We start from the raw sequence: 230,686 nt of genomic DNA, 5'->3' as shown, positions 1-230,686 counted from the left end.
TTTCGACAACAGGCCAGTATTCTTCGATGAACTTCTTATCAGCCATCTTATCAAAAAATGAGCCACCTGTGGCCTCAAAATACTTCCCCAGTGCATAAAGGATAAGACCGTTTCCGTCTATCTGCAAATCCTTGTAACTTGCATCATTGCCGTCTATATCATACCGCTGGGAAAACTCACCCAGAGGCTTTTGCGCATTCAACATAAATTCGAGCCCTTTGCGAGCCTGGTCCATAAGGTCAGCATCTATTGCACCAAGGATATCCATCGAATGATCCCTGGGATAAATGAAAGGATATCTTGTACCGGGAGGACTTGCATAAAATCCACCCTTTTCATGCTGATTTTCACTGAGAATCTTGACACTGTTTTCATAAAGCCTGTGAGCTTCCAGATAATTCAATAGGATCACTCCTCTTCAGGATATTCGATTTTAAATACGGAAAACGATTTATCAAGATAGCCGGAAACTTCATCCTTTGAGATACCGGACCTTGCAATAGCCTGCTCATTATATTCTTTTGTTTCACTTACAGGTGATTTGCTACCCAGATTAAGGAGTTTGGCACCTGCCAGTTCAGCACGTTTTTTACTGTAGCTGTGATGCAATATCCCCAAAGCACTGGAAAGCGCAGGATAATTCCATCCTTCATCAGATTGCTCTTTCTGATCCTTGACAAAATCGATTAGTTTCTGGTATTCTTCTGGCCTTTCCCCGTATATTTCTATAAACTCTACAAAGTCATTGCCAAATGGGCATACAGGCAAATAGTTTATATTGTCATCCCGTGCACCCTCAAATCCTGGACCTTCAATCTCAGCAAGCCTATAACCAATGGATTCGATCCAGTGGTAAGTCTTCTCCGGCCCTACCAAATCCACCATTTCTATAATGCCCACAAGAAAAGCCTTGGGAAGCATATTTTCAAGTCGTATCACAATAATTCCCCCTTATTTTAAGATCAAACTGTATCTCTGTTCTCATTAGATCCGATTAATTTAAGAATTGCACGGTTCCATCCAACAGGGCCTATCCCTTCAACCCTGATTATATCATCATCCTTAATCGCCGGATCATGTTTACCATCTGGTTTCTGGACAAGGAAAGCCACATCCACCGTCTGTAACATGAGCAGATCGTTCTGGCTATCTCCCAATCCCACACTTACCACAGAGGGATGAATTTTCCTGTATAATTCAGTTAATATCGAAACTGCCATTCCTTTGTCATTATCGCCCATCAAATGCCAGTATCTTCCGCCTCTGGTGAAATTTAACCCCTGTGCAAGAATATGCTCTTTGAGCAGTTCTGTTCCTGAATCATCTCCCATTTTAAAGGCTTCATCATATTCCCTTTTTTTGGCAAGGGTTGCAGATTCAATGCCAAGACCCGTATCCTCACTTACCTCTTCAGCGTTCAGGTCACCAAAACCAGTAATTGGAAGAGAGGTACAATCTCGAATAATCGAAAGTACCCTGCGAAGCTCTTCATACCGGGTTCCAAGTTCAATTATTTCATAATCCTCATTTTCACTCGTATACTCAAAGTCTATATTGAAATAGCCACGGGGGATAAAGATCGCCCCCCCGTTTTCAGAAATAAAAGGATGATGAATATTTAGTTCCTTAACATAATCCTCTATTTCAGCGCGGGTTTTACTGGTACAGAAAATAAGGGGAATATCCTTTTGATCAATCAATTTTATTGCATCAAGGGCAGCTTCGTATGAATATGTATCATGATCAATCAACGTACCATCAAGATCTGTAAAAATAATATATTCCATTTTTGAACACTCCCACACAGGTATCACATTTATAGTACCAAAACTCTGCAAACATATCTGATTGCTATTATTATCTCTGTAGATTTCATTTGTTAGAAGAAGTATATAAATAATTGGAGAAGAAACTGTTTGGATATGTAACAAAATACAAAACTGAAAACACGATAAACAATGAAAATAGTTACAATTTACAGGGACAAGGAATAATAAACGGACAGGTATTAATTTACATGATGCAAAAGCTAATTTCAATATTCAACCCCCATATGAGTATTGCAACAAAAAATAACATCATTAATAAAATCGGGAAAGGACAAACTGAAATTATAATGCCCACTGCAAATCATTTATTAATTAAAATACAGGGAAAATGCAATACAAATGGAAATAAAAAATCAGCTATCACGATTGTAGATAGTGGTTTATGTGAAAGTAAATCACATGTTCTTGCAGAGAAACTGGACACTCTCCTGAAAGATGAAAATGGGGAAATGCAAGATCCAGGACTGTATATCGAAGATTTTAAGAGAGACTTAATTGGTGGCCTTGCCTTCATAGCAAGAGGCAATCATTGGATTACCTGTGCAACTGATGTGTTAGGAGTGAAATCTCTCTGGTATTCTACAGAAGATGGTTTTGCGGTTGCATCCGAAAAGAAATATCTTGAAATGACTGGTTACTATAATATTGAAAAAGTTGACCCTCGAAGTACCCTTAGTTATGATACAGAAGAGGGGACATTACATACATACAGTAACTATGAACTAAAACCATCTGTTGAACCTGCAACAAAACAACCTGAGGAAATCATAGAACAATTATATCGGCTGCTTGGGGAATCTGTAAGCAGGTGTCTTCCCCCTTCTAGGATAGGAATTTTGTTTTCCGGAGGTGTGGATTCCACACTTGTAAGCATGCTTTGTAAAAAATATAGCAAGCAAGATATCTGTTGCTATGTAGCAGGACTTGAAAATGAAATCCAGGCACCCGATGTACAGCATGCACGAAAAATAGCAAACAAGCTGGAGTTGCCTCTGAAAGTTATAGAAGTATCTCTTGAGGAGACAGAAGAAATCCTGAAAAAAATCGTTCCCTTGATAGAAACTACAAGTGTACCCATGGTGGGGGTTGCCCTGCCAACCTATATAGCAGCCCGGGCAGCAAAAGAGGATAGGATCAACGTTCTTTTCACGGGTAGCGGGGCAGATGAAATGTTCGGTGGCTATAACAGGCACAAAAAAGCAACTGACCTGAACAATGAATGCCTGAAAGATACATTAAATATCCATGTGGAAGATACCTACAGGGATGGATTGATTGCATCCGAACTGGAGCTGGACTTACGCTCCCCTTTCCTGAACAGGCATGTTGCAGAATACGCTCTGGGAATCCCTGCTACCCTTAAGCTTAATGAAAAAGGCAATAAAATGATACTGCGCCAGGTGGCTGAAAGGGCCGGAATTCCTGCAGAGTTTGCACTCAGGAATAAAAAGGCTGCCCAGTATGGGAGCAAGTTTGACAGGGCTATCGAAAAACTTGCAAAACGAGCTGGTTATAAAAATAAAACGGATTATCTGAAGAACATGGAAAAAAACTACAAACCAAAACTTGGAGTACTGTTCAGTTCGGGAAAAGATTGTCACTTCGCGATGTACAAAATGGAAGAGGCAGGATATCCGATCAAATGCCTGATCACAGTAAAAAGCAAAAATCCGGATTCCTATATGTTCCATACACCCAACATCAATATGGCATCCCTGCAATCCGAAGCCATGGGAATCCCCCTTATTGAACAGGAGACAGCAGGGGAAAAGGAAGTTGAGCTTGATGATTTGAAAAAAGCAATCGAGAAGGCAAAGAAAGAATATGGTATCGAAGGAGTTATAACCGGTGCCCTGTATTCAACTTACCAGAAAGAGCGAATAGAAGGCATCTGTTCAGAACTCGGAATGCATGTGTATTCACCCCTCTGGCATATGGACCAGGAAGAAGAAATGCACAAATTGCTGGAAGGAAAATTTCATTTTCTATTCAGTAGCATCGCAGCTTATGGTTTAAGCAGCAAGTGGCTGGGTAAGGAAATTACCAAAAAAGAGATCGATGAACTGGTAAAACTAAACGATAAAATCGGGCTGAATGTCGCCGGAGAAGGAGGAGAATTTGAAAGTTTCGTTCTTGACTGTCCCCTATACTCCAAAAGAATAGAAATAAAAAAGAGCACGATCATAGATATTGATGAGTATACTGCACGCCTTAATATCGAGGATGCTATACTTGTACAAAAGGACAGGACACAAAGGGAGTGATTATATGCCTACACCATCAAATGAACCAAAATCGATTAAGAAAAAGGAAGAAGAGCCGGAGGAAACTGCTGAAGAGGAAATAGACGACTGGTGTGAACTTGTAAGCGGTGATGAAGAGGAAACAACAGAAGCTGACCGCGAGATGAAAGAATGGTGCAAGAGCACCACATCCAAAAAGGAAGAAGAGTAATTATTGGCTTCCTTACAAACACACGAGTATAAATATGAAATTACCAGATCACCGTACCAAAATTGTATGCACGATTGGCCCGGCTTCCAGTCCTAAACCCGTACTCAGGCAATTGATACTTAAGGGGATGAATGTAGCCAGGATTAATTTTTCTCATGGTGATCTGGAAAAACACAGGGAAGTTATTCACAGGATCCGTAGTTTATCAACTGAACTGGGAGTAACTGTGGCCATTCTTGCCGACCTGCCGGGCCCCAGAATAAGGGTTGGAGACCTGGAAAATGAACCTTTAACTCTTGAAAAGGGAGATACTGTTTATCTTACCCCTCTGGATATAGAAGGTGGGAAAAACATCATACCGGTAAATTACAAAAGGCTTTATGAGAGTGTAAGCCCGGGAAGCAATGTATTTCTCAATGATGGTTTTATCCAGCTTAGATGTCTGGGTAATACCGATAAAGGGGTGGAATGCAAGGTTGAAATCGGGGGTTATCTCACATCCCACAAAGGAGTGAATTTGCCAGGCTCCCGGATCTTTCTGGATGCTGTTACTGATGATGACCTGAGATTCATGAAGTTTGCCCTGGATGAAGGAATAAACATATTCAGTCTCTCGTTTGTAGAAAGTGCATCTGATATTGAAAAGTTGCGAAATTTGCCCAGCAGCATGGTGAGTCTATTTATGTTGTGGCAAAAATAGAAAGGGAAGAAGCTGTACAAAACATAGATGATATTCTTGAGCATACCGATGCCATAATGCTTGCAAGAGGGGATCTGGGAGTGGAAACCCCGATCCAGCAAGTACCGGTTTTGCAAAAAGAGATTATACATAAGGCAAATCTGCGGGGTAAACCTGTCATTACCGCAACACATATGCTTGAGTCAATGACAGAAAATATTCGTCCGACACGTGCAGAGGCCACTGATGTGTCCAATGCAATACTTGACGGAACAGATGCCCTGATGTTATCCGGGGAAACGGCAGTCGGAAAATACCCGATTGAAACTGTGTTAATGATGACTGGAATCGCTTCAAGTACCGAAAAATGGAGGAATGAAACTGGCTGGGGAACTGAATTGCTCACAAAGGGCATCGATGAACTTACCATGTCAGTTAGTGATGTTATTGCCCTGCAGGTTTACCAGGCCATCAAACGTTTGAAAGTAGAGCACACTGTAACACCCACCATTTCCGGCCAGACTCCACGCAGGATTTCCCGATTTAAACCCGATTGCTGGATATTCGCTATGAGTAGAAGACAGGAAATATGTGAAACCCTTGCCCTTTCATATGGGGTTTATCCTATATATTCCCCGAATAAAGGTGGCAGCTGGGAACAAACTGCCTCTACGTTGCTGAAAGGAAATCAGATAGCATCGGTTGGTGATCTTATAGTTTTCACAGAAGGCCAGTCTCCCGGTAAACCGGGAGGGACCAATATGCTGAAAATCTTACAGATTGAATGATTTTAAAGTGTTTGTTCTGCAAGTAACGTAGAGATGTCTTTTATCGCTGGTTTTAGCTCTCCTGAAACACTTTCCAGATGATACTGGCAAAAGGGACAGTAACTTACCAGTGTATTGCCTTCCTGAAGATTTTCAAGGGTTAGATTTGCTATTTTACCGGATATTTCCGGGAAATTAGGTTTGACACCGGCAGGGGCACCACAACAAACCGTACCTTCAAACAGTTCTTCTATGGAATAACCCATCGCTGAAATCAATTGTCTGGGAACATTCTTTTCTTTCCTCATGGGACATGCATCCCTCAGAGAAACCGTACCCGTGGTCTTACGTGGCTGCAGTCTGCCTTTACTGACAAGCTCACTGAAGAGGTCAAGAGAAAATACCACTTCGAATTCCGGTTTTCTGCCTAGTTTTGCATACTCTTTCCCGATAACCTCGTAACATCCCGGACATGAGACTACCAGTTTTTTTATTCCCTGTGATTCGATGTAATCCACATATTTACGTGCATGTTCTGCAGCTTCATCCAGATGGCCGTTGTCAATCAGGAAAAGGCCACAGCATTTTTCCTCTTCAAGTAACATGGGTCTGATATCTGCAGCATTCAGTAATTGTATCGTTGAACGTGCAATCTCCGGCTGAGCAAAGGATACCCAGCAGCCACCCATGTAAGCAATTTCTGACTTTTCAGCGATTTCCAGGTCATTGGTTACCCAGTCAAAACGATGGGAATCATTCATGTGTCCCGGCACATTATTTACAAGAATGTTCTGACAGATCTTTCCGGTTTTCTCCGGTTCCCTGCCCTGCTCTGCGAGCAGTTGTCTTTCCCTCTGAATTATATCGGTGATGGGAATATCGACGGGACATACATCATCACAGGCCCCACAACGTGTCGAAAGATACACATTGTTCATTTCGTCTTCTGTAAGTTCTTTCCCTGCTTCAATACGGTCAAGCAGGGATATTTTAGCCCGGGGTGTGAAAGAATCATTACCCATAACTTTTGTAACGGGACATACATCAAGACATTTGTTACATTCGATACATGAATCTGCAAGTTCCTGTAAATTTATCATAAGCTACCTCTGAATATCTTCTGTTGTGAACTACACCACGCTTACGCATGGTGCTTCCTGTTTCATTCTTTGAACTTATGTTCACAAGTCCACAGGCTCTCCCCGTAGTTCCTACGGTGCTTCAAATACCTATCAAATTCTGTTTATTTAAGGCAAACTTCTTAATGTTGATTGCAGCATTGACATCTCTGTCATGGGATGTACCACAATCAGGACATTGCCATTTACGGTCTGCAAGTGTAATGTTTTTGTTATGATACCCGCATACATTACAGATTTTCGTACTTGGCTCAAACTGTCCGATACGAAGAATTGTTTTTCCGTACCATTCTGCTTTGTATTCGAGTTTAGATACGAAAGAAGACCACGATGCATCGGCTATATGTTGGGCAAGATTGTGGTTTTTGAGCATACCGGACACATTAAGAGTTTCTAATGCTACTGCTTGGTTCTCACTAATGAGCTTTGTCGAAACCTTATGCTGGAAATCGTGTCTTTGGTTGCTTATTTTTTCATGGATTTTGGCTATTTTTTGACGTGCTTTTTTTCTATTTTTTGACCCATTCTGTTTTCGAGAGAGGCGTTTTGATAGAACTTTAAGACGCTTCATTGAGTTTTTAAGGTGTCTTGGATTATCGATTTTCTTACCATTTGACGTGATGGCAAAGTCCTTGATACCTACATCTATACCCACAGTATCGTTTTGTGAAAAATCCGATTTTTTCGGGGTTTCCAGACCATTATCTACAAGAATACTAATGTAGTATTTTCCGGTAGATGTGCGTGATACTGTAGCGGTTTTCAGGTCTCCATCTCCATAGTGGCGGTGTAAAATAGTCTTAACATTTCCTATTTTCGGAAGGTATATCTTATTATTCTCAAAATCAACATTGTAATTCTGAGGAACATTGTATGCCTGTACTGGGTTTTTCTTTGATATAAACTTAGGAAAACTCTTTTTCTCTCTGAAAAATCGTGTAAAGGCATTATCGAGATTGAGAGTAGCACCCTGCAATGACTGAGAATTAACGTCTTTGAGCCATTCGTGCTCTCCGTCTCTCTTTAATATTGTAATCCCTTTGTTCAGGTCAAACCTTGAGATTGATTTTCCATCCTGTTCATAGGATTTGGTTTTCTGTTCTAAAGCCCAATTATAGATGAATCTACATGCACCGAAGTGTTGAAAGAACTTCTCTTCCTGCTCTTTTGTAGGATACATTCTATATTTGTAGGCACTTAACATTCAAATATATATTAAAGTTAACTGTATTTATAGTTTAAGTTAATAAGGTGTGGCATGGAATGATGGATATTTTTGTAGTACCATTGAAAATATTAGCATGGAAACGGCATTAGAATATATACGAAAATCAGGGATAATGGACGCTTACATCCCCTATGTTTCATTTTAAAGAAAGGAAACTCCCATTAAACCTCCGATTTAATGCGATGCTAAAGACATAGGGGTCTTACACTCTGTTTATAAAATCCCTTAATGTCCATTACAAAATAATGTGTCCTGTGGAATGATAAATATGCCGCTTAAATTTTCACATTTAATGGGTTAATATTTATTCCTCAAAGATATCCACAGGTTTTTGATCACAACCTTTCTGGACATGAACCGTAGTATACCCGGTATAAATCTGTACAGCCTGATATGAAAACTTCCAGAGGCATCTATTTCTAAAATTTCATTATTAAAACAGGGAACAATCTGATAATTGCATTGAGGGCAACTGCACTTAACTATTCCAAGAGCCGCATGTAAAAACCCACACAGAATGCCTGTATATGCGGGATCATCAAAACCATATCTCATATCAAGAGAAAGAGAACGAAAATGGATAGCTTTTAAGATGTCTGATACAAACCTGAAGAGGGGATTTTTGATCTCAAAGAAAATAGAAGAGTACGATGAAAGATCATTTACAATAGTTGGATTGTGTTTTACCGAACGTTCTGTTTTAATTTCATCCTCTTGTTGTTCATTTTTTTTATTGCTGGAAGGTTTGATATTTCTGGAGATTCCCAACTAGGTTATTTTCAGGTTTGTTTTGTAACTGTTTTTTTCTAATGTAAACCTGAATGTTACATCAAATGCGACAAAAAAGAATAAAATTGCCACTACCAAAAGCAGCAAAAGTACAGAAAAAATAATCATAGGCCACATAGACCCGGATACTTAAATTGCCCGTCTCCTAATGGAAACAGGTTAATCTTTTTCCTCTTTATCTGACTCTTCTTTTACTTCTTCAGGTCTGTCAGAGGCATGCTTTTTCCCTTTCATTCCTTTGAATTTCCCGATTAGTTCCGGAACTGCTTCAATGACCTTATCAATATCGCCTTTGCCGGATACACGTAACAATTTTACGTCTTCTTCAGATATAACAAGAAATGCAACAGGATCTATTTTGCACCTGCACCGCCGCCGCCACCAAAGCTCGATTCGGTTGCACTTTTACTATCTTCACCGCCACCACTACCAAAGCCAAAGGATACTTTGCTGATGGGTATGATAGTTTTTCCACCTGCTTCCATCGCTTCCCCTACAACGGTTTTCGTACTGACAAGTCTCTCAAGTTCCTCAGAGACCTCTTTCATTACATCTTCTACTCCCATATTGACACTCCCTGATATTTGATATTTTATTGATATAATAAGATGGGTATTGTTATTTAAAAAGATAATCCAGCATTTTCTGGAGATGAAAAACTTATAGTTACATATTAAACAGAAGTATGTGCATGAATAAACACTTAAGTATATAAACACATACTTACACATCACATAATGTTTCTAAAAGAAACTGAAAATAATTATTAAAGCCAGATGGATGTGGAACAATGAAAGTTGTAGGTTTTGTAGGAAGCCCACGTAAAGATGGGAATACAGATGTACTTGTACAGCAAGTCCTTGACGGTGCCTCCAAAAACGGTGCTGATGTAAGGAAATTCAATATCAATGCGATGGATTTTACGGGATGTCAGGCATGTGGCTACTGTAAAGTCCATGAAAGATGCAAACTCGATGATGATATGGAAAAAGCCCTGGATGCGATCATTGATGCTGATGGTATTGTTTTTGGCTCACCCATTTATTTCGGCCAATTTACCGGACAGGCACGCTCATTCATAGACAGGTTCTATTCCCTGATTAACCCGGATTTCTCTCCGCGTATCAATGCCGGTAAAAAACTTGTATTGGTGGGTTCTCAGGGGTTCCCCGAAAAGAATCAGTACAAACCGGTTTTTGAAGAATTTGGAGGGCTGATGAACCAGTTTTTCGGAATGGAAATCAAGAATACATTGCTTGGTGCCGGATACTACGAGCCAGGAGCAGTGAAAGAGAACACTGAATTAATGGGCGAGGCAAAAACTGCCGGAAAAGAAATGCTCGACTGATTCCCGAACATTCCTGCCTGTGTATTTTCATATCACAGGCGTAAATTTACTTTTTACTTACGGAAAACACCGGTATAATGTGGCCACCTGAAATACTCCCCATGCCTGCCGGAAAGTTCTGAAAGACCTGCTTTTTTCATGTGTTCTACTATTTCTACAGGGGACATACCATGATCATGCTTGGTTGGTTCCCTGATGTAAATAAGACCGTTTTTCTTAAGTTTGCCTGCAAGGGAATTTATTATTTCCTGCCTGTTTTTTTCCTCAATATCATGGAGGACAAAATGAATGAAAACGGAATCAAAATAATTATCAGGCAGGTTTGCATCCTCAATTCTTTCACAGACAAACTCAACGTTGGAAAAGTCCTTCATCCGTTTTTTGCTTTCTCCAGCCAGAAAGCAGAGGTGTCAATGCAAACCAGTTTGCCGCTGTCTGAAAGGGCGTTTGCTATATGCTTTGAAGCCGCTCCTCCTCCGCATCCAAAATCCAGAATATTTTCATCGCCTTTCAACTGTAGACCCTGAATATATTGCTTATAGCGGAAACTTCCCAGACGGTTCCAGAGCACTTCCATTCGCAACTTTTCAAAAAAACCAGGGTTATCAAAGCTCATGTGATATAATCAATAATCTGTTTCATTAGTTTTTCGCCAAATTTCAAACATTCAAACATAATTTTCTTTGATATTAGCAACGGTAAAACACATAAGTCTTTGAACCATGTGTATACCCATGCCAGCAAGAATACATGAAATCATAGAATCCAAAAGGCTTGTTATAAGGCCGCTGCAGGAGAAAGATTTTGCTGGTTTTTACAGTTTTATTTCAAATGATGAAGCTACAAAATATTTTTTCTTCAGTCAAAAACCTGCATCCTATAAAGATACTCGCAGGTTTTCCATAAAACGATGGAAAACTACGATGAACCCGATCAGGTCTACGCCTATACTGTTGCAAAAAAGAACAGCGATGAATTTGTTGGTTCTGTTGGAATGCTTCCTGACCCGGATAAAGGAGCTTAGCAGGTTTACTGGTCCATTTTACCAAAACACTGGAACCGGGGATTTGCAACCGAGGCTATCCAGATCTTCTTGCATCACGCTTGCCGCAAACTGGATTGTAAGCAATTCATCGCTTTTTCACATGAGGACAACATTGCTTCCAGGAAAGTTGCAATAAAAATCGGTATGAAAAATGAAGGGCCTACAAATGTAAAGGGGGTTGACCATAAACCCCTGCGCTATACACTGGACAATTGTGAAAATTGAAATTGGACATTCAATCGACCAATTGCCATCAAAAGAACTGATTAACGACCGATTCAAAAAAATTAAGCAGGATTTTGTTTTGTAGACAGGCGATTTAGATCGGCGATTAATTTTTTAGTGTCCACATTCTGCTTGTCTGCGATCTGGCATATTTCATCATATAACAAAGTGAGTTCCAATTCGTATTCCGACTCTCCCTCGACTCTGGACCAATAATCCAAAAATATATCCCTCTCAAATTCGACAAAATTACCATCCATTTTTAAGAAAATTGCCAGTGGATTTGTTTCTACAATCTTCCCAACTTTGCCAGTCTCATTATTCTTATAAAACTCCCCATGTTTCATCTTTGTTCATCTCCAATTCCAACATTTGATTTTCTAATTTATTAAGCATAGCGACAGGTTTTGGATTTAGGGAGTTGTATTTTCAATTTTTATATCCTTGATCTTAACATTAATTGCTCACTGACTCTTAAATAAAAAAAAAGTAGAAATGCATGGTGTAAAGTGTTTTGGCCAGAAGACGAACCTGCAAAAAGGAAATACTTTCAGTTAATCAATTCCATTTTGATATGTCTGGATATGCTAATTGTATCCGAGAATCACTGTGATGGGCAAGACATCGTAAAAAAAGCAGTTTGGTAGTATGGTGGTGGTACGATATGAAAGCTGCTTTTCATCTTGCCCACCATAGTAAATTATGTGAATTATGATATATAACATTTTTTATATGCACGAAGTTATATAGTAAACCTCTTTTGGTAATTTTATAAAACGGGATTACTAGATGAATAATTGTTAGTAAATTTCATAGGAATTAAACCAATAATCTAAAGAAAAGTGAAAGTATTTGGCGAATATTACTGTATTCCTATGAATTATACGATGATTGGAATTACAGAAGAAATAATGTAAAGGCCTCATGGGGTATTTTCCCATGGAATAAATTATAAAGTCTGATCAGTTTAAATAATTAACAATCATATTTTACAATTACATCTTTTTTGTATGCAAAAGTGTATATACACAATACTTGATAATTTTCTTAATTTGAATAAATAAAGAAGACCTATAGAGCCTATATATGTTACATATATAGATACACATCATAATATGTGTACATTTATATAAAATATAAATATAAATATTCTTTATAACATATTCTCAGCTATCGAATTGACTGCAAAAGTGATTGAATGAAAGCCAATTTTATGATTTTTGTGATTATTGTGGCTACAGTAATTATCGTAAGTTCTCATTTATTCATAAATTTTGGCAATAATAAAGATTTTGAAGATGAAAATCCACAAAAAGAACTTAAATATAACTGTAATGAAATCTCAAACTCATTTGATAAAAGCATAATTGCCAATATTATCATGGATAGTATGGGAGAGAAAGAATACATAATTCAAAATAACAAATCAAATTCAACAAATAGCAACTCAAAACAGGAAATGAATTACCAAATAGTGGGTTTGATCTGTCTTTTGTTTATGTCATCTATTGTATTATTTTTGGCATCATGGTATTCGGCAAAACGCTAAAATAGCAATCGTTACCAGAGAAACACTTTTCCATTAAACAAGAGGGACAGTGAACGTAAAGGTACTTCCTTTTCCTATTTCACTTTCGACCCAGACCTCTCCATCATGCATCTCCACGTATTTCTTCACCAGGGAAAGTCCCAGGCCCGTACCACCAAATTTTCTGTTAGCAGATGAATCGACTTGTTCGAAAGGGTCAAAGATGCTCTTGAACTTTCCTTCAGGGATTCCAATGCCTGTATCTGAAACAGAGACATGAAGTTTTTCATCGATAATTTTTGTAGTAACCTGGACTTCACCCTTTTCAGGTGTGAATTTTATTGCGTTGCTAAGCAGGTTATACATGATTTCTTTGAATTTCATCCTGTCAGCCTGCATATCTGGATATTCATGCTTAAAACTGACATGTAAATCAATTGCTTTCTTTTTTGCCATAGGGCTCACAAGCGTAATTGTACCATCGATTATTTCTTCAATATTTACAGATTCAGGCACATAATCCATATTACCAGATTCGACTTTTGAAATGTCAAGAATATCGTTAATCAACTCTAACAAATAGTCTCCACTTTTTAGAACATTAGATACATATTTGATTTCTTTATCGTCCAGATGATTGGAGGCATTCTCTTCCAGCACCTGAGAAAACCCGATAACTGAGTTTAGAGGTGTACGCAATTCATGACTCATATTGGCAAGAAATTCCGATTTGGTACGATTGGCTTCTTCAGCCACAAGTTTGCCTTCAAGTAAAGATTCTTTTGCAGTTTGTCGGAGTGCTTCCAGTTCCAGATTATAAAGTGAAAAGGAAATGTCATCAACAACTTCCCTGGATAGATCAATAATCTCTTCATCACTTACATAATCTTCAGGTATTGTTAGTGCAATTGTACCGTATACCTTATTGCCATACTCAATTTTTGATACAAAGACATCTTCCCTTCCATATTCATTATGCAATGGGCATCCACTACATTCTTTTTCGGGATTTTCTATGATTATATAATCACTGGCCTCTAAAGCACATTGAGCACAATGTGGCATATTCGTTTTGGTATATTCAAGGAAATCATCAAATTTATTGCTGTAACCACTTTCAGTAATCATATTAATTTTATTGTTTTCATCAAAAATGCCTATCCAGGCGGCAGCATAAGTATTATATTTGGTTAAGTTGTCACAAATTTTCTGTAATAAGTCATAAGAATTGCTTTCTTTGACAATTATCTGATTCACATCACGTATGCAACGCAATGTATCGGTGAGATAGTCTAGTCTTTGCAAATTTTTCTGATGTTGAGTTATGTCTTCAACAAACCCAATTATCCTGTTTTCGGATAAAGCAGCAGCTGTAACCCTCCACCATCTTTTATCCCCATCTTTAGTCAAATATGGGATTTCAATATCTGCTTTTCCTTTATTTTTTACATCTTCAAATTTATTAATTACATATTTATGAACATCAGGTGGCAGTAGATCCAGTAGGTGCATTCCAATTAATTCGTTCTTTGAATAACCTGTAATATCACAGGCAGCATTGTTGACATCTATATAGTAACCATTCTCATCAGCAACAAAAATGCCATCTGGAGCGTTGTTTATATAGCTTCTGAATTTGGCTTCACTTTCACGCAATTTGTATTCTTTATCTTTCATTTCAGTGATATCAATAGCTGTAGCAGCAATAAACTGAGGATTCTGTAGTTCATCTTCTATAATTATACCAGTCATCAACATTGGAAAAGTTGTGCCATTTCTGTGAGTATGCCAGACTTCAACATTGGTATAGTAGCCATCTTCCAATAATGATTTATTAATACTGCTTACATCTGTCATCTGTTCTTCATTATGAAAAATAGACAAATTTTGCCCGATTAGTTCGTCAGGTTCAAACCCATGGTTTTTTGCAAAACAATCGTTTACATACTTGATATTTCCATCAAGATCAGTAATTGCATTTCCAGAATTTGCATTATCAAAAATGGTTTTGAACAACTTTATTTTCTCTTCATGTTTTTTCTGTTTGGTAATATCTTGAACGTGGACCAAATAACCAGTCATACACAATGCAGATATTTTCACATTTACATAGATAGTACCTGAACGACTTGTATTATACAAGTCTAGTTTTTTGACCAGTTCAAAATCAAAAGTGTTTTCATACTCAACCGTTTCACCTGCAAGCAACTGTTCTCTTGCATCAGCAGGTAAATTGGGGTCATCAAAAAGATTGAAACTTTGTACCTCTGCAACATCAGATATACCAAAAAGTTTTAAGTAGGAAGTATTGGCATCGGTTAAGTGTCCTTCAGAATTGTAAATTTCAATGGGTATAGGAGATTCTGAAAAGATGTCCCTGAATTTATCTTTACTTCTTATTGTTTCTTCTTCAGCAAGTTTGCGCCCAGTTATATCTATGTGCTGCAGCAGGACATTTGTGGGTGATTCTTTTGAAAGAGGTGTCACTTTCAGTAAAAACCAGCGTCTTTCACCTGGACTGTGACAGGGATACTCGATTTTGAATATTGACTTTTTTCCAGATATTACCTCCCTGATTCCTTCTGATGCAATAGAAGCTTCATTAGAATTTTGGCCTCTTGCTTCATCACATACTTTAAGGTAATTAGTTCCTTCATCGCATTCATCTGGATTCAAGCCATTATCTTGGGCAAACTGTTTCCAGTTTTTATTAGTATAAGAAATGACTCCGTCTGGAGAAAGTATTGCAATAGTATCTTCCCATAAATCAAATAATTCAGCACCAATCATCAAATCATGCTCAACAAAATATTAAAATGATACACTAGTAATTATATTTAGAAACTATCCTATTTAAGATATTGCACTAGTCCTTATATTAATATTTCTCATAGAAAAATTGATGAAATTAATGCTGACAATTTAATCCTATAAATGGTTAATAAGTGTGATCAAATAAAGGCAAATGTAAATGCATTTTCCTCAGATATGGAGAAACATCCTATAATGATCCTGAATCTTTAGAAACAGCCATAATGACATATTTGATCTAATTCTTTTAGATATACAAATACTTTGGATAAGATTGAATTATTAGAGAAACTGATAAAATTTAGAAAATATACGTAATTAAAGTTGGCAATGCATCATAAACTCTAATGTGCTGACCTGTATCGGTATCATATACATCAGAAATTATTCAAATCGAAATGTTTATAATATATACAGTCTTAAAGAAATAAAGGTTATAGAAGTATAATTATTTTGCACAGTAATACTGATAAGCGTTTGTTGTTGCTATAAGCCACATAATCAGTGTTATGTTGTCATAACAGAAAGTGGTATATATGGATGATTTGATACAAATTGTAGAGGAAGGAATCTGTTTTCACGAAATGATATATGATGAAGAAGGTCTTCCTGAAGATTATATTATCACTGGTTTGAATCCCGCTTATGAAAAGATACTGGGTTTAAGTAAGGAAAATGTAATTGGTAAACGTGCTTCAGACATATATGGATGCGAAAAACCTCCTTATATTGATGTATATTCTCAAGTTGCAAAAACTGGTAGAGCAACTAAATTTGAAACTTATTTCCCACCAATGAATAAACATTTTACTATATCTGTAGCCTCTTCCCAAAAAGGTAAATTTACAACTATTTTCAGTGATATTACTGATATGAAAAAGACACAAAAACAACTTGAGGAAATAAAAGAACGGCTTGAATTAGCCATGGATTCAGCAGACCATGGTTTTTGGGATTGGAACCTGGATACAGATGAAATATATTTCAGTCCAAGATATTACACTATGCTGGGATATGAACCTGGAGAACTTCCCATGAATCGAGATACGTGGGCCGGTTTGATGCATCCCGAGGATAAAAAAAGCGTTCTTCCGCGTATTCAGAAATGTGTTGAGAATGCCCAACCCTATGAGGAAGAGTTTCGCCTGAAATGTAAGGACGGGACATGGAAATGGATCTCTGGAAAAGGCAAGACGTTTGAAGTTGACAAAAAAGGTATTCCTCATCGAGCTCTTGGTGTACATGAAGATATAGATCAACGCAAAAAAATATATGACAGAACAAAGAGGCAAAGAAGAGAACTCATTCAATTTTATAACAATTTAAACGATTTTGTGTTTATTTTGGATATGAATGGGAATATCATTGCTACAAATAAAAAGGTTGAATTGAAATTAGGATATACATCTGATGAATTGAAATCAATGTATATTCTTGATGTACATCCTCCTGAAAGAAGAGATGAAGCCCATACCATTGTTGAGGCTATGATAAAAGGTCAAAAGGATTCATGTCATGTACCTCTTATTGATTGCAAGGGAAATATAATACCTGTCGAAACTAAAATAACACATGGTACATGGGAAGGAAAGAATGTTATATTTGGTGTCTCGCGAGATATTAGTGAACAGAAGAAATTTGAAGACGCAATTATCAAAGCAAAACTTTCAGCGCAGGAAGCAAATCGTACCAAATCTGAATTCCTTGCAAATATGAGTCATGAATTGCGTACACCTCTTAATTCCATAATTGGTTTTTCTCAGGTTTTGAGTGGAGAACAATTTGGAGAACTAAATGAAAAGCAGCACAAGTATATTTCAAATGTAGAAAATAGTGGAGAACACTTACTGGAATTAATTAATGGTGTTCTTGATCTATCAAGAGTTGAATCAGGTAAAATCGAACTGGAACCTGAAATGACTAATGTGTCTGCATTGATAAAAGAGACGAGTATTTTTGTCAAGCAGCTGGCAAAGGAAAAGAATATCCATCTTGAAATTGATATTTCACCTGATAGTTTTGAAATGTGTATCGATAAAATAAAACTAAAAGCAATTATCTACAATTTACTTAGCAATGCGATAAAGTATACTCCAGCAAATGGAAATGTATGGCTAAAGGGATCCTTTGATGATAAAGAATTGTATGTATCTGTTATTGATGATGGAATTGGTATAAACCCAGAATTACAAGAAGAAATTTTTGACCCTTTCATACAGGCAGGTTCGTTTTCTAATAAAGAGTATGAAGGAACAGGATTGGGTCTTGCTCTGGTGAAGAAGTACGTGGAGATGCATGATGGAGAGATCTGGATTGAGAGTGAAGTTGGAAAGGGAAGTACCTTTACGTTCACTGTCCCGTTGAAATAACACAAACTTATAGGATGTGAAGTAAATGACAAAAGTACTGGTTGTTGAAGATAATCCAATGAATATGGAACTTACTGTAGACCTTCTTGAATCATATGGTTATGAAGTCGAACAGGCTGAAGATGGATCAGAAGCTCTTGATATCGTTAATGAAAACAGTAATTTTGATTTGATCTTGCTGGATATACAGTTGCCCAAAATGGACGGAATTGAAGTTTTAAACCATCTCAAAAAATCGGAGAATTCAAAAAACATACCTGTAGTAGCACTTACAGCACATGCAATGAGAGGAGATGAGAACAAATTCATCAATGCCGGTTGTGTTGGGTATATTTCTAAACCAATTGACATACATGAGTTTAAGAAGACAGTAACATATTACGTAGATTCCTGAAAGCAATGAAAAAAGATAAAAACCTGACATAGAGGAGATTACCATCTTTTCCAAATTAGGATATCTTCTCCTGATGTAAGGGAAGCAACATATATATTACTTTACCTGGAAAAACAAAGCAAAATTGTATCATTATGATTCAAAAAGCACACATATGTTTGCTTTCAAGTTCACATTAACTTCACCAGCCCTTCACTCCCACTTCTCCCTCAATCCCACCGCCAGCACGAACGCCGCCGTCACAAGCACTGCCAGCACCAGCAGCGAGGCACGTGCACCGTACTGGTCCAGCATCAAACCTGCAATCACCGGACCCAGCGCTGCACCGAGCCAGCGAATCATATTGAACGTACTCATCGTGGTTCCCAGTATGCTTGAATCGGTACGTACAACCTCGTCTACGAGGATGGTTGAGGTAAGTGTTACAACCGGACTGAAACACAAGCCCACCAGGGCAAAATTCAGGGCGATTGACAGCGGGCCCACTGGCATCCTGCAGAACAGGATTAAAGCGACCGCTGCCACAAATGTGACTGCGACCAGAGGTTTTTTCCGGCCGATTGTATCGGAGCATTTGCCACAACCTGAAGCACTTATCGAACTGACCGCTGCAAACGGTACGAACAATAAACCGGTAGTTGATGTAGATATACCCTGGTCCTGGGCGAAGAAGGGCAGTACGTAGGTGGCACCGATGGAAGCCATGTTGCAGAACATAGCTATAAAGGTCACATATACGATGGTGCGGGTCTTGAAAAGATTGAGGGACAGGCTCATAAGTTTCAGGAAATGGGTGCTTTCCCGATATTTAGGAGCAGTCTCTTCCAGCAGGAAAAAGACAGCACATACAAGAAAAACAATCAATGAAAGTGCCCTGAAGACAAGTCGCCATCCGTATTCTCCTCCCAGTGTACCCCCGGCTATATATCCGGAAATCGTACCCAATCCCACAGCAATGGCTATTATACCCATTGCCCTTCCCCTCTCCTTTAATTCATAAAGGTCACCAATCATCGTGAACGAGGTCGAAAAAAAAGATTGCAGCCCCAATTCCTGAAATAGCACGTGCCCCCAGGAGGCTGAGAAGGGAATCAGCAAAGGAAGTCACAAATAATCCGCTGGAAAAAATGAATATACCGCCGATTATCATGGGCTTTCTTCCCAACCTGTCTGACATCATGCCAAAGGGAATCTGGAAAAATGCCATACATATCATGAAAATTCCCGCCACCCAACCTAGGTTTGAGCGGGAGATGTTTAGTTCTGCAGCTATGGGTGGCAGCAGGGGAATAAAAGATAAAAGGGCCAGGAAAACACAGAAGGTCCCCAGGAATAAAAGGGTAAGTTGTCTGGATGGGTGCTTTCCTGATAGAATTCTCATTTTTTTCTCTCTTTATTTACCCGTAACTGGAAGCTAAATACAGGCACTTCATGAATGGACCACTGCAGAGCTCTTTGTATCAAAAGGATTGGTTCGCATTGCCAGAGAAAAGATTAGGTGTTTGTGCTTTAAATACTTCATGTAAGCCAGCCATTCTATAACAAGCCTGCTATAAGCCCTTTTTATATCCAGGGCCAGATGATCAAAATCCGACTCCGGAAGATCTCCCAGATCCGCACGACTAACCAGTTCCTCCATCAGGTGAAGACCGCACGCAATAGACCCGTAAAGGATTCATGTTCAACTCGTAAAACAGGAGTCCCCTTCCGNTTTTCAACTCGTAAAACAGGAGTCCCCTTCCGTGAGGTAGGGGAGGAATGCGTCCAACAATTCACAGTAAAGCATTTATAGTTTGCGTGTGAATATAGTAGTATATGTTTCTTACTAAAACAATTATCTTGAAATTGGTTAATCCTGATAATGATTTAGTGGAAACTGTGAAGAAATATTCTGATGGAATGAACTATGCTTCCGAAGTTCTTTTTGATAAAGGTAAACCAATTCCAGCAATGAAATTACAGCAGGAAGTTTACCCATATCTTCGTGAAACATTAAAATTGAAATCCCAGATGAGTTGTAATATCCCTCGACAAGTTGCAGGATGTTATAAAACATTGAAGAAACAGAAAAAGGCAAAATGGCAAAAAGTAGAATTTTCGCCATCATCAATGACTTTTTCTTACAAAAGGGATTTTGTGATTGATGAAGATACAGTCAAAATAACTACTATCAACGGAAGAAAAGCATATTCCATTTTGAATTATGACTACGCAAAACAGTATTTTGATGGTTCATGGAAATACCAGGCCTCCAAAGTTGTAAAACATAAAGACGGAGATTATTATTTCCATTTATCTGTTGAAAAAGAAGTTCCTGACAAAGAAATAACAGATGCTTCTACTTTCATGGGTATAGATGTAGGTATGAACTATCTGGCTGTTGCTTCTACTACAGACAAAAAATGTAGTTTTTTTGCTGGTGGTGAAATTAAGAATCTTCGCAACCAATACAAATCAATGCGAAAGCGTTTACAATCGAAGGGAACTTTATCTGCAAAACGAATGTTGAAATACATTTCAGGTAAAGAGAAACGTCTTATGCGAGATGTAAACCACACAATCTCAAAAGAAATTGTGAAATTTGCAGTTAAAAACAAAGTATCAGTAATAGGTCTGGAAGATTTAACAGGAATACGTGATTCCACTCTTTCCAAAGTTTCCAAAAAGAGAAGACATAACCACAGTAGTTGGGCTTTCCGGCAATTACAAACATTCATTGAATACAAAGCAAAAGAAGTAGGCATAATCACTCATTATGTTGATCCATCCTATACTTCTCAAACTTGTATTCGATGCAATCATATCTCTAAGAATAACCGTAACAGATTGTCTTTTAGGTGTGAAAAATGTGGTTATGCGAATAATGCAGACCTGATCGGTGCAATGAATATTGAACACAAAACACGGGATTTCAGGTATATCCTGGAATCTCAGGGGTGCTTGTCAGCCACCCAGACGAATGCTTAATTGACATTCAAGCCCCTTGTCGTAAGGGTGGGGTAGTTGACGATGAATGAACCATAGAAACATTAAAATCATTTTAGGTTTAATTGGATGCTCAGGTGAAACTAAAATGAGTTCAGAACTACCCCCACAGGTCCAGAACCAGCTGGCACAGTTGCAGCAGGTTCAACAACAGGCCCAGACACTTGCCACACAAAAGAATCAGATTGAAAGTACATTGAAGGAAACGGAAAATGCTCTTGAAGAACTTGAACAGTTATCAGGAGATGCAGTTGTCTACAGGACTGTTGGGGATATGCAGATACGTACTACCAAGGATGATGCTATTGTAAAACTCAAAGAGAGAAATGAAACTCTTTCCTTAAGATTGCAGTCTATTTCCCGTCAGGAAGAACGCGTCTCCAAACGTTTCAACCAGCTTCAGGAACAGGTCAAACAGGCTATGGGTACCCAGGGCGGTTATCAGGCACAATGAGCCTGACCTGCCTGCCAATTATCATTTGCCGGCATAATTGCAGGTAATGATAGGTAGAGGTTGAAATGAAAGTAGATGAAGAGGGATTCTACAACAAACTTCTTGACTACCATAATATCCTGTATCTATGTCATCGCAATGCGGATCCCGATGCTGTAAGCAGTGCCTTTGCTCTATCTGAAGCTATTGGAGGCAAAGTAGGGCTGGTTGCTGGTTGCAATCGTGTTGCTTCTTTGCTGGTTGACAAACTTGAGATTGATGTTGTGGAAGACCCAAACCCCGAAGACTACGATCTTACGGTTGTAGTAGATACTTCAACAATTGCACAGTTAAATGATATTGAATTATGTCACTATGGCGTGATTGATCACCACGCAACAACTGCTCTTACAGAGAATGCAGCATTTTATCTGCACCGCAATAAGACATCTGTTGCAGAAATAGTTTATGATGTACTGAAATGCATGGGTGCACCTATTATGAACCGTACTGCTGTGGGGCTCATGACAGGGATTGTAACTGATACCGGGCATTTCAAACATGCAACAAGTGATACTTTCCGTACATTTTCTAATATAATTGAAAGCAGTGGTGTTGAATATGCGGAAGTACTGGAGCTGATGGCTTCTACTCCACAGGATGTGTCTATGCGTATTGCCATGCTAAAGACGGCCAATCGTGCGGAGATTGAAAGAGTGGAAAGCTGGCTTGTGGCTACCTCTCATGTAAGCTCTTTTGGAGGCTCTGCTTCTTCAATGCTGATCAATATAGGTGCTGATGTTGCATTTGTAGGTACGATGAAAGAAACCTCTATCCGTGTTAGCGGAAGGGCAAAGCGAGATGCTTTAAATGCCGGAGTAAACCTGGGTCAGATCATGGAAGATGTGAGTGCTGATTACAATGGCACAGGTGGAGGGCATGCAGGTGCTGCGGGTATCGATGTAGTTGCCGATATGGAAGATATACTTTGGGCCTGCAAACAAAAAGTTATTGAAGTTCTTCGGAATAAGAATAATCCGTCTAGTTTATAAAGCTTAATTTCAAATACCATAGATAATGATGTACTTTGTACATGACAAAATGGCTGTTATGTGATAACATGATCGAATACTGGAACCCACAGATTGAAAGAATGCCCCTTGATGAGCTGGAACAGATTCAGGAGGAGCGGTTGCGCCATCTTGTAGACTATGTCTATACTCACTCTCCTTTTTACAAAAAACGTTTTGATGAAGCCGGGGTGAAACCGGAAGATATCAAGACCCTGGAGGACCTGCAAAAGCTTCCGTTTACCTATAAACAGGACCTCAGGGACAATTATCCTAAAGGAATGTTTTGTGTACCTGATACACAGCTTGTACGCTACCATGTTTCTTCAGGTACCACTGGCAAACCGACGGTTGTGGGTTATACCAAAAGTGATATCCATGAGTGGGCCAAATCCCTGGGAAGAGCATTAACCTCAATTGGCGTAGGTCGGGGAGATGTCCTTCAGGTAAGTTACGGATACGGTCTTTTTACAGGTGGGCTCGGGCTGCATTATGGTGCTGAAGAAGTGGGTTCCACCGTCCTGCCTATTAGTGTTGGTAACACTGATAAACAGCTTGAACTGATGCAGGATCTCGGTACCACTACGCTTGCATGTACTCCTTCTTATTTCCTTTACATGGCAGAAGAAGCAAAGGATAAGGGTATTGATTTCCAGAAGGATACCGGCCTGAAAACCGGTATCTTCGGAGCCGAACCCTGGACTGAGGAAATGCGCAAGCGTATGGAAGACGCTACAGGCATTAAGGCGTATGATGTGTTTGGCACATCCGAACTCAGTGGGCCACTTTTTACTGAGTGTACTTGTCAGGACGGAATTCATATCTGGGGCGACCAGTTTATTGTGGAAATAATAGATCCTGAAACTGGAGATACTCTGCCAGAAGGAGAAAGGGGAGAACTTGTAATAACCACTCTTACAAAAGAAGCCCTGCCTCTTATCCGATACAGGATAGGAGATTATACAATCCTGAACAAGCAACCCTGTGAATGCGGGCGCACACATCCCAGAATAATGAGGGTTACCGGACGTGTGGATGATATGCTGATTATACGTGGAATCAACGTATTCCCGGGACAGGTAGAATCCGTGCTTATGAAGATGCCCGAAGTTGGAGAACATTTCATGATACATGTGGATCGTATCAATGAAATGGATACAATGAAGATACAGATTGAAATGAATGATGAAGCCTTTAGTGACAAGGTCAATGACATAATCTCCCTGGAGAAAAAGGTTGCTTCTGCCCTAAAGAGTGTGCTCAATCTTTCTGTTGGTGTTGAACTGGTAGAGCAGGGGACAATTCCGCGGTCTATTGGCAAATCCAAAAAGGTAATCGATAATAGAAAGCTATAAAGAATTTCAGGGTAATTTATAGATTATAACACCACAGGTTGATGATTCCATGGATGAAAAATTTATCAAACAGATATCACTCTTTGCAGAGAATAAGCCAGGCCGCCTTGCAAATATTGCATCCAGTTTCAAAGAGGCATCCGTTAATATAAGAGCATTTACTATCGCTGAAGCAGGGGATTTCGGAATTATAAGGATGGTAGTAGACAAGCCGGAAAAAGCACATCGTGTCCTGCATGATGCAGGCTTTACAGTCTCCGAAACAGATGTTCTGGGTATACAGATGGAAGATGTACCTGGCCAGCTTGCAACAATAGCGGAGGTACTTGGCAAAAAAGGTGCCAATATCGATTATGCTTACGCTTTTGTAACAAAAACAGAAAAAGCGTTCCTCATAATACGGGTTAATGATTTGAAAACCGCTGTTGAAACACTTTATGAAGAAGGCATTCCACTGCTGGATATGAGTGATGTGCAAAGCATCTAATCTTTCTTTTTTTTTGAAAAGTAAAACCACGGCTCCTATATATGACTCCTAATTCCACCTTACAGAGCAAGCTAGGGGGTTCGCATTCCACCATCATAGGTGGTAGACATGGCAAGAAACTGCTCAAAATAATCAGTAATCATCCCGATGTCAAAAGAATAATCCCTTCAGTAATTACTGTTAAAGGTAAAAGTGCCCCCGGTGGGAAGATAGATGTGAAAATTCTTCGTCCGGATAGTAGGGGCAATTTGAGGGCTCTCCTGACACATGGTACTTCTTCCCAGGAAGTAAGAATCGTTACAAGCGTTGGGAAAGAAGAAGAAGGGGAAAGAATAATGCAGGAATTAAATGCAATGTTTATGGAGTGATCCCGTGTATGTATCTAGGTATTGATCACGGCACAAATGCAATGCGTTTTGCAGCTCTTGATAAACATGGAAATTTCTTCTACTTTGAAGTTCCCCGAACAGACATGAAGGGAATGGAAGGCAGTGCAATTCTTGAATTGATGGAAAAGGAATTCAATATCAGGACCGAACAGATTGAAATGGTTGCCCTGACTTATTCTATGGGAGATGGAATTGTCAATATTATGGATATACAGGATGTCCAGAATCGTGGGGTAAGAAGTATTGAGGGAGTCGGCAAAAAGACTGGTGCGGGAACTCTGGTATTTGATACTATCAAGAAGGTGAAAATCCCAGCTGTTGTAATACCGGGGATACATTCACACAGCCATACGGATTCCCGAATGAACCTATTTTCTCATTCTACAAGCCCCGAAAAACTTGGAATTGCCTATGATGCATTATCCAGGGGCATTAATAATTTCATTGTATCAGATATCAGTTCAAATACTGTAACTCTGGCTGTTGCAAACGGGGAGGTTGTAGGTGCCCTTGATGCCTGTATTTTCGCACCCGGGACCGTACACGGCCCTCTTGATCTTGAAGCAATAAGGCAGGTTGATGCCGGGAAGTGTGGTGCAAATGAAGCTTTCATGAACAGTGGTGTGCTGAAAAATACATCTTATAAAAACACTGCAGATTTGCTGGATGGATTAAAAGATAATGAAGATCAGGCAAAATTTGCAATTGATACTCTTGCTCTTTTTGCATCCATGGAAATAGAAGCCATGAATGTCCTGCTAAAGGACTATTCAACATGTGATCGTCTTTTTCTTGCAGGCTCTATGGCAGAAGTGGATTCTCTTGTGAAAAAAATACATCACTATCTGGATATGAAACCCTGGATTCTGGGAAAATGGAGTGCAGCTACTGGATGTGCCCGTATGGCCAGGGATATTGCAAAAGGTAAAAAGCAAATCCTGGGTATCGAAGTTAGGATCTGAATCTCAATTGGAATACAGATTTTCCCTACGGTCATCCAGTACAGGTATTTTACTGGATAGTTCTTTGGCAAGTGAGAGGTCGATGTCTGCCATGATTATGCATTCATCGCGGCCGGAATCTGCAAGAGTATTTCCCAGGGCATCAATAATCATGGAACTTCCAGGGAACGATTTGGTCGGATCCTCACCTGTGCGGTTACACATCACATGAGGAATCTGGTTTTCTACTGCCCTGGCAGGACCCAGGATTCTCCAGTGATTGCCCCGGGGGTCCGGAAATTGGGCAATAGTCACCAGTAAGTTGGCTCCTTCAAGCACAAGTTTGCGTGCCACTTCAGGAAACCTTATCTCGTAGCATATTTCCAATCCGATACATATATTTTCAAGTTTTATGGGTTGAATGGAATCACCCGGGGAGAAGTGGCCTTTTTCTTCCCCAAAGGGGTGAATTTTGCGATAAGTTCCCTTAATTATACCATTTTCAATACAGAACCCAAGATTGGCATAGGGTTTGGTTTCAGTATCCAGTTCTTCCACGATTGACCCGATAAGGATGCATTTGTTTTTTTTTGAAAAATCCGCAAGTTGTCCTATTGTGGGGTAGGGTGGCTTTTCAGCCAGTTTATCCATCTGTTCATAACAGAAACCTGTGGAAAACACTTCCGGGAATACAATTATTTCAGCGCCCATAGCAAGGGCCCGATCACCCAAAGCAATGGCTTTTTCGATGTTTGTTTTCTTATTACAATGCTCAACGTCCATCTGGATACAGGCAACTTTTACCATAATGTATCTCCTCAGTATTTAGGACAGGTACCCTTTGCAAGTATTATGGATATTCCCATTTTTTCCATTTTTTCCATCAGAAGGGCCTGCAATTCGCTTTCTTTGATTTTTTCTGCAAAATCTACCACTTCAATGTCATTATGAAGTGCTTCAAGAACATGAGTAAGGTCCGCGACATCCTGTCCTCCCGTCATAGCTGCAACATCATTTTGCAGTATAATAACCAGCAGGTCAAAACCGTTGGATTTTGCATTGATTAATCCCTGTAGACCTGTATGTGCCAGGCCGAAATCTCCTATGACTGCAATACCTTTTCCTTTGAACCCACAGGCGACCGATATTGCAGAGCCAAGTGCAAAACCTGCATCCACGGCCTGAAGAGGTGCAGATGTGCTTAATATGGAACAACCCATGTCCCCTGCAATTGGTTTATCTATTGTACCAAGCACCCTGTAGAGAGGCAGATAGGGACATGTATCACAGATGGAGCGTGGTCCTCTCTCTTTAATAGTCTCGAGTTTGACCTCTTTATTAATATGTGATTTTTCGATATTTTCAAGAGCATGCAGTATATTTTCGGTTTCTATTTTACCATGGGGCATATGTCCTGTGGATTTGCCCTTTATGGTGTCTTCGACTGAAATATGGGATTCAAGGTAATCTTCTGTTTCCTCAGCCACAAGCACATATTCATGGTCATCAATGAATTTTTTCAATTTTTTGATAGGCAGTGGGTAAACCATATCCAGTGCCAGGTGTGAAATATCGGAGTTACTTTCTTCAATGATTTTTTCCACAAGGGAGGTAGGATAACCTGAGGAAATAATACCTGTTTTTGTTGTATTGATATGACACAGGCAATCCTGTGATTGAGAATAATTTTCCATTAAAGGGTATGTCATTGAATGGAAAAGCTGATGCTTGCCTTTCATGGTGTAGTCCCATACAGACCTGTCAAATTCAGGTGGTACCAACCCTCTTGGTTGCAATAAGGCACTTTCACAAAACGATTCCAGAAGACGGGAAGTTACTCTGACTATAACAGGAATACTTGCCTTTTCCGAAAGTTCGATCGCTTCTGTCAGTGAACCAAACAACTTTTCAGGAGTTGCAGGATCAAAGACAGGTACTTCGCCAAGAGGTCCGAAATAGCGTGAGTCCTGTTCATTCTGGGAGGCTTTGGCGCCGGGGTCATCCCCTGCGATTATCACTAAACCTGCACCTATTGTATGGGTGGCGGATGTAACCAGAGGGTCACAGAGTACATTCATGCCTACATGTTTTGTCAGGACAAAAGACCTGCGACCGTCAATCGAGGCCCCCAGGGCAGTTTCAAGAGCCACTTTTTCATTGATCATCCAGAAAGTATTGTCCGCCCAAAAATCATCATTTCTGAAAAGGTCCACAATGGAAGTAACAGGATAGCCTGCAACCGCACTGACCAGCTTAATTTCCAGCAGTCTGGCAGCCTTTAATATGACCTCTTTCCCGCTTATTTGACGTTCATTCATGGAAGTTCAGCATCCATTATTACCGAATCATCAGGTCTGGCAAACCAGGGTAGGGCAGCAAGGGCTCCTATTACACCTTTACCATCCATCCAGATATCCACACCATTACTTTCAGCATACTCCATTGCAAACTCATAGGTCAGCTCAGCAGACCTGCACAATTTACTGTATTCCTTAATACTGGAAGCATTAAAGGAGTCAAGGACAACCATTCCTGTATCCTTTGATACACTGTACTTTTCCAGTGCACTGCGAATATTTTCAAGTAGTGCATTCTGTGCCCTCTCATCCACACATCCAAATTCCAGGACTGTTGAAACACAGTTCTGGGTTTTGCCGATACAGGGAAAAGTTGCACCAGGGAGTGGGAGAGGTATACACTTTCCACACAATCCAGTTCTTTTGCGATGTTGTGGGTCAGACACCAGGTAGCACCTGTTTCTTTGGTGTCAGTATCATCAATTCCTATCAGTACACGCTTGCGTTTTGGGACAACGATGGTACCTTTTGCCGCTTTTCCTCCTCCAGAAGGCGTGGTTTCAGAACGCACAACTCCGGCTGCCTGTGCACGACAACGCGTGGCACCGACACCACCTCCGCCCAGTCCTGCATAGGTGATTGCAACCTCATTATCTTTGACCTCTACTGCTTCAATACCTGCAGCGGCAGACGATGGCTTTAGTTCAAGGGGTACCTTACCGGTTTTTACAAGATAGCGGGTCATATTTCCCAGTGTCCTTACCTGCCGGACAATAGGGGAGTGGGAATAATGGTGCCTGGCCCATGCAGCACCACCATAACAGTTACTATGTTCAATTATCTCCGCACATTCATCCGTTTCATCACATATGGCATAGATTGCCCTGTAGGGAATCGAGTACGGTTCATCAAGTTTTAACTCTTTCATTAGGCTGGATAATTATCGGAAAATGCTTTAAATCTTTTGTCAGGAAATATATCCTTCATCCTTCAAACTCACAAATTTTCCTTCCCCGATTATCACATGATCCAGTACATCAATTCCAAGTATTTTCCCACCATCAACGAGTTTACGGGTGATATTTATATCTTCCCTGCTTGGTGTGGGATCTCCCGATGGATGATTATGTGTAAGAATAACAGAAGCTGCTGATTCCAGAAGGGCTGATTTGAATACCTCCCTCGGATGAACGATATTGGCATTCAGGCTGCCTATAGATACCACTTCTTCCCGAAGGACCTGGTTTTTGGTATCAAGATGAAGGGTTGTAAGATGTTCCTTTTTCTGGCACCTCAACTGTGGATACAGGAGTTTGTACACATCATCCGGGGAACGGATGCGTGGCAGCGGCTCATCTGAATGTTTCTCAAGCCTGCGGGCCAGTTCGAATATAGCAGAGATCTGGGAAGCCTTTGCAATCCCTACTCCATGGATTTCGGTCAGTTTTGTGATATTGGCCTGACTCAAATTTTTGATAGGATAATTCGAAAAAATACGAATACATAGATTGATCACATTTTCTTTAGCCGTGCCGGTTCGCAGGATTATTGCAAGCAATTCCGTATTGGAAAGGCCCGATGGCCCATATTTTGCAATTCTCTCCCTTGGCCTTTCTTCCGGGGGCATATCCTGTACCCTTAATTTCTGCTCATCCATACATTATATAAATAATCATCTTATATATAAATAATTCGTAATATATCATAATTATCAAATTATGTAAGCCAATCCAATGCCTACTTATACTTATAATTCCATGCCATAATTATGAAAGCCGTAGCTGTTATTGGTTACAAAAATACCGGCAAGACAACGTTTGTTTGCAGGCTGGTGGAAAAACTTGCTTTGAAGGGTAAAGTTGGTACTGTAAAGCTCATGCAGGATCATCGTTTTGATTCCCCCGAAAAAGATACGGGTAAACATTTCGATTCTGGGGCTGAAAACGTGACTGCAGTCTCCGAGGAAGGTATGGTTTCTATTCAACGTGGGGCAGGCCTGGAGCAAGCTCTTGAAGTCCTTGCAGGCAGGGGGATAGATTACGCTATCGTGGAAGGCGCTACAAATAGTGATTTGCCCAAAATAATGCTGGGAGAGGTGGAAGAGGAAGCAGGGAATGTTGTACTCAGGCTTGCTCCCTGTTCGGACTGGGATATGGATGAAGTTGCAGGAATTGTACAACAAACATCCGAATTCGTAACCCTGAACAGTATGATTGACAAAATACGTCATATACCTGAATTTCCTCTGGCTGGAAGTATCGGTACTTTTACAGGTGTGGTAAGAGGGGAGACAGATGATATCAGCACAAAAATGCTCGAATTTGAGAAATATGATACCGTTGCTGATAAGCGTATAGAAAAGATCTGTAATGACCTCAAACAAAGAGAAGGAATCATCGAAGTATTAATCCATCACAAAAGTGGCCGGCTCATGCGGGGAGAGGATATCGTGTACATTGCTGTAGCATCAGCCCACAGACAGGAGTTGTTTAAAGCCCTGAGTGATGCGATTGAAAGAGTAAAGTCAGAGGTGCCCATATGGAAAAAAGAAGTCACCATGGAAGGTGATTTCTGGGTACATGATCACGCATAAGTAAGCAGCTTTTCAAATTCTCGACTTTTGAATCGGCAGGGTACTCTGGCCGTGAGGCATGAAATGGATTCTCACGGCCGGATTCTCTGCAATGATTGAATCAATTGTCTGCTGGATATCTGGTACAGGCTTGAAAAATACATCCTGTACATCTTTTTCAGGCATTTCTGAATACATGAGCAAATTATGTTTCATTGCAAGCTGTGCGATAAATGCCGCTTTGTGAGCCCCGAATTCAAAATCTGAGTCAAACTTTTCAACGGTTTCCAGAGGACAACTGCATTGTCGGCTCCAACGTTCAAATATTTCATGACCAAACCCTTCTCTGCAGGGGGCTGCAAGCAGGATGGTGCCTCCGTCAATAACTGCATTTTTTGCATTGTCCAGCGGTTTGTAGGCCTGATAGAGGTTCATTCCCTTTGAGACATCGGTTGCTGTAATGACAACGTCTGCAGGTTCCACTTCCACCTTGTACATTTTATCCACACAGTCAACTCCTTTTCGGTGGGCATCTATAATATCACCGGCTACAGCCCGGACGATTTCCTTTTTGCTGTTGAGGACCACATTGAGTGAAAAATCCGGGCCGAATATGTGAGCCGCTTCTTCCATATCCTGTCTTACAGGACTGTCGATATTACCGGTAGTTGCCTCTTCAATAGTCATCATCTTATGGTTTGTAATAACAGAATTATTGGAACTCACTCCGGGAAGGATCGCTTTTGCCCCTCCACTGTAACCTGCATAATAGTGGAATTCAATATTACCGGTACACACCACTACATCGGAATCATAAACTTGCCTGAATATTTCTACCGGAGTCCCTCTGGAAGTTGTTCCCACCTTTACACAATTCTCTTTATTATGTTCAATAAATCTGACTTTTCCATAAAGAGGTCCAAGTATATTTTTAATCTCTTCTTCAGTTTGCTGGCGATGAAGTCCCAGGGCACAGACCACCGTTACATTTTCTTCGGTACATCCTCTGGATTTCAATTCTTCAAGAAGCAAGGGAAGCATTGTTGAAGAAGGGGATGGACGGGTAATATCACTGACTATGATGGCTACACTGGATTCTGCAGTCACGATTTCGGAAAGTCGCTTGCTGTTTACCGGATTTGCAAGAGCATTTTTTACAAGTTCCTCAGGGGTAGATTCTACTTCCATTTCACAGGGCATAAGGATATCACCCATATTTGAATCCGGAATGTTGACATCAATACTTTCGTTACCATAAGGTACAGTGATTACGGTCATTTTTTCGGTCCTCATTTATTTGCAATGAAGACAAAAGTCGCATATGACGGTAAAATGGAGGGGATGAATATTACTCAGAATAGACCGACTTTTGTCAGGTTGAGGGTTTGAATCGATAAGATATAAATTTATCTTCACCTATGAGACATTAAGTACAAGGATGACAGGATGAAATATGGAATTATAATACACGGCCCGGAAATAATAGACAGTGGCTGGGCGGGGAAAATAATACAACTTCTTTCAGCAAGAGCAGATGTGTATGCCGTAGCCGCCGGGACTATGTGTAAACTGGCCGTGCTGGATTCCTTTCTTGAAGATTTAATCGACATCTGGAGTTTGAGCAAACCCAGTGAGGCGATTACTGAACTTGCAAAAGAGTGTGACTGTGTATTCCTGCTAAATCATGGAAAAACCATTGAAAGCGGGACTGTTTTTGGAAATATGGTAGCGGATAGAGTGGATATTGAAGTCCCACTTGTACAGGTTGAAAGACCCGGAAATTCGGATGGGAGAATTATTTACAGGGGAGAAGATGTAAATCCCGATGTATACTGGCTATGTAGGAAATTGGGTATGCCACTGGTGTACCCTGAAACTGCAAGGCAGCCATCTATCAGAAAAAACGGTCATAAAACGATACGCACGATTTCAGGGGTCCTGCCCGGAGAATCCATTATGGTCAACGGCCTTGTAATCGGTTACGCCAATAATGAGGATGTGGAATTAATATTTGAGGATGGGATTGTTACTGCCATTAAAGGCGGGCAATTGAAAAAACATGGTGTGGAAAAACTTACTTCATACATCGGTAGGATTGACCCTGAAAACGCATGGATTAAAAGTGGAAATTTACGCCGCACTCCTGTTCTGGAATCAATGAACCGGGAAAGAATTGATGTCCATAAGCGCCAGTCCTGTCGGGCTGTACTGATTAATCATGAAGCAGAAAGGACATTCGAACTGGCAAGAAAAGCGGATCTGGTAATTTCAGTTGGGGATGACACCACGGCGATTGCAGGAAGCATCCTGAAACGTCTGGAAATACCATTGATAGGAATTACTGATGGTGACAGGGATAACGTGCTTGCTGATAATGAATATTGCGAAGGTTCTACGATAATACAGGTTGAAAGTGGTTGTGATGATATAGTAGGAGAAAAAATAAAGGAATCGTTTTTTTCTACATCCCACCCCGAATTTCCTTCAAAATCTTATCTGGAAGAACAGATTCTTGATCTGGCAAAATCTTGCATGAGGCATGTGATCTTCCACACCCTGGAATATAATTATTAATCTGTATCCCTCTGGGCATTTTCAGATAGTTACATACACTTATTACTGAAGATATTTTATTTTTATAAGGGAATTTTGGAATTGCCGGTTTGAAATGACGTAAAGCCGGTGTATAAAATGCCCGTTACAGGTGATACAATGGTGAGGGTTGAAAAAGACACACTGGGGGAGGTGGAGGTACCAGATGATGTTTATTATGGTCCCCAAACCGCCCGTGCTGTGATAAATTTCAGGGTAAGTGGACAGAGGCTGCCTCCTGCTTTTATCAGGGCACAGGCTGCGATCAAAATGGCATCTGCAAAAGCCAACATGAAAGCCGGAAAACTTGACCGTAAGCCGGGTGAGGCAATCTACAAAGCCGCTCAGGAAGTGCAAAGTGGAAGATTTGATGACCATTTTGTGGTGGATGCTTTCCAATCAGGTGCCGGTACGTCCCAGAATATGAATGCCAACGAGGTTATCGCCAACAGGGCTCTTGAGACCCTGGGTTATCATAAGGGTCGCTATGATGTGGTCCATCCCAATGATCATGTTAATATGTCCCAGTCCTCCAATGATACAACTCATACGGCAATCCATATCGCTGCCACTGAAACAATAATAAATGAACTTCTGCCTGTGCTGGAAACCCTGCAGGATGAACTTGATGCAAAAGCCAAGGAGTATATTGGGGTGGTAAAACCCGGCAGAACCCATCTGCAGGATGTCGTGCCAGTGACCCTGGGGCAGGAATTCAGTGGCTATTCGAGGATGCTGGAACTGGATAAACGACGACTGGAAAATGTATTGAAGGATTTGAAGGAACTCAATATGGGGGGTACGGCTACAGGCACAGGCCTCAATACGCCTGAAGGATTTGGTGATACAGCGATTCAGGAAATGAATCATATCACAGGTATTGATTTCAGGTTAGCGGAAAATCCCTTTGAAGCCACACAGGGTGCAGGGGCTATTCTGGGCACCTCTGCCGTCTTAAAGGGTATTGCAGTGGATCTCACCAAACTTGCAAATGACCTGAGATTATTATCCAGCGGTCCACGCACCGGTTTCGGGGAAATTATGCTGCCGGCAGTGCAGCCAGGCTCCTCGATCATGCCGGGTAAGGTCAACCCTGTGATGGCAGAGATGCTGAACATGGTGTGTTTCCAGGTGGTTGGAAACGATACTGCCGTAATGATGGCAGCACAGGGAGGACAATGTGAATTGAACGTATTTACACCGGTTCTTGCTCATAACATTCTTAATTCGATAACAATTCTGGCAGGGGGAATCGATTCTTTCAATGAACGCTGTCTCAGGGGTTTAACTGTCAATGCAGATCACTGTTCAAAAATGGCAGAATCCAGTCTTGCACTGGGAACTTCCCTTGCACCTATAATCGGTTATGAAAGGGCTGCGGAAATCACATATGAAGCACACAGGACAAACAGTACCATACGTGAAGTGGTAGAAAAAAAAGATTTGGGTCTTTCAAAAGAGGAAATTGATTACTTGTTAAATCCAATTAATATGACGGGGGCAGGAAATGAGAGAACATGATATTATAGTGATAGGGGGAGGTTTATCCGGTCTCAGGGCTGCGCTTGAAGCCAAAAGACATGGGGCTGATGTGGCAGTAATCTCGAAAGTTCCACCCATCCGCAGCCATTCCGTAGCTGCACAGGGAGGGATAAATGCATCCATAGGTTCCGATGACAGCTGGGACAGTCACGCCTATGATACAGTAAAAGGGAGTGATTACCTTGCAGACCAGGATACAGTTGAAATCCTTTGCAAGGAAGCGCCCGAAAGAGTTTATGAAATGGAGAATTGGGGAACACTGTTTTCCCGTACTGAAGATGGGAAAATAGCCCAGCGCCCTTTCGGGGGTGCCGGCTTTCCCAGGACATGTTATGCCGGGGACAGGACGGGGCACAATTTGCTGCACACCCTGTACGAACAGGTATTAAGGTACGGGGTCAGGATCTACAATGAGTGGATGGTAACCCGCCTGGCCACGGGTAACAATAGGTGTACTGGTTTTGTGGCACTCAATATGCTTGATTCTGAGCTGGAAACATTCAGGGCCAAAGCGGTTATACTTGCAACAGGCGGTTACGGACGTATATACCAGCGTTCCACAAACTCTATAATCAATACAGGTTTTGGAATCAGCCTGGCCTATCGCGCCGGAGTTCCCATTCAGGACATGGAGTTTGTCCAATTCCATCCAACTACGCTGTGGGGTACCAATATACTGATAACCGAGGGTGTAAGGGGGGAAGGAGGCTACCTCTACAACAAAGACCATGAAAGATTCATGGATCAATATGCACCTGAATCCATGGAACTGGCTCCCAGAGATATCGTTGCACGTTCCATCCAGACCGAGATCGATGAAGGACGGGGTTTTCCCGGAGGTTATGTGCAGCTTGATATAACCCATCTGGGTAAGGAACTGATCAATGAGCGACTGAGCGGCATCCGTCAGATATGTATTGATTTTGCCGGTGTTGATCCGATCAAGGAGCCTATACCCGTACAGCCCGGCCATCATTATTCCATGGGAGGCATCTCTTCCGGCAAAGACGGATTGACACCGCTGGACGGATTGTACGCAATTGGGGAATATGCCTGTATCAGTGTGCACGGGGCAAACCGGCTGGGAGGCAATTCATTACTTGATACAATTGTATTTGGAAAAAGAGCAGGGGAACATGCGGCCAATGCTGTGAAAAACATTGATATGCCTTCTGAAGACAGCCTCAATGAAAGCCTTGCGGAAGAAAGATCCAATATTGATTCAATGATGGGTGACAGCGGGGAAAGTTTTGCCGCTGTAAAAGATGAATTAAGACAGGCCATGCAGAAATATGTGGGTGTTTATCGCAACCGTGAAGATCTTGAAACCGGGCTTGCAAGTGTGAAGGGCCTGGAAAAACGGGGTGAAAACATCCATGTGAAAAGCAGGGTCAGGGCATTCAATATGGAATTGATGAATGTACTTGAAGTTAAAGGAATGCTGGATATTGCCCGGGTTATCACTGAAGGTGCACTGGTGCGGGAGGAAAGCCGGGGTGCGCATTACAGGACCGATTTCCTGGAAAGGGATGATAAGAACTGGCTAAAACATACTCTTGCCTATCTGGAGGATGGCGAACCTAAGCTGGAATACAAGGATGTGACGATTACGCAGTTCCAACCAAAGAGGAGGGAATACTGATGGTTTACCTGAAAATCAAGCGCCAGGATGAAAGCAGGGAGTGGTATGATACTTTCGAGATCGAAGAAACCCCCGGGATGACGGTACTGGAGGCCCTCTTCTATGTGCAGGAACATATGGATGGCAGTCTTTGTTTCAGGTATGCCTGTCGGGGTTGCAGTATGTGGAAGTTGTGGAATGCTTATCAACAGGGTTCCCCGGCTTGCCTGCAGGACGCAGGTAGGCATTGCTAAAAAAAGAAAATACCAGAGAAGGTTCAGATGATATATTTGTAGCAGGCCAGAAGTCAGAAGAAGAAAATGAAATAATCTTAATTGAACCCCTGGCCAACCTGAAGGTAATTCGTGACCTTGTAGTGGATATGGATACATTCTATACTCTGGTGGATTCTATCAAGCCCTGGATAAATTCTCCTGAAAAACATCCCGAAGGTGGTAACCTGATGAGTCCGGATCTTCGGGAAAAGATTGAGAAGTATACCAACTGTATACTGTGCGCCTGTTGTCACGGTGCATGTCCGGTGGCTGCAAGAGATGATACTTCCCTCAGCCCGGCAACTCTTGCCAAAGCCTGGCGTATGCATCTCGATCCCCGGGAGGATAATGCCAGTCGTAAGGAAAGACTGGATTTTGTTGATTCAGACTCTGGTGTATGGGGTTGTGACCTTGTCTATAAATGTGTGGCAGTCTGCCCGAAAAAAGTTCCACCTACAATGGGTATTAAGGCACTCAGAGAGCAAATTGAAAAGAACAAAGAAAAGTAAAAGTTAAGGGATAATCAATCCCTTTTCCTTGCTATCCAGAACATAAACATCAGGCCAAAGACTGCAACAATTGCTTCAAATCCGGGTTGCTCAACAGGCTCTTCAGTTTCAGTTACAGAATTGAATAATTTATCTGATTTGTCCAGGTATTCATTGGTCTTTTCCATGTTGTGAATACCAAGACTTCCGTCCTCTTCAACAAAATGCATGTAAAAGACTGCATTGTTGTAGTCCTCAAGTTTTGTCTCATAGGAAGCCGTACCATTGAGATTTTCCAGAGCAACACTGGCATTGCTTTGCACAGTTTTAAGTTCTTCAATCCTTTCTGCAATCAAATCCTGTTTTGTTTCAATAACCTTTGCAAACTCTTCATCATGGCAATCATAGCATTCCCCGGATGATTCTAAACTGAATAACAGTTCGGGTTCATAATCGAACGTATGGCCTGTCACGGCTGTTTCATGTGTGGTGTCATTGTACTCCCTTGAAGCCATATGGCAATCCGAACACCTGATCTCAGGGTGGTTGTCTGTGTTATAGATGGAATCGTTATACATCTCCCAGTTGGGATGATGGATTTCCGTAGTCATACCATCTGCCGTGGCACCCATACCGTTATGACAGTTCCCACAGAGTAAAGCTCCTTCTATACGGTATTCAGCGGAATGTGGTTCATGGCAGGCTACACAGGTGACACGCCATTCTTCTACATCTTCAGGCTGTGGAACATCATTCAGGTTTAGGCCATAGATGCTTTCATTTTCCAGAGAGGGAATAGCCCCATCAGTGCTCTTGCATGAGACACATGAGTTATCCCTGTCCAGAATGAAGGGTTCCGCCATATCAGTGGGTTCTGAATGACTTGCCATGGACTCCATGTCAAAGCTTTCAGTGTCATATTCATCCCATTCCTCGATGATTGGATGATGGGAATCCCTGTGACAGTTCCCACACATTTCAGCAGAAAGGGTAACTTCCGGGATATGGGCTGATGGAGTGTCCAGATGGGCATCATAGCCTTCATCCGGGGGGAGATGGCATACTTCACAGGTGATTGGTTCAATTGTGTTTTCCACATCTTCCCTCCCCCAGGTTTCTTTAATGGAAGATTCAACATGACACTCAGTACACCTTTCAATATCAACAACCGACCCACCTGCAGCATTTAAGGATTCTGCATGGGCAGAAGAATTCCATATCTCATATTTTTCAAGATGACAATCCTTGCAAGTTTCCGGTTGCCAGGCCCCTGCCATGCCTGCTGATAAGAATAATAACAAAGTTAGTGTTACAACTATTTTGATCAACTAATACCCCCACGTTAATCTTTAGTAAAATATGGTTATGATTGTATTTATTGTAATCGGGTATAAAATATTCTCTTTGATGTGATTGTATTATTAATGCAGAGTTTTGAGATTACATTCCTTATTGTAGGTTATTATCATCGGGGCTTAAGGGAAGGTTGAATCCGAATATACTGTATTTGCCGTATTGACTTTTTACCCACACATTTCCGCCATGTAACTCAACCAGTTTTTTTACAAGGGACAAACCCAATCCTGTGCCTGCATATTCTTTTTTAGTGGTTTCATCGAGCTGGCTGAAATGTTTGAACAATTTATCCAGATTTTCTTCTTTTATACCAATCCCATCACCTTCAATTTCAAATGTGATGGAATTTTCCCTTCGTTGGCATTGTTAATTAAATATTGCTAATTCTCTATTTCTGTACTTCATTAACAACAAGACGGAATACCGTAACATTTCAAGACTCTTTGTATAACATTTAGACTTTCTTCTCAACCTTGCCAGAAAATGCCTAAATATACTGTTGTATCCTTCTATGGTATATGTTTCAGCTTTGGATTGAGTATGAATCGCCTCTGGAAGAAACTCTGCATATGCTTTCCAGTGATCTGTCATGACTTCTTTTATATCAATGTCCCTCAATTTGTCCCAGAGTTTTACTCCAGTTTCTGTGCCTCTGCTACCACAAGAACAGTTGATGAATCTTTTTCTAATTCTACCAATAGCAATCCAGATCCAACAATATTTTTTTTGTTACCAATATAAGTATGCATCTCATCTAATTCAACAATCTCTATATCATTTTCGCTTTTCAGGTCCTCTAACTCCTGGCCAAATTTTCTAATCCAATTATACACAGAAACATGGCTTACTCCCAAAAATCTCCCAATGGAACGAAAACCTAATCCTTCGAGATAGAGTTGTAAAGCCTGTCTTTTTACAGAAGTGGAACTAGCAGTTGATTTTATCTCAACGGTATAGTTATATCCGCAATCGTGACATTTATAGCGCTGACGCCCATCGACTTTACCATTCTTTTTGTGATTGGAACTCTTACATTTAGGACAATTCATATAGATATATGGACGCTCAACCTATATAACTATGTTTAATTAACAAAGCCCTGGAAAATAAGCTTAACAATCTTGAAAAAACAATATCAGAAGACGATAAAAAGTCTGGTGGGCCCGCTGAGATTCGAACTCAGGATCCTCGCCGTGTAAAGAAGGACGTTGATAGCGATTCGCGAGTACATCTCCTCGAATGTCAAGGCGGAAATCAACCTACTGCTGGGGAAAAACTGCAACCGGTTTTACTAAACGATGTATGGGCTCACCATAAAGAATCATTTAAGAAATGGTTATATGCAAGGTCCATATCCGAAAGAACCAAAAATGATTATTACAACTCTCTGACTAGATTCTTTGACACCACAGTTGTGCATAAGCCACAGGAATTCCGATCACAACAACTTAATGATAAAGCAACGCGTGGACTTCGTAATCTGTTGAACTACTTAGAGGAAGAGGATATCGATGATGTAGCTGAATACAGCATCGAAAAGTGGAGGCGGTTTATCAAGATCAAGCAGTCTGGTGTCGTTGAGATATATGTTACAGATGAGGAGATACAGGAAGCATATAATGATTGTACAGAGGAAATTAAGCCAATATTCAAATTACTGATATACTCAGGTAATCGACTCAGTCACATACATGCCATGTTAGAAAACTTTGATGAGAATAACATAGTGGTGGATGGGGGTGTCGCTCACTATCCAACATCATCATTTTCAAGTGGCACAAAAAGAACCTTCCAGATATTTTTTCCTACATCTTTTATCCCTGAACTCAAGAGCATCAATATTCTAAAGTCATACGGTTCATTGATTAAACTGACAAAGTATAATCGTGTATCTTCAAAGACTATTCGAAAATGGCATCTGAACTTTATGATAAAAGAAAGGATCACAGAAAGCATAGCTGATTTCATTCAGGGCCGTGCACCTACTACTGTTGGAAGTGCACATTACTTGAATAAGGTTCAGCAGTCTAAAGAGGAGTATAGGAAAATAGTGAGTAAGTTTTCGACATTATTCTGATCAACGTTTCATGCTCAGAGTACTTTTACATGTTGATATGTATCTGTTCATAAAAGCATTTAGAAGGGTCTGAGCTGCATGGAGTGTAGAATACCTAAAGGAATGGCTGAAAATCCATCCTGAGCAGCAGAATCCAATTGCACCGCTCTGGTTCAAACTTGGCAATAAAAACGCTTCTCTTGAGATATTACGATATGATGCAATACGCATGAGATTAAAGAAAATATCTAAAAAGGCCGGAATAAACAAAAAAATACATCCACATCTTTTCCGACATTCCAGATGTACATACATGGCAAATTATCTGACAGAGGCTCAAATGAACTTATATTTTGGGCGGGTACAGGGTTCAGACATGCCAAGTGTCTATGTACATCTTTCTGGCCGAGATGTAGATGATGCCATCCTAAAGGCAAACGGAATAATAACTGAAGATCAGAATTATAGGAATCAAAATGAAGCGGCCAGTTCAAACGTTGAAGTTTCGGCAATTATGGAGTCGAAAATCAGCGAACTCATTGATGAAAGGGTTAAACAGATATTAGGGCCTTATATCGATGACATATAGATATATTTTAGAAAAAAGGTACAGGTTTTGAAATGATATTTAGTCATATATTGCTACACCATTCATTTATATATTCAAATATTAATAATAATAGGCATAGTATTATTTTTTGCACTGAGATTGTCTACAACTGATATTTAAATTTAAAAAAAATGCATCATCATAGAGAAATATAGAAGATAATTTGTCTGTTGTGAAAATAAAATATGTAAAAGAGATTAAGGCAAAAAAATGCATTAAATAAGTACAGTACTTAGCTAATTTTTAGCATCTGAACTTAACAACACCCCCGATAGCTTTATATGCGGCGAGAACGCCGCCATATGTCATTTCTACCATCCAATTCAAGGATCTGTGAGAAGGTAGAATTAAGACCAAAACAGTGTATTGATGCTGCTCTTAAACCACTTCTAGAGAATATCGACATCAAGATAAACGGTTCACTTACCTCCAAAGATCTATTTTACACTGCCATGTGTATGGCAGTGGATAAGAGTTCAGTTCATTCTGCATCAAAACACTATCAAGCGATTCCCTGTGAAACATCTTTGAGATATCATCTCAGGAAACTAAGTCTAGAAGAACTTATCCAGACAAATCAAAGCATTCTTCTTCACAGTTCTGTCGGTACTCTAAAACCAGAGAAAAGTATGAGTTTGCTATCGATTTTACAAATGATCCATATTATGGAAAAGTTGATTCATTCAATCAAAACTATGTGATACGTAGTCAGGCCAAGAAGTCAACAAACTCTTTTTATTCATATGTATCACTGTCCATCATAAACAAGAATGAGAGATATACTCTTGCAGTTCTTCCTGTTGAAAGGAATAAAACGAAGGTTGATTACCTCACTTATTTCATAGACCTGATCGAAGAACTGGATTTCAATATCAAGGTACTTTGTCTGGATCGAGAGTTCTATTCAGTTGATGTGTTTGAGTTCTTACAGGACAAGGAGATATCTCACATTACACCAGTAGTAAAAAAGGGAAAAGCAATTAAGCAACTGCTTAACGGGAGAAAAGCAAGGTCTGCTGAATATGTAATGAAGAGTGCCCAAAAACAAGAAGTTCAACTGGATATTGTAATTGATGTGAAGTATATGAAAGGTAAAAGAGGCAAATATGGATGTGAAAACCTTGGGTTTGTTGTTATGGAGTTAAGTGGTCTCCAAGGAAGGTTAGTAATGTTTACAGAAGGCGGTTTTCCATCGAATCATCTTACAGGATGAGAAATATTGTTAAACCAAGAACATCAACAAAAGATGTAACTTTCAGATATTTCTTTACAATAATATCATTCCTGCTCAGAAATGTATGGATATACCTCCAGAAAAAGCATATTACAATTGTGAAACCAGGTCCAATAACTATTGATAAAGACAAGTTCAGGTTCGCCAGGTTTATTCTGTTTGTTGAAGAATGGCTTAGGAGAAAGTTAAGGATTCAGCTAGTAGTGCAGTGTTTAAGGTAATTCAATAATGGTAGGAACAAGATGGAGGGAAAATTAGAGAACTACTGAAGTAACAATAACTAAAGTTGAAAAACATGGTTTCAAGAGGTACAACGAAAATATTCCAATTATTTTGCCCTGTACCTTTTATCCCTAAACTCATAAACATCAATGATCTAAGGCTAACCATCAGTGTATTAGGCATTTTTGAATAATTTACAGATTACACGTTTGAGGTAATTGAATGAAAGAAGATATTGAAGAACTTATTGAAGCTGATTTTCCAAATACATTTGACTTGGTACAGCAGGTTAGTGATTGTGTCTATCAAATTGCAAGTACTAAATATCCATATGTAGCATGGGCAGTCAAAATTTTTGAACAATTAATTTGGATTATGCATCCTCCATCTGACACTCTTAATAAAAATGAAAAAAAAGAACTTCAGATGCTAAGTTGTTTGTATACAGATTATTTATATGTAAACCAGAGCAAATTTAAAGATTTTTTAGAGAAACATAATTTTGATTTTAATTTAAAATATAGATTGGTATTTAACCCATTTTCGAATTCTAATGGTGGTCCATCTTTTTTAGTTCCATACTACTCTAGTTTAAGCAAAGAAAAACCTCTTTTAGTTATCACTCATAAAATAAATAGTACAAAAGTTCGCTCTTGTATTGTTTACAGTTCTACTTATCTAATTGATTTATTTTCGTCGAGTTCAAATATTGGCGAGAAATTTTGTATAAAGCAACTTCTCAAAAGTTGGATTTGTTTTTCTGAAAATATTGATTTGAGCAAAGCTGAAAAAATAGTTAATGATTTTGTAGAGAAAAATATTCCTGATGACAAAAAAGGATATACAATAGAAACAATAAGTGTGCATAATCCAAAGCTAAATCAATATCCAAATTATCAAGAACCTTCACGGGATGAATTATTAAGAGTGAATGCAGAAATTGCTGAGTTTCTTGCTGAGAATGAAATAAAACCCAATGAGTATGAAGGAAAAGATGCCGAGAAATTAAATGAATTCATTTTTGATTTTATTTATCAAAAGTTAGAGGATGAAATAAAAAAATATGATGAAAGCCTTTTGCTTTATGCATATAAACAAGTTGAGTCAATAGAAGGAAAAAGAGAATTAAATAGATGGCAAGCTGGAGTTGATGCTTCAAAATATACAGAGTACGATTATGTGGAAAAAACTCTTGAAAAAACTATAAAAATTGCCACTGATGTAAGTTCAGCTAAACTTATTATTGAAATATTCTTAAAGGTAAATCCTGAAGGTAAAAATAAGATTAGTAGTACTTCATGGAGTTATTTTCAAGCACTTTCGATTGCTTTACATGAATTAATTGTTATATATGAATATATAAAGTATGATATTATTCCTCATAAGTTAATAGTAGATAAAAATTATACAATTAAAGATGAAAGAGGAGATGAGCTTTTTGACCATGAAGGTTTTTACAGATGCAAAAGTGAAATAACAACACAAGTTTCATCAAAAAAACTCTGCAATCAGACAAAAGGGGAAACAAATGAATCAAATACTGATCCTATTTTTTTGAATCGTTTAGAAGAGGTGAATAAAGCATTTTTAAATCAATACGATTTTTCACTTCATAATTTTATAAAAGTCATAGCAACTTTAGGTAAACTTAATTTATTTGATAAATCTCATTTTCCTCTAACCATAATTACAGAAGAGAATATTGTTTCTAATTTGCTACAATATATTGGAGATAATGTTGAAGAAAATGAAATCAATAAAATACTACAATTCACTACATTGGACTATAATTCTTATGATTACAGCACGAAATTAATTCCTACCAATTTACTTCGTAGAAAAGAAAGACTAAATCTATGTCCATTAGTTCGTACCAAATCTGGAAAATATATTTATGGAAATCAAATGTGTTTGGAATCTTCAAATTTATGGTTACGTTCAATTACTTTTGGAGATTTTCCTTGTTTTATCGATAAAGAAAGTGAAATCAACCAAGCATTGAGAGACATTCATTTTTATTTGGACAAAGAATTAGAAAAAGAAGCTTCTGCAATTGCAGAGTCAACTCTTGGTAAAGATAAGGTCGAAACTAATATACTTAACTTTAAGAGAATATCTGCTTCATTCTCAAAAAGACCCCCATGTGGTGAAATTGACTTACTTGCTATTAATGAAGAAAAAAAGATTATTTTTGTAATTGATGCAAAAAACATGAATAATAGAAACCGACCATATGACATTAGACAGGAATTTGACACGTTTTTTACAAAGACAAAATGCTATTTAAGGAAATTATCTAACAAAAAGAATTTTGTTGAAATAAATATTAATGAGTTTCTTGAACATTTTGGAGTTCTTAATGTTGAAGGATGGAATGTAAAGAAGGCTTTTGTAGTTGACAAAGTGTATCATTCTGCCTTTTCAAGCAAAGAAGTTGATTTTGTTTTGCTTCAGGATTTGTCTTCCTATTTAAAACCAAATATGGATTAAAAACTTTCATATCAATTGATTGGAAAATCACCACCTCATTCAAACGATTTTTATATTTATCGAAGTTCGAAGAATGCATTTACTTCATCAAGGCAACCAAGACACATCATATTTTCTAAATATAACCTGTAAAAATATTATATAGATTGAATGCATACAAGTAGATTTGATAACTATGCCCAAGACAATGACATACGATAATATTAAGAATCCTTGGAAAATGAGAGACGGTGTTGTTATATTTGATATTGAGACCGAATTTGTCCTAGATTGGAGCATAGAAGCGAAGAAGGAATTGAAGTTTAGATGTGGAGTTGCTTTTAGCTACGAGGATGGAGGGTATCACAAATTCACAGATCCTAAAGAACTTGTCGAGTTACTCAAGAAAGCTAAAGCTCTTGTGACCTATAATGGAGAAGGATTCGATTTTTTTGTTCTTGAAAAATATGGTCTGGATGTTGAAGAAACAGCTGGGAAAAAATGCTCACCTAAAGGTATTCGTTCTTTCGACATAATGCATAAGATTCAGGAACTCAGGCCCGCAGATAGTTTTGAAAAGAAGTTTCCAAGTATGGATGAAATAATCTATAGTCATTATGGAATACACAAAACGAAGTATGATGCCGATGTTCCGGAAGAGGTAAGGGAGCATTGTTTAGAAGATGTTGAGTTTACCAAGAGACTTTATGAAGAAGAAATGTGGATTGTTCCTGTCAAGAAGAGAGCAAAGAGGCGTATTTTGGAAACTGATTACGATAATGACCTTTATGGTGAAGTTGATTATGGAGAGGGAACTACTCAAATTGTTGACTTTGGAATACCTATTGCTGTTACAGAAACGGATTATTTCTTTGATGGGCCTGATACAATTCCATGTCCTTTGTGTGGGCAAGAAACTTTGTTTTTGTATACAGTCCTAAAGGCCAGAGAAGACACATTAACATGTTCTGAATGTGGAGGAATTACTAAGTTCCATGCTGGCACGAGAAGTATTCAATTTTCCATGACAAAAGAAGAGAATGAAAGTAAAGTTTGTCCAAATTGTAACAAGTCATTAATTTCAAATAGATACGACCACCATGGTTATGGAGCTGGGCCTGGGTACATTAGTTCTGGAAGTAGCATCTGCAAAAACTGTGGAAAAGGTTGCTACGAATGGGAAGATGATGACACTCCTGGTTTTAGGGATTATTGGAAAGGAAAATGTTGTTTTTGTGGAAAATGACCATTTTAAGAGGTTAACAATAGTTATCACATAATAAGATGTGCTAATCATGCAGAAAAATAAAGATGAATTTTCTGAAATTGAAGTAATTTTGGATTTTCATTTCACAAACAAGAGCTTCTTGGAACAAGCACTTACTACTAAAGCCTACTCCAATGAGCATCCCTGCAAGGATCAGAGTGAATTTCAAACACTTGGTGATGCTGTTTTGAAGCTTGTTTTAACAGAATTGATGATGGAAAAAGGCCACATCACAGGAGCAGAAATAACTCCTGAAAGAGTAGAACTTGAGAAAAAGAAAGGACTTGCTGAGACAGCCAGAAAACTTGGTATCAGTCATTTTATAGTGCTTGGGGAAGGACAAAAAAATCAAAATCATGGAGATAGTGATCACGTGCTTGCCGAAACGTTAGAAGCAATTGCGGGCGCTATATATCATGATGGAGGATTTGACAATACCAAAGTGGTAATGAAAAAATGGTTTACTGATTAATAATTTATGCACTGCACATAATTTTAGAATAACGTTTTCTATTGGTGAACCTCGCTTCATCTGTCCAATTCTATCATGAAAATTGGCAGATGGAAAAGTCAAAAAGTGTTTGGAGAATAAATTGGATTAAATCTACGGAATAAATTTGATAAGTATGAGCAGATTTTCAAGAGATGCAGGGAGGGAAAAATCGTTAAATATTTAATGCAACCGTTACATTTTCGTTTTTCGGATAAATTGGTCTAAGCCATCTGTACCAGCCAAATATTTCTCCACATATTCTTTGTGTGAAATTACTAGGGTGATCCACTTTATTAAAAGTTAATTTTAGTTTTTGAGGGGGAGCATTACATGATTGATAGAACTTACAGACCAATAACAGATAAAGAAATATTTCAAGATGAGTTCATCTCAAATGACAATGGTGTGAATACAGTATTTCAGGAGAGTTTGGGTGCAGTGTGATTTACTGCACTCATTTTTTACGGCATAATTATTGGACTGTTCTTGGTGGATGGAGATTTTCTGTAGACGCTCTTTCTTTGTAAGGTCCAATTTATAATTGAACATCATAAGAGAATGATTTCTAATATTTATAAATCATTCACTCTTGTTTATAAACATATAAGATATACCTAATAAGATCATTACAATTAAACTGCCTAATTCAGGTATATTCTTTGCCTGCTTATTAGAATTATTATCGTTAACCTGTTCACTTTGGTTTAGTGTTGCAGTTTGATTTACAGATTCTATTTCTTTGTATTCATTATCATTAATAACTTCATTTTCATTATATGCAACGATTGCAAATGGTGAAATCCGGGTGTTTCGGATTCATAAATGAAGTAATTCTCATTTTCCTCTACAACTCCAGTTGGAAGCTGAGTCCATTCTCCATCATTATACCGGCAAAGTACAACTGAAGACGGTTCTACATCATTATCAGAAATCCATTCTTTACTTACCCCGAATCCAACTACAGGATCTTCCATATCATCTTCATCAAAGGCGACATTACCTACCCAGATATTCATATTCTGATAGACTTTACCTAGAGCAGGCGAATCTACCAATGCCGACGTATCTTTCAGTACTTCAATGGATGTTTTTGTCTGCCCTTCATTTGTCAGAGACTTGAATTGTATGGTCATAATTGCATTATCATCCTCACTGAATTCATATCTTACATCTTCACCTGCAGCCACCTTACTCACCTGTGCATGTTTAGAGGCGATATTTTCAAACTCTTCACCTGTGGCTCCACCACCTCCTCCACCACTTCCACCGTTCCCTGAAGAATCGTCTTCTGAAGGAACAGTCGTTTTTTCGTTATTGATATCAACAGTTTTGTTTGTAGATAATACACTTCCATGCAAATTTGCAGTATTTGCCATATCAATATCTTCTGGATAAATTGCAGTAGTATCACCTGCATTTCCGGTCACATTAAAGTGTAAATTAAATATATTTCCTGAAGATCCGTTTTTTATGGAAATGCTACTATCCGTTGTAGTCAAAGTTACAGAATGAACGTTATCTCCTGTAAGAATAGTCCATCCGTTTGTGAGGTTACCGACTTCTACAGATTCAAGGAACAAAACTGACTCATTGTATTGTATATCACATTTAATGGTCTGGATTGGACCATTGGAAACATTTTGAATAACGATTGGAATTGAGAGTGTATCGTTCTCATTTGCTTCATAATCTTCTTTTAATCCGATTGAATCCGCCATAACAAGACTTTCAGTTGAATTGGCTCCTATCGGCAATAGCAAAGTGATAAAAAGTATAAAAAATAGAATTCCAAACAAGCCTTTCACTTTTTTTAGAGTCATGTCTTCTCCTGCATTTATAAGAATTATTTAGAGTCTTGAGTGTCACTCCAATACTATATCTCCAACACTGGCTTGTATCATCATATTGACGTCTACTGCATCTGCAAATTCTTCATTTTTATCAAGATCAAAATAACGATTTGATGCTAAGTTTCCTACACTGACCTGCATCATCATGTTAACGTCTACTGCATCTGCAGAAATTCCATTCCCATCAAGATCGCCAGTAATTATCATATTGGCATCTCTATAAATCTCGGAGCCGGCGGATATTTGTACAGATATTTCTTCAGAGTAGAAACCTGTTTTGTCGAATATGATATTATATGCCCCAGGCTCAATATTTGTAAATATATAATATCCTGAAGTGTTAGTAGTGTTTTTGGCAATCAGATTTCCAGATTGCATAAGCGATACATCAACATTTTCAATATTTGTGCCATTAAAGTTGTAGCTAACATTACCAGACAATTTTCCTGGAGCTTCCACTGTGAAAATACCATTTTTGGAAGAAGCATAACCATGTAAATTTGCAGTATTTGCTAAATCAACATTCCATGGAGTTAGTTCAGTACTTTCACCAGCCTTTCCAATTACGGAAAATGTTATATTACAGATTTTTCCAGATGATTCGTTTTGGATGGTAAGTTCACTATCAGAAGTAGTCAGAGTGATTGAATGTCCATTGATGCCTTTAGATACTGTCCATCCTGATGTGAGATTGTCTGAGCATATAGATTCAAGAGACAGAATTGATTCATTATATTGTATATCACATTTAATGGTCTGGATTGGACCATTTGAAACATTGAGGAGTTCTAATGGAATAGTTAAAGTACTGTCTTCTACTGCACTTGAATCATTAAAACCGATTGATTTAGCCATGCATATAATGCTCTCATCGATAGCAATATAGTCAATTTTTGTTTCAGTATCATCAGCGACATCGTTAATTGCAGTAAGACTAACGTTATAACTTCCATAATTTGCGTATGTATGCGTTGGATTTTGTTCTGTTGAAGTATTACCGTCACCAAAATCCCATAGCCATTGTGTAGGTTCTTTTGATGACAAATCTGTAAATTTCACAGACAGTGGTGGAACAACTCCTGAAGTAACATTGGATGTAAAGTCAGAAACCGGAGGATATACAGATATGAAATTATGCAATTGAGGGTACCCATCATTTATGGATGCATGAATAAACCATGCATTATCAAAATCCCAATTTGTGTATGTTGATTGCTGTTTCATTTCGATAGTAGTTTTTGGTATACCTTTTCCTGTATCACTTTGTCCTGATGTTTCTTTGTTGTAGTAACTTTCAGTAACTAGACCAATATTGGAACCAAGAAGGCCACCCAGATAATCATTTCCATCCACATTCCCGATGGCATAACAATTACTAATATCACCATTATTAGACCCAACAAGGCCACCTATGTACCAGTGACCGATCAAGTTTCCGGTAGCATAGCTGTTTGTGATTCTTGCGTAACTACCAGAATTATCTTTATTAGACCCAACTAAACCACCGGCATAGTCTCCATTACTAGTTACATTTCCGGTAGCATAGCTTTTTGTGATTGTTACGTAACTATCATAATCACCGTGATTATACCCAACTAAACCACCGGCATAGTCTCCATTACTAGTTACATTTCCGGTAGCATAGATGTTTATGATTGTTACATGCCCATACTTTACGTAATTATATCCTATTAATCCACCAACATTTGAGTCCCCACTCACGTTTCCTGTAGCATAGCTATTAGTAACACTATCATAATTATATCCTATTAATCCACCAACATTTGAGTCCCCACTCACGTTTCCTGTAGCATAGCTATTAGTAACACTATCACCGTTCTGACCGACTAATCCCCCAACATCCGAAGTACCAATCACGTTTACTGTAGCATAGCTATTAGTAATACTATCACCATTCTGACCGACTAATCCCCCAACATCCGAAATACCAGTCACGTTTCCTGTAGCATAGCTATTGTTTATTTCTCCCTGTGCATTAAAACCAACAAGACCACCCACGTCTTTGTAACCACTCACATTGATGCTGTCAAGTCCTAAATCAGCTATCAACATTCCATTATCTTTGCGGATAAAACCAAAAAGACCCACATATTCTTCAGATTGCCGATTGATATATAGATTTGATATTGTGTAATTATTACCATCAAGAAAACCAGTGAATCTGTAATCATAATCACCTATTGGTTCAAAACCTGCACCATCATTCCATTCGGATGTTACAGATGCATCAATATTATTAATCAATACATAATTTGCACCTAATTCATTCTGTATATTTTGAAGTTCATTTACATTAGATATCTGATATGGATTCTCAACAGAACCATCTCCATCTGCAAATGCAGCAGCAGGGCCAGTAATTAATATTATACAAAATAAGAATGAAATAATGGGATATTTTACAATTGATATATCGGTTATTTTTTTTCTGATAATACTGTATCTATCTTTTGTCATAGTTTTAAGATGTGACTCGACAATACTTGAATATTACGATATGAATCGAATATTAATTTGAAGCTCTTTTATGTTCCAAACTATTTGATAGCTGTTAAAGGTAAAAACTATAAATTTGTTCAATCTTTATTATTAAAGTTAATTTATTTTATTCTACTAATCGGGATAATTATACATCACAACCAATTCAAAAATCACAAGACAAACACCAATTTTCGGGCCATATTTTCTAATTTTCCCACCTCCAAGATGTCCTACATTATCTCTTTTATAATCCGGTTTCATTTCTGATTTAAACCATTTGGAATCAATTTTATAAAGTCAGTACTTAGCTAATTTTGAGCACCTGAACTTAACAACACCTCCCTATATCTTTATAGGCGGCGAGAACGCCGCCATATGTCATTTCCATCATCCAATTCAAGGACCTGTGAGAAGGTCAAGGATTCAGCTAGTAGTGCAGTGTTTAAGGTAATTCAATAATGGTAGGAACAAGATGGAGGAATAATTAGAGAACTACTGATATAGGAAAAGGGGGACAATAGAACGATTCTTTGCATGGTTGAAAATGGGATTCAGGAAAATAGCAAGCAGATATGAAAGACTAAATGTTGTTTTCAAAGGATTACTGGATATAGCATGTTTTCTAATGTGCTGGAAAAAGTTTCAACCGGAGTTTTGAAATAGGTTCGTTTACTAATAAGTTAATTCATTGATTTAGCTTCTCATGTATATGTTCATTCGGGGTCAAGTTTATGAATATTTCATGAGAATTTTCCAGTGTTGAAGAGTGTTTAATTTATAATTTTAATACTAAATTCTCCATCTTTAGATTCAATATTGACCTTTTCAGATGGGGCAATGCATTTAATCAATATTAGTTTAAGCTCCAGATCATATGTAATATCAAGTTTGTTTTGTATTATACCATCTTCACTCTTTGAATTGGGTATTGTTTCATTCATTTCCTCTGTATACTTGTCAACTTTAACAGGATCATTATTGTAATCTATTATTGCCTGATTAATCGCAGTCCTGCATATTTCGGATATATTCAGACCGATTTCCTTTGTTTTATCACTCATCCATGCCGGCCATTTGAATGTACCTGTTTTCATTGCTTCTTCTGTCATTGTAATCCCCATAGATTAAATTTAAAATACTTAATAAATAATTGGCTTGGACAGAAATGAAAATAAGATTTTTTAATATTCAGCATATATCTCTTTTTCAGTAGATTCATCAGATATTTCCTGTTTCATATCTTCTCTAAATTGGTCTAGGCTCCAGCTTTCAGTTATACCAGCATTTTCCATAAAAAATTCCTTATTTTCACCAATCATATATCTTCTAGAAATGGCTTTTATTATTTGTCTTAGAGCTATTCCTTTCTTTCCATTGTTTGGCAATACAAAACTATTACCATCTTCACTGATTTCAAACAAAAGTATTTCAGGAGCAGCTTCTTTTAGTTTTTTTAATTCTGTCCATGTCAAATACTGTACTTGATTTTCTAAAAACACCCTGTTGTTTAGCATTCTTTGAATTGTTCGATCTTGTCTAACAAAAGATAAGATATTGTCAAATTCAGGATTGTTATTAAATAACGTTATTTTATGCAGCATACTTATTGCATTTTGTTCTAATTCTCTTGATATATCAAAGATTTGTTCATACTCTTTTTTAGAGAAAATAATTGCTCTTGCAACTCCTTCTAAATCAATATGGAACAATACATGTGAATATGAAGATAATCGGAAACCTTTCTCACTTTGTAATGTAGAGATATATTTATTTTCATCGGAATCTAATATTGCCAAATGACCTTCTGTATTATTTAAAACAAATTTTGGTTTTAACCTTGTTATTTGCCCATAAGTGCATCCATTTTTATTACAAAAAATCATGATCCCAGCTAAATCATCACTCATTTTATCCAAATCTCTTTGAGTAAGTTCGCGATCAAAATCATGCTTTAGAGGCCTTAAAAAAGAACCCCATGAATCTACATCGTTTAAGTAAGTCCATTCATGAGTTTCTTGGGGAACTCCACAATTATACCGGTACATATTATTGGAATCGATTTTTTTATAATTTTCAGTTAACCATTCCAAGAATTGATTTGAAACATTTTCAGCATTTATTTCAGGAGACTTAAATATATATTTAGTATTCTTATTATGGTCCCGATATTTTCTTATAAAACATATATGAGCATAATCTTCATCCTCTACATCGGTTGCTTTAGGAATAAAAGTAGGGAAATTAAATTTTTCTAAAAATTCTTCTTTTTCTTGTGACATCTTATCCCTTTATAGTCCTTATTTCTCTTTCCATAAATCTTCAGTGACCATATATAATTTTATTTTCTTGTTAGTATTTCTATGTTTTTTGGTTGTAAGCATAAATCTGTTCTTGTCATGCATTTCAATTTCATAGATATTATAGCCAAAACAATAATTTAATAGAGGATTGATGCAGAAAAGTGAAGTACCAATATAAACGTATAATAGGAGTGCAAATAGCACACCAAAAGCAAATAAATCGTACAATCCATTTTCAAATGTTATGCAAAATGGGACTATATATGTTAAAAGAAAACCTAGCATTTCTGTATTTTTTTCAGACTTAATTTGAACTTCTATTTCTCTAGGTGCAACTGTTTCTATTTTATTAAGAGTTGATTTAACTTCATGCAAAAATATAAAAAATAATATAGCAAATGAAATTGTAATTATTACAAACAAATAAAAAGTATTGCCATAAGTATTCGTGTAACGCATGAGTAAGTCTTGAAAAAATCTCAAGTTACGAATTGATATTACATAAAAAAAGAGGTAAGTATGCAAATAATGTTAAAACTAGTTTTGTATTGTTACTTATCATACTTATCACTTAGAACCTAATCGAATTATAGAGCATCTTATCAAATTAATTTTCTGAACATTTTACAAATCAGTATATATCAATTATCACTAAATCTTTGGACATCATTTTAAGCTGGAGCATAAACCGATGGATTAGAACTATCATACACTCTGAAAATATGATTGTAGACCGCTTCTGCTTTCATATCAACTTCTGCATCTGAATAACTGCTTGGAAGACCTCTCGTATCTTCCCACAACCAATTTTTAATTTCAGTTTTGATAGAATCCCTGGTTGCTTCTTTTTCTCGCCAGTTATCAATATTCAGCTTTTCAGATTTTAAATAAAGAAGAAGTTCAGTAGCTGTTGCTTTAATCTTTTTGATATCCTCTTTTGAAATATCTGGCTTGATTAAAAGATCAAAAATTGCAAGGCTTTCTTCATCAAGACCTTCACGGATGTAGCGCTTTGATTCATCATCCAAATTTTCAGCGAGTTTCAATAGTTCTTCGAAAGTTTGCTCTATGGTAACTCGATCCTTTTCATTATTGTAGTCACTCACAATCTTTTCATATCTATTTTGGAAATTCATACGCAAAGGATTTTGCTTCATCATTCTTTGAAGTCTTTGTTCTATAACTTCCTTCATGTCATGTACAGCTGTGTTCTTCTTTTTACAAGTTTCAAATTCTTTGCGCAAAAGATCAAAATCGATTTTACTAATATCATAGGCAGTTCGGGATTCACCAACTTCATTCTCAGTGGGTTCAACCGATTCATCAATGATTTGGTGCAATTCTTTGATTATATCAGTTATATCAGCTTCTTCTCTCGATCTTTGAAGCATTTTATATATAACATTGATAGCTTCATATGACTGCCTGTAATCGTTTATTCTTTTTTCACTCAAACAGAACTTGAACTTTCGAAACACATCACGGGCCATTATCTCAAACCGTTTACGTGTTTCATCGTTTCGATTGATTATTTCCTTTGCTTCATCAATGGCATGCAGTTGCTTAAAATCTGTTTCTTCAATTACCTTTTCGAGACGGAAATCATACGATAAAAGATATTCACGTACTATCTCGATTGAATTTGCCAGATCATCCAGAAGTTTGTCAGTTGGATTTGCAGGATCTACCTGTGGCTCTGGTTCTCCATCAATCATAGTGCCACCTTTATGGCCAGCAAAGGCTGCTAGAGCACTCCTGAGATTTTTGAGGATGCCACAATAATCAATAATCAATCCATTATTTTTCCCCTCATTTACACGATTGGCTCTGGCTATGGCCTGCATTAAAGTATGAGCCTTCAGAGGTTTGTCAAGGTAAAGCATAGAAAGACTTGGTACATCAAATCCTGTTAACCACATGGCACAGACAATAGATATTCTGAAGGGATGCTCTTCTTTTTTAAAAGCAGAATCAACATCAATTCTTTTTCCATCTGCAGTTTCAAAACCTTCTTTTATCAATTTGCGATGAGGAGTTATATCAAGATCCCATTTCCTGAACTTGTCAACTTCTCCCTGTTCCTCACTCACAATCACAGCCATAAGAGTTTCTTTCATCCAATTGATCTTGTTTTGTAGTTGGATCTCTTCCTGTTCATCCTGGATCGTAGATAGCTCTTTTTCAAGTTCAACAATTTTTTCTTTCCAGTAATGGGCAATCAAATTGTGCATTCGGACGCAAGTAATCTTATCGATGCAGATTAGCATGGCCTTGCCACATTCCCATTGTGTTGAGTAATGATTTGTGAAATCTCTTGCAATCTGATCCAGTCGTTTTTCAGCAGTGATGATATGATATTCACGTTTTAGCTCTTTTTCGAGTTTCTGAGTTACATCCACATCATCAATCTCAAGTTCTTCTAGCTTTTCCGCAATACGTTCGTTCATATCATTTGTAGTGATCCCAAGCCTATCACCTCTTGCATCATAATAGAGAGGTACAGTGGCATCATCTTCAACAGCTCTCTGGAAGTCATAGGTTGACACATAGCCTCCAAAGATACGCTTTGTTAGTTCATCATCCTTGAACAGTGGTGTTCCAGTAAAACCGAGGAAACTGGCATTTGGTAGTGCATCTCGCATGTTGCGTGCCAACAGTCCAGATTGTGTTCTATGTGCTTCATCGGAGAGAACAATTATATCTTCTCTGGTGGAATAGGGGTCATCATCAATCTTCTTGTTGAATTTTTGAATCAGAGTGAATACGATGGCTTTGTGTTCACTAAGCATTTTTTGTAGTTCGTCTCCATTATTTGGACGACAGTGTTCTCTGTCATTATCAGCAAGTCCACAACCTGCAAATGTATTGTATATCTGATTATCAAGATCTGCTCTATCAGTACATACAAGGAATGTAAAATTCCCTCCGAGCTTACGATGTATCTTCTGTGTGAAAAAGGCCATCGAGTATGATTTTCCTGCTCCCTGTGTGTGCCAGAAGACACCAAGCTTTCCTTCAAGTTGTTTGCGATTTCTAACTGAGTTTATTGCACGGTTGACTCCAAGATACTGGTGGTTTTTAGCTATAATTTTAGATAGTTTTCCTGAGCTTTCATCGAATAAAATAAAGTTCTCAAATATGTCCATGAAATTGTCTTTACTGCAGATGCCTTTCAGCATCGTTTCCATATCCACACTTCCTTCATCTTCTTCTTCCAGCCTTTTCCATTCATGGAAATATTCGTATTTGCTGGAGTATGAACCAATCTTTGATTGAATTCCATTTCCAATCATAACTATTGCATTATGATGGAAAAGATGAGGAACAGTATCCTTGTAGTCTGAAAAATTCTCTTCATATGCTTTACGTATGTCTTTATGTACGTTTTTCAGTTCAACAAAAAGCAGAGGTATGCCATTGACAAATCCTATTATATCAGGTCTTCTCCTGTAAATTGACCCTTTTATCCAGAGTTCACGGACTGCTAGGAAATGGTTTTCTTTTGGATTATCAAAATCGAAAATTTTCAGGCGTTTCTTTATGAGCTCCCCTTTGTCATTTCGGAACTGAACCTGAACACCCTCTTTGAGCATCCTGTATTTGTCCTGGTTGGTCTGTAAAACTGATTGTATAACAGAATAATCAATTATCTGACTAATGGCGTCCTGGTACGCAGAAGAGGGGAGCTCAGGGTTGAATTTCTCAAGTGCCTCTTTGAGATAACGAGTGAGTACTACTTGTTTTTCACTTGTACGACCGAGGGTACCATTTTGACCCAGAACTTCGGTATTGTAGGCATATACTGAATCCCAACCTAGTTCATCGTGCAGGTAATTTGCTGTTGTTTGCTGCACTAATGTATCCTCATTGTACTTTTGGTCCATCAGTAATTCCTCTGTTTTATATACTCCTGTGTTTGACTGGGTTGAAGTTCGGTTGTAGAAGGGCCAGTTCTAATGTAGAAACGCTCTGTGCCATTATCGTTTACGAAAATAGGTGCAGTTGCTGCGTCACATTTTAACACCATTATTCTTGAACCGTTGTAATCTTCAAAATGTGGATGTATGCTTGTCATTGCATGTGGTCCCATCCTGCTTTTAACAATATTTACCAGATGTAGACTCATTTTATCTTCATTCTGGAAACTATCGACGTCTATTCCCACAGATTCACCGTCATCTGCGACGCCAATTATAAGGGTCCCTCCATTGGTGTTCAGAAAACCTGCCAATGTCTTTAACACAGCAAGTTCCATGCGAGGGTCTTTATCGCCGGTGTGAAGATTTGTCCTCAGTGTGGACTTAAATTCTACTGCAGATGATTCACCACTCAAGATTAAACTATCAAGATCAAAATCTTCAATTTTTGTGTCTGTGTATGCATCTGATTTCAGCGTTTTATATCCCTCAGCAATTACCTTTGCCATTAGTTCCCTTCTTTGTTCAAGAAAATCCCGGTAATGTAGATGTTCCCAACTTCCTGGTAATGCATGCCAATAATACATGCGGGTTAGTTCATTGTATGTAAAGCGTGATTTCAATCCAGGAAGGTATTCAGAGGGTGGTTGATCTGATATCCTGACATTGTCTCCCCATTCTACAAGTGCATAATTGGCAATTTGGTTTATATCACGAGTGCCTTTTATACCAATGTTTTTAAGGTATCCTTTGGGGAATAGGTGATGTCGTTCCAGTGAGCGTTTTCCCTGAATAGAGGGGTCCAATAGTTCGGATACTCTTGTTTTCGAAAAGAGTACTTTTGCATCTATTAGTACCAAAGATGCATAATATGCGAATAAAGAGGGACTTCTCGAGGACGATGTTGCCATATCATTTGGCAGTGTGACACTCCAGTAGTCATTGGTCAGAGTTATGTCACAAACGTGGTCTAAAATTTTGATGAACTGGTTTCCATCTTTCACATCACGGAAACGAGCCAGGTCAAACTCCATGTCTGATTCAGGAGATCTTGCGAAGCGACTCGTTACACATGACATGAAAAACCAGCGAGATATAGCCTTGCGAAGTTTGTATTCTTCAATTTTGTATTCCGTTTTTCCTATTAAATAAAGTATGTAGGAAAACAACAGGTTATTCTTTGAAGTGATCATCTTACCACTTCTAAAGCCTGCTTGTCGCACACAGTTCATGAAGTCATGCCAGTGCTGTAGATCCAATACCTTGGCTTGCGCCTCTTTGAGCAGTTCAAACTGTTCTATGCGTTTTTCTTCACTGAAAGTCTCTGTTTCAAGATCCTTTCCTCTAAGAATAGAATATACATAACGTAGCCTTGCACGTTTGAAGGCCACTCCCACACTTACCCTTAGTAACTGATCAGGTGATGGTTCAATGAAATGATTAAATGAAGATGGACCACTTTTAGATGGTTTTCTTGCTTCTTTACAGAATCGTTCTAAGTCAGCACGTCCTTCATCCCAGAATACCGACATCAGTGTGAGTATAAAATCTGCCTGGTTGAGTGATGTTCCGGCACTGTTTATCCTTACAAAGACCTCAGATACATCCTCTTCTGAAATGTTGGATGCTAATTCAAGAGCAGTAAACGGAAACCTCAATAGTCCCTGTAACTTGGTTATGGCCTTACGTACCTTTTTTATATCTTCATCTGTGACTTCTCGAGAGGCTTTCAAACCTTTCAGGTAGTCATCAACAACTTCGAATAGATCTGTCTCATTATTCCAGAGTGCAGAAATATCTGATATGTAAGCTGGATCACGCATGATTGCTGCATCTGCAATCTCAAATTTTTCTTCGAGTGGGTTGAACGCAACACGAATTAATTCACTCTCATAATTCTCACGGATGACAGGTACACCTTTGACAACTGCATATAAAGAGGTTAACCGCTGTTGGCCGTCCACGACAACAAGTCTGGGTGCTTTCTGTTTAGAATCAGTTCCTATTGAGCGGGAATCAGCAGCCAATCCATTTTGCCAGAAAAGTAGGTAGCCAACTGGATAACCCTTGTACATTGAATCAAATAGATTACGCACCTTGAAATTCTTCCATACAAAGGGTCGCTGGATATCTGGAAGGCCGATCTCTCCAAGCGATATAAACTTAACAAGCGATCCCAGATCGTAGTCAACTTTCGTAAATACTGTTTCACTCATACACTAATTTCCCCACTCATTAATTTAGGAAGCAAGAGGTCACGAGCCTCTATAAGTTTCAATTGTTGCTTCCTCAAAATCCTCATCTGTTGAATTATTTTATATATAAAGATATTAAACTCTTTTGCAATCATTTTTTCTGGAACTACTATTGACATTTGACGAAAACGACCTTTACTTATCTCTTTATAGGTCGAACCTCCAGCAAGTGCACGGATTCTTCTACTCTCCACATTAAATTGTAAAGTAAATACATACGAAGAAAATCTTTGTAAGGTGTAATATTGATAAATCCTTGATTTGTGCATGCTTCTTTGTCTATTAAACCAAAAAATCCAACTGAAGCTCTACTTGTCATTAAAATTGTTTCAGGTGGGACCATGTGTGCAGAAGAGGATTTAAGACCACTTTCAGTTATTTTTCTCTCTGAGTCAATAAGTACAAGACAATTATTTTTAGTAATATCTGAAGGGGTCACCCATGTAATATCTCCTCCCCAATATTCGGATTTCTTAGTAGAGGGAGTTCCGCCTCCAATAATATCACAAATATTGTCAATAGTTTTTTTACTCCATCCTTCAGGGACACCATCTACAATCTTGGTATGCTCATGACCTGGAAAGCGAAGGTTTACAAACCATTCCTTGTAAAGTAAGTGGGCTGCCTGCTCGAGCAGATGAATCCGCCGAAGGTTATTTTCAATCAGATCATCATATTTGGAGAGGATGGATGCAATGGCAAACTGCGTATTTATTGGAGGACAAGAAATCTTGAAGGTTTTTACTTGAGATGCATTCAAATTGTTTTGGGCAGAGCCCCTTGATAGTCCTCTGAGGACCTCATAATTGTGTTTAAGCCTATAAAATACATATCTATAGTTGGCTACTTTTGGATTTATAATCAAGTTGCAGCAAGCCTGATTTGTTGTTAGTGGGATATCATTAATAGCAACCCTACCTGCGGAATTTCCGTACATAGCTACTACGATGGAATTGGGAGGTACCCATTTTGCAGAAGAGTTATGCAACCCATCTTCAGTAATTTTTACACCCGTATCTTTTATTCGATTGAAAATCACTTCTTGTGTGCGTAACCAAGGAATGTCACCTCCATAGTAAGACTCATTTTTAGATGACGGTGTTCCCCCAGAGTAGACTTGAGAACAAAGTGAACCTATTTCAACATATTTCCAGCTCATATGCCCAATTCCTCGAAATTTTTCTTAATAGTCACTGCTAGTTGAGCTGACTCGATGTTGAGACTTTCCAGTTCTGTATGGATATCTCTGAGAGTTTCCTCGAAGTCGAAATCTTCATCCACTTCCTCTGGAGCAATACCCACATAGCGTCCTGGTGTCAGACTCCAATCATTCTCTTTTATTGTATCCATATCAACTAGCTTTACCAGGCCTTCGACATCACACAGTTTTGCATCAGGAAAATGTGAGGTGAGCCAGTGTGCATGTCTATAGATATAGTGGACCTTCCTGAGTTGTTCAACAGCAAACCCACGTGCTTCATTTGTTTCTTTGAGTTTACTATTCACGTCTCTGCTTGACCAATTTTTGTTTTCTATAGTATCGCAATTTTTCTCACAAACATCAATGAGCTGAGAAATGAGTTTGTAAATCAGATCTGCATCTTTGATGAGATCATGACTGGTTTCTGAAAGTGGTGCCAATTCTTGAACAAATTGATACACATCTTCCTTAGATTTGCTTTCACTCTCATAGGTGGATTGCTCATTGGCCAGATTATTCTTGAAAGTCTCAACGTCAGCAATGAATAATTGAAGTTTTTCGTTAAGTTCTTTCGCAACTTCTTGCTGATCAGCATCTTCACCAAGTGTCTCGATGAGGGGTTTCAATGATTGATGAAGCTCTTTGATTTTAGCAATAAAGGCTGGTAATGGCTGGACTTTTTCATCTTCATCAATAGTCTCAAAACATGAATGTCCTTCCTCAAGCAGTCGTCTGCAGTAACTGTCAATTAAATCGAGGAAACGTTCTGTTTGACCACGGTAGAGCCAAACAATAGAAATGATATTCTGCTCCTGTTCAGGGCTGAAATCATATATCCTGCGTGTTACCTGTCTGTAAATGTTTCGAGCATCAATCATAAGCACTTTATCCCGATGCTCTTCAGGTTTGTTTTTGTTCAGGAACCAGAGTTCACAGGGTACTGTTCTTGTATAAAAGAAATTGTTGCGAATGCTAATCATGACATCCACATCACCGCTTTCGACAAGTTTCTGTCTGACTTTTTGTTCATTCCCTCCTGCACTGGAAGCCTGAGATGACATCACAAATCCTGCTCGGCCCCTTTCATTAAGATAACTGTAGAAATAATTGATCCATACGTAGTTACCATTGGGAACTTTGTTCTTATTATTCTCTCCAGGCAGGCCAAAAGGTAAACGTGGGTCTTTTCTTATTTTTCCAGCATCAATCTCATCTACATTGAATGGAGGATTTGCCATCACGAAATCGGCCTTTCCCACCATTCCATGCGGATCTTCATAGTATGTGATGGCTTTTTGAATATTACCTTCAAGACCATGTACTGCCAAGTTCATCTTTGCCAGTTTTATTGTGGTAGGGTTCTTTTCCAATCCATAGAATGTGACCATTTCTGTTGGGTTCTTATTCATGTGCTCAATGAAGTGGGCACTCTGGACAAACATTCCACCTGAACCACATGCAGGGTCCAGCACCTTCCCATGATCGGGTTCAATGACATTAACAATTGTCTGAACCAGTGAAACAGGAGTGAAAAATTCTCCACCATCATGTGCTTTTTGATCAGCAAACCCCGTGAGGAAATATTCATAGATTCGACCAAAAATATCTCCCGTTGCTTTTTTTAATGCGGAATCATCAAATGTCCTTAGTAACTGTCCAAGAACATCGTTATCCAAATCCTTGTACTCGTTTTTTGGGAGAACTCCTTTCAGAGTTTCATAATCGTTCTCTATCGATTCCATGGCATCGAAAACTGCCTGGGACCTATCTTCACTGTCTGGCAATTCAACTAGGTAATCAAACTGGGATTCAGGTTTTAGGTAAATTGCACCTTTTCCTGAGAAATCTTCTTTCGTGAGTGGTCTTGTTTTACCACCACGTTTTGGTAAGGATTGCTCTAATTCTTCCTTAACACTTAAAAAACGGCTATGGGCATGCCGAAGAAAGATCAGTCCCATAACAGGCATGAAATATTCATTACTGGCGTAGTTTGAATTAGCACGCAGGTTATCTGCACTTTTCCAGAGACGTTTTTCAATAGCCTCAATACTTTCTAATTGTGACATATAATTGTGAACTCCATTTCGGCAGTTGATGGTGATGAATATACATTTTTCAGGCTCTTATAGGTGATTGCAGCATATATTGCACTGATTAAGAATATTTTATATTGTTGGAGCCGTTTATAAAAAGATTCCTATTTTAGGAAGACCCCCTAAAAAAGAAAAATCACTTTTATTCTAACCCCCAGCCCTAGTATTTGTACTGATGATATACAAATAGGGTACAGGGTTATTATTTGTACATGGAAAGTTCAATACTTACGTTGAAATATTATCTTATGGCAAATTGATAAATAATGCTAACAAAGACATCGTGCCTTTTTTGAAAAGATTGGATGGTACAGTGATGTAATTTGATACTAAATGTTTCAGCGTTTAGCACGACAGTATTTTCGGAATTATTGTTTCATTTTTTATCTCTGAGATATTACAGAAGGGAAAAACAAATGACAAAAAAAGGATTTTACTGTCGTAAAGGAAAAGACCTCTGAAACTTGCCACATACTTCTTGTATTTCCCAAAACTTTTTTTCATATCTATTGTTGGTTAAAGCTTTTATTAAATCAGACATTGCAATTCCATTCTTATATAATATCTGACATTCGTTGTCAAGATAGCCTAAAATTCCCACTATGATATCTTCTTCACTAATATTTTTAAACATTGTATTCCTTTTCAGATAGGCCATATCAAGCATTTCAGAAATCCATTTTTGTTGTTGATCACTAAAATTTAAACTTTCTATGATATAATCTATTATTTCCTTATTTTCATAGTTGTTTATAAAGATGTCTTTTGTGATATCATAGTTAATACATATTGATATAAGATTTTTATTATATTTTTCTTTATCCATCTGTCTTATAAAATCAGACATGCTTTCTGGGCCTTCATAGGAATTTGTTAAAGTAAAACGTGGCCTATTGTTCTCAAGTACTTCTAAAGCCATCCCTAAAAGTATATTCTCATAAGTAGTGTTTGTTCCAAAAATATATTGTCTGTTTAACCATACTAATTTAGCTTTTTTTGATATCTCTTCTTTTTCATGCTCCCCCATATTAAAAAACTGATAGATTTCTGTTAAGAAAAATTCAGCTTCTTTGCCCAAACCATAATCTTTCAATTGAGAATAATATCGTGCTAATATCCATTCGATTCTCTTCAATAATTTCACCTTTGTGTCATTTAGATGAATTTGCATTCATATTCTATATATGTACAAAAATAGTTAATAATGTGCACAAATATATTATTCAATACATTTATATCTTATGTTTAAAACCGACTAATGTTTTCTTAGTAAGGAGTAAAAAATCCTCTCCCCATTAAATGGAAAGCTGAATCGTCAATTAACCTTTGGCATTTTTATTTTCCATAAGATATTGTGGCTGAATATATTGATTACAAAATCGTAGAGGTAGATGAAGTGAGTAGTAATGAAAAAATAGAGAGACCATATGTTGCCTTAAAAGATAAAATATATCTGAGTGTGAGAAATAAATCTGACAAGTTTCTGTTTGTACATTTAAATGATGGTGAAATCGAAATTCTGGATAAAATCCATCTAAAGGGTAAGGATATTTACCCCAAAAAATTACCCTGTAAAAATGGTGTATATAGAAATATTGTAGGAATTCCAGAACTACAAACTGTATTTGCTACGGAAACTAAAGAAGCAGGTGATCTTTTAGAATATATAAAACAACATATTGAACAATATATTGTTGCTCCTGAATCAGATTTGGAGATTTTTTCTTATTATATCTTATTTACATGGTTCTACCAGAAAGTAAACACACTCCCTTATATTCGATTCTTGGGTGACACAGGAAAAGGTAAATCGCGGTTTTTACAAGTGATTTCAGATTTGTGTTTTTATCCAATTAATATATCTGGTGCAAGTTCTGGTAGTGCTATGATGAGAATCAATGAAAATTGGGGTGGGACGGTAATCATCGATGAATCTGATATCGAAGGTGGTACAGAAAATGCGTTGATTAAATATCTCAACCTAGGATTTGAGAGGGGGAAATTTATAGTTAAATGCAAAGCCAGTGATTATAATTCTTTTGATTATTTTGATCCATATTGTCCAAAAATTATCTCGATGAGAAAGCCTTTCCGTGATAATGCAACCGAGGGTCGTTTGATATCTTTCACTCCTAAAGAAGCATTTATAGAAGGTGATAAAGTGAATTTAAATTCAAAATACGAAATTGAGTTAAAAGTTTTACGTGGAATGATAGCTCGCTTTGTCCTCTTTAACTGGAACAAAGTTGATGTCAATATGGTTCAAAATTGTGAGTGGCCAGATGTTGAAAACCGAATTAAACAAATTGTATCACCACTATCTTTACTATGTAACTTATTACCTGAGAAAGTGAGTTTACTGGAAAATTTTGTGCACAGGCGGCAGAATGAAGTAAAAAAAGTCCGATCACAATCATGGGAAGGAACTGTATTTAATCATGTTTTTGTGCTAGCCAGAAATGAAGATAAAATTCCAGAGGGTTTCAATGAGTTTGTAGGGCCAGATGGAATTATTAGGATACCTCCGATGATGGTAGCCAAAAGCATGGGATCAAGTTCCAGGTCTATAACTGAAAATTTGAAAAGTATAGGAATGATTTCTGAATCATCGAGGATAGAACTATCTGATGGCCAAAAAGCGACAAAACGGTACTATGCAGTTCCAGATGAAGATACATGGAATGAAATATTGAGACGTTATTGGATAGGAGATGTAAACATAGAATGTCCAGAAGCACTAAAGTCAAAATCTTATCAATAATGTAACAGTTATAACAGTTGTAACGCTTTGGTGGTACAGGGTGTTGTTTATAATTAAATAAAATATATCTATACTCCATCCCTGTACCACCTAATACGTCTTTGTTATAAGTGTATTAACTGTATCAACTGTTTTACAACAGATTCATGATTACTGCTTACCTCTACGATTAGCTGGGTAAGAGGTTCATTATAGGTTCAATTTCTTTTTTTGGGTATACCGCTATTCCAATAATATTCCACATTATTAATTCTATTAAAATTATACTAAATAGAATTATGTATGCCCAATTTAATAAAGTTATTCTGTTTGTTATATGTCTGAACTCTGGACCGAATGAGTCATATTAGAATGAGAAAAAAACAATCCATTAAATCAAATTTTAATTACAGATAATGTGTAAAATCTATTTCATTTCCTAAAGAGAAGATCGAAACAATTAAATTTCAAGAGCTGACTGAAAATTCAAAAAAAGTAATATATAAAAACAGCAATCTTAGAGTGATAATTACCATGCCCAAATCATCAAAATCATCCAATAATAACGAAAAAACCCTGGAGCAAAGACTCTGGGAGTCTGCAGATAAGTTAAGAAACAATATCGATGCAGCCGAGTACAAGCACGTAGTACTTGGTTTGATTTTCATCAAGTACATCTCGGATTCTTTTGAGGGGTTGTATCAAGAACTTGTAGATGATCCTGCTTCCGATCCAGAGGATGTAGATGAATACACAGCAGAAAATGTATTCTGGGTACCAGAGGAATCCAGATGGGGTGTCATTGTAGCAGATGCAAGAAACTCATCCATTGGGACTACCATTGATACTGCCATGCGAGAGATCATGAAGAGCAATGAGTCTCTCAAAGGTATTCTGCCTACAAATTATGGTCGACCAGAACTCGATAAACAGAAACTTGGAGAACTTGTTGATATCATCCATAATATCAAGTTCGACGAATCCGAGCACAGTGAAAGAGATGTTCTGGGCCAGGTTTACGAGTATTTCCTGGGTAACTTTGCCAGTGCCGAAGGAAAGAAAGGTGGAGAGTTCTACACTCCCAAATCTGTTGTCGAAACCCTTGTTGAAATGATTGAACCTTACAATGGCAGAGTGTACGACCCATGCTGTGGTTCAGGTGGTATGTTTGTACAGAGCAGAAAATTCATCGAAAGACATGGAGGAAGTGATGAAGACATCTATGTCTATGGTCAGGAATCCAATCCCACTACCTGGAAACTGTGTAAGATGAATCTGGCATTGCATGGTATTGATAACGATGTGAGGACAGGGGATACTTTCCGCCAGGATAAGCTGTCGAATCTAAAGGTTGATTATATCCTTGCCAATCCGCCTTTCAATGTAAGTGACTGGGGTGGAGAGAACCTGCAGGATGATGTCAGATGGAAGTATGGTACACCACCTACAGGTAATGCCAACTATGCCTGGATTCAGCATATGATCTATCATTTGAAACCCGCTGGAATTGCGGGTTTTGTGCTGGCCAATGGCTCATTGTCATCCAATTCTTCAGGTGAAGGAGATATCAGGAAAAATATTGTTGAAGAGGATCTGGTGGATTGTATCGTTGCAATGCCAGACAAACTGTTCTACAATACTTCAATTCCCTGCTGTCTCTGGTTTGTCACAAGGGATAAGAAAAATCATGGATTCAGGGGTAGAAGTGGAGAGGTACTCTTCATCGATGCCAGAGACATGGGTGAAATGAAAGATAGGCGACATCGTGAACTGACAGAAGATGATATCCAGACTATCGCCCAGACGTATCACAAGTGGCGTGGTGAATGTGATGAAGAGTACGAAGATGAAAAGGGTTTCTGCAAGTCCGCTACTCTGGAAGATATTGAGAAACACGATCATGTCTTGACACCTGGACGATATGTGGGATTCAAAGAGGAAATGCTCGATGATGAGACCTTCGAGGAAAAGATGGATGTCTTGATTCCCAAACTCAGGAAGCAACTCAAGGAACTCGATGAACTGGATGATGAAATCAGGAAAAATCTGGGGGAGATCAGGTATGAGTTGTGAAACAGATAAAATACCAAAAAAATGGATGGATGATCAACTAGGGAATGTTTGTGATGTTCTCACAGGTTTTCCTTTCAAAAGCTCACACTTTTCAAAAAAAGAGGAGAATATAAAACTTGTTAGAGGAGATAATGTAAAGGAAAGAAAATTAGTATGGGGTGACAAAGCAAGATATTGGGATTCTGTTACAGATGATTTAAAAAAGTATCTTCTAAAAGAAGGAGATGTATTAATAGGAATGGATGGATCCAAAGTTGGGAAAAATTTTGCCAAAGTGAAACGTTCAGATTTGCCCCTCTTATTAGTTCAGCGAGTTGCTTGCCTTCGTGCAAAAGAAAGTATATCTCAAGATTTCATAGTATACTTAATTATGAATAAAAAATTTTCTAATTATGTTGATGTTATAAAAACTGGCACATCTATTCCTCATATTAGTTCTAAACAAATTCAAGAGTATCCAATTGTTCTGCCACCTATTCTCGAACAACAAAAAATTGCTTCAATCCTGAAATCCCTCGACGACAAAATCGAACTCCTGCACGAGACCAACGAAACCCTTGAACAGATTGCACAGGCACTGTTCAAACACTGGTTCATCAATTTCGAGTTCCCCGATGAGAATGGCAATCCCTACAGGTCAAGTGGTGGAGCCATGAAACCTTCACCAATGGGGATGATTCCAGAGGATTGGGATGTCGGACAATTTTCTAGAATAATAAATATCACGAGTGGAAAGAGACCTGAACAAAAAAGTGAATATAAAACACATGATTATTCAATACCTCTGATTGGTGCAAGTTCCATAATGGGATTTGTAAAAGAGCCTCTTTACAAAAGTCCAATTTTAGTCATTGGAAGAGTGGGAACTCATGGCATTGTCCAAAGAATGACATGTCCTTGTTATCCTTCAGATAATACTTTAGTAATTAATTCTGCTTATTATTCATATGTATATCAATTATTGAATAGTATTGATTATCGGCACCTAAATGTTGGTTCTACTCAACCACTTATTACACAATCCTCTATAAAACAATATGAAATTACAATTCCAAAAGAAGATATACTCAAAAAATATGAAAATATAACATCAATATTATTCAAAAAAATAGATGTGAATTTGAAGAACATCCAATCCCTCACAGAACTCCGTGACCTGCTTCTCCCCCGTCTGATGTCGGGCAAAATCCGAGTCCCAGTCAAAGAAGGTGATGAACCATGTCAGGCATAATCACCGAATCCGAGATCGAGGAACATGCACTGCAACTGCTCCAAAATGCAGGTTATGATTACATCCACGGACCTGACATATCACCTGAAGGAGATTGTGCCGAACGGACAACCTATAGTGACATGATCCTGAAAGACAGAGTGAGAGATGCAATCTCAAGGATCAATCCCGACATACCGAGAAATGCACGGGAAGAATCCATAGAAAAACTGTCATTCCATCCTCACAGGATCTGATTTTGAACAACCATGAGTTCCATAAATTCATCACTCAAGGTATCGATGTTGCCTATGAGAAAAACGGTGAGACATTCTATGAGAAAATCTACCCCTTCGATTTTGACAATATCGATAACAATGATTTCCTGGCAGTGAATCAGTTTACCGTAATCGAGGGAGAACATCACCGTAGACCTGACATCGTACTTTTTGTCAATGGAATTCCCGTGGTTGTCGTGGAGTTGAAACGTCCCGATGAGCATACGGATGATACCGATTTGATCGAGGAAGCATATGACCAGTTCCAGACCTACATGGCGGAAATCCCAGGACTACTTCGATTCAATGAGATTTTGATTACAAGTGATGGACAGGAAGCAAGATCTGGAACTATTACTGCTCCCCTCAACTACTTCGTCCCTTGGAAGCATGACAAAGATACTGATTTTTCTGTAGAACCCGAAATTGATACAATCATTAACGGAATGCTTCAACCTGAAGTTTTGATGGATATCGTACGTAATTTCGTTCTTTTTGAGGATGAGAATGGAGTATTGCTCAAGAAACTTGCTCGATACCACCAGTATTATGCTGTCAACAAAGCGATAAGTTCTACCAGACGGGCAGTAAATCCTGAAGGGAATAAGCGGTGTGGTGTGGTCTGGCATACAACTGGTGCAGGCAAAAGTATTGAAATGGTATTTTATGCCCAGAAAATAACTCATGATATATCGCTAGAAAACTCCACGCTTGTTGTGATCACTGATAGAAACGATCTGGATGACCAGCTCTTTGATACCTTTTCACGATGCATGGATTACATCGGTCAGACTCCCATACAGGCAGTTGATTCTCAGGACCTGATGGACAAACTATCTCGAAAATCTGGCGGAATCATCTTTACCACATTACAGAAATTCTCTTCCGATGAAGATCAGTATCCATTGCTATCAGAACGTAGAAATATCATTGTCATGGCAGATGAAGCCCATCGAAGTCAGTATGGCCTGAAAGCCAAATTCGACAGTAAAACAGGTGAAAAATCATACGGTTTTGCCAAGTATCTGCGGGATGCGATACCTAATGCATCTTTCATCGGGTTTACGGGTACTCCGGTTGAACTATCGGACAAAAGCACCAAAGCGATTTTTGGTGAATATATTGACATCTACGATATCGAACAATCCCTCAAGGATAACGTAACCGTTCCCATATCATACGAAAGCCGACTCTCTGACCTGCGGATTCTGCCAAACGACATGGAAAAACTCGATTCCAAGTTCGAAGACATTACGGCTGGTGAGGATTCAGAGCGTATCGACCAACTAAAAACAAAAGAAGCCAGTGTCGAGGCAATTCTCACCACACCTGAAAACATGCACAAAATTGCCAGTGATATCGTAACCCATTTTGAATCACGAATGGATGCAATGGAAGGAAAAGCCATGACTGTTACCATGAGCAGAGACATGGCTGCACAACTACATGATGCCATTATCGATATACGTCCTGATTGGTACGATGAAAGTGATTCAAAGGGACAGATCAAGGTAATAATCACAGGCAAGGCATCCGATACACATCTACAGGAACATATACGTAGCAAACAGAGACAGAAACAGATCCAGCAGAGGATGAAAGATCCTGAAGATCCGCTGAAAATGGTTATTGTCTGTGATATGTGGCTTACAGGTTTTGATGTACCTTGCCTGACTACAATGTACTTCCTGAAATATCTGCGTAGACATAACATTATACAGGCAATATCCCGTGTCAACAGAGTGTATCTTGACAAACCAGGTGGATTAATAGTTGATTATGTAGGTATTCTTTATGACCTAAAACGTGCTCTGAAGGATTACACCGATAGCGGTGGTAAGGGATTACTTGCAGAGGACCAGCAAATTGCAGTGGATTACATGCAGGAGACGTATGAACAGATAACTGCAATGCTCCATGGATTTGATTACAAAAGAGTCTTTGATGTACCTGCAGGAGAAAAACTCGGAATCATACGGGAAGGTGCAGATTTCATCCTGCAGAAGGATGTCATGATCAATAGAGAAATCGAACTGAAAAAACATCCAAAAGAAGACAGGGATTATCACAGGAAGCACTTTATTAAATTTACTACTGAACTATCACATGCTTTTGCTCTTGCTTCCCCTCAACCTGAAACTGAATTGATAAGGGATGAACTCGGATATTTCCAGTCCGTAAAATCCGTTCTAATCAGTATTGAAAGGAAGAAAAAGGGTTACAAATCAACCAAAGAACTCAAAACCGCTGTAAGGCAACTTGTAAAAGATACAGTAAAAGCAGGCGAGATTATCGATGTCTTTGATGTAATGGGAATGAAAAAGGAATCTGTTGACATATTTGACGAGAAATTTCTGAAAGAAATCAAGAACATGCCTCAAAAGAATCTTGCTGCAGAATTACTCCAGAAACTCCTGAATGATAAGATAAAGGCATATTCCAAACGTAATATCACCAGAGGATCATTTTCTCCGAAAAACTGCAGGAATCAATCAATTCCTACCGAAACAAGAACATCACCAATATTACAGTAGTTGAGGAATTGATAAAACTGGCACATGTACTACATGAAGAGGAAGTACGTGAAGGGGATCTAGGTCTTTCTCCTGAAGAAGTTGCTTTCTATGATGCTCTGGCCCAAAATGGCAGTGCAGTTGAGCAACTTGGTGATGATCAGCTGAAACAAATTGCTTCTGAACTTGTAGATGTAATCCACAAGAATACAGGTGTAGACTGGACTTCCAGGAAATCGGTGAAGGCAAAATTACGTTTGAAAATCAAGAAACTTCTAAGGTACTATGAGTATCCTCCAGATCAACAGGAGGCAGCTGTGAAACTGGTTCTTCAGCAGGCACGCACTACAGCTGAACAATTTGTTGCTGCCTATTGATTTCGAGGTATGAGAAATATTTTCGCTAGCATAACGGTCAGTAACTATAAGGAGGTGCAGTGAGTAATTGTAACATAACGTGATGCAAAACAATTAACAGGTCTTTTAAGTAAAAATTTGTATAATTTAATACCGCAATTCTCTACCTGTAGATCCCTCTCAGATTGTAATTCATTCAAAATATCCAAAGGTCCCCACCTGACTCATGGAGTGGATTGATAGACATTTCTCTTATGACAACTATCAATTATTGTCAAGATCATCGGCATTGCTTTGAATTTTCAGTTCGAGTTCTTCCAGTTTTTTATCGAAGCGGTTATATGTCTTCTTCAAATCTTTTCTCAACTTCTTTATTTCAACTGCTAAGTCTGAATTTTGACCAATTTTTTCAGAAGATTTTTCTGCAGTATTTTCATTCATCACTTCTATGAGCTTTGAGAATGTCTCCTCATTGTTCAGAACTTTTTCCAAGTCATACGCCGGTGCAGTGAAAAAATTCAAACTTGCATTAATATCCTCATAATTATGTTTATCTTGAATCTGTAAAAGAACGTTTTTGTTGATAATCCCGTCCTTATCAAATGATAGTAGTTTCTCCTTAACAAATCTTTCATTTGCTGAGCGAGTATATTGAACTAAATTGTTTGGTTCAATCTCATCAAGTTTTAAGGCCAGTGGACCACACTTTTCTTTAATTAATTGAAGACTGATCTTATTTGATTCTTTAATGGCCCCTATAATAGCTATTGTCACCATTTTGTCGGTCTTGTTCATAGTCTGCACAATCTTACTTGCTGTTGTTGTTGAAACCATTGCTTTCACTGTTTTGTTTTGATTTTTAATAGAGGCTCTTATGAGCATAAGATATTAAGTCTTTCAATTAACAAAAGCATTTTCTTCAAAATCAGCAAAAAGTCAAATTAAATGACAGGAAGTAGCGACCTGGTTATGGCTTGGCAGAATCTGTAAGGACAATTGCTAGGTAGTATTTGTTTAATCTAAAAAGTTTTTGGCAGGGCTAAAAACCTCCTACACAATATCAGAAATTGCACCGACCATATATGAACAGGTATAATCTTACCCCTGTATAAACTCATATTAATTCATTTTGACCTGTATTCGTTAAGACACATAATTAATTCTTGTATCTCATCAGTATTGTGAACCGTGAATGATGGATATCCCCTGTTGTCAGATTTATTCGCTTGTTTTACTTTGTTGATGAATAATAGAATTTTGCTAATTTACAAGTAACTGCACTCGAGTTCTCATTACAAAAATAGACCCAAATTAGTGATTTTTATTGACCTCCTATTATATGGTCATAGCGTATCATTTTTGGCATTTCACTTTTCCCTTTGGCGGATTTCCCACGCTTTGTAGTGAATTTTAATCCAAATTCTGTCTCTGTTGCTGCCAATATTTTTTTAAATATATCATTCTTGATAGAAACTTTTAGCCTACCATTTAAGTTATGGACTTTGTTAACTTGACCAATTAATCCCTTTTCTTTATCTGTTCTATTACTTTTTGAGTTTGTATTGTTGATTGTATCTTCCCTTTTTCTAGGTGCATATGCTCGCAATGCACTTCAATGAATATCAATTTACCATAATCTATTTATAATTAATACTTCATTGTATATCATACAGGTATGGAGTGGTGAGATTATGAACATTGAATTAAAAATAATACACAGCGAGAGAACAGATAAACCAATGTTATTTTTAGTAATGCCTTCCAGAGAAGCAAAAGATAGTGGAGTAAAAGAAGAAATTGAGGAATTTTTAGACAGCGACATAAGTGGAATACTGACAAGAAACGGATGTGGACACAAGAAAGAATCCTTAGGCGAATATATTCGAAATGTGGTAGAACCCTATAAGTTGTATGGAGTAGATGTAGATTACAATTATGATAATCCAGATGAACTGTTCAAAATAGATGGTGAAAGTTGGCCTGATTTAGTGATACCACCAATTGTCAGCAAATATAATGGATTCGAGGATGTTGATAATACCTCATTCCATTCATCACTTGATAATCGAGCTTTTTCCACGGTTTTAGGAACAGCTACATATCTTGGAGGTGCAATAAAAACAATAGGTTCTTCGATGGTAGGAATTTATTACAAAAAGCGAGGCTTATGCTGGATAAAGTATCCAAATCCAGACATTAAGATATACCTTCAAAAAGGGATGTATCAAGGTTCTGATTTTTACGGAGATCGTGTCATTTACTCTGAAAAAATGGAGGGTCTAGACCTCGATGCTATCAAATCCAATGAAAAACAATTGAAATCATCAACATTTGGAAATTATCCATATATTGTCGTAGACACGGATGATATGGATGATATGGTTCTTGCTATCGATATAATCAAAGAAGCTATCAAAATTGCTGACAATAAGCAATAAGAATCGAGTTCAGCAATAGACAACGTGATTAGGACTTGTTAACTTTACAATACATAAAGATATTACCTAAAAAGTCCAATCGTTATTTATCAGCAAAATATGGATCCTGGGCAAAAAACGGCAAGCATCGGGCGAGATTCCCCCTCACAGTACAAGTCAAAGGCCGAACCTGCTTTGATGGTCAAAGCAATATTCATTAGTATACGTAAATTGGCGGTCTTGAAATATAAAGGAGGATTCTGATTAACGTTCCTCGTCCAGAACTTCTATAAAATTTGTTCTTATTCATTACTCCACTAGCCTGTTTCCTATGCAATTATTCTGAAATATCTGCTTATTTTTAGACAGCTTCCGCTCTCAGTCTACCACCTTTTTTTCTTTTTAACGTCCTCATTTGATGTAAATTGAAACAAAACGCCGTCACCATCATTTTCACATTTACTCTTTTAACCGTCGTAACCATCACCTTTCCCGCTTTGAATAATCCTTTTATCACCGCATACACTATTTCACACGGTATTTCCTGTACACTTATTCTTTTTGTGCATTATTTATCTAGGGTCGTGCATCTGCTACTGTTGGAAGTGCGGATTATCTCAACAAAGTGCAGCAGTCGAAAGAGAGTATAGAAGTATTATGCATAAATTTAGCCTTAGCAAACATTGTTTATATAAGAATCTATAAAAAAGTTACAAAGTTATATGACAATAAAGGTTTTCTTAAATTATATTGTGAACAAAAAGATTTCAATGTTACTTATTTCTACCCAAGTTGACAATTTCAATTATTTTTTATATGATTACGTGCTCATGCCATGGAAATAAGACCGTTGAAGTATAAATTTTATTCATCAAGATCGCTTTGTCACTGCCGCCTTCGATTACCACACCGTCGCCAGGCATTAGTGTATCGATTACAGCGTCCATCAGAGCACTCTTACCACCAGCACTCGGTCCAGACACATATGTGCATATCTTGGACAAAATGAAGATAGTGAACAGGCTCATTCGGGAGTTATGTTCACCGACAATGGTATCGTCAAGAATGGTGTTTATATCGTAGATTTCTGGAACGATTTCTTCTCGGAGACGCTTGAATTCCGCGAATTGTTCGTCATCCAGTTCCAGACTTTGTTTGAGCTTTTCTTCCAGAGCTGCTTGGTAGGCCTCTTCGACCTCGTCCATCGTTTTTCCTCCGGGAAGAAAGTGATTGGGATTAGCCAATCACGCCATCTGTTGCAATGGTGCTTACAATTACTTCGGCACGTTCCTTAGTCATACCGTCGAGGTCTTTCATCTTCATCAGCATGGTTACTGCTATGTCTATATCGAGTATTGCATTTAGCAGCAAATGGAACATATTAAATATGATGTATATTTAGTTTAAACTATGTTTAAAAGCAAAGTTACCGCATTGAAAGCAAGTAAAACAAGAATATACCCATCAATCCGCTTGCCACGTGAATATGGTGAAATCATTGGCAATAATGCAGAAGTGATTCCTACATCCCACGAAGGAAAACAGGCTTTTTTAGTCGTACTAGACCATGAGAGTTTAAACTCAGAATCCAAAAGTCCACTTGAAGTAAGACTCGAAGCAGTAGAAAATAAGCTTAACAATCTTGAAAAAACAATATCAGAAGACGATAAAAAGTCTGGTGGGCCCGCTGAGATTCGAACTCAGGATCCTCGCCGTGTAAAGGCGATGTCATGACCGGCTAGACCACGGGCCCCTGCCTGCGTTTGCATCCCCTAGATGTTACAAGTTGTATATATCATTTTTGATGTATGGAATGCCATTCTTTTTATAACAGTAAGATTTGATTAGGTTTTGATGGATTCAGACCCTGAAGATTATGAATATGAAGAAGATATAGAAGCCTATTATCTCGGGGATTATGCAAGTATCGGTTCGATTGTCAGGGAAGTCCTTCCCTTTGAACTTCTCGCTACTGTAGGAGGTGTTGTTGCAGGCCTCATTCTTTCCGGTATGACAGAAGAGCTTCAGGTAATTCCCGGTCTGTTAGTGATAACTCCCGCAGTGCTTGGAATGCGGGGTAACATCTCTTCTACCCTGGGCTCCCGTCTGGGCAGTGCAATACATATGGGTCTGATCACAAAAATAGAGCGCAATCCTGAATTGCTCAACAATATTGGGGGTTCTCTTTTACTCAGTTTGTTGCTCTCTTTTGTACTGGGCTTGTTGGGTCATTTTATGACAATTGCACTGGGTCTGGAAAGTGCAGGGGCTTTAACCCTTACATTAATAGCCGTGATGGCAGGTTTGTCTTCAGGTTTGATTCTCTCTGTAATAGCAACATTTTTTGCCATAGGCATGTTCAGGTTTGGTTTTGACCCGGATAATGTAGTCACACCCTCTATAGCAACTATAGGTGACATCGTATCCATGTTCATGCTGTTTCTTTCCGCAAAGGTGGTGTTGGCAATATGAGTTATTACACCATTGGAAGCATTGTAAAAAGCAGTGCACCGATCCTTTTCCTGACTTCTTTCATCGGCCTTTTTGCAGGTCAGATCATGAACTCGCATCTGGATAGTTTGATCTCATTTCCTATCCTTTTACTCCTGATACCCGCATTGATAAAAATAGGTGGGGATACCGGCAGCATGCTTGGAGCAAGACTGGCCTCGGCTTTTCATATGGGTCTGGGTACCACACGTATCCATAAGAATCCTGTTGTACGCAATAGCCTGATAGCCGCTTTTATTGTAGGTATTATTGCTTCATGTTTCCTGAGTGTAGTGGTATGGATTGTGGGGATGATTGTTTACGATGGTATAGAGTTTACAACCCTCTTCACCATCTCGGTACTGGCATGCGTGGTAGAACTGGTCATAGTATATGCAGTAACACTGGTTGTAGCAGTTGCATCTCACAAATTCGGGCTTGATCCGGATGATACCGTCATTCCTATAATTGCAACTATCGGTGATGTTGTAGGGATCTCTGCCATATTTGGAGTTATAGCATTGTTGGAGTTTGTCTGACACTAATAATGATTATGTTTTTATATTCGCGAATTAGTTTTAATTAACAAAGGTAGAATGAATCATGTGTCCCAAAGAGATCAAATACAGCCCTACTAATCTCAAAGATCTTCTTATTCAAATGAAAGACACGTCTGAACTTATGGTAGATCTTGCTTACTCTGCTATGGTTTATGACGATGAGGATATTGCTGAGGAAGTCCTGCGCTTAGAAGAGAGGATGGATACTTACTACTATCACATGAACATGGCTGCAATGTTAAGCACCCGTCGTGTTGAGGAAGCCGAAGAAATGACAGGTGTACTTCAGGTAGCTTCATCTTCTGAAAAAATTGCAAATGCAGCTGCTGATATAGCCCAAATTGTCCTGATGCAAATGGGTATTCCGTTGGAACTAAAAATGGCACTCAGAGAAGCTGAAGAAACCATTTTAAGGGTAACAGTAAGCGATGATTCCAGCATGGGTGGCTATACGCTGGGTGATCTTGAACTGGATACTGAAACCGGGATGTGGCTTATTGCTATCAGGCGCCAGAATGATTGGATATATGATCCCGATCATTCAACCCGCATACGTTCCGGGGATGTCCTGTTTGCACGAGGGCATGATGAAGGGGTGCCTCTTCTGATCAAGCTTGCTACCAACAAAGAGTATGTTTTGCGGGATAATTCACACGAGCGGCTATTAAGGGATCTGGAAAAGGCCGTAGATATCATCGTGGACATGAAAAACATGGCTGAGATGTCTGTAGGACTTGCTTATTTTGCAATACTCTACGACAATAATGATATAGCAGAAGAGGTGCGTGCCATTGAGTCTGAGATGGATGTCATGAAATATGATCTCCAGCACTGGGTACTTGAAACCGCAAAACATGTCTCTGATGTTGACGAGCTAAAGGGGTTGTTACATCTTGCCAATGCGTCTGAAGCCATCTCTGATGCTGCGTATGGTATTGCTGATACGGTGCTCAGGGATATAGAACTGCACCCCATAATTACTCTTGCTGTCAGGGGTTCGGATGAAGTTATCACGAGGGTTGAAGTGGAAGACTGTTCTCCTATTGTCGGTGATACGCTTGGAGAACTGCAGCTTGCCACGGAGACAGGAGTCCACATAATGGCTGTAAAAAGAGCCGGAAGATGGCTTTACAGTCCAAGTGCCCGCACCCGTGTTGAGGGTGGGGACATCCTTATAGGACGTGGTTCCCGCACCGGGGAAGAAGCTCTGCTGGAAATGTGTGCCTGCCCGGTGAGAGAAGACTGACTCACTTTGGCTGGTGCTTTTGCATTTCTTTTTTTGCCAGCATGTTGGAGCCGAACGTGTACAGAAGGATTACAATTCCCAGCCAGATAAAATGCTCACCGATATCCGGTCTGCCTAAATATTTTAATGCAAGGCCTGTAGCCAGGACAAACATGTTTGCCAGGCCGATCTTTTTGTTTCTTTTAACGGTACTTTGATACATTTGCTTGTGTGCAAGATATTCTTTTTTCTCATCATTCATAGTTGTTCACATCTGTGGTGTAGTTATAATCATATCAGCTGCTTTTTGCAGCCTCTCAAAGACTGCAGCTCCAATCCCTTTTTCAGTAAAAGACCCGTCTACAATTATCAAATCCATACCTTTTGAATCCATCTCTCTTAATCCTGCAAAAATACGTTTTGCTGCTGTCTCGGGTTTGGTTGCCGGGCCTATAGATAATTTTTCTTCCAACGGGAAGTCGTTTTGAATCTCTTCTGTAAGTAACAATCCTGCCCTTTTCTGCTCCTCATTGGTTTTTCCAACAAGGTCTGTAATTTTTGCAGCCACGTCTTTTACTTTTCCCTGCACCAGTATTACCCTTGCCGAAGGCGAATAATGGGTATATTTCATACCAGGTGAAAGAGGTTTTTCCATATGGTCCTTCTTTGCATATCCGATACATACCTCTGTATTTGTGCATTGCTGTATATCTTCGGCAGATATCTTTCCCGGACGCAATATCACCGGAACCTCGCCGCGTGCATCGACTACTGTGGATTCCACACCAATTTCTACTTCCCCCCCATCCACAATTGCATCGATCCGGCCTTGCAGGTCTTCCTCGACATGGAATGCAGTTGTGGGGCTGGGCCGACCGGAAAGGTTTGCACTGGGGGCAGCAATCGGCTTGCAGGATGCTTCTATAATCTTTTGGGCAATCTGGTTGGCAGGCATGCGGATTGCTACGGTGTCAAGTCTACCTGTAGTTATATAAGGCACCATATCTGTTTTTTCGAGAATTATTGTTAGGGGTCCTGGCCAGAAGCATTCTGCAAGTTTTTTAGCAATGGGGGTGAAAGCGCTCACAAGTTGGTTGCATTGATCCTGATTTGATACATGGACTATAAGGGGATTATCAGCAGGCCTGCCCTTTGCTTTAAATATTTGCTCTACAGCTTGTGGGTTAAGTGCATCGGCTCCCAGCCCATAAACTGTTTCTGTAGGGAAGGCAACAGTTTTGCCTTCCCGCAACAGTTTTCCTGCCTTTTTGAATATATCATCTGCTGTTTTTTCAGCAATTCTCATAATCTCTGTTTTTTTTTGCATACGGGATACTTGTTCCATTTCTTCCCTATATCAAGACAGGCTTATCTTATATTTTTAACTTTCACATTTGATCATGTTCATCTTCAATAGTTTCTTCATGTTTTACCGGACAACTGGAATTTATTAAACAATAGGTTTTACCGTAGTCATCTACAGTTGATTCTTCGCAAAGTCCAACCCCGTGCCTGTGAGCAGCCCGGCTGATCATGTGAGCTGCTACAGGAGCTGTTAACAGAAGGAAAAGACCGACTGTAATTGCTTTAATTCCCATTGGTCCGAATCCAAGTTTGATCACTATTCCCATCATAACCCCGAAAGCACCCAGCGTACCGATTTTTGTTGTGGCGTGAAGCCTGTTGTATACATCAGGGAGCCGGTAAAGTCCCAGCATTCCCAGGAACACAAAAAACATTCCTGCGAAGAAGAAAAAATTGCTAAGGATATCCTGGATTACTGTTATATTGTTCAAAATACCACTCCTTCATCCAGATATTTTGAGATCGTGACCGTTCCTACAAAGGCTATGATGGAAAGTACAAGAGCTACATCCATGAAAAATACTGACTCTTGGACAAAGGAATAAACACCAAGCATAACTACAATTACTGTTGCAAGGGCATCAACTGCGATTACTCTGTCCGGAATTGTAGGTCCTTTAATTATTCGGTGAATACAAGGAATTATGGAAAGTACCATAAATACAAGTGCTATGTCAAGAAGGTTTAGTGTATTCATTCAAATGCCTCCAGTACATATTCTTCAAGGTCGTCCTTTATGGAATCACGTATTTCCTTTGCGTTGTCAATATCAATACAATGTACATACAATGCGGTTCTGTCATCAGATACATCGATAGTAAGGGTTCCTGGAGTCAGGGTGATAGTATTTGCTATAGCTGTGATACCAACATCTGTTTTTGCCCTGATAGGAACTGCTATAATGCCAGGCCTTATATCGATTTTTGGTTGCAGTACGATTTTTGCTACAACGATACTTGCCTTCACAATCTCAACTATGAGTATGGAGAAATAATGTATCTGTTTTGGTATGCGGTTTAATTTTTCCCTGTAAGAAATTTCCTCTCCTAAACTATAGAGTTCCTTAAATGGCCTGATCAGGAATGGTCCGATCATGGCACCTATGAGGAAATTGCTCAGGCTTACGACACCGTGAACAAAACACCAGACAAAACCAAGTGCAATTGAATACAGAACATATCTCTTCATCTTACGCTCCCTCCGAGTACTGCGTTGATATATGGTTGCGGATCAAGGAGCTGATTTGCAATCTCACTTGAAAGGGCTATCAATGGTTCTGAATACACACCAAGGATGAGTACAGCGGCTGCAAGTATAATTATTGGTACTGTAATCATTGGTGAAAGTCCATGTGATGAATACGGGCCATATTTATCAGAGTCCCTTGTTTCACCCCAGAACATGAGTAACCATGCCCTGAACATGTAGAATATTGTAAAAACTGCGAATGCAAATCCTATAAGCAATGGCAAATAATATTCTCCCAACATAGCCGCGTCAAAAAGGACAAATTTTGCTATAAAACCTCCCAGCGGTGGCAATCCGGCAATGGACATTGCTCCTATAAGGAACATGCTACTCATTAGTGGTGCACTTTTGACCATTCCTCCCATCTGATGCATGTCCCTGGTGCCTGCATGGTGAATAATCCCTCCGGAGGTCAGGAAAAGCATGGATTTGGCAATTGCATGATTTACAAGGTATACCAAAGATGCTGTAAGGGCATAAGCTGTTCCCATTCCAATCCCCAGGAAAACATAACCTATCTGGCTGACACTGGAATAGGCAAGTAGGCGTTTGACATCTTTCTGGCCTACAGCAGCAATGGCCCCTATTGCTATGGTAATCAATGCAAGCAGGATGATAATTGGTTGTAGTAAAAACAGTGCATCTTTAAAGACCAGGAAATACACCCGGAGAATTCCGTATGCACCAACCTTGATCATCACACCGCTAAGCATGGCACTTATGGGGGAAGGTGCTGTCGGGTGGACATCTGGCAGCCAGTAATGGAGTGGGAATATCGCTGCTTTGTTTCCAAAAACAATGAGAAATAATAAAGCAATGAAATAGATATGCCAGGGTAGGGTCCCTGCATCACTCAGTGCGGATATCTTTACTGAAAGGTCTGCCATATTAAGGGTTCCCACAGTTGCATAGAGGGAAGCAACTGCAACCAGCATTAACATTGAACCAATTATGTTAAGAATGAGATACTTGAATGTCGCCTCCATCTTATCAGAAATTTTTGTGACACCACCATTCTCGGAAGCTACAACAAGTCCGCACGATGAAAGAAGCAGTATTTCAAAAAATACAAACATGTTGAAAATATCCCCTGTGAGAAATGTACCATTCAGGCCTGCTACAAGGAGATTGAAAAGAGAATGATATGTTGTATTCAGGGACTTTCCTTCGATGTAGTCAAGGGAATATATAAGCGCAAGCAGGGAGATTCCTGAACTCAATACAACCATTCCGGAGCCCAACAGGTCGGCAACGAGCATTATTCCATATTTACCCCATTCCCCAACTTCGTAAACCTGTATTCCGCTGTTCCATACTTGCAAGAGGAGAATAATACTCATCAATAATAGGGATGCTGATACAATTATGTTGAGGGTTTTCTGGAAAGTTGGTCTGGAACGCAGCATTATCATTAATGCTGACATAAGAATAGGTGTTGCAACCAGTAGTATTGGGAGGTGTTCCTGAATATTCATCCCCGTAGCCTCCTGAGTTTCCTGATATCGGTAGTGCCGTATTCTTCATGGATGCGGTAGGCCAGTATAAGTATAAATGCAGTTGTTGCGAGACTGATGACAATAGCTGTCAATACAAGAGCCTGTACAAGCGGGTCTACGAAATGAACTTCCATGCCCGAAGGGACTATTGGTGCAAAAATCCCATCTGACAATTTGTCTGTGAAAATAATCCCGCTGGAAGAATCGTGATGGCCATTTGATATTATTGGGGCTTTTTCACCATCAAAAACTCCGGTTGAAACTATTAGCAAATTTACTGCATGGGAGATGAGGGACAAGCCGATGATGACCTTTACGATGTCCCTGCGCAGCATAAGGAATGTACCTATGCCAAATATAAGGGCTATTGTTATTGATAATATTGTATTGTTCATTCGTCTTCACCCACGTTTTTGAATATGTATAGCAAAGTGCCGATTACGACAAAGTACACACCAATATCAAAAAGAGCAGCTGATACCAACTCGATTTCACCGTAAAGGGGTATCTCTACAAATTTGATTGAACTCCTGAAGAAATTATATCCATATACAATTGCTCCAAAAGCGGTTAGTGAAGAAAGAAGTAATCCAAAACCGAACCACTTATCCCATGAAGGGTTGAAGAAGGATTTGATATATTTCAAACCGAATACAACATAGGTCAGGGAGATTACCGACGCAAACATTACACCTCCAATAAATCCTCCTCCCGGATTATTATGTCCTGCAAGTAAGAGGGATATTGAGAACAGGATTACAAGTGGGATACAGATCTTGGTAATTGTTTTTGTGATCAATGTCGTCATTCTCCTTCACCTCTGCTGTGTATTAGGTTATAAACTCCCAGGGCTGCCAGGCATAATACTGAAATTTCTCCCAACGTATCATAACCACGGAAATCCACAAGGATTACATTGACAATATTATGTCCTCCTGCAAGTGGAACACTGTTTTCCAGGAAATAATAGGAAAGCGATTCAAAGGGTGAAACAATACCCTGGGTTGCATTGAGAAGCAAGACCAGCACTGTAGCTGCGACAGCAGATGAAATTACTATATCCCTTGCAAGTGTGGTTTTTGGTATTTTTTCCTTGAATGTCTGGGGTATCTTTGCTATTACAAGCAGGAATATTATTGTGGAGAGGGTTTCCACGAGCACCTGTGTAAGAGCAAGATCGGGTGCTTTGAGATATATAAATACCAGACTGACAAGGTAACCAACAGTCGAAAGTGCGATTACAGCAGCCAGATATCTATGGAGGGTTGCTGCTGCAATTGCCGCGCTGACCATGAGTGTCATTATCAGTGCCTCATAAAGGGGTATGTCAAAATTAAGGTTGGCAGGGAATACTTGTGTTGCCATCATGAATGCTGGTATGGCAAACAGTATGACCATTAATAATAAAATTGCATAGATATAGGTCTTGACATTTCCGGGCTGGGTAAAGTTGGCAAATCCCTTTGCACTTCCCTTTGCTCCATCAACAATCCTGTCATAGTAATAGTTCACACTGATCCGGGGATACCTTGCATTAAACCTATCCTGCCAGGCTGCTATTTTGTCATAACGTGTGTAGATTCCCAGGCCTGCTATGAATGTTATCAATGTCATGAAGAAAGCGGGTGTCAGGCCATGCCAGAGTTTCACATGCAGATGGACTTCCTCAAGAATGATTCCTGCGGTTGTGGGTTCAATTATGTTGTGGATTGGAATTGAGGGGACAAGACCAAACAGGATAACAAGCCCTGCAAGGAATGCTGCAGGAATAAGCATCGTGTAAGGCGGTTCATGTATATGCTCGGGCAGGTGGTCATGGTGTTTTTCTCCCAGGAATATCCCGTCTATAAGTTTGATGGAATAAGCAAAGGTAAATACACCTCCCAGTACTGCTGCTGCCGGTATCAGGAATGTGAAAGGTCCTCCTATGATGTGCCCCATTTCAACCGATGTTTCATAGAACATTTCCTTGCTCAGGAACCCATTAAGAGGTGGAATTCCTGCCATTGCAAGGGCTGCTATGGATGCAATGATAAAGGTAATCGGCATGTCCTTTCGCAAACCACCGAGTTTGCGTATGTCCCTGGTGGCTGCTTCGTGTGCAACAATACCTGCTACCAGGAAAAGACATGCTTTGAAAGTTGCGTGATTGAGAAGATGGAAAGTTGCTGCTGCCACTCCTAAACCGGGTTCGTGGTAGGATGTGTAACCATACATTGTCATCATGTATGCCAGCTGGCTGATAGTTGAATATGCCAGGATTGCTTTGATGTCTGTCTGACGGAAGGCCAAAAATCCCGCAAGCAGCATTGTGAATATGCCGATTCCACTTACCAGAATAAACCAGGCTTCTGTACCTGAAAATATGGGATGTACCCTGGCTACCAGATATATTCCGGCCTTAACCATCGTTGCAGAATGCAAAAAAGCACTAACAGGTGTGGGGGCCTCCATTGCATTTGGAAGCCATATGTAAAAGGGCCCCTGTGCGGATTTAGCAGCTGCGCCTATTAGAATAAGGATCAGTGTTATGAGGAAGAATGGATGAGCTTTGATGTTTTCAATTATGGCGGGGTTCTGGAGAATAGTAGCGATATCATAGGAACCTGTAATGGTATGTAGCAGGATAAATCCTGCCAGCATGAAAAGACCGCCACCTGCTGTGAGCAGCAGGGATTTGGTGGCCCCGTAGATGGAAGCAGGTTTCCCTCTCCAGTAACCGATGAGCATGAATGATGTTATACTGGTAAGTTCCCAGAATATGAAGAGCTGGAGTGTATTCCCTGCAAAGACCATACCGATCATGGACCCCATGAATAAGAGCAGGTACTGGTAATAACGGGGGAGGTCTTCCTTGTGGGACATGTACCCATTGGAATAGGATATTATAATTACACCTATACCGGATGCTATGAATCCGATCATCATAGCCAGTCCATCGGCATAAATGCTGAATTCTGCACCGATGCTTGGCATCCACTCAATTGAGTGTTGTATTATATGTCCATGAATTATTTCGGGAGCTACTATACCTATTAATGCAAAACTCAGGAAGGCAATTCCTGCTGCAAACCAACCAATCCTGTGTTTCAGGAACTTTTCCAGCAGCGGTATGAATATCGCTGCGGCAAAGGGTAAAAATATAGCCAGTATGATTGCCGTAAAGGAGTCCATGCCCCTCCTTTATTAAATTCCAATATATAACTGTTGTTCATGATCAATAAAAAATATCATTAAGTATATTTGATCATATTTATCTATTGTTCTTCTTCGGTTGTTTTTTGTTTAAGTCAGACCGCAGTTCTTAATCATTATTCATTTTGCTTTGCCAGATTCTATGGCCTGACGGCGCTGTCTGTTTTATATATGCCTCTCAGGGGAGCAACAAAATATATATAGGTTAAATCTGTATAGGGAGAGTGCTTCAGGGTTGCCCTGAGGTGCAGGGTGTCTGCGTTTTTGTAGATGTCTGATAAACAAAATGGGCCCGTGGTCTAGTAGGTTATGACATCGCCTTGACATGGCGGGGATCCTGAGTTCGACTCTCAGCGGGCCCACTTCCTAAATTGCGATATGTTTAAATAAAAAAACACCATCTATGTGGTGCTCCCAATGCCCAGGTAGCTCAGTTTGGGAGAGCGCTGCCCTGAAGAGGCAGTTGTCCCCGGTTCGAGTCCGGGTCTGGGCACCAATTCAGTATGAACATCAGTAGTGTAGTGGTTATCACCGGGCGTTGCCAACGCTCGAACCCGGGTTCGAATCCCGGCTGATGTATACCTATATTTTTATCTTTTTATCCCTTAGTTCGGTTTATTATATTATCCTGTAAATTTCCTTATATTATTCCATTTTCTACTGTAATGTATCTTAGTATATTTTTTTGTTTCTTTGGATTTGTGCAACGGAGTTTTGCTATTAAGTCACTTGTAAATGGACAAAAATTTACGTCAGAGCGATGCCTCTCTCATAAAAAATATAAAGGTTGAAAATATAGATTTTATATGCGTAAGGGGCCAGATGGTAATAAGGTGTCGATATGAAATATAATTGGTTAATTCTGTTTGCATTAATGATAATCTCTTTGATAGTGGTTAGTGGTTGTGCTGGTAATTCGGATAGTTCCTCTGATCTGGAAGGGTTGGAAGAAAATACATCTCCCGAAAATGCTTCATTAGGGGAAGGTGAAATAGCCGATGATGGCAAACATCATGGTGTAAGAATGGAATACTATGGGGTAATGACTCCTTCTGAAATGGAATTAGAAATAGGGGATACTATAGCCTGGAGAAACTATAAACCACAGGGTACCTACGTACTTGTGAGCGACGATAATCTCTTTGAAAATCAGGAAATGAGTTCCAAAGATGTTTATTTCTACACTTTTACTGAAAAAGGTACCTACACTTTCAGTGTGGCAGATATCCCGGGAATGACACTTGAGGTCACAGTAAAATAATGTTCGATATCTCTATTATCAGCCATTTGCGCTCTTGCGTGCCTTTCCAAGCAACCCCTGTATCCGCTTTATATCCTCTTTATCTTTTGGATGCAATCCAAGTGCCTGTTTGTACATCTGTACAGCCATCCCGTAATTGCGCATTCCATGAAAAGCCCGCCCCTTCATTTCCCAGATTATCGGTTTGTTCATGCCTTGCTGCACAAGGGTATCAAAACACCTGTTTGCCTGGGAATACTTGCCCAGCTGTATGCAGGCCACTCCTTTATTGAAAAGGGCATTCTTGTTGGACGGCTCCATTTCCAGTGCCTTACTGAACAATTCATAGGCCTTTTTGTGGTCTGTCCTGCATTCCTGGCCCTGTATTATCAGTTCTTCAACACTTGCTTTTTTCTTATTCCGCAATTTGCTTCGGGCACGGTTTAATGCATCTGTGTTGCTTGTATTACCTGTAGAAAGTTTGCCCTGTGATTTTGAGACGATTTTTCTTTCCTTCTTTGCAGGGGGAGTGTATTTCTCCAATCCAAATATTTCATGCATTACCATTATAGCCGCATGTTTATCCAGTGGCTCATTGTTATTGCCGCATTTCGGGGACTGGATACATGCAGGACATCCCTCTTCACAGGGACATCCCTTGATTGCTTTTAAGGTAACATCAAGCATTTGTTCGATTTTGTCAAAACCGTTCTCTGCAAAACCAACGCCTCCTTCATGACCATCATAGATGAATATCCCGCTTCTTCCCTCCAGGTCTCCATGTGATGGTGTGGATACTCCTCCGACATCGTTGCGATCTGCAAGCAGATGTACCGGATACATTGCTATCATTGCATGTTCAATTGCATGCAGGCCACCGGCAAAATCCCGCTTCTGTTTACTCACCATCTCTTCATAGCCTGCAGGCAGTTCTATCCACAAACTTTCGGTTTCAAGGGATGAAGGGGGCATTTCTATTTCCTTCCTGCCTATCTCTTCATCCGATCCGTGCTGTATTCTACGGAAACCTGTTACCTGTTCGACAACCTCGACCCTTCCCAAACCGACGGTAATATCGTCCAGTTTCCCGGGTTTTTTTTCCTCGTACTCTTCCCTCAGGAATATCTCGGAAGCAACCATTGGTTTGGTATAATAATCAGCTTTACCCTTCTCAACAAGGATCTCTTTCTTGCTGTGGTTCATTTTTTGCACAACATAGGGATTTCCCATATGGATATAGATGGCTCCTTCAAATGCTTCCCTGAAAGCCATTGAGCGTTCCAGGTCTTTTTCAATAATCTTCCTCTTGCCACCTGTGATATCTATAAGGGAATATCCGTTCCTCCCGGCTCCCCTTATATTCACCTGTCCATGGGGATGATTATCAAGACAGATTGTACCCTTTTCCTTTTCTGCAAGCAATTTTTCTTCCTTCAGGACTCCAATGACATCCCGTATTCCGCTACCGAAATACTTCTCGTCATCCTGTTGCAGGGGTAATTCTTTTGCTGCACACAGGATATGTCCCGTCTGGATGTAGGTATTTTCAGGATTGATGACAGCATCCTCGCAAGATTTTGCAAAAAATTTCTCTGGATTGCGCATGTAGTACTGGTCCAGGGCATCCTGGCCGGCAACAAGTACCACCATGCTTTCGTTCTCTCCTCTGCCGGCTCTTCCGGCCTGCTGTCGGGTACTCATTATAGTGCCGGGAAATCCATCAAGGATACAACCGTCAAGTCCTCCGATATCGATACCGAGTTCCAGGGCATTTGTTGAAAGGACGCCTTTAAGGGTGCCATTCTGCAATTGTTTTTCTATGAGAATCCTGTCTTCTGGGCTATAGCCACCACGATAAGGGGCGATTCTTTCTTTCAAACCCCGGTTTTGCAGTTCATTTTTTGACTGGAGGTACATTCTCTCCATTTTCTGGCGGGAACGAGTAAAAAGAATAGTTTGCAATCCTTCCTGTATTAATGTGGTAAACAGCCGGTTTGAATCTGCAAAACTGCTTTTGCGCAGGAAATAACCCTTTTTGTTATAGTATGCCGGAGGGTTCCAGAATACAAACTTCTGTGCTCCCCTGCCTGAACCATCCCTGTCAATGACTTCCACATTTTTCCAGTCAGGCTGCATGCATGTTTCCCTGGGTTGCCAATGGTGGCGCTGCAGCATATGTATTGGGGATTGGATCCGTAGTGGTTGCATATTCTCTGCAGACGGCGCACAAGGTTTGCCATGTTGCTGCCGGTGACTCCGGTGTAATAATGACTTTCATCGAGGATTATGTATTTCAGGTTGGATAATACTCTGTACCACTGCTGTTTCCAGCCCAGTACACTCATATGCAGCATTTCGGGATTGGTAAAAATAATATTTGCATCGGCTTTTGCCTGCCATCTCTCTTCTTTTGAGGATGAACCCACAAAACGGGCAATGTCAATATTTTCTCCCAGTACGTCTCTCAATTTCACAAAATTTGAATGCTGATCATTGGCAAGGGCATTTAAGGGCGATATATAAAGGACAGTAGAGTCAGGATGACCCATTATTTCTTCAAAAACAGGTATTGTATATGCCAGGGATTTTCCGCTGGCAGTACTGGTTGCCAGTACGATATCTTTTCCACTTCTGATCTTCTCAATAGCTTCTGTCTGATGGGAATATAGTCTTTTAATTCCTCTTTCATGCAGGGCAAACCTGAGCAATGGTTTGATATCGACATTATCATACTTTCCCTGTCTTTCTTTTATGGATTCACTGTGTACGATTTGTCCTTCGTAGCCACTGGATGATGTTATTTTGGAAAGTATTTTTTCGATATCCATTGTTTTGTCCTCTTCCATGCCCCTGAAATGTGTATATCCTGACAGCAAGCTGGTTGGGGTGGTATAGAGGATTGGTTATTCTTATGTTTATCCGATGTTTGGAGTGCCCACTCCCATTACTATCAGGCGTGTTTCCATTGGTGGATGATGCCAGCCATCCGGGACCACGGTTTTCTTTTCAAATGTGATTTTAACCCTGTCAGAATCTATACGGCATTTGTTCATGTATCCTTTTACAGTATCTTCTCCGGTCTTTCTTGCAAAATCCAGGGCATCCACATATTTCTTAAACTGCCTTCTTTGACCGGGTGCAAATACAAGAAAATCCTCTTCAGGTCGTTGCAGGGAATGTGGCCTGATCATAATATCCACGCGTTTAATCCCCTTTCCCATAAGTGCGCCTACCGCATTGCCAACTTCGAAACTTTCAGGTACCTTTATGTCTGCGATCAATATTTCTTGTATTTCATCCACGTAAGCCTTAACAGGTCCCCCGGCCAGGACTACAGGAATATCCAGATTCAAACGTGCCGGATATTTGCCGTTAAGTATGTCCATGATCACTTTTTCATCAACATCCGGTAGCAGGAAGTGGATAAGTTCTCTTGACATATTTTTTGCAAACATTTCTTTGATATTTTTACAAAACTCTACCTTGTTCTTCCTGAGAAGTTTTGAAAGCATCTCAGCCCCCTTTTCAGAAGCTTCCACATTCCACTCCGTATAATCTCCCAGTACATGCAGGGCATCTGTCGGAGTGAATCCTATTGCCTGGACAAGTCTTTTCTGTATCAGGGAATCCAGTACATTTGCAGAAGGCATCCCATTTAGTTGATGAGAAATGGTTTGTATGGGAACCGGCTGTTCATCCAGTAAGTCCAGGATTTCCTTCTCTTGTGGGTCAATATATTGGTGGTCTGATTGACTCTTAATAAAAAAGCGGGTTGGCTGGAAATTTTCATTTTCCATCACACGGAAGGTAGGTGCCTGTTCGCTCAGGACTTCCATAAGTTGTGGGTGATGTGTAGCCGCCACACATAGGGGTATTACTTTTCTGGGTCCGATATTTATGCTCTTTTTAGTAACCCATATGTGACTATCTCCTCCCATGGCAGAAGTTTCCATGTCGATTGCTTTGACTCTTGTCTTCCAGCCACCAACTGTAGCCCCTTCTGCTTTTAGCTCCGGTAGTCCTTTGTAGATAGCAGAAACATCGGTGCTTGTGCCTCCAACGTCCATAACGGCACATGTATTCAAGTCTGCCAGGTAAGAAGCACCCACAAGACTTGCTGCAGGTCCGGAAAAAATAGTTTCGATTGGCCGATGCAGAGCATCCTCTATATTGACCACAGACCCATCACAACGCAACATCAGCATTTTTTCCTGTATTCCGAGCTTTTCGATTTCATGGATGACCGATCGGATGAATTTTGTAGTAACAGGAATAAGCTGGGCATTGAGAAGGGCAGTGACAGCTCTTTCATAGGCTCCGAGTTCCTGGGAAAGCTCATGGCCGCATACAACAGGTTTGCCGGTAAGTTCGAGTATTTTATCCTTTACTTTAAGTTCATGTTCCGGATTACGGGTTCCAAAATAGGCAGAAACTGCGAATACCGAAACGTTGCCTTGAACTTCTTTGATATATTCTTCCACTTTTTCATGTCCAGGGGTGTCGACTCTTCACCGTTTTGGTCGTGTCCTCCGGCTATGAAAACATAATTCTCTGCAGCAAGTTCCCTTTCCAGGGGATGGTCACCGATCAGGATTAGGGAGGCGGATGCACCGGTTTTTTCCAGGAGGGTATTTGTGGAAAGTGTTGTGGATACGGACACAAGGTTTATGCTTTCCATATATTCCCTGTTCAGCAATCCCAGGACATTATGAATGCCCATAATTAGGTCCGGATAGGTAGTAAGGGATTTAGCCCTGTCTACGACTTTCCCATCCCGGTTACGGATAAGAACTGCATCTGTGTACGTTCCGCCAGCATCAATTCCCAGACTGTATTGCATTTTCCTTTCACTCCAAAAGGAGATTTTCCGGTTGGTATAAATGCTTTTACATTTGACTTCCGGGTTCAATGCGTTTTTTATAGCCGGGATGAGTATGTGTGGATGATTATTTGCATTGATACCCGGATTCAGTTTTCTGCTTTCTTCTTGAAAAATAACCAGCCCTGATTGTTCTTGCCGTATTTCGTCTTAACAAGAACATAGTCACCAGTCAATTGTTTTCCTTTTAGTGTGACGATGATTTCCTTGTCTTCAATCTTTATTGCTTCGTAGTTGCCCCTGTCCCATATTTCAACTTTGCCGGCTCCGTATTGTCCTTCAGGTATTTCTCCCTCAAAATCGGCATATTCCATTGGATGGTCTTCCGTCTGTATGGCAAGTCTCTTGATTCCGGTTTTTTTGGTGGTTGTTTGGGAACTGCCCAGCTTTTCAGTACGCCACCAATCTCTAGCCTGAGATCATAATGCAGATTGCTGGCATCATGTTTCTGTATTACAAAAATAGGCTCATCGGATCTGGAAGTTTCTTTGGCTTCAGGTTCAGATGTCCTCTCAAAATCCCTTTTTTTCCTGTATTCTTCTAGCATAAATAAAAAATATGAGTACATAGCTATAATAGGATATTGCAATTATGCAGGGCTTTTTATGCTGGAAAAAGGTTGTCTCTTTAAAAAATAGATGATAAAGAGTACAGGGATTTAGTCGATAATCTTGAGGTCAAAATGAGCAGAGCTATTTTCTGATGAAGGCCTGTTTCATGGTCTTTTTGAATGTCAATCCTGATGTATTCACTCATTTTGATGAAGTTAAAGGCCAATTCTATGGTCATCGTTGCGTATTATGTGCACATCAAGTTAATACCAATGTACATACACTTTTTTATTTATGGAATTCCCTGACTCATCCACCTTTGAGTATTCAGGAAAGGATTTGTTTGTTTTCCTTTCTGACATCAAATACATTATCCTATTCTATGTCTTCGGGGATTTCCTTACTACCATTGGGGCCCTGAATTTCGGGATCGAGCAAAACGGATTTATAGCAGTCGTACTGGCGGAATTTGGCCTGGGGGCCTTTTTGCTTTTGAAGCTTCTCTTTATTGGGGTGGTTTATTTGAACTACAAACTCATCAGGCAATCCGGCCTATCCTGGAGTTCATTTCTGTGGAATACGTCCAAATTTGCGATTGCTTTTTTGGGTATTGTACTTGTAGTAAATAATTTGATGGTTATGCTGACCCAAACCAGTTTAATAGTCTAATTCCTGAAAAAGTAAATTATGTGTTCAAATCCTTTGTACTCATATTAATGGAAAATTTTGTGATATCAGCACTGTATTTAGCAACCCTGATTCCCGGGAATTATATCCCGGCGTTTTTTTAATTATTTATCTCATAATATCAATATCTGTATTTATGTGGGTTAGTTGCTGTGATCAATAACGATTGCTTCCCTGTTTATGATGAACTGAAGCAGGAGTGCAATGTCTCTAACAGAAACCCTTATATATCTAAATTGCCAATCATCTAATGTATTACCCTATATCATAGGTGTGTTTTTACAAATTGATTTCTCGTTTTTTGCTGAGGTATACTGATGGATAATGACAAGCATTTAAAAGGCACAACCACTGTAGGCATAGTTTGCAGTGATGGGGTTGTTCTTGCCACTGAAAAAAGGGCAACTATGGGCAACTTCATAGCCAGCAAAACCGCAAAGAAGATTTACCAGATCGATGACCTGGTCGGGATGACCACTGCTGGCTCGGTAGGTGATGCCCAGCAACTTGTGCGGATGATTAGTGTGGAATCCAAACTCTATAAAATGAGGAGACAGGAATCAATAACCATCAAAGGCCTCACAACTTTACTCTCCAATATCCTTGGTGGGCAACGCTATTTCCCTCTAATGGTACAACTCCTGATAGGTGGCGTAGATAAGAATGGACCTGCCATATTTTCACTCGATGCGATGGGTGGGAATATTGAGGAAACAAAGGCCGTTGCTACAGGCTCTGGTTCACCAATGGCTTATGGTGTTCTTGAAGACCGCTATCATGAAGGTATCAATGTCGATGAGGGCATGAAACTTGCAGTCCGTGCTCTTTACAATGCCATGAAAAGAGATTCAGCTTCTGGAAATGGTATCGATGTGGTCAAAATAACTGCAGATGGCTATAAAAGGATTGAGACCGGAGAGGTGGACAAAATACTTGAAAACCTGAAATAAGTTATCTTATTCATCTTATTTTTTAAAATACTCTTTCCCATATTTTCTACTTTTTTATAATACAGGAAGGCATTTTTAATGGTCATAGAAGATATCCTAGAAGGATTAAAGAAAAAAATCGAGAAGAATCTTCCGGCTGGCACTACAATTTCAAATGTAGAATTCGAGGGTCCTCAACTCGTAGTATATACAGAAGAGCCCCGAAAGTTTGCTGATAATGGAAACATCGTACGGACCCTGGCCAAAACTTTAAGGACCAGAATAGTTATCCGTCCTGATCCAAAGGTACTTTTGGCACCAGAAGAATCTATCGACCTTATTAATCAAACCGTTCCTGATGATTCAGGAGTTACAAATTATGATTTTGCTCCGGATGTCGGGGAAGTGATAATTGAGGCGGAAAAACCCGGCCTTGTAATAGGCAAGCATGGGGAAACCCTTCGTGAAATAACCAAGAAGATAGGCTGGACGCCGAAAGTTGTCAGGACCCCGCCGATAAAATCCCGTACTGTGAAAAATATACGGGAATTCATGAAAAAGAACCATTCCGATAGAAAGGATATCCTTAAAACAATCGGAAGGAAAATTCACAGGGAATGCACTTCCAAGGATCAATGGGTACGTCTTACATCTCTTGGTGGCTGTCGTGAAGTGGGTAGAAGTTGCTTCCTGCTCTCCACTCCGGAATCCAAGATTATGATCGATTGTGGTGTCAATGTAGGTTCCGACGATGATATGACTCCTTATCTTTACGTTCCTGAAGTACAGCCACTAAATCAGATTGATGCGGTAGTTATTACCCATGCACACCTTGATCATCAGGGTCTTGTGCCTCTTCTTTATAAATATGGTTATGATGGGCCAATTTATTGTACTCATCCCACCAGGGACCTGATGGTTCTGCTTGAACTGGACTTTATTGACGTGGCCGCCAAAGATGGAAAACGGATCCCATACGAATCTGCTGATGTGCGTAATGCACTAAAGCACAATATCGTACTGGAATACGAAGAAGTGACTGATATTGCCCCTGACATCAAACTTACCTTTCACAATGCAGGCCATATTATCGGATCTGCAGTATCCCATTTCCATATAGGGGATGGTTTACATAATGTGGTAATAACCGGGGACTTCAAGTATGGACCGACACGTCTTTTCAATCCTGCAGTAAACAAGTTCCCACGGGTTGAGACCGTTATTACGGAATCAACTTATGGAGCCTCTAATTCTATGCAGCCTGCATTGAAAGATGCCGAAAAGAACCTGCAAAGAATTATCAAGGAAACTATAGATCGACAGGGTGTTGTACTGATTCCTGCATTTGCTGTGGGAAGAAGCCAGGAAGTTATGATTGTCATAGAGGAAGCTATCAGGAAAGGAATTATTGATGAGGTTCCGGTTTATCTGGATGGTATGATATGGGAAGCAACTGCAATCCACGCTACCTATCCGGAATATCTAAATAATGACCTGAGGCGCCTGATTTTCCAGAAAGGACAGAATCCATTCCTCTCTGAATGTTTCAAACCCGTGGATTCCAATGAGCTAAGGAGAAATATCATTGAAAATCCACATCCATGTGTGATCCTGTCGACTTCCGGTATGATGAGCGGCGGGCCGATAATGGAATACTTCAAAGCCTTTGCACCGAATGAAAGGAATACTTTAGTGTTTGTTGGTTATCAGGCCGATGGAACTATGGGTCGCCGCATTCAGAAAGGCTGGAAGGAAATTCCCCTGTCTTCCGGAGGCAAGGGTTCAGAAACCGTGCGAATGAATATGGATGTTGAAATTGTGGATGGTTTCTCCGGACACTCGGACCGCAAGCAACTCATGGAATTTTTCAAGCGCATGAAGCCACAACCAGAACGTGTTTTCACAGAGCATGGCGATGAACGCTCGTGCATAGACCTTGCAAGTTCTGTCCATAAAAGAAAGAAAATTGAAACCAGAGCTCTTACCAATCTGGAAACTATAAGACTGGTATAAAGATTTAATCAAGGAGACTGCAGAGATACTCTACAAGTTCCCTGTGGTCTCTTACAACAATATCTGCCTTGTTGAGAAGATCGGCGCTGACATAGGTTGGAACTGCAATGCAAAACAATCCTGCATTCTTTGCGGCTTCAACTCCTAAGGGTGCATTTTCCAGGACAATGCATTTATCTTTTTGTACTGCAAGCCTTTCCACAGCAGTCAAATAAGGTTCGGGATCAGGTTTTCCCTTTTCTACATCTGTTCCTGCAATAATTGTATTGAATATGTTGGGGTAGAATTTTCCCATCAGCGTTTCTACAATGGCACGGTCGGATCCTGAGACTACTGCAAGTTTGAACTTTGATTGCAGGGATTTGAAAGTTTCATCCATTCCATCAAATACATATGCTTTCTGGTTCTTGAAAAAAGTTCTTTTTTCCTTTCATGTATCTGATCAAGATCCTCTTCAGTAGGCACCAGTCCTTGCTTTTCAAATATCTTTTCTATAATTCCTATGTGGTTAGACCCTTCGAGAATGTATATTTCTTCTTTTTCGATATCTATCCCTGCTTCTTTGAAGGAAGTTTTCCAGGCTTGTGCATGGAATGACATCGAATCTACCAGCACTCCATCGACATCTGATATGATTGCCTCAAAGTTTTCAGGTATTGCAGTTTTATCCATCACGGTTGAGTACTATTTTAGCTTATTAAAAGGTTGTTCGAAAAGATTATAACGATACAGGTCACATGTTGTAATGGTGAATTCGCATGTCTAAGTTCAACAAAAGGGATACAGAAAGAAAGGGTGCGAAAAAAAATGAAAACCTTGAGGAAAAACTCATTCAGGAGAATCTGGATGACCTTAAATCGGAAGGTGATGAATTTCCGGAATAAAATCTTTGATGGTGTGAGGTTATCCCTTTTGCAGTCTGTTTTCTGCATCTCAGGATGGCCTGTGAAAAGTAGTTGAACATTCTTGACAGATATCAAGAAACATTATTGATTCAAAAAAGGTTCAACCGGCCATTTATGTGGGCCGGTTGCCTCTCTATTAATATAAAAAATTAGTCTTTGGAAAGCGATCTCAGCCTCTTGACTAGGGTGAGCCTTGCATCGTTCTCTTCTTTCACTTTATCTTCAAAATGTCTGACGATCTTGTTGAGAGGAGCTGCAAGACTGTAAATCTTTGTAGGCCTTCCTTTGCCGTTTAGTTTTTTGCTGCTTTCCTCTATCCAGTTATTCTTTCTCATGGAGCGCATTGCAACACTTACTTCAGGTTGTCGCAATCCTGTGTTCATCTCAATATCCAGGGATGAAGCTTCGTCAACATTTTTTAAGTAAGCAATAGTAGTTGCCAGGTTTCGTGAAACTCCAAGGCCTCTAAATGCTTCTATCATCTCTTCGTCTGACTCGTTTATTCTTGCCATGTACATCTTTAATCCTTCCTTTCATATCATTTGTCGAAGAGTCATACCCAAAGGTAACTGGAATATGTTTTTCTTCGATACCACCACTTCTATATAAGTTACTCTATTACACATGGTTTATATATTTTTCGTCAAATTGGCATCCATGAATAAAATTTAATAAGAAACGCAATTTGAATATTTCATCTCTGCGCCTGATCCCAACAGGCGTATACGCCCTTGCCTACTCATCCTGCTACTCATCTACGATGATAGCATCGTATGCATGTACACATAGCAGTAAAAATATTGTGTGGATATTATAAAATAATCCTGGATGCTGGATTGTTTGCCAAATGTTGGTTGTAGATCTATTATAGAGGAAGTTGGTGTAATTATTGTTCTTCAAATAAGAAGTTGCATTTACTTTTTATGGGTGAATTTGTTTTCTTTTTTCTTTTAAAGTCGGGTTATCTTAGTGTCGGGAATTTTCTAATTAATCAGTTTTTCCAATTCATCAATTTTGTCTTCTGCAACAGCAACTACTATTTCCACTATATCAGAATAGTGTTCATCCAGGATTGTGGCACAATTTTCAAGCATATGTTTTACAAATTGCATATTCCCGTAGTCCACTACAATTTTCATTTCCTTTGTGGGTCTCTGCTCAACAATACCGGCATCATCTATAGCCTCAATAGCGGTTTGTTTGTAAGCACGGGATAGTCCGCCAAAGCCAAGTTTGATTCCGCCAAAATACCGGGTAATTATCACTACAACATTATCAAGTCCTTTCAGTTCAAGGACTTTAAAAACAGGTTTGCCAGAGCTTCCTGAGGGTTCACCGTCATCATCATATTTCATGATCAGGTTTCCGTCACCTGTGATACGGTATGCAAACACATTATGGTTGGCATCAGGATATCTTTGTCGGATGTCTTCCACAAACGCTTAGCTTCAGTTTCGTCTGCAACCGGAAATGCGTTGCCTATGAATCTGGATTTTTTAATTTCGCTTATGGCTAATCCATTGCCATGTATCGTTTTTATAAGGGACATTAAACCACTTTTGATTGTTCTTTAATTGCATCTTTCCCCTTTAAAAGCATAATCTATTCGTGGTCTTTGTTTTTCATATATAGTTGGTGTTTCGATAAATATGGATTCTGCAACAAGAGGTCAAACTTCCAATTTTTTTGATTCCCTTTGCAGGAAGATTACAGCCACCACGAATGCAAGAAAATCTGAAACTGGCAGGGATAGCCATATGCCGGTCAGGCCGAAATACATTGGTAGTATGATCAATAGGGGTGGCAGGAAGATTACCTGCCGCGAAAGAGTCACAAGCAGGGATTCCTTGGATTTGCCCAGCGATTGTAGAAGAGCTGTTGCTACGATCTGTGCTCCGATAAAGGGCATCATAATGTAACATATCTTGATTGCGGGCACACCCATCTCTATAAGCACAGGGTCATTGCTGAAAACACTTATAATTTGCTCGGGTATAATAAAAACGACTATTGCAAAAATCAGACTGAGTCCTGTGGCCAGGTAGGTAGAAAGGGATATCGTTCTCCTCACGCGTTGCATCTGGTTTGCCCCGTAGTTGAAACCAAAGATTGGTTGTATGCCCTGTTTGATACCTATAACCGGCATCAGGGTTAGCATGAAAACCTTGATTATAATTCCAAATACAGCAATTGCAACATCGCTGCCATAATAGAGTAAGCTCTGGTTAAAAATGAGGAAAAGGCCGCTTTCCACCACGTTGAAAAGGAACTCTGACATGCCGATGTAGGTTGACTCGTTTACTATTGACATGTCAGGTCGCAGGGAGGTCAAACTGAATGGAACTGTGGCTTTTCCGGTGGCGTAATAGTAGAATACCAGTATGGTGCCTATTATCTGCGAGATTACCGTTGCAATAGCGGCACCCTTTACGCCCATTCCAAATTCAAATATAAAAACAGGATCCAGCACAATGTTGGTAACACTGGATATCACCATAATAAGCATTGCAAATGAAGTGTTACCTTCGGCACGGATTGAGTTGTTCATGGCAGCCGAAAAGGTGAAAAAGACCGTCCCAAGCAGGATGTAATATGTATAGTCTGCAGCATAGGGCATCACTTCAGCGGAGGCACCAAAGAGGGCGAGCAATTCTTCCATAAAAGCCAACCCTGCAACTGTGAACAGCAGACTTGCAACTGTTACCATGGTGGCCATGTTGCCCACAGTCTTTTCTGCAATCTGCTGTTTTCCACTGCCCAGGGACCTGGAGATAATTGATGCTCCCCCAACTCCCACTCCAAGCGCAATTGCCAGCATCAGCATTTGTACCGGGAACGCCACTGAAATCCCGGCAATTCCCAGTACACTATCTTCGCCAAGCCCGCGGCCTATGAAAATTGTGTCAACCAGATTATATATGGCCTGCACTACAAGACCGACTATAGCCGGAGCTGCCAGTTTTACGATCAGGCTGCCAATATTCTCCTGTGCCAGCATTGTGTTGCGTTCATGGGGCATTATCTATTACCTTTCAATTCGCCTCTTTTGCCAATGTATGCCTGACAATTGTATAATCATTATCAGGAAGGAAAAGCAATAGGTACGCAACTTTTATATCAAATTTGTCCCCTGCTCAAAAGAAAAGAACTTATTTTTCCAGTAACCTTGTGACTTCTGCAAGCATTTCCGGAATGGGTATATCCTGGGGGCAGCGCTCTGCACATTGTCCGCAATCTATGCATTTTGATGCTTTACGTTCATCTCCTACGTGGGATGCATAAGCCCTGCTGGCATCTTCTATATTTTCATAAAGCATAGCATTATTGAGGTACTTGAAGTTGAGGGGGATCTGCACACCTGCAGGACATGGCAGGCAATACCTGCAACCTGTGCAATCAACAACAAGTTTGTCACGGTAGATTTCCCTTACCTCACGTATCAGTGAGTGGTCTTTTTCAGTCAGGGAATGTGGTAATGCCTTATTTGCTGTTGCTAGATTTTCCTTTAGCTGCTCTCGATTGCTCATACCGCTTAAGACCATACTTATCTGCTCAAGATCCCAGATATAGCTCAATCCCCATTCTGCCGGTGTACGTTTGATTTCGCTTTTGTCCCAGATTTTCATTATGTCATCTGGTACCATATCGGCCAGACAGCCTCCCCTTAAAGGCTCCATGATTATTATTCCAAGGTTTCGCGATGCTGCATAAAGTAAACCTTCGTGGCCTGCCTGATAATCGATGTCAAGATAGTTGTACTGGATCTGACAGACATCCCATTGGTAGGCATCAACTATTTCCTTGAACAAAGAGGCCTCATCGTGGAAAGAAAATCCCACATAACGGGCTCTTCCATCTTTTTTAATCTGATCAAGGAACTCAAATAGTCCAAGTTCCAATAGTTTGGCCAAAATCCCGGTTGAGAGTATGAATTAGATAAAAATCAACGTAATCCGTACCAAGTCTTTCAAGTTGTTCATCTAAATAGCGATCCATGTCTTCCCGGCTTTCAATGTTCCATGATGGCATTTTGGTGGCGATATTTACTTTGTCTCTGTAACCATTTTGCAACGCTTTAGCCAGCATGGGTTCACTTTTACCTTCATGGTAAGGGTATGCGGTATCAAGGTAATTTATGCCCTGATCAATGGCATAGTGAATTATCTCGCAAGCTCTTTGCTCATCAATGTGCCCGGGATCGCCGTCTATGGTGGGCAGCCGCATACAACCCAGCCCAAGGGATGAAACTTTCTCACCTGTTTTTCCAAGTGTACGGTATAACATGCTCAAATGTGGTATTTCGGTGATAATAAGCTTTGGTATTCTGACTATTACGTTCTGATGATTCTTACGAACCTTTAGTACATAATAATGATGAGTATGACATTTTTAAAAATTCACAAGTTATTTATAGTATTTTTGCACAGATAGTATATTGCAAGCTAATTCATATTCATTATGGATTGCAAGTGGTGGTACACATGAGATGTGGTAAACTCGAAATTATGATAGACATACTTAAAGTTGTACAGAGAACAGAAGCAACAAAAACTTCTATCGTCTATAAGGCAAATCTGAATTTTAATCGTGCTGATAATTACCTTGAAGCTCTTATAGATCAGGGACTTATCACAAAAGCATCAAATCGCTATTTAATTACAAATCAGGGGGCAGGTTATCTCCAGAAAATGAGTGATGTCAGAGAGGTGTTAGAAGCACCAACCTGTTGAAATAACTTTAGATACAGAATTTTACAATCATTAAATTTATTGTTCATTGCCGTCGTATTGACGGTAATGCTAACTATTTTTACTGTTTTTTCAATACAATTATTTATAAAAAGTAACTTTGTTTCCGGAAATTGCAATAATAAAGTTTATAATCTATGCTGTAAAATTGTATATGGGGGTATATAATTTGAAAATAAGAATGTTGAATTCAAGAAATGAAATTAACAGACTGGGCGAAGAAGAAAATTTCATCCACTTTTCGTTCAGGCCGAGTGACATAGATATTCTGGAAATACTCAAAAATTGTCCAAACCTCAAAGCAGCCCAGATTCCGCCTTCTTACATGAAATCCCTTTCGAAAAACGTGCCAAAAATACTGAAAATGCAGGGGGTGGAATTACTTAAAGGAGATTTGAAGGGGACAAAAATTATAAAATATATGGAAGTTAATGATCAATAATTTTACTTTTATTTAATTTAGAAGTGAAATAATTGCAGTTAAGCCATTTTCAATTTCTGTATGAAATATGCAGAATTTTCTTTTTGGTAAATGCAATTTATAACATGGGGATGTGGCTGCTCTTTAGATAATAGGTCTGATTGTTACTGGCATTTCTAAAGCGCTCCAGCATTCTTGTTATAAATGCGAATTGGATTTATTTTGGGAAGTGAGAAAAAGAATCCTTACTTCTTATCCATAATTATGAAAAGAAACAGTATGTCACAGAACTAAGAAAGAGATGTATGGTGCTCCGATCGGGATTCGAACCCGAGTCTTCGGCTCGAAAGGCCGGAATGATTGGCCGGACTACACTATCGGAGCACAGTTGGCCGCTATCTAAAAGCGACCCTACTATACGTTACTAGTATATATAGTTTTTGTCAGACCTGATTTTGTTTTTCCTTGACAAGCCTTAGAATCCATTCTGTAAGAGTTTCGCAATGTTCAGGGTGGCACGCAAGCCTGCAACCTGTACACGGAGAGAACATGCCTGCTGCAAGCATAAGCTCATAGGACTTCTCATCCGGTGTTGTTGCCATTATGAGATAGGTGCGTGACCCGTTGGCTACAGCTGGTTCCCTGATAACTTTCCCTTCTTTCATCATGCGGGAAATCATGCGGGAGCACTTACGACTATCAATGTTTAGGTCCTTCCATAGCTCATTCTGATAAACACCGTCATGATGCTTGCGAATTAGACTCAATGCCTCTTCTTCAATTTCCATGAATAACCCGTGAATTATTGTGTTTCAGCCGGTACGATTAAGATAATGTTGTTTCCTCTCAATACTACAGAGCCCAATGAACGCTGACGCTCCTCTTCAACCATCTCAAATGTGTCTTCCAGATGGAGATTCATATAATCATCGGCGCTTTTCAGAATACCATCAAGTAAACTGTGGTCGCCTTTCATTTCAACCTGAATTCTGGATCCAACAAGTTTCTGTACCTTCTTATTCGGGAACAAAATAAAATCCTCACACAAATATTATTTTTAAATATAGATTAAGTTAAAATACGCGAATGTAAACTGTAGTCTCCCCTATTTATGCCTAACGGTTATAAACCTGCAGGTTTAAATATATTTGCTCCCTGTTCAGATATACCCCTGAAGATGTGAACTGTCATCATCTACCGGCTTTTTGGTAGAAGTACTTTGCGCACTCTTTCTGGCAATCGGGCCAAAAGCAGCTTCATATTCCCTGATGTGTTGGTCGAGCCATCTGGAGAGTTCCAGTGCGGCCAGAGGGGACAGGATTACTTCTGATTCGAGGTTACGCTCGATAACCTGTTCATTGTCATTTGATACTCCGCGAGGGGTATCATTATAAAAACATATCCTGAAATCATAGGGACTGTGTCCACCCATTGCCCCGATGGCGTAGACCTGATTGAAATGCTCTGGTTTATGCAACTTGATTTTCATATTCCTTTTTTGGGATTGCCCTTCTTTTGTTTCCTCAGTCATAACCTTGTCCTCGTTTCCAGATTCCATAAACCTTTTGCCTTAATATGTTTTGCATTTCATCTGCCGGCTTCCACACTCTTTTTCAGATCCTTTGCCTGTTTTGCGATATCCGGTTTTGAATGGGCACTTGCCATCATTTCAATAGCATCAAGGTTGCGGATAACTCCATCAAGGTAACCATAAAGATCACCCACATAGGCACTTATACCATACTTTTCGTTCAGCCTGGCTGCAATCTTCTCTGGATCGCGACCACTAGCGCGCATCCTGATAATCATTTCGGAAAAATTCTTTTCAGCACATCCGCAATAGGGACTCTCTTTACATCCGCATGTCAAAAAATCAGTAGCAAATTCGAAGAGTTGATCCCGGATCTTCTCTTCCAGCTGGGATAGGTTATCTCCTTCAAATACAATATCCAGAGCAGCTCCCTGAAATACCCGGGATGGCATATTCACGTTCAGCGCTGCTGATATCTGGGGTGCAAACTTAAAGTAAACCGCATCGAAGAATTCCAGATTGGCTGCAATCTCGATCGGGTCCTGGCCTGCACGTACTGCATCCCGGATAAGGAACGCACGTGAAGCAGAGAGGAAATGTCGGGCTGCAATACTCCCCATTCGAGTCAATTTGATAGCATCACCTTTCTGTGTCAGGAATCGGTATTTTTTCAATTTATTTACAATGGAATTAAGATCAATATCCTCCACCATCTTGCTGCATATATAGCTCAGGTCGGCTTTTGAATTTGTGACTGCAACCGAAGCCAGGACTTCCTCTTCCTGCTCTTCCTGACCATATTTTAAATTCATTTCTTCCATCTGGCCTTTGAGCAGTTTTACCGCCATCTCGTCTTCTGTCACGGCCTGTCCGCCCCCGTATGTCTTATCAGGGCTTGCAAGCAAAACGACCACACCTCTGTCATGATAGTCCGGTCTTCCTGCTCTTCCAAGCATTTGTAAGAATTCTTGCAGGTTTATCCAGTCAATTCCCATTGCAAGGGATTCAAATATCACCTGTGATGCAGGGAAATCAACACCTGCTGCCAGGGCTGCTGTTGTCACTACCACAGGAAGTTTTCCGGAGGCAAATCTGTCCTCAACTTTCTTACGTTCCGGATTGGCCAGGCCCGCATGATAAGCAGATGCCGTAATTGGCAGGGCATTTGCAAGACGATGACAGTTTCTACGCGAATTTGTAAAGACGATGGTCTGGCCCTTATGACCTTTTGAAGATACCTGATTGTATTCCTCACGTATAAGGCGGGTCATAATTCTCAATTTGCTTTGCTGGGGGCAAAATATAAGGTGTCTCTCAATCGGGACCGGCCGATGTTCATACTCCACAAGTTCAGCATCCAGATGTTTTGCAAGGGCGTGGGGACTTCCTACTGTTGCAGAAAGATAAATGAACTGTGCCCCTGGTGCTGCATATTTGAGACGTGCAATAACACCATCAAGACGATGCCCGCGTTCTTCATCTTCCAGCATATGAACTTCATCTATGACCACTGTGCCAATTTGACCCAGCATATCTGCTTTGGAAGAACGCATAATGTGGTCGATCCCCTCATAGGTTCCGACAATAATGTCCGTATCAAGGGAACGGGACATTTTTTCCGTTTTGCGTGTTTTTATACGAGAGCTTCCTATGCGTATTGAAGTCTGGAGTCCAAAACCTTTATACTTTCCAGTGAACTGACTATATTTCTGGTTTGCCAGAGCAACCAGAGGCACAAGATAAAGCATCTTGCCTCTTTTTTTCAGGATATTCTCAATACCGGCCATCTCCCCGATCAATGTTTTACCGGTAGCTGTTGCCGAGGTCACAAGAAGATTATTTCCTTTTAATAAACCCTTGCGTACAGCAATACTCTGTACAGGTAATAGGGTTTTAGATTTTTTTAATAATGATTTCTTGAATTGGCCGGATATTGGAAGTTTACTTATTGGATATGGGTTCTGATCTTCTTTTGAAGCAATTGTATCGTATCTTGTAACTTCCGAATCAATCTCTTCAGGATTTAGCATGCCGATTGTGCGGTCAAGGTCTTTTGTCTTGTTTAAAACATCAAATATGCGCTGTATGGCCTCGTCAGAATAATGGCATTGGGAATTACGCAGAGCTCGTTTCAGTTCCTCCTGAGCACATGTTTCACAGATACGTTCTCCCTGATGAGAAATCGACTTCTTGTTCACAAAATTGAATTCCTTATTGAGCAGACAAAAACGACACACATCTACCATTTCACCTGTAAGGTGGAAGCCTCCGAGCATTTCGATAATTTTTTTATGGTTTTTAGCATTTCCCTGCCTGGTAATCAGTATTCTCTCCGAACGTCTGAGTATCTGGATAAATTCCTCGGGTGAACGGTAATCCTGTTTATTATCTTTCGATACCAGAAATCGTAAGGGTCGCGGTCCTGCGCTGGTACTTCGCAGGGTTAGTTCACCTACTATTGCAGGAGTTTTTTTTCGGTCTTTAATCAGCATTACTGTGACCTTTCCTTTTAAAGGATAGAGAAGAGTCCAGAGGGTCATATTCTGTGATAGACGTATTTCCCTTTTATAAAGTAAGCGTCTTCTTCGTATAATACTATATGTTTGATCAAATATTATTCAGTATATTTTAGCGTAAAGTTTTATAAATATGCTCCATATAGTAATAGTTAGTAGTGAAGGGTAGTTATGCAGAATAACAATAATGGACATCTTGAAGTTCAGCAAATGACACAACCGCCAAAAAGCAAGAATGTTTTGGGCAATTCAAATAAATATTCAGGGAGTGCATCTGCTGATGAATCAAAACCTATTATTATGCCTACGGGAATATCCTTACTTGATGACAGTCTCAGCGGGGGTCTTCCGTCAAGTTCATTGGTCTATTTTTCTGCAGATCCCGTATCGATGTCCGAGGTTTTCCTGTATCAGTTTTCTCAGACAAGGAAAACTTACTATTTTGCCACAGGTCGGCGCCCCAAATATATCCATCAGGACATAGTAAACTTAGGTTTTGATCCATCCAATATTATTTTTGTTGATGTTTATGGAGAATACTACTTTACACAAACCGGAGAAATGGTGAGCAGTGTCGGCAATGAGTTTGTCGATTCGAAGATAATCGAATTCACTGAATACAATCTACAGAATATTGCTCTGGATGCGGAAGGCGATGAGGTGAATGTAATATTTGATACTTTTTCCTTTTATACCAATCTTAATGTCAATAGAGGCCTGGTCAAACGTCTATTAAACATGCTCTATGAAACAACAAAACAGATGGCTTCCCAAACCTACCTTTACAGCCTTAAAAGAAGTAGTCCTGAAGCACTTGAAAGTGATCTCTTCAATTCTGCAGATGTGATATTTGACGTACTCATTGAAAGATCATCGGATCAAATAATAAACAAACTCTCAATCCCGAAGATCAGGGGTATGGTACCTACTTCTGATGTTATCAAGTTCAATGTGGCAGACGGGGTCCATATTGATACATCTAAGGATGTTGTCTGATCTTAAAGACATGCCTGATCTTTTGCCAGGCTGCATATACATGTCCTTTTCTCATCCATACAAAGGAATGCGTTGATAATAAGATCAAATAGTACTTTTTCCCGTTTTTTAAGTACACCAATCACTTCATCTGCGGTCAATCTTTCATTTCCCATGCCACATGCAGGGTTGGTAACTGTACATATTGAGGCATAACAGATTTTCATTTCACGGGCAAGTATAACTTCCGGCAGGCCGGTCATACCTACAACATCCCCAAATGAAGCCATCATTTGTATCTCTGCTTTTGTTTCAAAACGTGGCCCTTCAGTACATACGTATGTTCCTTCAAAGAGGTCTTCCCTGTTTTCCTGCAAAGCACTCATGAGAGATTGTCTGAGCCGTGGGCAGTAGGGCTGGTTCATGTCCACATGTACGGTCTGGTCATGATAATATGTGGATTCGCGCCCTTTTGTAAAATCAATGAAATCATCAGGGATAAAAAATGAGCCTGTAGGGTGGCCTTTCATGGAGCCTACAGAATTTGTGGCTATTACCTGTTTGACGCCAAGTTTTTTTACTGCACATATTATGGCATGATAGTTGATCCTGTGAGGAGGGATATGCGGCCCTGATATCGAATGTCTGGGTATGAAGGCAAAGTTGATACCCCTGGTTTTACCAATAAAACAATCCACATCTCCGTAGGTACTTGAAACGGTAATTTTTTCATAACCATTATTTTTGAGGAAACCTACACCTCCAATTATGGCAAAAGAAATTTCCCTGTCCATTTTCATTTCTCTCGATTACCTGTAATGGATAACTTTACACCTGCAAGGGCTGAAATTATGGATAACACTACCGAGTAAATGAAATATTGTAAGCTGAAACTACCGGCTGTAGATTCGGAAGGCAGGGAACTTATTGATAATATGTATTCACTGGAGCCCCATAGGAGAAAACCTGCTGCAATCACAAATAGGGCAGGAGATAGTTTTCTCCAGCAAAAATATTTTTCCATTTTTAGGTCAATTATCTTTCCTGCAATCGCAAAAAGGAAGGCTGAAACATACCACCATACGGATTTATTTATGAAAACGGTCACAAGAGTAATCAGACCATAATACCAGCCACCTCCTGTTGTATAATAGCCCCACAATTCCAGAGCTCCTATTATGGTTGCGATTATTGTCAGTAACCCTGCGGCCATATAGGTGACAAAGGTCATCTGGCCCGCATAGAAGGCTTGTTTCATCTTTTCCCTGGCAATAACAAATGATTCGTCCAGATTGAATCCCCTGTATAACATATAAATGCCAATAGCAGCGGAGATCCCAATAATCGCTCCTTCCGGATATCGGGCTAGGAGGAATATTGCATAGATAAGAGCTGCAAGTCCCAGAGGGACAAAAAATGTCTGGGAAATCTTGGGATCATTAAATGCATGTTTTAGAATGTAATATGTACTTTCAAGATTTGCACTTTGCTTGACGACTATCCTTTTTACCGAATCGATTTTTATTCTTGATTGAACGATGGGCAGAAGGGTTTCATCTTCAGCTCCATCGGAAACAAAAATAGCCTCCTGTGGATTATAGCGGGAAAGTACATCATCAAGCTGGCGTGAGATGCGCTGGTCGGAAATCACACCTACATTCCGGTCACCTGCAAAAGAGACCAGCTCAACATCGGTTCCCTTTTCTTTCAGCTCGTCATAAACACGGATTCCGCCAAACAGTGTATTGATGTCTGAATCTTCCGGATCTGCAGACGCAAGCCTGACAGCAGCATCTATGTGAGCCTCTCTGCCTATAATTGGTGTTTGGACCCCTGCTTTGTCCCCAAGGTCGTTGTCCCGGTCTATACAGATTACCAGTGTTTGCATTGAAGTTCTAGATATAAATTAATACGAAATTATATATAGGTTATCTGGGACAGCATTCTCATGCAAATCCTTCAATAAGCCGACGTGCCCAGTTAAGCTTTTTCTTTTTAATTTCATCGACATTGTCATCATCAAAATCAAAACCTACCAGAGTCATTGAAGTTGCCCCCAGTTGATGAGCCATGAAAACACATCTATCCCCATCTGTAAAGCCTCCAAAATTGAACAGGCCTTGTGGTGGTTTTGTCTGGGATGTACCGATAATGTTGGTCAAAAGAGGTACAAAAGAAAGAATTTTGCCTGTATTGTCCCCGTGGGCATGCACTACCATTATGGCTCCTTTCTTGTTTGCCTCAATCTCTTTTTCAACATCTCCGTCAAGATCAGTTACGATCACGTCCGGAATAAGGCCTTGCTCAAGCAGGACTGATGTTGCTCCATCGGCAGCAATGATCACATGGTCTGAAGGGTCTACCTGCTCAAGATCTTTTTTCAGTGTGGGCGCATTACCGCAAATTAATGTATCTTTGTCCTTGATAACATCAGTAAGATCGTTTAGGTCCGCTTTTACAGGTTCGATGAGAAGATTTGAAAGAAGCTGTGCAGCATCTGCATCAGCATCTTCGGAAAAACCGAAATCTTCTACTATTTTTTTGTATATTGGTTCCCATTTGTCATATTCCATACAAATTCCTCAGTTAGCAGGGGATATTCCAATATGTACATCTATACCTTCCACATTCCAGTCTTTTACCAGAGTGCCTGTAGCATCCACATCAAAGCCAATTACCTGAACCTGTGATCTGACCTCTTTTGCGATGTAGTTTTCCCTGTCCAGCACCAGGTCGACGATTCTTTCGTCATCTATACGGATATGTGCAAGGATGTTCTCATCCACTTCCAGGTCGAGTTCTTTTCGCATATCCTGTATCCTGCGGATCACTTCACGGGCAAAACCTTCGGATTCAATATCCCTGGTCAGGTTTGCATCCACATAGATTCTCCCTCCGCTGAAATCTGCAACAGCAACCATTGAAGGTATTTTGTCCTCAAATTTGACCATTTCCGGGGTTAATGTTGCAGATTCGCCTTCGAGGGATATCTCCAGTTCCCCATTTGCAAGTCCTTTTTTCAATTCATTTGCATCGGCTTTCTGGATGTATTGGATGACCTTGCCTGCATCCTGTTTGAAGACCGGTCCTATGGCGCTGTGATTTGGAGATGCTTCTACTCCAAGTTCATCCCAACTGTGATTAACTTCCACAAGATCTATATCCTTGGCGTTTGTCTGGTCCATAAGGACAAAACGCAGGTCCATTACAGCATCGTAGACCTGCCTGTTTTCAGGTTCAATGACTATACGGTTGACCGGCCAGCGTAGTTTTCTCTTGACTTTCTGGCGTGCATTGGATGCGGCTTCAACCATGGCACGCACAGCAGTCATTTTTTCTTCAAGATCGGTATCCTTGAGGGATTCATCCACTTTTGGCCAGTTACACATGTGAACAGTCAAAGCTGCATCGGGATCAACGTTTTTCACAATATTTCCATACATTTCTTCTGCCAGATGGGGCATGAACGGGGCAATTACTTTGCAGAGGTTTGCAAATACATCATAAAGAACCCTGTAAACTGCCAGTTTGTCAGGATCATCCGCCTCATTCCAGGTACGGGGTCGAATGAGCTGGATGTACCACCGGGAAAGATCTTCCAATACAAATTCATTGATGGTCCTGATAGCACGATGCAGGAGGTACTGCTCCATTGACCTGTCCACTTCTTCTATTACGGATTGCATCCTGGATAATATCCAGCGGTCTTCTTTGCGCAGGTATGGTTCAACTGCTTCAAAAGAAACTTCCAGGGGATCAAATTTATCCAGGGCCATGTAGGGAAGAGGGAATCGATAGACATTCCAGAGAATATTTATTGTCCGGTGGATTGTTGCAAGTTCATCCTGGTTAAATTTCAGGTCTTCCCACGGAGCACTTGAAGAAAGCACATAGCAACGCAGCGAATCCGCACCATATTTCTCAATAACTTCATGGGGCTGTACCACATTACCCAGGCTTTTGGACATTTTCTTTCCTGTGCTATCCAGTGTAAACCCGTGCATCAGCACACTCTTGTAAGGAGCCTGTCCAAAGGCCACCATGCTGGCGCCGAGCTGGGAATAGAACCACCCTCTTGTCTGGTCATGTCCTTCTGTTATGAAATCTGCAGGCCACCATTCTTTGAACTGGTCTTCCCGGTGAGGATAGTTCAGTGTGGCCCAGGATGCCACTGCGGAATCAAACCATACATCAAAAACATCCTCAATCCTTGACATCCGGCCGCCGCAGTCACATGTTAATTTGATTTCGTCCACATAGGGCCTGTGGAGTTCGGTGTTTGGATCAACATCGGCAATTTCTTGCAGTTCCTTGCGGGTTCCCACTACCTTGAGAGATTCACATTCCTCACATCTCCATACAGGCAGGGGGATTCCCCAGTAGCGTTGCCTGGATATGCACCAGTCCCTTGCCCCTTCAATCCAGTCCCTGAATCTTGCAGAGCCAGCCCAGTCAGGATGCCAGTCAACCCTTTTAATTTCCGCAAGCATGTCTTCCTTCAGGTCACCGATCTTGATAAACCACTGTTTGGTGGCAAGATAGATGATAGGTGTCTTACATCTCCAGCAATGTCCATAGCGGTGAGTGATGGTATCATCGGCAAGTAGGAGGCCTTTTGCATCAAGGTCTTCCATCACGACTTTGTTGGCATCCCGGATATTCATGCCTTCATATTTACCGGCCTCTCTGGTGTAGTGACCGTTCGAACCTACAGGGCAGAAAGCGGGAATGTCATTTGCCTTTCCTACATCAAAGTCGTCCACACCATGGCCTGGTGCAATGTGGACACAACCTGTATTTTCAGCAGTTACAAAATCTGCAAGATAAACCCGATGATCGAATTTGGACTGTTCTGGTATGTTTTCTACAAGTGGATGCTTGTATTCCATTCCTGCAACATCTTCACCTGGCATTGTTTCAAGGATTTCATAATCTGTGTACCGTCCTTTTTTAAGTACACTTTCCACAAGATCGGAGGCCATTATGAGTATTTCTTCCTTATCCTCTTTCACGGCCCTTATTTTTGCATACTCAAAATCAGGATTTACAGCCACAGCCATATTTGCGGGGATCGTCCAGGGTGTGGTCGTCCATATAACAATATAGGTGTCATTTTCATTTTTTGTTGCAAATTTGATGAAAATGGAAGGATCGGTACGATCTTCATACTCAACTTCAGAATCTGCAATTGCTGTTTCACAGCGGGGACACCAGTTCACTACCCTTTTACCCACTTCAAGCAGATCTTTTTCGTAAGCCTGTTTGAGGGTCCACCAGGCAGCTTCTATGTATTCATCCTTGAGGGTCATGTAAGGGTCTTCCCAGTCCAGCCATGTGCCAAGGGTGCGGAACTGGTCTGTCATGGCGTCCTTTTGTTTCAGGGCAAATTCCTTGCATTTATTAACAAATTTTTCGACACCATAACTTTCAATATCTTTTTTTGATTCAAAACCCAGAACGCCTTCAACTTTTACTTCTATGGGAAGGCCGTGCATGTCCCAACCGGCCCGGTCTACAATATCATGCCCATTCATGGATTTGTAACGAAGGATGGAGTCTTTGATAATTTTGTTCCAGGCGGTACCCAGATGTATATGTCCGGTAGTATATGGCGGGCCGTCCACAAAGAAAAATCGCTTTTCTCCACGGCGATGCTCTCTTACTTTCATGTAGGCCTGGTTATCCTCCCAGAAATTGTGGACTTTTTCCTCGATTTTTTGTGCATTATATTGATCGGTAACTTCCTTGATCATAATAAGTAATCTCCATGAACAGCTGATATTCTGATTATCCTAATACTACAATGGGTTTAAATAATTTAGCTTTAAATATTTCACGAATCTTTTATACTGAATGCCAAAATGGTTGCTGCAATCCAATTTTTAAGAAACATAATATGCATGTTTCAATGCAGGTTTGAATCTTCGTTTAATATTCTTAGCATTTCAATTATGGAATAGGCTGCACGAGTGACTCCCATACTGCGGCTATCGGTATCTGTACCCGCCACATAAAGATTCCTTACAGGTGTTCTTATTTTTGCAAAATGCCCATTTATAGTAACTGCAGCTTTTTCAGGAATGGTTACCTGATCATGTTGCATTTCCACATGATCCTGGATATCAGGAACAGCTGTGTATATTGTCTCATGGGCTTTTTTTATTTCTTTCTTTTCAGGAGATGAGTCATCTATTGCAAAAGCAAAACCTACAAGTTGTTTCCCCGGCGGAGCAAGGGTTGGGTCATAGTTACTTATTGGCATTGCCCAATAGGCATTATCCTTAAACCAGATTTCAGAACCCCTGTAGTTGAATTCCTTCCTGACCTCATCAAGACCCAGCCATACAGTCAGGCTCTTACTATTAACAATTCCGTTCAATTCCTCGATATAATTGCGGGGTAAATCCTGCACTAATTCGGGTAAATGTTTTACAAAACCGGTGTGTATGACTATGTCTGCAAGATAGATTTCATCGCTTTCCACTCCTGTTACCTGACCGCTTTCAACAAGTATCTTTTTAGCTTTACTTTCCGTCTTTATATCAACTGAATCGGGTAAAGAATACAGGATGGCATTGAGCAGTGCTTTGAGACCTTTTCTTGGATATCCCTGCGAATAGTTTGCCTTGTTTGTTGCAAGCCTTCCAAGGGATGAAAACTGGCTTGATACACTGTTAAACCGAAGTTGTAATTGATTATGGTAATTTGCAGGGATGATGGATTGGAGAATAGATTCCACAGGCGGTCTGTCAGGCTTTGATACAATACTGGCAAATTGTGCCTGTGTAATACTGTCCCTGACAAAACTGCTCCCTGTTAAAATTCTGTGTACCGAGGTTTCCTTCATTGACTTACCTGATAGAAAATGAGAGATTGCATCAACAAAATTATATGAATCGGTGGATAGTGTCTTTGGCAGTGCATCATATACAGATTTTTTTGAAAGGTCGACACCGAAGGTAGAAAGTGTCAATTCTTTGGTGAGGGTCTGTGCGATAAGTAATCTGTCTTTGCGGGGCAGTGCATCGAATACAGCAAATTCCTTTAGGTTAGAAGGTACTTTTAGAAAATTGCGTTCAGTTCTGACAAAATAATTTCCGTAATCTTCGAAAATAGGAAGATAGTCAAAGTAATTCTCCATCAATCTTTTTAGAGGACCTGCTTCCAGATGGGTTATAGCATGGGGGCCTGTATCGACCTGGAAACCATCAACATCGTAACTGTTACAGTTTCCCCCAACCTGGTGATTTTTTTCAAGTACCAATACTTTCTTTCCGTGTTTTGAAAGTGTCAGTGCGGCAAGCAGGCCTGTTGCTCCTGCACCAATTACAATGGCATCATATTTATTCATAATATTCTCCTTTTAAAGACCCTGAAAATTCAGATTATTCTGTAGGTTCATATGTGTAATCGATAATCAAGATTGTCAGATATATTTTTCACTAAATACGACAATGGGTTTAAATAATTTAGGCAAAGTGAACAAACCGGTTTAGGCATAAAGGTTTAAATCCTTATGGCAGCTTTTATTCTAATACAATCAGATTATCCGTCCGGGTGATACGTTGAAGGTAAAATCAAGGGTACAATTGAGGAAATCCGATAGGAAGAAACTTTTTGAAGGAATGGAAGAAAAGTTTGGCAAGATTAGCCGTCTTGAAGATAGTAAAATAGAAAGTGCCCGGGCAGATAACATGGAAGTCCTCATTGTAGAGGGTAAAATCTTATTCTTCAAATATGAGGAAGATTGGCACCCTACAGTTAGGGGCGTGCTTGAATATGGTATAAATGAATACGTGGTAGTTGTGGACCAGGGTGCCGTTAAATTTGTTATTAATGGCGCGGATATAATGAGTCCGGGTATTGTTTCGGCAGATCCTGTTATCAAAGAAGGGGACATTGTCGTTATAAAAGAGGAAGCTCATAATAAACCACTGGCTATCGGAAAGGCCCTTGTGCCTGGACCTCAGATGGTTGCGGATTCAGGCAAAGTAGTAGAATCCCTGCATTATGTGGGTGATGAGTTCTGGAATCTGGAACTTTAAGACAAAGATATCTTTAAAATATAATGAACGTTATAAGGACATTAGTTCTTTAATTCAAAATAAAAGGTGCGGACTATGGCATTCATGGACAAATTGTTCGGAAGTGGAACTAAAGCTACGTCTTCTGCAGAAGAGTACACGGAACTTGATCTTGGTAAATATGAAGAGGTAATGGATGAGGAACCTGCTGAAACTTACGTAAGGGTTGCTGAACTTACCAATCTTAATGAATTACCGTCCCTTAAAAAGGAAATATATGACGGCAATATCCTTATGATTGATATTTCCAATATAAAGGCTGATAAACTGATGCTGGACCGTGCTTTGAAAGATCTCAAGGAAGTTATAATCGATGTCCACGGTGATATCGCGGGGATCAAAGAAGATCAGGTATTGGTAACACCAACCGGCGTAAAAATAGACAGGTCCAAGGTAATTGGTGGGAGATATTGAACCCAGAAAGCGAAAGGAAAGAGGGATTTGATACCCAAACCACATGTCCTCTTTGCCACAATGAAATGATCATACACTGGCAGAGTGACGATATACCTTTTTTTTGGTGAAGTTATGTATGTAACGAGCGTTGCGGGTGTGGTTTTCGTTTTACAGACACTATGATCCTGGCTCAGAAAGAGCCGATACGTTGTGAATTGAAAATAGAAAAGGAAGAAGACCTTAACTGCAGGGTTATCCGATCAATATCTGGAACTATAAGAATTCCTGAACTTGGTATTGTTGTCGAACCCGGAAATGTTTCTGATTCCTATGTGACAAATATTGAAGGATTGCTCTACAGGGTCAGGGATGTAGTGGAAGCTGCAATAAAATGGTCTCAAGATGATCCGGAAAAAGAGGCTGCAGGGAAAAATATTCTGGAAAGGTTAAATGATACACTTTCCGGCAAGGCTAATCTTACCGTCATAATGGAAGATCCACTGGGTAACAGTACTATTATATCTGAGAAGGCATCATGCAGCAATCTTACTCCGGAGGAGGCATCAGCACTTAAGACAGGGATGATAATTCTGGATGCTGATTCCGCTGATCTTAAGGTTGACTCTTCTGAAAATATCCAACCTCTTGGAAATGACTATAAATAATGGGTCGATTTATCTTCGCAGGATTTAAAAACAATTTCTGGTGACTTTATGGGCGAACAGGAAAAAGAAGCATCACTGCCATCAAAAGACAATTTCAGTGAATGGTACAATGAATTACTCCAAATTGCAAAGATAATGGATGTACGTTACCCTGTAAAGGGTATTTATGTCTGGCATCCCTTCGGTTTCACTATCAGAAAAAAAACATATTCTATTATGAGGCAACTTCTTGATAGGGATCATGAAGAAACAATGTTTCCTCTGCTTGTCCCTGAACCCGAGTTTATGAAAGAGGCACAGCACATAAAGGGATTTGAGGATGAGGTCTACTGGGTGACCCATGGGGGCACATCTCCTCTTGAAGTAAATCTTGCATTGCGTCCCACAAGTGAAACAGCCATATATCCTATGTATAAACTCTGGGTGCGCTCTCATGCAGACCTCCCCTTGCGCCTGTATCAGATTGTCAACACATTCCGTTATGAGACAAAACACACGCGTCCTCTTATACGCCTCAGGGAGATAACTTCTTTCAAGGAAGCGCATACAGTTCATGCTACATGGGATGAAGCAGCCTAGCAGGTAGATGAGGCAATCAGGATCTATACTGAATTCTACCGCAGGCTTGCGATACCGATACTATCTTCCAGAAGACCCGAATGGGACAAGTTTCCGGGTGCGGATTATACGATTGCTGTTGATTCATTGATGCCTGACGGGAGGACGCTTCAGGTAGGTACTGCTCATCATTTGGGCGACAATTTTGCAAAGACTTTTGAAATAACCTATGAAGATTCTGAAGGGGAGCAGGTATATGCTCACCAGGCCTGTTATGGTGTTTCCGAACGCTGTCTTGCAGCTCTAATTTCCACTCATGGTGATGACAAGGGACTTGTACTTCCGCCTGAGGTGGCCCCGGTACAGGTTGTTATTATTCCTATCATATTCAAAAATCCTGAAGAAGTTCTTGCAGCCTGTGAAAAGGTATCAGAAGAGCTCAAGGATGCCGGTATTAAGGTCAAGACTGATGATAGCGATAAGCGCCCGGGTGCCAAATACTACAAATGGGAGATGCAGGGTGTACCGATCAGGCTGGAAATCGGCCCTCGTGACCTGAAAAATAAGGCAGCAATGATGGCAAGAAGGGACACCGGTGAAAAAGAACAGATTCCACTTGAGGATATATCTACAACCATAAAGGAGACCTTCGCAGATATACATAAAAACCTGTATTCACAGGCTGAGGCACAATTACAGGAGCATATTTTCCTTTGTGAGGATCTGGAAGGGATCAAAGATAAACTGGCTCATGGAATTGTTCAAACTTACTGGTGTGGAAGAGAAGATTGCGGTAAAGAGATGGAAGATGTCATTGGAGCCGGAATACTCGGAATACCGAATGAACAACCTGATTGTAGGGGTAAAAAATGCCCTCTGTGTGGTGAAGAGGCAGTCAATTCCATTTATATTGCAAGAACCTATTGAATTTATAAAATAAAACAGTGGTAATTATGGATTCATTCCTACCTGGACATAAAGATGTACCTGAAAAGCCTCTTTTCGTATGTGTGCTTTCTAACACTGAAACTGCATATATAGAGGGTCTTTCAGCCGCAGGAAAGAGTGCCAAACTGACAGATTATACTCCTGCAGGAGATGCTGAAGTGCTGGAAACGGGAAATATCATAACTGTTCCCGTACTGCCTATGACTCCTCCTTTTAACACTCCTACGCCCGGGCTCACTACACGTGCCGTTCTGGTTACTACGGGAGTTCCTCATGTGTTTGTGCGTGCGGGTATGAAGCTCACCCCCGAGGTTCCGATGATAGACCTTGAAGTGCCTGCAGGGGCGGATATACGCAATAAAATTGCAGTAGATGATCCGCACACTGTTTTCAAACGTGCAGAAGAAGCAGGTAAAAAACTTAAAGATAAATCAGATTTTATAGTTATTGGGGAGAGTATTCCCGGTGGGACGACAACTGCCCAGGCGGTTCTTAACGCTCTGGGATATGATGGAAAAGTGAGTAGTAGTGCTTCAGTGAATCCTATAGGACTGAAAGCACAGGTTGTAAAGCAAGCTCTTGAGTCTTCAGATATCACTCACGGAAAACTCAGGCAGGATCCTCTTGAAGCTGTACGTTGTGTGGGTGATCCCATGATGCCTGCGGTTGCCGGACTTGTTTCCGGTATAGGTTGTGGTACACGTGTAATTCTTGCAGGTGGAACACAAATGGCTGCCGTATTCAGCATTATAAAACATATGGGAATGGATACGGGTAATCTTTCCATTGTTACTACGAGTTATGTGGCAAATGATGAAACTGCAAATTTCCGTGACTTGGCAAAACAGATTGGAGTAGATATGTTTGCTCAAGATCTCGGATTTGGCAAATCTAAACTTGTAGGTCTCCAGCAATACGAAATGGGCTATGTAAAAGAAGGAGTCGGTGCAGGGGGGGCCTTTTTATATGGGGCGTTTGTTGGGCCACTCCTGCCAGGAAATGACGGCACAGGTGGAGAAGATTTGCATTGAGCTGGCAGATCTGCTGGAAGATTATGAGTAAATTCATTACATATTTGCCGCGTTATCCGCCTCTGCACCGGTAAATATATTATATATGAGGTGTATTGGGTGGATGCTTACACGTTTCATGCAACGTGTTTTGCGGGGCTGTGGCCTAGCCAGGAATGGCGACGGGCTCCAGCGGATAAATGATGAACAACGGGTCTACTGAGGCTTGCCCGACGGGGTTTGCCAGTGAGGAACCGTTGGAGCACTGATATGTGTTCATAAGAACAGTCAAAGCTGCTAAGTGCAGTTGTTCGGAGAGACCCGTCGATCGTGAGTTCGAATCTCACCAGCCCCACGTTTTTCTTTTCTTTTGTAACACAAACCTTTAAATCATATTGCCGTCGTATTAGCGGCGTGTTTCATCTACGGGAAAAATCCCGTTGGAGTGTGGCCTTTATGGCTGAACCGTCAATGAATGAAACAAGGTGAAATAATGTCAAAATCATTTTACAGTTATGTAAGAGACGCATGGAAAAGACCTGATGATTCTTATGTAAAGGATCTCAGATGGGAAAGACTCCAGGAATGGAGACGTGAAGGCTCAGTAACCCGTGTAAAAAGGCCTACCCGTGTAGACCGCGCACGTTCCCTTGGGTATAAGGCAAAACAGGGAATCACAGTCGTACGGGTAAAGGTACATCGTGGAAGCAGGCGTAATTCCCGTTATATGCGTGGAAGAAGGACCCAGCACATGGGTAAAAATAAGATCACAGGAGAAAAGAGTCTCCAGAGAATTGCCGAGGAAAGGGCTTCACGCCGCCATCCTAACATGGAAGTACTCAACTCTTACTGGGTAGGAGAAGATGGAAAGAATAAATGGTTTGAAGCAATTCTTGTGGATCCATTCCATCCTGCCATTGTTAAAGACAAGGACCTTAAATGGATATGTGACAGTTCCAGCCGGGGACGTACTTTCCGTGGAAAAACAAGCGCAGGAAGAAAGAGTAGAGGTATGCGCAGTAAAGGAACCGGTACGGAAAAAACCAGGCCGAGTGTCCGGTCCAACAATAACCAGGGCAAGTGATTCACTATATAACATTGCGCGTAACTGCGCATGCAACCGAAGACAGGGACAGAGTAGTCTCTGCCCTGAAATTTCTTTTACCGGATGTTATCCGTAACTCTCCGGATATCGATAATCAGATAAATTATCTGGTTGTGGATGGACATTACGGTAACCCGATGGCTTTGTATAGTCTGGATTTTAAGCGCAAGGCTGAAACTTCCGCTTTTATGGATCGCTTGGTTTCGGAATTATCTAAATCACAAAGAGAGGAACTTGTTCAGCAACTGGATGAGCGTCTCGATGATCAGCTGATGCTGCATCTACGATTTAGCAAGCAGGACGCATACTCAGGAAAACTGGTTACGGAATCATCTTCCGATGCGATTGCTGTCAAAATAAAAATCGCCACTTATCCTAAAGACAGGAATAAAGCCCTTGAAATGGTGGAGGATTTTTTTGAGCGGGTCTGATTACTACGATTTGAATATACATGTGCTTGCGGATGGTTCAAGTTCTGTAAAACAGATGCTTTCAGTTGCAAACCATCTTGGATATTCAGGAATTGGTATAACGAATCATATTGATAAGGAACCACCATCTGATGGTTCGCATGAAGATATAGAACTGGTTCGGGGTGTGGGGATAGAAGTCCGTAATTCTTCAAAACTTCATGGTCTCATTGGGAAATATCGCAAGAAAGTAGATGTTCTTGTGGTTCATGGGGGCAGCGAATCCATAAATCGCAGTGCAGTAGAAAATCCCAATGTAGATGTCCTGACTAATCTTCCCACCGGCAGAGACAATGGTTTTAATCATGTCCTTGCAAAATCAGCCCACGATAATGAAGTGGCAATCGCATTCAATCTTGATGCCATAATCAAACAGAGGGGTGGAAGGCGGGTACATGCTCTGGCCCATTTCAGGAAAAATTTACAACTTGCAAGAAAATACCATGTTTCTACAGTACTGACGAGCAATGCTATGTCCTGCTATGACATACGGGCTCCCGGGGAAATGATTGCGCTTGCCGGATTGTTCGGTATGGAAAAGGATGAAGCAAATGCAGCTTTGAGTACTATTCCGGAAAGAATTATTAAACGCAACAGAAGAAATTCCTCAATGCCGCAAGGTGTTCGCATTATTCAATACAATGGTCAGGAGCTTTGTTAATGAAAGTACTCCCTCCTACTCTTCGAGACCCGAAAAGGTATCTTGCACTGGAATTAATCTGTGAGGTCCGGGTTTCACGGGAGGATTTCCTCAATGAGATCTTTTCCAATTCCGCTGCATTAATTGGCGATTTTGGTTCAAGTCAGGCCGGTATCAGGCTGCTTGATTTAAATGATAACATGGGTATACTTCGCTGCAAGCGAGGTTCAGAAGACCTGACCCGGGCTATACTTGCTACAATTACAAGAGTAGGTGGGTACCCTGCAATTGTAAATGTGCTTGGAATTGCAGGTACTGTGCGATCGGCAACCGAAAAGTACATTGAAAAAAGGGATTCATATAGCGTCCCTAATGACAAACACATATAAATGGATAGAAACTATATTATACGTTGTTATCGATACCACGTGCATAAGAATTAATAGGAGATAGATACGAAATGCAGATGGCACCACAAATGGGTTATGATAGAGCGATCACGGTTTTTAGTCCTGATGGCAGATTATTTCAGGTAGAATATGCCCGTGAGGCAGTAAAGAGAGGAACCACAGCTGCTGGAATCAAAGCCCGTGACGGTGTAGTCCTTCTGGTGGACAAAAGAATTACCAGTCATTTGATTGAAGCTGAATCCATTGAAAAGATATTCCAGATTGATGAACATATCGGGGTAGCTACTTCAGGACTTGTAGCTGATGCACGTGCTCTTGTAGATCGTGCCAGAGTAGAAGCACAGGTTAATGTTGTCTCCTATGATGAGCCTATAAGCGTTGATGTGCTCTCAAAGAAGATTTGTGATCACAAGCAGACCTACACTCAGTACGGCGGCGTACGTCCTTATGGAACAGCTCTTTTAATAGCAGGTGTTGATGGCTCCACACCAAAACTCTTTGAAACAGATCCAAGCGGAGCACTACTTGAATATAAGGCAACAGCGATCGGTGCAGGTAGAAACGCCTTCATGGAAGTTTTCGAAGAAAAATACAAGGACGGAATGGATCTGGATGAAGCTATTATGCTTGGTATGGAAGCCCTTTACAATGCTTCAGACATGAAACTGGATGCATCCACTCTGGAAGTCGGTGTGGTGAAAGTGGAAGATAAGATGTTCTCCAAATATTCCAGTCAGCAGGTTGAATCCTATGTGGAGCGGATACTTGAAAACCACAAAGATGAAACCGAAGAAGCAGAAGATGAAGAAGCAGAACAGTAAATCCAGTAAAGGTGTGAAAAATTATGGTATCTCTTGATGAAGCTTTAATTGCCCGTCTTAAGAAAGGTAGTAACCATTTTGAAGTGTTGGTTGACCCGGATGGTGCTTTTGAGTACAGGCAAGGAAATGATGTAAAGCTGGAAACAATTCTTGCTGTTGAAGATATTTTCTCCGATGCAAAGAAAGGAGACCATGCAGCAGAATCCGATATCATTAACAGTTTTGGTACGGATGATGTTTATGAAGTTGCAGGCAACATCATAATGCATGGAGAACTACAGCTTACCCAGGAGCAGAGAAAGCATTTCCTTGAAGAAAAGACAAAGCAGGTTGTAAGCATTATTGCTCATAATGCGCTTAATCCGCAAACACGTGCGCCTCATCCACCGGCCCGTATTAAAACTGCAATGGAAGAAGCAAAAGTACATATTGATCCTCTCAAAAGTGTTGATGAGCAGGTAAAAATTGTGATGAAAGCAATTCGTCCAATAATCCCTATCAGGTTTGAAGAGGTCGATATTAAGGTACAGGTTCCTCCTTCATATGCAGCTAAATCTTACGGTGAAATAGCAAATTTTGGAACCCTTGTAAAAGATAAATGGGAAAATGATGGTTCCTGGACAGCTGTAGTCAGGATGCCCGCAGGATTGCAGAATGATTTTTATGGTCTTATTAACAGGCTCACAAAAGGCGATGCTGAGACTGAGCTCTTATAAGGAGATTTCAGGATGAAACGCAAAATCGTTTATCCCGGCCAGGTGCTTTCCGAAAATGAAAAGCAAGCTGGAACAGGTACGTATGTGCATGAAGGCAAAGTATACTCACTGTTCTACGGGGTGGCCAATGATAAAAATCGTGTAACAGTTGTTCCTTTTTCAGGTAAGTACATACCGTCCCCCAGGGATTATGTGATCGGTTATGTAATAGAAGTCACTTCATCAAACTGGATATTTGATATCGGCTCCCCGTATGACGGACTTCTTCATGTATCTGAATATCCCAAAAGGGTGGATAGTTCAATGATGCGAAAGGAAATAGGCATCGGGGATTGTGCGATTTTGCGTATAAAAGATGTTAATACTTCCATGAAAGTGGAACTTTCAATGAAGGATCGAGGTCTTCGCCGTCTGGATGAAGGCAGGATTATAGATGTATCCACTACGAAGGTTCCACGTATCATCGGGCATAATGGATCCATGGTTTCAATGCTCAAAAAGGAATCCAATTGTGACATCTTCATAGGACAAAACGGAAGGATATGGTTAAAGGGTAAAGATGAAGATATGAACAGGCTGACACAGGCCATAGAGATTATTGAAAATAAATCCCACACATCAGGATTGACCAACCATATTAGTGCTTTCCTGCGTTATGAAGAATCCGATGAAATCGAGGAAAAGGAAAAACCTGTACCATTTACCAGTAGTAAGAAGGACTACACAGAAGACGCTTGCCGAAAAGTAGATGTGCTGCTTAGTGATGAAGATGAAAATTGAGCGGCTTTTTAATATTTAATATACTGAGCAGGATTTTGGAGAACTTGTAATGAGTGATAAACCGGAACGTTTTATTGATGATGAGGGTCTCCGCCTTGATGGAAGGCGTGTTGATGAGATCCGACCCATGAAAGTAGAGATGGGTGTGCTTTCAAGAGCTGATGGCTCATGTTACCTTGAATGGGGAAATAATAAGGTGCTTGCAGCAGTTTATGGCCCCCGTGAACTGCACCCGAGAAGGATGCAGAAACCCAATGAAGTACTTGTGCGCTACAAGTATAATATGGCCTCTTTTTCTGTGGAAGACAGGATAAGACCGGGTCCAAGCAGAAGAAGTACTGAGATATCGAAAGTTAGTGGAGAAGCTTTTGAACCTGTCGTGATGACACAATATTATCCCGGTGCTGTAATAGATGTATTCGCAGAAGTATTACAGGCCGATGCAGGGACCAGGACCGCTGCTATCAATGCAGCAACACTTGCTCTTGCAGATGCTGGCATACCCATGAAAGGGCTTGTTTCAGCCTGTGCAGTCGGGAAAGTTGATGGGCAGCTTGTTCTTGATCTCAACAAACCAGAAGATAATTATGGTCAGGCTGACCTTCCTGTCGCAATGACCCAGGATGGGGAAATAACTCTTCTCCAGATGGATGGCCACCTTACTCCTGAAGAACTTGAAGAAGGCCTGGAGATGGTTAAAAAAGGCTGCCAGCAAATTCTTGAAATTCAGCGTGAAGTCCTTGTTTCCAGATATGGGAATGAGGATGAAGAAGGCGAAGAAGCTGAAGAGGAAAGTCCAGAAGAAGTCCCTGATTCAGAAGAAGAGGAAGAAGAAAGGGATGACTCATTCGACAATGAAGAATCTGAAGCAGAAAATGCGGATGAAAATGATGTAACCGAAGAGGATGAGGGTGAAGAAGATGAGCGGCAGTGAGGTTATTTCCAGACTGAAAAGGGATTATATTTACAACCTTATGCTCAAGGGTGAACGTGAAGACGGTCGCCAATTCGATGAGCTAAGGGATATTGCTCTTGAAACAGGTATTATCGATAAGGCAGAAGGCTCTGCAATGGTGCAGTATGGGGATACCCAGGTAATGGTGGGTGTCAAAATGCAGATTGGTACTCCTTTCCCTGATAGTCCTGCAGAAGGAGTAATCATTACCAGTATGGAACTTAATCCGATTGCTTCACCTGACTTTGAAGCAGGTCCTCCAAGAGAGAAAGCTATCGAGATGGCCAGGATTGTAGATAGAGGCATAAGGGAATCTGGCGCAATAGATATAAATAAGCTCTGTATTACGGAAGGCGAAGAGGTATGGATGGTTTTCATTGATGTCCATGTTCTGAATAATTCCGGAAATATACTTGACGCCGCATCCCTGGGTGCAATCGCTGCCCTTATGACCACAACAGTACCTTCTGAAAGAGAAGGAAAAGGTGAAGATTATCCCCTGCCTGTGCGTGAAATGCCTGTGGGTATATCACTGGTCAAGATTGGTGATGAAATGTTGTTAGATCCCACTTATGGTGAAGAATCAGTATGTGAAACAAGAATTACCATATCCTCTAATCAGGACGGTTCCATTTGTTCAATGCAAAAAAGTGGTTCAGGTAGTTTGTCACCGGCACAAGTTGTTAAAGCAAGTAAGATCGCGAAGGAAAAAGGCGAGATTATACGAGAAAAGTATTTATTGGAAATATGAGTAACAGGGTTTTTAGATCATACCTCCAAGGAGACAATTATCATGGCAAAAAAGTATTCAAAAAAGGGAAGGGTTTCCCGTTCAGCAGGAAGATATGGTACCAGATACGGTCGTAAGGATCGTAAACTTGTTGGAGATATCGAAGAACGGACACATATGCCACATACCTGTGTAAAATGTGACAGACCTACTGTAAAAAGGGTCGGTACAGGTATCTGGGAATGCAAGAAATGTGGCCACACCTTTGCAGGTGGTACATACATTCCATCCACTTCTGTGGGCAAAACGATATCCAGAACAGTTAAGAAAGCAGTCGAACAGGTTGAGTAATATATATGGATTATAAATGTACCCGGTGTAAGAGAGCAGTTGAAATTGACTACCAGTACACCGGAATACGCTGTCCTTATTGTGGGAATCGTATTCTTGTAAAAGGAAGGCCTACCACTATAAAGACATTGAAAGCAGAGTGAGAGGATGTTAATTTCCTCATCACGCTCTCCTTCACCTCCAACCCGTACCCTTTGTAAGTATCTTGCATCTTTTTTTAACTGCGAGTATGTCACACGGGGTAAAAGTGGTTTAGAGGACATACTGTATGGTATGGATGCTGAAACCCTGCTTATAGTAGGACAATATCATGGCAATCCTGCCAGTCTGACATTTTTTGATAGTGAAGGGCAACAACAATTATCCATATGGATGAATGTTGCATTCCATGACAAACCCAAAAAATCTTCTTCAAAGGGCAGTATGCCAGCCATTAAAGGCAATGGTAAACTGGCAGGATTACTCGCTGATTTATTACCTGAAAGTGATAATAACTCCACGTGTTCTATTCAGATAGATGATGATTTAATGAGCTTTTATTGTAATGGCAATAATCTATTCAATCTAAAGGTAAAAGGGTTCAAGACAATGGATGATTAAGTATGGATTCATCTTCTGAAACAATCATTGAAACTCCGGATGCCCTTAAATTGTACCTGTCTGTAAAACCAGAACTGGATAGATTGGTTACCGATCGTTCATCAATAGAAATAGATGTCAAGGACTCTCAGTTGGTAATGAGAGTTACATCAGATGACCTAATATCGATGAGGTCCACATTGAATACCTGGTATAGGCTTATCAAAGTAGCATATGAAATGGTCACTCTGACATCACCAAATTAATTTCCACTTTCTTTTATGCATACTTTTAATATCCATGTTCAGTGAAAAACTTCAAATCCAGTCTTGTTCAAATTTAATCTGGAGGTATTTTATGGCTCTTAAAACATGTAAAAAAAACAGTGAGAGACCTCTTTGTTTATGGGTTCGTGCCTGCAAAAAATTCAATAAAATAGCAAAGCAGCAGGATTATTATGAGGGACGTCGCCTATCAAATGAAGAAGATGATCTTTAATTTACTGTAGCCCATTCAATTAAAGGGTGATGAAAGCCAAATTTCATTCATATTTATCCCTGGCCTTTGTTTGGGCTTTTCTTATAATTTCCCTGACCGGAATTCCGGTAATTTTTGAGATCTCTTTACAATCATCATATTCTGCTGAGATATGTAATATGCCACTGTCTGGTGTATGGGCTATCTTGATTGCAATTTGATAGGGAATATCGTTAATTTCAAGTTCAACGGTCCCCATCCTGCGGTCTGCTATATACCGATGTTTTGTTGGAATAGTCCGAATGCCAAGGCTTCCAGTTTCTTCCATGATTATCCTGGCAAGTTCCTCACCATGATGTGAGTGAGTTACAACCTTGATGATATGTCCTGCTCTTCCCTTTTTCATTGTCGCAGGTATTATGGATACATCTTTAGCACCATTTTCCAGTAAACGATCAAAAAGATTTCCCAGTACTTCCCCGGTTACATCGTCGACATTTGTTTCAAGTACTTCCACTTCATCCCTGGATAAGGATTTTTCTGTTTCTATCATAAAAGCACGCAGCACATTAGGCCAATCAGTGTCTATATCTCCTGCCCCGTATCCTGTATCCCTAACCTTTCCGGCAGGAATGGACAGGGTGGTTTTTGCAAAATGGGCCAGTAAAGCAGCACCTGTGGGTGTCAGGAGTTCCGTATTTCCTTTGCCATAAAATTCCAGTTCCGATGTTTTTAATATTTCAAGGGTTGCAGGGGCAGGTATCGGCATAATTCCATGAGATGTGTTTACCGTTCCTGTCCCTGTATTTATTGGCAGGCAAAGTACTTCTCTGACACCCAGCTGATGGATTGCAATGCATGAACCTATGATGTCTGCAAGAGCATCAGTTTGTCCCACTTCATGAAAATGTAATTCTTCAATTGGTTTTCCATGAACCTTTGATTCAGCATCTGCAAGGATACCAAATACACTAATAGCATCGTTTTCTATATCTGAAGCAAGGCCGCACCCTTTTATGAAATTCTTGATTTCCCGGTAACTTCTGGCATTTTCAAAGCCGGGTATATTGAATTTGACATCAACAGATTCAATTCCCAGTTTGACAGTTTTTTCAAAAAGCATTGAGATATCAAGTCTTGATTCGAGAGTCTCTTTTATTTTGTTTCCATCGGCCCCGAGTGAAATCAATGAACCCATAATCATATCTCCGGCAGCACCGGAGAACGGATCGAACAGTATAATTTTCATGATAACCGGCCTTGTTGATTCTCAATAACTACTGGATCAGTCTGTTCTCGTGCAGCAGCAACTGTATTTGCGATCCTGCCTGCGAATGCTCCGGCAACAAAACCTGCATCGATGTTAACAACAGACAGAACCGAGCATGACTGTAACATCGAATACAGGGCAGCTTCACCCTGTGCCCCTATTCCATATCCTGTTGATACAGGCAGGCCTATTACAGGTACATCAAAAAGGCTTGATACCACGGTTGGCAATGTACCCTCACGACCGGCTGCAACCACTACAGCATCCGGTCTGTCAGATTCCAGGTTCTTTACCTCGTTGAGCAACCTGTGAAGACCGGCAACTCCCACATCATATATCTTCACAGTCTCACATCCCATCTCCGCTGCCGTCATCCGCGCTTCTTCCGCAACATTGATATCAGCGGTACCGGCTGAAATTATAGCCACAACACCACCGGTCTTTCTAATGGGTGTCCCGTTATGAACAACTGCAGTCCTGTGATGGATTCCCCAATCTATCCGTTCACTGCCAAATTCATTTTCCAGACATGTGGATTGATCTTCGCTAAGGCGGGTTATAAGGACACGACCCGTTGCCTCAATCTGGGCTTTTGCAATTTCCAGAACATCTTCCGATGTTTTTCCTTCTGCAAGTACTGCTTCCATGATGCCTGTCCTGTGTTTCCTGAACGTATCGATGTTGGCGACATCACATACCGGAACATAACCAAGGGATCGTATACAGGCCTGGGTATCATCAATCCCGACTTCACCGTTTTTGTATTTCTGAAGAAGATCTTTGAGATTCATTGCTTACCTCTCTATCCTGTAATGAATTGTATATTGTAATATAATTCATATATGTGGCTATCTATTATAGTTCTAATTATTCCTTATAGGGACAACAGGAGAAATAATCATGAAAAACCCAGCGGGAGACAAACCACAAATTGATGATAGTGCCTGGATTGCTGACAGTGCCGTTGTAATGGGAAATGTAAAGATCGAAGCAGATGTCCTTGTAGCACCAAATGCTGTAATAAGGGCAGATGAACCGGGTGCATCTATTGTTATCGAAAAAGGATGTAATATTCAGGACAATGTAGTTCTTCATGGGGTTGAAGGATCGAAAGTATTTATCGCTGAAGCTACCTCACTGGCTCATGGGTGTATCGTGCATGGACCGTGCCAGTTGGGTAAAAGATGTTTCATAGGTTTTGGTGCGGTAGTATTTGACAGTGTCCTTGAAGATGATGTGGTGGTACTTCATAATGCTACGGTCCAGGGCGTCAGTCTACCGGCATCCAAAAGTGTGCCTGTAGGCCGCACTGTACTGAGCGAAAAAGATGTCACAGAATTGCCATTGGTCGATCAGGGCCTAATGGATTTTAAGCACAAAGTTTCCAGTGTGAACCTGGATCTTGTTGAAGGTTATCGTAAGATGGATCGTGCCTGAGCAAAAAACATGGAAGGTTTATCCCCTTCCATTAAATTAGAATATACTTTTAGACTTTAAAGATTGATCTTTTCAAGAACTTCATTGACCTGTTCCTGTTTGAGATCCAGATCCTTGTTCTTCTTGATGCCAAGTTCGGTTATGATTACATGTTCATTTACATAGATCCCGGCATTTTCCAGGGTTTTCTTTGCACAGTTTAGCGGGCAGCCATCAATAGCCACGACCTTATCAGCTCCTTCTGCTGATTTCATAAGGCCTTGCAATACGGCCACCGATGCCCACTGTACACATCATATTTCCCTTGCCATTTTTGGTCATTTCTATTGCTGCCTGGTTTGCCAGTTGGCCTACGTTGGAACCTCCCGAACAGGGGAATATTCCTACTACTGAGGAACAACAACATTTATTATCGGTCATATTTTCCCTCTGGTTATTGTATCCATTCCTTTACGTCATCGACTGAAGGAATCTTGCCCGCAATCTTTACATCGCCATCGACCACAACACCGGGTGTTATCATTACACCGTAATCCATAATACTGTTTATATCTTCAACTTTTGTGATCTCGGCTTTAATTCCGGCGTCCTTTACTGCCCTCTCGACTACCTCAAGGGTCTTCTTACACTTTGCACATCCGGTTCCAAGGATTTCTATTTTCATTTGGTTTCCTCCTGTAATTTTTCCTATTAGTTAGTTTTCTTTTTTGTTTACGCCTGCATTTTCCAGTATTGATATAAGTTCATCACAGTGGGGCATCCTTTCTCTTATTTTGTCCACTACGCTATCCATATCGTATTCCAGTCTGTATACTTTGAATTCCATTGAATCGGTATCCAACACCGCACAGGATGCGCGGGGAATGCCATCACGTGGCTGTCCTGCTGATCCGGGATTGACAATGGTCATATTTCCAACATTCCTTGTCATTGGAATGTGGGAATGGCCGACCACCAGCAGATTCGCTTCAACTCCTTCCAGCATTTCCTGTACTTCTGCATCAGGTGTCTGCGGTTTTATATATTCATAAAAGGATCTGGGACTTCCATGTGTAAATAATACCTTACCTCCCCTGTATTCCTTTTCGATTTTTACAGGAAGGTTCTTCAGGAAATCCATCTGTCTATCATCCAGCTGGTCTTTTGTGTAATCCCTGGTGGCAATTGAAAGATGCTTGATTTCATAACTGCAGCCACAATCAATTCCTGTTGCAACTGCATTATTATGGTTTCCCTTTATAACGGGAATATTGTTTTCCATCATGAAATCTATTACTTCTGCAGGTGAGGGCCCATAATCAACCAGGTCCCCCAGACAGATAACCTCATCATGGGGAATTTCCATTGCAGTTTCCAGGGCTTCCATATTCCCATGTATATCTGAAATCACGAGTAGTTTCATGTTTTACCTCTTTATACAAAATAAAGACCGAATATAAGGCCGGCGATTGATGCAACTGTTACTACCAAAGCTATGTAAAGGGAAGCTTTTTTCACTCCCATTATCCGACTGATAACGATCATATTCGGAAGACTCAGTGCGGGGCCTGCAAGCAACATTGCCAGGGCAGGACCTCTTCCCATTCCAAGTTCTGTAAGGGCGCTGATTATAGGTACTTCTGTCAGGGTTGAGAAATACATCAATGCTGCGGCAACCGATGCTATGAAACTTGCACCGAATGATGCTCCTCCAACCACAGCAGCCACATATTCTGCCGGGAGCAGTTCCACCATAATACCTGCAAAGAAAACACCAAACAAAAGGAGAGGTGTAATTTGTTTAACCAGGAACCATGTCTCTGCCGTCCAGTCTTTCAATTCATCTTTACTGAACCAGTTGAATGAAAGAAATACTGTTAACAAAACAAGCATAGTTTCCACGGCTAGCAGGGGTACCCATTCTGTGAGTATCTCCGGAACGACGAGGATTGCCAGAAGAAGGAGGAAAAGATATGCACTGTGAGCATGTTTTTCTCCGCCAAAGTCTTGATTCCTTCCTTTTTTTCCCTGTGGTGTTCGAATACGGCCGCCATTGTAAGTCCAATAGCAATTGACAGAAGGATTGCAATTACAGCTCTTGCAACTCCCAGGTCATACCCCAGGATTTTTGCTGTGTAGACTATTGCCAGGATATTTATTGCCGGTGCCGCAAACAGGAAGGTAGTTGCAGGCCCGATTCCTGCACCCCTGCGATAGATTCCTGCAAAAAGCGGCAGTACAGTACAGCTGCATACTGCAAGCAGGCAGCCGGAAACTGCAGCAACGGGGTAGGAAATGTATTTTGAGGTCTCATTACCAAAAAATCTTAGTACAGATTCTTTGGAAAAGAGGGATGCTATAGCTCCGGCCAGGAAAAAGGCCGGTATCAGGCATAGCAGTACATGTAGTGCCAGATATTCCTGGACAGATTCCAGTCCTACAATAGCAAGATGATAAATTAATGATTGGTCAGGCATTGTGCAACCTCTATTTCAGTATTATTTGAAATGCTGGTATAAATACCTATCCATTTCAAATTATGTTGAAACACTTCATATGCCTGAGTAATAAAGTCCTCTGGAATATACCTTTGAGTCCGGAATATTTTTTTTACTTGTTCCGTCCAGAATTTTCCTAAATTCAGAGACGACAATTGCTACTTTCCGATGACTTTCCTGTGGAAATTCTAAACGAAGAACATCTATACCGGTATTCTTCATGTCATCTATATTATTCAACATATTGATGACATGGGAATCATAGATCACAGTTCTGTTTCTCCACCTTTTAACGGGGTACCTGTCTGTTTTTTTGTGCTGCAGGAAAGCATTACTATCTTCATCATAGAAGCCTTTATCCACAATAGGTTTGAGCAGGTCATGTTCGGTAACAAGTAATTGCTGCCTGCCGTATGCTATAGCCTCAAATTGGATATTTTTATCTGAACCCGTCACAACATCCGTTATTTCTTCAAGGGTAAGTTCCGGGGAAAGGACTACACGGGATGCACCATTTGCCTGTAACACATTTGTAGTTAGGGAATTAAAAATAGTGAAATTTTTCAGTGCAACACATTTAATTTCCATTTGGTGTGCCAAACGAAGTATTCCAGGCTCACTACAGCCGATAGTATATCCTCTTGTTTTTATTTTTTCAAGGATATCTTTCCATTCTTCGAGTTCATTCTCATGAATAATAGCAGGCAATGTGAATACTATTTCAATATTATTCATTTTAATTTTTTGAGCGAGGTCTTTATCATTCTCGACTTTGTCGAATAGATCCGCTGGGCTATATATGATGTCTGCTCCGCTGTAAGCAGCAGCTTTTGCTCCCTCTATATCTGCTACTTCTACAGATAGGAGTAATTTATCTGGAATTTTGTCTTCGGGTTTGTGTCTGGATGCTGGTAATTCTGGGTTTTTAGGCTGGCGGTGGAAGATTTCCAGTTGCTTCTCCTGAAGTATTTCCACCACGCTGCGACGGGCCCGTGTGAGTTCCCCGAGGGGGATAAAGATATCTTCCTGGCCTTTCAACTCAATTTCATCTGCTATATAGGGAGTATCTCCCAGTCTTTTTATTATATCGGTAATCTGTTCTACAGAAGTAGGGGCTTTTTTTGGCTCCTGTACAAGATAATCGGATACATGAAGCACCTCTATATCTCCTGCAGAAGCAGTAATTTCCAGTCGCCTGCCGATATTTGCACGTATATGGAAATTCACGGGTACCTTTTTTACATTCCTTTCACCCATTTCTTCCAGAAGGGATACGTCTGTATTCAGGTATACATCATCCCCGGTCTTTACAGATTTTACGGTTTTAGGACTGATATGTATGTAGGGAATACTCCCTTTTTCTGCTACCTCAACTTCCCCGCCGTCAACTGTGAGTTTCTCAACCTTTGATCCAAGCATCCGTTGCCTGGTATGGATGCTTATCCCATCATTGACTTCAAGTGTCTGGTTTAATTTGACCTTAATGGACGCAGCGTTTTTACTTCGTTTTACCCGGCGTGTCTTACCCAGGAAAGCCCCATAACTGGAACTGTATTCGGGGTGGGTCACGTTCCTGTCACCCAGTACAAAACCCCGGGTAAAACCCCTGTAAAATAGTTTTGCCAGGTCATTTTCTCTTTCCTGCAACCAGTTGGGATCGGGTTTTTTATCATGGCAGGTTATCTCTGCAGCCTCTTTGTATATTTCAGAACTGGCGGTCACATACTCAGCTCTTTTCATACGCCCTTCTATTTTGAGACTTTTGATGCCTGTGTTGATGAGTTCATCCAAACCTGGCAGAGTGCAGAGTTCAGCACAACTTATGGGGGATACACCGCCAATATGATGGTTCATGTTCTTGCCGTTGATAAACAGGTCGAATTTCCATCTGCAAGGCTGGGCACAAGCTCCCCGGTTTGCGCTCCTGCTGGCAGCAAAGCTGCTAAAGAGACACTGCCCAGAGTAAGAATAACAAAGAGCGCCATGGGCAAATATCTCGATATCCATATCGGTGCTGTCAATGATGTGTTTCAATTCTGCAGTGTCAAGTTCTCTTGCTACGATTATTCTTGAGAGGCCAAGTTTTTCCAGAAATTTGACAGTTTCAGTGTTATTGGTATTGAGCTGGGTGCTCCCATGTATGGGCAGGTCAGGATAGTTCTTTTTGATCAGGTCTATAAATCCGAAATCTCTCATAATAACCGCGTCAATTCCTGCTGCATAGGCGCGGTCTATGACATCAATCGCATCCTGGAGTTCCGTTTCTTTCACCGGTACATTGAATGCCAGATATACTGAGATTCCATGCAGATGGGCAAGATCTATTGCATTTTCCATCTCTTCGGGTGTAAAATTGGATGCACCCTGGCGGGCATTGAATTCACCAACTCCCAGATAAACAGCATCAGTTCCTCCCTTGATAGCACCCAGCAGTGCATCATAATTTCCTACAGGCGACAGTATTTCCGGGGGAGTAATTTTTTCAGGATGTTTGGCCATAGTTTTTCAGTTTCCGTTGCAGTTTGTCTTTTTATGCAACAGAACAGTACAAGTTATATGAATGCTTCGAGCGATTTACTTGCCTTTTTGAACCATCCATCCGACAACAGGAGGCAGCCAGCAGAGATTTGCTGCAATGGTTTCAAAGGCGGTGAAAGTCTGTGTTGTAGGGCTGAATCCGAGGATTCGGGCTGAAAGCAATCCCAACGGCACCAGCAGGATTACAGCAATACTGGTAAGCATCACAGGATGGTGTAGGTATCGCTCTATTCCTGCAGACCATGAACCTTCGATTCGTTTGAGATACACAAGTCCGGAAATATTGGCACCGATCTGATCACTGAGGGCATAAAAACAAGGAATATAGAATCCCTGTATGCCATATACATCAACTCCTGCCATTCGGCTTGCAGCATCTATTATCCATGGGATTGCGATTCCAAAAAATTTACCCCATCCGTATGCCTGGGCCATTGATTCAGCTGCACCTTCCAGATGTTGCCTGATGGAATACAAACCTTCGAGTATTGATTCTCCCTCACCTGCAAGAGTTCTTACAATCCACTGGCCAAAGGGATTGGTCTGGTATCCCTGCATATCAAGAAATATACCGGCAATCAAACCTAAAATATAACCCGGAAAAGTATAGCGAAGTAATTCATCAAATCCTTCACCCTCAAGTTCTTCTCCTTCCTATTCCATACTTTATCTTCTCCGGGCGATTGCCAATGTAATACATCGAAGGCATTTATATTAAATAGTTGTAATGCAATACATAAGGGCTGTTATTCCTCTAATAAATGTTACAATTATCTGAAGGCAATACGGTGATCCGGTCAATACTTGATAATGATATGTACAAGCTGACCATGCAAATGGCAGTACTTGAGCTTTTTCCTGAAGCACAGGCAGAATATCGCTTCATAAACCGTGGAGACCAACGTTTCAATCCCCGGTTCAAGGAAGAACTTGAATATATAGTCCGGGAAGAAATTCCCAAATTACGCCTTCTGGATGAAGAAAGGCATTGGCTGGGAAAGAATTGTCCTTTTTTCAAGCATACCTATCTTGACCATCTACAGAATTACCGTTTTAATCCCGATGAGGTTGAAATATCCCTGACGGATGACAATAATCTTGATATATGTATCAGAGGGCCGTGGCATAGTACCATTCTCTGGGAAATTGTGCTCATGGCTACAGTTTCCGAACTATATTTTGAGACCATTGAAAATAAATGGGCTGATGACTATCTTTCAAAGACCGATCTTCTGGACAAATATGGAGATATGATAAAGGAAGTATCCGACAAACTTGGTAAGGCCGGATGTGTACTCAGTGAATTCGGAACTCGCCGTCGTCGCAGTTTTGAACTTCATGATAAAGTCGTGGAAACCTTAAGTCGAGCCACAAGTTTTGCGGGTACCAGTAATGTCTATCTTGCAATGAAATATGGAACCCGGCCGATAGGTACGATAGGCCATGAATGGATTATGGGTAATTCTGCCCTTGTGGGTTTGCGCAATGCCAACAAATTTGCCTTTGAAAACTGGGTCAAAGTTTATGATGGCAGGCTCGGGATTGCCCTTGCAGATACCTATGGGTGCGACGCCTTTTTCAACAACTTTGATGGTCGCCTGGCACGTCTTTATGATGGTATCAGGCATGATAGTGGTGATCCTTTTACTTTTATCGACAAGGCAATTCAACATTACAAATCTCTTGGAATTGATCCTTCACAGAAAATGGCAGTATTCAGTAATTCCCTCGAAGCCGAAGATGCAATCAGGATACAGGAATACTGTAAGGATAAAATCAAATGCAGTTTCGGTATAGGTACAAGCCTGACCAATAACTCAGAGTTTTTCCGGCAGAATCCTCCCCTGAATATTGTGATCAAGTTGCATAAAATCGATGGTATTCCTGTTGTCAAACTCACTGATTCAGAGGAAAAAGTAACAGGAGATAGAGATGCTGTAAGGGTTGCCAATTATATATTCGGTACAAAAGGGCTCGATGAGGAATAAATATCAATTCTTTTTTGGGATTGTTTCTGTCTCAAAGATGTCTTTTAGGTCCTTAACGTCCAATTTTATATCAAATTCCTTTAACTTAAAGAATTTCTTGGCACGCATATCATCTTCTTCCAGTCGAAGATCACTTTCAACGATATCGGCTTTCTCAAGACGTTTCAGGTGAAGATACAGTACCTGTCTGGAAACATCGAGTTCTTTGGCAAGCTCATATACGTACCATTCCCTGTCTGCAAGCATGCATATGAGTTTCAGTCGCAGAGGATGTGATAGAGCTTCGCCAAGGCTGACAATTCCCTGGAGTTTTTTTTGCATGGGTTGTACCCTTTATACTAACGTTTAAACCAAATTATATTTCGTCAAGTTTATCCTTGATTTCTTCTACCATTTTTTTGGTATCCTTTACTTCACTTTCCAGCCTGTTCAAACGTTCTATGTCTGCTGTTTTCTGGCTTTCACAATTTATGGCACCACTGCGTGTTAAAAGCACGACAACAGCACCAACTACAAGCAGGATAAGAAGCAAGTTTAGTATAATTCCCCATACCGAAAACCCTGTGCCATACATCATATTTCCATACATCATATTATCATGTCACCTCTACATAAAAAGAAGAGGGAGGATTAACGGTAGCCCATGCAGCCACCGGCTCCTCTCTGTTACCTGTAGTTGTTATTCATAGAATACCGGCGGTGCATAGACCGGCGGTGCATAGACCGGCGGTGCATAGACCGAAAAATCCTCGATTACATCTTCTGTTATTGAATCTACGCGTCCCTGTTTTATAGCGTCCTCATCAACGTAGTTGATTACCCACCAGCGTCCCATCTGATAGACATTTTCATCGTTTACATCGATACCTGTAGTTTCTTCAAAAAGTGAGATTGCTTCATCTTCGGTAATCACTGATGTTACATCCTCAGCTGAATAATAGCCATAGTTGCAGTAATAACCTGCTCCTCGGTAGTCGGTCATTCCATATCCGCCACTAGCCCAGCGAGCTGAAACGGTCCCTATCAGCATTATGCCGATAAGAATGGTTCCTGCAAGCACTACAATTGTTTTATTTTTCATTTCAATCACCATTTTTGCTACATACATGTGTAATGTATTTGTTACACATATAGATGTGTAATTGCGTATATTTATAGTTAACGACTGTGAATGAATCTACCAAATAGAACTGAAAGGTAAAAAATTAAAATTTGTTATTAATTCAAATTTAAATGAGGTGATTTAATGGCGCATAGATGTCACCTCATATTCAAGAGATAAAAAACGTACAAAGATTTCAGCCAAACATCTCATGAGCTGCTTCTATCATATCATGCAGCCTTTCCACAGGGATGCCGATTATCATTTCATCTTCTGCAACATTGGCATACTTTCGACTTCCGCCACATCCCAGAGATGCACTTATGTGTCCATCTTTATAAGGCTGGACTACTCCGTCAGCACACATACTCTGGATTCCTGCAAAATTTGCATTAACACGACCACCGAAACGATGTAAAAGGGATTGTGAGAGTTGCATTGCCTTTTTTGGCTTATCGATAACAAGTACCACATCTGGAATGAAACTCACTTTGTCCAGAGGACCATATAATACTGCTTTTGTGGACCCTGCTTTGAGTCTGGGAACCTGTTGCATAGTACGTCTTGCGGAGTTGATTGTTTTATACCGGTTCAGGTTGTAATAGACATCCCCGTTGGCAAGTTTGGGTGCCATTTCCTGCAGTCCCATAACAGCTGCACCGCCTTTGCATTGCTGGTCATCAACCAGGGCATAGAATTCGCTTGTCTCTTTGCGAACTTTGTCCACCATCTGGCAGTGTCTCATTTTTTCTTCAATTTTATTGATACCTTCAGGTACTTCATGAGTGTCTGGCACAAGGGCAACAGCTACCGGCGAATTCTTGAGTTTTAACAGGTCTTTCAATTCTTTTCCCATCTGGTTTATTTCTTCAATTTTCATTTTTGTATTCCTTGTTTTTTAAATGTGAAGATATTATGTTCATGGCACATTACTGCTTAATATATAAGTTTTGCATTTTGATTGCACAACTAATCCAGGTTTTAAAAACGATATCATTAGACTTCAAAGTGGTTCGCAGTTAAAGGTAACTATATATCTTCTCTCCCTATCTGTCTATTAAGAGGTATGAATATGAAAACAATTAATGTCCTTATAGGTATTATTCTGGTTATTGTATTGGCGGTTGTCAGTCTTGTGACCATAAATTATGTAGGTATCGGTGACTACGATGAAAATGTGGTGATTTCAGAAGAAACCGGAAATACATTTGATGGAGCAGTTACCTTTGACTCACTGGAAGAACCATTTTCCAACGTTACTGTTAACATTACAATTGAAGATGTAAGTCTTGCGGACGCTCCTTCAACTATAATCGGTCAAACAACTCTTGAAAATGTTTCCCGCAATAATATTACTGATTCGGATATTCCTTTTGAAATCAGCTATAGAACACTTCGGGAGGGTCACACTTATTCCCTCTCTGCACATGTGGATGTTGATGGGGATGGTGTTATTTCAGGAGGCGACTACCTATCGACCCAACATGTTGATGTGCCATATTCGGGTGTCGAAAATGTTGTTGAAGTACCTGTTGAATTAATCGAAGATAATCTTGGAACTACCGGGCAACTTCTGGAATTTAACGGTACTATATCTTCTATTAATCTCAATTCTTCATCCCCGATGATTCTGGTTGAAAGTCAGGAGATAACGGGGTCAGGACATGGCAGGGGGATTAAATTCGTGATATCTGAAGAGACGGTGATACAGGATCCTGCCGGCGGACTTTATGATGTGACAAATCTGGAAGAAGGTATGGCTGTCAGGGTTTTCGCCGGACCGGCTATGACGGCAAGTATACCACCGATTGCTCAGGCGACACTGATTACTTTAATATAAGTAATCACTTTTTCTTTTTCCGGGTAATATAATTTCTCCTGATTGCGTGCGCACTAAGTTCTCATACATTATGCCGGTTATGAATCTGGTTCATGCTGCTGTTTATAATTGGTTCATTGGAGAAGTGATTTTAGCTAATACGGTTTCTATGAATACTACATATAAAAGCAAGCGACGTTTACAACTCACACTTGTCTAAATATGGAAAGGTTTATCAATTATATAGTCTATTCTTTCTATGCTGCCAGATGAAGGTTACTGCACCATCAATCCGTATTGATGCCACCTTACTACCCCCTCTAAGTATTTCGCTTCATCTGGCAAATTTCAATTTAATAATTTCATGAGGTGATTCTTTGAGCGAAATAATCAATGTACTTACAAACCCGGACAGTTTTTTCAAAGAAAGGATGACAGAAAGAATACAATTCAAAGCCCCTACTCTTATAGTAATCCTGAATGCCCTGATGGGAGCAATTTCAGGTTATATTATGACAAAGGCAATTTTATCATCCGCAGCTGTTGGGGGAGGTTTTTCAGGTGCAGGTGCAATTTTTGGTGCCGTGGGAGGTTTTCTGGGTGTTCTCATAGTGTGGCCAATTTACACAGCGGTATTCTATGGACTGTCAGCATTGTTTGGCGGGGAAGGCTCATTTAAGCGCAGCCTTGAGTTTGTCGGCTATGGTTACATCCCGGCCCTATTGAACTCTATCTTTGGTCTGTATGTTATAAACCAGATATCAGATTCTCTACAGGCGACTGCTGCAAACCCCGCACAGATGGCCCAGATGCTTGCCAATGATCCCATGATGCAGGTTGCAACACTTGTTGGTATCATATTCCAACTGTGGAGTGCCAATATCTGGATTTTTGGTCTCAAGAATGCACGTAACTTAAACCTTCGTGGGGCCCTGATCTCAGTAGGACTGCCTGTAGGCCTTTTGATTACCTATTCCCTCATTACTTATATTGGAGGAATTGTGTGAAAAAAAGGAATATTTATTCTATTTCTTCTTTTCTTTTTTCTTTCACCGACAGTTTCTGCCGATACAGAAATAAGTCCAACAGTAGCGGTAAGTTACAGTGTACAACCACAGGCCTTGCTTCCAGGCGACATTGGGACGGTTACCTTTGAAATGCAAAATATGGCAGATGGGGCAGTCTATGTGGAAGAAGACGATGAAACTTTTGACATGAATGCCTATCTTGCCGGTGCAACCCTGAAAGGTGACGGGGATGTGCTGTCCGGCGGTACCAAATATACGGATGTGGGCCTCCTGGGGCCGGGAGATTCACTGTCTCTGACCTTTAACATAAAGGCGAATGAAAATGCTTCTGCCGGTACCCATTACCTGAATCTTGAGGTAGTGGGGGGAAGCGATATGTCGGATCTGAATTATAAGATTCCGGTTAAGGTTGATGACCGCGAAGTGCGATTGATAGTTGATAATCTGCCCGGTATAGTTATCAATGAAATATGTGAAGTTTCAGTGGATGTAGTAAATCCCGGTTCCGGGGATGTTACAGGAGTTACAGTAGTACCACACGGGGAAGGTTTATCCATTAAACCGGAAGAACTGTTTGTCGGCACAGTAAAAGCCGGGGATAAAGCTACTGCTAATTTCACATTAAACACTATGGATTCCCATGCCGGTTTAAAAGATGTCTATTTTACCACTGATTACTACAACGGTGATAACAAACATACAAGTATATCTTCCAATTCTGGTATTGATATAGTAGAACGCCCATCCCTGATCTTCACAAATCTGGAGATTATCAGGCAGGGAGAACGCTACAGTGTTTCAGGGGATATCAATAATTTTGGTACGACACAGGCGAAAAATATAATTGTTTCTATAACGGGAAGTGATTCAGTTGTCCCTCTTCAACCCTATGCGAGTTATTTTGTCGGGACACTGGAAGAGGACGACTTCAGCACTTTTGAGCTTTCAGCCAGAGTTGAATCTGAAAATGTTTCTTCGGTTCCTGTGCTTATTGAATTCAGGGATACTAATAATGCCTATGCAAGTGTAACCGATGATATCCCTCTGGAAGAGTCTGCCATCTCATTTTCTTCTGAATACAGTTCTTCAGATACTTCTGAGGAAATGCCTGTTACTTACTGGGGCGCCTTGTCCTTGTGCTAGCTGTGATTGGCTTTGTAATCTATCGTTCCTGGAAGAGATCCACAAATGAGGAGGATGAAGGAGAAGACGATGATGACCTCTATAGTTGAAGTGAATAATGCGGTACGCACCTATCGTATGGGTTCATCGAAGGTACACGCTCTTAAAGGAGTCTCATTTGAGGTCAGGGAAGGTGATTTCCTGGCCATCATGGGTTCTTCGGGTTCAGGCAAATCCACGATGTTGAATCTTATCGGTTGCCTGGATAAACCTACAAAAGGTACTATCCATATCAATGGTGTAAATATTGCCAAGCTCAACGATGACGGCCTGACAGACATACGCCGGGATAATATCGGTTTTATTTTCCAGCAATACAATCTGATACCCACTCTTACGGCACTGGAAAATGTGGAAATACCGATGATTTTCAAACGCCTAAGCCCCAAAAAACGCAGGAAAAAAGCCCTGAGGATGCTTGAACTGGCACAGCTTGGGCGCGAATATGCAACTCACAAGCCGGGCGAGTTATCCGGCGGCCAGCAACAAAGAGTGGCAATTGCAAGAGCTCTTGCAAATGATCCTCCGATTATCCTTGCTGATGAACCCACCGGTAATCTGGACTCAAAAACCGGTAAAGGTGTTATGGAACTTTTGAGTGATCTGAACAGGAAAGGAAAAACACTGATTGTCGTCACCCATGATCCTAAGATAATCGAATATTCAAACACGACAATCTACCTGCAGGATGGGGAGGTAGTTGATGAAATTGATTAAACGTATACGTCGTAATATGTATGCCCAGCTTGCTGAGCGCAACCTCAGGCGCCAGAAGGTACGCACTGCACTGGCTGCCATTGGTATTATTATTGGTGTCATGGCAATTGCTTCCATGGGGATTCTGGGCAATACTCTCAAACTGTCGGTATCCGAATCGTTCAGTGATGTAGGTGATAAACTTGTGATCTACCCTGCGATGGGAGAGGACTCAGTCACGCAGGACCAGGTAAACAGGATGGAAAGGATTGCCGGTATAGAACATATTATTCCCTATCGCAGTTCAGGTGAGGCAGTGGAATACAGGGATGAAACCAGTTATGGGACCGTGTATCGTATGAAGGAGTCTAACCTACGTCACCTTGTTGACATGGAATCTGGGAGATTTTTTAAGGAAGGCTCCACAGATTGTGTTCTGGGCAGTTCTGTAGCTTCCAACCTGGAACTGGAAGTTGGAAGCAAGATAGAGATCGAAGACACTCGATTACGTGTGGTGGGGATACTCAAGGAGCGAGGGATGTCTGTGGACATCAGTACGGATAGTGGTGTGTTTGTATCCCATGACATGTACAGTAAACTTTATCCGGATGCTGAGGAGGATTATCGGCAGGTGATCGTAATTGTGGAAGATATTGCTCTTGTGGACACTGTGAAAACAGAACTTGAAGATACATTAAATAAAAGGGAAAAGAAAATAGAGATATTTGCTGCCAATTCTATTAATGAGCAGATAGAGTCTGCTTTCCAGTCAATTTCCATGTTCCTGATGGGTATCGGTTCCATCTCTCTACTCGTTGCAGGGGTAAGTATACTGAATGTAATGCTCATGTCAACAATGGAGAGAACCCGCGAGATTGGTATCATGAAAGCTGTGGGTGCCTCCAGGTCAGATGTATTGCGCATGTTCCTGCTGGAAGCCTTGATTCTGGGAATTTTTGCCAGTCTGTTAGGTGGGATTGTTACTGTAGTGGGCAGTTTAACCCTGATTTACTTTATAATGGAAGATGTCACCTACTTTTTTGACCCCACTACTTTCCTGTACATAATTGCAGGTATTTTCTTTGGCATTGTTACCAGTTTAATAGGTGGATTATATCCCGCCTGGAAAGCTTCAATGATGAACCCCCTGGATGCACTACGTTATGAGTGACCCGTTAACGGGTCACATTTTCCTGTTCCTGGCGCAATTTCGGGGAATCAATCCAGGCACCGGCAACCTTTGTTTCCCCGTTTTCTTCTTTTAAGGCTATACTGAAAAGTCCTTCAGAACCGTCTTCAAATGTAACGGTATAAACAATAGTTACAAACCTTTCACCTTCAACAGCCTTGAGATATTCCAATGATACAGGTTTGCCTACGGTGGACATCAACATGTCGTTTACTTCATAGAAGGTTTCCTCAGGCAGGGCCTTTTTCATAGTAGGTGTGAATTTTTCCGAAAAAAGCGTGTAATTATCCTGTTGCATCCCTCTAATAAGCTGATTTGCAATGGGGTCTGCATATTCCTTTGCACGTTGTTCTTCTGAATCATGTAGGCATCCTGCAGTCAACAGGAACAGAACTACACATATCATTACTATTTTTTTCATTCTTCCCACTTCCTCAATGTAAATGTAAATATGCTGCCAACCCCGGGCTCACTTTTCACCCTTATAGAACCACCCTGGCCTTCTATTATTCCCTTGATAATTGCAAGCCCAAGGCCACTACCTCCCACTTTGCGGCGGGAGGTACTGTCTACCTGATAGAATTTTTCAAATATTTTTTCCTGTTCGTTTTCGGGTATACCGATACCTCTGTCTATGACACTTATTTCCACGAAATCTCTGGTATCTTCAGTTTTAATTTTTATGTTTTTACCTTTATCAGCTGTGAATTTGATAGCATTGTTGAGTAAATTGACAAAAACTCTCAGCAGTTTATCCTTGTCTGCTTTGACCTGTGGATTATTATCCACTTCTCTTTCAATGGCAATTCCATGTTTTGTTGCCATTGGTTCCATCATCTGGATTGCATTATCAATGGTTTCTTTGAGGTTGATCTTTTCCTTTTTGAAAACCATCCGGCCAGATTCAATGCGGGAAATATCAAGCAGGTCATCAACCATCCGGGATTGCCTGTCTATATTGCGGATTATGAGGTCAAGCATTTCTTCCTGTGTTTCTTTGTCACAGTCTTCTTCCCGGAGGAACTCACTTGATGTGCGCATGGCTGTGAGAGGAGTTTTCAATTCATGGGATACCATGGATAGGAATTCATTCTTCACGCGGTTGAGTTTTTGCAGGCGCTGGTTGGAATTTTCAAGTTGTTCGGTTTTTTTATGTACTTCTTCCTCTAGTTTACGATTCCAGGAGAAAAAGATCAATGATATCAATGAGGTGAAGAACAAAATGAAAATGTCGTTATTAACATAAAGGTTGCCTGTTTCAGGTATATGGAGCGCACAATTGAAATTATGAAAGGAACAGGTGTCACAACACCTACAGACCACACCTGATTGTACCATTTTATTGGTACGTATGATACGAGTTTTTCTTCCAGTTCATTGTTTTTATTAAGTTCTTCAAAACGACCGCCACCTTCTTTCCTTCTGTCTGTTCCCCAAGTATGTAAAGACGGTCCTGGTCGGGCTCATTAAGAATGTCGAAATAATTTTTTCCTGTTTCGTTTGGGTTGTCACTGTGATACAGCAGTTTTCCCCTATCATCGATAATGTAGACATAACCGGCTGATGAATCATAACTTTGTATGACCCTTTCTGTGATTTCTTCGATACGTATTATTGCCAGGACAGTTCCTTTGAAATCATTTCCAGAATACACGGGAACCCACACATACATTGCAAGTTCGTCTTCAAACGTGTATGTAGGATCGGTAATATAGGTCCTGCCCATAGATTTTGTTTTTTGGAAAGCTTGCTCCATGTTGTTTTCATACAGGTTATATCCCAGAGGTGTTCTATCTTCAGGATAACCTGAGACAATGGTGCCGCTTTCATCGATATACTCAAGAGCATAAAATCCCTGCGACCTTTCGTACAGGGATTTGAAGGATCTCATATAGAAGTCATCAGGAACCCCATTTTCAGCACCTGCTATTACTTCCAGGGCCACTATCTTCTCATTCAGAAACGCTGTGACACCCGATGAAATTTGTTTTGCATTGAGGGTCTGTTGTTCTGTATATTGTTCCTCAAAGATTTCCTGGACTTCAAGGTTTGAACGTGCCCCCAAAAAAACAACAGAACCTATAAAAAGAAGGGCAATGAAAGTTATGATTATTATGTTATATCGCCGATTACTGAAAAACATGGGAATGGTCAGTTTTGTGCCCGTCGCAATACCATTCGAATGCGGGCTTTCAGTTCTCTCAGGTTGAAGGGTTTTGCAATATAATCGTCTGCGCCTGTCTCGATTCCTTCTACCCGGTCGTCAACTTCGCCTTTTGCAGTAAGCATTATTATGGGGATGTGGTTATGCAGCTCATCTTCTTTCAGTTGTTTGCATACTTCAAAACCATCCATATCCGGCATCATGACATCCAGAAGAATAAGGTCTGGTATTTTTTCCTCAATTGCTTCGAGACCGGTTTTCCCGTTATAGGCCTCAATAACATTATATCCTTCTGCCTGCAATGCTCTTTTTGCAGCAATTATGGCATCGGGCTCGTCATCTATTATCAGGATGGTTTGCCTGGAATCTCCCATCTCTTCAAGTCTTGTTTGTACTGCTTCTTCAGATATTTTCAGTACATCTGCCAGTTCGACTGCAGAAAGGGCCGGATTCTTTTCAAGAAGGCTGAGTATCTTATCGTCAAGTTCTTTTTCGGGCATAAGGACCACTAAATAATCTCGGTATTCCTATCAAATAGTCTATGCTATTAAAGCCTTTCCAAATATATGGAAGACCTGTTATTTAGAGATATAAGTTGACCATAATTAGAAAACCTTATAAAATATAATATTGTAAGTAAACAGGATGGATGTTCTTGAAAAGATATTCGGCAAGACTGCACAGATGACAGTTCTCAAAAACCTGATATCCCATAAGGGTGACTCTACCTATCTCTCAGGAATTGCAGAAGAGACAGGCTTGTCTCATTCGAGTGTTGCCCGTGTCATAGCACCTCTTGTAGAAACAGGTATTGTTAAGGAGAAACCCCTGGGAAAACAGATACGTACTTTCAGTCTCAATATGGATAGTGAATTGACACAGCTTGTCCTTGAATTCTATGATCGTATTCACGAGTTTGCCGATTGATTCTTAATAGGATTTTTGTTCATCCAATGTGTCCGGATGAACGCTACTGTTATTCTTTCCAAGCATAATTTTTGCAAGACTGCCGGATATGGCCGCAAGGATATTGGTTATGTGAAGTGTACAGACTGCAATTATTATTCCCAGAATGGAGGTTAGAAGTGCCTCAGGCAAGCTGTCTATCAGGATTTTTGAGTTTCCTAACGACCAGTAGATAGTGGTAAACGGTGCGAATATAAGTCCAAGGGTCAGGGTAAAGCAGATAGCCAGTATTATAAGTGTAAATATTCCGAACGGAAATTTGATGAATAAAAACATCATTCCCTTCCAGGCAGTTGGATCTACAAACCGATTTTTAATGTCACTCCAGAAGTTTACAAGGGGTTTTTCCTCATAGGAAAGCGGAGGTATATCTACACCAAGCAATCTGGTTGCCAGTTCCCTTTCAAAATTTACCAGTTCCAACCATGCCACCAGTACCAGCAGAAGGACTGGTAGTCCTATGATAATTATGGAAAAACTTAAGCCTACAAGCAGGCCAGATGTCAGGAATAAGAAATAGGCGGTACCCAGCGGAAATGTGAATATGACATAAAGCAGGTTCAGGTAGGTCTGGCGTTGAAAAATCACACCAAAAAATGAACTGAACAATTTGTTTATGTTTCTCATCACAAATCCTGCTGTATTATATTTTTATTATCGGTTGCGTTTATTCTTCCTGAGGATAAAATATAGTATGGCTCCCAGTAAATGGGTAAACACAATAACTATTATCCAGATCAGTCTCTCATTACTTCGGTCTGTTTCCTTTGTGATGCAATCTATAAGCATCCATATCCAGAATGCCGTTGCGAGTAATCCTACCCCCAAAAAGAAGATAACATTAAAGAAAGGTAGTGCTATCCAATCAAACATTCCATCACCTCATTCGTTTCTTAAAGCATCTGTCGGATTCATCTTTGCAGCCTTCTTGGCAGGATATACCCCTGCTACAAGCCCTACAAAGACTGAAATTATAAAACCTGCTGCTATTTGTTTCGATAGCTGGGTTACATGCTGTTGTGTATTCTCTTTCAGGTTGCTGCATCCATTCACACCTCTATATTATAGCAATATCTGTCTATTTTTGGACAGGTTGGACTATGCGACTGGTACATATATACTTTACGATATATAGACGAGTTACTTCTAATATGTGCAGATGTGAGACGAAAAAGTTAAAACTTAAAAGTTGAACCGACACCCACCTCTCTAACATTGCAGTATCTGGAAAGGAATATCTTTGCTTCAAGATCAGTGCAATGGCAGGGGTGGATGTTTTTTACATTTCTCTGGTATAGATATTCTGCTGTTTTCTGGAGTTGTTGTCTAGAAGCAGATAAAAGGTGAAAACCACCTATAATATCAATAATTGTATCATTTTTACAGACCTGTTTTGCATATTCAGTTATATTGCAAATTCCCGAATGTGAACAGCCGGTTATGATAATTATTCCTTCATCCGAGCACCACACAAGTGCCGAATCATCATACATTTTGTCAGGTATGACATCCCCGTTGGGATTTTGCTTTTCTCCAATAGCCTCCGTGGTTTCAAATTTCAGTTTTCGGGGGATTTCCCCCAGAAAAACAAGATTTTTAGTAATCCAGAAGGGTTCTGTTGTTAAATTCAGATTAAAATAATTTTTGAAAACCTCATCGTTTATTATATTGCCAATATGGGTTGTATTTTCAAAAATAGTAGGTGTCAGAGCAAGGGGATGGCACAAAAGTGCAGGATTGTGTGTCGATTTTCCCTGAAATTCCCGGTTTGTGTAGTACTTTATCAGTTCGGTCAATCCCCAAGTATGATCCAGATGTCCATGGGATAATACTACATAATCCAGTATTTCAGGATCTATTTCCATTAGGGCAGCATTTTTCAGGAACAAATCTGAATAACCGGTATCAAAAAGAACTTTTTTTCCTTCTTCTTCGATAAAAAAGGAAAGAGCAGGTTCACCTTCAAAATAATTGTCTATCAGAGTATTATTATCCACAAGCACTGTAATTTGCATAAAGAAAAAATTGTAGGCCTGTTATTTAGTATTACCTTTCAGGGCATCCTGTACGATTTTCAGGGCGCAGAGTTCACCGCACATGGAACATGCATCACTTCCTGTCTTGCGGCTCTGGCGGATGGCAGCAGGTTTTTCACTGTCAATTGCAATGTCAAATTGTTTCTCCCAGTCGAGGTCACGTCTGGCTTGTGCCATCCGGAGGTCTGTTTGTCTTGCCTTTCCGCGCTGTCCCTGCCGTGTAAGATCGGCAGCATGTGCTGCTATCCTTGTGATAATCGCTCCCTCCCGGATATCGTCTGCGGTGGGAAGGGCAAGATGTTCTGCAGGAGTGGTCATGCACAGGAAGTCCGCTCCAGACATGCCGGCAATGGTTCCACCAATTGCGCCTGTAATATGGTCATAGCCGGGTGCAATATCCGTGACAAGCGGTCCGAGCAGGTAGAGGGGGGCTTCGTGACAGAGTTGTTTCATGCTTTTCACACTCAGTTGTACCTCGTCAGCCGCCACATGACCGGGCCCTTCCACAAAGGTCTGGACATTGGAGTTACGTGCCTCTTTTACAAGTTCACCCAGGGTTATGAATTCCATGAATTTTGCATTATCCGAGGCATCATGGATACAACCTGGACGCATTCCGTCACCCAGGCTCAGGGTCATGTCATATTCTCTTGCTATTTCTATCAGGTAGTCAAATTCACTGTAGAGAGGATTTTCCTGCTCATTGTGGATCATCCAGGCAATTGTAAAGGAGCCTCCCCTGCTGACAACATCCATTACCCTTTCCCCTTTACGCAGGCGTTGCAGAGCGTTCTGGTTCACTCCTGCATGGATTGTCACAAAATCCACACCATCTTCTGCATGTTTGCGCACAGCATTGATGATGTCATCGGATGTCATGTCAACTACAGTGTTTTGGGATGAAGCCGCCTGATAGATTGGCACTGTGCCAAAGGGTACATCTACGGTTTCCATGAGACGTTTGCGAGTGGAATCAAGATCTCCCCCTGTGGAGAGGTCCATTATGCTGTCTGCCCCGTACCTGATAGCAGTTTCTGCCTTTTTAACTTCATCTTCCACATCGACAAAATCTCGTGAGGTTCCGATATTGGCGTTGACCTTGACACCCATACATTTTCCGATGGCTTTGGGGGACGTTTCCCTCAACACATTTTTTGGGATAGTAATAAGACCCTCTGCAACATACTTTCTTACTATTTCGGGATCAATACCCTCTTCCTCTGCAACCTTATGTATCTGCGGGGTGATGTTTCCCTTCTTTGCTTCATCCATCAATGTCATTTTTAACGCCTGCCGTGCTTAATTTAGTCCAGAATAATAGGTATTCGCATATATAGGTTTCACAGGTAAAAAAGGAATTAGAATGAAAGTCTATTATTAAATATTCATATTTATTATATGGGTTGGATTGGAATTGTGAATATGTAGGAATTTCCGGCTCCGGGTTCACTTTCCACTTCTATCTCTCCACCATGTAATTCTATATATTCTTTAGCCAGTGAAAGGCTCAGGATACTATCATGTGGTTTCATTCCGGATTCGGAATATATTTCTTTGAAAGGTCGGAACAATTCTTCTAAATGGCTCGGAGAAATGCCGATTCCGGAATCATTTACTTCAAACCTCAGATCATAACTGCTGTATTCCATACTGATATGTACGTCTCTTCCTTCAGGGGTAAAGTGTATTGCATTGATGATGAGATTATATATTGCCTGCTTGATTTTTACTTTGTCCACACTTATTTCCGGTAGGTATTCAGGTATGTCGGTAGTTATTTCTACATTTCTGTCCTCTGCGAAAGGTTTGAGGAATTTCAAAATTTCATTGAGTAACCCGGGAATGGAAACCATCTCAATATTAAGTTCCATTTTTCCTGCTTCAACATCTGATATTTCCAGAATATCATCAATTAAACCCATCAACTGTTCAGCACTTTTTTGTATACCTTGAATGTGCTTTTGCTGTTTTGGATTGAGTTTTCCATATATATCATTCTGAAATATCTGACTAAAACCAATTATGTTACCCAACGGAGTTCTCAGTTCACGACTCAAATTGACCTTTAACTCAGAGTTTGTTTTGCTTACTTCCCTGGCATGAAGCCTGGCTTCTGCAAGTTCTTCCTCAGCAAGCTTGTGATCTGTAATATCGTTAACAAATTCAACTACACCGGTAATTTCACCGGTAGTGGGGTCTTTTAATGGATAACCCAGGAGTTCGAACCATTGTGCTTCTGAGTCCGGCAAACCCTGTACAATATTTCTTTCTGTCTCTCCTGTTTCCATGCATCTCATTATAGGGCAGGTTTTACAGGGGCTGTCCCTGTCATGATAAGCTTCATAACATTTCTTGCCTTCAAGAGGTGTATTTCTTGCAAACCACTTATTCATGGTATTATTTACACGTATGATATTCAGGTCTGCATCAAGTATGCTGACTCCATCATTTATGCTCTCAATAATGCTGTTCAGGAACAACTTGCTCTCGATCAATTCCTCTTCCATAAGTTTGGATTCTGTGGTATCCTTTGTGAAACCTAAATAACGGGTATCTGAAAGTTTAGTAGAAGTCACACGCCACCATCTTCTGCTTCCGTCCTTTTTTATAAAATGGAATTCAGCATCAACAAATCCTTTTTTAACGACGGTTCTAAAAGCTTCAGTGACCTTTTCATGATCTTCTGGGGGTATAAGATATATGAGGTTCATCGAGAGGAGTTCCTCTTGCGAATATCCTGTAGTTTCACAGGCTGCTGTATTGACTTCAATATAATTTCCGTTTTCGTCTGCAACAAAAATACCATCAGGAGCATTATTTATGTAATTCTTAAACTTCGACTCGCTTTTTTTAAGGGTATTTTCACTTGAAAGTCTTAAAATCAAGTTTCCTATCTGACTAGCAATTGATTCCAGAACTATTTTTGTATCTTCCGCAATTCCTTCCTGAGTAAAAGAAAAGACAACAAATGAAGCTATTACCTCTCCATCTTCTTTTTTTATAGGGATTATGCCAATTGTTTTCATTTCTTTGAAATACTGTTTGTCCTGAAGGGTGCCTGCAATTTCTTCAGGTGGCATATAACGAATTTTACCTTCTTCAACGATCTTTGCCTGCAATGAATCCGCAGGGTAATGCTGGATATTTTTCAGGATGTCTTCAGGAACGTCTCCCCCATAAGCTATGAGATTCGATCCTTCATTTTTTGACCTGAGGTATATCGCTGTGACGTCAATATCTTCCAGTGAAAGAATGTGTTTTGACAAAGAATGAAAAGCAGTTTCTAAATTGCTTGATGCGCCAAGCTCAATAGCAATATCTCTCTGCAAGGCTAACATCTTTTCCCTATTCAACAAAGCACTCTCCAGTGTAGAGTTAACGATTTTTAGGCATATAATGTTTTACATGACTATATTTTTGGTTATGTTATGTATATACAAAAAAGCTGCATTTATTTTAATTTTTTGATTGTACTTGTTTATATATAAATTAATAATATAAATTTTGTCTTAATGAACACTTAATGAAACGTTTCCAGCTACCTTTATGTAATTATGGCAACATCTAGTTGCCCTGTATATGACTATTGTTGTATTTGCTGAAAAAAACAAGGCTGCAGCCAAACTTGCGACTATTTTGAGCGGAGGTAATAGTACAAGAGAGCATGTGGCTGACCTGCCGGTTTATTCCTTTGTGGCTAAAGGAGATGAATACAAGATCATTGGTCTTGCCGGGCACATTACATCCTATGATTTTGATCCGGCTTACAGGGACTGGAAGGCAATTGACCCTGCGGTCCTGCTGACAGCCAATCCTATCAAAAATATCACCAAGAAAAATTATGAACGGGCTGTCAGGCAACTTGCAAAGCAGGCCGATTCCATTGTACTTGCCTGTGACTATGACCGGGAAGGAGAAAATATCGGTTTTGAGGCACGTGATATTGCTCTGCAGGTAAGAAAAGTGCCGGTAAAAAGGGCCAGATTTTCTTCTCTGTCTGCAAATGAGGTTGAAAAGGCCTTTGATGATCTCGTAGAGCCGGATACCAATTTGGCCATGTCCGCGGATACCCGTCAGATACTTGACCTGAGAATGGGTGCGGCTTTCACCCGTTTTATGACCCTTGCTGTGCGGGAGAAAGCATACACAAAAAATATTTTGTCAATTGGTCCCTGCCAGACTCCAACCTGCGGTTTTGTATATGAAAGGGAAAAAGCCATCCGTGATTTTAAACCCGAGGATTTCTGGAAAATAGAAGCGGTTTTCCAGGCAGGATCCAGTGAATTTGAAGGTGTGCACCGTAAAGGCAACATTCGGGACATTGAACTTGCAAAACAAATATATGAAAAACTGCAGGGCACCAGAGAAGCGACCGTGTTTCGCCTCAATATCAAAGAAAAACAGATCAATCCTCCTTATCCTCTAAATACGAATGAATTCCTCAAACGGGCTTCCCAATTCCTAGATATCAGTCCGGAAAAAGCCCTGGAAATAGCAGAGCAGCTTTACCTGGCCGGCTTTATCAGTTATCCCAGGACAGAAACAAACCTCTATCCTGAGGATCATGACTTTAAATCCATGCTTAAAAACCTGCTCAGGATAGGTGAATACGCTTCCTTTGCAGAAAATTTACTCAAAACGACAGTATCTCCCCGTAATGGGAAAAAGGATGGCCATGATCACCCCCCTATCCATCCTATAAAAGCAGTTTCCGAAAAACAGATCAAAAATGCAGTTAAACTGGATAATTCCTGGAAAGTATATGACCTGATTGTACGTCATTTTCTTGCCAATCTTATGGATTCTGCCCTCTTTGAAAAAACTCACATGGAAGTGCATGTGAAGGATGAACCTTTTGATTGTAAGGGTTCGGTTATGAAGTCCGAAGGATGGAAACAGGTCTATCCGTTTGAGATATCAAAAGAAAAGCTCCTTCCTCCGGTGGCAGAAGGGGACAAGGTGGCTGTAAACAAACTCACAAACACCAAATCCCAGACCACACCTCCCAAAACGCCTAACTGAAGCCGAACTTCTGACCCTCATGGATAAACATGGTATAGGAACCAAGGCAACAGCCCCTTCACACATCGAAACAAACAAGAAAAGAGGCTATTTTGAGATTAAAGGCAAGACCATTTCGATGCTGGATACCGGTTTTAATCTCATGGACGCACTGGGGGTTTCAGTACCTATATTGATACAACCTGAAATCAGGGCAAAAATTGAAGGGTTGATAGAGGATGTTGAAAAGGGAAAGAAATCCTTTGACGAGGCAATCAGTGAAGGTACCGTCCTTATACAGAAAATGTATACCCGGCTCAAGTCCGGTAAAGGCGATATTGTGCTGCGTATTGCAGGTTCTATAAAGGATGAAAAACTGGCTGAAGATAGGAATAATCACATTGGAAAATGCGATAAATGTGGCAGGACGCTGAGCATTATACGTACTGATAAGGGTCGTTTTGTAGGTTGCAGCGGCTATCCGGATTGTCGCAACACGTATCCTCTTCCCCGAAAAGGTTCCCTGGATGTAATGCGCTCCCGGGAGTGCAAAATGGGCGGATTTGCCGTACTCAAGGTCGGTGGTGGAAAATATTACTGGAGTGTTGGAGTTGGTCCATGCTTTAATTGTGAAAAGCAAAAACTATGCTTCCCGCCTACTGTTATAGGAAAATGTCCTCCCTGTGGCTCTGATATGATATTGATTGAGACCAAAGATTCGAAATTCCTGGGATGTGCAAGACGCTGTGGTTTTACATGTTCATACCCCAAAAAGGGTCGTGTTACACTGCGCAAGGAGACCTGTGAAGAATGTGGGTGGAAAATAGTCAGGGTAAAGGAACCCAAGAAGGATGCCAGGCATTATTGCATTAACCGCAAATGCAATAAAAAATTCAAGAATCTGCTCTGAGGTTATATTATGTGTCCCAGAGGGACCTACTGTCTTATACTGAAAACGGATGGTTGTACTGTTGGTGTAGGCAGTCTCAAATCCATAGTATTTGAAGCAGGCTACTATATTTATGTGGGCTCTGCCCTGGGTCCCGGCGGACTAAAACGTATGCATCGCCACCAAAAGCTGGCCCGGGAAAAGGACAAAAAACCCATGTGGCATATTGATTATTTACTTGTCCATCCGGATTTTGAATTTGTGGATGTTGTCTACACCTGCTCTGAAAAACATATCGAATGTGGCATTGCTGCCAATCTGCAGGGAACTTATGTGTCGAAATTCGGTTGTTCGGATTGTTCCTGTCAATCCCATCTTTTCCACAGGTTGACCTGTCCTGTAAATGAAATACAAGCAGCAATCGAGGAAAGCGGGCAAAAACCAAAAATATTGAGTGAAAATGATGATTCCTGAGGATCACCATTCATTCTCAAAATTATCCCTGTATGTAATTTCTGCCAGGGATTTCCTTGTGGATGACCTTTCTTCATCTGTCGGATGACCTATTGCGATAACTGCCATAAATTCCATATCTTTCGGTGCTTTGAGAATTGAGTTCACTTTTTCATCCTGATTGAGTATTTCTCCCAGCCAGACAGCACCCAGGCCAAGTTCATTGCATGCAAGAAGCATGTTCTCTATCGAAGCACCTATGGACTGAATGTCCTTGGTACGATTGTATCCGCTTTCCTTATCGAAATAGAAAGCAACAAGCACTTTTGCCCCTCTCACAGTGTCACTGTAATGGGTGCAATTGGATAACGCTTCAATAGTGTCTGCCCTGCGAATCACCACAAACTTCCAGGGCTGGTTATTGAGTCCTGAAGGAGCCCAGCGGGCACATTCTAACAGAGTTGTGATGGCCTCATCATCCACATCCTCATCTGTAAAATGGCGTACACTTCTGCGGTTGTAGATATTATCTAACGTGTTCATGTTTTCCTCCAAAAAAGGAAAGGAAAAAAGAGAAAAAAAGATTACTTTTCGTTGAGTTCACTGTTAAGCCAGGGCATCATGGCACGCAGTTTCCTGCCTACCTCTTCAACCGGGTGTTCCCTGTCCTGACGTTCCATTGCTTTGAGGACAGGATTGTTGGCCTTATTTTCCAGTACGAAATCTTTTGCAAATTCACCGTTCTGGATGCGATCCAGGGCTTCATACATTGCCAGGCGGGATTCATCGTTGATGACCTTAGGTCCAACTGTCATTCCACCGTATTCTGCTGTGTTGGAGACAGAATACCACATTTTTTCCAGTCCACCTTCGTGGATGAGGTCTACGATAAGTTTGACTTCGTGAAGTGTTTCAAAATAGGCCATTTCAGGCTTGTAACCTGCTTCGACCAGTACTTCAAAAGAGTTCTTGATCAGGGAAGCTACACCGCCACAGAGGTCTACCTGTTCACCAAACAGATCGGTCTCGGTTTCCTCACGGAAAGTTGTTTCGATGACACCCGCACGGGTACATCCCACACCCCGGGCATGGGCAAGGGCCAGTTTCTTTGCATTGCCTGTAGCATCCTGGTAGATCGCGATCAGACCGGGCACACCTGCATTGTCCATGTAGGTCCTCCTGACTAAATGTCCCGGACTCTTTGGAGCAACCATGTAGACATCAACATCTGCAGGGGGCACGATCTGGTTGTAGTGGATGTTGAACCCATGGGAAAAGACAAGTGCATTACCTCCTTCAAGTCCCGGCTCGATTTTATCCCTGTATACATCAGCCTGTACTTCGTCGGGCATGAGAATCTGGATGATATCAGATTCCCTTGCAGCATCTTCAACAGACATGACCTTCAGGCCATCTTCTTCTGCCTGTTTCCAGCGTCTGCTACCAACCCTCAGGCCGACCACTACATCAAGACCGGAGTCATGAAGGTTCTGTGCTTGGGCGTGTCCCTGGCTGCCATAACCGATAACTGCGATCTTCTTGCTATCCATCACTGAAAAATCAGCATCTTCATCGTAATATAGATCTACCATTTATTTCAATCTCCTGTTAAATATTATAGTTATGAACTTTTTGAGCCCCTTGTTAGGGCAATTCTTCCTGTACGGACAAGTTCCTTGATTCCGAAGGGTTTGAGAAGTTTCTCGATAGCGGCAATTTTTTCTTCATCACCGGTAACTTCAATGGTAATGGATTTTGACGCTACGTCAACAATACGTGCACGGAAGATATCAACTATCTGGATTATCTCAGCCCTTGTATCCTTATCGGACTTAACCTTGATAAGAGCCAGTTCCCTTTCCACGGATTCGTCAGCACCAAGATCGGTAACACGAATCACATCGATCAGCTTATTCAGTTGTTTGCTAACCTGTTCTACGACATGGTCGTCTCCGCGGACCACCAGGGTCATTCTGGAAACGTTAGGATCTTCAGTAACTCCTACTGCAAGACTATCGATATTATATCCACGTCTTGCAAAGAGCCCTGCCACCCTGGACAGCACTCCGAACTTGTTCTCTACCAGAACTGCAAGTGTGTGTCTCATTATTTCCTCTCTAGGTCAAGTATTTCATTGATAGGTGCACCTGCAGGCACCATTGGCGATACGTTTTCCTCACATTCTACAATAAAGTCTATAATTACCGGTTTTCCGGAATCCATCGCTTTTTCAAGGGCCGGTTTTACCTCGGAAGTTTTCTCAACCCTGATACCAACCGCACCATAAGCTTCGGCCAGTTTCACAAAATCAACACTGTCCCGGATGCAGGTATGTGAATAACGCTTTTCAAAGAACAATTCCTGCCACTGCCTGACCATCCCCAGGTAACCGTTGTTCATTATGGCTACGATCACCGGAATGTCATTCTGGACAGCAGTTGCGATTTCCTGGGAATTCATCTGGAATGAACCATCGCCTGCAATATTGAATACCACTCTATCCGGTTTTCCGACCTTGGCACCGATTGACGCAGGATAGCCGTATCCCATTGTCCCAAGTCCTCCGGATGTGATGAAACTCCTGGGTTCACTGAACTTGTAATACTGGGCTGCCCACATCTGGTGCTGGCCGACTTCAGTAACTATGATAGCATCTTTGCATGCTTCATAGATCTGTTCAATAATGTATTGGGGTTTGAGTCCGTCCTGTTCACCAACATAGTGCAGAGGATAGGATTTTTTCCAGCCCTCTATCCTGTCCAGCCACTCTTTCCGGTTTTCTTTCTCAACAGGTTTTACGTATTTGTTAAGGGAGGCAAGGATGTTCTTTGCGTCCCCGACAATCGGTATATCCACCGCTATGTTCTTGGAAATCTCGGCAGGATCGATGTCAATATGCAGGATTTTTGCGTTGGGTGCAAAGGATGCAAGTTTACCCGTCACGCGGTCGTCAAATCTTGCACCGACTGCTATTAGAAGGTCACATTCCTGTATGGTGTAATTGGCATATTTGGTTCCGTGCATGCCGGGCATTCCCACGTAAAGGGGATGTTGTGTCGGGAAACCACCTATACCGGTAAGGGTTGTGGTTACAGGTGTCTGTACATGTTCGGCAAACTGCAGTAGCTCTTCACTGGCATTTGATCCAAGTATTCCGCCACCTGCATATATCAAAGGCTAATGGGCTTTTTCAATTGCGGAGGCAGCTCGCTTAACCTGCTGGAGATTTCCCTTGTAGGTGGGTTTGTACCCTTTAAGGTCCACTTTATCCGGATAGGAAAATTCGATTTCCTCGGTTGTTATATCCTTGGGTAGATCTATCAACACGGGTCCGGGTCTTCCTGTGGATGCAATGTGGAAAGCCTCTTTGATTATACGGGGCAGGTCCTTTGCATCCTGCACAAGATAGTTGTGTTTGGTGATTGGCATTGTGATGCCGGTGATATTTGCTTCCTGGAACGCATCGTTGCCTATCATTGAACGGGGCACCTGTCCTGTGAGTGCGACCATTGGTATAGAATCCATGTAGGCATTTGCAATACCGGTTACAAGGTTGGTGGCACCTGGTCCGGAGGTTGCAAGACATACACCAACCTTGCCGGTTGCCCTTGCATATCCTTCTGCGGCATGGGCTGCTGCCTGCTCATGCCTGACAAGAATGTGTCTGAGATCGGATTTGTATATCTCATCATATATGTGAAGAAGGACACCACCGGGATAGCCGAAGATAACCTCCACATTTTCTTCATAGAGGCACTCGATGATTGCGCGTGCACCTGTCATCTTGTTGTTATTTTCACTCATTATATCCCTTCGTTTTCTTCTCTTGCTTCTAACTTCAATTCATTAGCTGGTTTATTGCATTTATCACAGCTTCAACGGATGCTGTGATTATATCTGTACGGGCACCCCGGGAGCTAACCATTTTTCCATCCTTTGAAAGTTTAACACGCACTTCCACCAGCGCATCAGTACCGCCGGTTATCGCGTCGACGTGGTATTCTTCCAGCTGTACATCCCCTATACCTGATACAGCCTTGCGTATTCCTTTTACAACTGCATCTACGGGACCATCCCCGATATCGGCTTCCACAACTTCCTCACCATCCACGGTTATCCTTACCGATGCGGTTGGCATAACCTGGTTACCGGATACGATGGTGAAATCTTTGAGTTTGACCCGGGATTCCCTGTAAATGTTCAGGACGGTGTCGGCAATTGTTTGTAAATCGGAATCTGTGACATGTTTTCCATGGTCCCCTATTTCTTTGACCCGGGTGAGGATTTCATTGAGCTGGGCATCGTCTACTTCCAGTCCGAGTTCTTTCAATGCCAGGGTTACTGAGCTTTTGCCGGCGTGTTTGCCCAGAACTATTTTTCTTTCCCTGCCCAGAACTTCGGGTTTCAGGGGCTCATATGTAGAAGTGTCTGCCAGCAGTCCGTGTACATGAATGCCTGCTTCATGGGTGAATGCATTGCCTCCAACGAGCGATTTATTGATGGCCACAGGTATGCCGGTCAAGCGGCTGACCAGTCTGGATGTTTTATAAAGTTCTTCTGATTTTATACCAGTTCTGTGATCATAAAGCCATTCCAGGATCATCACAACTTCTTCCAGTGAGGTATTCCCGGCCCTTTCACCGATCCCATTTATGGTCATATGGGCTTCCCCGGCCCCGGCTTTCAGGGCAGCTATGGTATTGGCTACGGATAGTCCGAAATCATCATGGCAGTGAATGCTTACCGGTACACTGCATGTACTGGAAAGTTCGCTGAAAATATTTTCCGTTTTTTCGGGAACCAGCATTCCCACAGTATCACAATAGCATAACCTGTCGGCTCCGGCATCGATACCGTCTTGGTAGAGGCTCTTCAGGAAATCAAAATCTGCCCTGGATGCATCTTCCCCGCTGAATTCAACAATCAATCCATGATCTTTTGCGTATTCAATGACACGGGTTGACATTTCCCTGACTGCTTGCCTGTCCTTTTTCAATTTCACATTGATATGCAGGTCTGATACAGGTGCGACCAGATGGATGGAATCCACATCGCATTCCAGGGCGTAGTCTACATCCTGCTGCATTATACGGCAATAACTGCATATTTCAGAATCAAGACCTTCAGCAGTGATTCCTCTTATAGCGTTTCTCTCACCTTCGGAGGTGATAGCAGATCCTGCTTCGATGATGTGTACTCCCATTTCGTCCAGTTTACGGGCGATCCAGAGTTTTTCTTCACAAGTCAGTGCTACACCGGGTGTTTGTTCACCGTCTCTCAGGGTAGTGTCCAGAAAGCGTACATTTTCGAATAATACAATCCCTCACGATTTTTATGAATATTGTGCAACCATGTGACACGCTCATATTAAATATAAGTTCGCGTTGACCATATGACTGTTAGCCTTTCATGCATACAAAAGGTAAATCATGAAATGCTTTGAAAATAGAATTCTATTATTAAAATAATTGATGGTATAAGCCGGTTTTAATGTGAAAAGTAATTGGAGAAGTATTAGAAATACTTCCCTACATTTTTAGCTGCTTTTGCAACAAGAGAGGCGCTTGCTTTAAGGTCATCAATGGAAATCACTTCTACCGGTGAGTGAATGTATCTTGCAGCCACACTGATTGTACTTGACGGAACACCTTCCCTTGTCAGGTGTATTGCGGTTGCGTCGGTGGTTCCTCCGTCTCCCACATCGAGCTGATGGGGCAGGTCATTCTCCTGTGCTGTTTCTTTTAGCCATTTGACAACCTGTTTGTCTGCCATCAGGCCCCTGCCAGCACCATCAACTACAGTAATTACCGGACCCTTGCCAACTTCCAGGGCTGAATCTTTCTTTTCTATGCCGGGATGGTCACCGGGGATGGTGACATCTGTTGCAATTGCAATATCCGGATTCAGACCGAAAGCAGATGTGCGTGCACCTTTAAGTCCCACCTCTTCCTGGACCGTTCCCACAGCATAAATTGTGGCATCAATATCCATCTCGGAAATCTGTTTCAGGGCGTCGATCACCATGGCCACCCCAACCCGGTTATCAAAGGCTTTGGAGGTGTAGAGACCATTTTGCAATGCCACGAAGTTCCTGTCTATAGAAATGGGTGTACCAACTTCGATTCCTAGGTTTTCGGCATCTTCCTTGTCCTTTGCCCCGACATCCACAAACATTTCTTCTGCCTTTATCGGTTTCTTTTTATCCTCATCTTTCATCACGTGAGGAGGTTTGGAACCGATGACACCCGGGATAGGTCCCTTGGTAGTGTGCACCATGACACGCTGGCTGTGCAGGGTCTGGTCAAACCAGCCACCGATAGTCACAAATCTGAGAAATCCGTTCTCATCGACGTATTTAACCATAAGCCCTATCTCATCCATATGTGCAGCAAGCATAATGGAAGGACCTGTGCCCTTTTTAGTACCTATGAGGTTTCCCATTTTATCTACTTCTATAGTATCTACATAGGGCTTGATTTCCCTCTCCATGATTTTGCGGATACTTTCTTCATTGCCGGAAATTCCGTGGGCATTTGCCAGTTCTTCAAGAAGTTTTTCTATTTCCATTTGTATACCTTCCTTGTTTCTTTTAGGTTTAATAGTTCTCCAGAGATAAATAGTTTTGAGTAAGTGGTGAAAGGATTATTTAATTTACAGGTATCACGATATATGGTGGAAACATTTTAATTCTGGACAACAGAAGATATGCAGATGCCTCCATCCCGAATAATTTTCCATATTGATATGGACAGTTTTTTCTCCTCAGTAGAAGTGCGTGAGAGACCATCCCTTAAGGGCCTCCCGGTCGTGGTTGGCTCTGACCCAAAAAAAGGGGAAGGAAGGGGTGTGGTAAGTACGTGTTCCTATGAGGCGCGCAATTATGGCATCCATTCGGCAATGCCTATTTCGAAAGCCTATATGCTTTGTCCGGATGCGGTCTTTTTGCGGGTGAATATGCCCCTCTATAAGCAGGCATCGGAAAATATAATGCTACTACTGCAGCGCTACACTTCTGTTTTCCAGCAGGTAAGTGTGGATGAAGCATATCTGGATGTTACTGATATTGTGAAAACCTACACTGAGGCACAGGACCTTGCTTTCAGGATAAAGAAAGAAATGTATGATGATGAGGATCTCACCTGTTCTATCGGGATAGCACCCAACAAGATTGTGGCTAAGATTGCTTCTGATTACCAGAAGCCCGACGGTCTGACGGTTGTGAAGCCTGAAAATGTACAGGAATTCCTGTTTCCGATGGAAGTATCTGCCATTCCCGGTGTAGGCAGGCGTACCCGTGAGATCCTGGGTAAAATGGGCATCCTGACCATTGGGGACCTTGCACGCACCGATGTGCAACTGCTTGTATCACGCCTGGGCAAATCCGCCCTTAAATTGCGCCAGATGGCGCTGGGTAATTATTACAGTAAGGTGGCCGGTAAAAGTGAGGTTAAATCCATAAGCAAGGAGGATACCTTTGAAGAAGATGTCGGGGATATGGAACTATTAAGGGAAACTATGGACAGGCTTGCGCAACAGGTACACAGCAGGTTGGTCAGGCACGGTTATGTATTCCGTACTGTCAACCTAAAGATACGGTTCGAGGATTTTACTACATACACACGGGCTTTTTCTCTCAGGGCAACCAGCAATGACCTTTCTGTGATCTGCAAGATAGGCACCCGTATGTTACAGGAATTCAGCTGCAAGAAGAAGGTAAGGCTAATCGGGATAGGTGTTTCGAGCCTGATAAAGATAGATTCTCAACAGACTACCCTGGAAGATTTCATAAGAGGGGGATCAGAATGAAAATGGAAACCTGATCAGACCCAGCAGGTAAAGGACCAGGATTATGGCCGGCTGGTGCAACAGGTACATTGCAAGGGACCTTTTTCCCATTGCAGTGAGCAGTCTTACCGGGGCAAAGCCTGTCATATCAGGAATGTTAAATCTTCTTTCATAGGCCGGATACAGGTGATTGCTGGTGGCAATTCCTATCAGTACAAGACCAAACCAGGGAAGCAGGGGAAAATAATCAAGTGTCTGGAATGATGTGGAATGCACTCCCAGCCACAAAAACCAGTCATTTGGCACACGTATTGTTTTCAGGTAAAATCCAATTGCGATTACAACTCCCGCGACAATTAGGTTGGCATGTTTCTTTTCAATCAACGGATAGGCAATTATTATTGAGATTCCCAGAAAATGCAGAATCCCGAAAATGATTGGCATAGAGGGATACGCAAACCAGCTTACTAAAGTAATCAGACTTCCCCAGAAAAATATCCGAATTCCCCTTTTTACATATTTGTGCCAGGGATTTCTGTTTTCTGGATGTTTCAAACGGTATCGTGAATAACTAAGGCCCAGGGCAATTCCTGCAGTATATATAAAGAGAACAGCTGAACTTCTACCGATTATCCATAATTTGCCCTGATTAACTGCGAAAGAAAAATTGCCCAGCAGGTCCAGGTCATAGAATGTATGGTATATAATCATGAGGACAATGGCACAGCCCCGCAAAAGGTCAACCTCCCAGAAACGTTGCTCAGGCAGTACCATTGATTTTACCATGAAAAAAGGATAATATCATTTTTTCTTGCGCTTGCCATGGAATGTGGAGGCCAGATCTACTGCATAGGTCCCGTTTTCCTTGATTGCCATGATAATCTCCTCGCGTTCAAGCAGGGAATCAAGGTTCAACTCATAGGACCCGGGACCAATAATACGTACAGATTCAACTTTCTCCCCGTCTTCTTCAATAATGGTGCTTTCTTTATGCTCAATCCCTATGAATTCATCAACTTCATGAATGAATTCCTCGGAAGGAGATGTCTTTTCTTTTTCCTCAGTAACTTCTTTTGCGGTTTCACTACCTTTCTCTACTTCATCAGTTTCCTTTTCGGACTCATTGCTTACGTAGAGAAATTTGTTCCATCCACAGTTCGGGCAGCCATTGAGGATAACTTCGGCCCCGTCTTCAAATACAGTCTCACATTTAGTACATTTGTGGGGCATTAGTTCACCGGTTTACTATTTGGCTATCTGTCTTTTAACCCTTACGAGTAAATGGCTTATTTTAGTCGATATATTTACCAATAAGAGTTTTTAGTCTGTACTTTGTTTCGTAAGGTATCATCTCAGGATCAGTCATTATTGCTCCATCAAGAGCATGCCTGCATTCACAATCCTGTTCAATATCAAGGGATTCAAGTGCCTGACGAATAATAGTTCTAACTGCTTTTTCGTTTTTTACTACATTTCCAATGATTGTTTCCATAGTCACATCTTCTTCATGCCATACATCATAATCAGTCACAGTTGCAATGGTGCTATAGCAGATTTCGGCTTCACGTGCAAGTTTTGCCTCAGGTATGGCAGTCATTCCGATTATATCAAAACCCAGTGACCTATAAACATTTGATTCGGCCCTGGTTGAAAACTGGGGCCCTTCTATACATACGTAGGTTCCTTTGGGATGACTGTTGTAGCCGTTTTCGATTGCAATTTTATGGAGCAAATTAGACATCCCGGAACAAAAAGGATCAGCAAAACCCGTGTGAGCAACTATGTCTTGATCAAAGAAAGTTGAAGGGCGAAGTTTTGTCCTGTCATATATCTGGTCAGGGATTACAATATCCAGAGGCTTTATCTCTTCTTTCAGGCTTCCAACAGCTGAGGCGGCTATTATCTGTTTGACACCAAGTTTTTTCAGGGCAAAGATGTTGGCTCTGGAATTCAGGTTGGTTGGAGAGACCCTGTGTCCTGTCCCATGTCTTGGTAGAAAACAGACTTTTTTTCGCCAAAATCTCCCACTGTAATCGAATCCGACGGTTTGCCAAAAGGTGTATCCACCTCTATCTGGCGGACGTTGTCAAATAGACTTACGTCATATACGCCGCTTCCGCCGATGATCGCAATGTCTGCATGTCCTTTCAATATATCACCTTATTTTCAAAGTTTTTTCCAGAATGTTTTGCCCTTTGTGATTTCGGAAGTTATAATTCCTCTTCTTTCCATCTCCCTGAGAACCTCAACAAGACGGCCAGGTTGGGCTATTTCAAAAGATGTGGATTCCATTGAATGATGTTCATAAAGGGTATGTTTCAGAGCGGGAATGTCCCAGTATTCGGCTTCTTCATGTTCCATGGTGCCGGTAATGATGTCGGTCATATCCTCGATGAAATTCCAAGGGAAAACTATCCATGCCCATTCCTCCAATCTTTCACCACAATAATCGGGTTCAAGGGCAGAGTTATAGAGGTACTGGAGGGTAGCGGTCCTGATCTCTTTTGGATCCTGCTTCTGAATATAATCCTTTGCATGAAGCATACTCTGGCCACTGTCTGTAATATCATCCACGATAAGTACTTTCTTGCCGGTAGCGGCACTTTCTGCCAATGGGTAGCGTATTATTGGTTCGTCGCCTGCAACGGCAGTTCCTGTATAGTGTTCGATCTTAAGGCTTGTAAGATCATCCAGTCCCAGAAAGTCACACATCACGCGACCGGCAAACCATCCGCCTCTGGCCAGTGCAATAATGATATCGGGTTCATAACCAGAATTTTTAACGTCTTCAGAAACGTCCCTGCAAAGATTATAGATGTAATCCCAGTTTGTAATAACACATTTGAATTTATCAGGTAATGCCATTGAATTTCCTCCTGCTATGGAATGGTTTAACCGTGCTGTGTTATATCTTTTTTCATATAGTTTTTCCATGCACAACCTTTATGTACCATAATACCGTTATCAGGTTCCTCGACAAACGCAATATAAGCCACCCGTAGCGGGGTGGGGTAGCCAGGAGATCCCGACGGGCTCATAACCCGTAGACCGATGGTTCGAATCCATCCCCCGCTATACACTCTTCTTTTGAACATATTAACTTTGATTTCTACTTTAATGTCGTCAAATTTAAGGGTCCAGACTCATTCTAGGCAATATGTTTCCATTTCCTGCTGAATTGCTAGTCGTAGTTTTTGGTCTTGCAGCTGCTATGTCCTGGGGTACGGGAGATTTCAGTGGCGGTATTGCAACCAGAAAGACCAGTGTTTATATGGTTGTTATGATAACCCAGTTCATAGGTTTCTTCTTACTTGTTACTACAGGCCACATAACCTCGGAACCCCTCCCTCTAAAAATTGATTATTTATGGGCCCTTCTGGTAGGGATATTCGGGAATGTAGGAATTCTTTCCCTTTACAAGGGCCTCTCATCGGGAAAAATGGGCCTTGTAGCGCCTGTTTCTGCGGTTGTTGCCGTTCTTGTTCCTGTTATTTACAGCCTTTTTACAGAAGGGTTACCTGCATTCCATAAAATTTTGGGATTTAGTATTGCTCTTGTAGGTGTTTGGTTAGTCTCAAGCAGCAGCAGTATGTCAAAAATTAATATAGGTGATCTCAAACTCCCCTTTCTTGCAGGACTGGGATTTGGATTGGCTTATATCTCAATAAGTAATTTCAGTGGAGTTTCAATCTTCTGGACACTGGCAGTTGCTAAAATTGAAGGTGCAATAATATTGCTGTTGTTTCTATTCTCAAAAGGCAACCTATGCATACCGGTTAGAAAAGTGGCTTTGCCTATTCTTATCGCAGGTATTGGTGACACTGCAGGCAGCATCTTTTTCACAGCAGCAAGTCAGGTAGGGAGGCTGGATATTGCCACGGTCACATCTGCTCTTTACCCGGCAGGCACAGTCCTGCTTTCCTGGATAGTGCTTGGTGAATATCTATCTTCCAGACAATGGGTGGGAGTATTGATGGCTTTGTTTTCAGTTATTTTGCTGTCTGCTTGATAGGGTACTGACCATTTGTCACAAAATAATTATATAAAACAATCGAGTACTATTGAAGCAGAACTTAAAAAGGACGATCCCTATTATGGTAATGGACAAACTCAGTAATTCCCTGCAGGATGCCCTTAAAAAAACTCGTAGGTGCCGGACGCATTGATGAGCGTACGGTAAACGATGTTGTAAAGGATATCCAGAGGGCACTTCTTCAATCCGATGTTAATGTCAAGATGGTGATGCAGCTTTCCAAGAGCATAAAGGAGAGAGCTCTTGATGAGAACGTTCCCCAGGGTATGAATCCCCGGGAACATGTGATACGCATCGTTTATGAGGAACTAATGAAAACTGTGGGTGAAGGTACCAATATCCCGCTAAAACCCCAGAAAATAATGATGATTGGATTGCAGGGTAGTGGTAAGACTACAACCACGTCCAAACTTGCCCGTTATTTCCAGCGTAAAGGGCTCAAACCTGCTGTGGTCTGTGCTGATACTTTCAGGCCCGGGGCTTACCAGCAGCTTAAAACCCTTTGTGAATCCCTGAATGTGCCGTTCTATGGTGAAGAAGGCAACCCTGATGCTGTGGGTATAGTTGAACGGGGCCTTGCTGAAATAGACAAGTATGATGTGAAAATCATTGATACAGCAGGTCGCCACTCTCTTGAAAACGATCTTATAGATGAGATGGAGAGAATCCATGCAATTTCCAATCCGGATTATAAATTGCTTGTACTCGATGCCGGTATCGGCCAACAGGCAAGTGAACAGGCAAAAGCATTCAATGACTCAGTTGGAATTTCCGGTGTTGTAATCTCAAAACTTGATGGTACCGCAAAAGGTGGCGGTGCTATGTCTGCTGTTGCCGCAACAGATTCTTCGATAGCTTTCATTGGTGTTGGTGAAACACCAGAAGACCTGGAAAAATTCGAGGCAGACAGGTTCATCTCCCGCCTGCTTGGGATGGGAGACCTTAAGTCCCTGATGGAAAAGGCAGAAGAATCCCTCTCAGAAGATGAACTCGATGTTGAGTCCATGATGAAGGGGAAATTTACCCTCAAGGACATGTACAAACAGCTTGAAGCCATGAACAAGATGGGTCCCATGAAGCAGATCATGCAAATGTTGCCACTGGGTGGTATGGGCATGAAAGTTTCCGACGAGGCTTATGAAGTCACGGGACAGAAAATGGCACAGTACAAAACCCTCATGGATTCAATGACAGAAGAAGAAATGACAAATCCGCGTATAATCGGCAGTTCCCGCATTAAAAGAATATCCATAGGTGCTGGTTCCAATCCGGAAACCGTTCGTGAGCTGCTGAAATATCACAAGCAGATGCAAAATGCCATGAAAGGAATGCGTGGCGGCAAATTTAATATGAAGAAAATGATGAAAAAATGGGAATGTAATCATTCCCTCAGTTCTATTTTTCCGTCTTTGTAACCGATATACACTTTATCGGTATTGGTAAATATTCCATGTTCTACGATTCCGACAACATTTGACAGTTTATCTGCAAATTCCTGCGGATCCGGGATCTCTCCGAAAGCAGCATCCATAATGAAATTACCATTGTCGGAGATTACCGGTCCATCCTTTCTGGATGCAGGGCGTATACTGGCTTCTCCACCCATTCGTGCAACTTGTTGCTGTACAAGTTCACGGGCACATGGCAGGACTTCCAATGGAATCGCCATTGATATTGTTTCACTTATCTTGGAGTCATCCACCACTACAATGAATTTCTTTGCTGAAAGGGAAACTACCTTCTCCCGGAAGTGTGCACCTCCGCCTCCCTTTACCACATTGAGTTTTGCATCGACTTCATCGGCACCGTCAATTGCGATGTCCAGCACGGGATTCTCGGCCAGGCTTGTCAGGGGGATGCCTGCCTGTATCGCCAGCATTTCAGATTGGTAGGAAGTTACAACTGCCCTTATATCCAGTCCCTTTTTGACTCTTTCTCCCAGGCTTTTGATTGCGTAAGCAGTTGTGGAGCCGGTACCCAGCCCCACGATCATACCGTCATCCACAAGTTCTGCTGCGGCCCTGCCGGCGGCTTCCTTGCCTGAATGGTGACCTTTTGCATTTCTGTCTGCCATTGTATTGCCTTCTTATGGGGAAAGACGCCTGCGGTCCCTGGGGAACAGTACGACATCACGGATGTTCTCCACGCCAAGCATGGTCATCACAAATCTTTCACAACCCAGGCCCCAGCCGGAGTGTGGGGGCATTCCGTAACTGAAAGCGCGGAGATAGAAATCAAACCCTTCAGGGTCAAGTCCCTGATCTGCTATCCTGTTTTTGAGCATTTCCGGAACGTGTATGCGCTGTGCACCGGAGGAAAGTTCCATGGTCCTGTGCATCATGTCAAAGGACTTGGAGAATTCAGGTTTTTCCTCGTAGGGCATGGCGTAGAACGGTTTAATTTCGGTTGGCCAGTCAATGATGAAATAGTGTTCTTCTCCCGTTTCCTGGAAAACATGTTCCCCTATGGTATGCTCGGAAAGGGTGGAAAGATCGTCTCCCCATTTCAATTCCTCTTCACCATGGGAGTTGACAATATCTATCGCTTCCTGATATGTCAGTTTGAGGAAAGGGGTTTTTGGAACCCTGAGTTCGATTCCCATTACTTCAAGAGCATCGGGTACGTTCTCTATGACCTGATTGTAAACGTATTCCACCATGTTTTCTAGGATTTCCATTACATCGAAGTGGTCGACAAAACTCGCCTCTATATCAATAGATGTAGCTTCGTTCAGGTGGCGTCGGGTATCGTGTTCCTCTGCACGGAAAATCGGCCCGATCTCAAATACCCTGTCCATTCCACCGGACATCAGGATCTGCTTGAAAAGCTGGGGACTCTGGTTGAGGAAGGCTTCCCTGTCGAAATAAGTAATCGGGAAAAGGGCAGTACCTCCTTCGGTTGCTGTGGCCACAACCTTGGGACTTGAAGTTTCCAGGAATCCATCATTTGCAAGATAATTCCTGACAGCATGCAGAACCTCATGTCTTATCCTGAATATGGCATTTGTTCTGCTTCTTCTCAAATCTATGAAACGTGAATCCAGTCTTGTGTCGAGTTCAGCATCCACTTTTCCTGTGGTGTCCAGAGGCAGGGGAGATTCTGCTTCATTGAGCAGTTCGATCTCATCAGGTATCAATTCATAACCATTAGGGGCTTTTTCTTCGGGCTTAATACTGCCCCTGACAGAGATAACTGATTCCCGGATAAGCTTTCTGGCGAAATTAAACAGTTCCCTGTCAATTTTCTTCTTTACAAGAGTAATCTGGGCTCTTCCCTGTCTGTCCCTTAATACAACAAAACAAATTCCTCCAAGATCACGTACCTCATGTACCCAACCTGCAAGAGCAACCTTGTCGTCTCCGATTTTACCGGGATCGATCTGTGTCGTATAATGCGTCCTTAAATTTGCCAATGACATTTGCTCACCTTGATTTTATTGATATTGTGAATATGATTTCTGGTCATTACCGGTTTTCCTCTTAAAAAACATTCCTGTAGATATATCTAACCATTTGTTAAAGGAAAAACTAACAGATTATACTTAACTATTTAATAAATGAACACGTATGGAGAGCAAAACTCAATAGGAGACGCTAGCTACAGTTTTTGTGTTCTCTTTTTGTTTATTTTTTGCATTTATTATTTAAATGGATTCATGGAGACAGAACGCGATGAGTGACAGAGATGTCTATGATGCGACCCATATTCAGGTGTTGGAAGGACTGGAAGCCGTACGCAAGCGACCGAGCATGTATATCGGAAGCATTGATGGCCGGGGTTTACACCATCTTGTTTATGAAGTAGTGGATAACAGTATAGATGAGGCCCTTGCAGGCTATTGTACCTCAATTGACGTTTCTATAAACAGGGATGGATCGGTTACGGTCAGGGATGACGGCAGGGGAATCCCTACAGATATACATTCCAAATACAAAAAATCGGCACTTGAAGTTGTAATGACCATTCTGCATGCAGGGGGTAAATTCGATAAGAGTTCCTACAAGGTATCAGGTGGTCTTCATGGAGTAGGTGTGTCTGTTGTAAACGCTCTTTCTGAATGGAACGATGTTGAAGTTCACAGGAATGGCAAAATTTTCTATCAGCGTTACGTAAGAGGAAAACCTCTTGATGATGTAATCGAGAAAGGGGATACTGAAAGTACCGGTACATCGATGACCTTCAAACCGGATACCGACATTTTTGAAACAGTAGATTTTAATTTCGAAACGCTGGCCACAAGGTTAAGGGAACTTGCATTTTTAAATCGTGGAATTAAGATTGTCATAACCGATAAGCGATCAGATGAGCCCCTACAGGAAGTTTTTGAGTATGATGGCGGTATTGTCTCTTTTGTTGAATATTTGAACAAGAGCCGCAATGTACTGCATGAACAACCTATATATTTTGAGAGGGAAAAGGAAGATACCCGTGTTGAAATCGCCATGCAGTATACAGACAGTTATGGTGAATATGTCTATTCCTTTGCAAATAATATCAATACCCATGAAGGTGGCACTCATCTGGCGGGTTTCAAGTCAGCCCTGACCAGGGTTGCCAATGATTATGCCAAACGCAACAACATTGCCAAAGGGGACATCAAACTCAGCGGTGATGATATCCGGGAAGGGCTGGCAGGAATTATCAGTGTTAAATTGATGGACCCTCAATTTGAAGGTCAGACAAAGACAAAACTTGGAAACAGTGAACTTAAGGGTATTGTGGAATCCATGGTTTCTGAGGGTCTCTCGGAGTTTATGGAAGAAAACCCCAAGATTGCTTCTGCTATCCTGCAAAAAGCAATGGATGCACGCAGGGCCAGGGAAGCGGCCAAAAAGGCACGGGAATTAACGCGGCGCAAAAGTGCCCTGGAAGTCAGCACTCTTCCCGGCAAACTTGCGGACTGTTCTGAAAAAGACCCTTCTGTATCTGAAATTTACCTTGTGGAAGGTGATTCTGCAGGTGGTTCGGCAAAGATGGGTCGTGAGAGGCGTTTCCAGGCGATTCTTCCTTTCAGGGGTAAGATACTGAACGTGGAAAAATCCCGTTTGTCACGGATATTGAAAAATAATGAGATCCTTTCCCTGATCACTGCAATGGGAACCGGTATTGGGGATGAGTATGACCTCTCAAAGGCTCGCTATCACAAAGTCGTGATCATGACTGATGCCGATGTGGATGGCGCACATATACGCACCCTTATGCTTACTTTCTTTTTCCGCTACATGACCCCTTTGATAGACGCTGGGTATGTATACATCGCACAACCACCGCTCTATAGTATCAAGAAAGGTAAAAATCAACGATTTGCCTATACCGAGAGGGAAAAGGACAAAATAATCGAAGAGATTGGCGAAAAGGGTGTAAGTATACAGCGCTACAAGGGTCTTGGTGAAATGAATCCCGATCAACTATGGGAGACAACCATGAATCCTCAGACACGCACTATTTTGCAGGTAACAATGGAGGATGCGGTCGCGGCTGATGAGATGTTTTCCGTTCTGATGGGAGATGAAGTTGCTCCCAGACGTAAATTCATACAGGAGCATGCAAAGGATGTTATCAACCTGGATGTATGAGGTGGTATAAAATGACAGATGATAATGGTATAAATCCTCTCGATAAAAGAATCGAACAGCATGACGGGGAAGGCGGACGTGTAGTTCCGGTGCTTATCCAGGATGAGATGAAGCGTTCTTATATTGATTATTCGATGAGTGTTATTGTGGGAAGGGCCCTGCCTGATGCCCGTGATGGTTTGAAGCCGGTTCATCGCCGTATTCTTCATTCGATGAATGAAGCCGGTATAACCCATGATAAGGCGTACAAGAAATCTGCCCGTGTAGTGGGTGATGTATTGGGTAAGTTCCATCCACACGGTGATACTGCAGTGTATGACAGTCTGGTGCGTATGGTCCAGGATTTTTCCCTGCGTTATCCGTTAATAGACGGGCAGGGTAACTTTGGGTCTGTTGATGGTGATTCTGCTGCAGCAATGCGTTACACAGAAGTCCGCATGGATAAGATAACCACTGAAATGCTTGAAGATATCAAGAAGGGAACTGTTGATTTCAAGCCTAACTATGATGGTTCCCTGGAGGAACCTGAAGTCCTGCCTTCAAAGTTGCCCAACCTGCTTTTGAACGGCTCCACCGGTATTGCTGTGGGGATGGCAACCAACATGGCCCCCCATAATCTCGGGGAGGTTGTGGATGCTACTGTCAAATTGATTGATGATCCTGACACTGAACTTTCAGAACTTCGAAAGATCGTGAAAGGACCGGATTTCCCTACTGGTGGTATCATAATGGGTACCAGTGGGATCAAGAGTGCTTATGAGACAGGACGCTCCCCTATCCACCTGCGTGCCGTGACCGAGATAGAGGAGATGAAGAATGATAAATATCGCATAGTGGTATACGAACTTCCTTATCAGGTGAACAAAGCACGTCTTGTAGAATCCATCGCCAACCTCGTAAGGGATAAAAAAATTGAGGGTATTTCGGATTTGAGGGATGAATCCGGCAGGGAAGGTATGCGGGTGGTTATTGAACTTAAGAAGGCAGCCAACCCCAAAGTCCTGCTCAACCAGCTCTACAAACAGACCCAGCTTGAAACCACATTTGGTATCATTAACCTGGCTCTGGTTGACGGGGTCCCCCGCGTGCTTAATCTCAGGGAACTGATCCAGATATATCTCAAACATCGTATAGATGTTATCAGTCGACGTACAGCTTTTGATCTAAGAAAAGCCGAGGAAAGAGCACATATTCTTCAGGGGCTTAAAACAGCCCTGGATAATATCGATGAAGTTATCAAATTGATACGCGGTTCTTCTACCACAGAGGAGGCAAAAGAAGGGCTTATAAGTAATTTCGATCTGGATGAAATCCAGGCCAAAGCCATTCTGGATATGAGGCTGCAGCGTCTGACTGGATTGGAGAGGCAAAAGATCGATGAAGAGTATAATGGTCTGATCGATACGATTGCCGATCTTAAGGACATCCTTGCAAATGATGAGCGTAAATATGCGATTATTAAGGATGAAGTTCTGGAGTTGAAAGATAAATATGGTGATGAGCGCAGAACCCTTATTCAGGGTAGCCGTGAAGAACTTGCGGATGAAGACCTGATACCCGAAGAAGAAGTGGTTGTAACCTCTACCCAGAGTGGTTATATCAAGAATATTCCTCTTCAGACATATAATATGCAGCATCGGGGCGGTCGTGGTGTTAGAGGTATGGAAACAAAGGAAGATGACACTGTGGGAAGCATCTTTGTGGCCTCTACCCATGATCACATCCTCTTTTTCACAAATCGCGGTAAGGTTTACTGGCAAAAGGTCTATGATATTCCCAGGGGAAGCCGCCAGTCCAGAGGCAAGGCTATTGTTAACCTGCTTGAACTTGCTGAAGGTGAATCCGTAAATGCTATGATTCCGGTACATGATTTTGAGAAGGATCGTTACCTTTTCATGGGTACCCGTGATGGGACAGTGAAACGCTGCAGTCTTTCGGATTTCAGTAATCCTCGCAAGGCCGGTATTATTGCGATTTCCCTGAAAGAAGGGGATGAACTTGTAAATGTCCTCCAGACCGACGGAAACCAGGATATAATGCTGGCTTCAAGGCATGGCAAAGCCCTCCGTATCTCTGAAGAAGATGTGCGTGTGATGGGCAGGACGGCACGTGGTGTGAGGGGTATGAAACTGACAGGTGAGGATGTTATTGTAAGCCTGGATGTTGTAGATTCTGATGCTACCCTGCTGACCGTTACAGAGAATGGTTTTGGTAAACGCACGCCATTTGATGAGTACCGCACCCTTCGTCGTGGAGGGCAGGGAGTGATAACCATTTTCACTGATATGCGCAATGGTCCCGTGGTCACTGTAAAAACAGTGGAAGATGATAACGAGATCATCCTGACAAGCTCTGCCGGCATTGTGATACGTATCCCTGTGACAGATATTAGAGTGCAGGGACGTAATACCAAGGGGGTAAAAATTATGAATATCAGGGAGAAGGATAAAGTGGTCAACTTGGCCAGAATTAAAAAAGAGGAGTAAGTGCAACCTTTAAGGTTACACTTATTTCCCGTAACATTTTTTCAGATGTTCTGTAGATGTCGGTTTTGTCATATAACTTACTGCAACGGCTACGACTGCTGCAAGGGGGGTTGCAACGAGAATCGGGTCCACAACTGTCCAGGTTCCGGTCAGGAGAGTATCCGTGCCGAATATGAATTTGCAGATTCCAAGCGGGACTGCTTCTTTTGCATGAACAAAGCCCAACCAGAACAGGCTTGCAAATGTCCCGACAATCAGGCTTGCAATAGCTCCTTCTCTTGTCATGCGTGGCCAGAACAAAGCTCCTGCATACATAGGCAAGAAGGCTGCTGCACATAATCCAAAGAATATCGCTGTAGCGCGGGCAATTATACTGATGGGCAGGATGTAAGCCAATATAACACTTATCAGAATGGTCGTTGCAATTCCCAACCTTGTAATATTGACCGTATTGCCAACTTCTCCTCTTTTAATAAACTGACGATAGAAATCGTGCCCTATAGATGTTCCCATTGTATGATACTGGGAACTTAAGGTTGACATGGCGGCTGCCAATAAGGTTAACATGAATAGGATTACAAAAGTTTCCGGCATGGCACTGTTGATATATTGTGGTATTATCAGATCGGTATTTCCTTTAGCTACAGCTACGGATATCAGCCCTTCTGTGTTGTAAAAGAAAGCATTGGAAAGAGAGCCTACCGTAAAGGCAACTCCTGTCATCATTAAAATAAATGGGCCACCCACAAGGACTGCCCTGTTCAATGCCCTGTCATTTTCCACAGTCATGAATCTAACAGCCAGTTGAGGTTGGGCAAGTACTCCAACACCAACTCCAAGTATCAGAGTAGATACCAGTGTCCACCATATAGGCGAGCCGAAGGCGGGCATTGCCGTCCATCCCATATGTCCCCCTGCTGCAAGTGAATCAGGAACAAGGGGTGTCATTGCTGTGAGTGCTTGATGTGCTTCAGCGATTCCTCCCAGTTTGACGTAGGTAAGTGCAAGCAGGACCAGCATTCCTATAAACATGAATACTCCCTGAAGGGCATCTGTGTACATAACTGCTATCAATCCCCCGGTGATAACGTATGCTGCAACAATTACTGTAAGTAAAAGGACTGCCACATCATAATTAATGCCTAGTGTGGTTTCGACAAAACGGGCCCCTCCGATCAGTACAATTCCTGCATAAAGGGGCATAAATATCCCAATGAGGGCACCCGAGAAACCCTGTATGAAACGTGACTGGAATCTGCGTCCCAGTAATTCAGGAAATGTAACTGCTTTTAGTCTTAATCCCATGCGGCGTGTTCTGGATCCGAAAAACACAAATGCGATGAGAATCCCGACAATAATGTTCATTACCGCAAGCCAGAGCAATCCCATTCCCAGTGCACCGGCAGCCCCGCCAAAACCAATGATTGCTGAGGTACTGATAAATGTAGCACCATAGGAAAGGGCAAGTATATAGGGGTTGATGTGCCTGCCGGCGACCATATAATCGTCGATTTCCTTTGTCTTTTTGTATCCAAGCATTCCCAGATAAAAAATTATCATAAGGTAGATCAGGACAATTACACCAAGGACGGGGGTGCTTATCATGAGCAGACCTCCGTTTCCTCGCCATCATTCCATTTCATTATACCATATATCATACAGCTTATCGCACCTGCTATACACAGGATATATGCTATCCATATTTTGGGGTCTTCTATTCCAAGCATGAGGGCACCTCTACATATGCTATATTGGCACATGTTAACATATTTCATAAATATGTTTTTATTGGAATGGTTAACATTGTTAATATATGGGGGCCACTCGCCTGTTCCTTTTTTATTCAATAAAGAAAGCGCCGGATGTTGTCTTATTTCTGGCAATCAACGAGTTTCATGCAAGCTGTTGGATTACCCAAAAAGAATATAGGGCACGTGAGACATTTCAATATAATTCCGCAGAAGGATGCTGCGACCAAATCTTTTTATGTAAATATACTTACTATTGACCCTATATCCGATTAAAAAAAAAGAAGGCTTATGAGATGGAACTTGAAAACTTAAGGCACGGTACTGAACTCATTAAAAGAGGTTTTGCCAGAATGCAGAAAGGCGGGGTTATTATGGATGTAACCAACCCTGAGCAGGCTAGAATTGCCGAAGAAGCAGGGGCTGTGGCTGTAATGGCCCTGCAGGCAGTTCCGGCTGATATCCGTAAGGCCGGCGGAGTGGCCAGGATGGCAGATCCGGAAATCGTCGCACAGATCATTGATACTGTAACAATTCCTGTAATGGCAAAGGCCAGGATAGGGCATTTTGTGGAAGCTGAAATCCTTGAATCGCTGGGAGCTGATATGGTCGATGAGTCTGAAGTCCTGACTCCTGCAGACGAAATGTATCATATTGATAAAACCGGTTTTACTGTTCCTTTTGTATGTGGTGCGAGAAATCTCGGTGAAGCCCTGAGACGTATCAATGAAGGTGCGGCAATGATACGTACCAAAGGTGAAGCAGGTACCGGGGATGTCCGTGAGGCAGTTCGCCACATGAAAAAGATCATGGGGGAAGTACGTGAACTTTCTGGCAAGGACAAAGAAGAACTCATCAAGGTTGCCCGTGACATCGAAGCACCCATAGAACTTGTTCTGGAGTCTGCAGACTTACAGCGTTTGCCTGTGGTAAACTTTGCAGCAGGTGGTGTTGCCACTCCAGCAGATGCTGCTCTCATGATGAGACTGGGTGCAGATGGTGTATTCGTAGGCTCTGGAATTTTCAAGGCTGAAAATCCTGAAATGATGGCTAAAGCAGTTGTGGAAGCAGTTAATAATTATGATAACCCCGAAAAACTGGCAGAAATTTCCAGGGGAATCGGTTCAGGAATGAAGGGCATGAGTGCTGACACTATACCCCCCGAAGAAGCTCTGCAGACACGTGGCTGGTAAATTATCACCGGTGAAATTGATGCGTATCGGTATAATGGCCATACAAGGTGATGTTTCCGAACATGTTGATGCCGTAGAACGTGCCCTTTGCGAAAGGGGCATTGGAGGTGAAGTGCTGGAAATCCGTCATGAAGGCATTGTGCCCCGTTGTGACGCCGTCATACTACCCGGAGGGGAAAGTACAACATTGGGCCGTCTGATTGAGAGAGAAGGAATTGCAGGTGAAATTCAGAATGCTGCGAAGGACGGTATTCCTGTACTTGGCACCTGCGCCGGCTTGATCCTTGTTGCAACCCGCGGGGACGAACAGGTGCATAAGACCCATCAGCATCTTCTCGGGCTGATGGATGTAAAAGTGAACCGGAATGCTTTCGGAAGGCAGCGGGAGTCCTTTGAAGTTGATCTGGATCTTCCATTCCTGGACTCTCCCTATACAGCAATTTTCATCCGGGCACCCGCAATAATGGATGCAGGCCCGGAAGTTGATGTATTGTCAACGATTAATGGGAGAATTGTAGCAGCAAGACAAAAAAATGTACTTGCTCTTGCTTTCCACCCTGAATTGACACCTGATTTACGGTTGCATCATTATTTCCTGGATATGATTTCAGTTACCTGAAGTCAGAAATTTAAAAATCATAAATGTAATATACCTCTACCTTACTATTTTTATCATTATCAAGGAGATCTAAATATGGTAAAACTCACAGAAGATATGAAAGAATCGATTGCCAATGTCAGGCCGCTTCCCCTTGCTACCGCCTCTAAAGACGGTATACCAAATGTAATTCCAATTGGTATGTGCAAACTTGTGGATGATGCAACTATCTGGATTGTGGATAATTATTTTTTGAAAACCCGCAATAACCTTGAAGAAAATCCTAAAGCATCACTTTATGTATGGGGTGAAGGCTCAAAGGGCTGTTTCCAGATAAAAGGTGATGTGGAAATTAAGACTGAAGGCGATGATTACGATGCTGCATATGCCATGGCAAAGGAAAAAGGAGAGAAATATCCTGCCAAAGCCCTGATTGTCATGAAAATTACCGATGTCTTTGAGTGTAAAGGTGGCCCTGAAGCTGGAAAGAAGTTGCTCTGAAATTATGTTAGTCCTTTTTTGGGACTAACTCTGATTTTTTTTCATACCATTCATACAGCTTGGTTGCCCATTCGATGGCTTCTTTTTCTGTACCCATAAGGTAGCTGTTGTCATAACGGCAGGTTTTCAACATAAGGGATAACAGAAAATATTGATCAGAAGCAATGATTAAAGAGGGCATAGCTTCTCCTTTGTAGATCAATATCCGGGAATTGTCTGAATTTTTTAGTATCCGGGTTGCTTCAGGATAATCATTTTTCATTTTTTCAAATATCGGTTCTGTCATTATCAGCGATAAGTTTGCTCCCTTTGAGGCCATTTCAGAGGCAAACGGAGGACATTCTGGATGATAGACTGCAATAAAAGCTTTAATCCAGATAGACGCTTTTGTAAGTGGTTTTATTTTTGCGAAAGGATCGAATGCATCTGTAAGGGATGGTACGATATATTCACTATTATTTAATTCTCCGATACGATGCAATAATTCTTTTGGAATAGGGGTTAAATCATGTTCATTTAAATAATCGAAATGATCTTCAAGTACATCAAATGTTTTAAAGACCTCCTGAAGCATGTGCACCAGCAGCATGCCAATCTTGGTTAATGAATACGTACCATTTTCCTGGACTATGAGGCCGTTTTCTTTCAATATTTTTATCTGGGGAAGAATTGAAGGAGAAGTTTCATCAAGGATTTCTTTTATTTCATCAATATCCTTATTACCTTCCATAAGCAGGAGAAGAAGAAGACCCTTACGTTTTTCGGAAAAACATGTTATATCAATAAGTGAGCGCCTCATATCTATCTTTCCTGTTTTATATTTGATTTATGTATTTTATGTATATTGGATTATATTTATTTAAATTTTAAAGTGAGTACCGTTTATTATCAGTTCCCCTTTTCAATAATCTCTACCGTATCCTTATCATAGTACAGTTTCTTTTCAAATATTGCTATTGAAGGTGGCTTTATAGATGGCCTTATATCAGTTGTGAGGAAAAGATATCCTATGACATGAGTGTAGTACTCAAGGTAGCCCTTTACGATATGGTTTAGTCTCTCGATTCTCCTTCCTGCAATAAGGATTACGAACCATTGAAGGACAAGACAGATTCCGGTAAATATCCCGTATATATAGAGTACAATTCCTATAAGAATGGAATAAATGATCCTGAAAAACAATTCAAGTCTGCTGGCTTTCTTCTCATAAGAGAAAAGCTGTTTTATATTTGAATTCCGGATATCCATGTCACATCTATCCCCAATTCTCTATATATACAATATAATTAATTTTTATAAATAACTATTGTATTAAATGCAATTGAAGATATAATAATGTGTAGCCAACAAGGAATGTTCAGATGTGAAATATCAATTGAAATAAAAAAGAGCGGGAGATTTACTCTTCGGAAGTTTCTCCCTCTTCCCCGCCACCGAGAATTTCTTCGATGGTTTTGTCTCCGTATCCAACAACTTTCGTATTGATCTGGACAATATCCGGAGCTATTTCTCTTCCTCTAAGGAATTTACGACGACGCATGCCCTTGTCTTTTGGCTTATATCCGACACCCTCGGCTACGAGTAACCTCTGCCTTTTGGGACCGGGTACATTCTTGCGCATGACAAAACCACTTCTGTCACTTCCTCCAGTAATCTGGATGGTGTAACCGGGAAGACCGACTACTGTTCCTTCTACAGTTTCGCCTATTGCTTTTCCTATGAACTTATTTGCCTCGCCACCACTCACATCGAACTGGTATGCTTTGGCTTTTGGATCTGATACGACAACTTTGAAATCTACCATTATTTACCTCCAACATCAATTTATACTATTACTTGGCCCAGAACGGATTATCCCTGCGTTTGATTTCAAGGAAAGCATCGAGGGTTTCCATTTCATCTGCTGAAAGTGAGTCAAGTATCTCCGTTTCAAGCACCTTTGCATGCTTTTCGGGGATATTTGAATAAAGTACATCACCTTCTTTGATCTGGCGACCTATTGTAGGTCCATCAATCGCCATTGCAACTTCCATCCCTGCACTGGCTTCCTTGATGTTTTCTCCTTCTAATTGGAGTCCTTTGATTGTACCTACAACGCTGCCACTGTTATCTGTAACACCGATGTTAGTTTTGACCTTTCCACCTGTGATTCTGACACCAACAACAGCAGGTTTGCTTTGTCTGAACGTGCAGTCTGGAAGAAGCAGGAATCTTGCAGGCTTGACTATGAGCTGGGATATTGTTTTTTCGGATTTCTCCTTCTTTTCTTTGACCCAGTCTTTGTAATCATCAATAAGCCTGTAAATAACATCATTCTGGAATATTTTAAGATCGCCACCCTTTGCTTTTTCTTTTGCATCAGGTAACATCTTTACATTAAAGCCGATAAGAACCGCATTAAAAGGATCTTCGATAGCCGAAACCTCGATAATATCCCTCTGGGATATGTCTCCTACTTCGGCTTTTCTGATGGGTATATCCTCCTTCTGGAGTTCATTAACAAGCGCTTCCAGTGATCCGATTGTATCTGCTTTAAGAGTCACACCTGTGGTGCCCGTACTAATCTGTACCTCGTCAAGTTCCTCTTGAACCTCTTTGACGATTGTTTCAAGGTTTTCCGGGTTAGCCGCTCTTACAGTGGCTCCTGACAGGGCATCATCAAGATTTGGCGCAGATATCTTTACACCAATAGCAGCCGTAACTGATTCCACATTCTGGAACTTTTCCTCGGAGGATATTTCTCCCATTGGATTGGGTTTTAGCAAAGCCCTCACTTTGGTCTGAATCGGCTCCCCAAGACTTCCGACTACAATAGTGTCCCCTTTTTTGAAGGTTCCATCATAGAGAATAATATCGATGGTGGTTCCCAATCCCTTTTCTTCCTTTACTTCAAGTATTGTTCCTTCACCAGGTCCACTTGCGTTATAATGAAGATTAGATTCGAGGAATTTCTGGGCCAGCCCGAGTAATACCATAAGCAGGTCAGGTATACCTTCGCCGGTAACCGCGCTTATTGGTATTATTCCTATATTTCTTTGGAAGTCAGAAACACGGTCATAGCGTTCGGAATTAAAACCACTGTTATATAGTTCCCCGACAATTTCATAGAACTTGTTATCAAGATCAGTTCTTACACGTTCACTTTGTTTGTTGTAAGTTTCCAGAAAACTTGCACTTTCATGTGGTTGCCAGCCATGTATCCTGTCGATCTTATTTGCAACAACAACAAAAGGAGTTTTGAACCGCTTGAGTATTTGCAGACTTTCTTTTGTCTGGGGCATGAAGCCCTCATTAATGTCTACAATTACCACTGCCAGATCTGCAAGTGCTCCTCCTCTGCTACGCAGGGATGTGAATGCATGGTGGCCCGGTGTATCTATGAATAAAAGGCCGGGTACTATGAAATTGTTCTTCATCCCGGAAGTACCACTATGTTCGATTATGGAATCGATCGTTACTTCCGTTGCACCGATATGCTGGGTGATTGCACCGGCTTCTCCTGCAGCCACAGAACTACCGCGTATCCTGTCTAACAGTGTGGTCTTACCGTGATCCACATGTCCCATAACGCATACAATGGGTGTCCTGAGATTTTCGTTATCGGTAATATGCATCCCTTCCTTAAGAAACAGGGGAGTGAGCAAAAGGGTACTCACTCATAGAGCCATTCTTCGTCTATACGACAATATTCGTTTGTCTCATCATCCTTGAAATGGATGCTGATTTCTCTTTCAGCTGATTCTACTGAATCGGATGCATGTACCACATTTCTACCTGTTTCAAGAGCAAAATCGCCCCTGATTGTACCAGGCATTGCTTCGGATGGATTGGTGGCACCATTTATTGTCCTCATGGATTTTATTGCATCCTTGCCTTCAACAATCATTGAAACTGAAGGAGCGGAAGTCACATAGGATATAAGTGAACCGAAAAATGGCTTTTCGCAGTGTTCACTGTAATGTTCCTTTGCGTCATTCTCATCGATAACATTCATGCGCATTGCACTTATCTTGAGGCCTCTCCTTTCGATTCTTCCTATGATCTCTCCAATAAGTCCCCTCTGGACGCCGTCTGGTTTGATCATAACATATGTGCGTTCCATTGATTTATTCCTCATCAGGCTTTTTTCATGTAGGTTCTGCCCGTTTCGGTCCAGATAGTACGCCTTGGAAGTCTACCCATCTTGTAATTGTTCCTGCATTTAGAGGAGCAGAAATTGTAGGTAGAACCGTCCTTCTTTGCAAAAAGGATACCAGTTCCAGGTTCCAGTTTAGTTCCGCAGAAAGAGCATTTCTTGGTTTCCATTGCGCATCACCTTGTTGTAAGTTTCTTTGCCTCTCTGGAAGTCTCCATCAGCATCAGCACATCGCCGATACGAACAGGGCCCATGCAGTTACGGGTGATGATCCTGCCCTTGTCCCGGCCATCCAGTACCCTGCACTGGATCTGGCTTGCTTCGCCATGCATACCGGTGTTGCCGATGACATCTATGACCTCCGCGGCATATCCTAAGTTTTCATCTGCCATGGAGAATTACTCCTTTTTTATGGGTAAGTTTATTTGAGGGCACTGACTTTTTCGGCCAGGTCCTCGATGGTCTCTGCGCCCTTACCTGCATCTGTAATTACTACTGCAGCACAGCCAACGCCTATTCCGCAGGCAGCCCCAAGTTCTTTCTGCTGTTTTACGTAGATGTAAGGTGCATTCTTTTCTTCACAAAGGGGACCAATGTGAGCTACTACTTCTGCAGGTTCAACATCGTCTGCAATGACTGTCAGTTTTGCAATACCTCTTTCTACAGCCTTTGTAGCTTCGTTAGCTCCTTTTTTTACCTTGCCAGTATCTCTGGCAACTTCTACTGCTTCAAGAGCTTTATCTATTAGTTCATCTGGAACATCAAATTTTGCCATAATTTCTATCTCCTTCGAAATCACGGTTTACACCGCGGTTTGTCATTATTCATTGTATAGATGCAAACAAAGGTCAATTCTACCATACTGTTTACATTCATTGGAGTATTTGGTATGAATCGCCACTGGTACATATATAACTTGCGACAACTCGATAGCACTTCGTCAACTGCCCCTCCCTTACGGCAAGGGGCTTGAATGTCAATTAAGCATTCGTCTGGGTGGCTGACAAGCACCCCTGAGATTCCAGGATATACCTGTAATCCCGTGTTTTGTGTTTAATAATATACTACTATATACACACGCAATCTATAAACACCTTACTGTGAATTATTAGACGCATTCCTCCCCTACCTCACGGAAGAGGACTCCTGCTTTACGGGTTGAATATGCCTATCGATTATAAAACTTCTGGTACTGTTCACTTTATTTATAAGAACGCTTTTTGTCAATAAATAAATTATCGAAAAAACATATCATATAGAAAACTTTATATGGCCAATATTGCAATATTAATAACGTTATATTATTATATTTTGTGAAGTGATTTGATGAAATTTTGGAAAGCAATAAGCATAATACTCTTTATATTAATTTTGAGTTCTTTTCCGGCAATTGCAGCCGAGATAAGTGAATATGAAGCTTCAAATATTGCGTCCTCTTATGCTTATGAAGGGGAAACATGTGAAGCCTATGGGCCTTATGAATATAACAATAACATGTATTATGTTTGTACTATTTATGAGGCGGACAGCATAAAATCCCAAATTGTTATTGATGCAAACACTGGCGACCTTGTTACAGATGAAAATACGGTAAAATATCTGATAAAACATGATTTAGCTCTTTATTATCTTTTTGACGAAAATAGCTATAGTCTAAATATACAAAATGCAGATACATACAGAAAAAACATTGACACGTTTGAGTCATATTTTAATTTTTGGACTGATATTCGAGATGATGCAATTACAAAGGAACAAAGGCAAAATGCACAAGAAGCTGCCGATATTTCTCTTGCTATAAAAAATATATATCAGAATAAAGTTGAGGTGACCATTGAAATAATTAATATCCAAAACAGAATAAAAAAGGGTGGAACTCTCCAAGATGCTGAAGATCTTATTGAAGCTGAAAAGCAAGCTTACTACATCGAAAAACAATCTTTATCGAAGTTAAATGAAGCTATCGAAACAACTCCTGCAATTTATGACACTATCTTAAATAGTAATTATAACTATGGTATTAGTGAATCAGAATGGAACACTTACAGAAGTGATGATTTGTCTTTTCTAATGTATGAAAAAGACACAACAGAGTCAAATATAGCATATTGGGAATCAATGGAAAATACATTGGAAAGTGATACTCAGTGGTTTTATGAATCAATGCTAGATAGAACTGAAGAATATGAGAAATCATCAAATGTATTGCCAGGTTTCACATTTGGAATTTCAATGTTTGTTCTATTAATTATGGGGTTGTTTTTCAGCAAAAAATATAATGATTAAGTCTATTCAGCATTATCCCGATTTCTTTTTTTTATCTAATCAGACAATGTCGTACTTAATAATAAAAAAATAAAAGGAAAAATTACTGAGCTGGCTCTCCCCGAAGTGCACCCAAATCAGATGCATTGGCAGTGATGTCCACCTTGGTAATATTTCCGTAATTTGTGATATTATATTCGAGTCCTCTTTGACTTGCATTAGAAGCTCTTTCTGTAAGGTTAGTCATTGTACTTTCTGTAGGACTGCCATAAATGAAGGTTCTTCTAATAGTATTGTATCCATCAATATTCCATTCAATATAATATTCATCTGCAAATCCGTCATCCAAATCAACTATTTGTTGTATGGGGGCGTTTTCATTTGCAAATCTCAAAATTTGTTTGAAATTTTGGCTAGAGTTAGCATCTCCTTCGATGACATCAATGGTATCCTCGACACTCTGCTGATCCCCGATGAGAATTGGGTTTCCAATGATTGTAGTCCCTTGATTCAATAAAAGAGGTTGATATCCTTTATAGGTTTTAGGTGTCGTATAATAAGGAAATGCCACGATTTGTGGATTTATATCGTGCATTTCTATCCGTGAGGAATTTCCATATCCAGCAATATACATTTTTGTAACATTTGATTTGTAAAAGTTATTGTACATTGAAATATTTGCATTAGTGTACATTTTTACATAAGTGGAAGCAAAATCTATATACATGGCATTGCTAACATTCTCTGGAGTGGCTTTCAGACCGTCTTGGACGGAGTTGAAGGAAATACTTACATGTTGACCCGGCACACTCTCAAAACCAGATACCTGAGCATTTTCAGATTGTTCATTATTGTTGTTGGTTGACCCGCCGCTGAAAAAGAACATGCCGATTGATCCGACCATTATTACTGCAAGGAATATACCTACATATTTTGTATATTTTTTTTCATCTTTTTTTTCTAGGACTCATGAATTCACTCCGCAGTCATCCCTGTTGAATTTAACTACGATAGTCCTTCTAATATATAAATATCTTCGGACTTTATGTATTATGAATGGAGGTTGCTGAAGTATTGATATGTTCGTAGATTCCAAGTATGCAATCCTTTTCGTTCCATTTTATATTCTTAAAAGTTACTCTGCAGGGAATTTCCCTCCCTGTGCTTGAATGCAGCCTGATATCTTCGCTATAAGCCTGGTTTTGGTTTATTGGCTTGTTTACGGAATCCAGGACATGCCTGTATCTCAGCGGATATAGATCTGTAATCTCCATCTTTTTAAGTTCATCTGCAGAGTATCCTATCCATTTCTCAAGTATCTTATTTGTATAAAGCAATGCTCCCTTTTTATCAGTAACTGCAATCCCTTCTTTTACATTGTCAATCAATATCTGCAAATCACTGATCTCCTTTTGGGCGGATGCTTCTTTGTGCATATTTGATAGGACTTCCCCGATTTGTTTTGCTATAGTTTCGAGGTCATGTCTGGATTTATCGGGGATTTCATATTCAGAATGTGAGGACAGGTAGAGAGCAGCTATTATCTCGCTGTGGTATCTAATCGGAATTATTGCAGTAGCATGCAAACCTTCGTACCGGAGGTTCTTGCCGCTGGTAATTGCGCTGAGTTCGGAATGATGTTTATACACCGCCTGTCCGCTCATAATCAGTCGTGTCTGTACTGAATTCCTTTCATAGTGGGAGGTACTATTCACAAACTGCTCAGACAGCCCGTGATGAGCTACCAAATCCAGGTCTCCTGTTTTATCGTCAACAAGGTATAGGGCTCCTGAATCAATGGGTGTGATTTTCAGTGCAAGATCCAGTAGCCTGTTGAATGTCTCGCTATTTGATGTGGCAGAGCTGAGAACACTGTCAAGATCATACTGCAGGTGCATGAAATCATCGGAATGCTTTCTTTCTGTGATGTCAACAATGATACCCTGTAAATACGTTACTTTTCCATCCTCATCATATTTGATAAAAGTCCTTTCATCTATCCATCGGACATCTCCAAATTTCGTCATTATCCTGTATTCCTGATTGAAATCAGTCTGTCCCGCATCGATTCTTTTTGCAAGTTCTTTCTGGACCCTTTTCAGGTCATATGGGTGTACGATATCGGCGTAGACCAGCTTACCCGACAGAAAATCATTCACAGTGTAGCCAAACTGTGTTACATTTTCGGAGACGAATTCAACAGGCCAGTCTTCTTCGGCCCACCATATGAATACGACTGCAGGGCTGTTCTTAATGACATCAGAAAGGACTGATTTTATTTCACTTGATCTTTTCAAATCTTCCATATATTGGTATAACTCTTCATCAGCCACTTTTTGCTGGATTATATTCCACATTCCCTGCATGAGCAATTTTAACTGCCTCACATCTGTAGATGTATAATCTTGCTCCTTATTGGCAACACCCACAATACCTGCAATTCTACCGCCTTCAAAAATGGGAACGCTCAGATTTCTCTGGATTAATTTAGGATCAGTATCTTTCTCAGCTAAATATTCGTTGTTCATTATGGGTGTGCGATGGTAAAGTGCTTCATCCCAGATACTGTAGCTCTCTGCCGGAGCTTCGTCTGAACTCTGTTTGCCGTTTGACCAGGAAATAACCGCATAGTTTGTTTCTGTTTCATCCAGGAATGCCAGAAAGCCAATTTTGCTTTCAGTTAGTAAGACTGCCTGTTCACGCGCATAATCCATAATTTCCTGAATTGAGGAATCAGACATGGCATATAGTTTTAAAAGAGCTTCATGACGTTTCTCTTCAAGATAGAGAGCATTTTCCACATTCTTTCTATCTGTAATATCAACAATTATACCCTGAAGATATGTCACATCACCTGTATCATTTTGCTGGATTTTTGTGCGTTCATCCACCCAGCGTACATATCCATCTTTTGTCAGGATACGATATTCTTTGGCGAACTCTCTGTTACCCTCTGCAACACACCGGGCCTCCCCTGGCGCACTTTCTCTATATCATCAGGGTGAACGATATCACCGTACACCAGTTTGTCTGATGTGAATTCTTCAACTTCATAACCGAATTGTGTAATGTTTTCCGAGACAAATTCCACGGGCCAGTCATCTTCTGCTCTCCACAGGAAAACAATTACAGGGCTTGAATTGATTACTGTCTCGAGGGCTTTTTTCATTCCCAGGGCACCATCAATGACCTTTTTATCTTCCATCTTTCTGGAAGTAATATCCATGATAATTCCCTCATAGTAGGTGTCATCTGGATTGTGATGGATTATGGTACGTTCTTCGACCCAGCGTACATCTTTTTTCCCGGTGAGGACACGATAGGTAAGATTAAACTGTTCATCTCCACTTTCCAGATGTTTTTCCACCTCTTCAGTTACCATTTCAAGGTCATCCGGATGGATTATGTCACTGTACCTTAAGGCGCCCGATATAAAATCATCGGGAGTATAGCCAAAAAGAGAGATGTTTTTCGAGACAAACTCCACAGGCCACCTGTCCTCCTCCTTCCATACGAAAACAATTGCAGGGCTTGCATTGACAATATCTTCAAGTACACTTTTCATTGTAGGTGTGTCAATACCTGCAGAAAAAGAACTGTCATTTTTAGGGGATGGATGATTGGGAGTTGCGATGTTATCACTTCTACTGATTGATCTTATTTATTAAAATTGGAATCTGAACACTTATATAATATACTGTATCGAATCAGCATTTCAATTGCTGTTTCCATATTTTTTTTCTTTCAATTCTGTTTTGTCGGTTGGCGCCACTGGATGAAGGTAATACTGCAGTATCGTATCCCTTTTCCTGTAACAAATACTCGTATTTCCCGGCTCTTGTTTTTCCATTAAAAAGGATTTTACGTATGTTGGGTGCTATCATTTTAAGCAGGGAAAAATCATTGATAACCTCATACCTGATTTCAGAATCACCACTTCCCTTTCTTTCTGCTTCCCTGAAAACGTCCCAGAGGCCTATTTTATGTTCTTTTAGAATCCTTAATTTTTCTGGATATTCTTTATTGTCAAGTTCCTCTCCGATAGCATCACCTGTGAGTTTCCAGAAATCATTTCCTTTATTGGCATAATGTTTTTGTTGTCTGAGGGATTCTTCTCCTGGCAGGGACCCCAGAATTAAGATTTCGGTATCGTGGTGAATTATCGGCTCAAGTCCTTTTTTTTGCCATCTACAAATTTGATGTGCCTATATTACAAAAGATATATGATACATAGATGGCTTATTCTACTGCCATGAGTTTTCTGAAAAAATGGTACGATAAAGTTTCCCGGAAAAAACAATTCACAACTCTTTATAGACGTGGTGAAGAAATCTATGGGAATGGATATGTACTTTTTGAAATGGGCAATTATGAAGAAGCGCTGGATAAATACAATGAGGCGGCCGCTATATGGGGTGAACTGGAAAATAAATTAAGTGAGCTTGAAGATGATATGGAAGATGACCTGGCCGTTTTGAGAAAAAAATGCCAGAATGTTCTTTATAGCCGTTGTTTTGTCCTTTACAAGATGGGAAAGCATGAAGAGGCTCTTGAAGTGATAGATGGTTTTCTTGAGGATGACCCGGAAGATGCCGGTAAATGGTTTGGACATGGATTTGTAATGCAATCGATAGGACAGCATCAAAAAGCGATTGAATCCTTTTCGAAATGTCTGGATCTGGATCATGCTTTCTCAGATGCCTGGTATTGTAAAGCCACTCTTCTTTATCACAATGGTGAATTTACGCAAGCCCTTGAATGTTATGAACTGGCAGCCCAACATTCAGATGTCAAGGATTTTGCATTTCCACGATATTCATTTTTGAACATAAATCCAAAACCCAAACTTAAAAAAGATGCTGCAGGCATTTTATATGGGAAAGGTAATACCTTGTTCAAACTGGAACGGTTCGATGAGGCTATAGAAGCCTTTAATGGTGCCATTGATATAGAGCCAGAATCTCCACAAATATGGCAGGGTCTTGCAAATACTTACCTGAAAACTGGAGACAAGGATAGGGCCAACAAAGCCTTTGCAAAGTTATTGGAACTTGATCCTGAAAACTCTCAGGCAAAAGATCACATAAAACCTGCCACTCCTGCTGAAGAGAAAGAGTGAGTATCTTCAGTACATATATTTGTCTTCTTTTTCTTCCCATTCGGACAGCAATTGTTGGCACTTTTGCTGTCCATATTTTCCATATTCATTCCTGTATCAGTATAATCATTACAGAGGGCCCTGTATATCTGTCCGTCGTCAAATCCGATTTTTTCTACCTCGGTTGTTGTTGTCCCATAATAAAGCGTTTTGATGCGTGCCCAGTACAGAGCTGACATACACATAGGGCATGGATAAGAGGTAGTATATATTTCGCAGTCAGACAGGTCAAATGTTCCCAGCTTTGACGAGGCTATCCTGATTGCCATTATTTCAGCATGAGCCGTGGGATCATTAGAATCAAGCACTCTGTTATGTGCCCTGGAGATTACAGTTTTATCTTTTACAATTACAGCTCCAAAGGGCCCGCCCAGATTGTTTCTCATTCCCAGTCGTGCCTGCTCAATGGCAATTTCCATGAAATTATTCAGTGTCTTTGCCTCCGGCTACACGTTTTTTAATTTCATTAATCTCATTTAAGAGGATTTCAGCGGCATCTTTTTCCCTCTGTCCTCCGCATTTGTAGGTAGTTTCCAGACACCTATCAATCAAGTCGAGAAAATCACTATTTCCTGTTAATTCATAACGAGTAGCGTGGACAGCTGCCTCAATAACTGCTGTAAGGCCCCGGTTAATGGCCCTTGGTCTATAATCATTGGCCACTGCATCCATTGGAATGATTTCTGCTGTCATAGCCTGCTCTGTATGTTTTATTTCACCGCATCTGAAAATAACACTGCTGGCTGAATTTTTTAGCAGTGGTATTTTTGTTGAATTCAGGGGATAGTATTCGAAATTCTCCTTTTCGAGATTGGAAAAAGTCGATTTTATAAAAAGTAAAGGGTCACAGGTCACATTGGCCGCAAAAACTTTATCCTGTTTCACATTTTCATAAGTTGTAGAACCTTTATAAAGTCTTATGAAAACCCTGTTATCTTTGCGAATCAGGCCAATTGGAGCAGCATTGGGATATTCTATTCCGGATGTCAATATGATCTCGGAAATTCCATCGCATATGCCGTATTTGTCAAGTTCTGAAACTTCCATCAAAACCGCATGCCTCCAATGATTGAAAGGAAAAGTCCCCCTATAATTATATCTGCAGTTGAACCGGGATTTATTTTCTTTTTGAGTAAATCCTCATCAAGTTCAATTATTGAAGGAAGGGATGCTTCATACCCGGATGCTTCTATCTGTGTGACAATAGCGGTTGCCTTTTCTGAAACCTCTACTGCAGTTTCCCGGTTGAATTTAGTCTGTATGAATGTATCGGGATTATTCGACAATAACTTGAGAAAAGTGTAAACAATGGAGCAATTTATATCTGTACAAATCCCTTTTCCTTCCATAAGATCAGTGATTTGTTTGCTGCATCGGCAGCACAGTTCAAAACCATGGGTCCACTCTTTAGCTATCATGTCGTAGTTTTCGGATATTTCCATCAATTCGAAAAGGCTGGTTTGATTTTTCCTTAAGTTTGTGATGGAATCCGAATCGTTGAGATCAAGATCTTCTACATCCTGTACGCAGACATTTGCTTTTCCAAAAGCCTGATAGAAATTAATCGAGTCCTCTACATCTGTGTGTTTAACTATCAAGTGGGCTCTCTCAACGATTTTGTTCATATCAAACTTTTCATTTTCCTGACTCAGCTGACCTGCAGCTTTTGCCAGGGGAAGAAGGAGTAGGAAAGCACCGAAATGTGTGTTTCCCCCCTTTTGCCATTTATTGCTTTCAAGTACAGCTTCTTTAAGCAATTCCCCTATCTTTTCTTTTCCGGAAGCAGCCCTTTCAAATACTGGATAAACGCCTGTTGCAGATGCGAGGAAATGCTCATAGCGGGTATCGGCATAATCATGCATCCTGTCAATATTTCCGGGTTTGGGTGATGCCGATACCTCCAGTATCATTGCAAGCTGGGCACTGCGGGCAATTTCAGAGGGTTGCATTTTGTAACAGGAGTTCATATCCCACCGTTTATTTTTCTTTGGCTTGGTCGAGGATGTAGTCAGCCATTTGTTTTTTGAGTTTCATGTACTCTTGTGGGGAGAGGTCTATAAGATCCAGCACACCATCTCTCATGAAACACGGTTTTGTGATCTTACAACACCATGCAAGACTGCCAAAGCAGGTACTGTCACCGTATTCAAGGGGGGTACCTTTTACAAATTCCATTTTCAGGTTTGCAAATTCCCGGGGACTGAAACCCAGTTGTTTGGCCTTATTATTTACAGCACAGGGCTTTACCGGGAGGCAACAGAACGTTAGTCCTCGCATATCGCCCTGTCCTCTGCAAATATGTTTTGGAGCATTATACCAGCCGGTAATTTCCTGAAATTCAGAAACAGCCTCTACAAGGGAATCTATAATTTCCGGGGAGTCCATTGCCTGTCTTCCCACAGATACCATATCTGCACCTCTGGAAAACATCTCCTTTGCATCATCAAAGCTCTGTATCGAATTATTGCCTATCAGGAATATACGTGTTGCATCCCTTACACGGCGTATGGCATCAAGGTCGGCACTTGCACCTTCTTTCATGGCATCGATATGGATAATATCGGCACCTGCACTTTCAATTGCTTTTGCAAGTTGTATATCATCAACAATGTTCGCCCTGATCTTAACAGAAAGTACGACACCAGTTTCTTTTATCTGCCTTATCCATTCTGTAAGACGTGGGAGGTCTTCCATAAGGGCCTCTCCAACTCCTGCTTCTTTCATCTCAGGTTGGCGGCAGTGTGCATCCAGTTCCATTATAGCACCGCCGTCCCTGATGATTCCCGCCACATCAAGTAAGGGTTTAAGTTCACTGCTGCGCAGGTTTATTCCCATTGTCCCATCGAAATCAACGGCATTTAGCTCTTTTGTGATATATTCGATTGGCTCCTGTGATACGAATTCTTTTCTTCCCCTTTCTATGAGTTCACATGCTGCAGCATTGGTTTTCTCATCAAGGTTGTATCCGCCCATTATCACAAGTGCGGCATTTTTGCCATAACTGTTTACGAATGAGCTGTCTGTAATACCCGCCATTGGAGCGATGGCGACTGGATTTTTGAAATGGATATATCCTATATTTAGATCAAAAGTTCTTGGGTCACGTTGAAAGCCTCTATTTTTCGTTATTCAGGGGTCATAGAAGAGACCTTCAGCATATTAATTTTACGAATTGAAAAATAGGATGAACAATGAAAAAATAAAGGATCAATCAGTTAAGATCGACCCTTTTAGCGGTTGCAATGTATACAATACTTTCACATATGTTGCATGTATGGTCTGCAATGCGTTCCAGATACCTGAGAACAAACATCATTTCCACTGCATTTTCAATAACAGTTGAGTTGTCGATCATCATCTGGACCAGATCCTGCCAGCCTGCGTAGACATTCCTGTCGACGATGTCATCTTTTGTAGTGATATCTTTTGCCAGTTCAGTATCCAATTCAGAATAGGCTTTAATGGATTGTTCTATCATCTCTTCACATGTGGATATAATAGGTTTACATTCAGAAATTGAAAGAGCCTTCTCAGCATCCATCTTTTTTATTCTTTTGGCCACATCCACCGCCAGATCGCCCATTCTTTCAAGGTCGATTGATATTCGATAAGAAGCCGTTATAAGTCGCAGGTCACTGGCAATTGGCTGCTGTAATGCCAGTAATCTTGTTATTCGATTTTCAACTTTCTCTTCAAAATCATTTACTATCTGATCCATTTCAATGATTTCCTGAGCAAGTTCTTTATCAATATTTGCAAGTGCCTTTATAGACTTCCTGAACATTTCCTGGGACACGGCGCTCATATCAGAGATGTTTTCTTTTAGTTCATCAAGTTCAGCGTGGTATTTCTCACGAACCATTTAATCACCCGAATCTTCCCGTGATGTAGTCTTCAGTACGTTTTTCCTTAGGATTTTCGAAGATCTGGTTTGTTTCTCCAAACTCGATTATTTTCCCATAAGGAAAATGCGGTGTAGTCAGAAATTCTGGCTGCTTGCTGCATATTGTGGGTAACAATTACAATTGTGTAATCTTTCTTCAATTCAAGAATCAGGTCTTCTATCTTATTTGTAGATATGGGGTCAAGGGCACTGCAAGGCTCATCAAAAAGTATGATTTCCGGCTCTACGGCCATGGTCCTTGCAATGCAGAGTCTCTGCTGCTGTCCTCCGCTGAGGTCCAGGGCTGATGAATCCAGCCTGTCAGATACTTCTCCGTAAAGAGCTGAATCCTGCAGGGTTTTATCAACAATCCCCTTTATGTCTTTTTTGGGAACTTTATGAATTTTTGGACCATAGGCAATATTATCAAAAACTGACATGGGGAATGGGTTTGGTTTCTGGAAAACCATGCCCACCTTCTTTCTGAGTTCAACTACATCTACATCTTCATCGTAGATGTTTTTATTATCGATTTTTACCCTGCCTTCGATATGACATACTTTTATAAGATCATTCATCCTGTTTATACAGCGCAGGAATGTGGATTTTCCACATCCTGAAGGACCTATAAGGGCGGTTACACTTTTGCTGGGGATTTTAATATTTATGTCCTGGAGAGCTTGATTGGATCCATACCTTAGGTTGAGATCCTCGACTTTTATGTCTGCGAAATCATTAATTCCACTCATATTTTATCCTCGAATAATTATCTGTGAAGTTTTTTCCTGTAATGTTTTCTGATAACAATTGCTATGCTGTTTATGAGCAGTACCAATATCAATAACACAAGAGCAGTTCCGTACTGTATGGGTCTGGTTTCCATTGGGTTGAGTCCGGAGGTCGCCATTATGAAAAGGTGGTATGGCAATGCCATGAATTGTGAAAATACAGAATCCGGCAGACGTGGCAAAAAGAAAGCTGCACCTGTGAACATTATAGGGGCGGTTTCACCTGCAACCCTGCCGATACTCAGGATTATCCCGGTTACGATTCCGGGTAATGCTTCTGGTAATACTATACTACTTATGGTCTTCCATTTTGTTACGCCAAGGGCAAGAGAAGCTTCCCTGTGTGCCTGAGGAACGGTTATCAGGGCTTCTTTGCTTGTTCTTATTACAACTGGCAATATCAAGAGGGAGAGGGTAAGGGATGCCGAGATAATTGACGGATTAAATGCTAAATATTTAACAAACAATGCCAATCCGAACAATCCGAAAACTACGGAAGGGGTTCCGGCAAGGTTGTTGATTGCCATTTCTATGATCCAGGTTGAACGGCTTTCTTTTGCATATTCATTTAGGTAGATAGCTGAAAGAACGCCAAGGGGAATTGCTACAGCCATGGATATGCCAACAAGATATGCTGTTCCCATCAAAGCAGGATAAATGCCACCTTCAGTCATCCGGTTTGTGGGCATTTCAGTCAAGAACTCCCAGCTCATTATGCTGTATCCCTGTATTACAATGTAGAGTATAAGGATTGCTACAAATGCAACAACAATCCATATACATGCTCTGAGGAAACCAAATGCTAATTTTTCAGTAGTTCTTGAGTCCAATCAGAGCCCCTCCTTGAGTTTATATTTTCTCTTTATCTTATCTGCAACCATATTTATTATGAAGGTTGTAATAAACAATACAGAACCAACTGCAAACAATGCATGGAAATGCGGGCTGCCTTTGGGTACTTCTCCCATTTCAAGTGCAATAGTTGCTGTCATTGTCCTGACAGGATCAAGAAATCCTTCAGGGAATCCAGGTATTATGGCCATGTTACCTGTTACCATCAATACTGTCATTGTTTCACCGATTGCTCTGCCTACTCCCAATATCACTGCGGCGGATATTCCGGAAAGGGCAGCCGGCAACGTCACTTTATAAATAGTCTGCCATTGTGTACTCCCCAGGGCTAAAGAACCTTCTTTAAGTGCCTGTGGTACTGCATTAATGGAATCTTCGGAAATTGAAATTATTGTGGGTAGTGCCATCATTGCAAGCATTATAGAACCTGTAAGGGCTGTTTGGCCTGTGGGTATATTAAAAATATCTTTTACAAGGGGGACCAGGACTACCAGACCGAAGAAACCGTATACAACGGAAGGTATGCCTGCAAGGATTTCAATGAATGGTTTCAGTAAGTCTGCGATTTTTGGGCTTGCCAGCTCTGAAATATATATTGCTGCAGCAACACCCAGGGGAACAGCTATGGCTATTGCGCCTGCTGTGACCAGAAATGAGCCGAATAAAAGGGGAAGTATTCCAAAACGTGGTGGTGTTGAAGCGGTGTACCATGAACTACCGGTTATGAAACCCGTAAAAGAACTTGTTTCGAATAACAGGTATCCATCTCTGAAAAGAAAAATACAAATGAAGAGAAGGACAACGACAGTCGTTGCCGCTGCTAAGAACAGGCTGATTTCAATGCCCTTCTCTTTAAGTCTTCTGTGAAACATCGCTCACCTCTAAGGGTTCATGCTTCAAATCATTTACTCAACACAGGGAAGTATCCTACTTCGTAGACGATCTCTGTACCTTCCTCACTCAAAATATATTCTGTGAAGTCTGCGGCAAGTCCAGTAGGCTGTCCGTCTGTGTAGAAGGGAAGAGGTCTGGCAAGTGGGTAGTCGCCTGCAAGGATGTTTTCGGAAGTTGGTGCAACCATTCCGTCTCCCTTGTTGACATCAAGGCCTTTTACATTGTCAGTGAGGTAAGCAAAACCAATGTAGCCGATTGCTACATCGTTCTGTGAAACGTACTGTAATACTGCACCGTTTGAACTCTGTGCAAGTGCGTCCGGGCGGAATTCATTGTCTTCACCGAGTACTTCTTCCTGGAAGTAGCCATAGGTACCGGAACTGCTGTCACGGTTAATAACTACGATTTCCTTGTCAGGGCCACCTACATCTGCCCAGTTGCTGATGGAACCATCATAGATCCCCTTTATCTGGTCGTATGTAAGCTGATTAACAGGGTTGTCGGGGTTTACAACTACTGTGAGTCCATCCCATGCGATTACGTGTTCTACAGGGTTAATTCCGTTTGATTCTGCTGCTTTTATTTCGGAATCCTTCATCTTTCTGGAACTCATTGCAACATCAACGTCGCCATCTATCAGGGCTGCAATACCTGTACCGGAACCGCCACCACTGATACTGATTGAAGCCTCAGGATGGTTTTCCATGTAGGTTTCAGCTGCTGCCTGTGCGAGGGGGAGCACAGTTGTTGAACCTTTTACATTGATTTCTTCATCTTCTGCAGTTTCTTCAGCACCAGTTGAACTTTCATCAGGGCTTTCTGCTGTTTCCTCGTCATTGCTGACACAGCCGGCGGTGAATAACGCCAGCACCATTATTAAAGTAAGTGCTATTGAAAGTATTTTTGACCTTTCTACCATAGTTACATTATCCTTTTCCTTTTGAAGGCTTAAACCTCGGAAAATGTAATGGATACCGTACTTATAGTCTTTATCGCAATATTCTATACTACACTATATCCGCACATATAGTCTATATAGATATATTGTGCATGTAAAGTCGGGGTACTTAAAAAAGAATAGAGGGTTATCAGCAGGCTTTTGTTTTAGGATTTTAGACGGGGAAGTACCCCACATCATCTATAATTATTGTCCCTTCCTCGCTCAGGATATATTCTATGAAGTCTGCTGCAAGACCTGTAGGCTGTCCGTCTGTGTATAAGTGAAGGGGTCTGGCCAGTGGATATTTGCCTGTAAGGATATTTCCGGAAGTAGGCTCAACCATTCCATTCCTGGCATCGATATCTACGGCTTTATATGGCCATATTTCTCGGGCGTCTGTCCTCAAGATCTGAGCTACAAAAATAACATTGTACATTGCCTGGCACAGCCTAGGCCAATGTTTTTGCACTCATTTTCCTTCGATTCCACCTATGAGGAATCTGTAAAGGTCCATTTCTTCATTGTCAAGCTTTCCGTTGATTTTCCCCTATATTGAGTCCCCTTTCATTTTTCTCAATGCATTTCATATTGTCTATCACTTCCTCCACCAAAATAAATATTGTATTTCATCAATATATACTTTATCCCATATATCCATATATGAAATTTTAAATCATTATTTCCATCCGGTCGGAAGATGTAAAATGGGAAAAATAATATGCATACCTACCAATAACTAGTCGAAGGGAAGAGTATGAATGACATATTAATTAAGAACACTAAAGTGTTTTATAAAAATCAGTTGCAACCCGGTGAAGTGCTTATAGATGAAGGTAAAATAAAAAAAATTGCCAAAAATCTGAAGGGCGAGGATGCGGACAGGCATATTGATGCACACGGGGGACTTACTATTCCAGCAGGTATCGATGTACATGTGCATTTCCGGGAGCCCGGTATGACTCACAAAGAAGATTGGTATTCAGGAAGCTGTGCAGCTGCTGCGGGTGGTATTGGGACAGTTGTGGAACACCCAAACACATTGCCGCCGGTTCTTGACAGGAAGTCTTTCAGGGAAAAATTCAAACTGGCAAACCGTAAATCCATCGTTGATTTTGGAATTAATGGTGGTGTGGGAAAGAACACTGAAAAACTGGAAAGTCTCTGGGGGCTGGGTGTTACGGCTTTTGGGGAGATTTTCATGGCAGAATCCACTGCTGGTCTGGGATTGGATTCAGATTTGCTAAAAGAGGCCCTTGAAACAATCCAGCAACTTGGAGCATTGGCCTGTATCCATGCTGAGGATGAAAATATCAAATGCGATAATGAAATTTTACTCAAGAAAGATTTCACTCCCCAGTCCCATTCCCGGATTCGCTCCAATCAATGTGAGGCAATGGCAGTTAAGAATGCGCTTGAGCTGTCCGGTTTGACCTCCGTAAATACTCATTTTTGCCACATCAGTACCCTGGAAGCTTTTGGTCAGCTAAAAAGGGAAAAATATATTCTTGAAAAAGAGGATGTTTCGCGTCATTTAAGCTTTGAGGTAGCTCCCCATCACCTTTTCCTATCAGATCGTGATTGGGAGAGACTTGATACTTTCGGTAAAATGAATCCTCCCCTGAGGAACAGGCAAAGTGTGAAAGCACTTGTTAATGGAATAAATGATGGTACAGTGGATGTTGTAGCTTCAGATCATGCTCCTCACAGGGAATCGGAGAAGGAGGGAGACATTAAGAGCGCTCCATCGGGTGTACCGGGAGTGGAAACCCTTATGCCCCTTATGATGGTGGGGGCTAAAAGAAATCTTTTCCCCCTCAAGCGCCTCATTGAAGTCACAAGCAGCAATCCGGCAAGAATTTTCGGACTTGACAACCATGGAAAAGGTGTTTTTGCTGAAGGGTATGATGCTGATTTAATAGTCATGGATCCGGGTAATGTGAAACCTATTAATTCAGACATGCTGCACAGTAAGGCAGGATGGACTCCGTATGAAGGGATGGAAGGCATATTCCCTGAATATACCATTTCTCGCGGGGAGATTATCTGGGATGGTGATATTGTGGGAAGGCGGGGAAGGGGTAATTTCCTTCCGGGTGCCGGCTCTGTTAAAGACGACGATTGATGTACATACTTCTTTCTTTTTTTGTGTCCATGGTGCGCAAAATTTTATATGCACTATGGACTATATCCTTAAAGCATGGTACGTAACAAATATCCGGTTCATACGACACTCAGTTCGGATGCCATTAAAGTTCTTGATAGGTATGAAAAAGAACTTGGTGCTAAAAACCTTGTACTCGAGAAAGCTTTACTCTCGCTTGACAAAGGGCGCTTCAGGTCAAAAATGGATGCCGGTAATTTCCAATATTCAATAAAAAGGATAAGTACCGGTATTGTTGGGCTGGATGATATGCTGGAAGGAGGTATACCGGAAGGTTTCTCAGTGATTGTTACAGGTCCTCCGGGCACGGGAAAGACTACTCTTTGCATGCAATATCTTATGGAGGGTGTAACCAAAGGAGAGAAGTGTGTCCTTTTTTCCTTTGAAGAACGTCTTCCACAGCTGGTGCAGCAATTCATGAGATTTGACTGGGATGTTGCGAAATACATCGATGATGGCTACCTGGAAGTTTTTGGGATGTCGATGTTGACCTTTGAAGAGATCACAGAGATTATTGAGACGTATAAGCCTCGCCGCATAGTGTTTGATTCCCTTAATGTTTTTAGCAATCCTGAAAAATTCCGCAATTCCGGGGGCTGGCGTTCGTTACACAGAACGATTAAGAATAGGGATATAACTTCATTTTTAATAACGGAAAAAAAGCATGGTATTGAAACCAAAGATTTTGATGAATATGATTTTCTGGGTGATGGTATCATATTTCTTGATTCCATGCAATTAAATGATATTGATAACACCTTAACTCCTGTTATGGCTATACAAAAAATGAGGGCCACAAAAATAGATCCCACGCCTCAATCATTCAGGTTCGGTGAGAAAGGGATTGAAAAATATCGTTCCATCCAAACATCAAAAGTCCTGCAAAATAAAATTGGAAATCAAGGCAATAGTAGTCCTTATTCAAGGAATGAACCCGGATATTAATGCGGCCATTAAGGCGGTTATGTATATTGCCTGAAAACAGGCTGCTCCACCTATATCGATATAAGCGCTTCCTTTTTCTTCTCTTTTCAAGGCCATCAGGGATGCCACAGAGCCTGCTATGATTCCGCCTGTCCCGGCGATGAATATGATAGTAGCAGCATTATGAGGGGCCAATATCAATGCCAGTGGAATTGTAAATATCCCTACATATGCGGGTATTGCTATTCCTACTCCATCAACAAAATCCGCCAGTAATGCAACGACAACCAGTACTATGAGCATTATTTCCAATGCAACAAAATCCATTTCACTGAAAAGTAGGTAAAGAATTGTTAACATAGGAATTAAAAATCCACCGACATTAAGTGTGATCTTTGTGTCATAGATCAGGTTTGTGCCTGTATTAAGTTCATTTACTACGGGTACACCGTACGTTTCCTCCAGAAGAAGGGCGTCCCTGTGCATGTGCTGGTTTTTGCGAGTTCTGATTTTGGTTATCGGTATTTCTATATTTGATGCAATTGGCATCAGGAGTAAGATAAAAAACAGAGGGTATGATGAAATTGGTCCAAGAGCCAGCTGCTGCTTGTAACACAACATGGTCATAGGAATCAGGGCAAGTGTGTATATTATGTAATCTCTCAAACCTTTTCTGTTGATGTAGGCACGCATACTTACTATCAAAATATAATATTATTTTATATATAATTTATCTGGGAATCAGAGGTCTTCAATGATTCCCTGGTATTTTGAAGGATTGCCATTCTCATCACGAATTATAAGGGTCCTTTCAGCAACTTTGCGTATCTGGCTTTCTTTTGTGTATATCCTATATTCCTGATAGAAATCATTGTATCCTTCCCGGCATCTCCTGCTCAGTTCTTCCTCTACTCTTTTTAGATCGTCTTTGTGGATAATGTCCCCGTAATTAAGATTGCCGGACAGGAATTCTTCGGTTGTGTAGCCATACTTTTCAATTTCATCTGAAACGTATTCTACAGGCCACCCCTTTTCTACTTTCCAGACAAATGCTACAACAGGACTTTTTGTAGATATCATATCCACACTCATCTCTTCGGAATCCATCTGGCCCGTGATGTCCATAATAAAACCCTGGAAATGGCATGGCTCATCCTCGATATCCCTTTCTACAAGGGTCTTTTCCAGCACCCATCTTTCCTGGTCATCAGCAGTTAGTATCCTGTACCGATGGGTGTATTCTTTGATGCCTTCCTTGCAGATGCGGCGTATGTTTTCTCTGACTTCATCGATGTCGTGTGGATGGATTATCTGTGCATAGGTCTTGTCCCCGGATATAAAATCATTGGCGTTGTATCCGAATTGCTGTATGTTGTCGGATACAAATTCAACCGGCCAGTCCTTTTCTGCATTCCATAGGAAAACTATTATGGGATTTTCGTATTCTTGATTTTTGTTCTGCATAGGAATAATTTCCCCCATTATTTCTTTCACATTTCCTCTTTAATTTATCTTCTTTAAGTACCTGTCGAATTTTGTTTCTTGATCTTTAANCTTTAAATACAAATCGTTTCCGGTGACCCAATAGGTTAAAAATGATGGAATTATATTGGGATGCTATGGCAGAAAATAATAGTATTAATCATGAAACCAAGGCTCTTGGAAGGTTGAAGGTCGAAGTCCAGTCCCAAGAGGGAACCGGTGGGCAGGTGTTGATATGGGCACCCGCTGAAACCAATCAGTATAATTCAATTGTAAAAAGTGATGATGGGTGCTGGGATTGTATCTTTGCACGCCTCTATTCCAGCGTGGAAGAGGCGAATAAAGCATATGATGATTTTTCTTCTGAAGAACAAATAGACTCTATGATGGCCAGATGTGGCTTTGGAGGATCTGCCTGCCAGATGATTTAAAGTGATCAAAATGTACCTGGGCAAAACAAGTGCCAAATATGCAGGGTATCTTCTTTTTGTAATCCTGTTTGTAATAATGGCTTTTGAATGGATACTGGATTTGGGTTATGAGTCTCTTATACTGATCCCCGCAGCTTTCCTTTTTGGAATGATCGGCTATTGGCTCGGAGGGTTTACATATTCGGTCCTGCGGGAAAAATAAGTAATGGATTAAAAGACTCCCAGCCATCTTCCAAGCACAATAATGTACAGGATCAATATTACAAGTCCGGCTCCAAATTTAGCATTTTCATGTGGTATTGGCCCTTCCTTTATTACATAATCCGCAGGTTCCATATTTATCACTCCTTTAAAGAATTCGATTTTGTTCCATATTTATTTTTTGTTAGGGCAGTTCCGGCTGGTCCAATTCTACATCAAGTACCGGCAGGTCTACAGGATATCCTTCCCTGTTATAGCATTGCCAGCTGTCCTCATCGAAAGGTTCGGCAACAATTATATGCCAGTCCCCTGTCTTACCAAACATTATAAGGTCGGCATTTGAGGGCCGATAACTGGGTCCCGGATGGCTGTGCACAGAACCTACGGATTGTACATTTGGCATCATGAATAATTTGATTACTGCATTCATTTCACTGCTCTCTGTTCCAGGCAGAATCATCACATTGCTTATTATGCCTTTTTCTGTTTCCAGTAAACCCACAAATTCCCGTGGATGTGTTGATTCACTACTTTTCAATATAAATTCCAGTGTTTCCCGGGCAATCCCCTCTACTTTCATATGTTAGATATAATTGCGGTAAGTATATCTTTTTGTCCTTACAGGACAAGAATATACAGTACGGCGGATAGGAGGGCACCTGCGGCGGTTGCTACAAAATTAACTCCACTATTTGACAGGTAACCGTTTTTCTGGAATGTAGCGCCGAGTAAACTATCGATATTTGTTCCTCCCCATCCGCCTGCACATGTAATAAGTATGGCGGGAATTATCTGCTCCACAAATCCAAAGGCTGCTCCGAGTATTCCTATTGCCAGTGCTCCACCAAAGGCTGCAAGTTCTCCAAGTGATGTTACAGCTCCGTCAGTACCGGTTTTTGTAGTTTTTAAGTTTGTTATCATTCTGGGTGTCTGGTGGGCCGTTGTTCCGATTTCACTTGCAAGGGTGTCCCCTGCAGCTGTCGCTACGGTTCCCAGGAAAGCATATGTTATTAGATTGCTATGTTGGGGATATATTCCACATGCAATGGCAAGCACAAGGGCGGCAGTACTGTTGCTGAATACATTTTCATAAGTCCTTACTCCGCCTTTCTCCTGTGCGATGCCCAGATTCACCTTATAGTTGTATTTGTATTTGGTGAATACTCCTCCGAGTATGAAAAAGGTAAGTAGTAAAACAAACCAGAGGATGTTACTAAAAACAATAATCAAAACTCCCATAAGTGTAGCACTCAACACTGCGGAAATATCGGCTATATTGGTGCGATATGCCAGATACCCCAAAAAGAGTGCAAAAATGAAAGCAATCAATAAATGCAAAGGAGCAACTGTGTAACCAAAGGCTGCAAGAATCCACATTGCCATTGCCGAACCCATGGTCATTGAAAATAGCCTATCTACGGAGGATGGTATGGATTCAAATAGAGCTGCTGTAATTGCTCCGATTACTGCTATGAAAAATATAAGTTCGTATGATACAGCGGCTGTCCAGTATGCATACCATGAACCTGCTATAAAGGCAGAAGCCGCCCCTGCTACTAATAAAGCAAGGCTTGATGGGAGATTGGTAGTATTTTTTTGTGAGTCCTTTTTGGTGCCGCAGCGCACTATGGTTGCACTTGTGAAGCCAATAGTGGAGATTTGGATTGCTGATACAATTATGTATTTTGGTAGTGAATAGGAATAGATATTTGCAGTAACACTTATCAAAAGTAACAAAACTACTGAGACAATAAGATTATTTATATTCCGATTGCTACTGGTAATGTAGTTATATACACCGCCGCAGGCAAAAATCAGGAGTAAGGTTTCCCTGCTTAAGAATGGAAAGATGAGCATGGAAACTAATGCTATAGTTATGAAATATAGGGTGTAGTTTTTCCCTTCATCTTCTCCGGTAAAGCATTTTGGCCAGCCTGTCATGAAAATCAGAGATTTTTTGTTTAATGAAGCACTGATTATTTATAAAAGTCATCTTTTAGCTTTATTTATTTTTATATATGTATTTGTGCACTAATGTTAAAATTAATTTTTGAAGACTTACATGAAGCGATTCAGATTCCAAGTTGTAACAAGAAATCATGCATACTAACTATATATTAATGCACTATTTTTATAGTTTATATTCCACAACTATATATTAATGTTCTTTCCTTAGGGGCATTAAGGAGTGGTACAATGAACCGATATGACTATCTCTTGAACTACTCCACGCTTACGCATGGAGATTCCTACGAGTTGTTATGTCATTCATTGGATGTATTTTGGATACATCAAATGTCAATAACCCTGTTTGTCGTAGATTATGAGCAAAATGCTCATAGCCTGTCCAGGTGGCATAATTGGATAGGTAACGTATCATGATATTGATAGCACTATTTCTATCTCTATCAATAATGTTACCACAATCACATGTCATATCACGTCTATATAATGGCATATCATGTCGTTTTCCACAAACATAACATGTTTTTGATGTATAACTTTCATCAATTTTAACTACTTGTTTACCTATAAGTTCTGCTTTATAGGTGAGAAATTCGATGAAACGTGATAAATAACCATTATTTTGTGTAGAGCGGTTCAACGTTTTGTTTTTTGATTTGCCCATATTTTTAACGTTGAGTTTACCTGCAATAATTGTATTGGCTTTGGTATTTTCTACCATTGATTTAGATAATTTGTGTTGCCAATCTTTTATCTGATTATTTTTCCTTCTTACCATAGTACGAATAGTTTTGTTTAATCGATGCCATTTTTTACTGTATTTTTTGCAATGGTCACGCCTTGATTGAACTGCACTGATTTTAGAATCCCAATATAAATCATATCGTGGATTGTTTATTTCAAAAAATTTTCCTTTATCATTTATTGCAGTAATCGTTTTGGTAATCCCTAAATCAATGGCTTGAAATTTATGGTTATAAACATAAGGCACACTGATTTCAGGTTCATACGTAATAGTGACAAAGAAATCTCCATTGCCTTTTTTATCTTCATTGAATATTTCAATTTGTTTGATTTTCAAATTTGATATATCTTGTTCAATATCAATTATCAAATCTTCATTGTTCATTTTATGTGAAAATCTAATTGTATTTCCAACTACTTTGAACCCACTCTGATTATATGTTATTGTAAAAAAAGTATTTACGACTTCTAAATTTAGGTGGTCTTGCCTTTTTGTCACCATTTTTCCGAAGACCAAAGAATGATTTGTAATTGGCATCTAATTTACGCAAAACCATCTGACATGTTTTAGAATAAAGAATATCTATGTCAGGATTCTTTTCTTTTATTTGTGGCAAATCGTTTTGTTGTTTTGTATATGAAATGGATTTTTTATCATTTTTCCATGTCTCTTTTCTTTCAGATAATGCAATATTATAAAGAGATGTACATGCATTGGATAACTCCCAAAGCATATTCTTTTGTAATTCCGTTGGATGAATTTTGTATTTCTTTGTCAATTGCATTATTTGCCCTGATTATCAACATAATTTTTCAAAACATCCAGTGTAACCTGTCCAGTTGTAGCCAAAAAATATGATCTTGACCAGAATGCATCTTTCCATAATTTCTCTTTTACTTCTGGAAAATTCCTTCTAATCTCTCTTGATGAAATTGTTTTGATTGAATTGATGTATTTAGGTATATCTAATGTTTGCTTTGCTTTGAATATCATGTGAAAATGGTCTTTATCACATTCAATATTTAGAACTTCCACTTCAAAATTTGCACTTATATTATATACTGTTTTTTTCAAACAATCAACTACAAGAGGATTCACCAAAGCGTCTCTTCTATATTTTACACATTGTACAAAATGATATTGCAGTGAATATACAGAATGACTACCTGTATCCAGTTTATAGTTCATAGTTATATACATTTATTTACAACTATAAATAATTTATGTAATTGTATTATTATAGCACGGCTTTCATCCCCCACCTTACGGAGGGGGGGACTTCTCGCCTGTTTAGTTAAAAAATTGCCCGGTTTGCGGAACAGATCTCAGGGAAAACAACGATTATCAGATATGTGAATGCTGCCATTACTGGACTCAAAAAGGCCAGGCTAGAATCGATTCAATTCTGATATGCTAACATGAAGGGTTACAATGTGCCAGATCGAAAAATTTGGTTATTCTCAGGAAAACAAAGAAATATTTTGTTCCGATTGCATAATATGGAATACGATTGGTAAATGTGCATTTTTGCAGGAATGCGAATCCAAATAGCAAAAAGCAAAATCAATAGGCGGTAATATTGATTATAGACAAATAAGAATGTGGACTGCCAAACCCCTTTGATTACATTTTTATGTCTTTTTTATTGTCCTGGGATGATTTTATATCCGGACAATAACTTTAAATTTTAGTAAAGCATCGTATTATATTAATTGATTTAATGGACCGTGGTGGTAGGTTCAAATGGTAATGGGGTGCAAAAACATTTTATTAAGATTTACTTTAGTCTTACTTTTGGTAATTACTCTATGTCATCCAGCTGTTGCTGTTGATAATTTGAATGATGATATATCCCTTTATTCGGATGAAGTAAATATTTCACAGACAAATGATTCTCTGTACCCTTATAATGACACATATGAAAACATTTCATCTTTTTACTTATCAGGAAACTATGATCAATCTCTGGAAGTTTCCAAAAGGGTTCTAGATTCCAATCCCAATTCTACTTATGCCCTATACATGGCTGGCCTGAGTCTTGAAAAGCTGGCTCGTGATAATGAGGCCACACAGTATTATGAAAAAGCTCTTTTAAACCTGAAGGATACTGAGAATCAAAATATAACTGAAATGGTCAATAATCCCGATCTGGAAGCGTTGCCAATTCTATTCCTTAAAGGAAAAATAAGCCATATAGAGGGTAACTATAATAATTCGCTTACATATCAGAATGCAGCATTGAGTGCTTATGGATATCATTCTGAGGACCTCTATAACAAAGGTCTGTATCACAAAAATGAAGGCAATTACGGGGATGCAATCGAACATTTCCAGGCTGCTTTGCGTATCAATCCTTCCAAAACAGATTCCTGGGCACAGTTAGGGGAATGCTATGAAGCTATAGGAGAGTATCAGAAAGCACAGGATAATTATGATGAAGCCCTCCAAAGAAATCCAAATGACTCTGAATTATTATTGAAGTATGGTCTTGTTGCAGAAAAAATGGATGATTACAACCTGGCCATCGAATATTATGACAGAGTGCTTGAAATACAACCCTACAATGTGGATTCATGGAGATACAAAGCCCGCAGTCTTGAAGAGCTGGGTCAGAATAATTATGCACTAACCTGTTACAACCAGGCACTGAAATACGATCCGGAAAATAAGACACTATGGAACCTTAAGGGACAATTACTGGATAAAATGGGAAGATATGAGGAGTCGATTGAATGCTATGACCAGGCCCTTAAATTAAATCCGGATCATGCACGTGGTATCGGACGTGTTTCCGAGGCACCCCCAACTATGGTTAAAGCTGATTCCCATGAGGTTTTCTATGAAACACCACAGTTTGATTCAGAGTCTGCCCAGATACTGTTCAATAAAGGTGAAGCATTCTACAGGCTGGAAAAATATGAGGATGCACTTGAATGCTACAATGACGTACTTGAGACAGAACCTCATACGGTTGTATGGTACCGAAAGGCCACCATTCTTAAAAACAATGGTGATTTTTCCGAAGCTATCGATAGCTATGAAGAAGCCCTTGATCTTGAACCTGAAGCTACCGCTGTATGGTATGAACAGGCGGTATTGCTAGACAGGATAGGCGAGTATGGAAAAGCGGTAAAGAGCTATGATGAGGCCACAGAAAGGGATGAGAACTATACCCTTGCCTGGTATGAAATGGCTGTTGACCTGAAAATACTGGGTAAATATGAGCAATCTTTAGAGGCTTATGATAAAGTCTGTGAACTTGAGCCATCCTCAGCACAGGTGTGGTATGAAAGAGGGGCCGTTCTGGATGAACTTGGAAGATATGATGAAGCTATCACTTCTTATGAAAAAGTCCTTGAACTGAATCCTGGTCACTCAGCAGCTAGTTATCAACTAAGGACTGATCAGAGTAAGCTATCGGAATCTAAGCAAAAAGAATCTGAGCAGAAAAATAACTTTCATTACACAAGTAATTCCCCATTCCTTGATTTCCTTAAGAGTCACGGATTTGATCTAACTATCATGGCAAACGGGAAAGATGTGTCCGTCGCTTCTCCTACGTCTATTGAAGATGGTGAGCTGCCAGCTCCCGAATACCTATGGTATTCACGCGCCATGACAATGTCAGCCGTAAATAATACGAATAAATCCCTCTCTTCATTTGAAATGGCTACAATGATAGCACCTGATTATGCAGCTGCCTGGGAAGGTAAAGGGGACCTTTTCAAAAAATACAATCAATGGACCGATTCTTCAGATGCATTTAAACAGGCTCTTTCAGTTAATTCCGATTCTGCGAAATTGTGGCATAAATACGCAACAGTATCACAAAAAGCAGGTGATCTCCAGACTGCTCTGTATGCTTATGGAAGAGTAGTCGAACATGATCCGAATAATGGGGATGCCTTGTATAACAGCGGAGTTATATACGACAAACTTGGAAGTTTCAGGAATGCAGCCAATGCTTACCAAAAATATCTCAGTTTGGAGCCAAAAGATATGGATACATGGTATCTGCTGGCTCAATCCGCAAACAAGGCAAGGATGTATGATGTATCTCTGAATGCAATCGATACTGTCATTCATAATCAGCCTTCAAATCAGGATGCTCTGTATCTCAAATCTGACAATCTTGAAGAGATGGGCCGCTTCAGCGATGCAATAGTTGTTTATGATGAGATTCTGGATTCTGACCCCAAAAACCAGGATGCATTGTTCAATAAGGGGCTGGCTTTTGAAAATATCGGACAATACCAGAAAGCAATCGAATGCTATGAACAGTTACTTGCCATTAATCCACAGCATGTTACTGCAATGGAGCATAAAGGGTTTGATCTGTACCTTCTCGGAGAGTACAATAAAGCCGATATTGTATACGACCAGATTCTAACGCTCCAGCCCAACAACGCTGACGCTCTCTATCACAAGGCTACTATCAAGTACCTGTTGAGTAGCTATGCAGGGTCAATAAAATATTATGACCGTCTACTTGAGGTGAAAACCAATTGCATTACTGCATGGTACAACAAAGGATTTGCCAATAATATGATGGGCAATGTCGATGAGGCAATAGAATGCTACGATCAAGCCCTTTCCATTGATCCGAACAATCCTTCTGTGCTATACAATAAGCGATTTGCCCTTTATAGGATAGGTATATCTTCAGAGGCAAAGGCAGCCAAACTGAAACTTGATTCCATAGATCCGGGTTTTGAAGAGGCTCTGGACAACAAGGGAACGAAATTCTTCCTGCCAAAAGAATACGATCCCAATCTGGGATATGAGCTGCCTTCACGGTGGTATAAAAAATAATCGGGTTTTATACCCGATTATATCTGGTTTTTCCAGTCAAGTTTATTTAAAATTCTCGAGACCTTCAAAATCCAGTGTGGCAAAATAGTCTTCCATGGTTTCTGCTCTTCTGATTTGTACAGCACTGCCGTCTTCCCTGAGCAAAATTTCAGCAGAGCGTAATTTGCCATTATAATTGAATCCCATTGCATGGCCGTGTGCTCCGGCATCATGCATTGCCAGGATGTCACCTATTTCGATTTCAGGCAATTTCCTGTCTATAGCGAATTTATCATTATTTTCGCAAAGAGAACCTGTCACATCATATGTATGGTCATGAGGTTGGTTTTCCTTGCCAGTTACAGTTATATGGTGGTAAGCTCCGTAAACACCCGGCCTCATAAGGTTTGCCATTGTGGCATCCATTCCTACAAAATCCTTGTAGGTATGCTTGAGATGGCGTACTTTACTGATGAGGTATCCATAGGGTCCGGTGATTACTCTCCCACATTCAAGATAGATCTTGAGGGGGGCAAGGCCGTTTGCGGAAATTATTTTATCATATTCTTCCTTAACACCCTTTGCTATAACATCATAGGGAACCGGCTTCTGGTCAGGTTCGTAGGGTATTCCTATACCGCCTCCCAGATTCGCGAATTCGAATTTGATACCGAGTTCCTTTGAAATATCGGCGATAACTTCAAAGAGAATCCTGGCAGTTTCTATGAAATAGGTAGGGTCCAGTTCATTGGATGCTACCATTGTGTGGATGCCGAATCTCTTGACCCCTTTATCGGCCAGTTTTTTATATCCTTCAAAGAGCTGTTCCCGGGTAAAACCGTATTTTGCATCTTCTGGATTGCCTATGAACTTGTTACCTTTTTTTTAATGCACCGGGATTATAGCGGAAACATATCATTTCAGGCAGGCCTGCATGTTTTTCAAGGTAATCAATATGGCTTATGTCGTCAAGATTGATTATAGCGCCCAGTTCTTTTGCCTTGACGAACTCTTCTGCTGGTGTATCGTTGGAGCTGAACATAATATTTTCGCCAACAATACCCGCTTTTTCAGCAAGTACAAGTTCGGGAAGGGAACTGCAATCGGCACCAAATCCCTGATTTTTCAGGATTTTGAGTATATAAGGATTGGGGAGGGCTTTTACAGCGTAGTATTCCTGAAAACCTTCCAGAATCCCGAAGGCTTCTTTAAGTTTCTCCACATTTTTCAGTATGCCTTCCTCATCATAGAGATGGAAAGGAGTAGGATATTTTTCCGCGATCTCCTGTACTTTTTCTTTAGTAAAAGGTACTTCTTTTGATACCATTTTTTTCTCCTCAATAATTGTAAAATAAAGAAGATACACTCAGTGGTGTATTTTTATTAAGATGATTATTGCTATTGCTGTGATAAAGGTTTCTTATATAATTTGTCCTTATGTGAATAAGGAAAAAAAAAAGCATTATGTGGAGTGATTTATGCCCTCCACTTAAAAAGGATTCCGGAATTGAATTATTTTGAGCCTTCAGAAAATCCGCTTGTTTCTTCTATGAATTGTTCCACTCTCTTTTTTATTGTATCTCTCAAATTCCTCATTTGTTCCAGCTTTTCTTCATGTGTGCCTGTGAAATTTTCAGGTTCCGGGAAGGGCCAGTATAATTTTGCAAAGGGTTTTGGATATATAGGACATCTCGCCTCGTGCTCTCTGTCGCAAACAGTGATTACGAAATGGAAAAATTCACCTGCCCTGAAGAGGTCCCATGCATCCTGGGTCTTTTTCTTTGTGAGGTCGAATCCATCTTCCTTCATTACTTCAAGGACGAGTGGATTAATCTGTTCGGGTTCAAAACCCGCACTCTCAGCTTCGAACTTGCCTTCTCCATGTCTTCTCAGGTATTCTTCTGCTATCTGGCTTCTTGCACTGTTGTGCACACAAATGAAAAGTACTTTGACATTTTCGTTGATTTCTTTCATGAAATGTAGAGGAGCTGATGTGGCAATAAGTGTTACCTACATAGATTATGTAGATTCTATATCAAGCAGTACTGATTAATTGTGCCTGTGATTCTTCAATAACAAATGTATTTTAGTTATCAATCCAACAGGCCATACTTCACTTTAATTTCCCTGCAAGTTCCTCGCCCATTTCGAAAGCCTTTTTAAGCGCTGCTTCATCCTTCTTGACAACTCCCCTGTCAAATTGGTTAAGCACAGGCATCGCCTTATCCACTGCGTATCCCAGGGCTTCTAGGGGATAACTCATGGCTTCCAGACTGAAACCAATATCTTCAATGATGGGTTGTTCCCCAATGTTGAAAACGCAGGCACGTCTTCCCTGTCCTGCCAGCCGGCTGGAATACCCGCGTGGTCTGTCATCTGTGAAATTGTAGTAGGGATAGAGGCGGTCGATGAAGGTTTTCATAAGGGAGGTAACGTTGTAATTGTAGGTAGGAGAGCCAAGAACCATACCCTTTGCTTCTTCTATCTTTGGATACAGTAAATTCATCCCGTCATGGAAGCGGGTACAGGTCTTATCCTGGCGACATCTTTCACATCCCACACATGACTCGATACTGTAATCCCGCAGATGTGCTATCTCGACTGTAGCACCGTTACTTTTTGCTCCTTCCATTACCTCATCCAGCAATACGTCAGTATTGCCTGCCTTCCTGGGGCTTGCACAGATTCCCAGAATATCTATTGTAATACTATATTCCTCCTCTTCTGCAATTATTCCGTGAAAACGACTTTCACTTCTTCGATATCCCAGAGTGACTCTACTTTTTCCAGAATATCCTCTTTAATAGCTGATGCGAACTGGTGATCTGCAGGAAGGTCTATAAGTATTCTCACAGAACCCTCATTGATCTCTATCTTTGTCACAAGTTCCGTCCTGATGATATCCAACCCTGCCATGGGATTCATGACATGTTTCAGGCGCCTTCTGACGACTTCTTCAGTAGTAGTTTCTTTCTCGCTCACAAGGCCATGCTTTTCTTCATAATCCCGTATTGCTGCCCTCAAACCTTCCACAGCCAGTACTGAACAGTGTGCTTTTGCAAATGATATATAAGTTTCTCGCATAGCATAACAGGCTGCATGGCTCATTTGAGGAATGTCGGCCCCACTTATCGGCATTCTTCTTCTGGTCAGAACAACATAGCAAGAGTGATTACAAAAAGGATGATAGCGACCGCCCCCATGATCTTCATGAGGGTTTCTTCACCTTCAAACGAATATCTATCATCTCCTTCCTGTTTTCGGATTTGTGATAATCCGAAAGAAACACCACCAAGTGACCCTATTGCTATACCCATTATAGTGCCAAGTCCCACACTTCCTATAGACGGCCCGAGTAACAGGTTGCCGTAGAGGGCACCTGCAATAGATCCTGCAGATACCCATATAGGCATCACTCTCTGATTTTGCTCCGATTTGTTATCAGTTATTATTAGACCCCCGGTTCTGTTTATATAGAAATATCACACAGGTTAATGATATTTTTTGTGTCTGTATGTTGCTGAAGTCTCTGAAGGTCAATTCCCGTTTCTGTAAACGTTTCTTCAATAGTGTTTTCCAGGATTTTGACTACTTCATCCTGTCTGATATTTGTCACAGCTGCCAATGCTCTAACCTTTGGGTTTGCAACATTTTCCCTCTCAAAAATTTCTATTTCAGGTTTGTTTGTAGAGGATGTGAGACTGATTTTCAGGAAAGTTTCCGGCAGGTCCATGGACATTTTTATATGGCCGATGAAATCCGGATTCAGTTGAATGAACTGGCTGAGGATTGAATCAACAATTCCATTTGCCAGCTCATGTCCCTTCTTGATTTCCAGATCATTTGACTCAATTGCAAATTCAATGGCATGGGATGATACATTTGATTCGGCAATAGAATTTTGTTTTGTGGAATGGTCTCTTTGTTTTCCTTCTCCACCTATGGTTTCTATTAATTCTTCAAAATTTCCTGCATTTTCTTTTGCCGAAAATTCCAGTATTTTTGCATCTGTATTATAGTGTTGCAATAACGCTTTGACCTTACTGATCTGTTCGTCTGTCGCAATGTCTATTTTGTTAATGCCCAGGATGTCTGCATCCTCTATCTGGGTCTTTATGAATTTTGGAATCTGCTCAATTTCCAGATCGAACCTGCTGCCATCTATCAGGTTTATTATTGGGGAAAACTCCATATCTGCAATTTTCATCAATTCAATTTCTTCTTTGATCTGCCGGGGGAACGCAACACCTGTAGGTTCAATAATTACCGTGTCCGGCCCATATTCCTCGGCAAGGGAGTCAAGTGCCTGTTCCATATCTATTTTCAAAGTGCAGCAAATACATCCGTTGGTGATTTCCCGGGTTTCCACCCCTTCTATATCCAGTGTTGTCCCGTCAACTCCGATTTCACCTATCTCATTTACGATAATAGCGATTTTTTCGCCTTTATCATTGAGATATTTGCCCAGCTTAAGCAGGGTAGTAGTTTTACCGCTGCCCAGGAATCCGCCAATGATTATTACTTTCATTCATTACACCTTTTGAGAAATAAATTACTTCTTGATCCGTTTTTTATCTTTCCCCGCAGAATTCATTCCGTGCTTGTGTAAGAGCCTGCATATTCTTTATGGGTGATTGTGGTGCGATTCCGCAACCGGGGGCGAGGATGTCCACACCTGCCTCCAGACATTTCAACGCTTCTGCTTTTACTTCTTCGGCGGTTTTATTGTATATGGTTACTGAAGTTGAAACATTGCCTATCAGTGCAGCACCGCCTTCATGTGCCATTTGAATGGCGTATTGCAGATCTTCAACACTTTCTTCCACACTTATACCACAAAATCCACATTCTGCAATATCTTTTATTATGGGATCGGCTTTCCCGCATACATGGATTACACATTTCCCGTTAACAGAATCTACAAGTTGTCTATAGTATGGTTTTATGACGGACTTAAACATAGCCGGTGGAACAATGTCGGGGGAAACAACTGCTTCTCCGAAACATATCACATCTGCTCCTGCTTCCAGGCTTTCATTAGCAGCCTTTATGCATGCCCGGATAGTGACTTCCATCAATCTTTCTATTTTATGTGGTTCTTTCAGTATTTTTAACAGGAAAGGCTTCATGCCCATCAGATTAACAGCAAGGTCTACAGGACCGGCAAAACCACATATAAGTGGAAATTCATTCTTAATTTGCCTTTTTACAATACGTGTGGCTTCAAGAATTGCAGGCATTCTTCCTCTTTGCATCAAATCTTCAGGAACTTCTATGTCTTCAATGTTGATCTCCGGTCCTTCGAGTACAGCAGGAGGTATGTCCTTTGATCCCCTGTGAATCTTACAGCCGAAACTTTCTGCCAGCACTGTTAAGTCAAAGGGGTAGCGTATAGTCTCAAATCCGGGGATACTCTGGGTGGCTATTGCCAGCTCAGCCATCTTTTCAGCATCAAAGTCAGCTTCGGGTCTGGCAACACCACATAAATCCATAATTTCTATTGGAGCAGCGGTTGTGAACAATCCTGCAGGAATTTTATCTACTGGTTTACGTTCCAGTGCATTGATGATTCTCTGTTTTTGTTGCATGGTTGACCTTTGTATAAGTTATTCTTTCTCTATTTCATTTAGCTTTAGTTCGTTTACTACTTCAGTGTAATCCTTCCATCTTTTTGTTTTTAGCTTCATTGACAGGATTTTGATGATGTGATATTCCCGGATGATGAGTGGCCAGTTGATAGCCGGAGCATCACCGATCCTGGCGATCAAATACCAGATTGCAGTAATGGTTTCTGTTTATGTATCCACTGTTACATATGTGACACTTGCAATTTTCCTGACATTCCGTATGTGTTTTGATGAATACGGGATATTGAAACATCAAATGTTCCGATATACACCGGATGTTTCATGAAGAAATCTGTATGGAAAAGTGGAAAATCGATAACAGTTATCCCCTGTTATTGAACAATACAGACACATAAAGAGAAAATCTTTTCCAGTATTTTTCCTTTTCTCTTCAAGGTATTCCATGGAATTTCCGCTCATTTATCGGGAGCGGAAAACGAAAGCAAGTTTATTGTTGGTGATGATGCAGTGTCCGTAATTGATGAAGAGGCAAACAATCATGATGTGATCTTTTTGGGCTCAACCACCCGCCCATTCTTCAAGAACTTTCTGAAGGATGTGTTCCCTGAACAGGTCATTCGTGGTACCGATAAAACTGTTATCATGAGTCGCAGAAGGGTTAAGTTCAGGGATATTATCAAGAAATGATTCATGAGAATTTGTTTTATTATCCTGCCGTCAGAGTTTATATATTTATGTTTTCTATACACAATTTTAGTGCAAAGATTGCTCTTATTTTTGTTAACAAGAAAGCTAATATGTGTAACCCTCAACTATATATACCATTACATTGTAGTATTTTACAATGTGGAGTTTGAATGTGCGTTACCAATCAGAACTCCACATGGCCCGGAGGCAGGATTATGTTGTGGTTTACACTATATAAACATAGCTTTGCCTCTGGAGTAAAATCAAAGAGGTAGAAATAAAATGAGGAATATACCAAAATTTCAAATCAGTATATTGTTTGCAGCAATGTTGTTGATGGCGTGTTGCTTAATGCCAACCGTGAGTGCAAAAGAAAATCTAAATCCTGACATTGAAGAAAACGTAACTATTAGGAGCCTGGTTGCAGATGCAAGTTTATCTGTAGATAAACATCAAGGAACAGTAGGTTCAAATTTTGATTTTGAAGGAGAAGCTACATATGAGGCTGAAGTTTATGGAGTGCCTCTTCCGGAATATGCATGGTTTGCTAATGATATAAGTTATGAAGGTTTCAATAAACCTGAAGTTACATCATCTTCAGAGGATATCGAATACGTCTATAAGTCGAATACTGCGATAGGTAAGGCTTGGACTCATCGTTATTCAATGGGCATGTTTGGGGGACCTACTAATAAACATGTTTATTCAAATGCAGATGCCAAAAATACGGGGAGGTATAAAGCTCGTCAATATGCGGGATTGACACTTGCTAATGGCGATAATGCATATGTGTATGTCAATCTTTCTTAAAAGGAGGGATTATATTTCCTATCTTTCTTTTTTTTATTTAAAAAATGAATTTAGAAAAACTCCTGGGCAATTGCTAAGGCAGTTATTAGTTTTAACAATTGTCTTCTCAATCGCTTTAACTTTGATATTAGTTCCCATTCGTTTTGAACATGAACAACTTTCTCCTTTAGAAAAAGCAAATTATGATATATTTGTAAATGGTGAAATTACAAAATATGACCATTCACAATTATTAAAAGGGCCTAATATTGTTGATTCTGCAGTTGGTAGTTATGGGTCCGGGAAAGTATACAATGGAAATATTAGTGATACTTATATAGAAACAACTATTCCTGTTAATACTTTATTATTGGATTCTGAAACACTTAAGAATACATCAAAACTCGAAATTATAGGTCTTGACCATTTCTTAATTTCAGGTAATATTGAAAGTGGATATCTGGATTTTAGATCTGTTTTAGTCGGTTGGAATATAGCAAAGAGACTGGATGTTAATATTGGCGACACGATCATATATTGGGTAGGCAGCTCCAAATATGTTTATAAAATCACAGGTATAACAATTCCGACTTCTGAAACAGAATTTATTATTGAAGATACAATACCTATTGATCTTATTGCAGAAGATGAAGAACTTGCTGGTAATTTGTACATAGCCAGTAGTAACCAAGAGGCTACATTTGAATATATCCAAGCTTATATGACTAAAAATGAAAAAGATTGGGTACTAACTACTAAAGAAGAACAACTAAATAGAGCAGCAACAGAATTGAAAGAGCTATTACCCTTAACTATAAGAATTGTATTTTTTTCAGGTGGATTATTGCTTCATCTTACAATACTCCTCCGTGAGCAAAATATTGCTATTGATAGCAAGAAAAGAAATTTTTCTATATTAACTTCACTTGGGGCTAGCAAAAAGCAAATTATGAAAATATACACAATTGAACAGATTCTTGTTATGGTTTGTGTATTATTTCTTGCTTTAATTGTGACAAAGTATTTGATATACCAGTTATTGTTTGAACTTTATCTTCCAATAGAAGTGGGATTTCAAGGAATAATGATCGGTTTAGTTGTTTATTCAATTGCTGTTATAATAGCCTTGTTGTACAGTCATAGGAAAATCAGTAAAATTCCGATTGCTAAATTATTGAAGGTGTAATTTATGGCAACTAACATCATTAATATGAACAATGTTTCAAAAACATATTTGAAAAATAGCCATGTAGTGAAAGCAGTTGATAATGTAGACCTGTCTGTTAAGAGAGGTGAATTTTTAGGTATTATGGGAATGTCAGGTTCTGGTAAGACAACATTAATCAATTTAATTGCAGGATTTGATACACCAACAAGTGGAAAGATTATGGTTGATGGATTTGATCTATCCACATTTAATGATGAACAATTTTCTCAATTCAGAAATAAAAAAATAGGTATGGTTTTTCAACAATTTAATCTCATTAGGGAGTTCAATGTGTTACAAAATGTAATTGTTCCTTCTATCATTGCAAACAAAGATTATTCTACCATATTTGAAATAGCAAGACGATTATTATATGAGCAGGGGTTAGAGGCTCGATTATTTCATTACCCGGATGAACTAAGTGGAGGGGAGCAACAAAGAGTTGGGATAGCAAGGTCACTAATGAATGATCCAACCATAGTACTTGTAGATGAACCTACAGCAAATCTTGACAGAAAATCAGCTGAAAAAATTGCTGGGATGTTGGAAGGTATGCATAACAATGGTAAAACCCTTATTGTAATTTCACATGATCAGAATATATTAAAAAATGCAAACAGGGTTATTACAATGGAATATGGACAATTAATTCACTCTACTAAATAATCCTTTTTTGGTGTGGTGACAGTTCATATATTGGCTGCTTATGAAAGTCTACTTTATTTAATGTATCCATGAAAAGGAGATTTATCACGGAAATAAACTTTATATTCTCTTTGAGTAGCCCTTTTTCTTCTAAGATGCAAAATGAAAAACCAAAGAAGCACAGTCGAAAGTTGATAACTGAATTTAACGAAATATGTTATTCTAAATGAAGTCTAATTCAAGTTACTGATTCATAATATCATTAAGAATATTTCTATTGAATTTATTGTCCAAATGAGATTCTAAGTTTCCACCTCTTTCCAGAACCCCATGTGCTTCATCAAGGGTTTGCGGGATAATGCCGGGTTTATCTTTCCAGACATGGGTAAGCATCAATTCTTCTTTTTCAAGTTTATGCAATTGCCTTTCATAAAGGGACCTTTGGGCCAGGATATGATCAAAATTGCGCTGGTAGCCATCAAATTTTGTCGCAATGGAAGCTGAAACCCTTGCACCTGCAGGCTGTGCTTTTTCCAGTGAAAGTTTTCCTGAAGATCCTAATGAATTCCTTATAGCTGAAATGTTTGCCTCTGTGCTTGCAGGTATTTTGTCTTTAAATCCAGATTTTTCTTCCGTATTCTGGTAACCCCTTTTTTCTGTGTCAATCTTTGCAAATTGGTTCTCTTTATTTTTTTTCAAATCATCAGGATTAAAGGTTCTTTTAACTTCATTATCATCACTTATTGGTGTGAAACTGGATGAATCCTGCTTTAATAAACCGGATGTTGGAATTTTCAGGTAGTGGGATGTATCAATCATACCCACAGGTTGAATGATGTCCTTGTTCATTTCGAATTTTGCAACAGGCATTTCTTTCATTACAGATTGCAGGGATGATGTGATCTCACCTTTGCGTTCGATAAGGTCATTGAAGTAGGCTTTACGTGCAGTTATTCTGTCAAGTTTAAGTTTCTGTGCAGGTTTAAGGTCTGTAATGGATATAGGTACCTTTTCTTTGGTAACAAATAATTTCTTTGCTTCTGTCAATACTTCTTCACTAACCTCCAGATTGTCATCAATTCCTCCGAGAACATCTTCTATCATAGGCTGTTCAACGGTATTCAGGCGCTCAAGAACTTCTTTTGCGTTGTATATCCCGGTGGTAAGAACTCCCGGTTCCTTGTAGAGAATCTCCATTATCTGACCGTTGATAGCTGCGATTCTTGACAGAATTTCAAATTTTTCCAGTACATTTTCCATATCTGAAATCATGTCCCAGAAATTAAATGAAAAATCCAGAGGGTCTTCCACACCCAGATTTTGAAGTTGCTGCAACAATTCCTGCTTTTCAAGTTTCAATTCATCAAGTCTGTCTTTCTCTTCTTCCCAGAGATCATTTTCTGCCTGGGGGCTCAGCCTTTTTATGGCTATGAGTTCTTCTGTTTCCTGCAGGAAAGAATTTAGTTGTTCTCCTACGGATTGGATTGTCGAGCCAATTATCGCAATGGATATACCTGCGGCTTCTGCGGCATCCCCTGCAGATTCACTGCTCTCATAAATCGATTTACCAAGTGTGTATAATCCGCCTGTTGCCACTCCTGCTACTACGTCAAAAACATCCCCAAAACTTACCATTTCCACTCCTCCTATAGTTTACATACTTTTCAAACAATTAAAATTCAAAATAAAGTATAGATTAGATGATAAAATATGTTTAATAGGCATCAAAAAGATAACCCTCAAAAACGGAGTAATTAATATTCATCTGTTATATTAATGAAAAATAAATGGGGAGGAATAACTCGGTTTTTCACCGGTAATTCCTTTTTGATGTTACAAATTATAGATATTTTAATTAGTATAGAATATTTCTACAAAGGTAAGAAATAATTATTTTATATAAAGCTCATACATATTTTTATTATAAATATTAACGACATTTTTGTTAACAAGAAAGCTAATATGTGTAACCCTCAACTATATATACCATTACATTATAGTATTTTACAATGTGGAGTTTGAATGCGCGTTACCAAACAGAACTCCACATGGCCCGGAGGCAGGGTTAGGTTGTGGTTTACACTATATAAACATAGCTTTGTCTCTGGAATAAAATCAAAGAGGCGAAGAAATGAAAAATAAAGGAACAAGAATTGCAGCATTGTTTATGGCAATGCTAGTTATGAGTATGTTTGCGGTCGCACCAGCTATGGCGTGTGCACCACAAGGACCACAAGAACCTATAGACAAGTCTGCTGAAAAGAAAATTTTGAAACTTGTAGCAGAGGAAATAAGCCTGCCTGAGGAGTATTCCATCTCAAAAAATCCAGACACAGGTGGGTTTATATTCAGTTATCAAGAGTCTGCCGACTCATTTAAACTTTACGACATATCGAAAAATTATGAAATAACAGAAGTATGGAGTGGAACATCATCAGTGATAGTTGGTGGATACCAAGTATCATTAGTATCAGACAAAGGTCAGGAAATATCAGTAAATATTGCAGGAGATTCCACATCTAACAGTGGCGAAATTACTGTATATGATTCAGCTTCCGGGATGGTAACAACTCAAAGTATTGATTGTTATGAAGAATGCGAAGACACATGCTCTGATTTGGGAACTATGGGATGTGGTTCAGCCTGTCCATACCTTTGTGCAGCCCTTGGTCAACTGGTGTTGGATATGTAGCGTGTGTGGGAATATGTCTCGGGATCTGTTACATGGACATAACCGTTTACTGTGATGTAATTTGCGATGCTGTATGTTAATACAGCATTTTTCTTTTTTGGAGGATTCCTATCATGATTAACTACAAACAATACAAACCTTCACAGTTATTTCTACTTTTTATGTTCGCCACAATTTTGATCGATATATTTGAAATAATCTTAAATTACTTTTTTTTAAAATTTGAGATATTATCAATGTATGAATCGATTTTTTCACCAATTCTGTTTTTGATTGGTATATACTTCTATCTAGTTGCTAGAGAAAAAAAATGGACGGCAATCCAATCAGTGTTATTCGCAATATTTTGTCTTATTTGCGGTATTTCGGGTGTAATTATAGCAACATACTTCATCCAATAAAAAGGGGATTTTATGAATATTAAAAAATTACTTTGTTTACTCGTAATTGTGATTATATCAATAATTCCGGCAGCTTCCGAAGAAAATATATTTTACGACTTATCTTCAAAAGAGATCTCAGAATTATCATTTTATTATCAAAACAACTCCACTTTTCCATTGAATGAATTTTATACCCAGTCTTCTGAGTACAGCAGCGAATATCCATTTTATTCCTATAATTTAGCATTAAAATGTCATAGAATTATTATGAAAATGGATATGTATGGCATGGCCTCTGATCATGGAACCAAAATTGTTATTGATGACACGTTTGATGAAATTGAGAGTAAAAATAATGAAATTGATGAACAATTAGCAGATCTAAATGAAAATAATTTAAGCTTTTCGGGAATGGAATGGCTTTCTCTTGCTGAAAATGAAATTGAAGAAAGTAGACATTATTTCTCTATTTCTCAAGAACATTATGATAATGGAAATTTCAATGATACTTTGGAAACGTTAATTAAATCAAATTTCGCTATTTATAAGGCAGAAAATTTGTTAAATGTTGCAAAATATAAGAACAATGAGTCTTCAAAAATAAATCATATCCAGAGAATTGAAGGTGGAGAAGAAATCGCATCCAAATGGATACAGGTTGCAGACGAACAAATAAAGATCTTAAGTGAAGCGGGAAACCGAAAAGATATACTCGCCTCTTCCGAAAACATATTGGAAACTGCAAAGCAGCACTATTCCGCAGAAAGATACTATTTGGCAACTATGAATGCAGCAGAAGCTAAAGCTCTGGCTGATTTTGGAATTGACTATAAAAAGGTTGTAGGTCACAAAGAGGCTATACGTAGCGCTGAAAAACAAATGGAAAATACAAATGCATCTCTGAGCAGCCTTTTTGGCAATCCTGAAATTGATGCACCCATAATAGTACTTCATTTTGAATCCGCAAAAATTCGGTTAAAGGAATCCAGAATAAAAAATTCAACCAGTTCTATACCTCTTGCAGACATATCTATACGCAATGCACTTATTGCAAAAGAACAAGCAAATGCAATAGTAGAACTGAAAAATACAATTGAAGCGATCGATACTTCTTCCCAATCAGAACCAGAACTAATACCGTTAGGCCTTTCACCTTTGATAGGAGCTATAGCAATTCTCATAATGTTTAGGGGGAAAAAATGGTGAGATTTTTTCTTTTTCTTTTTTTCTTATCTTCTACTGTCAATTCCTATATCTGGTGCACAACCACTATATGTCGAATATTTCCATCAGACAGGTTGCCATGACTGCGAGATAACAGAGCCCATTATTGACCAAATTGAAAAACAATATGAAGATATAGCTATTATAAAAGTCAATGTCATAAACACTGAAGGATTCAACCGGTGGAAACAATACGGCTTTATTGAGGTTCCGGCTGTGGTCATAATATTTTTCGTGCTTTTCATAATATATAGAAAAGGGCTAATTCATCCCACTATGTATGATATTAATAAGCATGATTTTAATTTTTTATAAATATTTCAACTCAATATATGTATTAATAGGTGAAAAATAATGAACGTTGGACCAATTATAGTTACTGTAGCCGTTCTTACTATTATGTCACTATATCCGTTTTATCTCAAAAAATACAAACCACATCGTTACAAAGGAATATGGAAATCAATAGGTGATATAACTAAAACACCCAGCAGAGCTATTCTTTATCCAGTTGGTTTTTTAATAGGCGGCATACTTTACATAATGTTCATTCAGTAATCTGGCACTTACGGTCGATTACATGAGAAACCAAATAAATAGTGTATTTTAGAACACTGGTTTTAAGACAAAAAAAGGATAAACTCGTAGAAATTGTCGTAAAATAGGCCATATTGTCAAACGGGCTTCCTGACAAAAAAAAGCGGAAATTTTAGGTTGAAAGAGGAAAAGATATCTTCATCAAGGAGCGGATACTGTCAAACTTGGGATAAAATTATGTTTAATAGGCATCAAAAAGATAACCCTCAAAAATGGAGTAATTAATATTCATCTGTTATATTAATGAAAAAAGTGGGGAGGAATAACTCCATCTTTCATCGGTAATCCTGTTTTAATGCCACAATTTACAGATATTTTTATTAGTAAGGAATATTTCCACAAAGGTAAGAATTAATTATTTTATATAAATCTTATAATATTTTTACTATAAACATTATCGATATATTTTGTTAACAAGAAAGCTAATATGTGTAACCCTCAACTATATATACCATTATATTATAGTATTTTACAATGTGGAGTTTGAATGTGCGTTACCAAACAGAACTCCACATGGCCCGGAGGCAGGGTTAGGTTGTGGTTTACACTATATAAACATAGCTTTGCCTCTGGAATAAAATCAAAGAGGCGAAGAAATGAAAAGTAAGGGAATTAGAGTTGCAGCATTGCTTATGGTAATGTTGGTTGTGAGTATGTTTTCAGTAGTGCCTGCTATGGCATGCGTGCCTGGCGGAACATGTGGCGAGAAGACATGTGATGACAATATAATGATGGGAGAACCTGTTGAATTAAAAGGAAACGACAGGGATGAACTTCTAGATAAAGCTCTTGCAGATAAGGCAATCATTAGCCTTAAAGAAGAACTAAAAGAAGAAGGATTTGAACAAAAGGATGTTGAAACATACAGCCTAGAAATAACTGCAGAAGATGGATCTGTTGTTGATGCCAAAGTTTCAACATTTAAATTTGAAGATGCTGACGGGAATATTGATGGGGTGACTTATGCATATAATGATCAGACGGGCGAAAGTTTGGCAGTGCGCGGAGTCACTGATTGTGGAACATGCCTAACAAGAATATTAATTTATGGAATTGGTTGCTCAGCAGTCTGTGTTAGTGGAGGAGTACTAACCATGGGAGCACTTTGTGTAGCATGTCTTGCAGCTGCAGCATACGATTCACTGTGTCCATGCTATTTATGTGGTTGTTCAGAGGGCTTTGAAGACGCTTGTGAGATGGCGGAAACTCATTGTTGAAAGGAGGACTTGGTAATGACTAAAATGGGGAGATACATCCCCTTTATCATTTTTTGCTTCATAGTATTGTGGATTTTCTACGGATATTTTGTTGTTTCAAAGTATTATGTGGATATGATTTTGCTCAGTTTTGCTGCATTGTTTTCGTCCATTGGTATGTATAAAACAGAATATGGCGGGGTTTGTAAATACTTGGTTGTTTTATTTATCTCTGCAGTTATTATTGGATCTTATGTTACCTCAGGTAATTACTATGCACTAATACTTGGTATTACATTTCTCTTACTGGCTGTAGTAGATTATATAAAAACATTAAAATGACATCTTGGAGTATTTATATGAATTTTAAATTATCAATAACATTAATAGCATTAATCACATTATTTTTGCTAACTGCTGGGTGCCTTGTAACTTCCCAACAAAACGATTTAGAGAAATATGAGTTGAAGTATAACTTTAAGCAGGGCGAGCAATATAGCTACGAAGTTCTAACTGCAATCGAAAAACCAAGTACAAAAGTTTCTGAAACTACTGATATCTATGTGGTAAGCGAAGAAAACAATCATATAAATTTGAAAGTGCTAACTAAAACGGTGACTAATACCAAATCAGAAGAACAAATTTACCACATGAATATGACCCCTAGTGGAGAAATCATTAAAATAAAATCTAATGACTTAATAATACCAGAAATTCAACTTGAGTTGGTATCAATATTAGAATATCCCAAAAAAGAGTTTGCGGAAGGTGATGTCTGGAGTTCATATTTTAGCAAAAATGATAGTTTATTTATAGACAACAATTTAGTCGAGTATACTGTATCCGGGAACACTACATACAAATGCTCTGAGCGAAGCGAAATATCTGTTAAGGCTGGAAAATTTGATTGTGTAGCAATTGAAACCACTACTGATTATATCTTGGATGCCAAGTATAAATCTGAAAATGAATCAATTTTCTTAAAAACAAATGGTGTTGCACAAGGAGAAAACTGGATTGATTTGGACAGAGGTTTTTTGGCAAAGTCAGAATACAACGTCAATAAAAATACAATGACGGATTTTTCAGAACTTTATAAGGACCTTGGCATTGAAAATATCCATCGTTCTACCCCTCAAAAATCATATACTGCTAGTGAGCTAATAGACATCAAAAGGAAATAAGGAAATATGATGAAAAAAAGCATAGTTCTTTTTCTTCTTTTTCTTCTTTTTTTACTGATTCCAACTGTTCAAGCACAGCCTATATACATCGAATATTTCCATCAGACAGGTTGCCATGACTGCGAGATAACAGATCCCATTATTGATCAAATTGAAAAAGAATATGAAGACGTAGAAATTGTGAGAACCGATGTCATAAACACTGAAGGATTCAATCGGTGGAACCAGTATGGCTTTATTGAGGTTCCGGCTGTAGCCATAAATAATGAAACTAAAATCCCAAAGGGAGAAATCACCGAAAAAAATCTCAGGATATCAATTGAGAAATATCTTGAAGACAACAACCCTGAAAACCAGTACATAAATAGTGACCTGAATATTCCATTTGCTTATTCGCTTGGCCTGTTTGCCGGATTATCCCCCTGTTTGATGGCCATACTCGGATTTCTTTTGACTTTTACAGCCGGTACCGGTAAGTCTGCACGTAGCGGTATGGAACGGGCACTAGTCTTTGGTGTCGGATTAATGACATCTTACCTCGCCATAGGGGTAGGATTGCTTGTGTTCAGGAAGACACTTCCCGACATGGAATTATTTTCTGTGATTACAGGAATCATAGTTATTGGAATAGGCCTCTTTTTGATGGGAATTTTTCGGCTTCCGATATCCTTTGACAAATATTTTCAGAACACAGCCAGAAAACACGCAGGGACAATTGGAGGATTGTTTTTCTTAGGAGTCCTGTTCTCTCTGGTAAAAGTGCCTTGCACTGTACCTACGCTTCTAATTTTACTGAACAAGTCTTTAACAGAAGGAACAATTAACAATTTGGTCCTATTGTTTACTTTCAGTTTTGGGGTATTGACTCCTTTCCTAGGAATAGGATTGGTTGGAGGGTATACTTTATCCAAACGTATTCGTGAACACAGGAGATATTTGAAATTAATTAGTGGTTTATCTCTCATTTTGTTGGGTTTTTGGGTGATGATTTGAGATAAAATTGAAGTTTAAACTGATTGAGGAGTTCCCGAGCAACTCCTTTCTTTTGTAAATAGGTTATTGCTACAATTTCACCGATAATTCCCTTCCCCTGTCACAATTTCTCCCTTGATTGGGACCCATCCTTCCTGACTTCCTTCCAGAATTATGTACAGATGTTCATGATACTGGTTGCCGCTCCAGCCGTAGATCCACCAGTTGTTCATTCCCATAAAACTCATGGAAATATCTACCGTGTTTTCTGGAGTTGTGTTGTACTTTGCATAAAGACGGCTTTCGTATTGGTACGTCTTGGCATTTTCATTGTCTTCATTGGGGAATTGGTTTGCAACTTCTTTTATGTTGTATTTTGGTATGAATGTAGTTTCGTTTTCCAGAGGGTTTCTTGTGTCCAATTCATGATCAACATTCTGGTAGATGCTGAAACCCTCTGGATAGGGAATAGGCGTATCTTCTGAATATTCAGTGGATTCGTTTATTGTACGGTTCAGTCCTTCATCCTGGCCTTCTTCTATTGGAACCTGAGGTCAACTACTCCTCCCTTACGACAAGGCGCTTGAATGTCAATTAAGCATTCGTCTGGGTGGCTGACAAGCACCCCTGAGATTCCAGGATATACCTGTAATCCCGTGTTTTGTGTTCAATATTCATTGCACCGATCAGGTCTGCATTATTCGCATAACCACATTTTTCACATCTAAAAGACAATCTGTTACGGTTATTCTTAGAGATATGATTGCATCGAATACATGTTTGAGAAGTATAGGATGGATCAACATAATGAGTGATTATGCCTACTTCTTTTGCTTTGTATTCAATGAATGTTTGTAATTGCCGGAAAGCCCAACTACTGTGGTTATGTCTTCTCTTTTTATCACCCACCCAGTAACAATCAGCATTCGGTGGAATTGTACAACCAAGATGGGTCAGATTGAAAAGTGTATTTGCAGAAACATTGTGTGCTCCATCTTCATTGCCCGTCACAATAACTCCGGCTACCTTGCCATAAAGTGGATATTGCCCTGTTTCGGGGTCAGCATCTGCATAAGATCCATCCAATCTTTCCAGTACCATCTGTGCCACTGCAGATCTTACTCCAAACCATATGGAAGATCCTATTACAAGTATATCACAGGCTTTTATTTTTTCAAGAATCTGTGGCCACTCATCATCGCCTCCTTCATCCGAGGAAACCCCAAAAGCTATGTTGTGGTCTACAATGCGTACTACCTCACTATCTACACCAAGATCCTGAAACAGTTCAACTGCTTTATCAATAAGGGCTCTTGTATGCGATACTTCAGGTGACTTCTTCAGTGTACAGTTTAAAAAGAGCGCTTTCAATGACATAATGAATATGTTGGTCAATTGTGACATATAACCTTTTCCTAAAATGAAATGAGTCTAAAATATGCTTGATGATGCCGGATATGATGTAGAGGTGAGAGAAGGACTTGGAGGAACTTTTGTAAATTATGAAGCCCTTAAAAAAGGAGAAATAAATACGGCATTGTTAATTAAATATTGCTAATTCTCTATTTCTGTACTTCATTAACAACAAGACGGAATACCGTAACATTTCAAGACCCTTTGTATAACATTTAGACTTTTTTCTCAACCTTGCCAGAAAATGCCTAAATATACTGTTGTATCCTTCTATGGTATATGTTTCAGCTTTGGATTGAGTATGAATCGCCTCTGGAAGAAACTCTGCATATGCTTTCCAGTGATCTGTCATGACTTCTTTTATATCAATGTCCCTCAATTTGTCCCAGAGTTTTACTCCAGTTTCTGTGCCTCTACTACCAAAAGAACAGTTGATGAATCTTTTTCCAATTCTATCAATAGCAATCCAGATCCAACAATATTTTTTTTGTTACCAATATAAGTATGCATCTCATCTAATTCAACAATCTCTATATCATTTTCGCTTTTCAGGTCCTCTAACTCCTAGCCAAATTTTCTAATCCAATTATACACAGAAACATGGCT

Annotated in this window: 234 protein-coding genes, 7 tRNA genes and 17 pseudogenes (1 of these 258 cut by a window edge); 108 read left to right on the top strand and 150 right to left on the bottom strand. The window is 40.5% G+C overall.

Features of this window, described 5'->3' with window-relative positions; translation table 11 throughout:
- The 3 genes in view from C9889_RS01450 to mpgP are tightly spaced (at most 23 nt apart) and all read right to left on the bottom strand, a layout consistent with a single transcriptional unit that may run on beyond the window.
- Nucleotides 1-412, bottom strand: the 5' end (the start) of a protein-coding gene (locus tag C9889_RS01450) for a glycoside hydrolase family 15 protein (protein WP_225419934.1). It extends 821 nt beyond the left edge of the window; the window shows 412 of its 1,233 coding nt (coding positions 1-412); its start codon is at nt 410-412; its stop codon lies off the left edge, out of view.
- Nucleotides 409-939 carry a hypothetical protein gene (locus C9889_RS01445; protein ID WP_129596635.1) on the bottom strand — a complete coding sequence of 177 codons (531 nt, stop codon included), beginning with the start codon at nt 937-939 and terminating at the stop codon, nt 409-411. The genes C9889_RS01450 and C9889_RS01445 overlap by 4 nt, the downstream gene beginning before the upstream one ends.
- A 23-nt stretch (nt 940-962) precedes the next feature.
- Entirely contained in the window at nt 963-1,787 is an 825-nt protein-coding gene (gene mpgP, locus C9889_RS01440; RefSeq protein ID WP_129596633.1) for a mannosyl-3-phosphoglycerate phosphatase, read from the bottom strand.
- Between the two features lie 266 nt (nt 1,788-2,053).
- On the opposite strand from mpgP, the gene C9889_RS01435 reads away from it, so the two are divergent.
- From C9889_RS01435 to C9889_RS11380, 4 genes and pseudogenes are all read left to right on the top strand, one after another.
- Entirely contained in the window at nt 2,054-4,093 is a 2,040-nt protein-coding gene (locus C9889_RS01435) for a diphthine--ammonia ligase (protein WP_225419933.1), read from the top strand.
- 4 nt (nt 4,094-4,097) lie between these two features.
- Nucleotides 4,098-4,283: a hypothetical protein gene (locus C9889_RS01430; RefSeq protein WP_072357808.1), complete on the top strand. Its 186-nt coding sequence runs from the start codon at nt 4,098-4,100 to the stop codon at nt 4,281-4,283.
- 34 nt (nt 4,284-4,317) lie between these two features.
- Nucleotides 4,318-5,234: pseudogene (gene pyk / locus C9889_RS10960) on the top strand (pyruvate kinase); the annotation flags it as partial.
- Between the two features lie 12 nt (nt 5,235-5,246).
- Entirely contained in the window at nt 5,247-5,750 is a 504-nt protein-coding gene (locus C9889_RS11380) for a pyruvate kinase alpha/beta domain-containing protein (protein WP_394342242.1), read from the top strand.
- Between the two features lie 2 nt (nt 5,751-5,752).
- Here the strand turns inward: C9889_RS11380 and C9889_RS01420 are convergent, their stop codons facing one another.
- The 4 genes and pseudogenes from C9889_RS01420 to C9889_RS01405 all read right to left on the bottom strand — a co-directional run bounded on the left by C9889_RS01420 (nt 5,753) and on the right by C9889_RS01405 (nt 9,370).
- Entirely contained in the window at nt 5,753-6,829 is a 1,077-nt protein-coding gene (locus C9889_RS01420; protein WP_129596629.1) for a (Fe-S)-binding protein, read from the bottom strand.
- 121 nt (nt 6,830-6,950) lie between these two features.
- On the bottom strand, nt 6,951-8,072 hold the full coding sequence (gene tnpB / locus C9889_RS01415; RefSeq protein ID WP_129596627.1) for an IS200/IS605 family element RNA-guided endonuclease TnpB: 1,122 nt from the start codon (nt 8,070-8,072) through the stop codon (nt 6,951-6,953).
- A 321-nt stretch (nt 8,073-8,393) separates the two neighbouring features.
- The gene (locus tag C9889_RS11375) at nt 8,394-8,651 is read right to left on the bottom strand and encodes a DUF2953 domain-containing protein (protein ID WP_164999245.1); all 258 of its coding nucleotides are present in this window, start codon (nt 8,649-8,651) and stop codon (nt 8,394-8,396) included.
- Between the two features lie 393 nt (nt 8,652-9,044).
- A pseudogene (locus tag C9889_RS01405) lies at nt 9,045-9,370 on the bottom strand (GerW family sporulation protein).
- A gap of 305 nt (nt 9,371-9,675) precedes the next feature.
- Between C9889_RS01405 and C9889_RS01400 the strand changes: the two are divergent.
- Nucleotides 9,676-10,233, top strand: coding sequence for a flavodoxin family protein (locus C9889_RS01400; protein WP_129596623.1), 558 nt, complete (start codon nt 9,676-9,678; stop codon nt 10,231-10,233).
- A 53-nt stretch (nt 10,234-10,286) separates the two neighbouring features.
- On the opposite strand, the gene C9889_RS01395 is transcribed toward C9889_RS01400, so the two are convergent.
- Both C9889_RS01395 and C9889_RS01390 read right to left on the bottom strand, forming a co-directional pair.
- Nucleotides 10,287-10,607, bottom strand: a complete 321-nt coding sequence (locus C9889_RS01395) for a class I SAM-dependent methyltransferase (RefSeq protein WP_129596621.1) — start codon at nt 10,605-10,607, stop codon at nt 10,287-10,289.
- Entirely contained in the window at nt 10,604-10,849 is a 246-nt protein-coding gene (locus C9889_RS01390; protein ID WP_129596619.1) for a methyltransferase domain-containing protein, read from the bottom strand. Before C9889_RS01390 ends, C9889_RS01395 begins: the two co-directional genes overlap by 4 nt.
- A gap of 423 nt (nt 10,850-11,272) precedes the next feature.
- On the opposite strand from C9889_RS01390, the gene C9889_RS01385 reads away from it, so the two are divergent.
- Nucleotides 11,273-11,503, top strand: a complete 231-nt coding sequence (locus C9889_RS01385; protein ID WP_129596617.1) for a GNAT family N-acetyltransferase — start codon at nt 11,273-11,275, stop codon at nt 11,501-11,503.
- Nucleotides 11,504-11,565: 62 nt separating this feature from the next.
- Here the strand turns inward: C9889_RS01385 and C9889_RS01380 are convergent, their stop codons facing one another.
- On the bottom strand, nt 11,566-11,850 hold the full coding sequence (locus C9889_RS01380; RefSeq protein WP_129596615.1) for a hypothetical protein: 285 nt from the start codon (nt 11,848-11,850) through the stop codon (nt 11,566-11,568).
- An 851-nt stretch (nt 11,851-12,701) separates the two neighbouring features.
- Between C9889_RS01380 and C9889_RS01375 the strand changes: the two genes are divergently transcribed.
- Nucleotides 12,702-13,052, top strand: a complete 351-nt coding sequence (locus tag C9889_RS01375; protein WP_129596612.1) for a hypothetical protein — start codon at nt 12,702-12,704, stop codon at nt 13,050-13,052.
- A 33-nt stretch (nt 13,053-13,085) separates the two neighbouring features.
- Here the strand turns inward: C9889_RS01375 and C9889_RS01370 are convergent, their stop codons facing one another.
- The gene (locus tag C9889_RS01370; protein ID WP_129596610.1) at nt 13,086-15,821 is read right to left on the bottom strand and encodes a PAS domain S-box protein; all 2,736 of its coding nucleotides are present in this window, start codon (nt 15,819-15,821) and stop codon (nt 13,086-13,088) included.
- A 557-nt stretch (nt 15,822-16,378) separates the two neighbouring features.
- Here C9889_RS01370 and C9889_RS01365 point away from each other — a divergent pair.
- Together C9889_RS01365 and C9889_RS01360 are read left to right on the top strand one after the other, a co-directional pair.
- Entirely contained in the window at nt 16,379-18,211 is a 1,833-nt protein-coding gene (locus C9889_RS01365; protein ID WP_129596608.1) for a PAS domain S-box protein, read from the top strand.
- Between the two features lie 25 nt (nt 18,212-18,236).
- Nucleotides 18,237-18,605 (top strand): response regulator, encoded by a 369-nt coding sequence (locus tag C9889_RS01360; RefSeq protein WP_129596606.1) that lies wholly within the window; start codon nt 18,237-18,239, stop codon nt 18,603-18,605.
- A 192-nt stretch (nt 18,606-18,797) separates the two neighbouring features.
- Here C9889_RS01360 and C9889_RS01355 read toward each other — a convergent pair whose 3' ends face one another.
- The 3 genes from C9889_RS01355 to C9889_RS01350 are packed head-to-tail and all read right to left on the bottom strand — an operon-like array spanning nt 18,798 to nt 20,244.
- Nucleotides 18,798-19,619, bottom strand: coding sequence for an MFS transporter (locus tag C9889_RS01355; RefSeq protein WP_263853963.1), 822 nt, complete (start codon nt 19,617-19,619; stop codon nt 18,798-18,800).
- Nucleotides 19,609-19,986: an MFS transporter gene (locus C9889_RS10690; RefSeq protein WP_263853962.1), complete on the bottom strand. Its 378-nt coding sequence runs from the start codon at nt 19,984-19,986 to the stop codon at nt 19,609-19,611. Before C9889_RS10690 ends, C9889_RS01355 begins: the two co-directional genes overlap by 11 nt.
- Nucleotides 19,987-20,034: 48 nt before the next feature.
- Complete coding sequence (locus C9889_RS01350; RefSeq protein WP_191985813.1) at nt 20,035-20,244, bottom strand: hypothetical protein; 210 nt, start codon at nt 20,242-20,244, stop codon at nt 20,035-20,037.
- Nucleotides 20,245-20,420: 176 nt separating this feature from the next.
- Between C9889_RS01350 and C9889_RS01345 the strand changes: the two genes are divergently transcribed.
- The 7 genes from C9889_RS01345 (at nt 20,421) to C9889_RS01315 (ending at nt 26,286) form a co-directional block, all read left to right on the top strand.
- A complete protein-coding gene (locus C9889_RS01345; RefSeq protein WP_129596604.1) occupies nt 20,421-21,572 on the top strand; it encodes an RNA-guided endonuclease InsQ/TnpB family protein in 1,152 nt (383 codons plus the stop codon).
- A gap of 106 nt (nt 21,573-21,678) precedes the next feature.
- On the top strand, nt 21,679-22,044 hold the full coding sequence (locus C9889_RS01340; RefSeq protein ID WP_129596602.1) for a prefoldin subunit beta: 366 nt from the start codon (nt 21,679-21,681) through the stop codon (nt 22,042-22,044).
- 65 nt (nt 22,045-22,109) lie between these two features.
- Nucleotides 22,110-23,075: a DHH family phosphoesterase gene (locus C9889_RS01335; protein WP_129596600.1), complete on the top strand. Its 966-nt coding sequence runs from the start codon at nt 22,110-22,112 to the stop codon at nt 23,073-23,075.
- Nucleotides 23,076-23,143: 68 nt separating this feature from the next.
- Entirely contained in the window at nt 23,144-24,448 is a 1,305-nt protein-coding gene (locus C9889_RS01330) for a phenylacetate--CoA ligase family protein (RefSeq protein ID WP_129599349.1), read from the top strand.
- Between the two features lie 49 nt (nt 24,449-24,497).
- The gene (locus C9889_RS01325) at nt 24,498-24,935 is read left to right on the top strand and encodes an ACT domain-containing protein (protein WP_129596598.1); all 438 of its coding nucleotides are present in this window, start codon (nt 24,498-24,500) and stop codon (nt 24,933-24,935) included.
- A 41-nt stretch (nt 24,936-24,976) separates the two neighbouring features.
- Entirely contained in the window at nt 24,977-25,303 is a 327-nt protein-coding gene (locus C9889_RS01320; protein WP_072358266.1) for a DUF2103 domain-containing protein, read from the top strand.
- A gap of 8 nt (nt 25,304-25,311) precedes the next feature.
- On the top strand, nt 25,312-26,286 hold the full coding sequence (locus tag C9889_RS01315) for a methanogenesis marker 12 protein (protein WP_129596596.1): 975 nt from the start codon (nt 25,312-25,314) through the stop codon (nt 26,284-26,286).
- Nucleotides 26,287-26,289: 3 nt separating this feature from the next.
- Here C9889_RS01315 and C9889_RS01310 read toward each other — a convergent pair whose 3' ends face one another.
- The 5 genes from C9889_RS01310 to radC are packed head-to-tail and all read right to left on the bottom strand — an operon-like array spanning nt 26,290 to nt 30,219.
- Nucleotides 26,290-27,072 carry a nitrilase-related carbon-nitrogen hydrolase gene (locus C9889_RS01310; protein WP_129596594.1) on the bottom strand — a complete coding sequence of 261 codons (783 nt, stop codon included), beginning with the start codon at nt 27,070-27,072 and terminating at the stop codon, nt 26,290-26,292.
- Between the two features lie 11 nt (nt 27,073-27,083).
- On the bottom strand, nt 27,084-28,583 hold the full coding sequence (locus C9889_RS01305) for a thiamine pyrophosphate-dependent enzyme (RefSeq protein ID WP_129596592.1): 1,500 nt from the start codon (nt 28,581-28,583) through the stop codon (nt 27,084-27,086).
- Complete coding sequence (locus C9889_RS10950; RefSeq protein WP_318531466.1) at nt 28,580-28,744, bottom strand: hypothetical protein; 165 nt, start codon at nt 28,742-28,744, stop codon at nt 28,580-28,582. The genes C9889_RS01305 and C9889_RS10950 overlap by 4 nt, the downstream gene beginning before the upstream one ends.
- Entirely contained in the window at nt 28,723-29,490 is a 768-nt protein-coding gene (locus C9889_RS01300) for a hypothetical protein (protein ID WP_318531465.1), read from the bottom strand. Before C9889_RS01300 ends, C9889_RS10950 begins: the two co-directional genes overlap by 22 nt.
- A gap of 39 nt (nt 29,491-29,529) precedes the next feature.
- Nucleotides 29,530-30,219: a RadC family protein gene (radC, locus tag C9889_RS01295; RefSeq protein WP_129596590.1), complete on the bottom strand. Its 690-nt coding sequence runs from the start codon at nt 30,217-30,219 to the stop codon at nt 29,530-29,532.
- 111 nt (nt 30,220-30,330) lie between these two features.
- Here radC and C9889_RS01290 point away from each other — a divergent pair, with 111 nt between their 5' ends.
- Nucleotides 30,331-31,155, top strand: coding sequence for a molybdopterin synthase (locus tag C9889_RS01290; RefSeq protein WP_129596588.1), 825 nt, complete (start codon nt 30,331-30,333; stop codon nt 31,153-31,155).
- Between the two features lie 12 nt (nt 31,156-31,167).
- On the opposite strand, the gene larA is transcribed toward C9889_RS01290, so the two are convergent.
- Nucleotides 31,168-32,412 carry a nickel-dependent lactate racemase gene (gene larA, locus C9889_RS01285; protein WP_129599345.1) on the bottom strand — a complete coding sequence of 415 codons (1,245 nt, stop codon included), beginning with the start codon at nt 32,410-32,412 and terminating at the stop codon, nt 31,168-31,170.
- A 168-nt stretch (nt 32,413-32,580) separates the two neighbouring features.
- Here larA and C9889_RS01280 point away from each other — a divergent pair, with 168 nt between their 5' ends.
- From C9889_RS01280 to C9889_RS01265, 5 genes are all read left to right on the top strand, one after another.
- Nucleotides 32,581-33,708 carry a DUF2117 family protein gene (locus C9889_RS01280; RefSeq protein ID WP_129596586.1) on the top strand — a complete coding sequence of 376 codons (1,128 nt, stop codon included), beginning with the start codon at nt 32,581-32,583 and terminating at the stop codon, nt 33,706-33,708.
- 117 nt (nt 33,709-33,825) lie between these two features.
- Nucleotides 33,826-35,247 carry a class II fumarate hydratase gene (locus C9889_RS01275; protein ID WP_191985812.1) on the top strand — a complete coding sequence of 474 codons (1,422 nt, stop codon included), beginning with the start codon at nt 33,826-33,828 and terminating at the stop codon, nt 35,245-35,247.
- The gene (locus tag C9889_RS01270) at nt 35,234-36,910 is read left to right on the top strand and encodes an FAD-dependent oxidoreductase (protein ID WP_129596584.1); all 1,677 of its coding nucleotides are present in this window, start codon (nt 35,234-35,236) and stop codon (nt 36,908-36,910) included. The genes C9889_RS01275 and C9889_RS01270 overlap by 14 nt, the downstream gene beginning before the upstream one ends.
- Nucleotides 36,910-37,143, top strand: coding sequence for a 2Fe-2S iron-sulfur cluster-binding protein (locus C9889_RS10240; RefSeq protein ID WP_225419932.1), 234 nt, complete (start codon nt 36,910-36,912; stop codon nt 37,141-37,143). The genes C9889_RS01270 and C9889_RS10240 overlap by 1 nt, the downstream gene beginning before the upstream one ends.
- On the top strand, nt 37,137-37,673 hold the full coding sequence (locus C9889_RS01265) for a succinate dehydrogenase/fumarate reductase iron-sulfur subunit (RefSeq protein WP_225419931.1): 537 nt from the start codon (nt 37,137-37,139) through the stop codon (nt 37,671-37,673). The genes C9889_RS10240 and C9889_RS01265 overlap by 7 nt, the downstream gene beginning before the upstream one ends.
- 14 nt (nt 37,674-37,687) lie before the next feature.
- Here C9889_RS01265 and C9889_RS01260 read toward each other — a convergent pair whose 3' ends face one another.
- The 3 genes from C9889_RS01260 to C9889_RS01250 all read right to left on the bottom strand — a co-directional run bounded on the left by C9889_RS01260 (nt 37,688) and on the right by C9889_RS01250 (nt 40,057).
- Nucleotides 37,688-38,980, bottom strand: a complete 1,293-nt coding sequence (locus C9889_RS01260; protein ID WP_129596582.1) for a multiheme c-type cytochrome — start codon at nt 38,978-38,980, stop codon at nt 37,688-37,690.
- A 121-nt stretch (nt 38,981-39,101) separates the two neighbouring features.
- Nucleotides 39,102-39,350, bottom strand: coding sequence for an ATP-binding protein (locus tag C9889_RS01255; protein WP_129596580.1), 249 nt, complete (start codon nt 39,348-39,350; stop codon nt 39,102-39,104).
- A gap of 24 nt (nt 39,351-39,374) precedes the next feature.
- Nucleotides 39,375-40,057 (bottom strand): IS1 family transposase gene (locus C9889_RS01250; RefSeq protein ID WP_129596577.1). Its coding sequence is split into 2 segments (ribosomal slippage): nt 39,375-39,734 and nt 39,737-40,057, totalling 681 coding nucleotides; the frame shifts between segments, so codons are not numbered across the junction.
- A 434-nt stretch (nt 40,058-40,491) separates the two neighbouring features.
- On the opposite strand from C9889_RS01250, the gene C9889_RS09990 reads away from it, so the two are divergent.
- The 6 genes and pseudogenes from C9889_RS09990 to C9889_RS01220 all read left to right on the top strand — a co-directional run bounded on the left by C9889_RS09990 (nt 40,492) and on the right by C9889_RS01220 (nt 47,338).
- Nucleotides 40,492-41,085 carry an integrase gene (locus C9889_RS09990; protein ID WP_164999244.1) on the top strand — a complete coding sequence of 198 codons (594 nt, stop codon included), beginning with the start codon at nt 40,492-40,494 and terminating at the stop codon, nt 41,083-41,085.
- 208 nt (nt 41,086-41,293) lie between these two features.
- Entirely contained in the window at nt 41,294-41,653 is a 360-nt protein-coding gene (locus tag C9889_RS01240) for a hypothetical protein (protein WP_164999243.1), read from the top strand.
- A gap of 350 nt (nt 41,654-42,003) precedes the next feature.
- Nucleotides 42,004-43,129 (top strand): annotated as a pseudogene (locus C9889_RS01235) (ISH3 family transposase).
- 223 nt (nt 43,130-43,352) lie between these two features.
- A complete protein-coding gene (locus C9889_RS01230) occupies nt 43,353-45,620 on the top strand; it encodes a hypothetical protein (protein WP_129596572.1) in 2,268 nt (755 codons plus the stop codon).
- A gap of 187 nt (nt 45,621-45,807) precedes the next feature.
- The gene (locus C9889_RS01225) at nt 45,808-46,845 is read left to right on the top strand and encodes a 3'-5' exonuclease family protein (RefSeq protein WP_129599338.1); all 1,038 of its coding nucleotides are present in this window, start codon (nt 45,808-45,810) and stop codon (nt 46,843-46,845) included.
- Nucleotides 46,846-46,894: 49 nt separating this feature from the next.
- Nucleotides 46,895-47,338, top strand: coding sequence for a ribonuclease III domain-containing protein (locus tag C9889_RS01220; RefSeq protein WP_129596571.1), 444 nt, complete (start codon nt 46,895-46,897; stop codon nt 47,336-47,338).
- A 752-nt stretch (nt 47,339-48,090) separates the two neighbouring features.
- On the opposite strand, the gene C9889_RS01215 is transcribed toward C9889_RS01220, so the two are convergent.
- Complete coding sequence (locus C9889_RS01215) at nt 48,091-49,179, bottom strand: PGF-pre-PGF domain-containing protein (protein ID WP_129596569.1); 1,089 nt, start codon at nt 49,177-49,179, stop codon at nt 48,091-48,093.
- Between the two features lie 42 nt (nt 49,180-49,221).
- A complete protein-coding gene (locus C9889_RS01210; protein ID WP_129596567.1) occupies nt 49,222-51,687 on the bottom strand; it encodes a GLUG motif-containing protein in 2,466 nt (821 codons plus the stop codon).
- 535 nt (nt 51,688-52,222) lie between these two features.
- Between C9889_RS01210 and C9889_RS01205 the strand changes: the two are divergent.
- Nucleotides 52,223-52,369: pseudogene (locus C9889_RS01205) on the top strand (IS5/IS1182 family transposase); the annotation flags it as partial.
- A 112-nt stretch (nt 52,370-52,481) separates the two neighbouring features.
- Here C9889_RS01205 and C9889_RS01200 read toward each other — a convergent pair.
- The 8 genes from C9889_RS01200 to C9889_RS01165 form a co-directional block, all read right to left on the bottom strand.
- On the bottom strand, nt 52,482-52,820 hold the full coding sequence (locus tag C9889_RS01200; protein ID WP_129596565.1) for a hypothetical protein: 339 nt from the start codon (nt 52,818-52,820) through the stop codon (nt 52,482-52,484).
- A 72-nt stretch (nt 52,821-52,892) separates the two neighbouring features.
- Complete coding sequence (locus C9889_RS01195; RefSeq protein WP_129596563.1) at nt 52,893-53,990, bottom strand: hypothetical protein; 1,098 nt, start codon at nt 53,988-53,990, stop codon at nt 52,893-52,895.
- A gap of 18 nt (nt 53,991-54,008) precedes the next feature.
- A complete protein-coding gene (locus C9889_RS01190) occupies nt 54,009-54,386 on the bottom strand; it encodes a hypothetical protein (RefSeq protein WP_129596561.1) in 378 nt (125 codons plus the stop codon).
- Nucleotides 54,387-54,682: 296 nt separating this feature from the next.
- Nucleotides 54,683-57,895 (bottom strand): type I restriction endonuclease subunit R, encoded by a 3,213-nt coding sequence (locus C9889_RS01185; RefSeq protein ID WP_129596558.1) that lies wholly within the window; start codon nt 57,893-57,895, stop codon nt 54,683-54,685.
- The gene (locus C9889_RS01180; protein ID WP_129596556.1) at nt 57,895-60,144 is read right to left on the bottom strand and encodes a GmrSD restriction endonuclease domain-containing protein; all 2,250 of its coding nucleotides are present in this window, start codon (nt 60,142-60,144) and stop codon (nt 57,895-57,897) included. Before C9889_RS01180 ends, C9889_RS01185 begins: the two co-directional genes overlap by 1 nt.
- Nucleotides 60,145-60,322: 178 nt before the next feature.
- Nucleotides 60,323-61,342 (bottom strand): restriction endonuclease subunit S, encoded by a 1,020-nt coding sequence (locus C9889_RS01175; RefSeq protein ID WP_225419930.1) that lies wholly within the window; start codon nt 61,340-61,342, stop codon nt 60,323-60,325.
- Nucleotides 61,339-63,450, bottom strand: a complete 2,112-nt coding sequence (locus tag C9889_RS01170) for a type I restriction-modification system subunit M (protein WP_129596554.1) — start codon at nt 63,448-63,450, stop codon at nt 61,339-61,341. Before C9889_RS01170 ends, C9889_RS01175 begins: the two co-directional genes overlap by 4 nt.
- Before the next feature lie 460 nt (nt 63,451-63,910).
- Nucleotides 63,911-64,612, bottom strand: coding sequence for a hypothetical protein (locus C9889_RS01165; protein ID WP_129596552.1), 702 nt, complete (start codon nt 64,610-64,612; stop codon nt 63,911-63,913).
- A gap of 219 nt (nt 64,613-64,831) precedes the next feature.
- Between C9889_RS01165 and C9889_RS01160 the strand changes: the two genes are divergently transcribed.
- From C9889_RS01160 to C9889_RS10680, 6 genes are all read left to right on the top strand, one after another.
- The gene (locus C9889_RS01160) at nt 64,832-66,238 is read left to right on the top strand and encodes a hypothetical protein (protein ID WP_129596550.1); all 1,407 of its coding nucleotides are present in this window, start codon (nt 64,832-64,834) and stop codon (nt 66,236-66,238) included.
- Between the two features lie 513 nt (nt 66,239-66,751).
- Nucleotides 66,752-68,290 carry a class I SAM-dependent DNA methyltransferase gene (locus C9889_RS01155; protein WP_129596548.1) on the top strand — a complete coding sequence of 513 codons (1,539 nt, stop codon included), beginning with the start codon at nt 66,752-66,754 and terminating at the stop codon, nt 68,288-68,290.
- Nucleotides 68,280-69,521 (top strand): restriction endonuclease subunit S, encoded by a 1,242-nt coding sequence (locus tag C9889_RS01150; protein ID WP_164999242.1) that lies wholly within the window; start codon nt 68,280-68,282, stop codon nt 69,519-69,521. The genes C9889_RS01155 and C9889_RS01150 overlap by 11 nt, the downstream gene beginning before the upstream one ends.
- On the top strand, nt 69,509-69,757 hold the full coding sequence (locus tag C9889_RS10685) for a type I restriction endonuclease (protein ID WP_129596543.1): 249 nt from the start codon (nt 69,509-69,511) through the stop codon (nt 69,755-69,757). Before C9889_RS01150 ends, C9889_RS10685 begins: the two co-directional genes overlap by 13 nt.
- A gap of 2 nt (nt 69,758-69,759) precedes the next feature.
- Entirely contained in the window at nt 69,760-72,312 is a 2,553-nt protein-coding gene (locus C9889_RS01140; protein WP_164999241.1) for a type I restriction endonuclease subunit R, read from the top strand.
- A complete protein-coding gene (locus C9889_RS10680; protein ID WP_129596539.1) occupies nt 72,240-72,668 on the top strand; it encodes a type I restriction enzyme endonuclease domain-containing protein in 429 nt (142 codons plus the stop codon). Before C9889_RS01140 ends, C9889_RS10680 begins: the two co-directional genes overlap by 73 nt.
- 243 nt (nt 72,669-72,911) lie before the next feature.
- Here the strand turns inward: C9889_RS10680 and C9889_RS01130 are convergent, their stop codons facing one another.
- Together C9889_RS01130 and C9889_RS01125 are read right to left on the bottom strand one after the other, a co-directional pair.
- Nucleotides 72,912-73,529, bottom strand: a complete 618-nt coding sequence (locus C9889_RS01130; RefSeq protein ID WP_129596537.1) for a hypothetical protein — start codon at nt 73,527-73,529, stop codon at nt 72,912-72,914.
- 439 nt (nt 73,530-73,968) lie between these two features.
- Nucleotides 73,969-74,253 (bottom strand): hypothetical protein, encoded by a 285-nt coding sequence (locus C9889_RS01125; RefSeq protein WP_129596535.1) that lies wholly within the window; start codon nt 74,251-74,253, stop codon nt 73,969-73,971.
- Between the two features lie 85 nt (nt 74,254-74,338).
- Between C9889_RS01125 and C9889_RS01120 the strand changes: the two genes are divergently transcribed.
- The gene (locus tag C9889_RS01120; RefSeq protein WP_129596533.1) at nt 74,339-75,085 is read left to right on the top strand and encodes a hypothetical protein; all 747 of its coding nucleotides are present in this window, start codon (nt 74,339-74,341) and stop codon (nt 75,083-75,085) included.
- A gap of 340 nt (nt 75,086-75,425) precedes the next feature.
- Here C9889_RS01120 and C9889_RS10235 read toward each other — a convergent pair.
- The 4 genes and pseudogenes from C9889_RS10235 to C9889_RS01105 all read right to left on the bottom strand — a co-directional run.
- Nucleotides 75,426-75,626: pseudogene (locus tag C9889_RS10235) on the bottom strand (hypothetical protein); the annotation flags it as partial.
- A 250-nt stretch (nt 75,627-75,876) separates the two neighbouring features.
- Nucleotides 75,877-76,269, bottom strand: a complete 393-nt coding sequence (locus C9889_RS01110; protein WP_129596532.1) for a hypothetical protein — start codon at nt 76,267-76,269, stop codon at nt 75,877-75,879.
- A gap of 31 nt (nt 76,270-76,300) precedes the next feature.
- The gene (locus tag C9889_RS09985; protein WP_164999240.1) at nt 76,301-76,444 is read right to left on the bottom strand and encodes a hypothetical protein; all 144 of its coding nucleotides are present in this window, start codon (nt 76,442-76,444) and stop codon (nt 76,301-76,303) included.
- Nucleotides 76,445-76,740: 296 nt separating this feature from the next.
- Nucleotides 76,741-76,817, bottom strand: a tRNA-Val gene (locus C9889_RS01105).
- A 101-nt stretch (nt 76,818-76,918) separates the two neighbouring features.
- On the opposite strand from C9889_RS01105, the gene C9889_RS01100 reads away from it, so the two are divergent.
- The 3 genes from C9889_RS01100 (at nt 76,919) to C9889_RS01090 (ending at nt 79,360) form a co-directional block, all read left to right on the top strand.
- Nucleotides 76,919-77,536 (top strand): magnesium transporter, encoded by a 618-nt coding sequence (locus C9889_RS01100; protein WP_072358233.1) that lies wholly within the window; start codon nt 76,919-76,921, stop codon nt 77,534-77,536.
- On the top strand, nt 77,533-78,093 hold the full coding sequence (locus C9889_RS01095) for a magnesium transporter (RefSeq protein ID WP_129596530.1): 561 nt from the start codon (nt 77,533-77,535) through the stop codon (nt 78,091-78,093). The genes C9889_RS01100 and C9889_RS01095 overlap by 4 nt, the downstream gene beginning before the upstream one ends.
- A 64-nt stretch (nt 78,094-78,157) precedes the next feature.
- Nucleotides 78,158-79,360, top strand: a complete 1,203-nt coding sequence (locus C9889_RS01090; RefSeq protein ID WP_129596528.1) for a potassium channel family protein — start codon at nt 78,158-78,160, stop codon at nt 79,358-79,360.
- 1 nt (nt 79,361) lies between these two features.
- On the opposite strand, the gene C9889_RS01085 is transcribed toward C9889_RS01090, so the two are convergent.
- The 9 genes from C9889_RS01085 to mbhE form a co-directional block, all read right to left on the bottom strand.
- On the bottom strand, nt 79,362-79,601 hold the full coding sequence (locus tag C9889_RS01085) for a hypothetical protein (protein ID WP_129596526.1): 240 nt from the start codon (nt 79,599-79,601) through the stop codon (nt 79,362-79,364).
- Nucleotides 79,602-79,607: 6 nt separating this feature from the next.
- Complete coding sequence (locus tag C9889_RS01080; protein WP_225419929.1) at nt 79,608-80,666, bottom strand: L-threonylcarbamoyladenylate synthase; 1,059 nt, start codon at nt 80,664-80,666, stop codon at nt 79,608-79,610.
- A 61-nt stretch (nt 80,667-80,727) separates the two neighbouring features.
- The gene (gene mnhG / locus C9889_RS01075; protein ID WP_225419928.1) at nt 80,728-81,135 is read right to left on the bottom strand and encodes a monovalent cation/H(+) antiporter subunit G; all 408 of its coding nucleotides are present in this window, start codon (nt 81,133-81,135) and stop codon (nt 80,728-80,730) included.
- Entirely contained in the window at nt 81,132-81,401 is a 270-nt protein-coding gene (locus C9889_RS01070; RefSeq protein ID WP_129596522.1) for a cation:proton antiporter, read from the bottom strand. Before C9889_RS01070 ends, mnhG begins: the two co-directional genes overlap by 4 nt.
- Nucleotides 81,398-81,892 (bottom strand): Na+/H+ antiporter subunit E, encoded by a 495-nt coding sequence (locus C9889_RS01065; protein ID WP_129596520.1) that lies wholly within the window; start codon nt 81,890-81,892, stop codon nt 81,398-81,400. Before C9889_RS01065 ends, C9889_RS01070 begins: the two co-directional genes overlap by 4 nt.
- Nucleotides 81,889-83,427: a proton-conducting transporter transmembrane domain-containing protein gene (locus C9889_RS01060; RefSeq protein WP_129596519.1), complete on the bottom strand. Its 1,539-nt coding sequence runs from the start codon at nt 83,425-83,427 to the stop codon at nt 81,889-81,891. The genes C9889_RS01065 and C9889_RS01060 overlap by 4 nt, the downstream gene beginning before the upstream one ends.
- Complete coding sequence (locus tag C9889_RS01055; protein ID WP_129596516.1) at nt 83,424-83,843, bottom strand: NADH-quinone oxidoreductase subunit K; 420 nt, start codon at nt 83,841-83,843, stop codon at nt 83,424-83,426. Before C9889_RS01055 ends, C9889_RS01060 begins: the two co-directional genes overlap by 4 nt.
- Nucleotides 83,840-84,256, bottom strand: a complete 417-nt coding sequence (locus C9889_RS01050; protein ID WP_129596514.1) for a monovalent cation/H+ antiporter subunit B — start codon at nt 84,254-84,256, stop codon at nt 83,840-83,842. The genes C9889_RS01055 and C9889_RS01050 overlap by 4 nt, the downstream gene beginning before the upstream one ends.
- Entirely contained in the window at nt 84,253-86,622 is a 2,370-nt protein-coding gene (gene mbhE / locus C9889_RS01045; protein WP_129596512.1) for a hydrogen gas-evolving membrane-bound hydrogenase subunit E, read from the bottom strand. The genes C9889_RS01050 and mbhE overlap by 4 nt, the downstream gene beginning before the upstream one ends.
- A 309-nt stretch (nt 86,623-86,931) precedes the next feature.
- Between mbhE and C9889_RS01040 the strand changes: the two genes are divergently transcribed.
- The 4 genes from C9889_RS01040 to C9889_RS01025 all read left to right on the top strand — a co-directional run bounded on the left by C9889_RS01040 (nt 86,932) and on the right by C9889_RS01025 (nt 87,904).
- Nucleotides 86,932-87,005 (top strand) — tRNA-Val (locus tag C9889_RS01040).
- A 57-nt stretch (nt 87,006-87,062) separates the two neighbouring features.
- A tRNA-Phe gene (locus tag C9889_RS01035) sits at nt 87,063-87,139 on the top strand.
- An 11-nt stretch (nt 87,140-87,150) separates the two neighbouring features.
- Nucleotides 87,151-87,222: transfer RNA gene (locus C9889_RS01030), tRNA-Gly, on the top strand.
- A gap of 262 nt (nt 87,223-87,484) precedes the next feature.
- Nucleotides 87,485-87,904: a cupredoxin domain-containing protein gene (locus C9889_RS01025; protein ID WP_129596510.1), complete on the top strand. Its 420-nt coding sequence runs from the start codon at nt 87,485-87,487 to the stop codon at nt 87,902-87,904.
- Between the two features lie 18 nt (nt 87,905-87,922).
- Here C9889_RS01025 and C9889_RS01020 read toward each other — a convergent pair whose 3' ends face one another.
- The 5 genes and pseudogenes from C9889_RS01020 to C9889_RS01010 form a co-directional block, all read right to left on the bottom strand.
- Nucleotides 87,923-89,800, bottom strand: a complete 1,878-nt coding sequence (locus C9889_RS01020) for a Zn-binding domain-containing protein (RefSeq protein ID WP_263854008.1) — start codon at nt 89,798-89,800, stop codon at nt 87,923-87,925.
- Nucleotides 89,801-89,856: 56 nt separating this feature from the next.
- Nucleotides 89,857-90,729, bottom strand: coding sequence for a DEAD/DEAH box helicase (locus C9889_RS10230; RefSeq protein WP_225419927.1), 873 nt, complete (start codon nt 90,727-90,729; stop codon nt 89,857-89,859).
- 69 nt (nt 90,730-90,798) lie between these two features.
- A complete protein-coding gene (locus tag C9889_RS01015; RefSeq protein WP_318531463.1) occupies nt 90,799-92,364 on the bottom strand; it encodes a hydantoinase/oxoprolinase family protein in 1,566 nt (521 codons plus the stop codon).
- Entirely contained in the window at nt 92,268-92,723 is a 456-nt protein-coding gene (locus tag C9889_RS10945; protein ID WP_318531461.1) for a hydantoinase/oxoprolinase N-terminal domain-containing protein, read from the bottom strand. Before C9889_RS10945 ends, C9889_RS01015 begins: the two co-directional genes overlap by 97 nt.
- Before the next feature lie 128 nt (nt 92,724-92,851).
- Nucleotides 92,852-93,309: pseudogene (locus C9889_RS01010) on the bottom strand (DNA polymerase ligase N-terminal domain-containing protein).
- 298 nt (nt 93,310-93,607) lie between these two features.
- Here C9889_RS01010 and C9889_RS01005 point away from each other — a divergent pair.
- From C9889_RS01005 to C9889_RS00995, 3 genes are all read left to right on the top strand, one after another.
- The gene (locus C9889_RS01005) at nt 93,608-93,982 is read left to right on the top strand and encodes a hypothetical protein (protein ID WP_129596508.1); all 375 of its coding nucleotides are present in this window, start codon (nt 93,608-93,610) and stop codon (nt 93,980-93,982) included.
- A 335-nt stretch (nt 93,983-94,317) separates the two neighbouring features.
- Nucleotides 94,318-94,950, top strand: a complete 633-nt coding sequence (gene psmB, locus C9889_RS01000; protein WP_129596506.1) for an archaeal proteasome endopeptidase complex subunit beta — start codon at nt 94,318-94,320, stop codon at nt 94,948-94,950.
- Nucleotides 94,951-95,028: 78 nt separating this feature from the next.
- Nucleotides 95,029-96,942, top strand: coding sequence for a beta-CASP ribonuclease aCPSF1 (locus C9889_RS00995; RefSeq protein WP_129596503.1), 1,914 nt, complete (start codon nt 95,029-95,031; stop codon nt 96,940-96,942).
- A gap of 4 nt (nt 96,943-96,946) precedes the next feature.
- Here C9889_RS00995 and C9889_RS10675 read toward each other — a convergent pair whose 3' ends face one another.
- Together C9889_RS10675 and C9889_RS10670 are read right to left on the bottom strand one after the other, a co-directional pair.
- Nucleotides 96,947-97,321 (bottom strand): HAD family hydrolase, encoded by a 375-nt coding sequence (locus tag C9889_RS10675; RefSeq protein WP_263853961.1) that lies wholly within the window; start codon nt 97,319-97,321, stop codon nt 96,947-96,949.
- A complete protein-coding gene (locus tag C9889_RS10670) occupies nt 97,273-97,614 on the bottom strand; it encodes an HAD family hydrolase (RefSeq protein WP_263853960.1) in 342 nt (113 codons plus the stop codon). The genes C9889_RS10675 and C9889_RS10670 overlap by 49 nt, the downstream gene beginning before the upstream one ends.
- Before the next feature lie 86 nt (nt 97,615-97,700).
- Between C9889_RS10670 and C9889_RS10665 the strand changes: the two genes are divergently transcribed.
- Nucleotides 97,701-97,826, top strand: coding sequence for a hypothetical protein (locus C9889_RS10665; protein ID WP_263853959.1), 126 nt, complete (start codon nt 97,701-97,703; stop codon nt 97,824-97,826).
- Between the two features lie 170 nt (nt 97,827-97,996).
- Here C9889_RS10665 and C9889_RS00985 read toward each other — a convergent pair whose 3' ends face one another.
- From C9889_RS00985 to C9889_RS10660, 5 genes and pseudogenes are all read right to left on the bottom strand, one after another.
- Nucleotides 97,997-98,359 carry a transcriptional regulator protein gene (locus tag C9889_RS00985; RefSeq protein ID WP_225419925.1) on the bottom strand — a complete coding sequence of 121 codons (363 nt, stop codon included), beginning with the start codon at nt 98,357-98,359 and terminating at the stop codon, nt 97,997-97,999.
- A gap of 471 nt (nt 98,360-98,830) precedes the next feature.
- Complete coding sequence (locus C9889_RS00980) at nt 98,831-99,241, bottom strand: IMPACT family protein (protein ID WP_263853958.1); 411 nt, start codon at nt 99,239-99,241, stop codon at nt 98,831-98,833.
- Nucleotides 99,205-99,396 (bottom strand): IMPACT family protein, encoded by a 192-nt coding sequence (locus C9889_RS10220; RefSeq protein ID WP_225420122.1) that lies wholly within the window; start codon nt 99,394-99,396, stop codon nt 99,205-99,207. The genes C9889_RS00980 and C9889_RS10220 overlap by 37 nt, the downstream gene beginning before the upstream one ends.
- A 120-nt stretch (nt 99,397-99,516) precedes the next feature.
- On the bottom strand, nt 99,517-100,866 hold the full coding sequence (locus C9889_RS00975) for an MATE family efflux transporter (protein ID WP_129596499.1): 1,350 nt from the start codon (nt 100,864-100,866) through the stop codon (nt 99,517-99,519).
- A gap of 130 nt (nt 100,867-100,996) precedes the next feature.
- Nucleotides 100,997-102,131 (bottom strand): annotated as a pseudogene (locus tag C9889_RS10660) (aldo/keto reductase).
- Between the two features lie 197 nt (nt 102,132-102,328).
- Here C9889_RS10660 and C9889_RS00965 point away from each other — a divergent pair.
- Nucleotides 102,329-102,577 (top strand): winged helix-turn-helix domain-containing protein, encoded by a 249-nt coding sequence (locus C9889_RS00965; protein ID WP_129596498.1) that lies wholly within the window; start codon nt 102,329-102,331, stop codon nt 102,575-102,577.
- A 118-nt stretch (nt 102,578-102,695) separates the two neighbouring features.
- Nucleotides 102,696-103,037, top strand: a complete 342-nt coding sequence (locus C9889_RS00960; protein ID WP_225419923.1) for a DUF1699 family protein — start codon at nt 102,696-102,698, stop codon at nt 103,035-103,037.
- 285 nt (nt 103,038-103,322) lie between these two features.
- On the opposite strand, the gene C9889_RS00955 is transcribed toward C9889_RS00960, so the two are convergent.
- From C9889_RS00955 to C9889_RS00935, 5 genes are all read right to left on the bottom strand, one after another.
- Nucleotides 103,323-103,400 (bottom strand) — tRNA-Glu (locus tag C9889_RS00955).
- Nucleotides 103,401-103,459: 59 nt separating this feature from the next.
- Nucleotides 103,460-103,804 carry a helix-turn-helix transcriptional regulator gene (locus C9889_RS00950; RefSeq protein ID WP_129596496.1) on the bottom strand — a complete coding sequence of 115 codons (345 nt, stop codon included), beginning with the start codon at nt 103,802-103,804 and terminating at the stop codon, nt 103,460-103,462.
- 14 nt (nt 103,805-103,818) lie between these two features.
- Nucleotides 103,819-104,046 carry an LSM domain-containing protein gene (locus C9889_RS00945; protein WP_072358175.1) on the bottom strand — a complete coding sequence of 76 codons (228 nt, stop codon included), beginning with the start codon at nt 104,044-104,046 and terminating at the stop codon, nt 103,819-103,821.
- Nucleotides 104,047-104,175: 129 nt separating this feature from the next.
- Nucleotides 104,176-104,547: a DUF3467 domain-containing protein gene (locus C9889_RS00940; RefSeq protein ID WP_129596494.1), complete on the bottom strand. Its 372-nt coding sequence runs from the start codon at nt 104,545-104,547 to the stop codon at nt 104,176-104,178.
- A 56-nt stretch (nt 104,548-104,603) separates the two neighbouring features.
- Complete coding sequence (locus C9889_RS00935; protein WP_129596492.1) at nt 104,604-107,087, bottom strand: DUF5814 domain-containing protein; 2,484 nt, start codon at nt 107,085-107,087, stop codon at nt 104,604-104,606.
- Nucleotides 107,088-107,234: 147 nt separating this feature from the next.
- Here C9889_RS00935 and C9889_RS00930 point away from each other — a divergent pair, with 147 nt between their 5' ends.
- On the top strand, nt 107,235-108,059 hold the full coding sequence (locus tag C9889_RS00930; protein WP_129596490.1) for an RAD55 family ATPase: 825 nt from the start codon (nt 107,235-107,237) through the stop codon (nt 108,057-108,059).
- A 2-nt stretch (nt 108,060-108,061) separates the two neighbouring features.
- On the opposite strand, the gene C9889_RS00925 is transcribed toward C9889_RS00930, so the two are convergent.
- The 5 genes from C9889_RS00925 to C9889_RS00905 form a co-directional block, all read right to left on the bottom strand.
- Nucleotides 108,062-108,832 carry an MTAP family purine nucleoside phosphorylase gene (locus tag C9889_RS00925; RefSeq protein ID WP_129596488.1) on the bottom strand — a complete coding sequence of 257 codons (771 nt, stop codon included), beginning with the start codon at nt 108,830-108,832 and terminating at the stop codon, nt 108,062-108,064.
- Between the two features lie 2 nt (nt 108,833-108,834).
- A complete protein-coding gene (locus tag C9889_RS00920; RefSeq protein WP_129596486.1) occupies nt 108,835-109,926 on the bottom strand; it encodes a DUF373 family protein in 1,092 nt (363 codons plus the stop codon).
- 58 nt (nt 109,927-109,984) lie between these two features.
- Complete coding sequence (locus C9889_RS00915) at nt 109,985-110,611, bottom strand: 6-hydroxymethylpterin diphosphokinase MptE-like protein (protein ID WP_129596483.1); 627 nt, start codon at nt 110,609-110,611, stop codon at nt 109,985-109,987.
- A 9-nt stretch (nt 110,612-110,620) separates the two neighbouring features.
- Nucleotides 110,621-113,791, bottom strand: a complete 3,171-nt coding sequence (gene ileS, locus C9889_RS00910; RefSeq protein WP_129596481.1) for an isoleucine--tRNA ligase — start codon at nt 113,789-113,791, stop codon at nt 110,621-110,623.
- 152 nt (nt 113,792-113,943) lie between these two features.
- A complete protein-coding gene (locus tag C9889_RS00905) occupies nt 113,944-115,389 on the bottom strand; it encodes a phytoene desaturase family protein (protein WP_129596479.1) in 1,446 nt (481 codons plus the stop codon).
- A gap of 214 nt (nt 115,390-115,603) precedes the next feature.
- Between C9889_RS00905 and C9889_RS00900 the strand changes: the two genes are divergently transcribed.
- The 20 genes and pseudogenes from C9889_RS00900 (at nt 115,604) to C9889_RS09975 (ending at nt 127,754) form a co-directional block, all read left to right on the top strand.
- Entirely contained in the window at nt 115,604-116,083 is a 480-nt protein-coding gene (locus C9889_RS00900) for a DUF1947 domain-containing protein (protein ID WP_129596477.1), read from the top strand.
- A gap of 75 nt (nt 116,084-116,158) precedes the next feature.
- The gene (locus C9889_RS00895; protein ID WP_013037251.1) at nt 116,159-116,536 is read left to right on the top strand and encodes a cell division protein SepF; all 378 of its coding nucleotides are present in this window, start codon (nt 116,159-116,161) and stop codon (nt 116,534-116,536) included.
- Between the two features lie 140 nt (nt 116,537-116,676).
- Nucleotides 116,677-117,183: pseudogene (locus C9889_RS00890) on the top strand (ZPR1 zinc finger domain-containing protein); the annotation flags it as partial.
- Between the two features lie 48 nt (nt 117,184-117,231).
- Nucleotides 117,232-118,668, top strand: a pseudogene (proS, locus tag C9889_RS00885) (proline--tRNA ligase).
- 26 nt (nt 118,669-118,694) lie between these two features.
- Nucleotides 118,695-119,751: pseudogene (gene cobT / locus C9889_RS00880) on the top strand (nicotinate mononucleotide-dependent phosphoribosyltransferase CobT).
- Between the two features lie 103 nt (nt 119,752-119,854).
- Nucleotides 119,855-120,054, top strand: a tRNA-Trp gene (locus C9889_RS09980).
- A 138-nt stretch (nt 120,055-120,192) separates the two neighbouring features.
- Nucleotides 120,193-120,783 carry a 50S ribosomal protein L15e gene (locus C9889_RS00875; RefSeq protein WP_072562128.1) on the top strand — a complete coding sequence of 197 codons (591 nt, stop codon included), beginning with the start codon at nt 120,193-120,195 and terminating at the stop codon, nt 120,781-120,783.
- Between the two features lie 14 nt (nt 120,784-120,797).
- On the top strand, nt 120,798-121,235 hold the full coding sequence (locus C9889_RS00870) for an RNA-binding protein (RefSeq protein ID WP_164999239.1): 438 nt from the start codon (nt 120,798-120,800) through the stop codon (nt 121,233-121,235).
- Nucleotides 121,222-121,935: a ribonuclease P protein component 3 gene (rnp3, locus tag C9889_RS00865; protein ID WP_129596473.1), complete on the top strand. Its 714-nt coding sequence runs from the start codon at nt 121,222-121,224 to the stop codon at nt 121,933-121,935. The genes C9889_RS00870 and rnp3 overlap by 14 nt, the downstream gene beginning before the upstream one ends.
- Entirely contained in the window at nt 121,935-122,303 is a 369-nt protein-coding gene (locus tag C9889_RS00860; RefSeq protein ID WP_129596471.1) for an Rpp14/Pop5 family protein, read from the top strand. The genes rnp3 and C9889_RS00860 overlap by 1 nt, the downstream gene beginning before the upstream one ends.
- A 71-nt stretch (nt 122,304-122,374) precedes the next feature.
- A complete protein-coding gene (psmA, locus tag C9889_RS00855) occupies nt 122,375-123,145 on the top strand; it encodes an archaeal proteasome endopeptidase complex subunit alpha (protein WP_072358139.1) in 771 nt (256 codons plus the stop codon).
- Between the two features lie 23 nt (nt 123,146-123,168).
- Nucleotides 123,169-123,861 (top strand): ribosome assembly factor SBDS, encoded by a 693-nt coding sequence (locus C9889_RS00850; RefSeq protein WP_129596469.1) that lies wholly within the window; start codon nt 123,169-123,171, stop codon nt 123,859-123,861.
- Nucleotides 123,862-123,873: 12 nt separating this feature from the next.
- Complete coding sequence (rrp4, locus tag C9889_RS00845) at nt 123,874-124,641, top strand: exosome complex RNA-binding protein Rrp4 (protein WP_129596466.1); 768 nt, start codon at nt 123,874-123,876, stop codon at nt 124,639-124,641.
- 49 nt (nt 124,642-124,690) lie between these two features.
- The gene (gene rrp41, locus C9889_RS00840; protein WP_129596464.1) at nt 124,691-125,575 is read left to right on the top strand and encodes an exosome complex exonuclease Rrp41; all 885 of its coding nucleotides are present in this window, start codon (nt 124,691-124,693) and stop codon (nt 125,573-125,575) included.
- Nucleotides 125,553-126,347: an exosome complex protein Rrp42 gene (gene rrp42 / locus C9889_RS00835; protein ID WP_129596462.1), complete on the top strand. Its 795-nt coding sequence runs from the start codon at nt 125,553-125,555 to the stop codon at nt 126,345-126,347. Before rrp41 ends, rrp42 begins: the two co-directional genes overlap by 23 nt.
- A gap of 42 nt (nt 126,348-126,389) precedes the next feature.
- Nucleotides 126,390-126,677 (top strand): 50S ribosomal protein L37ae, encoded by a 288-nt coding sequence (locus tag C9889_RS00830; RefSeq protein ID WP_129596460.1) that lies wholly within the window; start codon nt 126,390-126,392, stop codon nt 126,675-126,677.
- 5 nt (nt 126,678-126,682) lie between these two features.
- A complete protein-coding gene (locus tag C9889_RS00825; RefSeq protein WP_013037265.1) occupies nt 126,683-126,820 on the top strand; it encodes a DNA-directed RNA polymerase subunit P in 138 nt (45 codons plus the stop codon).
- Nucleotides 126,821-126,824: 4 nt separating this feature from the next.
- The gene (locus tag C9889_RS00820) at nt 126,825-127,277 is read left to right on the top strand and encodes an rRNA maturation protein (RefSeq protein ID WP_129596458.1); all 453 of its coding nucleotides are present in this window, start codon (nt 126,825-126,827) and stop codon (nt 127,275-127,277) included.
- Between the two features lie 2 nt (nt 127,278-127,279).
- A complete protein-coding gene (locus tag C9889_RS00815; protein ID WP_129596456.1) occupies nt 127,280-127,522 on the top strand; it encodes a KEOPS complex subunit Pcc1 in 243 nt (80 codons plus the stop codon).
- 91 nt (nt 127,523-127,613) lie between these two features.
- Nucleotides 127,614-127,754, top strand: coding sequence for a hypothetical protein (locus C9889_RS09975; RefSeq protein WP_164999238.1), 141 nt, complete (start codon nt 127,614-127,616; stop codon nt 127,752-127,754).
- 43 nt (nt 127,755-127,797) lie between these two features.
- On the opposite strand, the gene larC is transcribed toward C9889_RS09975, so the two are convergent.
- Complete coding sequence (gene larC, locus C9889_RS00810; RefSeq protein ID WP_129596454.1) at nt 127,798-128,982, bottom strand: nickel pincer cofactor biosynthesis protein LarC; 1,185 nt, start codon at nt 128,980-128,982, stop codon at nt 127,798-127,800.
- Nucleotides 128,979-129,794 (bottom strand): nickel pincer cofactor biosynthesis protein LarB, encoded by an 816-nt coding sequence (gene larB, locus C9889_RS00805; RefSeq protein WP_129596452.1) that lies wholly within the window; start codon nt 129,792-129,794, stop codon nt 128,979-128,981. Before larB ends, larC begins: the two co-directional genes overlap by 4 nt.
- Before the next feature lie 109 nt (nt 129,795-129,903).
- On the opposite strand from larB, the gene C9889_RS00800 reads away from it, so the two are divergent.
- Complete coding sequence (locus tag C9889_RS00800) at nt 129,904-130,440, top strand: LbetaH domain-containing protein (protein ID WP_129596450.1); 537 nt, start codon at nt 129,904-129,906, stop codon at nt 130,438-130,440.
- Nucleotides 130,441-130,496: 56 nt separating this feature from the next.
- On the opposite strand, the gene C9889_RS10940 is transcribed toward C9889_RS00800, so the two are convergent.
- The 8 genes from C9889_RS10940 to C9889_RS00770 form a co-directional block, all read right to left on the bottom strand.
- On the bottom strand, nt 130,497-130,694 hold the full coding sequence (locus C9889_RS10940; protein ID WP_318531457.1) for a putative zinc-binding protein: 198 nt from the start codon (nt 130,692-130,694) through the stop codon (nt 130,497-130,499).
- Nucleotides 130,672-130,860: a putative zinc-binding protein gene (locus tag C9889_RS10935; protein WP_318531456.1), complete on the bottom strand. Its 189-nt coding sequence runs from the start codon at nt 130,858-130,860 to the stop codon at nt 130,672-130,674. Before C9889_RS10935 ends, C9889_RS10940 begins: the two co-directional genes overlap by 23 nt.
- A 13-nt stretch (nt 130,861-130,873) precedes the next feature.
- The gene (locus C9889_RS00790) at nt 130,874-131,104 is read right to left on the bottom strand and encodes a thioredoxin family protein (RefSeq protein WP_129596448.1); all 231 of its coding nucleotides are present in this window, start codon (nt 131,102-131,104) and stop codon (nt 130,874-130,876) included.
- A gap of 30 nt (nt 131,105-131,134) precedes the next feature.
- Nucleotides 131,135-131,842 (bottom strand): metallophosphoesterase family protein, encoded by a 708-nt coding sequence (locus C9889_RS00785; protein ID WP_129596446.1) that lies wholly within the window; start codon nt 131,840-131,842, stop codon nt 131,135-131,137.
- An 11-nt stretch (nt 131,843-131,853) separates the two neighbouring features.
- Nucleotides 131,854-132,312 (bottom strand): permease, encoded by a 459-nt coding sequence (locus C9889_RS10650; RefSeq protein WP_263853955.1) that lies wholly within the window; start codon nt 132,310-132,312, stop codon nt 131,854-131,856.
- An 11-nt stretch (nt 132,313-132,323) separates the two neighbouring features.
- Nucleotides 132,324-132,896 (bottom strand): permease, encoded by a 573-nt coding sequence (locus tag C9889_RS10645; RefSeq protein ID WP_263853954.1) that lies wholly within the window; start codon nt 132,894-132,896, stop codon nt 132,324-132,326.
- A 75-nt stretch (nt 132,897-132,971) separates the two neighbouring features.
- Entirely contained in the window at nt 132,972-135,416 is a 2,445-nt protein-coding gene (locus C9889_RS00775; RefSeq protein WP_129596443.1) for a DUF3656 domain-containing U32 family peptidase, read from the bottom strand.
- Between the two features lie 75 nt (nt 135,417-135,491).
- On the bottom strand, nt 135,492-136,013 hold the full coding sequence (locus C9889_RS00770) for a hypothetical protein (protein WP_225419922.1): 522 nt from the start codon (nt 136,011-136,013) through the stop codon (nt 135,492-135,494).
- A gap of 203 nt (nt 136,014-136,216) precedes the next feature.
- Between C9889_RS00770 and pncB the strand changes: the two genes are divergently transcribed.
- Nucleotides 136,217-137,443: a nicotinate phosphoribosyltransferase gene (gene pncB / locus C9889_RS00765; protein ID WP_129596441.1), complete on the top strand. Its 1,227-nt coding sequence runs from the start codon at nt 136,217-136,219 to the stop codon at nt 137,441-137,443.
- 3 nt (nt 137,444-137,446) lie between these two features.
- On the opposite strand, the gene C9889_RS00760 is transcribed toward pncB, so the two are convergent.
- From C9889_RS00760 to C9889_RS00745, 4 genes are all read right to left on the bottom strand, one after another.
- A complete protein-coding gene (locus C9889_RS00760; RefSeq protein ID WP_129596439.1) occupies nt 137,447-137,764 on the bottom strand; it encodes an ArsR/SmtB family transcription factor in 318 nt (105 codons plus the stop codon).
- A gap of 34 nt (nt 137,765-137,798) precedes the next feature.
- Nucleotides 137,799-138,035, bottom strand: a complete 237-nt coding sequence (locus tag C9889_RS00755) for a hypothetical protein (RefSeq protein ID WP_225419921.1) — start codon at nt 138,033-138,035, stop codon at nt 137,799-137,801.
- A gap of 87 nt (nt 138,036-138,122) precedes the next feature.
- A complete protein-coding gene (locus tag C9889_RS00750) occupies nt 138,123-138,524 on the bottom strand; it encodes a hypothetical protein (protein ID WP_129596437.1) in 402 nt (133 codons plus the stop codon).
- A gap of 217 nt (nt 138,525-138,741) precedes the next feature.
- The gene (locus C9889_RS00745) at nt 138,742-139,425 is read right to left on the bottom strand and encodes a DUF169 domain-containing protein (RefSeq protein ID WP_129596435.1); all 684 of its coding nucleotides are present in this window, start codon (nt 139,423-139,425) and stop codon (nt 138,742-138,744) included.
- 192 nt (nt 139,426-139,617) lie between these two features.
- Between C9889_RS00745 and C9889_RS00740 the strand changes: the two genes are divergently transcribed.
- The 5 genes from C9889_RS00740 to C9889_RS00720 all read left to right on the top strand — a co-directional run bounded on the left by C9889_RS00740 (nt 139,618) and on the right by C9889_RS00720 (nt 144,441).
- Complete coding sequence (locus tag C9889_RS00740) at nt 139,618-140,385, top strand: YbaY family lipoprotein (RefSeq protein WP_164999236.1); 768 nt, start codon at nt 139,618-139,620, stop codon at nt 140,383-140,385.
- A gap of 356 nt (nt 140,386-140,741) precedes the next feature.
- A complete protein-coding gene (locus tag C9889_RS00735) occupies nt 140,742-141,371 on the top strand; it encodes a YIP1 family protein (RefSeq protein ID WP_129596431.1) in 630 nt (209 codons plus the stop codon).
- 159 nt (nt 141,372-141,530) lie between these two features.
- A complete protein-coding gene (locus C9889_RS00730) occupies nt 141,531-142,535 on the top strand; it encodes a COG1361 S-layer family protein (protein ID WP_129596429.1) in 1,005 nt (334 codons plus the stop codon).
- Nucleotides 142,536-142,580: 45 nt separating this feature from the next.
- The gene (locus C9889_RS00725; RefSeq protein WP_225419920.1) at nt 142,581-143,291 is read left to right on the top strand and encodes an ABC transporter ATP-binding protein; all 711 of its coding nucleotides are present in this window, start codon (nt 142,581-142,583) and stop codon (nt 143,289-143,291) included.
- Nucleotides 143,278-144,441, top strand: coding sequence for an ABC transporter permease (locus tag C9889_RS00720; RefSeq protein ID WP_129596427.1), 1,164 nt, complete (start codon nt 143,278-143,280; stop codon nt 144,439-144,441). Before C9889_RS00725 ends, C9889_RS00720 begins: the two co-directional genes overlap by 14 nt.
- A gap of 4 nt (nt 144,442-144,445) precedes the next feature.
- Here C9889_RS00720 and C9889_RS00715 read toward each other — a convergent pair whose 3' ends face one another.
- The 4 genes from C9889_RS00715 to C9889_RS00705 all read right to left on the bottom strand — a co-directional run bounded on the left by C9889_RS00715 (nt 144,446) and on the right by C9889_RS00705 (nt 147,123).
- Nucleotides 144,446-144,880, bottom strand: a complete 435-nt coding sequence (locus C9889_RS00715) for a DUF3887 domain-containing protein (RefSeq protein ID WP_129596425.1) — start codon at nt 144,878-144,880, stop codon at nt 144,446-144,448.
- Nucleotides 144,877-145,665: a sensor histidine kinase gene (locus C9889_RS10210; RefSeq protein WP_225419919.1), complete on the bottom strand. Its 789-nt coding sequence runs from the start codon at nt 145,663-145,665 to the stop codon at nt 144,877-144,879. Before C9889_RS10210 ends, C9889_RS00715 begins: the two co-directional genes overlap by 4 nt.
- A gap of 133 nt (nt 145,666-145,798) precedes the next feature.
- Nucleotides 145,799-146,602, bottom strand: a complete 804-nt coding sequence (locus C9889_RS10205; protein WP_225419918.1) for a PDC sensor domain-containing protein — start codon at nt 146,600-146,602, stop codon at nt 145,799-145,801.
- 8 nt (nt 146,603-146,610) lie between these two features.
- Nucleotides 146,611-147,123, bottom strand: coding sequence for a response regulator (locus tag C9889_RS00705; protein ID WP_129596422.1), 513 nt, complete (start codon nt 147,121-147,123; stop codon nt 146,611-146,613).
- A gap of 145 nt (nt 147,124-147,268) precedes the next feature.
- Here C9889_RS00705 and C9889_RS00700 point away from each other — a divergent pair, with 145 nt between their 5' ends.
- On the top strand, nt 147,269-147,550 hold the full coding sequence (locus C9889_RS00700; RefSeq protein WP_129596420.1) for a MarR family transcriptional regulator: 282 nt from the start codon (nt 147,269-147,271) through the stop codon (nt 147,548-147,550).
- A gap of 3 nt (nt 147,551-147,553) precedes the next feature.
- Here C9889_RS00700 and C9889_RS00695 read toward each other — a convergent pair whose 3' ends face one another.
- From C9889_RS00695 to C9889_RS00675, 6 genes and pseudogenes are all read right to left on the bottom strand, one after another.
- A complete protein-coding gene (locus C9889_RS00695) occupies nt 147,554-148,216 on the bottom strand; it encodes a sensor domain-containing protein (protein ID WP_129596418.1) in 663 nt (220 codons plus the stop codon).
- A 27-nt stretch (nt 148,217-148,243) separates the two neighbouring features.
- Nucleotides 148,244-148,462, bottom strand: a complete 219-nt coding sequence (locus C9889_RS10640; protein ID WP_129596416.1) for a PLD nuclease N-terminal domain-containing protein — start codon at nt 148,460-148,462, stop codon at nt 148,244-148,246.
- A gap of 9 nt (nt 148,463-148,471) precedes the next feature.
- A pseudogene (locus C9889_RS11370) lies at nt 148,472-148,579 on the bottom strand (ABC transporter permease); the annotation flags it as partial.
- A gap of 185 nt (nt 148,580-148,764) precedes the next feature.
- Nucleotides 148,765-149,604, bottom strand: coding sequence for an MBL fold metallo-hydrolase (locus C9889_RS00685; RefSeq protein ID WP_129596414.1), 840 nt, complete (start codon nt 149,602-149,604; stop codon nt 148,765-148,767).
- A gap of 21 nt (nt 149,605-149,625) precedes the next feature.
- Nucleotides 149,626-150,906 carry a phosphomethylpyrimidine synthase ThiC gene (gene thiC, locus C9889_RS00680; RefSeq protein WP_129596413.1) on the bottom strand — a complete coding sequence of 427 codons (1,281 nt, stop codon included), beginning with the start codon at nt 150,904-150,906 and terminating at the stop codon, nt 149,626-149,628.
- A gap of 113 nt (nt 150,907-151,019) precedes the next feature.
- On the bottom strand, nt 151,020-152,963 hold the full coding sequence (locus C9889_RS00675) for a PAS domain S-box protein (protein ID WP_129596410.1): 1,944 nt from the start codon (nt 152,961-152,963) through the stop codon (nt 151,020-151,022).
- Between the two features lie 241 nt (nt 152,964-153,204).
- Here C9889_RS00675 and C9889_RS10930 point away from each other — a divergent pair, with 241 nt between their 5' ends.
- The 3 genes from C9889_RS10930 to C9889_RS00665 are packed head-to-tail and all read left to right on the top strand — an operon-like array spanning nt 153,205 to nt 155,989.
- Nucleotides 153,205-154,647 carry a DNA topoisomerase gene (locus C9889_RS10930; protein WP_318531453.1) on the top strand — a complete coding sequence of 481 codons (1,443 nt, stop codon included), beginning with the start codon at nt 153,205-153,207 and terminating at the stop codon, nt 154,645-154,647.
- Nucleotides 154,648-154,666: 19 nt separating this feature from the next.
- On the top strand, nt 154,667-155,536 hold the full coding sequence (locus C9889_RS10925; RefSeq protein WP_318531452.1) for a topoisomerase DNA-binding C4 zinc finger domain-containing protein: 870 nt from the start codon (nt 154,667-154,669) through the stop codon (nt 155,534-155,536).
- A 9-nt stretch (nt 155,537-155,545) separates the two neighbouring features.
- Entirely contained in the window at nt 155,546-155,989 is a 444-nt protein-coding gene (locus C9889_RS00665) for a GIY-YIG nuclease family protein (protein WP_129596408.1), read from the top strand.
- A gap of 3 nt (nt 155,990-155,992) precedes the next feature.
- Here C9889_RS00665 and C9889_RS00660 read toward each other — a convergent pair whose 3' ends face one another.
- The 6 genes and pseudogenes from C9889_RS00660 to C9889_RS00635 form a co-directional block, all read right to left on the bottom strand.
- On the bottom strand, nt 155,993-156,511 hold the full coding sequence (locus C9889_RS00660) for a nitroreductase family protein (RefSeq protein ID WP_129596406.1): 519 nt from the start codon (nt 156,509-156,511) through the stop codon (nt 155,993-155,995).
- A gap of 41 nt (nt 156,512-156,552) precedes the next feature.
- Complete coding sequence (ilvC, locus tag C9889_RS00655) at nt 156,553-157,560, bottom strand: ketol-acid reductoisomerase (protein ID WP_129596404.1); 1,008 nt, start codon at nt 157,558-157,560, stop codon at nt 156,553-156,555.
- 29 nt (nt 157,561-157,589) lie between these two features.
- Nucleotides 157,590-158,075 (bottom strand): acetolactate synthase small subunit, encoded by a 486-nt coding sequence (gene ilvN / locus C9889_RS00650; protein WP_072358032.1) that lies wholly within the window; start codon nt 158,073-158,075, stop codon nt 157,590-157,592.
- Nucleotides 158,075-159,772: pseudogene (locus C9889_RS00645) on the bottom strand (acetolactate synthase large subunit). The gene ilvN and the pseudogene C9889_RS00645 overlap by 1 nt, the downstream one beginning before the upstream one ends.
- A 34-nt stretch (nt 159,773-159,806) precedes the next feature.
- Entirely contained in the window at nt 159,807-161,288 is a 1,482-nt protein-coding gene (locus C9889_RS00640; RefSeq protein ID WP_129596402.1) for a (R)-citramalate synthase, read from the bottom strand.
- A gap of 194 nt (nt 161,289-161,482) precedes the next feature.
- The gene (locus C9889_RS00635) at nt 161,483-162,535 is read right to left on the bottom strand and encodes a M42 family metallopeptidase (protein ID WP_129596400.1); all 1,053 of its coding nucleotides are present in this window, start codon (nt 162,533-162,535) and stop codon (nt 161,483-161,485) included.
- A gap of 144 nt (nt 162,536-162,679) precedes the next feature.
- Here C9889_RS00635 and dinB point away from each other — a divergent pair, with 144 nt between their 5' ends.
- Complete coding sequence (gene dinB / locus C9889_RS00630; RefSeq protein WP_225419917.1) at nt 162,680-163,774, top strand: DNA polymerase IV; 1,095 nt, start codon at nt 162,680-162,682, stop codon at nt 163,772-163,774.
- Here the strand turns inward: dinB and C9889_RS00625 are convergent.
- The 5 genes from C9889_RS00625 to C9889_RS00610 form a co-directional block, all read right to left on the bottom strand.
- Nucleotides 163,766-164,527: a DUF1624 domain-containing protein gene (locus C9889_RS00625; RefSeq protein ID WP_225419916.1), complete on the bottom strand. Its 762-nt coding sequence runs from the start codon at nt 164,525-164,527 to the stop codon at nt 163,766-163,768. The two genes, dinB and C9889_RS00625, sit on opposite strands and share 9 nt — an antisense overlap.
- Nucleotides 164,528-164,554: 27 nt before the next feature.
- Nucleotides 164,555-164,983: a Zn-ribbon domain-containing protein gene (locus C9889_RS00620; RefSeq protein WP_129596394.1), complete on the bottom strand. Its 429-nt coding sequence runs from the start codon at nt 164,981-164,983 to the stop codon at nt 164,555-164,557.
- A 61-nt stretch (nt 164,984-165,044) separates the two neighbouring features.
- Entirely contained in the window at nt 165,045-165,707 is a 663-nt protein-coding gene (locus C9889_RS00615; protein ID WP_225420078.1) for an MTAP family purine nucleoside phosphorylase, read from the bottom strand.
- Entirely contained in the window at nt 165,704-165,904 is a 201-nt protein-coding gene (locus C9889_RS10195) for a hypothetical protein (RefSeq protein WP_225419915.1), read from the bottom strand. Before C9889_RS10195 ends, C9889_RS00615 begins: the two co-directional genes overlap by 4 nt.
- A 15-nt stretch (nt 165,905-165,919) precedes the next feature.
- Nucleotides 165,920-166,618: a phosphoribosyltransferase gene (locus tag C9889_RS00610; protein ID WP_129596392.1), complete on the bottom strand. Its 699-nt coding sequence runs from the start codon at nt 166,616-166,618 to the stop codon at nt 165,920-165,922.
- Nucleotides 166,619-166,753: 135 nt separating this feature from the next.
- Between C9889_RS00610 and C9889_RS00605 the strand changes: the two genes are divergently transcribed.
- From C9889_RS00605 to C9889_RS00595, 3 genes and pseudogenes are all read left to right on the top strand, one after another.
- Nucleotides 166,754-166,828 (top strand) — tRNA-Met (locus C9889_RS00605).
- Nucleotides 166,829-166,910: 82 nt separating this feature from the next.
- Nucleotides 166,911-167,762 carry a DMT family transporter gene (locus tag C9889_RS00600; RefSeq protein WP_129596390.1) on the top strand — a complete coding sequence of 284 codons (852 nt, stop codon included), beginning with the start codon at nt 166,911-166,913 and terminating at the stop codon, nt 167,760-167,762.
- An 85-nt stretch (nt 167,763-167,847) separates the two neighbouring features.
- Nucleotides 167,848-169,201: pseudogene (locus tag C9889_RS00595) on the top strand (signal recognition particle protein Srp54).
- Here the strand turns inward: C9889_RS00595 and rpiA are convergent.
- Entirely contained in the window at nt 169,168-169,860 is a 693-nt protein-coding gene (gene rpiA / locus C9889_RS00590; protein ID WP_129596388.1) for a ribose 5-phosphate isomerase A, read from the bottom strand. The pseudogene C9889_RS00595 and the gene rpiA overlap by 34 nt on opposite strands.
- A 12-nt stretch (nt 169,861-169,872) precedes the next feature.
- Nucleotides 169,873-171,204 carry an aspartate--tRNA(Asn) ligase gene (aspS, locus tag C9889_RS00585; RefSeq protein ID WP_129596386.1) on the bottom strand — a complete coding sequence of 444 codons (1,332 nt, stop codon included), beginning with the start codon at nt 171,202-171,204 and terminating at the stop codon, nt 169,873-169,875.
- Nucleotides 171,205-171,457: 253 nt separating this feature from the next.
- Here aspS and gyrB point away from each other — a divergent pair, with 253 nt between their 5' ends.
- Both gyrB and gyrA read left to right on the top strand, forming a co-directional pair.
- Entirely contained in the window at nt 171,458-173,362 is a 1,905-nt protein-coding gene (gene gyrB, locus C9889_RS00580; protein ID WP_129596384.1) for a DNA topoisomerase (ATP-hydrolyzing) subunit B, read from the top strand.
- Nucleotides 173,363-173,373: 11 nt separating this feature from the next.
- Nucleotides 173,374-175,848: a DNA gyrase subunit A gene (gene gyrA / locus C9889_RS00575; protein WP_129596382.1), complete on the top strand. Its 2,475-nt coding sequence runs from the start codon at nt 173,374-173,376 to the stop codon at nt 175,846-175,848.
- A 21-nt stretch (nt 175,849-175,869) separates the two neighbouring features.
- Here the strand turns inward: gyrA and C9889_RS00570 are convergent, their stop codons facing one another.
- Nucleotides 175,870-177,453 (bottom strand): sodium:solute symporter family protein, encoded by a 1,584-nt coding sequence (locus C9889_RS00570; RefSeq protein ID WP_129596380.1) that lies wholly within the window; start codon nt 177,451-177,453, stop codon nt 175,870-175,872.
- Nucleotides 177,450-177,575 carry a symporter small accessory protein gene (locus C9889_RS10635; RefSeq protein ID WP_263853953.1) on the bottom strand — a complete coding sequence of 42 codons (126 nt, stop codon included), beginning with the start codon at nt 177,573-177,575 and terminating at the stop codon, nt 177,450-177,452. Before C9889_RS10635 ends, C9889_RS00570 begins: the two co-directional genes overlap by 4 nt.
- A 317-nt stretch (nt 177,576-177,892) precedes the next feature.
- Here C9889_RS10635 and pdxS point away from each other — a divergent pair, with 317 nt between their 5' ends.
- The 3 genes from pdxS (at nt 177,893) to C9889_RS00555 (ending at nt 179,888) form a co-directional block, all read left to right on the top strand.
- Complete coding sequence (gene pdxS / locus C9889_RS00565) at nt 177,893-178,789, top strand: pyridoxal 5'-phosphate synthase lyase subunit PdxS (RefSeq protein ID WP_129596378.1); 897 nt, start codon at nt 177,893-177,895, stop codon at nt 178,787-178,789.
- A 19-nt stretch (nt 178,790-178,808) separates the two neighbouring features.
- The gene (pdxT, locus tag C9889_RS00560) at nt 178,809-179,408 is read left to right on the top strand and encodes a pyridoxal 5'-phosphate synthase glutaminase subunit PdxT (protein WP_129596376.1); all 600 of its coding nucleotides are present in this window, start codon (nt 178,809-178,811) and stop codon (nt 179,406-179,408) included.
- Between the two features lie 75 nt (nt 179,409-179,483).
- A complete protein-coding gene (locus C9889_RS00555) occupies nt 179,484-179,888 on the top strand; it encodes a pyridoxamine 5'-phosphate oxidase family protein (protein ID WP_072357981.1) in 405 nt (134 codons plus the stop codon).
- 7 nt (nt 179,889-179,895) lie between these two features.
- On the opposite strand, the gene C9889_RS00550 is transcribed toward C9889_RS00555, so the two are convergent.
- The 8 genes from C9889_RS00550 to rpl7ae form a co-directional block, all read right to left on the bottom strand.
- Nucleotides 179,896-180,687: a helix-turn-helix transcriptional regulator gene (locus tag C9889_RS00550; protein ID WP_129596374.1), complete on the bottom strand. Its 792-nt coding sequence runs from the start codon at nt 180,685-180,687 to the stop codon at nt 179,896-179,898.
- Nucleotides 180,688-180,776: 89 nt separating this feature from the next.
- Nucleotides 180,777-181,136, bottom strand: coding sequence for a DUF4389 domain-containing protein (locus C9889_RS00545; protein ID WP_129596372.1), 360 nt, complete (start codon nt 181,134-181,136; stop codon nt 180,777-180,779).
- Between the two features lie 151 nt (nt 181,137-181,287).
- Nucleotides 181,288-181,692 (bottom strand): 30S ribosomal protein S6e, encoded by a 405-nt coding sequence (locus tag C9889_RS00540; protein ID WP_129596370.1) that lies wholly within the window; start codon nt 181,690-181,692, stop codon nt 181,288-181,290.
- A 28-nt stretch (nt 181,693-181,720) separates the two neighbouring features.
- A complete protein-coding gene (infB, locus tag C9889_RS00535) occupies nt 181,721-183,496 on the bottom strand; it encodes a translation initiation factor IF-2 (protein WP_129599327.1) in 1,776 nt (591 codons plus the stop codon).
- Nucleotides 183,497-183,540: 44 nt separating this feature from the next.
- Nucleotides 183,541-183,990 carry a nucleoside-diphosphate kinase gene (gene ndk / locus C9889_RS00530; RefSeq protein WP_096711511.1) on the bottom strand — a complete coding sequence of 150 codons (450 nt, stop codon included), beginning with the start codon at nt 183,988-183,990 and terminating at the stop codon, nt 183,541-183,543.
- A 14-nt stretch (nt 183,991-184,004) separates the two neighbouring features.
- Nucleotides 184,005-184,193, bottom strand: a complete 189-nt coding sequence (locus C9889_RS00525; RefSeq protein ID WP_072357968.1) for a 50S ribosomal protein L24e — start codon at nt 184,191-184,193, stop codon at nt 184,005-184,007.
- A 6-nt stretch (nt 184,194-184,199) separates the two neighbouring features.
- Entirely contained in the window at nt 184,200-184,415 is a 216-nt protein-coding gene (locus C9889_RS00520) for a 30S ribosomal protein S28e (RefSeq protein ID WP_013037328.1), read from the bottom strand.
- A gap of 29 nt (nt 184,416-184,444) precedes the next feature.
- The gene (gene rpl7ae, locus C9889_RS00515; protein ID WP_091828985.1) at nt 184,445-184,807 is read right to left on the bottom strand and encodes a 50S ribosomal protein L7Ae; all 363 of its coding nucleotides are present in this window, start codon (nt 184,805-184,807) and stop codon (nt 184,445-184,447) included.
- Between the two features lie 542 nt (nt 184,808-185,349).
- Between rpl7ae and C9889_RS00510 the strand changes: the two genes are divergently transcribed.
- On the top strand, nt 185,350-186,309 hold the full coding sequence (locus C9889_RS00510) for a hypothetical protein (protein WP_129596368.1): 960 nt from the start codon (nt 185,350-185,352) through the stop codon (nt 186,307-186,309).
- An 82-nt stretch (nt 186,310-186,391) separates the two neighbouring features.
- Here the strand turns inward: C9889_RS00510 and C9889_RS00505 are convergent, their stop codons facing one another.
- From C9889_RS00505 to C9889_RS00495, 4 genes are all read right to left on the bottom strand, one after another.
- Nucleotides 186,392-187,192 (bottom strand): hypothetical protein, encoded by an 801-nt coding sequence (locus tag C9889_RS00505; protein WP_129596365.1) that lies wholly within the window; start codon nt 187,190-187,192, stop codon nt 186,392-186,394.
- A gap of 139 nt (nt 187,193-187,331) precedes the next feature.
- Complete coding sequence (locus tag C9889_RS00500) at nt 187,332-189,206, bottom strand: GAF domain-containing protein (RefSeq protein WP_225420077.1); 1,875 nt, start codon at nt 189,204-189,206, stop codon at nt 187,332-187,334.
- Entirely contained in the window at nt 189,203-189,853 is a 651-nt protein-coding gene (locus C9889_RS10190) for a PAS domain-containing protein (protein ID WP_225419914.1), read from the bottom strand. The genes C9889_RS00500 and C9889_RS10190 overlap by 4 nt, the downstream gene beginning before the upstream one ends.
- 142 nt (nt 189,854-189,995) lie before the next feature.
- Nucleotides 189,996-190,451, bottom strand: a complete 456-nt coding sequence (locus tag C9889_RS00495; RefSeq protein ID WP_263854007.1) for a DNA-deoxyinosine glycosylase — start codon at nt 190,449-190,451, stop codon at nt 189,996-189,998.
- Nucleotides 190,452-190,540: 89 nt separating this feature from the next.
- On the opposite strand from C9889_RS00495, the gene C9889_RS00490 reads away from it, so the two are divergent.
- Entirely contained in the window at nt 190,541-191,407 is an 867-nt protein-coding gene (locus tag C9889_RS00490) for a tetratricopeptide repeat protein (protein WP_164999235.1), read from the top strand.
- On the opposite strand, the gene C9889_RS00485 is transcribed toward C9889_RS00490, so the two are convergent.
- From C9889_RS00485 to C9889_RS00440, 10 genes and pseudogenes are all read right to left on the bottom strand, one after another.
- Nucleotides 191,368-191,865 (bottom strand): nucleoside deaminase, encoded by a 498-nt coding sequence (locus C9889_RS00485; RefSeq protein ID WP_225419913.1) that lies wholly within the window; start codon nt 191,863-191,865, stop codon nt 191,368-191,370. The two genes, C9889_RS00490 and C9889_RS00485, sit on opposite strands and share 40 nt — an antisense overlap.
- Nucleotides 191,866-191,869: 4 nt before the next feature.
- Nucleotides 191,870-192,493 (bottom strand): DUF447 domain-containing protein, encoded by a 624-nt coding sequence (locus C9889_RS00480; RefSeq protein WP_129599321.1) that lies wholly within the window; start codon nt 192,491-192,493, stop codon nt 191,870-191,872.
- A complete protein-coding gene (locus C9889_RS00475) occupies nt 192,493-193,413 on the bottom strand; it encodes a triphosphoribosyl-dephospho-CoA synthase (RefSeq protein ID WP_129596361.1) in 921 nt (306 codons plus the stop codon). The genes C9889_RS00480 and C9889_RS00475 overlap by 1 nt, the downstream gene beginning before the upstream one ends.
- A 10-nt stretch (nt 193,414-193,423) precedes the next feature.
- Nucleotides 193,424-194,482: a methanogenesis marker 9 domain-containing protein gene (locus C9889_RS00470; RefSeq protein ID WP_225419912.1), complete on the bottom strand. Its 1,059-nt coding sequence runs from the start codon at nt 194,480-194,482 to the stop codon at nt 193,424-193,426.
- A 175-nt stretch (nt 194,483-194,657) separates the two neighbouring features.
- Nucleotides 194,658-195,308, bottom strand: a complete 651-nt coding sequence (gene phoU, locus C9889_RS00465) for a phosphate signaling complex protein PhoU (RefSeq protein WP_129596357.1) — start codon at nt 195,306-195,308, stop codon at nt 194,658-194,660.
- Between the two features lie 4 nt (nt 195,309-195,312).
- Nucleotides 195,313-196,078, bottom strand: a pseudogene (gene pstB / locus C9889_RS00460) (phosphate ABC transporter ATP-binding protein PstB).
- A 17-nt stretch (nt 196,079-196,095) separates the two neighbouring features.
- Nucleotides 196,096-196,947 carry a phosphate ABC transporter permease PstA gene (gene pstA, locus C9889_RS00455; protein ID WP_129596355.1) on the bottom strand — a complete coding sequence of 284 codons (852 nt, stop codon included), beginning with the start codon at nt 196,945-196,947 and terminating at the stop codon, nt 196,096-196,098.
- Nucleotides 196,948-197,841 carry a phosphate ABC transporter permease subunit PstC gene (gene pstC / locus C9889_RS00450; RefSeq protein ID WP_129596353.1) on the bottom strand — a complete coding sequence of 298 codons (894 nt, stop codon included), beginning with the start codon at nt 197,839-197,841 and terminating at the stop codon, nt 196,948-196,950.
- 29 nt (nt 197,842-197,870) lie between these two features.
- The gene (locus C9889_RS00445; protein ID WP_129596351.1) at nt 197,871-198,782 is read right to left on the bottom strand and encodes a phosphate ABC transporter substrate-binding protein; all 912 of its coding nucleotides are present in this window, start codon (nt 198,780-198,782) and stop codon (nt 197,871-197,873) included.
- Between the two features lie 193 nt (nt 198,783-198,975).
- On the bottom strand, nt 198,976-199,209 hold the full coding sequence (locus tag C9889_RS00440; RefSeq protein WP_225419911.1) for a substrate-binding domain-containing protein: 234 nt from the start codon (nt 199,207-199,209) through the stop codon (nt 198,976-198,978).
- 348 nt (nt 199,210-199,557) lie between these two features.
- Between C9889_RS00440 and C9889_RS00435 the strand changes: the two genes are divergently transcribed.
- Together C9889_RS00435 and C9889_RS00430 are read left to right on the top strand one after the other, a co-directional pair.
- Nucleotides 199,558-200,925, top strand: coding sequence for a dihydroorotase (locus tag C9889_RS00435; RefSeq protein ID WP_129596349.1), 1,368 nt, complete (start codon nt 199,558-199,560; stop codon nt 200,923-200,925).
- Nucleotides 200,926-201,000: 75 nt separating this feature from the next.
- Complete coding sequence (locus C9889_RS00430) at nt 201,001-201,909, top strand: RAD55 family ATPase (RefSeq protein ID WP_129596347.1); 909 nt, start codon at nt 201,001-201,003, stop codon at nt 201,907-201,909.
- Here C9889_RS00430 and C9889_RS00425 read toward each other — a convergent pair.
- The gene (locus C9889_RS00425; RefSeq protein WP_129596345.1) at nt 201,886-202,581 is read right to left on the bottom strand and encodes a DUF1614 domain-containing protein; all 696 of its coding nucleotides are present in this window, start codon (nt 202,579-202,581) and stop codon (nt 201,886-201,888) included. The genes C9889_RS00430 and C9889_RS00425 overlap by 24 nt on opposite strands.
- Nucleotides 202,582-202,629: 48 nt before the next feature.
- On the bottom strand, nt 202,630-203,382 hold the full coding sequence (locus C9889_RS00420) for a PAS domain-containing protein (RefSeq protein ID WP_129596343.1): 753 nt from the start codon (nt 203,380-203,382) through the stop codon (nt 202,630-202,632).
- A 125-nt stretch (nt 203,383-203,507) separates the two neighbouring features.
- Between C9889_RS00420 and C9889_RS00415 the strand changes: the two genes are divergently transcribed.
- Nucleotides 203,508-203,801 (top strand): hypothetical protein, encoded by a 294-nt coding sequence (locus C9889_RS00415; protein WP_129596341.1) that lies wholly within the window; start codon nt 203,508-203,510, stop codon nt 203,799-203,801.
- Between the two features lies 1 nt (nt 203,802).
- A complete protein-coding gene (locus C9889_RS00410) occupies nt 203,803-204,003 on the top strand; it encodes a hypothetical protein (protein WP_129596339.1) in 201 nt (66 codons plus the stop codon).
- An 8-nt stretch (nt 204,004-204,011) separates the two neighbouring features.
- Here the strand turns inward: C9889_RS00410 and C9889_RS10630 are convergent, their stop codons facing one another.
- The 6 genes from C9889_RS10630 to tnpA all read right to left on the bottom strand — a co-directional run bounded on the left by C9889_RS10630 (nt 204,012) and on the right by tnpA (nt 207,900).
- Nucleotides 204,012-204,137: a hypothetical protein gene (locus C9889_RS10630; protein ID WP_263853952.1), complete on the bottom strand. Its 126-nt coding sequence runs from the start codon at nt 204,135-204,137 to the stop codon at nt 204,012-204,014.
- A 49-nt stretch (nt 204,138-204,186) separates the two neighbouring features.
- Complete coding sequence (locus tag C9889_RS00405; protein WP_129596337.1) at nt 204,187-204,582, bottom strand: Mov34/MPN/PAD-1 family protein; 396 nt, start codon at nt 204,580-204,582, stop codon at nt 204,187-204,189.
- A gap of 38 nt (nt 204,583-204,620) precedes the next feature.
- Nucleotides 204,621-205,730 carry a DUF92 domain-containing protein gene (locus tag C9889_RS00400; protein WP_225419910.1) on the bottom strand — a complete coding sequence of 370 codons (1,110 nt, stop codon included), beginning with the start codon at nt 205,728-205,730 and terminating at the stop codon, nt 204,621-204,623.
- 505 nt (nt 205,731-206,235) lie between these two features.
- Nucleotides 206,236-207,096 (bottom strand): RNA-guided endonuclease InsQ/TnpB family protein, encoded by an 861-nt coding sequence (locus C9889_RS00395; protein ID WP_225419909.1) that lies wholly within the window; start codon nt 207,094-207,096, stop codon nt 206,236-206,238.
- A 49-nt stretch (nt 207,097-207,145) separates the two neighbouring features.
- Nucleotides 207,146-207,496, bottom strand: coding sequence for a helix-turn-helix domain-containing protein (locus tag C9889_RS10185; RefSeq protein ID WP_225419908.1), 351 nt, complete (start codon nt 207,494-207,496; stop codon nt 207,146-207,148).
- Nucleotides 207,496-207,900, bottom strand: a complete 405-nt coding sequence (gene tnpA / locus C9889_RS00390) for an IS200/IS605 family transposase (RefSeq protein WP_129596333.1) — start codon at nt 207,898-207,900, stop codon at nt 207,496-207,498. Before tnpA ends, C9889_RS10185 begins: the two co-directional genes overlap by 1 nt.
- Nucleotides 207,901-208,506: 606 nt before the next feature.
- Between tnpA and C9889_RS00385 the strand changes: the two genes are divergently transcribed.
- Nucleotides 208,507-211,524: a tetratricopeptide repeat protein gene (locus C9889_RS00385; protein WP_164999234.1), complete on the top strand. Its 3,018-nt coding sequence runs from the start codon at nt 208,507-208,509 to the stop codon at nt 211,522-211,524.
- A gap of 42 nt (nt 211,525-211,566) precedes the next feature.
- Here the strand turns inward: C9889_RS00385 and lysA are convergent.
- From lysA to mtaA, 7 genes and pseudogenes are all read right to left on the bottom strand, one after another.
- Nucleotides 211,567-212,830, bottom strand: a pseudogene (gene lysA / locus C9889_RS00380) (diaminopimelate decarboxylase).
- Nucleotides 212,831-213,015: 185 nt separating this feature from the next.
- A complete protein-coding gene (locus C9889_RS00375) occupies nt 213,016-213,477 on the bottom strand; it encodes an arsenate reductase ArsC (protein ID WP_129596329.1) in 462 nt (153 codons plus the stop codon).
- Between the two features lie 139 nt (nt 213,478-213,616).
- Nucleotides 213,617-214,189 (bottom strand): flavodoxin family protein, encoded by a 573-nt coding sequence (locus C9889_RS00370; RefSeq protein ID WP_225420075.1) that lies wholly within the window; start codon nt 214,187-214,189, stop codon nt 213,617-213,619.
- Between the two features lie 44 nt (nt 214,190-214,233).
- Nucleotides 214,234-214,560, bottom strand: a pseudogene (locus tag C9889_RS00365) (iron-sulfur cluster assembly protein); the annotation flags it as partial.
- 92 nt (nt 214,561-214,652) lie between these two features.
- Nucleotides 214,653-214,916 (bottom strand): hypothetical protein, encoded by a 264-nt coding sequence (locus C9889_RS00360; RefSeq protein WP_164999233.1) that lies wholly within the window; start codon nt 214,914-214,916, stop codon nt 214,653-214,655.
- A gap of 56 nt (nt 214,917-214,972) precedes the next feature.
- Nucleotides 214,973-216,031, bottom strand: a complete 1,059-nt coding sequence (locus C9889_RS00355; RefSeq protein WP_129596323.1) for a CobW family GTP-binding protein — start codon at nt 216,029-216,031, stop codon at nt 214,973-214,975.
- Between the two features lie 43 nt (nt 216,032-216,074).
- Complete coding sequence (gene mtaA, locus C9889_RS00350; RefSeq protein ID WP_129596321.1) at nt 216,075-217,091, bottom strand: methylcobamide:CoM methyltransferase MtaA; 1,017 nt, start codon at nt 217,089-217,091, stop codon at nt 216,075-216,077.
- A 130-nt stretch (nt 217,092-217,221) separates the two neighbouring features.
- Here mtaA and C9889_RS00345 point away from each other — a divergent pair, with 130 nt between their 5' ends.
- The 5 genes from C9889_RS00345 (at nt 217,222) to C9889_RS00325 (ending at nt 220,440) form a co-directional block, all read left to right on the top strand.
- Nucleotides 217,222-217,416, top strand: coding sequence for an ABC transporter permease (locus C9889_RS00345; RefSeq protein ID WP_129596319.1), 195 nt, complete (start codon nt 217,222-217,224; stop codon nt 217,414-217,416).
- A 182-nt stretch (nt 217,417-217,598) separates the two neighbouring features.
- Nucleotides 217,599-217,778 (top strand): adenine nucleotide alpha hydrolase family protein, encoded by a 180-nt coding sequence (locus C9889_RS00340; protein WP_191985811.1) that lies wholly within the window; start codon nt 217,599-217,601, stop codon nt 217,776-217,778.
- Nucleotides 217,779-218,138: 360 nt separating this feature from the next.
- On the top strand, nt 218,139-218,588 hold the full coding sequence (locus tag C9889_RS00335) for a hypothetical protein (protein WP_143744084.1): 450 nt from the start codon (nt 218,139-218,141) through the stop codon (nt 218,586-218,588).
- Nucleotides 218,572-219,753, top strand: a complete 1,182-nt coding sequence (locus C9889_RS00330; protein WP_164999232.1) for an ABC transporter permease — start codon at nt 218,572-218,574, stop codon at nt 219,751-219,753. The genes C9889_RS00335 and C9889_RS00330 overlap by 17 nt, the downstream gene beginning before the upstream one ends.
- A gap of 3 nt (nt 219,754-219,756) precedes the next feature.
- Entirely contained in the window at nt 219,757-220,440 is a 684-nt protein-coding gene (locus tag C9889_RS00325; RefSeq protein WP_129596315.1) for an ABC transporter ATP-binding protein, read from the top strand.
- 222 nt (nt 220,441-220,662) lie between these two features.
- Here C9889_RS00325 and C9889_RS00320 read toward each other — a convergent pair whose 3' ends face one another.
- Complete coding sequence (locus tag C9889_RS00320) at nt 220,663-222,054, bottom strand: hypothetical protein (protein WP_191985810.1); 1,392 nt, start codon at nt 222,052-222,054, stop codon at nt 220,663-220,665.
- 496 nt (nt 222,055-222,550) lie between these two features.
- Between C9889_RS00320 and C9889_RS00315 the strand changes: the two genes are divergently transcribed.
- From C9889_RS00315 to C9889_RS00285, 6 genes are all read left to right on the top strand, one after another.
- On the top strand, nt 222,551-223,111 hold the full coding sequence (locus C9889_RS00315) for a hypothetical protein (RefSeq protein ID WP_129596313.1): 561 nt from the start codon (nt 222,551-222,553) through the stop codon (nt 223,109-223,111).
- Between the two features lie 413 nt (nt 223,112-223,524).
- On the top strand, nt 223,525-224,700 hold the full coding sequence (locus C9889_RS00310; RefSeq protein ID WP_129596310.1) for a hypothetical protein: 1,176 nt from the start codon (nt 223,525-223,527) through the stop codon (nt 224,698-224,700).
- 1,211 nt (nt 224,701-225,911) lie between these two features.
- Nucleotides 225,912-226,532 carry a hypothetical protein gene (locus C9889_RS00300; RefSeq protein WP_129596308.1) on the top strand — a complete coding sequence of 207 codons (621 nt, stop codon included), beginning with the start codon at nt 225,912-225,914 and terminating at the stop codon, nt 226,530-226,532.
- Nucleotides 226,533-226,547: 15 nt separating this feature from the next.
- Nucleotides 226,548-226,853 carry a hypothetical protein gene (locus C9889_RS00295; RefSeq protein WP_072357841.1) on the top strand — a complete coding sequence of 102 codons (306 nt, stop codon included), beginning with the start codon at nt 226,548-226,550 and terminating at the stop codon, nt 226,851-226,853.
- 17 nt (nt 226,854-226,870) lie between these two features.
- The gene (locus tag C9889_RS00290) at nt 226,871-227,695 is read left to right on the top strand and encodes a hypothetical protein (RefSeq protein WP_129596306.1); all 825 of its coding nucleotides are present in this window, start codon (nt 226,871-226,873) and stop codon (nt 227,693-227,695) included.
- A gap of 6 nt (nt 227,696-227,701) precedes the next feature.
- On the top strand, nt 227,702-228,688 hold the full coding sequence (locus tag C9889_RS00285) for a cytochrome c biogenesis protein CcdA (protein WP_225419907.1): 987 nt from the start codon (nt 227,702-227,704) through the stop codon (nt 228,686-228,688).
- Nucleotides 228,689-228,765: 77 nt separating this feature from the next.
- Here C9889_RS00285 and C9889_RS00280 read toward each other — a convergent pair whose 3' ends face one another.
- The 3 genes and pseudogenes from C9889_RS00280 to C9889_RS00260 form a co-directional block, all read right to left on the bottom strand.
- Nucleotides 228,766-229,089, bottom strand: a complete 324-nt coding sequence (locus C9889_RS00280; protein ID WP_129596304.1) for a hypothetical protein — start codon at nt 229,087-229,089, stop codon at nt 228,766-228,768.
- Between the two features lie 172 nt (nt 229,090-229,261).
- Nucleotides 229,262-230,044: a zinc ribbon domain-containing protein gene (locus C9889_RS10180; protein ID WP_225419906.1), complete on the bottom strand. Its 783-nt coding sequence runs from the start codon at nt 230,042-230,044 to the stop codon at nt 229,262-229,264.
- Nucleotides 230,045-230,207: 163 nt separating this feature from the next.
- Nucleotides 230,208-230,686, bottom strand: a pseudogene (locus tag C9889_RS00260) (IS1 family transposase); the annotation flags it as partial.

The sequence above is a fragment of the Methanohalophilus profundi genome, from assembly GCF_004137855.1.
Taxonomy (GTDB): Archaea; Halobacteriota; Methanosarcinia; order Methanosarcinales; family Methanosarcinaceae; genus Methanohalophilus; species Methanohalophilus profundi.
Note: the sequence above shows the minus strand (reverse complement) of the source record. Positions and strands in the feature narration are given on the sequence as shown.

Excerpts from the sequence above, each read along its gene's own strand:
- mpgP (WP_129596633.1), bottom strand. The coding sequence starts at position 1,787 with ATGGAATATATTATTTTTACAGATCTTGATGGTACGTTGATTGATCAT.
- C9889_RS01435 (WP_225419933.1), top strand. The coding sequence starts at position 2,054 with ATGAGTATTGCAACAAAAAATAACATCATTAATAAAATCGGGAAAGGA.
- C9889_RS01430 (WP_072357808.1), top strand. The coding sequence starts at position 4,098 with ATGCCTACACCATCAAATGAACCAAAATCGATTAAGAAAAAGGAAGAA.
- C9889_RS11380 (WP_394342242.1), top strand. The coding sequence starts at position 5,247 with ATGTTATCCGGGGAAACGGCAGTCGGAAAATACCCGATTGAAACTGTG.
- C9889_RS01420 (WP_129596629.1), bottom strand. The coding sequence starts at position 6,829 with ATGATAAATTTACAGGAACTTGCAGATTCATGTATCGAATGTAACAAA.
- tnpB (WP_129596627.1), bottom strand. The coding sequence starts at position 8,072 with ATGTTAAGTGCCTACAAATATAGAATGTATCCTACAAAAGAGCAGGAA.
- C9889_RS11375 (WP_164999245.1), bottom strand. The coding sequence starts at position 8,651 with ATGAGATATGGTTTTGATGATCCCGCATATACAGGCATTCTGTGTGGG.
- C9889_RS01400 (WP_129596623.1), top strand. The coding sequence starts at position 9,676 with ATGAAAGTTGTAGGTTTTGTAGGAAGCCCACGTAAAGATGGGAATACA.
- C9889_RS01395 (WP_129596621.1), bottom strand. The coding sequence starts at position 10,607 with ATGAAGGACTTTTCCAACGTTGAGTTTGTCTGTGAAAGAATTGAGGAT.
- C9889_RS01390 (WP_129596619.1), bottom strand. The coding sequence starts at position 10,849 with ATGAGCTTTGATAACCCTGGTTTTTTTGAAAAGTTGCGAATGGAAGTG.
- C9889_RS01380 (WP_129596615.1), bottom strand. The coding sequence starts at position 11,850 with ATGAAACATGGGGAGTTTTATAAGAATAATGAGACTGGCAAAGTTGGG.
- C9889_RS01375 (WP_129596612.1), top strand. The coding sequence starts at position 12,702 with ATGAAAGCCAATTTTATGATTTTTGTGATTATTGTGGCTACAGTAATT.
- C9889_RS01370 (WP_129596610.1), bottom strand. The coding sequence starts at position 15,821 with ATGATTGGTGCTGAATTATTTGATTTATGGGAAGATACTATTGCAATA.
- C9889_RS01365 (WP_129596608.1), top strand. The coding sequence starts at position 16,379 with ATGGATGATTTGATACAAATTGTAGAGGAAGGAATCTGTTTTCACGAA.
- C9889_RS01360 (WP_129596606.1), top strand. The coding sequence starts at position 18,237 with ATGACAAAAGTACTGGTTGTTGAAGATAATCCAATGAATATGGAACTT.
- C9889_RS01355 (WP_263853963.1), bottom strand. The coding sequence starts at position 19,619 with ATGATTGGTGACCTTTATGAATTAAAGGAGAGGGGAAGGGCAATGGGT.
- C9889_RS10690 (WP_263853962.1), bottom strand. The coding sequence starts at position 19,986 with ATGAGAATTCTATCAGGAAAGCACCCATCCAGACAACTTACCCTTTTA.
- C9889_RS01350 (WP_191985813.1), bottom strand. The coding sequence starts at position 20,244 with ATGGAGGAACTGGTTAGTCGTGCGGATCTGGGAGATCTTCCGGAGTCG.
- C9889_RS01345 (WP_129596604.1), top strand. The coding sequence starts at position 20,421 with ATGTTTCTTACTAAAACAATTATCTTGAAATTGGTTAATCCTGATAAT.
- C9889_RS01340 (WP_129596602.1), top strand. The coding sequence starts at position 21,679 with ATGAGTTCAGAACTACCCCCACAGGTCCAGAACCAGCTGGCACAGTTG.
- C9889_RS01335 (WP_129596600.1), top strand. The coding sequence starts at position 22,110 with ATGAAAGTAGATGAAGAGGGATTCTACAACAAACTTCTTGACTACCAT.
- C9889_RS01330 (WP_129599349.1), top strand. The coding sequence starts at position 23,144 with ATGATCGAATACTGGAACCCACAGATTGAAAGAATGCCCCTTGATGAG.
- C9889_RS01325 (WP_129596598.1), top strand. The coding sequence starts at position 24,498 with ATGGATGAAAAATTTATCAAACAGATATCACTCTTTGCAGAGAATAAG.
- C9889_RS01320 (WP_072358266.1), top strand. The coding sequence starts at position 24,977 with ATGACTCCTAATTCCACCTTACAGAGCAAGCTAGGGGGTTCGCATTCC.
- C9889_RS01315 (WP_129596596.1), top strand. The coding sequence starts at position 25,312 with ATGTATCTAGGTATTGATCACGGCACAAATGCAATGCGTTTTGCAGCT.
- C9889_RS01310 (WP_129596594.1), bottom strand. The coding sequence starts at position 27,072 with ATGGTAAAAGTTGCCTGTATCCAGATGGACGTTGAGCATTGTAATAAG.
- C9889_RS01305 (WP_129596592.1), bottom strand. The coding sequence starts at position 28,583 with ATGAATGAACGTCAAATAAGCGGGAAAGAGGTCATATTAAAGGCTGCC.
- C9889_RS01300 (WP_318531465.1), bottom strand. The coding sequence starts at position 29,490 with ATGAAAGAGTTAAAACTTGATGAACCGTACTCGATTCCCTACAGGGCA.
- radC (WP_129596590.1), bottom strand. The coding sequence starts at position 30,219 with ATGGATGAGCAGAAATTAAGGGTACAGGATATGCCCCCGGAAGAAAGG.
- C9889_RS01290 (WP_129596588.1), top strand. The coding sequence starts at position 30,331 with ATGAAAGCCGTAGCTGTTATTGGTTACAAAAATACCGGCAAGACAACG.
- larA (WP_129599345.1), bottom strand. The coding sequence starts at position 32,412 with ATGACCGTAATCACTGTACCTTATGGTAACGAAAGTATTGATGTCAAC.
- C9889_RS01280 (WP_129596586.1), top strand. The coding sequence starts at position 32,581 with ATGAAATATGGAATTATAATACACGGCCCGGAAATAATAGACAGTGGC.
- C9889_RS01275 (WP_191985812.1), top strand. The coding sequence starts at position 33,826 with ATGCCCGTTACAGGTGATACAATGGTGAGGGTTGAAAAAGACACACTG.
- C9889_RS01270 (WP_129596584.1), top strand. The coding sequence starts at position 35,234 with ATGAGAGAACATGATATTATAGTGATAGGGGGAGGTTTATCCGGTCTC.
- C9889_RS10240 (WP_225419932.1), top strand. The coding sequence starts at position 36,910 with ATGGTTTACCTGAAAATCAAGCGCCAGGATGAAAGCAGGGAGTGGTAT.
- C9889_RS01240 (WP_164999243.1), top strand. The coding sequence starts at position 41,294 with ATGAGATTAAAGAAAATATCTAAAAAGGCCGGAATAAACAAAAAAATA.
- C9889_RS01230 (WP_129596572.1), top strand. The coding sequence starts at position 43,353 with ATGAAAGAAGATATTGAAGAACTTATTGAAGCTGATTTTCCAAATACA.
- C9889_RS01225 (WP_129599338.1), top strand. The coding sequence starts at position 45,808 with ATGACATACGATAATATTAAGAATCCTTGGAAAATGAGAGACGGTGTT.
- C9889_RS01220 (WP_129596571.1), top strand. The coding sequence starts at position 46,895 with ATGCAGAAAAATAAAGATGAATTTTCTGAAATTGAAGTAATTTTGGAT.
- C9889_RS01215 (WP_129596569.1), bottom strand. The coding sequence starts at position 49,179 with ATGACTCTAAAAAAAGTGAAAGGCTTGTTTGGAATTCTATTTTTTATA.
- C9889_RS01210 (WP_129596567.1), bottom strand. The coding sequence starts at position 51,687 with ATGACAAAAGATAGATACAGTATTATCAGAAAAAAAATAACCGATATA.
- C9889_RS01200 (WP_129596565.1), bottom strand. The coding sequence starts at position 52,820 with ATGACAGAAGAAGCAATGAAAACAGGTACATTCAAATGGCCGGCATGG.
- C9889_RS01195 (WP_129596563.1), bottom strand. The coding sequence starts at position 53,990 with ATGTCACAAGAAAAAGAAGAATTTTTAGAAAAATTTAATTTCCCTACT.
- C9889_RS01185 (WP_129596558.1), bottom strand. The coding sequence starts at position 57,895 with ATGGACCAAAAGTACAATGAGGATACATTAGTGCAGCAAACAACAGCA.
- C9889_RS01180 (WP_129596556.1), bottom strand. The coding sequence starts at position 60,144 with ATGAGTGAAACAGTATTTACGAAAGTTGACTACGATCTGGGATCGCTT.
- C9889_RS01175 (WP_225419930.1), bottom strand. The coding sequence starts at position 61,342 with ATGAGCTGGAAATATGTTGAAATAGGTTCACTTTGTTCTCAAGTCTAC.
- C9889_RS01170 (WP_129596554.1), bottom strand. The coding sequence starts at position 63,450 with ATGTCACAATTAGAAAGTATTGAGGCTATTGAAAAACGTCTCTGGAAA.
- C9889_RS01155 (WP_129596548.1), top strand. The coding sequence starts at position 66,752 with ATGCCCAAATCATCAAAATCATCCAATAATAACGAAAAAACCCTGGAG.
- C9889_RS01150 (WP_164999242.1), top strand. The coding sequence starts at position 68,280 with ATGAGTTGTGAAACAGATAAAATACCAAAAAAATGGATGGATGATCAA.
- C9889_RS10685 (WP_129596543.1), top strand. The coding sequence starts at position 69,509 with ATGTCAGGCATAATCACCGAATCCGAGATCGAGGAACATGCACTGCAA.
- C9889_RS01130 (WP_129596537.1), bottom strand. The coding sequence starts at position 73,529 with ATGCTCATAAGAGCCTCTATTAAAAATCAAAACAAAACAGTGAAAGCA.
- C9889_RS01120 (WP_129596533.1), top strand. The coding sequence starts at position 74,339 with ATGAACATTGAATTAAAAATAATACACAGCGAGAGAACAGATAAACCA.
- C9889_RS01110 (WP_129596532.1), bottom strand. The coding sequence starts at position 76,269 with ATGGACGAGGTCGAAGAGGCCTACCAAGCAGCTCTGGAAGAAAAGCTC.
- C9889_RS09985 (WP_164999240.1), bottom strand. The coding sequence starts at position 76,444 with ATGTTCCATTTGCTGCTAAATGCAATACTCGATATAGACATAGCAGTA.
- C9889_RS01100 (WP_072358233.1), top strand. The coding sequence starts at position 76,919 with ATGGATTCAGACCCTGAAGATTATGAATATGAAGAAGATATAGAAGCC.
- C9889_RS01095 (WP_129596530.1), top strand. The coding sequence starts at position 77,533 with ATGAGTTATTACACCATTGGAAGCATTGTAAAAAGCAGTGCACCGATC.
- C9889_RS01090 (WP_129596528.1), top strand. The coding sequence starts at position 78,158 with ATGTGTCCCAAAGAGATCAAATACAGCCCTACTAATCTCAAAGATCTT.
- C9889_RS01085 (WP_129596526.1), bottom strand. The coding sequence starts at position 79,601 with ATGAATGATGAGAAAAAAGAATATCTTGCACACAAGCAAATGTATCAA.
- C9889_RS01080 (WP_225419929.1), bottom strand. The coding sequence starts at position 80,666 with ATGCAAAAAAAAACAGAGATTATGAGAATTGCTGAAAAAACAGCAGAT.
- C9889_RS01070 (WP_129596522.1), bottom strand. The coding sequence starts at position 81,401 with ATGAATACACTAAACCTTCTTGACATAGCACTTGTATTTATGGTACTT.
- C9889_RS01065 (WP_129596520.1), bottom strand. The coding sequence starts at position 81,892 with ATGAAGAGATATGTTCTGTATTCAATTGCACTTGGTTTTGTCTGGTGT.
- C9889_RS01060 (WP_129596519.1), bottom strand. The coding sequence starts at position 83,427 with ATGAATATTCAGGAACACCTCCCAATACTACTGGTTGCAACACCTATT.
- C9889_RS01055 (WP_129596516.1), bottom strand. The coding sequence starts at position 83,843 with ATGAACAATACAATATTATCAATAACAATAGCCCTTATATTTGGCATA.
- C9889_RS01050 (WP_129596514.1), bottom strand. The coding sequence starts at position 84,256 with ATGACGACATTGATCACAAAAACAATTACCAAGATCTGTATCCCACTT.
- mbhE (WP_129596512.1), bottom strand. The coding sequence starts at position 86,622 with ATGGACTCCTTTACGGCAATCATACTGGCTATATTTTTACCCTTTGCC.
- C9889_RS01025 (WP_129596510.1), top strand. The coding sequence starts at position 87,485 with ATGAAATATAATTGGTTAATTCTGTTTGCATTAATGATAATCTCTTTG.
- C9889_RS01020 (WP_263854008.1), bottom strand. The coding sequence starts at position 89,800 with ATGTACCTCCAGTCAAAAAATGAACTGCAAAACCGGGGTTTGAAAGAA.
- C9889_RS10230 (WP_225419927.1), bottom strand. The coding sequence starts at position 90,729 with ATGGAAGAGGACAAAACAATGGATATCGAAAAAATACTTTCCAAAATA.
- C9889_RS10945 (WP_318531461.1), bottom strand. The coding sequence starts at position 92,723 with ATGCAATACAGTCTGGGAATTGATGCTGGCGGAACGTACACAGATGCA.
- C9889_RS01005 (WP_129596508.1), top strand. The coding sequence starts at position 93,608 with ATGGAATTCCCTGACTCATCCACCTTTGAGTATTCAGGAAAGGATTTG.
- psmB (WP_129596506.1), top strand. The coding sequence starts at position 94,318 with ATGGATAATGACAAGCATTTAAAAGGCACAACCACTGTAGGCATAGTT.
- C9889_RS00995 (WP_129596503.1), top strand. The coding sequence starts at position 95,029 with ATGGTCATAGAAGATATCCTAGAAGGATTAAAGAAAAAAATCGAGAAG.
- C9889_RS10675 (WP_263853961.1), bottom strand. The coding sequence starts at position 97,321 with ATGGATGAAACTTTCAAATCCCTGCAATCAAAGTTCAAACTTGCAGTA.
- C9889_RS10670 (WP_263853960.1), bottom strand. The coding sequence starts at position 97,614 with ATGGATAAAACTGCAATACCTGAAAACTTTGAGGCAATCATATCAGAT.
- C9889_RS10665 (WP_263853959.1), top strand. The coding sequence starts at position 97,701 with ATGTCTAAGTTCAACAAAAGGGATACAGAAAGAAAGGGTGCGAAAAAA.
- C9889_RS00985 (WP_225419925.1), bottom strand. The coding sequence starts at position 98,359 with ATGGCAAGAATAAACGAGTCAGACGAAGAGATGATAGAAGCATTTAGA.
- C9889_RS10220 (WP_225420122.1), bottom strand. The coding sequence starts at position 99,396 with ATGTCCCTTATAAAAACGATACATGGCAATGGATTAGCCATAAGCGAA.
- C9889_RS00975 (WP_129596499.1), bottom strand. The coding sequence starts at position 100,866 with ATGCCCCATGAACGCAACACAATGCTGGCACAGGAGAATATTGGCAGC.
- C9889_RS00965 (WP_129596498.1), top strand. The coding sequence starts at position 102,329 with ATGAGATGTGGTAAACTCGAAATTATGATAGACATACTTAAAGTTGTA.
- C9889_RS00950 (WP_129596496.1), bottom strand. The coding sequence starts at position 103,804 with ATGGAAATTGAAGAAGAGGCATTGAGTCTAATTCGCAAGCATCATGAC.
- C9889_RS00940 (WP_129596494.1), bottom strand. The coding sequence starts at position 104,547 with ATGACTGAGGAAACAAAAGAAGGGCAATCCCAAAAAAGGAATATGAAA.
- C9889_RS00935 (WP_129596492.1), bottom strand. The coding sequence starts at position 107,087 with ATGACCCTCTGGACTCTTCTCTATCCTTTAAAAGGAAAGGTCACAGTA.
- C9889_RS00930 (WP_129596490.1), top strand. The coding sequence starts at position 107,235 with ATGCAGAATAACAATAATGGACATCTTGAAGTTCAGCAAATGACACAA.
- C9889_RS00925 (WP_129596488.1), bottom strand. The coding sequence starts at position 108,832 with ATGGACAGGGAAATTTCTTTTGCCATAATTGGAGGTGTAGGTTTCCTC.
- C9889_RS00920 (WP_129596486.1), bottom strand. The coding sequence starts at position 109,926 with ATGCAAACACTGGTAATCTGTATAGACCGGGACAACGACCTTGGGGAC.
- C9889_RS00915 (WP_129596483.1), bottom strand. The coding sequence starts at position 110,611 with ATGGAATATGACAAATGGGAACCAATATACAAAAAAATAGTAGAAGAT.
- ileS (WP_129596481.1), bottom strand. The coding sequence starts at position 113,791 with ATGATCAAGGAAGTTACCGATCAATATAATGCACAAAAAATCGAGGAA.
- C9889_RS00905 (WP_129596479.1), bottom strand. The coding sequence starts at position 115,389 with ATGAATAAATATGATGCCATTGTAATTGGTGCAGGAGCAACAGGCCTG.
- C9889_RS00895 (WP_013037251.1), top strand. The coding sequence starts at position 116,159 with ATGGCATTCATGGACAAATTGTTCGGAAGTGGAACTAAAGCTACGTCT.
- C9889_RS00875 (WP_072562128.1), top strand. The coding sequence starts at position 120,193 with ATGTCAAAATCATTTTACAGTTATGTAAGAGACGCATGGAAAAGACCT.
- C9889_RS00860 (WP_129596471.1), top strand. The coding sequence starts at position 121,935 with ATGAAAGTACTCCCTCCTACTCTTCGAGACCCGAAAAGGTATCTTGCA.
- psmA (WP_072358139.1), top strand. The coding sequence starts at position 122,375 with ATGCAGATGGCACCACAAATGGGTTATGATAGAGCGATCACGGTTTTT.
- C9889_RS00850 (WP_129596469.1), top strand. The coding sequence starts at position 123,169 with ATGGTATCTCTTGATGAAGCTTTAATTGCCCGTCTTAAGAAAGGTAGT.
- rrp4 (WP_129596466.1), top strand. The coding sequence starts at position 123,874 with ATGAAACGCAAAATCGTTTATCCCGGCCAGGTGCTTTCCGAAAATGAA.
- rrp41 (WP_129596464.1), top strand. The coding sequence starts at position 124,691 with ATGAGTGATAAACCGGAACGTTTTATTGATGATGAGGGTCTCCGCCTT.
- C9889_RS00830 (WP_129596460.1), top strand. The coding sequence starts at position 126,390 with ATGGCAAAAAAGTATTCAAAAAAGGGAAGGGTTTCCCGTTCAGCAGGA.
- C9889_RS00825 (WP_013037265.1), top strand. The coding sequence starts at position 126,683 with ATGGATTATAAATGTACCCGGTGTAAGAGAGCAGTTGAAATTGACTAC.
- C9889_RS00820 (WP_129596458.1), top strand. The coding sequence starts at position 126,825 with ATGTTAATTTCCTCATCACGCTCTCCTTCACCTCCAACCCGTACCCTT.
- C9889_RS00815 (WP_129596456.1), top strand. The coding sequence starts at position 127,280 with ATGGATTCATCTTCTGAAACAATCATTGAAACTCCGGATGCCCTTAAA.
- C9889_RS09975 (WP_164999238.1), top strand. The coding sequence starts at position 127,614 with ATGGCTCTTAAAACATGTAAAAAAAACAGTGAGAGACCTCTTTGTTTA.
- larC (WP_129596454.1), bottom strand. The coding sequence starts at position 128,982 with ATGAAAATTATACTGTTCGATCCGTTCTCCGGTGCTGCCGGAGATATG.
- larB (WP_129596452.1), bottom strand. The coding sequence starts at position 129,794 with ATGAATCTCAAAGATCTTCTTCAGAAATACAAAAACGGTGAAGTCGGG.
- C9889_RS00800 (WP_129596450.1), top strand. The coding sequence starts at position 129,904 with ATGAAAAACCCAGCGGGAGACAAACCACAAATTGATGATAGTGCCTGG.
- C9889_RS10940 (WP_318531457.1), bottom strand. The coding sequence starts at position 130,694 with ATGAAATCAGCAGAAGGAGCTGATAAGGTCGTGGCTATTGATGGCTGC.
- C9889_RS10935 (WP_318531456.1), bottom strand. The coding sequence starts at position 130,860 with ATGACCGATAATAAATGTTGTTGTTCCTCAGTAGTAGGAATATTCCCC.
- C9889_RS00790 (WP_129596448.1), bottom strand. The coding sequence starts at position 131,104 with ATGAAAATAGAAATCCTTGGAACCGGATGTGCAAAGTGTAAGAAGACC.
- C9889_RS00785 (WP_129596446.1), bottom strand. The coding sequence starts at position 131,842 with ATGAAACTACTCGTGATTTCAGATATACATGGGAATATGGAAGCCCTG.
- C9889_RS10650 (WP_263853955.1), bottom strand. The coding sequence starts at position 132,312 with ATGCTTGTTTTGTTAACAGTATTTCTTTCATTCAACTGGTTCAGTAAA.
- C9889_RS10645 (WP_263853954.1), bottom strand. The coding sequence starts at position 132,896 with ATGCCTGACCAATCATTAATTTATCATCTTGCTATTGTAGGACTGGAA.
- C9889_RS00775 (WP_129596443.1), bottom strand. The coding sequence starts at position 135,416 with ATGGCCAAACATCCTGAAAAAATTACTCCCCCGGAAATACTGTCGCCT.
- C9889_RS00770 (WP_225419922.1), bottom strand. The coding sequence starts at position 136,013 with ATGCAGGGATACCAGACCAATCCCTTTGGCCAGTGGATTGTAAGAACT.
- pncB (WP_129596441.1), top strand. The coding sequence starts at position 136,217 with ATGTTACAATTATCTGAAGGCAATACGGTGATCCGGTCAATACTTGAT.
- C9889_RS00760 (WP_129596439.1), bottom strand. The coding sequence starts at position 137,764 with ATGCAAAAAAAACTCCAGGGAATTGTCAGCCTTGGCGAAGCTCTATCA.
- C9889_RS00755 (WP_225419921.1), bottom strand. The coding sequence starts at position 138,035 with ATGATGTATGGAAATATGATGTATGGCACAGGGTTTTCGGTATGGGGA.
- C9889_RS00750 (WP_129596437.1), bottom strand. The coding sequence starts at position 138,524 with ATGAAAAATAAAACAATTGTAGTGCTTGCAGGAACCATTCTTATCGGC.
- C9889_RS00745 (WP_129596435.1), bottom strand. The coding sequence starts at position 139,425 with ATGAAAATTGAAGAAATAAACCAGATGGGAAAAGAATTGAAAGACCTG.
- C9889_RS00740 (WP_164999236.1), top strand. The coding sequence starts at position 139,618 with ATGAAAACAATTAATGTCCTTATAGGTATTATTCTGGTTATTGTATTG.
- C9889_RS00730 (WP_129596429.1), top strand. The coding sequence starts at position 141,531 with ATGGCAGATGGGGCAGTCTATGTGGAAGAAGACGATGAAACTTTTGAC.
- C9889_RS00725 (WP_225419920.1), top strand. The coding sequence starts at position 142,581 with ATGAGGAGGATGAAGGAGAAGACGATGATGACCTCTATAGTTGAAGTG.
- C9889_RS00720 (WP_129596427.1), top strand. The coding sequence starts at position 143,278 with ATGAAATTGATTAAACGTATACGTCGTAATATGTATGCCCAGCTTGCT.
- C9889_RS00715 (WP_129596425.1), bottom strand. The coding sequence starts at position 144,880 with ATGAAAAAAATAGTAATGATATGTGTAGTTCTGTTCCTGTTGACTGCA.
- C9889_RS10205 (WP_225419918.1), bottom strand. The coding sequence starts at position 146,602 with ATGTTTTTCAGTAATCGGCGATATAACATAATAATCATAACTTTCATT.
- C9889_RS00705 (WP_129596422.1), bottom strand. The coding sequence starts at position 147,123 with ATGCCCGAAAAAGAACTTGACGATAAGATACTCAGCCTTCTTGAAAAG.
- C9889_RS00700 (WP_129596420.1), top strand. The coding sequence starts at position 147,269 with ATGGATGTTCTTGAAAAGATATTCGGCAAGACTGCACAGATGACAGTT.
- C9889_RS00695 (WP_129596418.1), bottom strand. The coding sequence starts at position 148,216 with ATGAGAAACATAAACAAATTGTTCAGTTCATTTTTTGGTGTGATTTTT.
- C9889_RS10640 (WP_129596416.1), bottom strand. The coding sequence starts at position 148,462 with ATGTTTGATTGGATAGCACTACCTTTCTTTAATGTTATCTTCTTTTTG.
- C9889_RS00685 (WP_129596414.1), bottom strand. The coding sequence starts at position 149,604 with ATGCAAATTACAGTGCTTGTGGATAATAATACTCTGATAGACAATTAT.
- thiC (WP_129596413.1), bottom strand. The coding sequence starts at position 150,906 with ATGACATTGATGGATGAAGCAAAGAAGGGAAACATCACCCCGCAGATA.
- C9889_RS00675 (WP_129596410.1), bottom strand. The coding sequence starts at position 152,963 with ATGTTAGCCTTGCAGAGAGATATTGCTATTGAGCTTGGCGCATCAAGC.
- C9889_RS10930 (WP_318531453.1), top strand. The coding sequence starts at position 153,205 with ATGACTATTGTTGTATTTGCTGAAAAAAACAAGGCTGCAGCCAAACTT.
- C9889_RS10925 (WP_318531452.1), top strand. The coding sequence starts at position 154,667 with ATGGATAAACATGGTATAGGAACCAAGGCAACAGCCCCTTCACACATC.
- C9889_RS00665 (WP_129596408.1), top strand. The coding sequence starts at position 155,546 with ATGTGTCCCAGAGGGACCTACTGTCTTATACTGAAAACGGATGGTTGT.
- C9889_RS00660 (WP_129596406.1), bottom strand. The coding sequence starts at position 156,511 with ATGAACACGTTAGATAATATCTACAACCGCAGAAGTGTACGCCATTTT.
- ilvC (WP_129596404.1), bottom strand. The coding sequence starts at position 157,560 with ATGGTAGATCTATATTACGATGAAGATGCTGATTTTTCAGTGATGGAT.
- ilvN (WP_072358032.1), bottom strand. The coding sequence starts at position 158,075 with ATGAGACACACACTTGCAGTTCTGGTAGAGAACAAGTTCGGAGTGCTG.
- C9889_RS00635 (WP_129596400.1), bottom strand. The coding sequence starts at position 162,535 with ATGGAAATAGAAAAACTTCTTGAAGAACTGGCAAATGCCCACGGAATT.
- dinB (WP_225419917.1), top strand. The coding sequence starts at position 162,680 with ATGCCTCCATCCCGAATAATTTTCCATATTGATATGGACAGTTTTTTC.
- C9889_RS00625 (WP_225419916.1), bottom strand. The coding sequence starts at position 164,527 with ATGGTACTGCCTGAGCAACGTTTCTGGGAGGTTGACCTTTTGCGGGGC.
- C9889_RS00620 (WP_129596394.1), bottom strand. The coding sequence starts at position 164,983 with ATGCCCCACAAATGTACTAAATGTGAGACTGTATTTGAAGACGGGGCC.
- C9889_RS00610 (WP_129596392.1), bottom strand. The coding sequence starts at position 166,618 with ATGGCATTACCTGATAAATTCAAATGTGTTATTACAAACTGGGATTAC.
- C9889_RS00600 (WP_129596390.1), top strand. The coding sequence starts at position 166,911 with ATGTTTCCATTTCCTGCTGAATTGCTAGTCGTAGTTTTTGGTCTTGCA.
- rpiA (WP_129596388.1), bottom strand. The coding sequence starts at position 169,860 with ATGGCAGACAGAAATGCAAAAGGTCACCATTCAGGCAAGGAAGCCGCC.
- aspS (WP_129596386.1), bottom strand. The coding sequence starts at position 171,204 with ATGTCATTGGCAAATTTAAGGACGCATTATACGACACAGATCGATCCC.
- gyrB (WP_129596384.1), top strand. The coding sequence starts at position 171,458 with ATGAGTGACAGAGATGTCTATGATGCGACCCATATTCAGGTGTTGGAA.
- gyrA (WP_129596382.1), top strand. The coding sequence starts at position 173,374 with ATGACAGATGATAATGGTATAAATCCTCTCGATAAAAGAATCGAACAG.
- C9889_RS00570 (WP_129596380.1), bottom strand. The coding sequence starts at position 177,453 with ATGATAAGCACCCCCGTCCTTGGTGTAATTGTCCTGATCTACCTTATG.
- C9889_RS10635 (WP_263853953.1), bottom strand. The coding sequence starts at position 177,575 with ATGCTTGGAATAGAAGACCCCAAAATATGGATAGCATATATCCTGTGT.
- pdxS (WP_129596378.1), top strand. The coding sequence starts at position 177,893 with ATGGAACTTGAAAACTTAAGGCACGGTACTGAACTCATTAAAAGAGGT.
- pdxT (WP_129596376.1), top strand. The coding sequence starts at position 178,809 with ATGCGTATCGGTATAATGGCCATACAAGGTGATGTTTCCGAACATGTT.
- C9889_RS00555 (WP_072357981.1), top strand. The coding sequence starts at position 179,484 with ATGGTAAAACTCACAGAAGATATGAAAGAATCGATTGCCAATGTCAGG.
- C9889_RS00550 (WP_129596374.1), bottom strand. The coding sequence starts at position 180,687 with ATGAGGCGCTCACTTATTGATATAACATGTTTTTCCGAAAAACGTAAG.
- C9889_RS00545 (WP_129596372.1), bottom strand. The coding sequence starts at position 181,136 with ATGGATATCCGGAATTCAAATATAAAACAGCTTTTCTCTTATGAGAAG.
- C9889_RS00540 (WP_129596370.1), bottom strand. The coding sequence starts at position 181,692 with ATGGTAGATTTCAAAGTTGTCGTATCAGATCCAAAAGCCAAAGCATAC.
- ndk (WP_096711511.1), bottom strand. The coding sequence starts at position 183,990 with ATGGAACGCACATATGTTATGATCAAACCAGACGGCGTCCAGAGGGGA.
- C9889_RS00525 (WP_072357968.1), bottom strand. The coding sequence starts at position 184,193 with ATGGAAACCAAGAAATGCTCTTTCTGCGGAACTAAACTGGAACCTGGA.
- C9889_RS00520 (WP_013037328.1), bottom strand. The coding sequence starts at position 184,415 with ATGGCAGATGAAAACTTAGGATATGCCGCGGAGGTCATAGATGTCATC.
- C9889_RS00510 (WP_129596368.1), top strand. The coding sequence starts at position 185,350 with ATGAAATTTTGGAAAGCAATAAGCATAATACTCTTTATATTAATTTTG.
- C9889_RS00505 (WP_129596365.1), bottom strand. The coding sequence starts at position 187,192 with ATGGTCGGATCAATCGGCATGTTCTTTTTCAGCGGCGGGTCAACCAAC.
- C9889_RS10190 (WP_225419914.1), bottom strand. The coding sequence starts at position 189,853 with ATGAAAAGTGTACTTGAAGATATTGTCAATGCAAGCCCTGCAATTGTT.
- C9889_RS00490 (WP_164999235.1), top strand. The coding sequence starts at position 190,541 with ATGAGTTTTCTGAAAAAATGGTACGATAAAGTTTCCCGGAAAAAACAA.
- C9889_RS00485 (WP_225419913.1), bottom strand. The coding sequence starts at position 191,865 with ATGGAAATTGCCATTGAGCAGGCACGACTGGGAATGAGAAACAATCTG.
- C9889_RS00480 (WP_129599321.1), bottom strand. The coding sequence starts at position 192,493 with ATGGAAGTTTCAGAACTTGACAAATACGGCATATGCGATGGAATTTCC.
- C9889_RS00475 (WP_129596361.1), bottom strand. The coding sequence starts at position 193,413 with ATGAACTCCTGTTACAAAATGCAACCCTCTGAAATTGCCCGCAGTGCC.
- C9889_RS00470 (WP_225419912.1), bottom strand. The coding sequence starts at position 194,482 with ATGGCGGGTATTACAGACAGCTCATTCGTAAACAGTTATGGCAAAAAT.
- phoU (WP_129596357.1), bottom strand. The coding sequence starts at position 195,308 with ATGGTTCGTGAGAAATACCACGCTGAACTTGATGAACTAAAAGAAAAC.
- pstC (WP_129596353.1), bottom strand. The coding sequence starts at position 197,841 with ATGTTTCACAGAAGACTTAAAGAGAAGGGCATTGAAATCAGCCTGTTC.
- C9889_RS00445 (WP_129596351.1), bottom strand. The coding sequence starts at position 198,782 with ATGGTAGAAAGGTCAAAAATACTTTCAATAGCACTTACTTTAATAATG.
- C9889_RS00435 (WP_129596349.1), top strand. The coding sequence starts at position 199,558 with ATGAATGACATATTAATTAAGAACACTAAAGTGTTTTATAAAAATCAG.
- C9889_RS00430 (WP_129596347.1), top strand. The coding sequence starts at position 201,001 with ATGGTACGTAACAAATATCCGGTTCATACGACACTCAGTTCGGATGCC.
- C9889_RS00425 (WP_129596345.1), bottom strand. The coding sequence starts at position 202,581 with ATGCGTGCCTACATCAACAGAAAAGGTTTGAGAGATTACATAATATAC.
- C9889_RS00415 (WP_129596341.1), top strand. The coding sequence starts at position 203,508 with ATGGCAGAAAATAATAGTATTAATCATGAAACCAAGGCTCTTGGAAGG.
- C9889_RS10630 (WP_263853952.1), bottom strand. The coding sequence starts at position 204,137 with ATGGAACCTGCGGATTATGTAATAAAGGAAGGGCCAATACCACATGAA.
- C9889_RS00405 (WP_129596337.1), bottom strand. The coding sequence starts at position 204,582 with ATGAAAGTAGAGGGGATTGCCCGGGAAACACTGGAATTTATATTGAAA.
- C9889_RS00395 (WP_225419909.1), bottom strand. The coding sequence starts at position 207,096 with ATGAACAATGAAGATTTGATAATTGATATTGAACAAGATATATCAAAT.
- C9889_RS10185 (WP_225419908.1), bottom strand. The coding sequence starts at position 207,496 with ATGCAATTGACAAAGAAATACAAAATTCATCCAACGGAATTACAAAAG.
- tnpA (WP_129596333.1), bottom strand. The coding sequence starts at position 207,900 with ATGAACTATAAACTGGATACAGGTAGTCATTCTGTATATTCACTGCAA.
- C9889_RS00375 (WP_129596329.1), bottom strand. The coding sequence starts at position 213,477 with ATGAAAGAAATCAACGAAAATGTCAAAGTACTTTTCATTTGTGTGCAC.
- C9889_RS00360 (WP_164999233.1), bottom strand. The coding sequence starts at position 214,916 with ATGCCTATATGGGTATCTGCAGGATCTATTGCAGGTGCCCTCTACGGC.
- C9889_RS00355 (WP_129596323.1), bottom strand. The coding sequence starts at position 216,031 with ATGAAAGTAATAATCATTGGCGGATTCCTGGGCAGCGGTAAAACTACT.
- mtaA (WP_129596321.1), bottom strand. The coding sequence starts at position 217,091 with ATGCAACAAAAACAGAGAATCATCAATGCACTGGAACGTAAACCAGTA.
- C9889_RS00345 (WP_129596319.1), top strand. The coding sequence starts at position 217,222 with ATGATGAGTGGCCAGTTGATAGCCGGAGCATCACCGATCCTGGCGATC.
- C9889_RS00330 (WP_164999232.1), top strand. The coding sequence starts at position 218,572 with ATGTCAATCTTTCTTAAAAGGAGGGATTATATTTCCTATCTTTCTTTT.
- C9889_RS00325 (WP_129596315.1), top strand. The coding sequence starts at position 219,757 with ATGGCAACTAACATCATTAATATGAACAATGTTTCAAAAACATATTTG.
- C9889_RS00320 (WP_191985810.1), bottom strand. The coding sequence starts at position 222,054 with ATGGTAAGTTTTGGGGATGTTTTTGACGTAGTAGCAGGAGTGGCAACA.
- C9889_RS00315 (WP_129596313.1), top strand. The coding sequence starts at position 222,551 with ATGAAAAATAAAGGAACAAGAATTGCAGCATTGTTTATGGCAATGCTA.
- C9889_RS00310 (WP_129596310.1), top strand. The coding sequence starts at position 223,525 with ATGAATATTAAAAAATTACTTTGTTTACTCGTAATTGTGATTATATCA.
- C9889_RS00300 (WP_129596308.1), top strand. The coding sequence starts at position 225,912 with ATGAAAAGTAAGGGAATTAGAGTTGCAGCATTGCTTATGGTAATGTTG.
- C9889_RS00295 (WP_072357841.1), top strand. The coding sequence starts at position 226,548 with ATGACTAAAATGGGGAGATACATCCCCTTTATCATTTTTTGCTTCATA.
- C9889_RS00290 (WP_129596306.1), top strand. The coding sequence starts at position 226,871 with ATGAATTTTAAATTATCAATAACATTAATAGCATTAATCACATTATTT.
- C9889_RS00285 (WP_225419907.1), top strand. The coding sequence starts at position 227,702 with ATGATGAAAAAAAGCATAGTTCTTTTTCTTCTTTTTCTTCTTTTTTTA.
- C9889_RS10180 (WP_225419906.1), bottom strand. The coding sequence starts at position 230,044 with ATGTCATTGAAAGCGCTCTTTTTAAACTGTACACTGAAGAAGTCACCT.